General features: G+C 48.5%; 217 protein-coding genes, 2 tRNA genes, 1 other RNA gene and 1 pseudogene (1 of these 221 running past the window's edge). 73 read left to right on the plus strand and 148 right to left on the minus strand.

Translation table 11 applies throughout. The features are described from left to right. The 3 genes from MJX74_RS14265 to dnaQ all read right to left on the minus strand — a co-directional run bounded on the left by MJX74_RS14265 (position 1) and on the right by dnaQ (position 2,328). Positions 1 to 73 (minus strand) — tRNA-Asp (locus tag MJX74_RS14265). 108 nt (positions 74 to 181) lie between these two features. Beyond that, entirely contained in the window at positions 182 to 1,639 is a 1,458-nt protein-coding gene (locus MJX74_RS14270; protein WP_240223481.1) for a TIGR03503 family protein, read from the minus strand. Further along, complete coding sequence (dnaQ, locus tag MJX74_RS14275) at positions 1,627 to 2,328, minus strand: DNA polymerase III subunit epsilon (RefSeq protein WP_240223482.1); 702 nt, start codon at positions 2,326 to 2,328, stop codon at positions 1,627 to 1,629. The genes MJX74_RS14270 and dnaQ overlap by 13 nt, the downstream gene beginning before the upstream one ends. A 65-nt stretch (positions 2,329 to 2,393) precedes the next feature. On the opposite strand from dnaQ, the gene rnhA reads away from it, so the two are divergent. Next, on the plus strand, positions 2,394 to 2,870 hold the full coding sequence (gene rnhA / locus MJX74_RS14280; protein ID WP_240223483.1) for a ribonuclease HI: 477 nt from the start codon (positions 2,394 to 2,396) through the stop codon (positions 2,868 to 2,870). Positions 2,871 to 3,001: 131 nt separating this feature from the next. On the opposite strand, the gene MJX74_RS14285 is transcribed toward rnhA, so the two are convergent. The 8 genes from MJX74_RS14285 to MJX74_RS14320 all read right to left on the minus strand — a co-directional run bounded on the left by MJX74_RS14285 (position 3,002) and on the right by MJX74_RS14320 (position 10,799). Beyond that, positions 3,002 to 3,586, minus strand: coding sequence for a glutathione peroxidase (locus MJX74_RS14285; protein WP_240223484.1), 585 nt, complete (start codon positions 3,584 to 3,586; stop codon positions 3,002 to 3,004). Positions 3,587 to 3,670: 84 nt separating this feature from the next. Then, the gene (locus tag MJX74_RS14290; protein ID WP_240223485.1) at positions 3,671 to 5,716 is read right to left on the minus strand and encodes a TonB-dependent receptor; all 2,046 of its coding nucleotides are present in this window, start codon (positions 5,714 to 5,716) and stop codon (positions 3,671 to 3,673) included. A gap of 9 nt (positions 5,717 to 5,725) precedes the next feature. Next, a complete protein-coding gene (locus MJX74_RS14295; protein ID WP_240223486.1) occupies positions 5,726 to 6,238 on the minus strand; it encodes a hypothetical protein in 513 nt (170 codons plus the stop codon). After that, a complete protein-coding gene (locus tag MJX74_RS14300) occupies positions 6,235 to 7,308 on the minus strand; it encodes a tetratricopeptide repeat protein (RefSeq protein ID WP_240223487.1) in 1,074 nt (357 codons plus the stop codon). Before MJX74_RS14300 ends, MJX74_RS14295 begins: the two co-directional genes overlap by 4 nt. Before the next feature lie 51 nt (positions 7,309 to 7,359). Next, on the minus strand, positions 7,360 to 7,848 hold the full coding sequence (locus tag MJX74_RS14305; protein WP_240223488.1) for an Ig-like domain-containing protein: 489 nt from the start codon (positions 7,846 to 7,848) through the stop codon (positions 7,360 to 7,362). Positions 7,849 to 7,858: 10 nt separating this feature from the next. Further along, positions 7,859 to 9,442 (minus strand): DUF4331 domain-containing protein, encoded by a 1,584-nt coding sequence (locus tag MJX74_RS14310; RefSeq protein WP_240223489.1) that lies wholly within the window; start codon positions 9,440 to 9,442, stop codon positions 7,859 to 7,861. 128 nt (positions 9,443 to 9,570) lie between these two features. Further along, complete coding sequence (locus MJX74_RS14315) at positions 9,571 to 10,248, minus strand: anti-sigma factor (protein ID WP_240223490.1); 678 nt, start codon at positions 10,246 to 10,248, stop codon at positions 9,571 to 9,573. Next, positions 10,245 to 10,799, minus strand: a complete 555-nt coding sequence (locus MJX74_RS14320) for a sigma-70 family RNA polymerase sigma factor (RefSeq protein WP_240223492.1) — start codon at positions 10,797 to 10,799, stop codon at positions 10,245 to 10,247. The genes MJX74_RS14315 and MJX74_RS14320 overlap by 4 nt, the downstream gene beginning before the upstream one ends. A 179-nt stretch (positions 10,800 to 10,978) precedes the next feature. Between MJX74_RS14320 and MJX74_RS14325 the strand changes: the two genes are divergently transcribed. After that, positions 10,979 to 12,019: a glutathione synthetase gene (locus MJX74_RS14325; RefSeq protein WP_240223494.1), complete on the plus strand. Its 1,041-nt coding sequence runs from the start codon at positions 10,979 to 10,981 to the stop codon at positions 12,017 to 12,019. Positions 12,020 to 12,107: 88 nt separating this feature from the next. Then, positions 12,108 to 12,302: a PA3496 family putative envelope integrity protein gene (locus MJX74_RS14330; RefSeq protein ID WP_068232247.1), complete on the plus strand. Its 195-nt coding sequence runs from the start codon at positions 12,108 to 12,110 to the stop codon at positions 12,300 to 12,302. 68 nt (positions 12,303 to 12,370) lie between these two features. On the opposite strand, the gene fabB is transcribed toward MJX74_RS14330, so the two are convergent. Further along, a complete protein-coding gene (gene fabB / locus MJX74_RS14335) occupies positions 12,371 to 13,585 on the minus strand; it encodes a beta-ketoacyl-ACP synthase I (RefSeq protein ID WP_240223495.1) in 1,215 nt (404 codons plus the stop codon). Positions 13,586 to 13,760: 175 nt separating this feature from the next. Between fabB and mnmC the strand changes: the two genes are divergently transcribed. Both mnmC and MJX74_RS14345 read left to right on the plus strand, forming a co-directional pair. Beyond that, positions 13,761 to 15,641: a bifunctional tRNA (5-methylaminomethyl-2-thiouridine)(34)-methyltransferase MnmC2/FAD-dependent 5-carboxymethylaminomethyl-2-thiouridine(34) oxidoreductase MnmC1 gene (gene mnmC, locus MJX74_RS14340; protein WP_240223497.1), complete on the plus strand. Its 1,881-nt coding sequence runs from the start codon at positions 13,761 to 13,763 to the stop codon at positions 15,639 to 15,641. A gap of 48 nt (positions 15,642 to 15,689) precedes the next feature. After that, positions 15,690 to 16,016, plus strand: a complete 327-nt coding sequence (locus tag MJX74_RS14345; protein WP_240223499.1) for a hypothetical protein — start codon at positions 15,690 to 15,692, stop codon at positions 16,014 to 16,016. 19 nt (positions 16,017 to 16,035) lie between these two features. Here MJX74_RS14345 and MJX74_RS14350 read toward each other — a convergent pair whose 3' ends face one another. Next, positions 16,036 to 16,905 (minus strand): flagellar protein MotY, encoded by an 870-nt coding sequence (locus tag MJX74_RS14350; RefSeq protein ID WP_240223502.1) that lies wholly within the window; start codon positions 16,903 to 16,905, stop codon positions 16,036 to 16,038. A 133-nt stretch (positions 16,906 to 17,038) separates the two neighbouring features. Between MJX74_RS14350 and rnt the strand changes: the two genes are divergently transcribed. After that, on the plus strand, positions 17,039 to 17,707 hold the full coding sequence (rnt, locus tag MJX74_RS14355; RefSeq protein ID WP_240223782.1) for a ribonuclease T: 669 nt from the start codon (positions 17,039 to 17,041) through the stop codon (positions 17,705 to 17,707). Between the two features lie 71 nt (positions 17,708 to 17,778). Here rnt and MJX74_RS14360 read toward each other — a convergent pair whose 3' ends face one another. Beyond that, complete coding sequence (locus MJX74_RS14360; protein ID WP_240223504.1) at positions 17,779 to 18,120, minus strand: Grx4 family monothiol glutaredoxin; 342 nt, start codon at positions 18,118 to 18,120, stop codon at positions 17,779 to 17,781. A 239-nt stretch (positions 18,121 to 18,359) separates the two neighbouring features. On the opposite strand from MJX74_RS14360, the gene sodB reads away from it, so the two are divergent. From sodB to MJX74_RS14380, 4 genes are all read left to right on the plus strand, one after another. Beyond that, positions 18,360 to 18,944, plus strand: a complete 585-nt coding sequence (sodB, locus tag MJX74_RS14365; RefSeq protein ID WP_068232260.1) for a superoxide dismutase [Fe] — start codon at positions 18,360 to 18,362, stop codon at positions 18,942 to 18,944. A 228-nt stretch (positions 18,945 to 19,172) separates the two neighbouring features. Further along, positions 19,173 to 21,095 (plus strand): PrkA family serine protein kinase, encoded by a 1,923-nt coding sequence (locus tag MJX74_RS14370; RefSeq protein WP_240223506.1) that lies wholly within the window; start codon positions 19,173 to 19,175, stop codon positions 21,093 to 21,095. Positions 21,096 to 21,112: 17 nt separating this feature from the next. After that, positions 21,113 to 22,381, plus strand: coding sequence for a YeaH/YhbH family protein (locus tag MJX74_RS14375; protein ID WP_240223507.1), 1,269 nt, complete (start codon positions 21,113 to 21,115; stop codon positions 22,379 to 22,381). A 28-nt stretch (positions 22,382 to 22,409) separates the two neighbouring features. After that, the gene (locus MJX74_RS14380) at positions 22,410 to 23,936 is read left to right on the plus strand and encodes a SpoVR family protein (protein ID WP_240223508.1); all 1,527 of its coding nucleotides are present in this window, start codon (positions 22,410 to 22,412) and stop codon (positions 23,934 to 23,936) included. Between the two features lie 3 nt (positions 23,937 to 23,939). Here the strand turns inward: MJX74_RS14380 and MJX74_RS14385 are convergent, their stop codons facing one another. Both MJX74_RS14385 and MJX74_RS14390 read right to left on the minus strand, forming a co-directional pair. Beyond that, entirely contained in the window at positions 23,940 to 24,905 is a 966-nt protein-coding gene (locus MJX74_RS14385; RefSeq protein ID WP_240223510.1) for a sensor domain-containing diguanylate cyclase, read from the minus strand. Positions 24,906 to 24,907: 2 nt separating this feature from the next. Beyond that, complete coding sequence (locus MJX74_RS14390) at positions 24,908 to 25,924, minus strand: response regulator (protein ID WP_240223511.1); 1,017 nt, start codon at positions 25,922 to 25,924, stop codon at positions 24,908 to 24,910. Between the two features lie 129 nt (positions 25,925 to 26,053). On the opposite strand from MJX74_RS14390, the gene tpx reads away from it, so the two are divergent. Both tpx and MJX74_RS14400 read left to right on the plus strand, forming a co-directional pair. After that, entirely contained in the window at positions 26,054 to 26,674 is a 621-nt protein-coding gene (gene tpx, locus MJX74_RS14395; protein WP_240223512.1) for a thiol peroxidase, read from the plus strand. A 186-nt stretch (positions 26,675 to 26,860) separates the two neighbouring features. Next, positions 26,861 to 27,328 carry an Hsp20 family protein gene (locus MJX74_RS14400; protein WP_240223514.1) on the plus strand — a complete coding sequence of 156 codons (468 nt, stop codon included), beginning with the start codon at positions 26,861 to 26,863 and terminating at the stop codon, positions 27,326 to 27,328. 73 nt (positions 27,329 to 27,401) lie between these two features. Here the strand turns inward: MJX74_RS14400 and adk are convergent, their stop codons facing one another. From adk to MJX74_RS14445, 9 genes are all read right to left on the minus strand, one after another. Continuing rightward, positions 27,402 to 28,046, minus strand: coding sequence for an adenylate kinase (gene adk, locus MJX74_RS14405; RefSeq protein WP_240223515.1), 645 nt, complete (start codon positions 28,044 to 28,046; stop codon positions 27,402 to 27,404). Between the two features lie 453 nt (positions 28,047 to 28,499). After that, positions 28,500 to 30,434 carry a molecular chaperone HtpG gene (htpG, locus tag MJX74_RS14410; protein ID WP_240223517.1) on the minus strand — a complete coding sequence of 645 codons (1,935 nt, stop codon included), beginning with the start codon at positions 30,432 to 30,434 and terminating at the stop codon, positions 28,500 to 28,502. 116 nt (positions 30,435 to 30,550) lie between these two features. Then, entirely contained in the window at positions 30,551 to 31,153 is a 603-nt protein-coding gene (gene recR / locus MJX74_RS14415; protein ID WP_240223518.1) for a recombination mediator RecR, read from the minus strand. Then, on the minus strand, positions 31,153 to 31,479 hold the full coding sequence (locus MJX74_RS14420) for a YbaB/EbfC family nucleoid-associated protein (RefSeq protein WP_068232296.1): 327 nt from the start codon (positions 31,477 to 31,479) through the stop codon (positions 31,153 to 31,155). Before MJX74_RS14420 ends, recR begins: the two co-directional genes overlap by 1 nt. A gap of 121 nt (positions 31,480 to 31,600) precedes the next feature. Beyond that, on the minus strand, positions 31,601 to 33,691 hold the full coding sequence (gene dnaX, locus MJX74_RS14425) for a DNA polymerase III subunit gamma/tau (protein ID WP_240223519.1): 2,091 nt from the start codon (positions 33,689 to 33,691) through the stop codon (positions 31,601 to 31,603). 48 nt (positions 33,692 to 33,739) lie between these two features. Continuing rightward, a complete protein-coding gene (gene apt / locus MJX74_RS14430; RefSeq protein ID WP_240223520.1) occupies positions 33,740 to 34,288 on the minus strand; it encodes an adenine phosphoribosyltransferase in 549 nt (182 codons plus the stop codon). 234 nt (positions 34,289 to 34,522) lie between these two features. Then, a complete protein-coding gene (locus MJX74_RS14435; RefSeq protein WP_240223521.1) occupies positions 34,523 to 35,287 on the minus strand; it encodes an HvfC family RiPP maturation protein in 765 nt (254 codons plus the stop codon). 3 nt (positions 35,288 to 35,290) lie between these two features. After that, positions 35,291 to 36,145: an HvfB family MNIO-type RiPP peptide maturase gene (locus MJX74_RS14440; protein WP_240223523.1), complete on the minus strand. Its 855-nt coding sequence runs from the start codon at positions 36,143 to 36,145 to the stop codon at positions 35,291 to 35,293. An 80-nt stretch (positions 36,146 to 36,225) separates the two neighbouring features. Beyond that, positions 36,226 to 36,627, minus strand: coding sequence for an HvfA family oxazolone/thioamide-modified RiPP metallophore (locus MJX74_RS14445; RefSeq protein ID WP_240223524.1), 402 nt, complete (start codon positions 36,625 to 36,627; stop codon positions 36,226 to 36,228). Between the two features lie 211 nt (positions 36,628 to 36,838). On the opposite strand from MJX74_RS14445, the gene MJX74_RS14450 reads away from it, so the two are divergent. Continuing rightward, positions 36,839 to 38,644: a tetratricopeptide repeat protein gene (locus MJX74_RS14450; protein ID WP_240223525.1), complete on the plus strand. Its 1,806-nt coding sequence runs from the start codon at positions 36,839 to 36,841 to the stop codon at positions 38,642 to 38,644. Between the two features lie 48 nt (positions 38,645 to 38,692). On the opposite strand, the gene MJX74_RS14455 is transcribed toward MJX74_RS14450, so the two are convergent. The 4 genes from MJX74_RS14455 to MJX74_RS14470 form a co-directional block, all read right to left on the minus strand. Beyond that, a complete protein-coding gene (locus tag MJX74_RS14455) occupies positions 38,693 to 40,267 on the minus strand; it encodes a tetratricopeptide repeat-containing sulfotransferase family protein (protein ID WP_240223526.1) in 1,575 nt (524 codons plus the stop codon). Next, positions 40,264 to 41,853 (minus strand): tetratricopeptide repeat-containing sulfotransferase family protein, encoded by a 1,590-nt coding sequence (locus tag MJX74_RS14460; protein WP_240223528.1) that lies wholly within the window; start codon positions 41,851 to 41,853, stop codon positions 40,264 to 40,266. The genes MJX74_RS14455 and MJX74_RS14460 overlap by 4 nt, the downstream gene beginning before the upstream one ends. A gap of 84 nt (positions 41,854 to 41,937) precedes the next feature. Beyond that, complete coding sequence (locus MJX74_RS14465; protein ID WP_240223529.1) at positions 41,938 to 44,793, minus strand: TonB-dependent receptor domain-containing protein; 2,856 nt, start codon at positions 44,791 to 44,793, stop codon at positions 41,938 to 41,940. Positions 44,794 to 45,498: 705 nt separating this feature from the next. After that, positions 45,499 to 48,345, minus strand: a complete 2,847-nt coding sequence (locus MJX74_RS14470; RefSeq protein WP_240223531.1) for a TonB-dependent receptor domain-containing protein — start codon at positions 48,343 to 48,345, stop codon at positions 45,499 to 45,501. A gap of 495 nt (positions 48,346 to 48,840) precedes the next feature. Between MJX74_RS14470 and dinG the strand changes: the two genes are divergently transcribed. Genes dinG through MJX74_RS14490 form a run of 4 tightly spaced genes read left to right on the plus strand, consistent with a single transcriptional unit; the run spans position 48,841 to position 53,172 of the window. Next, the gene (gene dinG / locus MJX74_RS14475) at positions 48,841 to 50,880 is read left to right on the plus strand and encodes an ATP-dependent DNA helicase DinG (protein ID WP_240223532.1); all 2,040 of its coding nucleotides are present in this window, start codon (positions 48,841 to 48,843) and stop codon (positions 50,878 to 50,880) included. Between the two features lie 11 nt (positions 50,881 to 50,891). Further along, the gene (locus MJX74_RS14480; RefSeq protein WP_240223533.1) at positions 50,892 to 51,674 is read left to right on the plus strand and encodes a sulfite exporter TauE/SafE family protein; all 783 of its coding nucleotides are present in this window, start codon (positions 50,892 to 50,894) and stop codon (positions 51,672 to 51,674) included. Continuing rightward, entirely contained in the window at positions 51,675 to 52,211 is a 537-nt protein-coding gene (priC, locus tag MJX74_RS14485) for a primosomal replication protein PriC (protein ID WP_240223534.1), read from the plus strand. A 4-nt stretch (positions 52,212 to 52,215) separates the two neighbouring features. Continuing rightward, a complete protein-coding gene (locus MJX74_RS14490; RefSeq protein WP_240223535.1) occupies positions 52,216 to 53,172 on the plus strand; it encodes a histone deacetylase family protein in 957 nt (318 codons plus the stop codon). On the opposite strand, the gene MJX74_RS14495 is transcribed toward MJX74_RS14490, so the two are convergent. After that, entirely contained in the window at positions 53,143 to 54,240 is a 1,098-nt protein-coding gene (locus MJX74_RS14495; protein WP_240223536.1) for a tryptophan 2,3-dioxygenase family protein, read from the minus strand. The two genes, MJX74_RS14490 and MJX74_RS14495, sit on opposite strands and share 30 nt — an antisense overlap. Positions 54,241 to 54,367: 127 nt before the next feature. Here MJX74_RS14495 and MJX74_RS14500 point away from each other — a divergent pair, with 127 nt between their 5' ends. Then, on the plus strand, positions 54,368 to 54,628 hold the full coding sequence (locus MJX74_RS14500) for a late competence development ComFB family protein (RefSeq protein ID WP_068232331.1): 261 nt from the start codon (positions 54,368 to 54,370) through the stop codon (positions 54,626 to 54,628). Next, positions 54,625 to 54,750, plus strand: a pseudogene (locus tag MJX74_RS21785) (DUF2496 domain-containing protein); the annotation flags it as partial. The gene MJX74_RS14500 and the pseudogene MJX74_RS21785, both read left to right, overlap by 4 nt. A gap of 29 nt (positions 54,751 to 54,779) precedes the next feature. On the opposite strand, the gene ffs reads toward MJX74_RS21785, so the two are convergent. From ffs to MJX74_RS14520, 3 genes are all read right to left on the minus strand, one after another. Next, an RNA gene (gene ffs / locus MJX74_RS14510) (signal recognition particle sRNA small type) lies at positions 54,780 to 54,876 on the minus strand. 79 nt (positions 54,877 to 54,955) lie between these two features. Beyond that, positions 54,956 to 56,581: a methyl-accepting chemotaxis protein gene (locus MJX74_RS14515; RefSeq protein ID WP_240223537.1), complete on the minus strand. Its 1,626-nt coding sequence runs from the start codon at positions 56,579 to 56,581 to the stop codon at positions 54,956 to 54,958. Positions 56,582 to 56,715: 134 nt separating this feature from the next. Then, the gene (locus MJX74_RS14520; RefSeq protein WP_240223538.1) at positions 56,716 to 57,627 is read right to left on the minus strand and encodes a DUF3014 domain-containing protein; all 912 of its coding nucleotides are present in this window, start codon (positions 57,625 to 57,627) and stop codon (positions 56,716 to 56,718) included. Positions 57,628 to 57,693: 66 nt separating this feature from the next. Between MJX74_RS14520 and MJX74_RS14525 the strand changes: the two genes are divergently transcribed. Both MJX74_RS14525 and MJX74_RS14530 read left to right on the plus strand, forming a co-directional pair. Continuing rightward, a complete protein-coding gene (locus tag MJX74_RS14525) occupies positions 57,694 to 58,842 on the plus strand; it encodes a patatin-like phospholipase family protein (protein ID WP_240223539.1) in 1,149 nt (382 codons plus the stop codon). 131 nt (positions 58,843 to 58,973) lie between these two features. Next, positions 58,974 to 59,876: a GGDEF domain-containing protein gene (locus MJX74_RS14530; RefSeq protein ID WP_240223540.1), complete on the plus strand. Its 903-nt coding sequence runs from the start codon at positions 58,974 to 58,976 to the stop codon at positions 59,874 to 59,876. A 16-nt stretch (positions 59,877 to 59,892) separates the two neighbouring features. Here the strand turns inward: MJX74_RS14530 and tilS are convergent, their stop codons facing one another. From tilS to rpsB, 18 genes are all read right to left on the minus strand, one after another. Continuing rightward, complete coding sequence (tilS, locus tag MJX74_RS14535) at positions 59,893 to 61,203, minus strand: tRNA lysidine(34) synthetase TilS (RefSeq protein ID WP_240223541.1); 1,311 nt, start codon at positions 61,201 to 61,203, stop codon at positions 59,893 to 59,895. 89 nt (positions 61,204 to 61,292) lie between these two features. Then, complete coding sequence (gene accA, locus MJX74_RS14540) at positions 61,293 to 62,249, minus strand: acetyl-CoA carboxylase carboxyl transferase subunit alpha (RefSeq protein WP_240223542.1); 957 nt, start codon at positions 62,247 to 62,249, stop codon at positions 61,293 to 61,295. A gap of 17 nt (positions 62,250 to 62,266) precedes the next feature. Then, positions 62,267 to 65,737 carry a DNA polymerase III subunit alpha gene (dnaE, locus tag MJX74_RS14545; RefSeq protein ID WP_240223543.1) on the minus strand — a complete coding sequence of 1,157 codons (3,471 nt, stop codon included), beginning with the start codon at positions 65,735 to 65,737 and terminating at the stop codon, positions 62,267 to 62,269. After that, complete coding sequence (rnhB, locus tag MJX74_RS14550; protein ID WP_240223544.1) at positions 65,734 to 66,330, minus strand: ribonuclease HII; 597 nt, start codon at positions 66,328 to 66,330, stop codon at positions 65,734 to 65,736. The genes dnaE and rnhB overlap by 4 nt, the downstream gene beginning before the upstream one ends. After that, on the minus strand, positions 66,330 to 67,475 hold the full coding sequence (lpxB, locus tag MJX74_RS14555) for a lipid-A-disaccharide synthase (RefSeq protein ID WP_240223545.1): 1,146 nt from the start codon (positions 67,473 to 67,475) through the stop codon (positions 66,330 to 66,332). Before lpxB ends, rnhB begins: the two co-directional genes overlap by 1 nt. After that, positions 67,475 to 68,266, minus strand: coding sequence for an acyl-ACP--UDP-N-acetylglucosamine O-acyltransferase (gene lpxA, locus MJX74_RS14560; protein ID WP_240223546.1), 792 nt, complete (start codon positions 68,264 to 68,266; stop codon positions 67,475 to 67,477). The genes lpxB and lpxA overlap by 1 nt, the downstream gene beginning before the upstream one ends. Further along, complete coding sequence (fabZ, locus tag MJX74_RS14565) at positions 68,247 to 68,699, minus strand: 3-hydroxyacyl-ACP dehydratase FabZ (RefSeq protein WP_068232357.1); 453 nt, start codon at positions 68,697 to 68,699, stop codon at positions 68,247 to 68,249. Before fabZ ends, lpxA begins: the two co-directional genes overlap by 20 nt. A 14-nt stretch (positions 68,700 to 68,713) precedes the next feature. Next, positions 68,714 to 69,766, minus strand: a complete 1,053-nt coding sequence (gene lpxD, locus MJX74_RS14570; protein WP_240223547.1) for a UDP-3-O-(3-hydroxymyristoyl)glucosamine N-acyltransferase — start codon at positions 69,764 to 69,766, stop codon at positions 68,714 to 68,716. Then, complete coding sequence (locus MJX74_RS14575) at positions 69,766 to 70,284, minus strand: OmpH/Skp family outer membrane protein (RefSeq protein WP_240223548.1); 519 nt, start codon at positions 70,282 to 70,284, stop codon at positions 69,766 to 69,768. The genes lpxD and MJX74_RS14575 overlap by 1 nt, the downstream gene beginning before the upstream one ends. 23 nt (positions 70,285 to 70,307) lie before the next feature. Next, entirely contained in the window at positions 70,308 to 72,797 is a 2,490-nt protein-coding gene (bamA, locus tag MJX74_RS14580) for an outer membrane protein assembly factor BamA (RefSeq protein ID WP_240223550.1), read from the minus strand. A gap of 26 nt (positions 72,798 to 72,823) precedes the next feature. Further along, positions 72,824 to 74,179: a sigma E protease regulator RseP gene (gene rseP / locus MJX74_RS14585; RefSeq protein WP_240223552.1), complete on the minus strand. Its 1,356-nt coding sequence runs from the start codon at positions 74,177 to 74,179 to the stop codon at positions 72,824 to 72,826. After that, the gene (ispC, locus tag MJX74_RS14590) at positions 74,179 to 75,372 is read right to left on the minus strand and encodes a 1-deoxy-D-xylulose-5-phosphate reductoisomerase (RefSeq protein ID WP_240223554.1); all 1,194 of its coding nucleotides are present in this window, start codon (positions 75,370 to 75,372) and stop codon (positions 74,179 to 74,181) included. The genes rseP and ispC overlap by 1 nt, the downstream gene beginning before the upstream one ends. Beyond that, positions 75,372 to 76,235 carry a phosphatidate cytidylyltransferase gene (locus MJX74_RS14595; RefSeq protein WP_240223556.1) on the minus strand — a complete coding sequence of 288 codons (864 nt, stop codon included), beginning with the start codon at positions 76,233 to 76,235 and terminating at the stop codon, positions 75,372 to 75,374. The genes ispC and MJX74_RS14595 overlap by 1 nt, the downstream gene beginning before the upstream one ends. Before the next feature lie 5 nt (positions 76,236 to 76,240). Next, positions 76,241 to 77,053 carry a polyprenyl diphosphate synthase gene (gene uppS / locus MJX74_RS14600; RefSeq protein WP_420851419.1) on the minus strand — a complete coding sequence of 271 codons (813 nt, stop codon included), beginning with the start codon at positions 77,051 to 77,053 and terminating at the stop codon, positions 76,241 to 76,243. A gap of 94 nt (positions 77,054 to 77,147) precedes the next feature. After that, the gene (frr, locus tag MJX74_RS14605) at positions 77,148 to 77,705 is read right to left on the minus strand and encodes a ribosome recycling factor (RefSeq protein ID WP_068232381.1); all 558 of its coding nucleotides are present in this window, start codon (positions 77,703 to 77,705) and stop codon (positions 77,148 to 77,150) included. Between the two features lie 60 nt (positions 77,706 to 77,765). Beyond that, a complete protein-coding gene (gene pyrH, locus MJX74_RS14610) occupies positions 77,766 to 78,506 on the minus strand; it encodes a UMP kinase (RefSeq protein ID WP_068232385.1) in 741 nt (246 codons plus the stop codon). A 119-nt stretch (positions 78,507 to 78,625) separates the two neighbouring features. Further along, positions 78,626 to 79,498: a translation elongation factor Ts gene (tsf, locus tag MJX74_RS14615; protein WP_068232388.1), complete on the minus strand. Its 873-nt coding sequence runs from the start codon at positions 79,496 to 79,498 to the stop codon at positions 78,626 to 78,628. 106 nt (positions 79,499 to 79,604) lie between these two features. Beyond that, complete coding sequence (gene rpsB / locus MJX74_RS14620; protein WP_173500898.1) at positions 79,605 to 80,336, minus strand: 30S ribosomal protein S2; 732 nt, start codon at positions 80,334 to 80,336, stop codon at positions 79,605 to 79,607. A gap of 309 nt (positions 80,337 to 80,645) precedes the next feature. Between rpsB and map the strand changes: the two genes are divergently transcribed. Genes map through dapD form a run of 3 tightly spaced genes read left to right on the plus strand, consistent with a single transcriptional unit; the run spans position 80,646 to position 84,918 of the window. After that, complete coding sequence (map, locus tag MJX74_RS14625; RefSeq protein WP_240223560.1) at positions 80,646 to 81,434, plus strand: type I methionyl aminopeptidase; 789 nt, start codon at positions 80,646 to 80,648, stop codon at positions 81,432 to 81,434. Between the two features lie 26 nt (positions 81,435 to 81,460). After that, positions 81,461 to 84,085 (plus strand): bifunctional uridylyltransferase/uridylyl-removing protein GlnD, encoded by a 2,625-nt coding sequence (gene glnD, locus MJX74_RS14630; RefSeq protein ID WP_240223562.1) that lies wholly within the window; start codon positions 81,461 to 81,463, stop codon positions 84,083 to 84,085. An 8-nt stretch (positions 84,086 to 84,093) separates the two neighbouring features. Further along, positions 84,094 to 84,918, plus strand: a complete 825-nt coding sequence (dapD, locus tag MJX74_RS14635; RefSeq protein WP_240223564.1) for a 2,3,4,5-tetrahydropyridine-2,6-dicarboxylate N-succinyltransferase — start codon at positions 84,094 to 84,096, stop codon at positions 84,916 to 84,918. Between the two features lie 63 nt (positions 84,919 to 84,981). Here dapD and MJX74_RS14640 read toward each other — a convergent pair whose 3' ends face one another. Further along, positions 84,982 to 85,176 (minus strand): hypothetical protein, encoded by a 195-nt coding sequence (locus MJX74_RS14640; protein ID WP_068232402.1) that lies wholly within the window; start codon positions 85,174 to 85,176, stop codon positions 84,982 to 84,984. A 211-nt stretch (positions 85,177 to 85,387) separates the two neighbouring features. Here MJX74_RS14640 and cysZ point away from each other — a divergent pair, with 211 nt between their 5' ends. Further along, on the plus strand, positions 85,388 to 86,149 hold the full coding sequence (gene cysZ / locus MJX74_RS14645; RefSeq protein WP_240223566.1) for a sulfate transporter CysZ: 762 nt from the start codon (positions 85,388 to 85,390) through the stop codon (positions 86,147 to 86,149). A gap of 118 nt (positions 86,150 to 86,267) precedes the next feature. Next, on the plus strand, positions 86,268 to 87,620 hold the full coding sequence (gene gdhA / locus MJX74_RS14650; protein WP_240223568.1) for an NADP-specific glutamate dehydrogenase: 1,353 nt from the start codon (positions 86,268 to 86,270) through the stop codon (positions 87,618 to 87,620). 20 nt (positions 87,621 to 87,640) lie between these two features. Here the strand turns inward: gdhA and MJX74_RS14655 are convergent, their stop codons facing one another. Genes MJX74_RS14655 through MJX74_RS14665 form a run of 3 tightly spaced genes read right to left on the minus strand, consistent with a single transcriptional unit; the run spans position 87,641 to position 89,210 of the window. Continuing rightward, positions 87,641 to 88,099 (minus strand): flavodoxin, encoded by a 459-nt coding sequence (locus MJX74_RS14655; protein ID WP_240223570.1) that lies wholly within the window; start codon positions 88,097 to 88,099, stop codon positions 87,641 to 87,643. Then, positions 88,087 to 88,893: a tRNA pseudouridine(65) synthase TruC gene (gene truC / locus MJX74_RS14660; protein ID WP_240223572.1), complete on the minus strand. Its 807-nt coding sequence runs from the start codon at positions 88,891 to 88,893 to the stop codon at positions 88,087 to 88,089. The genes MJX74_RS14655 and truC overlap by 13 nt, the downstream gene beginning before the upstream one ends. Beyond that, positions 88,890 to 89,210: a YqcC family protein gene (locus tag MJX74_RS14665; RefSeq protein ID WP_240223575.1), complete on the minus strand. Its 321-nt coding sequence runs from the start codon at positions 89,208 to 89,210 to the stop codon at positions 88,890 to 88,892. Before MJX74_RS14665 ends, truC begins: the two co-directional genes overlap by 4 nt. Positions 89,211 to 89,319: 109 nt before the next feature. Here MJX74_RS14665 and MJX74_RS14670 point away from each other — a divergent pair, with 109 nt between their 5' ends. Further along, a complete protein-coding gene (locus MJX74_RS14670; protein WP_092793101.1) occupies positions 89,320 to 89,619 on the plus strand; it encodes a DUF3301 domain-containing protein in 300 nt (99 codons plus the stop codon). Between the two features lie 40 nt (positions 89,620 to 89,659). On the opposite strand, the gene MJX74_RS14675 is transcribed toward MJX74_RS14670, so the two are convergent. Then, a complete protein-coding gene (locus MJX74_RS14675; RefSeq protein ID WP_240223576.1) occupies positions 89,660 to 90,301 on the minus strand; it encodes a GNAT family N-acetyltransferase in 642 nt (213 codons plus the stop codon). 167 nt (positions 90,302 to 90,468) lie between these two features. On the opposite strand from MJX74_RS14675, the gene MJX74_RS14680 reads away from it, so the two are divergent. After that, positions 90,469 to 90,696 (plus strand): DUF2789 domain-containing protein, encoded by a 228-nt coding sequence (locus MJX74_RS14680; protein ID WP_240223578.1) that lies wholly within the window; start codon positions 90,469 to 90,471, stop codon positions 90,694 to 90,696. A 110-nt stretch (positions 90,697 to 90,806) separates the two neighbouring features. On the opposite strand, the gene eno is transcribed toward MJX74_RS14680, so the two are convergent. Both eno and MJX74_RS14690 read right to left on the minus strand, forming a co-directional pair. After that, positions 90,807 to 92,099 (minus strand): phosphopyruvate hydratase, encoded by a 1,293-nt coding sequence (eno, locus tag MJX74_RS14685; protein WP_240223581.1) that lies wholly within the window; start codon positions 92,097 to 92,099, stop codon positions 90,807 to 90,809. Between the two features lie 60 nt (positions 92,100 to 92,159). Then, positions 92,160 to 93,797 carry a CTP synthase gene (locus MJX74_RS14690; protein ID WP_240223582.1) on the minus strand — a complete coding sequence of 546 codons (1,638 nt, stop codon included), beginning with the start codon at positions 93,795 to 93,797 and terminating at the stop codon, positions 92,160 to 92,162. 468 nt (positions 93,798 to 94,265) lie between these two features. On the opposite strand from MJX74_RS14690, the gene MJX74_RS14695 reads away from it, so the two are divergent. Continuing rightward, complete coding sequence (locus MJX74_RS14695) at positions 94,266 to 94,646, plus strand: HPF/RaiA family ribosome-associated protein (RefSeq protein WP_240223583.1); 381 nt, start codon at positions 94,266 to 94,268, stop codon at positions 94,644 to 94,646. Between the two features lie 47 nt (positions 94,647 to 94,693). On the opposite strand, the gene mazG is transcribed toward MJX74_RS14695, so the two are convergent. Genes mazG through rlmD form a run of 3 tightly spaced genes read right to left on the minus strand, consistent with a single transcriptional unit; the run spans position 94,694 to position 99,034 of the window. Beyond that, entirely contained in the window at positions 94,694 to 95,467 is a 774-nt protein-coding gene (gene mazG, locus MJX74_RS14700) for a nucleoside triphosphate pyrophosphohydrolase (RefSeq protein WP_240223584.1), read from the minus strand. A 32-nt stretch (positions 95,468 to 95,499) separates the two neighbouring features. Next, complete coding sequence (gene relA, locus MJX74_RS14705) at positions 95,500 to 97,692, minus strand: GTP diphosphokinase (RefSeq protein WP_240223585.1); 2,193 nt, start codon at positions 97,690 to 97,692, stop codon at positions 95,500 to 95,502. 19 nt (positions 97,693 to 97,711) lie between these two features. Then, complete coding sequence (rlmD, locus tag MJX74_RS14710) at positions 97,712 to 99,034, minus strand: 23S rRNA (uracil(1939)-C(5))-methyltransferase RlmD (protein ID WP_240223586.1); 1,323 nt, start codon at positions 99,032 to 99,034, stop codon at positions 97,712 to 97,714. A 30-nt stretch (positions 99,035 to 99,064) separates the two neighbouring features. Between rlmD and barA the strand changes: the two genes are divergently transcribed. After that, entirely contained in the window at positions 99,065 to 101,827 is a 2,763-nt protein-coding gene (gene barA, locus MJX74_RS14715) for a two-component sensor histidine kinase BarA (protein ID WP_240223587.1), read from the plus strand. A gap of 4 nt (positions 101,828 to 101,831) precedes the next feature. On the opposite strand, the gene acpS is transcribed toward barA, so the two are convergent. The 11 genes from acpS to rpoE form a co-directional block, all read right to left on the minus strand. After that, the gene (acpS, locus tag MJX74_RS14720) at positions 101,832 to 102,227 is read right to left on the minus strand and encodes a holo-ACP synthase (RefSeq protein ID WP_240223588.1); all 396 of its coding nucleotides are present in this window, start codon (positions 102,225 to 102,227) and stop codon (positions 101,832 to 101,834) included. Beyond that, a complete protein-coding gene (gene pdxJ, locus MJX74_RS14725) occupies positions 102,228 to 102,962 on the minus strand; it encodes a pyridoxine 5'-phosphate synthase (RefSeq protein ID WP_240223589.1) in 735 nt (244 codons plus the stop codon). Positions 102,963 to 102,990: 28 nt separating this feature from the next. Beyond that, complete coding sequence (recO, locus tag MJX74_RS14730; RefSeq protein WP_240223590.1) at positions 102,991 to 103,674, minus strand: DNA repair protein RecO; 684 nt, start codon at positions 103,672 to 103,674, stop codon at positions 102,991 to 102,993. A gap of 6 nt (positions 103,675 to 103,680) precedes the next feature. Then, complete coding sequence (gene era, locus MJX74_RS14735) at positions 103,681 to 104,589, minus strand: GTPase Era (RefSeq protein WP_068232456.1); 909 nt, start codon at positions 104,587 to 104,589, stop codon at positions 103,681 to 103,683. Continuing rightward, positions 104,579 to 105,253: a ribonuclease III gene (gene rnc, locus MJX74_RS14740; RefSeq protein ID WP_240223591.1), complete on the minus strand. Its 675-nt coding sequence runs from the start codon at positions 105,251 to 105,253 to the stop codon at positions 104,579 to 104,581. Before rnc ends, era begins: the two co-directional genes overlap by 11 nt. 28 nt (positions 105,254 to 105,281) lie before the next feature. After that, positions 105,282 to 106,205, minus strand: coding sequence for a signal peptidase I (gene lepB, locus MJX74_RS14745; protein WP_240223592.1), 924 nt, complete (start codon positions 106,203 to 106,205; stop codon positions 105,282 to 105,284). Between the two features lie 13 nt (positions 106,206 to 106,218). Beyond that, positions 106,219 to 108,018, minus strand: coding sequence for a translation elongation factor 4 (lepA, locus tag MJX74_RS14750; protein ID WP_240223593.1), 1,800 nt, complete (start codon positions 108,016 to 108,018; stop codon positions 106,219 to 106,221). Positions 108,019 to 108,225: 207 nt separating this feature from the next. Further along, entirely contained in the window at positions 108,226 to 108,681 is a 456-nt protein-coding gene (locus MJX74_RS14755; RefSeq protein ID WP_240223594.1) for a SoxR reducing system RseC family protein, read from the minus strand. After that, on the minus strand, positions 108,681 to 109,610 hold the full coding sequence (locus MJX74_RS14760; protein WP_240223595.1) for a MucB/RseB C-terminal domain-containing protein: 930 nt from the start codon (positions 109,608 to 109,610) through the stop codon (positions 108,681 to 108,683). The genes MJX74_RS14755 and MJX74_RS14760 overlap by 1 nt, the downstream gene beginning before the upstream one ends. After that, positions 109,607 to 110,236, minus strand: coding sequence for a sigma-E factor negative regulatory protein (locus MJX74_RS14765; protein WP_240223596.1), 630 nt, complete (start codon positions 110,234 to 110,236; stop codon positions 109,607 to 109,609). The genes MJX74_RS14760 and MJX74_RS14765 overlap by 4 nt, the downstream gene beginning before the upstream one ends. Positions 110,237 to 110,277: 41 nt before the next feature. After that, positions 110,278 to 110,853 (minus strand): RNA polymerase sigma factor RpoE, encoded by a 576-nt coding sequence (gene rpoE / locus MJX74_RS14770; RefSeq protein WP_068232476.1) that lies wholly within the window; start codon positions 110,851 to 110,853, stop codon positions 110,278 to 110,280. Between the two features lie 148 nt (positions 110,854 to 111,001). Here rpoE and nadB point away from each other — a divergent pair, with 148 nt between their 5' ends. Next, positions 111,002 to 112,612: an L-aspartate oxidase gene (nadB, locus tag MJX74_RS14775; RefSeq protein WP_240223597.1), complete on the plus strand. Its 1,611-nt coding sequence runs from the start codon at positions 111,002 to 111,004 to the stop codon at positions 112,610 to 112,612. 15 nt (positions 112,613 to 112,627) lie between these two features. Here the strand turns inward: nadB and MJX74_RS14780 are convergent, their stop codons facing one another. Together MJX74_RS14780 and MJX74_RS14785 are read right to left on the minus strand one after the other, a co-directional pair. Beyond that, entirely contained in the window at positions 112,628 to 113,056 is a 429-nt protein-coding gene (locus MJX74_RS14780) for a protein YgfX (protein WP_240223598.1), read from the minus strand. Next, entirely contained in the window at positions 113,043 to 113,294 is a 252-nt protein-coding gene (locus MJX74_RS14785) for an FAD assembly factor SdhE (protein ID WP_068232485.1), read from the minus strand. The genes MJX74_RS14780 and MJX74_RS14785 overlap by 14 nt, the downstream gene beginning before the upstream one ends. Positions 113,295 to 113,445: 151 nt before the next feature. On the opposite strand from MJX74_RS14785, the gene ygfZ reads away from it, so the two are divergent. Together ygfZ and MJX74_RS14795 are read left to right on the plus strand one after the other, a co-directional pair. Next, complete coding sequence (gene ygfZ, locus MJX74_RS14790; RefSeq protein ID WP_240223599.1) at positions 113,446 to 114,414, plus strand: tRNA-modifying protein YgfZ; 969 nt, start codon at positions 113,446 to 113,448, stop codon at positions 114,412 to 114,414. Between the two features lie 10 nt (positions 114,415 to 114,424). Further along, positions 114,425 to 114,910 (plus strand): FKBP-type peptidyl-prolyl cis-trans isomerase, encoded by a 486-nt coding sequence (locus MJX74_RS14795; protein WP_068232493.1) that lies wholly within the window; start codon positions 114,425 to 114,427, stop codon positions 114,908 to 114,910. Positions 114,911 to 115,007: 97 nt separating this feature from the next. Here the strand turns inward: MJX74_RS14795 and MJX74_RS21790 are convergent, their stop codons facing one another. Then, the gene (locus MJX74_RS21790) at positions 115,008 to 115,139 is read right to left on the minus strand and encodes a hypothetical protein (protein ID WP_275692798.1); all 132 of its coding nucleotides are present in this window, start codon (positions 115,137 to 115,139) and stop codon (positions 115,008 to 115,010) included. An 18-nt stretch (positions 115,140 to 115,157) separates the two neighbouring features. Here MJX74_RS21790 and MJX74_RS14800 point away from each other — a divergent pair, with 18 nt between their 5' ends. From MJX74_RS14800 to dbpA, 4 genes are all read left to right on the plus strand, one after another. After that, entirely contained in the window at positions 115,158 to 116,108 is a 951-nt protein-coding gene (locus MJX74_RS14800; protein ID WP_240223603.1) for a M23 family metallopeptidase, read from the plus strand. A gap of 8 nt (positions 116,109 to 116,116) precedes the next feature. After that, positions 116,117 to 116,446 carry a bactofilin family protein gene (locus MJX74_RS14805; protein WP_240223605.1) on the plus strand — a complete coding sequence of 110 codons (330 nt, stop codon included), beginning with the start codon at positions 116,117 to 116,119 and terminating at the stop codon, positions 116,444 to 116,446. A 95-nt stretch (positions 116,447 to 116,541) separates the two neighbouring features. Beyond that, positions 116,542 to 117,861 (plus strand): amidohydrolase, encoded by a 1,320-nt coding sequence (locus MJX74_RS14810; RefSeq protein WP_240223607.1) that lies wholly within the window; start codon positions 116,542 to 116,544, stop codon positions 117,859 to 117,861. A gap of 338 nt (positions 117,862 to 118,199) precedes the next feature. Next, entirely contained in the window at positions 118,200 to 119,582 is a 1,383-nt protein-coding gene (gene dbpA, locus MJX74_RS14815) for an ATP-dependent RNA helicase DbpA (RefSeq protein ID WP_240223609.1), read from the plus strand. 153 nt (positions 119,583 to 119,735) lie between these two features. On the opposite strand, the gene arfB is transcribed toward dbpA, so the two are convergent. Then, complete coding sequence (arfB, locus tag MJX74_RS14820) at positions 119,736 to 120,155, minus strand: alternative ribosome rescue aminoacyl-tRNA hydrolase ArfB (protein WP_240223611.1); 420 nt, start codon at positions 120,153 to 120,155, stop codon at positions 119,736 to 119,738. A gap of 197 nt (positions 120,156 to 120,352) precedes the next feature. Here arfB and MJX74_RS14825 point away from each other — a divergent pair, with 197 nt between their 5' ends. After that, positions 120,353 to 122,257: a propionyl-CoA synthetase gene (locus MJX74_RS14825; RefSeq protein WP_240223613.1), complete on the plus strand. Its 1,905-nt coding sequence runs from the start codon at positions 120,353 to 120,355 to the stop codon at positions 122,255 to 122,257. 135 nt (positions 122,258 to 122,392) lie between these two features. Continuing rightward, positions 122,393 to 123,439, plus strand: a complete 1,047-nt coding sequence (locus tag MJX74_RS14830) for a DUF5924 family protein (RefSeq protein WP_240223615.1) — start codon at positions 122,393 to 122,395, stop codon at positions 123,437 to 123,439. Here MJX74_RS14830 and MJX74_RS14835 read toward each other — a convergent pair. Beyond that, positions 123,390 to 123,653 (minus strand): hypothetical protein, encoded by a 264-nt coding sequence (locus MJX74_RS14835; RefSeq protein ID WP_240223617.1) that lies wholly within the window; start codon positions 123,651 to 123,653, stop codon positions 123,390 to 123,392. The two genes, MJX74_RS14830 and MJX74_RS14835, sit on opposite strands and share 50 nt — an antisense overlap. 183 nt (positions 123,654 to 123,836) lie before the next feature. Here MJX74_RS14835 and MJX74_RS14840 point away from each other — a divergent pair, with 183 nt between their 5' ends. Together MJX74_RS14840 and MJX74_RS14845 are read left to right on the plus strand one after the other, a co-directional pair. Continuing rightward, positions 123,837 to 124,316 (plus strand): DUF4124 domain-containing protein, encoded by a 480-nt coding sequence (locus MJX74_RS14840; RefSeq protein ID WP_240223619.1) that lies wholly within the window; start codon positions 123,837 to 123,839, stop codon positions 124,314 to 124,316. 94 nt (positions 124,317 to 124,410) lie between these two features. Then, positions 124,411 to 124,484: transfer RNA gene (locus tag MJX74_RS14845), tRNA-Gly, on the plus strand. A gap of 8 nt (positions 124,485 to 124,492) precedes the next feature. On the opposite strand, the gene MJX74_RS14850 is transcribed toward MJX74_RS14845, so the two are convergent. Further along, positions 124,493 to 124,705, minus strand: a complete 213-nt coding sequence (locus tag MJX74_RS14850; RefSeq protein WP_240223620.1) for a hypothetical protein — start codon at positions 124,703 to 124,705, stop codon at positions 124,493 to 124,495. Positions 124,706 to 124,916: 211 nt separating this feature from the next. Between MJX74_RS14850 and MJX74_RS14855 the strand changes: the two genes are divergently transcribed. Continuing rightward, entirely contained in the window at positions 124,917 to 125,846 is a 930-nt protein-coding gene (locus MJX74_RS14855; RefSeq protein WP_240223621.1) for an alpha/beta fold hydrolase, read from the plus strand. A 5-nt stretch (positions 125,847 to 125,851) separates the two neighbouring features. Continuing rightward, a complete protein-coding gene (locus MJX74_RS14860) occupies positions 125,852 to 126,961 on the plus strand; it encodes an RNA polymerase sigma factor (protein WP_240223622.1) in 1,110 nt (369 codons plus the stop codon). A 28-nt stretch (positions 126,962 to 126,989) separates the two neighbouring features. Here the strand turns inward: MJX74_RS14860 and MJX74_RS14865 are convergent, their stop codons facing one another. The 12 genes from MJX74_RS14865 to xerD form a co-directional block, all read right to left on the minus strand. Beyond that, entirely contained in the window at positions 126,990 to 127,937 is a 948-nt protein-coding gene (locus MJX74_RS14865; RefSeq protein WP_240223623.1) for an HAAS signaling domain-containing protein, read from the minus strand. Then, the gene (locus tag MJX74_RS14870; RefSeq protein ID WP_240223624.1) at positions 127,937 to 128,284 is read right to left on the minus strand and encodes a PadR family transcriptional regulator; all 348 of its coding nucleotides are present in this window, start codon (positions 128,282 to 128,284) and stop codon (positions 127,937 to 127,939) included. Before MJX74_RS14870 ends, MJX74_RS14865 begins: the two co-directional genes overlap by 1 nt. A gap of 196 nt (positions 128,285 to 128,480) precedes the next feature. After that, on the minus strand, positions 128,481 to 129,557 hold the full coding sequence (locus MJX74_RS14875) for an AI-2E family transporter (protein ID WP_240223625.1): 1,077 nt from the start codon (positions 129,555 to 129,557) through the stop codon (positions 128,481 to 128,483). A gap of 9 nt (positions 129,558 to 129,566) precedes the next feature. Next, positions 129,567 to 129,818, minus strand: coding sequence for a hypothetical protein (locus MJX74_RS14880; RefSeq protein WP_240223627.1), 252 nt, complete (start codon positions 129,816 to 129,818; stop codon positions 129,567 to 129,569). Next, the gene (locus tag MJX74_RS14885) at positions 129,808 to 130,326 is read right to left on the minus strand and encodes a hypothetical protein (RefSeq protein ID WP_240223629.1); all 519 of its coding nucleotides are present in this window, start codon (positions 130,324 to 130,326) and stop codon (positions 129,808 to 129,810) included. Before MJX74_RS14885 ends, MJX74_RS14880 begins: the two co-directional genes overlap by 11 nt. A gap of 9 nt (positions 130,327 to 130,335) precedes the next feature. Then, positions 130,336 to 130,659 carry a hypothetical protein gene (locus MJX74_RS14890; RefSeq protein ID WP_068232534.1) on the minus strand — a complete coding sequence of 108 codons (324 nt, stop codon included), beginning with the start codon at positions 130,657 to 130,659 and terminating at the stop codon, positions 130,336 to 130,338. Positions 130,660 to 130,898: 239 nt separating this feature from the next. Further along, positions 130,899 to 131,435: a ClbS/DfsB family four-helix bundle protein gene (locus MJX74_RS14895; RefSeq protein ID WP_476748536.1), complete on the minus strand. Its 537-nt coding sequence runs from the start codon at positions 131,433 to 131,435 to the stop codon at positions 130,899 to 130,901. A gap of 1,000 nt (positions 131,436 to 132,435) precedes the next feature. Continuing rightward, entirely contained in the window at positions 132,436 to 133,956 is a 1,521-nt protein-coding gene (gene lysS, locus MJX74_RS14900; protein WP_240223631.1) for a lysine--tRNA ligase, read from the minus strand. A gap of 43 nt (positions 133,957 to 133,999) precedes the next feature. Further along, positions 134,000 to 135,098 (minus strand): peptide chain release factor 2 gene (prfB, locus tag MJX74_RS14905; RefSeq protein ID WP_338052285.1). Its coding sequence is split into 2 segments (ribosomal slippage): positions 134,000 to 135,022 and positions 135,024 to 135,098, totalling 1,098 coding nucleotides; the frame shifts between segments, so codons are not numbered across the junction. Positions 135,099 to 135,263: 165 nt separating this feature from the next. Beyond that, positions 135,264 to 137,000, minus strand: coding sequence for a single-stranded-DNA-specific exonuclease RecJ (recJ, locus tag MJX74_RS14910; RefSeq protein WP_240223635.1), 1,737 nt, complete (start codon positions 136,998 to 137,000; stop codon positions 135,264 to 135,266). A 9-nt stretch (positions 137,001 to 137,009) separates the two neighbouring features. Continuing rightward, the gene (gene dsbC / locus MJX74_RS14915; RefSeq protein ID WP_240223637.1) at positions 137,010 to 137,723 is read right to left on the minus strand and encodes a bifunctional protein-disulfide isomerase/oxidoreductase DsbC; all 714 of its coding nucleotides are present in this window, start codon (positions 137,721 to 137,723) and stop codon (positions 137,010 to 137,012) included. A gap of 19 nt (positions 137,724 to 137,742) precedes the next feature. Beyond that, entirely contained in the window at positions 137,743 to 138,681 is a 939-nt protein-coding gene (gene xerD / locus MJX74_RS14920; RefSeq protein ID WP_240223639.1) for a site-specific tyrosine recombinase XerD, read from the minus strand. Positions 138,682 to 138,813: 132 nt separating this feature from the next. Here xerD and fldB point away from each other — a divergent pair, with 132 nt between their 5' ends. Beyond that, the gene (gene fldB / locus MJX74_RS14925) at positions 138,814 to 139,332 is read left to right on the plus strand and encodes a flavodoxin FldB (RefSeq protein ID WP_240223641.1); all 519 of its coding nucleotides are present in this window, start codon (positions 138,814 to 138,816) and stop codon (positions 139,330 to 139,332) included. On the opposite strand, the gene MJX74_RS14930 is transcribed toward fldB, so the two are convergent. Beyond that, positions 139,329 to 140,513, minus strand: a complete 1,185-nt coding sequence (locus tag MJX74_RS14930) for a winged helix-turn-helix domain-containing protein (RefSeq protein WP_240223642.1) — start codon at positions 140,511 to 140,513, stop codon at positions 139,329 to 139,331. The two genes, fldB and MJX74_RS14930, sit on opposite strands and share 4 nt — an antisense overlap. Further along, on the minus strand, positions 140,510 to 141,259 hold the full coding sequence (locus MJX74_RS14935) for a tRNA1(Val) (adenine(37)-N6)-methyltransferase (protein WP_240223643.1): 750 nt from the start codon (positions 141,257 to 141,259) through the stop codon (positions 140,510 to 140,512). Before MJX74_RS14935 ends, MJX74_RS14930 begins: the two co-directional genes overlap by 4 nt. Before the next feature lie 73 nt (positions 141,260 to 141,332). Here MJX74_RS14935 and srmB point away from each other — a divergent pair, with 73 nt between their 5' ends. The 3 genes from srmB to MJX74_RS14950 all read left to right on the plus strand — a co-directional run bounded on the left by srmB (position 141,333) and on the right by MJX74_RS14950 (position 145,519). Beyond that, on the plus strand, positions 141,333 to 142,556 hold the full coding sequence (srmB, locus tag MJX74_RS14940; RefSeq protein WP_240223644.1) for an ATP-dependent RNA helicase SrmB: 1,224 nt from the start codon (positions 141,333 to 141,335) through the stop codon (positions 142,554 to 142,556). Positions 142,557 to 142,702: 146 nt separating this feature from the next. Further along, positions 142,703 to 143,758, plus strand: a complete 1,056-nt coding sequence (locus tag MJX74_RS14945) for a S66 peptidase family protein (protein ID WP_240223645.1) — start codon at positions 142,703 to 142,705, stop codon at positions 143,756 to 143,758. Positions 143,759 to 143,884: 126 nt separating this feature from the next. Next, a complete protein-coding gene (locus MJX74_RS14950) occupies positions 143,885 to 145,519 on the plus strand; it encodes an FMN-binding glutamate synthase family protein (RefSeq protein WP_240223646.1) in 1,635 nt (544 codons plus the stop codon). Positions 145,520 to 145,522: 3 nt separating this feature from the next. Here the strand turns inward: MJX74_RS14950 and MJX74_RS14955 are convergent, their stop codons facing one another. From MJX74_RS14955 to MJX74_RS14965, 3 genes are all read right to left on the minus strand, one after another. Further along, a complete protein-coding gene (locus MJX74_RS14955) occupies positions 145,523 to 146,821 on the minus strand; it encodes an inosine/guanosine kinase (protein WP_240223647.1) in 1,299 nt (432 codons plus the stop codon). Between the two features lie 138 nt (positions 146,822 to 146,959). Continuing rightward, positions 146,960 to 147,736, minus strand: a complete 777-nt coding sequence (yaaA, locus tag MJX74_RS14960) for a peroxide stress protein YaaA (RefSeq protein ID WP_240223648.1) — start codon at positions 147,734 to 147,736, stop codon at positions 146,960 to 146,962. A gap of 29 nt (positions 147,737 to 147,765) precedes the next feature. Continuing rightward, complete coding sequence (locus MJX74_RS14965) at positions 147,766 to 149,382, minus strand: tetratricopeptide repeat protein (RefSeq protein WP_240223649.1); 1,617 nt, start codon at positions 149,380 to 149,382, stop codon at positions 147,766 to 147,768. Between the two features lie 207 nt (positions 149,383 to 149,589). Here MJX74_RS14965 and tal point away from each other — a divergent pair, with 207 nt between their 5' ends. The 3 genes from tal (at position 149,590) to MJX74_RS14980 (ending at position 152,484) form a co-directional block, all read left to right on the plus strand. Then, positions 149,590 to 150,540, plus strand: a complete 951-nt coding sequence (tal, locus tag MJX74_RS14970; protein WP_240223651.1) for a transaldolase — start codon at positions 149,590 to 149,592, stop codon at positions 150,538 to 150,540. Between the two features lie 26 nt (positions 150,541 to 150,566). Next, positions 150,567 to 152,186: a glucose-6-phosphate isomerase gene (pgi, locus tag MJX74_RS14975; RefSeq protein WP_240223653.1), complete on the plus strand. Its 1,620-nt coding sequence runs from the start codon at positions 150,567 to 150,569 to the stop codon at positions 152,184 to 152,186. Between the two features lie 124 nt (positions 152,187 to 152,310). Next, positions 152,311 to 152,484: a DUF3545 family protein gene (locus MJX74_RS14980; protein ID WP_082694730.1), complete on the plus strand. Its 174-nt coding sequence runs from the start codon at positions 152,311 to 152,313 to the stop codon at positions 152,482 to 152,484. A gap of 47 nt (positions 152,485 to 152,531) precedes the next feature. On the opposite strand, the gene ung is transcribed toward MJX74_RS14980, so the two are convergent. The 7 genes from ung to MJX74_RS15015 form a co-directional block, all read right to left on the minus strand. After that, positions 152,532 to 153,188, minus strand: coding sequence for a uracil-DNA glycosylase (gene ung / locus MJX74_RS14985; protein WP_240223655.1), 657 nt, complete (start codon positions 153,186 to 153,188; stop codon positions 152,532 to 152,534). Continuing rightward, positions 153,188 to 154,471 (minus strand): threonine synthase, encoded by a 1,284-nt coding sequence (thrC, locus tag MJX74_RS14990; RefSeq protein WP_240223656.1) that lies wholly within the window; start codon positions 154,469 to 154,471, stop codon positions 153,188 to 153,190. Before thrC ends, ung begins: the two co-directional genes overlap by 1 nt. 9 nt (positions 154,472 to 154,480) lie before the next feature. Continuing rightward, positions 154,481 to 155,431, minus strand: a complete 951-nt coding sequence (gene thrB / locus MJX74_RS14995) for a homoserine kinase (RefSeq protein ID WP_240223657.1) — start codon at positions 155,429 to 155,431, stop codon at positions 154,481 to 154,483. Positions 155,432 to 155,436: 5 nt separating this feature from the next. Beyond that, on the minus strand, positions 155,437 to 157,896 hold the full coding sequence (thrA, locus tag MJX74_RS15000; RefSeq protein ID WP_240223658.1) for a bifunctional aspartate kinase/homoserine dehydrogenase I: 2,460 nt from the start codon (positions 157,894 to 157,896) through the stop codon (positions 155,437 to 155,439). Positions 157,897 to 158,159: 263 nt separating this feature from the next. Further along, entirely contained in the window at positions 158,160 to 159,122 is a 963-nt protein-coding gene (locus MJX74_RS15005) for a GGDEF domain-containing protein (RefSeq protein ID WP_240223659.1), read from the minus strand. Next, on the minus strand, positions 159,122 to 159,736 hold the full coding sequence (locus MJX74_RS15010; RefSeq protein WP_240223660.1) for a chemotaxis protein: 615 nt from the start codon (positions 159,734 to 159,736) through the stop codon (positions 159,122 to 159,124). Before MJX74_RS15010 ends, MJX74_RS15005 begins: the two co-directional genes overlap by 1 nt. Next, positions 159,733 to 160,098 carry a response regulator gene (locus MJX74_RS15015; RefSeq protein WP_240223661.1) on the minus strand — a complete coding sequence of 122 codons (366 nt, stop codon included), beginning with the start codon at positions 160,096 to 160,098 and terminating at the stop codon, positions 159,733 to 159,735. The genes MJX74_RS15010 and MJX74_RS15015 overlap by 4 nt, the downstream gene beginning before the upstream one ends. A 212-nt stretch (positions 160,099 to 160,310) precedes the next feature. Here MJX74_RS15015 and MJX74_RS15020 point away from each other — a divergent pair, with 212 nt between their 5' ends. Beyond that, complete coding sequence (locus tag MJX74_RS15020; protein WP_240223662.1) at positions 160,311 to 162,059, plus strand: sensor histidine kinase; 1,749 nt, start codon at positions 160,311 to 160,313, stop codon at positions 162,057 to 162,059. A 44-nt stretch (positions 162,060 to 162,103) separates the two neighbouring features. Next, a complete protein-coding gene (locus tag MJX74_RS15025; protein WP_240223664.1) occupies positions 162,104 to 163,003 on the plus strand; it encodes a recombination-associated protein RdgC in 900 nt (299 codons plus the stop codon). A gap of 11 nt (positions 163,004 to 163,014) precedes the next feature. On the opposite strand, the gene MJX74_RS15030 is transcribed toward MJX74_RS15025, so the two are convergent. From MJX74_RS15030 to MJX74_RS15105, 16 genes are all read right to left on the minus strand, one after another. Continuing rightward, on the minus strand, positions 163,015 to 163,857 hold the full coding sequence (locus MJX74_RS15030) for an HDOD domain-containing protein (RefSeq protein WP_240223666.1): 843 nt from the start codon (positions 163,855 to 163,857) through the stop codon (positions 163,015 to 163,017). A gap of 14 nt (positions 163,858 to 163,871) precedes the next feature. Further along, positions 163,872 to 164,018 carry a hypothetical protein gene (locus MJX74_RS15035; protein WP_240223668.1) on the minus strand — a complete coding sequence of 49 codons (147 nt, stop codon included), beginning with the start codon at positions 164,016 to 164,018 and terminating at the stop codon, positions 163,872 to 163,874. After that, a complete protein-coding gene (locus tag MJX74_RS15040) occupies positions 164,011 to 166,671 on the minus strand; it encodes a hybrid sensor histidine kinase/response regulator (RefSeq protein ID WP_240223670.1) in 2,661 nt (886 codons plus the stop codon). The genes MJX74_RS15035 and MJX74_RS15040 overlap by 8 nt, the downstream gene beginning before the upstream one ends. 88 nt (positions 166,672 to 166,759) lie before the next feature. After that, the gene (locus MJX74_RS15045; RefSeq protein WP_240223672.1) at positions 166,760 to 167,617 is read right to left on the minus strand and encodes an MBL fold metallo-hydrolase; all 858 of its coding nucleotides are present in this window, start codon (positions 167,615 to 167,617) and stop codon (positions 166,760 to 166,762) included. 6 nt (positions 167,618 to 167,623) lie between these two features. Beyond that, a complete protein-coding gene (locus MJX74_RS15050; RefSeq protein ID WP_240223673.1) occupies positions 167,624 to 168,913 on the minus strand; it encodes an NCS2 family permease in 1,290 nt (429 codons plus the stop codon). A gap of 70 nt (positions 168,914 to 168,983) precedes the next feature. Next, positions 168,984 to 169,196: a (Na+)-NQR maturation NqrM gene (gene nqrM, locus MJX74_RS15055; RefSeq protein WP_240223675.1), complete on the minus strand. Its 213-nt coding sequence runs from the start codon at positions 169,194 to 169,196 to the stop codon at positions 168,984 to 168,986. A gap of 10 nt (positions 169,197 to 169,206) precedes the next feature. Then, a complete protein-coding gene (locus tag MJX74_RS15060; protein WP_240223677.1) occupies positions 169,207 to 170,232 on the minus strand; it encodes an FAD:protein FMN transferase in 1,026 nt (341 codons plus the stop codon). Between the two features lie 61 nt (positions 170,233 to 170,293). Continuing rightward, entirely contained in the window at positions 170,294 to 171,526 is a 1,233-nt protein-coding gene (gene nqrF / locus MJX74_RS15065; protein ID WP_240223679.1) for an NADH:ubiquinone reductase (Na(+)-transporting) subunit F, read from the minus strand. An 18-nt stretch (positions 171,527 to 171,544) separates the two neighbouring features. Next, positions 171,545 to 172,153 (minus strand): NADH:ubiquinone reductase (Na(+)-transporting) subunit E, encoded by a 609-nt coding sequence (nqrE, locus tag MJX74_RS15070; RefSeq protein WP_240223681.1) that lies wholly within the window; start codon positions 172,151 to 172,153, stop codon positions 171,545 to 171,547. A gap of 10 nt (positions 172,154 to 172,163) precedes the next feature. After that, entirely contained in the window at positions 172,164 to 172,793 is a 630-nt protein-coding gene (locus MJX74_RS15075; RefSeq protein ID WP_240223683.1) for an NADH:ubiquinone reductase (Na(+)-transporting) subunit D, read from the minus strand. Beyond that, the gene (locus MJX74_RS15080) at positions 172,786 to 173,571 is read right to left on the minus strand and encodes a Na(+)-translocating NADH-quinone reductase subunit C (protein ID WP_240223685.1); all 786 of its coding nucleotides are present in this window, start codon (positions 173,569 to 173,571) and stop codon (positions 172,786 to 172,788) included. The genes MJX74_RS15075 and MJX74_RS15080 overlap by 8 nt, the downstream gene beginning before the upstream one ends. Then, the gene (locus MJX74_RS15085; RefSeq protein WP_240223687.1) at positions 173,564 to 174,769 is read right to left on the minus strand and encodes an NADH:ubiquinone reductase (Na(+)-transporting) subunit B; all 1,206 of its coding nucleotides are present in this window, start codon (positions 174,767 to 174,769) and stop codon (positions 173,564 to 173,566) included. Before MJX74_RS15085 ends, MJX74_RS15080 begins: the two co-directional genes overlap by 8 nt. A 2-nt stretch (positions 174,770 to 174,771) precedes the next feature. Then, positions 174,772 to 176,109: a Na(+)-translocating NADH-quinone reductase subunit A gene (locus MJX74_RS15090; protein WP_240223689.1), complete on the minus strand. Its 1,338-nt coding sequence runs from the start codon at positions 176,107 to 176,109 to the stop codon at positions 174,772 to 174,774. A 319-nt stretch (positions 176,110 to 176,428) separates the two neighbouring features. Further along, positions 176,429 to 177,622: an enoyl-ACP reductase FabV gene (fabV, locus tag MJX74_RS15095; RefSeq protein ID WP_240223691.1), complete on the minus strand. Its 1,194-nt coding sequence runs from the start codon at positions 177,620 to 177,622 to the stop codon at positions 176,429 to 176,431. A gap of 124 nt (positions 177,623 to 177,746) precedes the next feature. After that, positions 177,747 to 178,079: a BolA family protein gene (locus tag MJX74_RS15100; RefSeq protein WP_240223694.1), complete on the minus strand. Its 333-nt coding sequence runs from the start codon at positions 178,077 to 178,079 to the stop codon at positions 177,747 to 177,749. Positions 178,080 to 178,205: 126 nt separating this feature from the next. Continuing rightward, on the minus strand, positions 178,206 to 178,838 hold the full coding sequence (locus tag MJX74_RS15105; protein ID WP_240223696.1) for an alpha-ketoglutarate-dependent dioxygenase AlkB family protein: 633 nt from the start codon (positions 178,836 to 178,838) through the stop codon (positions 178,206 to 178,208). Between the two features lie 23 nt (positions 178,839 to 178,861). Here MJX74_RS15105 and MJX74_RS15110 point away from each other — a divergent pair, with 23 nt between their 5' ends. From MJX74_RS15110 to MJX74_RS15130, 5 genes are all read left to right on the plus strand, one after another. Then, a complete protein-coding gene (locus MJX74_RS15110) occupies positions 178,862 to 180,025 on the plus strand; it encodes a methyltransferase (protein ID WP_240223698.1) in 1,164 nt (387 codons plus the stop codon). A 2-nt stretch (positions 180,026 to 180,027) separates the two neighbouring features. Then, complete coding sequence (locus MJX74_RS15115; protein ID WP_240223700.1) at positions 180,028 to 180,579, plus strand: YajG family lipoprotein; 552 nt, start codon at positions 180,028 to 180,030, stop codon at positions 180,577 to 180,579. Position 180,580: 1 nt separating this feature from the next. Next, entirely contained in the window at positions 180,581 to 181,171 is a 591-nt protein-coding gene (locus tag MJX74_RS15120) for a peptidylprolyl isomerase (RefSeq protein WP_240223702.1), read from the plus strand. 58 nt (positions 181,172 to 181,229) lie between these two features. Beyond that, a complete protein-coding gene (locus tag MJX74_RS15125) occupies positions 181,230 to 181,550 on the plus strand; it encodes a hypothetical protein (protein WP_240223704.1) in 321 nt (106 codons plus the stop codon). 90 nt (positions 181,551 to 181,640) lie between these two features. Beyond that, a complete protein-coding gene (locus MJX74_RS15130; RefSeq protein ID WP_240223706.1) occupies positions 181,641 to 182,975 on the plus strand; it encodes an AmpG family muropeptide MFS transporter in 1,335 nt (444 codons plus the stop codon). Between the two features lie 28 nt (positions 182,976 to 183,003). On the opposite strand, the gene MJX74_RS15135 is transcribed toward MJX74_RS15130, so the two are convergent. Further along, entirely contained in the window at positions 183,004 to 183,246 is a 243-nt protein-coding gene (locus tag MJX74_RS15135) for a helix-turn-helix domain-containing protein (RefSeq protein WP_068232674.1), read from the minus strand. Positions 183,247 to 183,495: 249 nt separating this feature from the next. On the opposite strand from MJX74_RS15135, the gene MJX74_RS15140 reads away from it, so the two are divergent. Beyond that, complete coding sequence (locus MJX74_RS15140) at positions 183,496 to 183,669, plus strand: hypothetical protein (RefSeq protein WP_240223707.1); 174 nt, start codon at positions 183,496 to 183,498, stop codon at positions 183,667 to 183,669. Between the two features lie 58 nt (positions 183,670 to 183,727). Here the strand turns inward: MJX74_RS15140 and erpA are convergent, their stop codons facing one another. Beyond that, positions 183,728 to 184,069: an iron-sulfur cluster insertion protein ErpA gene (gene erpA, locus MJX74_RS15145; protein ID WP_068232678.1), complete on the minus strand. Its 342-nt coding sequence runs from the start codon at positions 184,067 to 184,069 to the stop codon at positions 183,728 to 183,730. Between the two features lie 165 nt (positions 184,070 to 184,234). On the opposite strand from erpA, the gene MJX74_RS15150 reads away from it, so the two are divergent. The 4 genes from MJX74_RS15150 (at position 184,235) to hemL (ending at position 188,814) form a co-directional block, all read left to right on the plus strand. Beyond that, positions 184,235 to 185,941 carry a chloride channel protein gene (locus tag MJX74_RS15150; RefSeq protein ID WP_240223708.1) on the plus strand — a complete coding sequence of 569 codons (1,707 nt, stop codon included), beginning with the start codon at positions 184,235 to 184,237 and terminating at the stop codon, positions 185,939 to 185,941. Beyond that, a complete protein-coding gene (locus MJX74_RS15155) occupies positions 185,938 to 186,369 on the plus strand; it encodes a CopD family protein (RefSeq protein ID WP_240223709.1) in 432 nt (143 codons plus the stop codon). The genes MJX74_RS15150 and MJX74_RS15155 overlap by 4 nt, the downstream gene beginning before the upstream one ends. A gap of 107 nt (positions 186,370 to 186,476) precedes the next feature. Then, positions 186,477 to 187,490: an aspartate carbamoyltransferase gene (locus MJX74_RS15160; RefSeq protein ID WP_240223710.1), complete on the plus strand. Its 1,014-nt coding sequence runs from the start codon at positions 186,477 to 186,479 to the stop codon at positions 187,488 to 187,490. A gap of 43 nt (positions 187,491 to 187,533) precedes the next feature. After that, positions 187,534 to 188,814, plus strand: a complete 1,281-nt coding sequence (gene hemL, locus MJX74_RS15165; RefSeq protein WP_240223711.1) for a glutamate-1-semialdehyde 2,1-aminomutase — start codon at positions 187,534 to 187,536, stop codon at positions 188,812 to 188,814. Here the strand turns inward: hemL and MJX74_RS15170 are convergent. From MJX74_RS15170 to pepB, 6 genes are all read right to left on the minus strand, one after another. Next, on the minus strand, positions 188,811 to 190,886 hold the full coding sequence (locus MJX74_RS15170) for a winged helix-turn-helix domain-containing protein (protein WP_240223712.1): 2,076 nt from the start codon (positions 190,884 to 190,886) through the stop codon (positions 188,811 to 188,813). The genes hemL and MJX74_RS15170 overlap by 4 nt on opposite strands. An 82-nt stretch (positions 190,887 to 190,968) precedes the next feature. Further along, on the minus strand, positions 190,969 to 191,193 hold the full coding sequence (locus tag MJX74_RS15175) for a hypothetical protein (RefSeq protein WP_240223713.1): 225 nt from the start codon (positions 191,191 to 191,193) through the stop codon (positions 190,969 to 190,971). Between the two features lie 85 nt (positions 191,194 to 191,278). Beyond that, positions 191,279 to 193,456 (minus strand): winged helix-turn-helix domain-containing protein, encoded by a 2,178-nt coding sequence (locus MJX74_RS15180; protein ID WP_240223714.1) that lies wholly within the window; start codon positions 193,454 to 193,456, stop codon positions 191,279 to 191,281. A gap of 6 nt (positions 193,457 to 193,462) precedes the next feature. Next, positions 193,463 to 195,739, minus strand: coding sequence for a penicillin-binding protein 1B (gene mrcB / locus MJX74_RS15185; protein ID WP_240223716.1), 2,277 nt, complete (start codon positions 195,737 to 195,739; stop codon positions 193,463 to 193,465). Beyond that, positions 195,736 to 198,180 carry an ATP-dependent helicase HrpB gene (gene hrpB / locus MJX74_RS15190; protein WP_240223718.1) on the minus strand — a complete coding sequence of 815 codons (2,445 nt, stop codon included), beginning with the start codon at positions 198,178 to 198,180 and terminating at the stop codon, positions 195,736 to 195,738. The genes mrcB and hrpB overlap by 4 nt, the downstream gene beginning before the upstream one ends. Positions 198,181 to 198,278: 98 nt before the next feature. Then, positions 198,279 to 199,568, minus strand: coding sequence for an aminopeptidase PepB (gene pepB, locus MJX74_RS15195; RefSeq protein WP_240223720.1), 1,290 nt, complete (start codon positions 199,566 to 199,568; stop codon positions 198,279 to 198,281). Between the two features lie 266 nt (positions 199,569 to 199,834). Between pepB and dksA the strand changes: the two genes are divergently transcribed. The 7 genes from dksA (at position 199,835) to MJX74_RS15230 (ending at position 205,436) form a co-directional block, all read left to right on the plus strand. Beyond that, complete coding sequence (gene dksA, locus MJX74_RS15200) at positions 199,835 to 200,284, plus strand: RNA polymerase-binding protein DksA (protein ID WP_068232704.1); 450 nt, start codon at positions 199,835 to 199,837, stop codon at positions 200,282 to 200,284. 1 nt (position 200,285) lies between these two features. Further along, on the plus strand, positions 200,286 to 201,191 hold the full coding sequence (gene gluQRS / locus MJX74_RS15205) for a tRNA glutamyl-Q(34) synthetase GluQRS (RefSeq protein WP_240223722.1): 906 nt from the start codon (positions 200,286 to 200,288) through the stop codon (positions 201,189 to 201,191). Between the two features lie 314 nt (positions 201,192 to 201,505). Continuing rightward, a complete protein-coding gene (pcnB, locus tag MJX74_RS15210) occupies positions 201,506 to 202,837 on the plus strand; it encodes a polynucleotide adenylyltransferase PcnB (RefSeq protein ID WP_240223724.1) in 1,332 nt (443 codons plus the stop codon). Beyond that, positions 202,837 to 203,337, plus strand: a complete 501-nt coding sequence (gene folK, locus MJX74_RS15215) for a 2-amino-4-hydroxy-6-hydroxymethyldihydropteridine diphosphokinase (protein ID WP_240223726.1) — start codon at positions 202,837 to 202,839, stop codon at positions 203,335 to 203,337. The genes pcnB and folK overlap by 1 nt, the downstream gene beginning before the upstream one ends. 53 nt (positions 203,338 to 203,390) lie before the next feature. Next, positions 203,391 to 204,182, plus strand: a complete 792-nt coding sequence (panB, locus tag MJX74_RS15220; RefSeq protein WP_240223727.1) for a 3-methyl-2-oxobutanoate hydroxymethyltransferase — start codon at positions 203,391 to 203,393, stop codon at positions 204,180 to 204,182. A gap of 5 nt (positions 204,183 to 204,187) precedes the next feature. Continuing rightward, positions 204,188 to 205,030, plus strand: coding sequence for a pantoate--beta-alanine ligase (panC, locus tag MJX74_RS15225; RefSeq protein ID WP_240223728.1), 843 nt, complete (start codon positions 204,188 to 204,190; stop codon positions 205,028 to 205,030). A gap of 226 nt (positions 205,031 to 205,256) precedes the next feature. Next, positions 205,257 to 205,436 carry a hypothetical protein gene (locus MJX74_RS15230; protein ID WP_240223729.1) on the plus strand — a complete coding sequence of 60 codons (180 nt, stop codon included), beginning with the start codon at positions 205,257 to 205,259 and terminating at the stop codon, positions 205,434 to 205,436. Positions 205,437 to 205,492: 56 nt separating this feature from the next. Here the strand turns inward: MJX74_RS15230 and MJX74_RS15235 are convergent, their stop codons facing one another. The 7 genes from MJX74_RS15235 to mpl all read right to left on the minus strand — a co-directional run bounded on the left by MJX74_RS15235 (position 205,493) and on the right by mpl (position 212,119). After that, a complete protein-coding gene (locus tag MJX74_RS15235) occupies positions 205,493 to 205,717 on the minus strand; it encodes a hypothetical protein (RefSeq protein WP_068232739.1) in 225 nt (74 codons plus the stop codon). A 31-nt stretch (positions 205,718 to 205,748) separates the two neighbouring features. After that, complete coding sequence (locus MJX74_RS15240; RefSeq protein WP_240223730.1) at positions 205,749 to 206,387, minus strand: DUF2959 domain-containing protein; 639 nt, start codon at positions 206,385 to 206,387, stop codon at positions 205,749 to 205,751. A 70-nt stretch (positions 206,388 to 206,457) separates the two neighbouring features. Further along, positions 206,458 to 208,104, minus strand: a complete 1,647-nt coding sequence (gene panP / locus MJX74_RS15245; RefSeq protein ID WP_240223731.1) for a pyridoxal-dependent aspartate 1-decarboxylase PanP — start codon at positions 208,102 to 208,104, stop codon at positions 206,458 to 206,460. Between the two features lie 308 nt (positions 208,105 to 208,412). After that, entirely contained in the window at positions 208,413 to 209,186 is a 774-nt protein-coding gene (locus MJX74_RS15250) for an ABC transporter permease (protein ID WP_240223732.1), read from the minus strand. After that, a complete protein-coding gene (locus tag MJX74_RS15255; RefSeq protein ID WP_240223734.1) occupies positions 209,183 to 210,109 on the minus strand; it encodes an ABC transporter ATP-binding protein in 927 nt (308 codons plus the stop codon). Before MJX74_RS15255 ends, MJX74_RS15250 begins: the two co-directional genes overlap by 4 nt. 2 nt (positions 210,110 to 210,111) lie before the next feature. Continuing rightward, complete coding sequence (locus MJX74_RS15260) at positions 210,112 to 210,747, minus strand: flavin prenyltransferase UbiX (RefSeq protein WP_240223735.1); 636 nt, start codon at positions 210,745 to 210,747, stop codon at positions 210,112 to 210,114. A gap of 13 nt (positions 210,748 to 210,760) precedes the next feature. Continuing rightward, entirely contained in the window at positions 210,761 to 212,119 is a 1,359-nt protein-coding gene (mpl, locus tag MJX74_RS15265; RefSeq protein ID WP_240223736.1) for a UDP-N-acetylmuramate:L-alanyl-gamma-D-glutamyl-meso-diaminopimelate ligase, read from the minus strand. 143 nt (positions 212,120 to 212,262) lie between these two features. On the opposite strand from mpl, the gene MJX74_RS15270 reads away from it, so the two are divergent. The 3 genes from MJX74_RS15270 (at position 212,263) to MJX74_RS15280 (ending at position 215,604) form a co-directional block, all read left to right on the plus strand. Next, on the plus strand, positions 212,263 to 213,234 hold the full coding sequence (locus MJX74_RS15270) for a class 1 fructose-bisphosphatase (RefSeq protein ID WP_240223737.1): 972 nt from the start codon (positions 212,263 to 212,265) through the stop codon (positions 213,232 to 213,234). A 69-nt stretch (positions 213,235 to 213,303) separates the two neighbouring features. Then, the gene (ppa, locus tag MJX74_RS15275; RefSeq protein WP_240223738.1) at positions 213,304 to 213,831 is read left to right on the plus strand and encodes an inorganic diphosphatase; all 528 of its coding nucleotides are present in this window, start codon (positions 213,304 to 213,306) and stop codon (positions 213,829 to 213,831) included. A 153-nt stretch (positions 213,832 to 213,984) separates the two neighbouring features. Beyond that, a complete protein-coding gene (locus MJX74_RS15280; RefSeq protein WP_240223739.1) occupies positions 213,985 to 215,604 on the plus strand; it encodes a methyl-accepting chemotaxis protein in 1,620 nt (539 codons plus the stop codon). A 47-nt stretch (positions 215,605 to 215,651) separates the two neighbouring features. Here the strand turns inward: MJX74_RS15280 and MJX74_RS15285 are convergent, their stop codons facing one another. After that, entirely contained in the window at positions 215,652 to 217,871 is a 2,220-nt protein-coding gene (locus tag MJX74_RS15285; RefSeq protein ID WP_240223740.1) for a two-component system response regulator, read from the minus strand. Positions 217,872 to 218,037: 166 nt separating this feature from the next. On the opposite strand from MJX74_RS15285, the gene MJX74_RS15290 reads away from it, so the two are divergent. Continuing rightward, complete coding sequence (locus MJX74_RS15290) at positions 218,038 to 218,925, plus strand: TIGR03899 family protein (protein WP_240223741.1); 888 nt, start codon at positions 218,038 to 218,040, stop codon at positions 218,923 to 218,925. Here the strand turns inward: MJX74_RS15290 and MJX74_RS15295 are convergent. The 14 genes from MJX74_RS15295 to MJX74_RS15355 form a co-directional block, all read right to left on the minus strand. Then, positions 218,896 to 221,076: a response regulator gene (locus tag MJX74_RS15295; protein WP_240223743.1), complete on the minus strand. Its 2,181-nt coding sequence runs from the start codon at positions 221,074 to 221,076 to the stop codon at positions 218,896 to 218,898. The genes MJX74_RS15290 and MJX74_RS15295 overlap by 30 nt on opposite strands. 117 nt (positions 221,077 to 221,193) lie before the next feature. Then, positions 221,194 to 221,952, minus strand: coding sequence for a TIGR04219 family outer membrane beta-barrel protein (locus MJX74_RS15300; RefSeq protein WP_240223745.1), 759 nt, complete (start codon positions 221,950 to 221,952; stop codon positions 221,194 to 221,196). Positions 221,953 to 221,959: 7 nt separating this feature from the next. Then, positions 221,960 to 222,937, minus strand: a complete 978-nt coding sequence (locus MJX74_RS15305) for a DUF2333 family protein (protein WP_240223747.1) — start codon at positions 222,935 to 222,937, stop codon at positions 221,960 to 221,962. Between the two features lie 10 nt (positions 222,938 to 222,947). Beyond that, positions 222,948 to 223,379: a copper chaperone PCu(A)C gene (locus MJX74_RS15310; protein WP_240223749.1), complete on the minus strand. Its 432-nt coding sequence runs from the start codon at positions 223,377 to 223,379 to the stop codon at positions 222,948 to 222,950. Between the two features lie 80 nt (positions 223,380 to 223,459). After that, positions 223,460 to 223,657, minus strand: coding sequence for a PspC domain-containing protein (locus MJX74_RS15315; RefSeq protein ID WP_215396592.1), 198 nt, complete (start codon positions 223,655 to 223,657; stop codon positions 223,460 to 223,462). Further along, a complete protein-coding gene (locus tag MJX74_RS21795) occupies positions 223,644 to 223,766 on the minus strand; it encodes a hypothetical protein (RefSeq protein WP_259237745.1) in 123 nt (40 codons plus the stop codon). Before MJX74_RS21795 ends, MJX74_RS15315 begins: the two co-directional genes overlap by 14 nt. A 168-nt stretch (positions 223,767 to 223,934) precedes the next feature. Further along, positions 223,935 to 224,204 (minus strand): hypothetical protein, encoded by a 270-nt coding sequence (locus MJX74_RS15320; protein ID WP_240223752.1) that lies wholly within the window; start codon positions 224,202 to 224,204, stop codon positions 223,935 to 223,937. A 172-nt stretch (positions 224,205 to 224,376) separates the two neighbouring features. Further along, entirely contained in the window at positions 224,377 to 225,366 is a 990-nt protein-coding gene (dusA, locus tag MJX74_RS15325; RefSeq protein ID WP_240223753.1) for a tRNA dihydrouridine(20/20a) synthase DusA, read from the minus strand. A 3-nt stretch (positions 225,367 to 225,369) separates the two neighbouring features. Further along, the gene (gene speD / locus MJX74_RS15330; RefSeq protein WP_215396595.1) at positions 225,370 to 226,176 is read right to left on the minus strand and encodes an adenosylmethionine decarboxylase; all 807 of its coding nucleotides are present in this window, start codon (positions 226,174 to 226,176) and stop codon (positions 225,370 to 225,372) included. Positions 226,177 to 226,230: 54 nt separating this feature from the next. Then, positions 226,231 to 226,659: an OsmC family protein gene (locus tag MJX74_RS15335; RefSeq protein ID WP_068234096.1), complete on the minus strand. Its 429-nt coding sequence runs from the start codon at positions 226,657 to 226,659 to the stop codon at positions 226,231 to 226,233. An 84-nt stretch (positions 226,660 to 226,743) separates the two neighbouring features. After that, a complete protein-coding gene (locus MJX74_RS15340) occupies positions 226,744 to 227,091 on the minus strand; it encodes a DUF3802 family protein (protein WP_240223754.1) in 348 nt (115 codons plus the stop codon). Between the two features lie 119 nt (positions 227,092 to 227,210). Then, complete coding sequence (astD, locus tag MJX74_RS15345) at positions 227,211 to 228,680, minus strand: succinylglutamate-semialdehyde dehydrogenase (protein WP_240223755.1); 1,470 nt, start codon at positions 228,678 to 228,680, stop codon at positions 227,211 to 227,213. A gap of 12 nt (positions 228,681 to 228,692) precedes the next feature. Then, positions 228,693 to 229,709 (minus strand): arginine N-succinyltransferase, encoded by a 1,017-nt coding sequence (gene astA, locus MJX74_RS15350; protein ID WP_240223756.1) that lies wholly within the window; start codon positions 229,707 to 229,709, stop codon positions 228,693 to 228,695. A 118-nt stretch (positions 229,710 to 229,827) separates the two neighbouring features. Continuing rightward, on the minus strand, positions 229,828 to 230,686 hold the 3' portion of the coding sequence (locus tag MJX74_RS15355) for an aspartate aminotransferase family protein (RefSeq protein ID WP_240223757.1). Its footprint extends 359 nt past the window's final position; 859 of the gene's 1,218 nt are visible here — the last part of the coding sequence; its start codon lies beyond the right edge, outside the window; it ends in the stop codon at positions 229,828 to 229,830.

The raw sequence follows: 230,686 nt of genomic DNA on the forward strand, positions 1-230,686 counted from the left end.
GGAGCGGACGGGACTCGAACCCGCGACCCCCGGCGTGACAGGCCGGTATTCTAACCGACTGAACTACCGCTCCGCACCAATTGCGCTGCAGAATTTCGTTTGGGTATCCTGCAGTGCGGCGGGAATGATACGGATTAGCCGAAAGGCCGTCAACACCTTTTTTGCCGCTTTTGCCTAATCCTTAATCATCCGGTAAGGTCAGATCCAGAATGTCATCCATATCGTTGTTTTTTTGTGCATTAGTGCTGTTTTTATCTGCTGCAGGCTTATTTTTTTCCGCTGTTGCCGCAACAGGCTGCACCTTGGCGTCTTTTTTACGCCAGAACTGCAAATCGGCTAATTTCCTGTCTGTCATAACAAACCAGATAGCAAAACCACCGCCAAACAGGATAAATAAGTTGGCGCCAATGACTAACCCCCAGGGAAACTCTGGTACAGGTTCGGCTTGCTCGGCGGCAATTTCATCTTTAATTTTTTGTGGTAAGTCGTCCAGTACCGGCGCTTCTTGTACCGGCCGGTTAACCACAAAACTGACTTCAGGCAGATTAAGCATAAATTCGCGGCCATCTTTCATCTCACCAAAAGCGGCCACTTCCAGAATATAGCTGCCATGGCCACGGTTATGCAGTTTAAGCTCGCGTGGTGAGGTGCCAGGCTCATTCAGTGCAAAAGGCTCTATCTCGCCGCTGGGGTAACGTACCCTGCCCTGCAGCAATACTGAGGCGGCATTAACGCTGTCATCTGTTACACGAAACAATACCTGATGCGGTATTGCCTGCTCCTGTGGTTTATCTTCAGCCAGCGCGGCCGCGGCGGTAATATCTGCGACTATTGGCGCGGGCTTTAATACTACCGGTGCCTGCTCTACTTCACGGGTGTATAAAGGTGTGCGCACGATATATTTCGGTGTCCACTCACCGGCGACAAACTTTAACTGAAACTCGCCGGTAAACACGCCGTCACGGGAGCGCTCGTCATAGCCTTTACCGTCATCACGAAATTGCGCTACCTGCACCACACCACGGCCAAAGTTGTCATAGTCAGCATTATTGGTGCTGACAAAGATCACTTCCAGCGCCAGTACTTCGTTAAAGTCTTTGGCTGTAATAGGCTGATCGCCATTGGTTAAACGTGCGGTGATCTTAACGGTTTCACCTACCATCAGGTTGGCAGGTAACGGCTCTACGTTTAGTTGAATGTCGCTTAGCAACATAATACGGCTTTCCGGCAGCAGGCGGCCAATCGCCTGCCAGGGCCCCGGCATCGGGTTTTTAATCTGAATTAAATCGTAACTGCTGGCGTCGTGCCAACGGATCTGCTGGGCTTCAGCGGTGTTAAAATGAATTTTGCTGCCATCGGGCTTTACCAGCACCACAGACGCCGAGCCACGACGGCGGAACAGCAGCAGGGTAATTTCTTCTACTTTATCATCAATACGAAAGCGGTTATCAAACAGCGAAATCTGGTTTTTGGTCGGCAAATCACTTAATAAAGTAAAACCACTTTCGTGCAGGGTTTTCTCATCAACAACCTCTGTGGCTTCTGTTGCCGGAGCTGCAGCATCAGGCGGCGCGTCCTGCATGGCGCAAAGTGGTAAGCTGCAAAGCCATAAACCTAAAACGGTTATCAGTTTCGCCACAGGCAGCTGCCTCCTTTTTTCTGTACCAGATCCAGCCGGTTTTCATGCGCAGCCAGTTCTTCTGCCGTTGCCTGCAGCACCTTTAACCCGCCACTGCGTTGTATTGCCACCGGGCCACCGTTGCCGTCAGTGCCGTCTTGCTCATTTGCCAGGTTTAAACTTACCTGGCCGCCGGTCATCAGCAGATAAACATCGGCTAAAATTTCGGCATCCAGTAAAGCGCCATGTAAGGTGCGGTGGCTATTATTAATATCGTAGCGGCGGCACAGTGCATCCAGGTTGTTTTTCTGGCCAGGGTGCATTTCCCGCGCCAGAAGCAAGGTATCCAGAATGGCGCAATAGTCACCAACCGGTGGCAGTTGCGGATGCAGCATAGAAAATTCGTGATTAATAAAGCCAACGTCAAACGCGGCGTTATGGATCACCAGTTCAGCGCCGTGGATATAGTCATAAAAGCTTTTGGCGATATCACGAAATTTGGGCTCATGTTTTAAGCGCTCGTTAGTAATACCGTGTACGGCAACCGCTTCAGCGTCAATAATTCTATCGGGGTTAATGTAAACGTGAAAATTATTGCCGGTAAAACGCCGGTTAATCAGCTCTACGCAACCTATTTCAATAATACGGTGGCCATCTCTGGGGTTAAGGCCTGTGGTTTCGGTGTCGAGAATAATTTGTCTTTTAGCCATGGTAGTTTCGTTTTTTACAGCATTTGGGTTAGATTATACGCCGTTTTGGTTTGAGGAAAGGCTTTATGCGCAAAACAGTTGCGATCTATACCGATGGCTCCTGCCTGGGTAACCCCGGCCCGGGTGGCTACGGCGCTGTGCTGATTTACAAACAGCATCGCAAAGAGTTAAGCGGCGGCTACAAACTTACCACCAATAACCGGATGGAGCTGCTGGCAGCTATTATTGCCTTAGAGAGTTTAAAAGACAGTTGTGACGTAGATTTAACCACCGACAGCCAATATGTGCGTTTAGGCATTACACAATGGCTGGCCGGCTGGAAACGTAATAACTGGAAAACCAGCCAGAAGCAGCCGGTGAAAAATCAGGATTTATGGCAAAGGCTGGATACTGCCGCCTCAGCGCACAAAGTTAACTGGCACTGGGTAAAAGGCCATGCCGGCCACCCGGAGAACGAGCGTTGTGATGTGTTGGCGCGTAGTGCGGCAGAGGCAAAACCCACTACTGTTGATACTGCGTTTGAGTTGAGCGCTAAAACTTAATCAAATCGTCAACTGCTTGCGCTGCAACACTCGCTTTGGCTCATCACAGCAACTCGCTTGCGCGCTCGCTCAGACACTCTGTGATGACCAAATCGAGGTTCCAGCCGCAGTTGACTAGTCCAGCGAAGTGATTACTCGCCGGATTTTGCCGCAGGTTCTGCGCTAGCGTTTGCAGCCAGCATTTTTTCCAGCTCGGCAATAAAGGTTTTATCGTCTGGCGCAGTGCGGCTACCAAAATGTTTTACTGTTTGCTCATCACTGCTTACCAGATACTTATTAAAATTCCAGCTTGGTGACTCACCGGTTCTGGCAATCAGCGCTTTAAATACCGGGTTAGCGTCGTCGCCTTTTACCTTAGAGCTGGCAAACATCGGAAATTTAACGCCGTAAGTTAAGTAACACACCTCTGCCGTTTTTTCGGCATCGTCATATTCCTGCATAAAACTGTCTGACGGAAACCCCAGTATCACTAAACCTTTGTCCTGATACTTTTGGTGTAAAGCCTCCAGGCCTTCGAACTGCTTGGTAAAACCACATTTACTTGCTGTGTTAACCACCAGCAGGGTTTTACCTTTGTAGCTGTCACATAAATCTACGCTTTCACGCGTGTTTAACTGCTGCATAGAATGGCCAAGAATTTCACCACACTGGTTAGCCATTGCCGGCATAGCCAGTAAACCGGCTACCAGAGTGGCCGCGCTTAATAAGGTTTTCATGTTTTTCTCCTGTAGGGCTGCAGATGTTGCAGTCGGCTAATACGTAGCATAAGCCTAAGCCGATCTGTGCGCCAGCGCTAGCCGCTAAAACCGGTAGGCCAGTTTAAATCTGGCTGTGCGTGGTTCCAGCGGGTGCGTATGCCTGTCTTCTATACCTTCTGCCGGCTCACCGGGTAAACGCGAGGCATAAAAATAGTCAATGTCGCTGTTGTTACTGTCAAAGATATTCAGTAATTCCAGCGTCAACTGCCAGCGCTGCCATTCATAGCGGTAACCGGCATTTACTGTGGTGGTTGCCGCTGAGCGCTGCTGGTTGAAGCTATCTAACGTACGTTTACCAAAATGGCGTAAACGCAAACTCAGCTGCCACGGGTTATCGGCTTTGTAGATGAGCCCCATGCTTAGTACCAGCGGCAAGGCACCATCAATGTAGTTACCCTCGTCGGCTGCCGCCTGGGTAAAACGCGAGCGGGTTAATGCCAGTTCGGCATCAAGGCTCCAGTTGCTGTTAAACCAATAATAAGCTGCAACTTCAACGCCATAGCGTTTGGATGCACGGCTTGGCTCATTGGTACCGGCATCACCAACATACAACAATTCAGAGTCCATATTCAGATACCAAAGCGCAGCCGAGATATTAAACGCTGTGTAGTCAAAAAACCGCAGCCCAAGCTCGGCGCCATTGCTGCGTACCAGCAGATCAACCGGTGCTACGCTATCACCGCTTTGCGGATCAATAACGGTAGTGGCCCCACGGGCATCATTAGAATGAAAACCCTGGCCAGCATTAAAATACGCCTGCCAGTTAGCCGCAAACTGATAGCTCAGGCCGGCTTTTAATGAGGCAATACCTTCGGTTGCCTCGCCACTGTTTGCCGCCAGATCGCTGTTAACATCGACGCTGAAATAATCGTAACGCAGGCCAAGATGAGCGTTCCAATCGCTGTTAAGCTGCATGGTACTTTGGCTAAACAGCGCCGCAGAGCCCTGTTGCACGGCGTCCTGGCGCACCGTGCTTAAACGCTGGCGCTGGCGGGTGTTATACAGGCCCACTTCGCCAATGTCGTCATAGCGTAATTGCACGCCCACCACATGCTCAACGGCAAACTCACCCAGCTGATTGTGCCAGTGCCGGCTAAGCTCGCCTCCATAGATCCAGCGCTCATCGACCTGTTCAAATTGATCACCGTTTAGCGGGTCGTTTAAGAAGTAGGTAAAATTGGACCATAAATCCAGCTCGGTTTGAATGGCATAAGCATTCCATTGCCAGGCGTCGCTGTACCAGCTGGCAGAAACGCTGTTGCGGCTGCTTTTGCCACCAACACTGGTATCAAGCGAGCCGAAGGCGTCAATCAACCCCTGGCTGACTGCTCGTTGTGGGATCTGATCAGCTGCATTCCAGCTGTTGTCGTATGCCATAAACGTTAAGGCAAACTGGCCACTGCCCAGCGGTTTGCTGTAACGCGCCAGCAGGTTTAATTTATCCACATCTTCAGCTATATCGGTCCAGGGGCCATCGTATTGCTGCAACTCACCGGCCAGCAGTACATCGGCCTTGCCCTGCTTTACATTGCCCTTTACCAGCAGGCGTTGGTAGTTATCCATACCAAAGGTTAATTCTGCCTCGTTGCGGGTGCGGTTTTGCATACCAAAACGAGCCACACCGGCGGCAGAAAAATCACCACTGTTGGCATGATAAGCACCTTTTTGATAGTCAATTTGTGATACCAGCTCAGGTATTAAAAAACTTAAATCGGTGTAGCCCTGGCCATGACCGTGGCTGCGCATATTTACCGGCATACCATCCACGTAGCTGGCAAAATCAGTGCCGTGATCAAGGTTAAAACCACGCAGAAAATACTGATTAGCCTTGCCGCTGCCGCTGTGCTGGGTAACCACCATGCCGGGAATAAACTCCAGGATCTCGCCACCGCGCAGTAAGGGCCGGTCGGCAATTTCGGCATTGCCCACTACGCCCTCTGAGGCCGAACTGGCCAAACCCAGCAAGTCGGTTTGCCGGCCTTTTACACTAATTTGCTCCAGTATATGCGCTGATAAGGGGTCAGCGACAACCTGTGCCGGAGCAAGTAATATTGCTGTACAAGCAGCAAGATAACGATAAACAGCCATGTGTATTCCTTAATGCGATAAAAGTGCCGGGTAAAGCGGGCTTGTCGGCGATAATACAGCGTTAGCCTTATTAGGTGGTAGTTGCCAGGATAACAACAACTTATGGCTATGCTGGCTGTCAAACAGCGCGGTGTAACTTAGCTGCCAGCGCTCAGGGCTGCTGCAACGTACCTGTAGCGGCAACAGCAAAAACATATCCTGTTGCATACGCTGCGCCAACCAATCAGTAGCTACAGTATTAATATCGCAAGCCCCCGCGACACTGCTAAAACGCAAACGCAGGCGGATATAATCTTGTAACTGTGGTTCACTGTCTAACACCTGCTGCCAACTTACCTGATGGCTGTCTTTGGCCTGAATAAGGCCGGCTTGTGCTAAATCGTGTAATGCCACTTTCCAGAGTAAAACAGGTTGCCCCTGCTGCTCAGTAACGTCCATATAAGCGGTACTGAATTTATGTGCTTGCGCGGTAGCCGCAAAACACAGCGTAAAGATCACCAACATCTGTGACAGAGCCCTCATTCACTTACTCCTGATTGCTGCTCGACGTTGTGCCGGCTTAGCTGCAATAGATATTCATCATCCGGCTCTTTTGCTGTTTGATAGTTAAGCTCTGCCCAGTGCAGCGCCGAAGCGGCATCCGGTGAAACATGCAAAAAATAGTGGACTAAATCTGCGGCATGTTCAGTATCACCGCGCAACAAACGCAGTTGCATGCGCTGATGCAGTTGTTCTGTAAACACCGGCGCTTTTGCCAGTTGGCGCTCGGCCCGGGCTAAACGCAGCAGCAGGCTGTCTGCCAGGGCATTATCCGACGCCAGAGCGTTAAGTTGTTGATACACCTGCTCGCCCTGCCCCAGTGCCAGGCTTAAATCGGCCCATTTTAACCATAAACTGGTAGGAGCCTGAGCCAGCACCGGTGTTAACCATTGTTTTGCTGTCGCTATCAGGCCAAGCTGCTCGGCCTGTTCGGCCAAAATGCCGCGTAACCAGATATCCAGCTCTGCCGGTAAGCTTTGCTGGCGCTGCCACAATTGCTGCAGTGCAGCGTAACTTTGCTGCCAGTTACCGCGCCGGCCGGCTACTTCATAGCTGCACACGCTGAATAAAAACAAATCCTGTTGCCATAAACGGCCGCAAGCTTGCTGTGCGCTGTCCGGTTGATGCAATGCCAGATGCACCCTGGCCGTCGTTAAACTGGCCTGAATATGTTGCGGTTGCTGCGCCAGTACCCGGCTTAAGGTTTGCAGCGCCGCGGTAAACTGATGTTGTTGCTGCTGAATATCAGCCTGCAGCAGCAAATACGACAAGCTTTGGCGACTGTCATCACTAACCTGGTTTAATAGCTGCTCGGCCTGATGAAACCAGTCATCAAAGCCCGGGCGACGCGCACCGGATAAATAAAGCTGTGCCAGCTGCAAGCGCTGCTTGTCATCCGGCTTACGCTGCAAAGCTTGCTGCAGTTGTTGCATGTCGGGGGTAAGTGACAGCACGCTGTCTAACGCCAGTTGCTGTGAGGCGTCGGGTTTAAATTCGGTTGCACCGGCGACAGACCAGCACAGCGCAAAAATAATACTTAATTTCTTAAACATAAAGCACCCCAAATAAAGAGCGGAGCCACTATATGGCCCCGCTGTAGGTTGCTACTGACTGCTGAGTAAATCAGCGTAGTCGGCTTCGCTTGTCGCATCCTGGGTAAAGTCCCGGCCGTTTAATGGCAAAGCTGGCGCTTGTTCGTCCTGATTAAACGCTGTCCGGCTATAGGTTAAAAACGACACTACCGCCACCGCGACATCAATTGTCACTTCGCCAGTGGTTGTTAACTCACCGTCGGATACTGCGACCATAAAGCTGTCGCTGCCCGTAAACTCCGTTGCGGGTGTGTAGGTAAAGTTGCCATCTGTAGCCAGTGTCAGGTTGCCGCTTTGCGGCGGGACCGTAACCGTGAACAACAAGCTGTCACCGTTTTTATCTGTGGCACTTAGCCTGTCCATCACCACAACACCGGTTTCAGTCATAAAGCTGTTGGCACCAAATTTGGGGGCAACATTGGGTTTGTCATTGTTACTGCCATTACAGCCACTGAGCACTGCTATACCGGCAACCGCAAATAGGATCGCTAACGTTTTCATATGCCGCTCCTTAGTTAGCTGAGCCCGGTAATGGGGTAAGCAGGTATGGGAAAGAGGTATCGAGCATGGCAGCGCTTAACGGTGCGCCATCTGTGAATGGCACATTACCGACCGGTGCATCTTCCGGCGCACAGTAGCCCAGATTGGTGGGTGTGCCGTTTACCGGAATATCATGACATAAGGCCCCCATTACCACACGCAAAGCGATATCGACTACATCATCACCCGGGCGGCGGCCATTGGGGAAACCGGCTAAGTCATCACCTGCTACACCAAACGCAGATTGCATCTCAGCTGGTGTTGCCGCAATGGCGGTATTTAACCGCAGCATTTCAGACGGGGTAACCGTAGATAGTTGGTTAACACCGGCTACACCGGTCAAAAACGCGTTAACCAGATCTAAACGTGGAAAATTAGACGGCGCTAAATCGGCGATATTGGTGCCTAATGTAGTGTTAACCGCATCACGGAACAAAATGTTTAACAACGCCGGTAAGCTTGGATGGGTAACGTAATCGGCAAACTGGCCGTCATCAGCAGGTTTGCTGCTGTTAAACTTATCCTTATCTGCCAAACCTATCACTAACTCATTAACCAGCGGGTTACTTAAACGCGATACCTGCACTAAAGCACCACCATTAACCTCTGGCCGGGCAAAGTTAGCATTGGGGTTTAAAATACGCGCTTGTGGCAAACTTGCCGTGGTCCAGGCACCGATAACACCATTGCCGCTGCCGGTAACACAGGTTTTTGGTACTTCTATTGCCAGCGAAGTCACGTTTTTATCAGCCAGATCGTCATTGGCGCTGCTTTGTGTAATGCCGCCGGGGAAACCAGCACCATCTCCGGCGCCTGGTGCACTGTCGCCCTCAACCGGAACATAATTGACCAAATCAAAGGTCTTACCCAGATTTACCACAAAGGCATCTTTACGCTGGCCGACAAAAACCCGTGCCATGGCATCGCACCCGGGCAAAGCGACCTGATACACGTATTGATCGGCATAGGCCTGGTAAGCAGCAGCACTGCTAAAGGTTTTGGTGCCGATAAAGTCATACGGTTTAGTAAAGGTCATAGCGCCATCTGAGGGCATCAGCATATTGCTGCTACCTGCCGCAGCGACCTCTAGGGTGTAATCTTCAAAAAAATTTAACGCTGCTGTATTGCCCGCGGCTACACCACCGACATTTTTCAGTGGTACCGCCACCATTTTCTGATTGCCCTCGGGGCCTATCGGTAATTTAACCCCAGCGCCCTCATTGGTCAGGGTGTTATTGAAGCGAAAGTTGAAGCTCAGATCAGGCTGCGCATCACCGTCGTTATCAATGTGAATGCTGTACACTGCTGCTGGGTCCATGGCGAAATAGTTGGGCCCACCATAGGCATCTTGCAGCGGAATATAATTTGCTATCAGCGTAACGTAGGCTTCGCGGCCGGGTTCATAGCTGTTAAACAGATAAAAGTCAGACGCATCTACTGTTGGCATTCGGGTAATATTTGGTGCTTCACGGTGGCTGGAGGCCTGTACACTGCTTAGCAGGCTAAGCGTGGTAAGCGCTGCGGTTACAGCAAAAAAAGTGGCTGTGCGTTTCATGTTTTTAGTCCCATTGATTTAAGTTGCGACCAAGAAACGACTGACTCAGATGATTGGATGCAGTGAAATGCAAAAAAATAAAAAAACCGCCGCAGCGGTTTTAAACGGGGTTGGGTTTGTTCAGCGCCTTACAGCGTAACAATCTCTGCAGTAAATAATACCGGGCCGCTTGGCGCACCGGTAATGGAGCCGCCAATCGGTTCCAGGCTTACCGCTAAAGCGGCTATCTGAATACCTTCAGCTTCAACCGGCCAGCCCAAAGTGCGTTCGCCCTGTTGCGGCAATAACCCTAACGAAATTGGCGCCTGACCATTAGCAGGTAACATCCATAGCTCATAATCATGCTGCGCATCATCTGTTACCGCCGCGGTAGATTTAACCCTTAAGGTGTTTTCCGCTTTGCTTACCAGCCACCAGGCTTTAGCGTCACTGGTTTGAATGACGGCTATGTCCTGCGAAACAGGGCTTAGCAACAAGGGCCGCAACATAATGACGGCCAGCAATAATGAAGCCGCAGTAGCCAGCGCCAGCCAGTATTTACCGGTTCTGGCAGGTGCTACCGGCGCTGTGGCAGCCGTCCAGCCTAAACGTTGCCGAATACGCTGCCATACCGCTTCATCGGGCGCCGTTGCCGGTAAACTTTCGGCCAGCGGGTTTAGATGTTGCTCCCAGCGCCACACCGTCTGGCGCGCACTTGGCTGCTGCATCATCAGCCGCTGAAATCGTTTACGGGCTGCGCCTTTCATAGCACCGAGAATAAAATCGACCGCCAGCGCGTCCAATAACTCCTGTTGCTGATACTTCATGCTTCAAGACACCTTTTCAATTGGGTTAAACCACGGCGGATCCAGCTTTTCACAGTACCCAGTGCAGAGCCGGTATGTTCAGTAATTTCCTGATGGCTCAGTCCGTTAAAATAGGCCAACTGGATTGACTGACGGTGCTCGTCACTCAAGCCCTGCATGCAATCATCCAGTTTCACCTTTTCACGAACCAAGCCTATTGCCTCCCCCGGCTGCACCTCATCTAAGCTTTGGTCGTTGTCCGGCTCTGAGATATCAAGATGTTCTGCCTTAACCCGGCGTGATTTTAGCAAGTCCAGTGCGCGGTAGCGGGTAATGCTGATCATCCAGCTCATTACGCTGCCTTTTTCGGCATGGTAATCGGCCGCGTTGTGCCAGATGCGTACATACGCATCCTGCAACACATCCTCAGCCCAGTCTCTGCGCCTGAGCAAATGCAAGCTGACAGAAAATAACTTACCTGATGTGGCCTGATATAACTGTTCAAATGCCGGTTTATTTCCCTGAGCCGCAGCGTACAGCCATTGCAGCAATTGTTGTTGTGATTGTTCCATTTGCAATCCTGTTAAGTTAACTCTCAGTTATCGTTACGACACACTGCGCAATTCAGATGCAGTAGCAAACATACTTAATGCAAAATTCACGTGTGTTTTTTTACCTATCCGCTATCATCCGCTTCCATTTTTTGGCGGCTCTCGTATGCTAAGCCAGAACTGCTTATTCAAGGATCGCTATGCGCATTTGTTTTTTAATGTACCCGTGGGACAAAGTTTATCCAGACGGCGACAGTACCATTCGGATGATCCACGAAGCGGTAAGCCGCGGCCATACGGTAGCCATTACCCATGCCACTAACTTAACTGTGCGGGATAGCATCGCCCAGGCGTTTTGCAAAGTGTTTGTTAAAGGCCAGAAAGTATCCAGTAATATTGCCAGTTTTTATCGCAATGCGCAGTTTAACCAGCAAAAGCTGCCGCTGGCGGCCTTTGATGCCATTTTTATCCGGTTAAACCCGCCGCTGGACCCGATAGCGCTTAATTTTCTTGATTCAGTGCGCGAAGATACCTTTATTATGAATGACTTAGATGGTGTACGGATTGCCAATAATAAGATGTACACCGCGTCCTTGCACGACCCGGATAACGAGTTTATTCCGGTGACTCATGTATCAAAAAACAAGGACTATCTGGCACGGGTACTGGCAGAATCGCCCAACGATAAGATGATTTTAAAACCTTTGAACGGCTATGGTGGCAAAGGTGTCATTCTGCTGGAGAAATCTGCCGCACAAAGCGCCCGCTCTCTGCTGGATTTTTATATCGGCGATACCGAGCGCGGCAACTACGTTATTTTGCAGGAATATGTTGAAGGCGCTGAGCTGGGTGATATCCGTATTCTAATGCTAAACGGTAAACCTATCGGTGCCATGCGCCGTATTCCGCCGGCAGATGATGTGCGCTCTAACGTACATGCCGGCGGCAGCGTAGTTAAACACCAACTGACCGAACAGGAAAAACGCTTGTGTACGCATATAGGCCCGCGCCTTGCCCGCGACGGTTTATTTTTTGCCGGCATCGATGTCATTAACGGAAAATTGATTGAAGTAAACGTAATGAGCCCTGGCGGCATAGCACGGATTAACCGGTTAAATAGCGTGCGCCTGCAAGAGAAAGTTATTGATTTTATTGAGCATATGGTAAATAGCAAAACCCAATTATCACCACGTAAGCAGGTATTCAGGCCACTGCTGAGTGAAGCTGAAACCGTTATTTGAAAATTTTTTATCGTCTTAGAAAAAATAATTCACTGTTTTAAACCGGTAAATCTCGGTAAATAGGCAAAAAAAAATCTGAGGTGCGCTTATGTCACAGGTAGAAAGCAACGATTTTGAACTGGATGACTTAACGGATGACGTTGAGATCGTCAAAGATTTATCTCCAAAGGACAACAAAGCAAAGCAGAAACTGGAAGCGCGGCGGCGCATAGATGATCTGCTGGAACAAAAACGCTTACGCCAGTTGCTGGATGACTGGGATCTGGATGATACGGAAGCATAAAACAGCAAGACATAAAAAACGGGCGCCTTAAGCGCCCGTTCTGCTATCTGTAGTGCCCGCCGTGGCTATTAACCACGATACTTTTGCATAACTAACGTGGCGTTAGTGCCACCAAAACCAAAGCTGTTCGACATCACGGTATTAAGCTCAGCAGGGGTAGCCTTAGTAACAATATTCAGCCCCTGTGCAGCTTCGTCCAGCTCGCCGATATTAATTGAAGGCGCGATAAAGCTGTGCTTCATCATCAGCAGTGAATATATTGCCTCATGCACGCCTGCAGCACCCAGCGCATGGCCCGTCATTGCCTTGGTCGCACTGATAGCCGGTGATTTACCGGCAAACACTTCCTGAATAGCGCCCAGCTCTTTTACATCACCTACCGGTGTACTGGTACCATGAGTATTAACGTAATCTATCTGGGCAGTAACATTTTGCATTGCCATTTGCATACAACGCACAGCGCCTTCACCACTTGGCGCTACCATGTCATAGCCATCAGACGTTGCACCATAACCGGTTACTTCAGCATAAATAGTGGCGCCACGGGCTAGGGCATGCTCCAGCTCCTCAACCACAACCATACCGCCGCCGCCACTGATGACAAAACCATCACGGTTAGCATCATAAGTACGTGATGCCAGTTCAGGAGATTCGTTGTATTTGGTAGATAATGCGCCCATCGCATCAAACTCCATTGCCAGCGTCCAGTGCACTTCTTCACCACCACCGGCAAATACCACGTCCTGCTTACCCAGTTGGATCAGCTCTACTGCATGGCCGATACAGTGCGCACTGGTGGCACAGGCAGAACTGATAGAGTAGTTCACGCCTTTAATTTTAAACGGCGTGGCTAAACAGGCTGAACAGGTACTGGACATGGTTTTTGGCACCGCATAAGGGCCAACCCGCTTTACACCTTTTTCACGCAAAATATCAGCAGCTTCTACCTGCACTTTAGATGACGCACCACCTGAGCCTGCAACTAAACCAATACGCGGGCTGGAAATTTGCTCTTCGGTAAAACCGGCATCTGCAATGGCTTCTTGCATGGAAATATAAGCATAGGCTGCAGCATCACCCATAAAACGCATGGCTTTACGGTCAATCAGCTCGCTGGGTTCCAGTTTGATATTACCCCATACCTGGGAACGCAGGCCCAGCTCAGCAAATTCTTCTGATCGGGTAATGCCTGAACGCCCGGCCTGTAACGAGGCCAATACTTCGTCTTTGTTATTACCAATACTGGACACAATACCAATACCTGTTATTACCGCTCTTTTCATGCTTTCTCCATCGACCAGCCAGTTGCCGGCAAGGTTAAAATAATACTGTTCGCTATTGTACGGACTTTGTTCTGCAAAGTGGTCAGCTTTCAGCGCACACTTGTACTCTGTTTTCAATTTTGCGATAGCTTAGGGTAAACTACAAGCCGAATATTGTGGTGGACCTGCCTTACTTATGTCTCAGCTTACGCATGCCAAAATACATTTTAATGAACAAGGTACGCCCGTGGCGTCAGATTTTGATGACGTCTATTTTTCCAATGACGGTGGCATGGCCGAAACCGATTATGTATTTTTGCAGCAAAATGGTTTACCCCAGCGCTGGCCAACGCATCCAGCACTCGCTTTTCATATTATTGAAACCGGGTTTGGCACCGGCGCTAACTTTCTGCTGAGCTGGTTACGCTTTCGTCAATACCGCCAGCAGTTTCCAACCGCAGCCTGCCAGCGCCTGTATTTCAGTAGTTTTGAAAAATTCCCGTTAAGCCATGCTGATCTTACTCAGGCTCTGGCGGTACATACTGATCTTCAACAGCAGTGCCAGCAATTGCTGCAAGCTTACCCGTTGTGTGTTGGCGGTTGTCACCGGCTTAGCTTTGATAACGGTAGCGTAATACTGGATTTGTGGTTTGGTGACGTAAATAACCTGCTGCCAGAGCTTAATGCCCCTGCAGATGCCATTTACCTTGATGGTTTTGCCCCCAGAAAAAACCCGGATATGTGGCAGGATCAGCTGTTTACCGGCCTGGCCCGGCTAAGTGGTAGTGGCAGCACAGTATCTACCTTTACCTCTGCGGGTCTGGTAAAGCGTGGTTTGCAGCAGGCTGGTTTTACGGTGAGTAAAATTAAAGGCTTTGGCCGCAAGCGTGAAATGCTGACAGCCATAATGGCAACGGATACCGCCCCCCAGTTAGCAACACCTGCCCCGTTAAATGATGAAGTCACCATTATAGGCGGGGGTATAGCATCGCTTTGCACAGCTTTGGCACTGACTCAGCGCGGTATTACCGTGCACCTCATTTGCGAAGATGACAGGGTGGCACGCCAGGCATCACAAAACCGCCAGGGCGCGGTATACCCCAACCTGCATGCCAACCTCACCGATGACAGCCAGTTGCACGCTCAGGCCTTTTTGTTTGCCCGGCGCTTTTATCAGCACTGGCAACAACAAGGGTTAGATTTTGCAATGGACTGGTGTGGCTTACTGCATCTGGCCAGCAATACGCTGCTACAACAGCGCCAGCAAAAGCTGATGGATAAAGCGCTGTGGCCAACTGAGCTGGTGCAGGCCGTAAATGCCAGCGAAGCCTCTGCCATTGCCGGGCTTGAACTGCCCCACGGCGGCATTTATATACCACTGGCTGGCTGGTTAAGCCCGCAACAGTTCTGCCTGCAGGCACTGCAATATTTACAGCAGCAAAAGTTATTCCGCTTTAGCCCGGATTGTAAAGTACGGGCAATAAGGCAAAACAATAACGGATGGCACTTAGATACCGCAACCGGAGAATGTCAGGCCGCAATTTTAGTGCTGGCCTGTGGCAGCAAATTGGCAGAATTTGCTCCAACGGCACAGCTGCCACTGAATAAAATCCGCGGCCAGGTCAGTTATGTGCAAGCCAGCGCTATGGCGCCACTTAAAACGGTACTGTGCCACAAAGGCTATATCACGCCACAATGGCAAAACCTGCACAGCGTTGGCGCTACTTTTGACCGTAACGCAACAGAAGCCTTTATCAGCGCGCAGGATAACAGCGAAAACGTAGAATTGGTTCGCCAGCAACTGCAGCGACCAGACTGGTTTGCTGAAGCCAAAGTAACAGACGCAACAGCGGCTTTTCGGGCCACTTTGCCAGATCACTTACCCTTGGTTGGCCCGCAGGCTAATCAGCAAAACCTGTACCTGATAGGAGCCATGGGCGCTAGAGGCATTATGCTGTCGCCATTGCTGGCCGAACTATTGGCCTGCCAGATTTGTGCAGAACCGCAGCCGTTAACGCAACAGCTGTGTAAACGGCTGGCAGCTAGCCGTTTTCAAGTTGCTGGGCAAAGGCAATAAAAGTTTGCTAAGGTAGCGCAGAATCATAAATAAAAGTAAGGACAAAGCATGCGTCTAGCCGTTTTATTATGTCTGGCGTTATTAAGTTACGGGCAAAGTGTTGCCGCTAAAGATTTTTACCAAATCCCGCTGCCCGAAGATGCCCGTGAATTTGCCCGGCTTGATAATAAATTGCCAGCGGTGCTAAGTTACTTTAGCCAGCAAAGCGAAACCACACTGCGCGATTTTTATGTCCGGCAACTGGGGCAGCCCACTTCAAGCCAAACCCGGTATGGCCGCGAACATTTATATTTTACCCTCAATGGTAACCAGGTACGTATTCTGATCTCAAGCCGTGACAACTGGCGTCAGGTTGACGTAATGGTACAAAACTAAGCCGGTTAAGGCCTCTTGGTTAAGGCTTGGTTAACTGCAACACTACCCTGCGGTTTTGTTTTCGCTCCAAGGCAGTATCGTTTGGCGCTACGTGGCGTCGTTCACCAAAACCTTCTACCTGAACTTTATCCTCACTTAGCCCGGCAGCAACAAAAAAGCTTTTTACTTTCTCCGCCCGCTTTACCGATAACTGCTCGTTCATCCAGCGCCCGCCATAACTGTCGGTGTAGCCCTGAATTTCAACATAGTCGATATCCTGATCATATTTCAGGTATTCAGCTATCTGCGCCAGCCTGCGCTCAGACTCACGGGTTAACTGGTCACCACCGCTTTCATAGCTCAGTACAGTAAAGGCAATATCATCAAAGCCATACGGCAACAACCGCGACACACACTGATTAAACTGATGATAATTTGCCGGAAACTGTACCGGGTTCATCGCCGCCACCACTTTGTCGTAAGGGCTGTACCAGTCGCTGAAGTAAAATGTCGGGCTAAAGCCCTGCTCCAGCTCAGTTAGCAAGGTCCAGGCGGTTTTTTTCGGCAAATCGCCATTATATTGCTTTAATAACTTCATGCTGGCCACCGCTTTAGCAGGGGTGCCCGGACGCCACGCTGGCGGCACTGACAGCACTTCCGCTAAGCCATAGTTATCGGGCAGCCGTAGCATTTGTAATTCAAAATCTAAGTTCAGCCCTTTACTGGCCACACTGCGAAATACCGCCTGGCCAAACTGCGGAATTTCATGCTGCAGCTGACACTCCAACGGGGTGTTTTTACTTAATTGCCAGACTGATTGCTCAATACTGGCAGAATATTGACGCAACTGCGGCTGTGCCAACACACTGACACTGCACAACAGGCTGCTGATCATTAATAAAGTTCGCATTTTCTGGCTTTCCACCACTGTCGGTAAGCAATTTATGGCAATTCTGTTTTATGTTAAGCAAACACTATGCCGCAACAAGACGCTGGAGCAATTCTTTGGCATAATAGCCGCTGATTGGCAAACTGGCGATGTTATGACACAACCAAGATCACAGCTGGCACAGCGCTTTCGCGGGTACTACCCTGTAGTTATCGACGTCGAAACCGCTGGCTTTAATGCAAAAACAGATGCTTTACTGGAAATAGCAGCCACCTTGCTGGATATGGACGACGACGGCAATTTAGTGCCGCTGCAAACACTGCACTTTCATGTTGAGCCTTTCGAGGGCGCGAATCTGGATGCCAGCTCACTGGCATTTAACGGTATCGATCCATTTAACCCGCTACGTGGTGCAGTGCCAGAGCGCGAAGCCATTACGGAAATATGTAAAGCGGTGCGCAAAGCACAAAAAGACGCCGACTGTCAGCGCAGCGTTATCGTGGCGCACAATGCCGCTTTTGATCAGGGCTTTTTTAACGCCGCAGTGGAACGGCTTAACTTTAAACGCTCGCCCTTTCATGCCTTTGTATCGTTCGACACCACCAGTTTGTCAGCATTAGCGCTGGGGCAAACCGTGCTTGCTAAAGCCTGTCAGGCTGCAGGTATTGAATTTGATAATAAAGAGGCGCACAGCGCCTTGTACGACACTGAACGCACTGCTGAGCTGTTTTGTTATATTGTGAATAGCTGGAAACAACTGGGGGGCTGGCCGCTGGCACAGGCTGCAGAAGCAGCCAGCGAAGACGCCACTGAACCGGTGTGACACCTTAGCATTACCCGCCACAAAGTATAAAGGCCGCTTTAGCGGCCTTTATACTAACTACAACAAAGCGGTTACTCTGCCGGAGTGTCAGTTTTGTATTTAGCAGCAGTTTCTTTGATCAGCGGCTGCAGTTCACCACGCTGAAACATTTCCAGCACGATATCACAACCACCAACCAGTTCACCGTCTACCCACAACTGCGGAAAAGTAGGCCAGTTGGCATATTTGGGTAATTCAGCACGAATATCCGGGTTCTGCAGAATGTCTACAAAAGCAAACTGCTCGCCACAGGCAATCAGCGCCTGGGAAGCTTGAGCCGAAAAACCACAACTTGGGAATTTAGGCGAGCCTTTCATAAATAACAGGATCGGATTCTCAGCAATTTGCTGCTTAATTTTATCTAACGTTTCCATTAACACCTCACACCATAAGCATTTTCAGACTGGCAGACATTTTACGCTGTTCTGTCGTAACTGGCACTTGAGATCTGAGAAAAAATCCCCACCTCTGTTGCTACAACCTTAAGCGCTGATTATCACAGCCGACTACACTGGATCAGCCAATAATCAATACTGTAAAACTTGAGTATTTTAGTCAGGTTTTGTAGTCTACGCCATGCAGACATCATAAACAACGCCAACGGAGAACGACAATGGCCTTTGAATTACCAGCATTACCTTATGCAAAAGACGCTTTAGCGCCACACATTTCCGCAGAAACTCTGGAATACCACTACGGCAAACACCACAATACTTACGTGGTAAAACTGAATGGTTTGATTGAAGGCACGCCTTTTGCCGGTAAATCTCTGGAAGATATCGTTCGTACCTCTGAAGGTGGCATTTTCAACAACGCCGCTCAGGTATGGAACCACACTTTCTACTGGCACTGTTTATCACCAAACGGTGGTGGCGAGCCAACAGGTGCGTTAGCCGACGCTATTAATGCCAAATGGGGCTCTTTTGCTGCATTTAAAACCGCCTTTAACGACAAAGCCGTGAACAACTTTGGTTCAAGCTGGACCTGGTTAGTGAAAAAAGCTGACGGCAGCCTGGATATCGTTAACACCAGCAACGCCGCTACGCCATTAACAGATACCAGCGTAACGCCGGTAATGACTGTAGATTTATGGGAACACGCCTACTACATCGACTACCGTAATGCCCGTCCAACTTACCTGGATGCATTCTGGGCACTGGTTAACTGGAAATTTGCCAGCGAAAACTTTGCCAAATAATACTTTGCTGTATTAAATGAACCCGGCTTATGCCGGGTTTTTTGTCTGCCCAGCTTTACACTTTCATCTAATAAGCCAACTAAACCTGTTTGCGCTCAGCAACGATAGCCTGAAGAAATTTATAGATTTTTCTGTCAATTAGTCAGGCGGGAATCCGCTTTACTGTCTAACCTTAAGATAACAGCTTGGCTGCCACCCTTTCCCGATGTTTAAAAGCTGGAGGTGCATATGAGTATTTTCGAGCACTATAAATCACGCTACGAAGCTGCGAAAGAAGAAGAATATAGCATCCAGGAATTCCTGGCGTTGTGCAAAAACGATAAAAGCTGCTACGCCAGTGCAGCAGAGCGTTTATTGCTGGCTATAGGCAAACCCGAACTGACCGATACCGCACAAGACCCGCAGCTAAGCAGGCTGTTTTCTAACCGGGTTATAGCGCGCTATCCGGCATTTTCTGAGTTTTACGGTATGGAAGATGCCATCGAACAAATTGTGTCTTACCTGACGCACTCAGCGCAGGGGCTGGAAGAGCGCAAACAAATTTTGTATTTACTCGGCCCGGTGGGCGGCGGTAAGTCGTCACTGGCCGAAAAGCTGAAACATTTAATGCAGCAAATCCCCATCTACTACTTAAAAGGCTCACCGGTGTACGACAACCCGCTATGCCTGTTCGACGTGAACGAAGATGGCAATATCCTGCAGCAGGAATATGGCATTCCCAAACGCTACCTGCGCAATATTATGTCGCCGTGGGCCAGCAAACGGCTGCACGAGTATAACGGCGATATCAGCCAGTTTAAGGTGGTGAAAAAATACCCGTCTATATTGGATCAGCTGGCCATTGCCAAAACCGAGCCCGGCGATGAAAACAATCAGGATATTGCCTCGCTGGTAGGTAAAGTAGATATCCGCCAGTTGGAACACTTCGCGCAGAATGACCCCGATGCTTACAGTTACTCTGGCGCGCTTTGCCGCGCAAATCAGGGCCTGATGGAATTTGTTGAAATGTTCAAAGCCCCTATTAAGGTGCTGCACCCTTTGCTAACTGCAACACAGGAAGGGAACTATAATGGCACCGAAGGCTTAGCAGCGTTACCCTTTGACGGCATTATACTGGCACATAGCAACGAATCTGAGTGGCAAACTTTTCGCAATAACAAGAACAATGAAGCCTTTCTCGACCGGGTTTATATTGTAAAAGTACCTTACTGCCTGCGGGTTAGCGAAGAGAAGCGGATATACCAGAAGCTACTGGAACACAGCGAGCTGAATACAGCACCTTGTGCTCCGGGCACCTTAAGCTCCCTGGCACAGTTTGCCGTGTTATCCCGGCTGAAAAACCCCGATAACTCCAGCATTTACTCCAAAATGCGTGTTTATGACGGTGAGAGCTTAAAAGATACTGATCCTAAAGCAAAATCGTATCAGGAATACCGTGACTATGCCGGTGTCGATGAAGGGATGACAGGCCTGTCTACCCGTTTTGCTTTTAAAATTTTATCGCGGGTATTTAACTTTGATAGCACTGAAGTGGCTGCCAACCCGGTACACCTGTTTTATGTGCTGGAACAGCAGATAGAACGTGAGCAATTTCCTGCCGATGTGGCAGAGCGGTACCTGGAGCACTTAAAAGGTTATTTGATTCCGAAATATATCGAGTTTATCGGCAAAGAAATTCAGACTGCGTATTTAGAATCCTATTCCGAGTACGGGCAGAATATCTTTGATCGCTACGTGATTTATGCTGATTTCTGGATCCAGGATCAGGAATACCGCGATCCGGAAACCGGCCAGTTATTCGACCGCTCAGCCCTGAACGCCGAGCTGGAAAAGATTGAGAAGCCTGCCGGCATCAGTAACCCGAAAGATTTCCGCAATGAAATAGTTAACTTTGTGCTTAGAGCCAAAGCGAAAAACAATGGCAAAAACCCAACCTGGACCAGCTACGAGAAGCTGCGCACTGTGATAGAGAAGAAAATGTTCTCCAGCACAGAAGAGTTGTTGCCGGTTATTTCGTTTAACGCCAAAACCTCAACCGATGATCAGAAAAAACACGATGACTTTGTCAACCGGATGATGGAAAAAGGCTATACCCGTAAGCAGGTAAGGTTGCTGTCAGAGTGGTATCTGCGCGTACGTAAATCGCAGTAACGTAAGCCGGAGGTAGTATGGCGCACTTTATAGACAGGCGGCTCAATGGTAAGAATAAAAGCGCGGTAAACCGCCAGCGCTTTATTCGCCGCTACAAGCAACAAATTAAAAAAGCCGTGTCGGACGCCATCAGCAAGCGCAGCGTTACTGACATTAGCAGCGGTGAAAGTGTCACTATACCCAGCAAAGACATTACTGAGCCATTTTTTCATCAGGGTAAAGGCGGCCGCAGGCAAATAGTGCATCCGGGCAATGATCAATTCAGCCCGGGTGATCGCATTCAGCGGCCACAAGGTGGTGCAGGCTCTGGCAGTGGTACGGGCGATCCGGCCAATGACGGTGAGGGCACCGATGATTTTGTGTTTTCTATCTCCAAAGATGAATATCTGGATCTGTTATTTGAAGATTTAGAGCTGCCCAATCTGAGAAAAAATCAGTTAGATAAACTGGTGCAGTATAAAAATGTACGTGCCGGTTACCGCTCTGAAGGTGTGCCAAGCAACATCGATATAGTGCGCTCGTTACGGGGTTCTCTGGCCCGGCGTGTTGCCATGACTGCCGATAAAAAAGCCCGTCTGCGTGAACTGGAGCAGCAACTTAGCGCTCTGGAGCGCGAACCGGTGCCGGATCAGCAGTTGCTGCGTAGCATCATTGACGACATTGACACACTGAAGCAGCGTATTGCTGCCGTGCCTTTTATCGACAGCTTTGATTTACGCTTTCGTAATTTTCAAAAACGGCCAGAGCCAACCAGCAAAGCAGTAATGTTTTGCCTGATGGATGTGTCCGGCTCTATGGACCAGGCCACCAAAGATATGGCCAAGCGGTTTTATATACTGCTGTATCTGTTTTTAAGCCGCAGCTACAAAAATGTCGAGGTGGTTTATATCCGCCACCATACACAAGCCAAAGAAGTGGACGAACAAGAGTTCTTTTATTCACAGGAAACCGGCGGCACTATCGTATCCAGCGCGGTAAAACTGATGTACGACATAGTGCAGGAGCGTTACAACCCGGTAGAGTGGAATATATACGCCGCCCAGGCATCCGATGGCGACAACTGGACTGACGACAGCGCCCCCTGCGCAGAGCTGCTGGCTAACAAGCTACTGCCATTGCTGCGCTACTATGCGTACATTGAAATTACGCCCAGGGCTCACCAGAGCCTGTGGCAGGAATATGAAAAGCTGCTGCCGGTACATGACAACTTCGCCATTCAGCATATTAAAGAAGTCAGTGACATTTACCCGGTGTTTCGCGAGCTGTTTAAAAAGCAAGCCGCCTAAGCGCAATTGACTTTGCAGTGAGGTTTTTATGGCCAAAGCAAAAACGAAAATAAATACTTGTTTATCAGACGGCCCTGACTGGACCTTCGATCTGCTGGACGCCTATCATCAGGAAATTGCCCGCGTTGCAGCCTTCTATAAGCTGGATACTTACCCCAACCAGATTGAAGTAATTACCGCAGAGCAAATGATGGATGCATACTCCAGTGTCGGTATGCCGCTGGGTTACCATCACTGGTCTTATGGCAAGAAATTTATCCAGACCGAGCAAAACTATAAGCGCGGCTATATGGGCCTGGCCTACGAAATTGTTATCAACTCCAACCCCTGTATTGCCTACCTGATGGAGGAAAATACTATTACCATGCAGGCGCTGGTAATGGCGCATGCCAGTTACGGCCATAACTCTTTTTTTAAAAATAATTATCTGTTTAAAACCTGGACCGACGCCGGCTCTATTATTGATTACTTAGTGTTTGCCAAAAACTATATCAGCCAGTGTGAAGAAAAATACGGCATCAGCGACGTAGAAGATATGCTCGACTCCTGCCATGCGTTAATGAACTATGGTGTAGACCGTTATAAAAGGCCGCAACAAATCTCTCTGGATGAAGAACAAAAGCGCCAGCATGAGCGCGAAACCTATCTGCAGTCTCAGGTAAATGATTTATGGCGCACTATACCGGTAAAAGCTGCCAGTACAATGCAGCACAAAAGCCGCTTTCCGTCAGAGCCGCAAGAGAATATCCTGTATTTTATTGAGAAAAACGCTCCCTTACTAAACCCCTGGCAGCGTGAGATTGTGCGGATAGTGCGTAAAATTTCACAGTATTTTTATCCGCAAAAACAAACGCAAGTAATGAACGAAGGCTGGGCCACATTTTGGCATTACACTATTTTGCAGCACCTGTATGACGAAGGCAAAGTCAGTGATCGCTTTATGCTGGAGGTTCTGCACAGCCACACCAATGTGGTAGCGCAGCCGGAATACAACAGCAAATATTACTCCGGCATTAACCCTTATGCGCTGGGTTTTGCCATGTTTACTGATATCCGCCGCATTTGTGAGGCGCCCACAGCTGAAGATAAAGAATGGTTTCCGGATATCGCTGGCAGCAACTGGTTGGAAACGCTGCACTTTGCTATGCAGAATTTTAAAGATGAGAGCTTTATCAGCCAATATCTATCACCTAAGGTGATCCGTGATTTTCACTTGTTTGCGATTGTCGATGATGACGAAGAAGGCAGTTTAGAGGTTGCCGCTATTCATAATGCTGAGGGCTATCAGCGCGTACGGCAAATGTTGTCGCAGCAATATAACCTGAGCCAGATAGAACCGAACATCCAGGTACATAATGTCGATTTAAACGGCGACCGCTCACTGACGTTACATTACGTACCGCAAAGCCGCATTCCTTTAGCTGGCAGTATGCCGCATGTACTAAAACACTTGCATCGGCTATGGGGTTTTACCGTTTATCTGGAACAACAAAACTCCGACGGCAGCACAGAGCTACTGCACAGTTGCCCTGAACCTGCTCTCTTGGGCGCCTGAGTGTTAATCTAACGGGCTGTAACAGGTAACTCTGTTGCGCCCGCCTGCCTTAGACCGGTACAGCGCCTTATCTGCCGCTTCCAGCCACTGCCGGTAATTTGTCATGTCTTTGTTGTGCTCAGCCAAACCGATGCTAAGCGTTACCTTTAATATCTGGCTGTTGTATTTAATCGCCATCTGCTCAACTGATTTACGCAGTCTTTCTGCCAGATGAGCCGCCTGTTCCAGATTGGTTTCCACTAACAAAATGGCATATTCTTCGCCGCCATAGCGGCCGGCAATATCAGTAGCCCTGAGGTTTTTGCGCACTGCATCAGCAATTTGCTGGATCACTAAATCGCCGGCAGAATGGCCGTAGGTGTCATTGACCCGTTTAAAATGATCAATATCGCACATCAGCAAAGTGCTTTGATGCGGGTAACGTTGCAACCGTTTGTATTCCTGGTTCAGGCTTTCCTCCCAGTAGCCACGGTTAAACAGCTGGGTAAGGTAATCGGTTTTTGACAGTTGCTGTAAACGGCCATTCATCGACTCTAATTCGATGCGGCTTACAGCCACATCGGTAACATCATAAATGATAAAACACAGGTGGGTTACCTGGCCACGGGTGTCTGACAGCGGAAAAATAGTACAGTTTTGATACATATATTCAGCACTACCGGTAATGGGCCGGTAATTACGGAATTTAAAAATATAGGGCCGCTGCTCCCAAATCGTAAAAGCACGGTTTTTCAACAAGATCACCGGATCACATTTACGCCGTAGCCAGTCTTCGTCAATTTCAGAGAATAAGTCAAACAAGTAACTGTCACGCACCTGACGTGGTGTTAAACCACTATGGTTTTCCATAAAACCATTCCACACCTGAATACGATAGTCGCAATTTAGCACGACAAGCCCGACATCAACTGTCTGGAACATATCCATCAGCCAATGGATCTCAGATACCTCAATCGATGTTTCTGACATCACTACTCCTCCAGCAAGAAAGCAACTTTATAATTCAGGGTTTTCAGGCTGTCCTCCGTAAAAAGTAATAGTAAATCGCAACTGATATTATAGTTTTCAATACCATAACTTACTTCTATTGCCAGAGTTTTACGCCAGCGCTTGGCATTGGCTCTGATTAATTCGCTAACCGGCGCATGCTGTCCCAGCACTACCGGATGGCCCTGGCTGAAACTCATATCAATTTGTTCTGCCAATCCTTTGAGCACCGCACCAATTAAAATATTGGCAATATCCATCAGCAGTTCCAGTTCAACTTTTACCGTCAGCGCGCCATGGTAATTCATTAACCGGGCAATATCTTTGAAGCTGGAGTCATTCAGTATCAGCAGCGCCTCTCCAGACACACCGCCGCCGATAAACCCCTGACATACAGCAGAAGTTGAAGATTCCTGCTCTACCGACGCCAGGGCCATATGCAGTTCACTGACTTCAATTAAATTTACATTCGGGATGGGTAATTTCACAAACACATTTAACAGGCGCGCCAGCAAATTACCTGCTTGCCCCATTGCCACGTTAGTTAATTCCTGCAGTACGTCGCGCATCTCTGCGCCAAGCTCCGCAGTAACCGGGCCCGCCTTTTTGCTATTGGTGCTTGCAGCTGTAGCGGTATGAGCAATAGCATGTTGCTGCATAAGCTGCTGTATTTTGGCAGCATCTACCGGTTTGCGGATAAAGTCGAGCGCACCCAGGCTTTTTACCCGCTCAAATGCTTCAGGCTGCACATCACCGGAGACCACTACGACTTTGACAGTTAACTGGCGCTTTTTCAGCTCGGCCAATACTTCGTAGCCATCCATCACCGGCATGTTCAAATCAAGGAAAAACCAGTCAATATTGTGCTGCTGTAAGGTATCTAAGGCTTCAGCGCCATGGCCGGCAAAAAATAAGTTCGCTTGCCACTCTTGTGGTAGTATTCTGGCTAATTGCTTACGGGCCAGATTAGAGTCGTCACAAATTAATACCGCAGTGGTCATCGGCTTCTCACTTCGTACAGGCTTCATTTCAGTCTAGACTGAAATATTCGGTTCGTGCATCAGGCACGGAAAATATGTTGTGTTCCAGCTGATTACTATTACACCAACTATCTTAACAGGAGCTATATCATGTCTGCATTATCTTTTACCAGCCGAAAATTTGTTATAGCAGGCTGTTTACTCAGTTTAAGCACTCTGGCTGGTGCGGTAGATCTGCAGGAAAAACTGCCAGAACGCCTGAGTAAAGTTAAAGCCGGCGAACAACAGATTGTCTTGCTGGGCAAGAAAGTGGAAGTAGGAAAAAAAGCCCCCGCATTTAAAGTGGTGGACGCCGGTTTTAAACAAACAGAACTAAAAGACTTTAAAGGCAAAACTTTGCTGATAAGCGTAGTGCCCAGTGTAGATACTGGCATTTGCTCACTACAAACTAAACGCTTTAATACAGAAGTGGCCAAATTGCCTGAGGATGTTGTGCTGTTAACTATCAGTACCGACCTGCCCTTTGCGCAAAAACGTTATTGTCAGCAGGAGGAAATTGACAAACTGGTAGTATTATCTGATGCGGTATGGCGGGATTTTGGCAGCAATTATGGTTTGCTGATTAAAGACATGGGCTTGCTCACACGCACCGTGCTGATTATCGACAATGAAGGCAAGCTGGTATACCTGCAAATGGTTGATGAACTGGCAAAAGAACCTGACTATGACGCAGCGTTAAATGCCCTGCAACAGGTATTAAGCCAAAGCTGACAACCACCTTTGGGCCGGGATTAAAAAAATGTCCGGCCCAAAACTTGAAATTTTATTGACCGACCTTATTAACAGGTCAGGTGGCCGGATACGGCACCTGAGAACAACCAGCCGCTGTTCTGGTTCAGTTAACGCCCGTTCAACCGAAGGGCAATACAACACCTGTTTGCTAATGAGGAATTGGTTATGACAAATATTGATTTAACTCCGTTTTACCGCTCATTTATTGGTTTTGATCACCTGGCTAATTTGATGGATGCCGCTGCCCGCAATGAAAAGCAGCCTGCTTATCCGCCTTACAATATCGAAGTAACCGGCGAAGATCAGTACCGTATTACCATGGCAGTTGCTGGCTTTGACGAGCAGGAGCTCAGCATAGAAACTGAACACAATACCTTGCTGATAAAAGGCCAAAAAGCCGGTAAGGACGATGGTCGCCGTTTTGTGCATCAGGGCATAGCAGAGCGTAATTTTGAGCGCAAATTTCAGTTATCTGACTATATCAAAGTTACTGGCGCGCATATGGCCAATGGCCTGCTGCATATAGAGCTGGTGCGTGAAGTTCCTGAAGCCTTAAAACCACGCAAAATCAGCATTGGTGACAGCACCGCACAAACGCCTACACAATTACTCAATTCCGAAAAAGTTGCTTAACTGTAACCTTGTTACTGGCACAAAAAAGCCCTGAATAATCAGGGCTTTTTGCTATCAGATACCTTTTACTATACTAGCTTAGTAAGCTGGCCAGTTCGCTGGTAACGGCCTCAACCGCTTTAGTACCATCAATATGATGATAACGGGTGTTACCCGCATCAGCCTCAGCGCGGTAATAACCAACTAATGGCTCTGTTTGCTCATGGTAAATAGCCAGGCGCTTACGCACAGTTTCTTCTATGTCATCCGCCCGGATCACCAGCTCTTCACCGGTAGCATCGTCTTTACCTTCCACTTTCGGCGGGTTGTAGCGAACATGGTAAACACGCCCTGATGCTGGGTGCACACGACGGCCACTCATACGTTCAACAATGACTTCGTCCGGTACATCAAATTCAATTACATGATCAATCACAATGCCTTTTTCTTTCATGGCATCAGCTTGCGGAATAGTACGCGGGAAGCCATCCAGCAGAAAACCTTTGCTGCAATCCGGCTCGGCGATGCGTTCTTTTACCAAGCCGATAATGATATCGTCTGATACCAGTTGGCCCGCGTCCATCACCTGCTTGGCGGCTAAACCCAGTTCAGTACCAGCCTTAATAGCAGAGCGCAGCATATCACCGGTAGAAATTTGCGGAATGCCGTATTTACTCATTAAAAACTGAGCCTGAGTTCCTTTTCCGGCACCAGGGGCACCCAACAAAATTATGCGCATAGCAACACCCTCATGTTTTGGGATTGATCCATTAATAATAAAGGCTGGATCTTTACATAATGTGCAGCCTGAAACAAGAAATTTGTCTTGTCATGCCAACTGGTCTGGCTATTTCATTGGCTTTTAGTCTTACAGCTGTGTAAAGACAGCTTTATCTGCATTTTTTCTGCTCAAACTACAGAAAACAGCAGTTTTTCCGACAGATAAACCGCGGTTATATCGACTAAAGTTGTATGCATCATACGTGGAACTGCGCGGCTAGTCCTATTAGTTGCAATTGCCTTTTGGAGCACGGGGTCATTGATCAGTGACATGTCGCTACTGATACCCGTTGGCGTTAGCGGTAAGCTATTGGAACATATTGTTAGATAAAATAGAAAGAAGCGGAAGACACTGCGTTTGTTGATAAACACCTTTGCTGCAGCACTGAGGCCGCAGCAAAGGTATTGGCTGTTACTTCGCTAAAGACAATAACAGCGTGTTGAGCCTGGCAACAAAAGTTGCCGGATCTTTCAAGTTACCGCGTTCGGCCAGTAGCGCCTGATCCAGCAACACTTCAGCCCATTGTTTAAAACGGTCTTCATCTTGCTCATCAGCAATACGCTTAACCAGTTGGTGCTCAGGGTTCAGCTCAAAAATCGGCTTCACTTCCGGCACTTTCTGGCCCACTGACTCCATTAACTTGATCATCTGCGTGCTCATGTCGAACTCGTCAGTTACCACGCAGGCCGGACTTTGGGTTAAGCGATGGCTAACTTTGACATCTTTAACCTGCTCACCCAGTGCTGTTTTAAAGCGGCTAATTACATCCGCAAAAGCTTTTTCTGTTTCTTGCTGTGCCTGTTTGGTTTCGTCATCATCCAGTTTGGACAAATCCAGACCGCCCTTGGCAACAGAACGCAGCTTTTTACCGCCAAACTCTGTCAGGTGCTGCACCAGCCACTCGTCGATACGATCGGATAGCAGTAGCACTTCCAGGCCTTTTTTACGCAGTACTTCTAAGTGCGGGCTGTGTTGAGCGGCAGCAAAGCTGTCAGCGACGATATAATAAATCTCATCCTGACCTTCTTTCATCCGGCTAACATAATCTGCCAGCGCCACATTTTGTTCGCTGCCTTCATTATGGGTCGATGCAAAACGCAACAGCGCCGCGATTTGCTCTTTGTTCGCCATATCCTCAGCCGGGCCTTCTTTTAGCACCTGACCGAATTCAGCCCAGAATGCCTGATATTGCTCAGCATCCTTACTCAACTTTTCAAGCATTTTCAGTGCACGGCTGCTACAGCCTTTGCGTAATGCCTGTGTCACTTTGGTATCTTGCAGAATTTCACGCGATACGTTCAGCGGTAAATCACTGGAATCCAGCACACCTTTGATAAAACGCAGGTAGCTTGGCATAAACTGTTCGGCGTCATCCATAATAAATACGCGCTGTACATACAGTTTCAGGCCGTGGCGCGCGTCGCGGTTCCACATGTCAAAAGGTGCTTTCTTCGGCAGGTACAATAAACTGGTGTAGTTATTGTTACCTTCTACCTTGTTGTGGCTCCAGCTTAACGGCTCGCTCCAGTCATGCGAAATATGCTTGTAAAACTCCTGGTACTCTTCGTCTTTAATATCTGATTTGTCGCGTGTCCACAAAGCGGTGGCTTTATTTACTGCCTGCCAGTGGCCCGGCACAGCGGCAATTTTTTCGCCTTCAGCACCATCACGCTCTGGTTGTTCTTCCTGCCATAACTCAACCGGAATACTAATATGATCAGAATATTTGGTAACGATACTCTCAACTTTCCAGCGACTTAAAAACTCATCTTCACCTTCACGCAGATGCAGCACAATATCAGTACCGCGAGATGCTTTGCTGATGGGCGTAATGCTGTAATCGCCCTCGCCGGCCGATTCCCATTCAATAGCATCGTTAGCTGGAGCACCGGCTTTGCGGGTGCGCACGGTAACTTTATCCGCCACAATAAAAGCAGAATAAAAACCTACACCAAACTGGCCAATTAACTTGGAATCTTTGCCCTGATCGCCGGACAACTGTGAGAAAAACTCTTTCGTACCGGATTTAGCAATAGTACCCAGATGGCTTATCACCTCTTCTTCGGTCATACCAATGCCATTGTCGCTGACAGTTAAGGTACGGGCTTTTTCGTCCAGACTGATGCGTACACGCAATTCGCCGTCATCACCGTACAGGCTGCCATCTGACAGGGCCAGAAAACGCAGTTTATCCGCGGCGTCAGAGGCGTTTGACACCAGCTCACGCAGGAAAATTTCCTTATTGGAATACAGTGAATGGATCATCAGCTGTAATAGCTGTTTCACTTCTGCCTGAAAGCCGTGGGTTTGCTTTTGGCCGGTTGAAGTGGCTGTGGTATCACTCATTGTGGTTATCCTCGAACATCAAATTTTGACAGTTATAACGCAGGCTGCACCGGCAGCCAGACACTGACAACTAATATGGGGAGAATTAACCGGATTTCAAGCAGGGTTATGGCAGATTAAAATACTTTACGGCCGCTAAAAGCATGTGACAGCGTAGTGCCGTCAACAAATTCCAGCTCACCGCCAACCGGAATACCCTGAGCAATGCGTGATACGCTTACCTGATGTTTGTGGCAAAGCTCAGCAATATAAAACGCTGTGGCATCACCTTCAACCGTAGGGTTAGTAGCCAGAATAAGTTCGGTAACACCGCCGCTGGCTAATAGTGTACTCAGTTTATCCAGGCCCAGATCCTGCGGCCCAATGCCATCCAAAGGTGATAAATAGCCCTGTAACACAAAATAGCGGCCTTTAAACTGGCCGGTTTGTTCTATTGCCAGTTGGTCAGCCGCAGAGCCAACAACACAAATAATGCCATCCAGCGCCCGGGTAGGATCGGTACAGATGTGACATAACGCTGTCTCACAGAAAGTGCGGCATTGCTGGCAATGTCCGACCTTCATCATGGCAGCGCCCAGCGCCGCGCCCAGCTGTAAACCGCCTTCACGGTTACGTTCCAGCAAGGAAAATGCCATGCGCTGCGCCGATTTTGGCCCAACTCCGGGCAAAATGCGCAGTGCATCAATCAGTTGCTGTACCAGCGGGGTATAACGGCTCATCAGAATGGCATTTTCATACCAGGTGGTAACTGTAAGCCCCCGGTTACCGAAGCCATTTTTTCTTTGCTGGTTTCATCAACGCGGCGCACGGCATCGTTAATTGCAGCGGCAATTAAGTCTTCCAGCATATCTTTGTCATCCTGCATCAGGCTGTCATCAATACTGACACGGCGCACATTATGGTTGCCCAGCATGGTTACTTTCACCAGACCGGCACCGGCTTCACCGGTTACTTCCATTGCCGCAACTTCAGCCTGCATTTTCTGCATTTTTTCCTGCATGGCTTGCGCCTGCTTCATGATGTTGCCCATACCGCCTTTAAACATAACTTTGCACTCTCTATGAAATTAAGCCGAAATATCTGCACACCGCACAGACCTTTTACCGGCGACAAGATAATAACTTCGCCGCCAAATTACAAGTTGAACCCAGTTAACACGTATGGCATCAATTAACACGAATGGTATCAGCTAACAGCTCGGCAGCAAATAACTGCTGCAGCTGCACTACTTTTTCGTCTTGTTGCAATAACCGGCTGACATAGCCAAAGCGCTCCTGCACAATTTTTTGCTGTATCGCTAACGGGCTGGCTGCCACTTCGGCCTGGTAGCTGATGTCAATTTCCAGCGGCTGATTAAAACTGCGCTGCAGCACCTGCTGCAGTTTAATACGAAAGCCCTGGCTATCAAGATGCTGCTGGCTTTGCGCCACTGTTAAAGTAAGCTTATCGCCATCTAACTGCATGGCAGCATTAAGCAAAAACAATCGGCTTAAACCGCCGGTATCCAGCGTTTCAACCCGCGCTGCCCAGGCATCTACCTGGGCAGCAAAGCGGACTGAGAAATTCTGCTCGTTGATGCTGCCGTCAAAGTTTTCCAACACCGGCGAAGCTATTGTTGCGTCAGGCAGTTGGCTGCTTTGTTGGGCATCCTGCTCATACTGTTGCCATAACGCATCTGTCGCGGCTGCATCATACTGTGGCATATCAGCATCGTCGGGCTCGTCATAGCGGTTGTTATCAGCCGATGGATAAGCGACCTGGGTTGTAGCTGCAGCGGGCTGCTCAGACACCGGTGTTATTACCGGGGGGCGCGCCTTTACGGGCTCAGGCTGCTGAGCAATTGAGGTTTTACCCTCTGCATCAGCCGTTTTTTGCAATGGCGCCTGCTGGCGCTCAAACTTTTTTGCTTCAGGCGCTGCGGTTACTGCCACCCCACGGCGTGCCATAATGCGTGCCGTAACCGGATCAATGCCTGGCGTAGCAGCAATTGCAGTTTGCGGTGCCAGCGTAGCTGGCTGCGTTTGTGCTACTGGCTCTGCAGACGACGTTGCAGAATAGCTGTCAGTATCTTTTACTATTTCACCCCTGGGATGCGGTTCAACCTTTTGTGTGGGTTCAGCCTGTGCAGCCACCGGCATTGCAGCCGCTTTAACCGGCGCGGTGCTTTTGCTTTGTGTCTCTGGCACAAATGCCATAGCCCGTAGCAGCGCCATTTCCAACCCGGTTAACGCATCAGGCGCATAGGGCAGCTCTTTTTTACCGCTGATCAGCAGTTGGTAATATAGCTGTACCTGCGCAGGAGCCAACGTGTCTGCTAACTGCTGGACAAAAGGCTGCTGTGGCGAAAAACTGGCCGCGCTCTGGCTGAATTGAGTAAGTGCCGTAAGATGCAGTATGGACAACATATCGTCCAATACCTGACTGAAATTGCTCTGCTGCTGCACCAACGCTGCCAATTGTATTTGCAACTGCGCAGCGTCCTGCGCCAGAATTGCCTGTAATAACTGTTGCGCCCAGCTTTGGTCCAAAAAACCCAGCATAGTACGTACAGTATCCAGCGTGATATTGGCGTTACTTTGTGCAATGGCCTGATCCGTAAGGCTTAACGAGTCACGCAAACTGCCTTTGGCGGCACGGGCAAGCAGTGTTAATGCGGTTTGCTCAAAAGGGATTTGTTCTTCACCCAGCACAAACGCCAGATGCTGCTCAATTTGCAGTGGGCTTAATGCCAGTAAATTAAACTGCAGACAACGCGATAAGACAGTAACCGGCAATTTTTGCGGATCAGTGGTGGCCAGTAAAAATTTAACATGTGGCGGCGGCTCTTCCAGCGTCTTTAGCAGCGCATTAAAGCTGTGTTTTGACAGCATATGCACTTCATCTATCAGATAGACTTTAAAACGGCCACGGCTAGGTGCATATTGCACGTTGTCGAGTAAGTCGCGGGTATCTTCTACTTTTGTACGCGATGCGGCATCTATTTCCAGCAAATCAACAAAGTTGCCGGCATCAATTTCCTGGCAGGCAGAGCACTGACCGCAAGGCGTAGCAGTAATACCCTGCTCACAGTTTAAACTTTTAGCAAAAATACGCGCTATGGTGGTTTTACCGACACCACGGGTGCCGGTAAATAAATAAGCATGATGCAGCCGGTTGTTGTTCAGGGCATTACCCAGTGCGCTTTTAACATGTTCTTGCCCGACTAACTGGGCAAAATGTTGTGGGCGCCACTTGCGTGCTAATACCTGATAACTCATAACGGCTGCTGATGTCTTGTGGTAATTGGGATCTTTGACAGACTAAACTTATTCGCCACTATACTCAACCAAACTAAGGATATTTAATCCGGCTTGCTGCAGGCGTTTAACACCGCCAAGTTCGGGCAGTGCAATAACAAAAGCAGCATCATCGACAATACCACCAAGCTGGCGTACCAACTTAGCTGTGGCATCAATAGTACCGCCGGTAGCCAGCAAATCGTCAACCAGTAGTACTTTGTCACCCGCAGCTATAGCATCCGCATGCAGCTCTAATGCATCTTCACCGTATTCCAGCTGGTAACTTTGCGAAATACGCTGACGTGGCAGTTTGCCCGGTTTACGTACCGGCACAAAGGAAATACTCATGGCATAAGCCAGCGGCGCACCGAAAATAAAACCACGAGATTCAGTACCAACAATTTTGGTAATGCCTTTATCAGCATAAAAATAACAAAAAGCGTCGATGACTTTTTTGAAACTCGGGCCATCCTGCATCAGGCTGGTCACATCGCGAAATACTATGCCCGGCTTTGGATAATCAACAACTGTTTTAATAACCTGTTTTAATTCAAGCTCTAATGCCTGTTTGTCCATGTCAGAAAACCTTTTATTAAGCGCCCCTGCCGGGACAAAAAAGCCGCCCTCAGGCGGCCTTCAACTATGCTGGTGCATTATGCCAGAATCTGAAACCAACGCACTATTGGTGCCAAACACAGTAAAGACACAAACACTGCAACCAGGGCAAGAAACTGCCACAGGTTAAACGACTCTTTAAACTTTTCGTCTGCCATTGCACTACTCTTCTGTAATCAGCGAATTTAAGGGCAGTTATGGTAATGAATTTTGCTCTGCTTGAAAAGACACCAGCACACCTTTTGCGGCAAAGTCCTGTAATAAAGCTGTGGCTCCCTGCATTAGCTGCTGCGCACTGAGCTGTGGCAGTAGCGGCAGTAGTTGCTGTACTAAAGTTGCCAAAGTACTACCGGCAGATTGCTGCAACGTTTGTAGTAAAGCCGCAGTAAGCTGATTAATAAGTACAAATTTCACGTCATCTGCAGCATTACGGTACAACAAGTAATACTGTATTTCGCCTGCCGCATCCGGCTGATAATCTGCACAGATCTGATGTACCGCGTAAGGGTAAGCTAACACCATTGCTAGCGATGACAAATAAAGCGGTACCAACGTGACCTGCTCTGGGGTAAGTAGCGTTTCAGGCTTTGGCAACTGCTTTGTTGCCAGATAAAGTTCGGCCCACTCATAGTGCGCCAGTTCAAGCATAAACGCCGGGTCTTGCACAGTGGCAACATAGTCTTGCTGCAAGTAATGCAGAAAATGTTCAGCAATATGCAGAAAATAAGGGCTGGAGCACTGATACTGTATAAAGAATTGCCGTACCAGTGCCTGCCAGTCAGCATCTTTATATAGCGATTTCAGTACAGGAAATGCACTGGCGATAAAACCTTCCACATTATTAAAAACCAGCTCGCGGTATATCGCCATGCGCCGATCTTCAATACCAACTGGAGCGCTCTGATGCTCAGGATCTTTAATATGGGCGATAAAAGCCTGCTGAATTTGCTGAAACTGCATCTGTCAGGCCCTTAATATCAGGTTATCTGCCAAAGCGATCTGCTGTAACGCTTTAATTTGCTGCAGTTCTTCACTTAACACACTAAGCTGCGGAATATTAAAATCACGCTCCAGCAATGTCGGCTTAATACCATGACACTGATATGCCTGTTGCAGCAATTGCCAGACGGGGTCTATCACTGCAGCGCCATGAGTATCTACCAGCAAATCTTCCGCTTCTTTAAAATGGCCAGCTATATGATAATAAGCTATACGTTCAGACGGCATAGCACGTAAAAAATCACTGGCGTTGTAACCGTGATTAACCGAATTAACATAAATGTTGTTTACGTCCAGCAGTAACTGGCAATCAGCTTCCTGTAACACCGCCCTGGTAAAATCTGCTTCAGGCATCTGCTGGCCGGGTGCAGCATAATAAGACACGTTTTCCAGAATTAACGGCTGCTCCAGAATATCCTGCACCTGCCGTATCCGTCTTGCTACATAGCCTACAGCTTCGTCTGTAAAGGGAATAGGCATTAAATCGTACAAGTGGCCATTACCTGAGCAATAACTCAGATGCTCACTGTACAGGCTGATATTGTGCTGGCGTAAAAACTGCTTTACCTGCTTCACAAATACCACGTCCAGAGGTTCGGGGCTGCCAATAGACAATGATAAGCCGTGGCAAATAAAACGATGCTGCTCAGTTAACTGCTGAAACTTTTTCTGCAGCTTGCCACCAAACGGGATCCAGTTTTCCGGTGCCACCTCAAAAAAATCTATCTCTGACGGCTTGGCTGTTATCAGTTCATCCAGCATCTCACGGCGCAGGCCAAGCCCTGTGCCCGATACGGGCGGCTGTGTCAATGTGTGCATATACTTGGCTCCTGTAAAACAAAGGCCTGCACTATCAATACAACGAAGTAGTACAGCTATGCAGGCCTCAACGGGCGGATTTAAACACTACCGCCGCATTTACCTTCGCCACATTTCCCCTCACCACACTTGCCTTCTTTGGCCTTGTCTTTTGCCTCTTTAGCTTTATCAGCACCGCACTTGCCTTCACCACATTTTCCCTCTTTGGCTTTATCGGCTTTGTCCTTCATTTTATCTTCGCCACATTTCCCTTCGCCACACTTGCCCTCTTTATCTTTGGCTTTGTCCTTGGCTTTTTCAGCTTTATCTTCACCACACTTGCCTTCGCCACATTTACCCTCTGCAGCGACCATTTCATAGCCAGACGCCAGCTCCATAGCCGTAAACGGGTTGGCATTTGCGGTCGTAGCTACTGTAGCAAGTGAGCCAAAAACTAAAGCACCTACCGCCATTGCTACGTTAGATTGTTTTACTGTTTTCATATTTGCACCTGTTGTAGTTGTTAACCTCAAGTAGTAGACCTGATATTACAAAAAATATTTCAATTAATATTTGTTTAGTAGCTCACTGGCGACTAAGCGGAACACGATGCTACTCAGCACGCCCTTTGGGCAAGAATGTTGTCGCAAACTTGTTTTTATGTAGCTCGCCAGATATTCTCCTTTACAACCTCAACGCAATCTTTGAACACCGATGCAGCAAAATGAGCCAGCAAGACTTTTTCAATTTGCTTTAAATTGTTATCAGAAGCAACAATTCCTACAAGCGAAACAGCTATGCACCCGCTTATTAAAACTGAAACCGAACTCAATGGATGCTATGCACCTAATGGCTTTATGCTGTTCTCTCGATGCACCTGAGTTAGCAGAACAGTATTTTGAACAAGCTATTTCACAACAATCAACTAATAAAGCTCCCCAAAAAAACTATGCTAACTTTCTATTAACCAGACGCCGTTATAATGACGCCTTGATTCATTATAAGCAATTATATACGACACTCTACGCAGATACTGATATTGCCTATGGCATAGCCTTCATCTATTACCAGCAACAGCAATACCGCGCGGCTTTGAACACAATCCAAAAAACAGATATTCAGTCCAGTGACCAAATCAAATGGCTTCAGCTTAGTGCACGTACTTTGCTTAAATTGGGTGATGAAAATGAAGCATTACAGCTACTACACAGCGCATTGAAGCAATATCCTAAAAATACTGGTTTATTACAAACAAAAGTGCTGGTCTTGCGTCAACTACAACAACTACAGCAAGCTTTGGATTGCTTGAAAAAAATGCCAGATGATCCTGTAAAGCTTTATCTAGCTGGCTGTATACATTACGACTTAAAACAGCACATCCAAGCAGAACAGAAGTTACACCAAGCTTTACGGCTTCAGCCCGACTACATTGACGCACATGAGGCTTTGAACAAACTTTACTGGGAACATGGTAATAAATCCAAGTTTCTCAGTTCTTTCAATCAGGCCTTGCTCGCACTGCCAAACTCGCTCCCTATCTATCTTAGCTATATTTCACATTTATTGATGGCGGAACAAGTCTCCGACGCATTTCGTTTGGCAACACAGGCGCTAGATCACTTCGGCCAGCAGCACCCGCTAATACATGCTCTGGGTACTATCCATTATAAGCAAGAAGATATCGCGCATGCAGAAAAGCTCTATTTACAAGCGCTAACACAATCTCCAGATAACGTCAGGTATTTACTGGATACAGCTAGTATATTGATGAAAAAAGAGGCTTATAATGAAGCCACAGACTTATTGGAGCGCGCCAAGCTTGTACAGCCCGATAATCAAGAAATCTGGGCTTACCTTGGGTTATGTTGGCGCTTAGTCCAAGATCCAAAGCATGATTGGTTGAATGACTACAGTCGCCTTGTAAGTATCAAAAAACTACCAACGCCCTCAGGATACTCTAGCTTTGCAGCATTTTGGCAAGAGCTAAAAATCGCTGTAGCAAAACTACATATAACAGAACATCAACCTCTAGATCAAAGTGTTCGTAATGGAAGCCAGACTGTCGGTTTTTTATTCAATACTTCAGAGAAAGTTATTCAGGTTTATCATGACCTTTTGACAGCACATCTACAACAATACGTAGAAAACCTGCCTAAAGACGAATCTCACCCTCTGCTGCAACGCAATATTACTGCATTTCGCTTTTCGGGGGCTTGGTCAGTGAAGCTGAAAAGTGAAGGTTTTCATACTAATCATGTTCACAAACAAGGTTGGCTTTCTATATGCACATATTTAAATGTACCGGGATCAATTTCTGCTACAGACCCAGGCCGGCAGGGCTGGTTAAAATTGGGAGAAACATCTCTACGTCTGGGAGATAGAGACCAGGCTGCACTTACAATATGCCCAGAAGAAGGTCTTTGTGTAATCTTTCCGAGCTATATCTGGCACGGAACTTTACCTTTTAATAGTGACGAAGAACGCATTACACTCCCATGCGATATTGTGCCAGACCTCTAGTAGTGATTACTCAAATATGGAAGTTTAAGAATTAAGCACCTTCATAAGCTACAAGAAGTCAGAGTAATTATGGCGCCGCCCCGAGGCGTTTTGATACAGCGGACGCCTGACCTGCCAAACACTCGCTGTCTTCACGGCATTTTTTGCATCAAAAAAATGCAATAAGCCCGGTTGATACTCTAGTCCGAGAAAGGCTAACAGCGGCTTCAATGTCGCTTCAGGTTGCAAGATCAATTGGTCGTAATCTAACGTGTAGATATCCTGTCCAAACATCTGCTGCCAGTGCTCCATCAATTTTTCATGCTGTTGATAATAATGCAGTGTATCTTCAAGCCGGTTAGCATAATTCATTGCGGAGCCCAAACGCAAAAAAAACACAGACAAACAGTTATCTATTTTATTTCTTTTGGTATATATGAATTTGGCGCCCGGAAATAATGCTTTTAGCAACCCCATATATTGGTAATTGTCAGGTCTTTTATCCGTTAGCAAATTTGCTGAAGGAAAACGCTCATTACAGTACTCTAAATATCTGTTTGCCAGCAAGGTTAAATCCGATGTCGACACTGTAGCAAATTGTTCGGGATAAATATTTTTAAGTTGCTGGTAGAAAAAATCAATTTCCCCACCTGCTGTTACCTTGCTATGTTGCGCTAAAATCTGTTCTGCCAATGTAGAACCCGAACGGAACATACCGCATATAAATATAGGGACGGCATCATTCCCCAACATATGCTCACTAAGCCAAGAGTGATCTAAAATTTGCGTTATCTGATCCAATTTATGCTCAGTAGCCATTGCATCATATGCAGGCATAGTTGTGCTGTTTAATTTATTGGCTGCTGTAAAATGACTAAAAGCATCTGCATAAGAGCCGCATTCATCAAACGCTTTGCCAAGCGCATAATGCAGATTGATTCTTGTGTCCTGAACTACGTCACGTTCAGTAACAGCCTGTTGCATCTGAGCAATAAGCGGATCACTTACATCCCGAAAAGTTACTACATCAGCCAAACGAGCATATGCTTGGTAATATTTATTATCGGCTTCAAGTACTTGCCGAAACAGGGTTTCCGTCTCTATTTTATCACCTCGCTCTTCAGCAAGATTCGCAAGGTTATAAAGTGCAGGTACATAATCTTGCTTTACTTGCAATGCCAACAGCAGTGCTTGCCTGGCTTTATCTTCTTGCCGTAGATGGTCGCTGTATATTACAGCAATATTTAGCAGCACCTCCTCCGGTTCTGATATGTTGAGTTCAAGCGCATGTTGGTATTGAGCGATAGCTGCTGTATATTTTCCAGCCAAACGTAAATAAAATGCGTGATTGTAGAATAGCGACGCCAGCTTTGGGAAGCGGTGACAATAATCATCATATAATTCAGCAGCTTGTGACGAGAAACCATTTTTATGCAATACCATGCAGAAAGGTGCCAGATATTTCAGTTGATGAGCGGTAAGCTGCATCAAGTGTCCAAAACTATCTAAAGCGTCATCTATATTACCAGTGTCAGCATACAAATAAGCACGTTGCAGGAAAATATCATGATTAGTTGGTTCAGTAGCTAACCTTACGTTTAAAATCTCTAGTTTGTGCTGCGTATCTTCGGGCATATTGCTCATAATACTCCAGCTTGTTGAAACTTAAGTTTCAATGAGGTAAGTTCTGTTTCGACATTTCGCCACTTCGCAACAGATGACTTGTAGATAGGCTTTCTAACTTGCGCTGCACTTGCGGTAGTACTTGCGGAATCAGTTTTATAGAACTCCAGAAGCTCAGGCTTATATGTCAAACCACACCATTGCACCAATCGCCTTGTAGTTTTTGCTGCATCTTCAACCATTTCCTCATAGTGAATATCTAAAATCTGTCCTGGTATAACTTTATGCCAGTGCACCATAATACTTCTGTACGTTACATAGTAATTAGCCAGTTCGTTCAGATCATAAGAAAACGAGTAAGCATTAATAAATAGTGTTTTAAATATTGCATAACAGCTATCCATAGGATTACGACGCAAATGGATTATCCGTGCATTCGGCAACGCCTTTTTTATAAAGCCGCAATATAAAAAATTAACTGGTAGTTTATCTACCGTATAAGGTTTTCCGCCTGAAATTTCTGCTACTGTAGCGATATAGCGTCGGCCAAGCTCAGCAAAATCAAGTTGTAATGCAGCTTGATGTAGACTAGCGACATTTTTATTTTTTTTCATATACTCTTGCGCCATAGATGCAAGTAATTGTGGAAATAAAGATAACTCCCCCACAGAATACACATCGTCGTGTTGTGTCAAAACCCGCTCTACAAGTGTTGTACCCGTTCTTGGCATGCCAACTATAAACACAGGACCTGGTTCTTGTTCTAGCGATGTCGGCACAGCCATATCGGCAGTTGAACTAATAATATTGTTAATAGACGTTAGTTCAGCTATCTCGTTATAACCAATACGCTTTCGCATCAAGGTAGCGCCTTGTTTCAAAAAAGAAAACGAGTTCTTGTAATCTGCAATATCCTCCAACTCTTTTGCCAACGCGTAGTAAATAGCGGGATGTTGCTTACCTGCATCGGTAATGAGAAGCTTCAATTCATCAATATGGTTATGTTTCTGAGTATAAGTTTGCAGAGCTGAACGTAAATGAATGGCTCCAGCGTTATCTGGTGTTTTAGCGATAACATCATCAAGTAACTTCGCAGCATCTTGCGGCTGATTGGTAAAAAAGTAACAAAGTGCTAGTTGATGTTTGAATTGCATATTATCAGGCTCTTTAGCGAGCATGCGTTTATATATAGGTATAGCCAGAACAGGTTGCTCAGCTTGCATGATCACGTTGTTAATAGCAGTCAAAAATGTCGTGTCTTTTCCATCATAAAATGTAGCTGCTTTATCAACCAGTTTTACTGCTGTTGCATACTGATATCGGCGTAATGCAAGTTGACCGTAGCTCAGTAATAATAAAGGGTGTTCTGGTAATATTTCTAATGCTGTGGTCAGACAGCGCTCAGCATCAGTAAAACGACTCTCTGCGACAGCCAACTGATAATTGAGATACAAACTTGCAGTGCATTGAGGAAACTGTTCCAGTAGGCGTATGACTTTTATTTTCGCCTGTTCTTCTTCTCCACAGCGCTGAAGTAGAAGAACGGCCTGAATCAGTGCATGGCTAATATCTGACTGGGGTGGTAATGCTAATTGCTGCTCATTCACTATTACTCTCCTGACGGCTACGAATAAAGTCAGTGATAAATAAAAACGGCGGCACTAAGCCGCCGTTTTCTCTCTATCTATGAATTAGAAGCGCATAGTTACGCTAGCATGGACATAACGCCCCAAGGTGTCGTAGAAACCAGCCACAGTATTAGCATTTGAGGATAGGCTACCACCAACCATCGGAGGCTCTTTATCTAATACGTTGTTAACGCCAACTAATAACGCGATGTGCTCATTGATCTCAAAAGCACCGGTCAGGTCCAAATAACTTTGTGAACTGATACCATCACCTACTAATGTATCAGTAGCGCCATTATAGTCTACGTCACCGAAGTATCGCCATTTAGCTGATGCAGTCCAGAAGTCACCGGTAGTATAGCTGACAGTCATAGTATGACGCCATTTAGGTTGCGCAAAACAGTCAGCATCTATGTTACCAGAGCAATCATAAGTAGCGCTATCAAGGCCCGGTAAGGGCTCAAATTCTTTTTCCAGGCTGTAGGTACCAATCAATTTAACCGTCAGCTTACCCTCACCAATATCTGTTTCATAGTTAGAGCTTAAATCGACTCCACGTACGTGACGACTAGCCTGGTTGATTGTAAATGAGTTAACAAAACCAGCTTCACCACGCCATAAGCTGCCAGTGCCAGGTGCACGTGTGACTTCATCACAGAATGCAGCGTCACCGGTTAAAGCACATTGACGTAACGTCAATTCACCATTCACGGCCCCTATCACGTCGTCTAACTGGATATCCCAGTAATCAACACTGAAGTTAAAGCCTTCAAACGGATTTGCTACAACACCAAATGACATGGTATCTGCAATTTCAGGTTTCAAATCGAGGTTACCACCAAAATAACCGTTGTATTGGCTGGCAGAGTTAGCTGCAATAGTACCATATTGATCTGCTGTTACACCGGTATTAGCACATTGCGCTGCTGAATACTCTGGCGTTGCACCGGCACATGGATCCACACCAGCCCATAAACCGAGATTCTCAGCACCATACAATTCAGCGACGTTTGGAGCACGTACTGCTCTGTTATAGCTGGCTCGTAGTTTCCAATCTGATGTTACTGACCAGTCAAGGGCAACTTTGTAAGTCGATTCGCCGCCTGAAATATTGTAGTCAGAATAACGATATCCTAAATCAAGGACCAGATTTTCAACTGCCGGAGCATCGTCCAACAAAGGTACACTTAACTCACCAAAAATCTCGCGGACATTGTAGCCGCCAATTAGGCTTGGCGTTGGACCGCCTTGTCCAGCAAGATCACCAAGCGCAAATACTTCGTCAGCTATACGCTCAAAGTCAACTTCACGGCTCTCAATACCAAATACAGCAGCCAGTGGCATAGACGACGTTGGAAGCGTCATATCTAATTCACCTGATACGAAAGCGTTGAGGATTGTTTGAGAGGTATTACCGGTTAGTATTGCCGTACCGCCCATAGAGGCAGCCCCCTCTGCCGATATACCTTGATAAGTAAATACCGGGTAAGGTACACAAGCACCTTCGCAAGGCGCAGCACCAATCGCGCCTACAGCCGAGGCTATGCGTGGCTTATAAAAGTCATTCTGATAAACAGAATTCGAAGCTGTAGAACCATACTGGAACGATACATCGTAGCTCCAACTATCATTAATATCGCCTTCAACACCAGCTACCATACGATAAGAGGTATGCTCTAAAATATCCTGACGCCCCCCACCTTCAATATTCCGCTTGCCAATATAAGCACCAACTTCAGTTATATCAGCACCAAAAGCATCGCGCAGCTGTTGGCGTTGTAAGTCACTAAACAATTCATTGTTTATATCAAAAGTAAAGAAATCGAAGAAAATACCTGATTCGGCGATCTGTGCAACAGTACGATCATGCATGTAACCCAATTCCATATACGGGCGCGCATGTTCATTAATTTCATAGTCCACAAATGCGCCAAAAGTATAACGCTCGTCAGGACGCATAAAATGGTTAACTGGCGCATAATTATAGGGGGTTGCGCCACGTGAAGTATCAAAACCACCATTAGGATCAAGCGTCCAGTTTACCTCTTGAGCAAAATCAGGAGACCCATCCTCAGAGGGATAAAAGTAGAAGTTTGGAATTGGCGTAGTAGGCGAGCCACCACAAGCTGTACCGGCAGCATTTAAAGCACAAGACGAATAATCACGTGCTCCTTGACGTAACTCATCGACCTGACGCCAAGTAGCATAAGCAGTAGCATGCCCCTTACCGCCGGCAAAAGCACCACCCATGGTTAAATCTATATTAATAGTTTTACCATCAATGCCTGAACTGCCTGTAGGGTATTCATAGTCACGGTCGTCCATCAGCCCTTGGAGATAATCATTGTCATTATCATGTTGATAGCCTGAACCGCCGACAGTCAGCTCGAAGCCTTCAAAATCATCGTTCATGACAAAGTTAACAACGCCAGCAACTGCGTCTGCCCCGTAAGTTGCAGAACCACCACCAGTAAGAACTTCAACTCGCTTTACCAGAGAAGCTGGAATTTGGTTGATATCCGCAGATTGTGTGTAAATACCACCGGGCTGTAAACGGCGTCCATTTACCAAAACCAATGTACGTTGAGCTCCCATACCACGTAAGTCCAAAGTTGCAGTACCGGCAGCACCATTAGCCAGAAATGAAGTTTCAGCAGCTTCAACCTGTGGCAGGCTATTCATTAAGTCTTCTATACGGGTAAAACCTGACAGCTTAATTTCTTCTGCCGACGTAATTTGTATTGGACTAGATGTTTCCAGATCAGTCCGTTTGATACGTGAACCAGTCACTTCTATACGCTCAACTTTCGTTTCGCCTTCTTCCTGAGCCTTTACTGATGCAGTAAAGGCAGTGGCAGAAGCGGCTCCAAATGCTATAGCTAACCGCACGGCCTTGCTTAATTTATTATTCGTATACATGTATTTCTCCCTGGATCACTGAATAGTGATTCTAATTTTCAACAATCCCAACCCTTTTACGGCGGCTGACCCTCCGGCTGTCGCAGATTTAGACCGCTTCATCCCTTATGACTATAAACGTAATATTTCTGCAGGGTCAACTGTTTTACGGAACTATTTGCAATCATTGTAGTCTCCGCAAACTATTTTCACTTCAAATAGCCTAAATTTGAAATGTAAAAAGGTGGATATCGCTAAAGGCAGTGGTAAGCCGAATGACAGTCATAAGTATCATTGTCTATGGCAGGTAGCCTAACTGACTGTTCTTAGTTGCAGTTGAGCTCCAGCCCGGATATTTAAGCTATCAGCGTGGAAGTACTAAATTCTAAATGAATGACTAAATTCTAAGTATAGCGCTGAGGCGACCGACTGCGCTGAAGTACACAGCGCCTCGATGCAGGGATGTTAGTAAAGTCAGGAGCACTTATTTAAACACCGGGGGACATAACTGTTCTGCAAACTTACTGAGGAGTAACACAAGTCTGGCCATAACATCTGCTCCACGCTATTTTGATAGAGCCTCCGTCCGAAAATGAGAAATAGCAATAAAGTAAGAGAATAACTATTCTATTAAAAAAGGCCTGCAACAATACTGTCACAGGCCTTAATATGCGTTCAGCAAGCATAGCTCACTGCTAAACTAGCAATCTAACACTTACCAAACTGTTAGAAAGTTTGCTCGTAACGTAAGTACCAGAAGCGGCCAATGTCAAAACCACCATAGTAGGAGAAGTTAGCACTTGGTTGCGAGAACATAACCGGGCCTTGCTTCTCGAACACGTTATTCGCACCCACTGAGAACTTAGAGTTCCAAGGTGTGTTATAACTAACCTGAATATCATGGAACGTAGTAGAGCCCTTTTTATCCAGCGGCGTTACAAGATCGTTGGTCCAGTCGGCGCTAAAATCAGGCATGTTACATCTCTCATCAAAGTAGCAATCTTCTTTCATTGATGAATAATAACGCACATTCCAATTCGCGCTAAAGTCGCCCAGGCTCCAGTTCAGGCCAAGAGTAGAACGTACTCTGAACGTCTCAAATCCTACGTCAGGAGTCATTCTTGCTTCTGGATCATTGGTAGACTTGCTGTCATACCGAAGTGTGTAAGTTGTGTTCCAGTTAGTGCGGAAAGTACCAACTTCTGTATCAAGCTTATAAGTCAAGCCAACATCGTAACCCGCCGTTTTTGTCACACCAGCATTACGTAAACCATATGACAGACTGCTCACAATAAAATTGCTTGGATCACGTGAGAACATGGCACAACGCGCTTCTTCTAAACCAACATAGCAATCATCAACGATGCTGTTAGCACTATCAGTAACCATAGTGTCTTCTATGGTAATGTTCCAGTAATCTACAATCACCGTCATGTCAGTCAGGAACTCTGGGTTATATACAAAGCCCACAGTTTTAGTTTCTGACGTTTCAGGTTGTAACAGAGCGTTAGAACCACTGTTAAACGGTACCGGAGTTTGCGCAGCCGGGCCTGTAGTGGGCACAAAACCCTGCTGCAGCTGGCGGTAATCTGCTGGTACGTCCTGTAAACAACGCGCAGTGCCTTTAGCTACACCGTATACAGAGTCACAAGGGTCAATAAAGCCGGTTACGAAAGATTGTGAACCACCACCGTACAGATTACTAACTGTAGGTGCACGGAAGCCTTCCGACCATGTAGCACGTATCAGTAACGAATCAACAGGCTTCCATTTCACACCAATCTTGCTGTTGGTAGTGTCACCGAACGTGCTGTAATCTGAATAACGTGAAGCCAAGCTCAGGCTTAATTCTTCTGCACCAGCAACACCAGCTAAAATAGGCACATTCAATTCAGCGTAGTACTCTGTCAAATCATACTCGCCACTAGTCGGGCCAGCTGCCAAAGTAGAAGTCATGCCTGATTGTGCCAAAGCGTCAGGAGTATAAGCGCCTTCTTCTTGACGGTGCTCGCCACCCAAAGCGAAAGTTACGTCACCCGCCGGCAGAGTGAATAACAAACCACTGATATTAGCAAAGTAAATATTGGTTGTCGTTTCACCACGTGCGTGCGACGTTGGGAAGAACAATGCCTGAACAGCCGGATCGCTCAGTGAATTGTCAACAGCACCGGCGCCAAAGCCCGCAAACGGGTTCCAAGGCACGCATTGTGTTGCAGAAATTGGATTTGCTTCAGTACCACACTGCACTATACCCTGGCTGTTTAAAAACGACGGCCCGGTAGCTGCAACAACATTCGGAATGTGGAAGTCACCGCGACCTATTACCAGCGTTTTACTTTGGCTAAAAACGCCACCTACATCCCAGTCGAAGAAGCGGTCGCCGATATCAAAAGAGCCTTCCAACGCGCCGGTAAAACGCAGCGTATCTTGATCACTGGTGGTAACACGCGGAACTTCCCAGCCCCGGCGGGTAAAGCGCACATCTTCGCCAACAGGGTTAAAATAACTGTCAGCATCAAGGTACCAGCCACTCACTGCACCAAAGGTAGATGTTGATTGCAGCGGATAACCGGCGACTTGCCGTGTAGCGCTGCGATCGGTATAGCCAATATCAGAAGTGAAACGTATATTATCACTTAGGCTATAGTTCGTACTTACATACAGTGAACGAGCACTTAATGGGGTCATTAAATGCATCTGTTCAGTGGCATTGCTTGAACCGTTCGCATAGGTTTGCGGCTCAAAATCTTCCGGGAAAGATGATGCATCACCCGGACGCTTCGCAACCCACCACTGACCTTCATAATTAAAACGGCCGTACTGACCAACTAAAGTACGGTTGTTGTTAACATCAAATCCAGGATAAGTTACTTCCGAGAATGGACGATCTTTTGCCCAAACTTCGTCTTCATCACGCCATTCAACCCCAAACGTGACAGAGCCACGGTCTGATGCAAAACCGCCAACTAAACTGACGTTTTTCTTTCCACCGTCACCTTCATCATATTCACCAGCGTAAACAGTCAGTTCTAAACCTTCAAAGTCTTTACGGGTGATAATGTTAACTACACCGGCCATAGCGTCAGAACCGTAAAGCGTTGAAGCACCATCTTTTAGCACGTCAATACGCTCTACCATTGACATCGGAATAGCAGAAATATCCTGATAACCGCTGGTAGTAATACCTAAACGCTTACCATTCACCAGAATTAGCGTTCGGGTTGTACCCAGGTTACGTAAATCGACATAGCTACCACCTACGTTTTCACCAGAACTTAATGGTGCTGAACGGCTGATTGGTGGCGCACCGGTAGTGGACATATTTTGCAAAAGGTCATTTATAGACGTAAAGCCTTGGTTTGCAATATCCATACGCGTCATGGTGAATACAGGTTGTGAAGTTTCGATATCCGTGGAACGAATACGTGAACCTGTTACGTCAATACGCTCGATCTTAGCAGACTCTTCTACCTGCTGAGCTTCCTGAGCTGAAGCATTAACGGAGATTGCAGAAGCAGCTCCAAATGCAATAGCTAAGCGCACAGCTTTACTTAATTTATTATTTGTATACATGTATTTCTCCCTGGATCACTATTTTAGTGACTCTATTTTTACTACTACCAATCTCTTTTACGGCGCTTGGCACTCCGCTTATCTCGGATAACCTCCGATTTATCGCCGTGTGATAATAAACGTAATTTTTCAGCAGGGTCAACAGCTTTTACGGAACAATTTGTAATTTCCATTGTCAGGCTCTGTGGCGAAGATGAAAACAAGCTGAAATAAAGCAGAATGAGCTTTTGTCAACCCTATTCTTATCTGGAATTAAAGTAATGAGTCAACAACTTATGGAGGTAAATGTTTCTCTGTCATTTTAAGAAAATATTATAGAAATAATGAGCGCTAAACAGCCAGCGTAAACTTTTCACTACAAGAATCAAAGTATTTAATGAGTTAAATCAATAATTACCAGCTCCAATTTTTGGGGTTTAGCTGGCCGCGAATGTTTTTGCCTGTAAAGCGCATTACGTATACAATCAAACAACTGTATATAAATACACATTAAACATGTTAAGTGACCAGCTAAAAAGCCAAATCCGCGCTATACATACGCGTATTAAAACCACCCTGCCTAATTACCAACCCAGGCAGGGGCAAAATCAGTTGGTCGCAGAGATGGCTAAAATCGTCTCCGGCACCTACCACCGGCGCGAGCGTATTGGTTTAATTGAGGCTGGCACCGGTACCGGTAAATCGCTGGCTTATATGCTGGCGGTTATTCCTTATGCGTTGGCGCAAAAGAAAAAAGTGGTGATTGCCACGGCTACGGTGGCGCTGCAGGAGCAATTGGTAAATAAAGACCTGCCGTTTTTTCAACAACACAGCAAGCTGTTATTTGAATTTAGTCTGGTAAAAGGCCGCCAGCGTTATGCATGTATTGAGCGGGTGCGCCAGCAGCAAAAACATCCTGAGTTATTTGCCACCGCTAACGATGCAACTTTTGACTGGCAAAAATTGCTGGATAACTGGCAGCAGCGTAAATGGCTGGGCGACAGGGATACGCTGGCGACGCCACTAACTGAAGACCTGTGGCAGCGTATTGTTGCTGATCCGCTGCATTGCAGTAAAACAGACCGTCGCCATATGAACTGCCCGTTTCACCTTGCACGTGCCGAGGTAAGTAACGCCGATGTGCTGGTGGTAAACCATGCTTTACTGCTGGCAGATTTATCCAGTGGTAACAGTATATTACCGCCACCTGAAGAAACACTTTATGTGATAGACGAAGCGCATCATTTGCCGGACAGCGCACGGGAGTTTTTTGCCGCACAGGCCCAGCTTACTCACAATAGCCTTTGGCTGGAAAAGGCGGCTAAAACCATTCAACAGTTGATTACCCTGCTGCCCGCTACTGTGATGAAAGAGTTATTACGCTTCGATGATAGCTGTAACGAACTTAACAGCCTACTTAAACCGATTGAACGCTGCGTAACAGAATTTAAGCCACGCTGGTTTGGCGAAAAAACAGAGTATCGTTTTGCAGACGCTGCTTTGCCAAAATTGTTTCAGCAGCAAGCTGAACAGCTGGCGCAGGTGAGCCAGAAGACACTAACGCAACTGGAAAAAATTCAGCAGCATCTGCAGGAAAATGTCACTGAACAGCAATTACCATTAAAGCAAAGCATGGGTCTGCTGCAAGAATTGGGTTATCTGCGCCAGAAAATTGAGCAACAACAAGCACTGTGGCAACTATATGCAGCAGAGCAGGAGAAAAACGTCTATCAGGCGCGTTGGGTTGAACTGCAAAACCAGAGCCAGTATGTTATTGGCCATGCTTGCCCGCTGGGTGTTGCAAATAAACTGGAACAGCTGCTATTTACCGATGCCTTCGCAGTGATCCTGTGCTCTGCTACGCTAACTGCGCTAAATTCGTTTCAGTACATTAAATATGATTTAGGCCTGACACAATTTGAAGGTGTGCAAACATTGCAGGTTGCATCACCTTTTGCTTATGCAGAAAAAGGTCAGATTGTTATTCCTAAAATGCAGACAGACCCGACAGAGCAGGCCTATACCAACGAGCTGGTAACTCTGCTGCCAACTTATTTACCAGACAATCAGGCCAGCCTGGTGCTGTTCGCTTCTTATTGGCAAATGCAGCAAGTCGCAGAGGCTCTGCGTAAAAAGAAATTTTCACTATTGGTACAAGGTGAAGCATCACGCCAGGCGTTACTGCAGTTACATGGTGAAAACTGCAGACATAACCGCACCAGTATTTTATTTGGCACCCAGAGCTTTTCTGAAGGGCTGGATTTACCCGGTAAATTGCTCACCAATCTGGTGATTACCAAACTGCCTTTTGCAGTACCTACCTCACCTCTGGAAGAAGCCTTAGCGGAGGCGATTACAAAAAAAGGCGGCAATGCTTTTTTGCAACTGACTATTCCTGCAACCTCAAAGAAACTGGTGCAAGCCTGTGGTAGACTACTGCGCCAGGAGCAAGACGAAGGCAGGATAGTGATCCTAGACCGGCGTCTGGTCAGCAAAGCTTACGGCAGTGCTATGCTAAACGCCTTGCCGCCGTTTCGTCGTCAGATAGAGTATTAACAGGACATCACATGTTTGCTGAGCTTGCCATAGAACCTTCTGTTTTACTTATCCTCTGTGCTGTCGCATTTTGTGCCGGTTTTATTGACGCCATTGCTGGCGGCGGTGGCCTGCTGACTGTACCGGCTCTGCTTACCGCAGGCCTGCCGCCACATGTGGTACTGGGCACCAATAAGCTGGCTTCAACTTTTGGCTCTTTTACTGCATCACTTACCTATTACCGTAAAAAGCTGTTTAATCCGGTGTATTGGCACCGCAGTTTATTCTACACCGCTATCGGTGCGGTGTTGGGCACGCTGGTTGTAGACATGATTAGCAAAGAAGCGCTGGAAAAAATACTACCTCTGCTTATTTTGCTGGCGGCCATTTATACCCTGTTTAACCGTATGCAACCTGATGATGCCTTAAAGCTGCCGCCGCAAAACGCCAAGTTATTCTGGCAACAACGGGCTCAAGGCCTGACTCTGGGTTTTTATGACGGTATTGCCGGCCCTGGTGCCGGAGCATTCTGGATGGTGTCTACTATGGCGCTGTACAAAATCAACCTGCTGCTGACCTGTGGTGTAGCACGTACGATGAATTTTATTAGCAATGGTTTTTCGCTGGTGGCTTTTATTGCTTTGGGCCATGTCGATTTTACCCTTGGCATCGCTATGGGTATGTGTTTAATGCTTGGCGCTTGGCTGGGTGCGCATTCAGCTATTAAATTTGGCAGTCGTTTTATTCGCCCGGTATTTATTTGCGTGGTTATTACCATTGCTTTGCGTCTGGCCTGGCAGGCTTGGGGCAGTTAAATGGATTTACTGGCCACCTTACTTCACCAGTTGCAACAACTGTGGCAACAGGCAGAACAGATTGATCTGCAACAGGTGGCCGGCAAGCCACAAAACTGGTTTGACAGCGCCCTGTTCAGTTGCCGCTCGCCGCACCTGACAGACTATGTGGCTGAAGCCCAGCGTAACCTGCGCCACTTGCAGGACAGCAACCTTAGCAGCATGGCGAAGCAACGCCTGGTGCAACGGTTAAGCGAGCAAACCTCAGCGCTAACCAGAGCTTTTCGCAATGTTGATACCCGGCGCAAGCCCACCAGTAAAGGCAAATTAAAAGCAGTGGTGCAACAAATAAGCGCCAGCAGCCAGCAGTTATACCAGCAACTTAGCGATACCCAGGAGTTTGAACGCCGCTTGCAGGATATGATTAGCCTGGCCAACCGGGAAAACTCAGCCGAAGCCATACAGCGCACGCTGGCTTTACATGCCCGTTTAGGCCGCTGTCGCAAAGCGTTATCCGATATTGAACGGCAAATTCAGGACTTGGAACGGCGGAACTAAACTGATGGTAATCGCTAAACCAATGCTAAGCGCGCTACCTGCCATGCTGTATCACCCATGTTACAGTGAGCTTAATCTGCCTGACAGGCACCGTTATCCCATTACCAAATATCGCACCTTGTATCAGTGCCTGCTGGATATCGGGCTGCCCGCGAGCGCTTTCACCCAGTCAGTTCCTGTCACTGTAGAACAACTGGCAGAGGTACATTGCTGCACCTATATTCAAAGTCTGGCTGATGGCACTATTGATGCCAAAGCCATGCGCCGTATTGGTTTTCCCTGGTCAGAACAGCTTTTTCAGCGTTCATTATATTCATTAGGCGGCACACTACAAACAGCTCAGGCGGCCCTTAACAGTGGTATAGCACTGCATTTAAGCGGGGGCTATCACCATGCTTTTTATGCCGAAGGCTCAGGATTTTGTTTATTTAACGATCTGGTGCTGGCCGCTAAGACCATGCTGACACAGGGGCTGGATAAAATTTTGCTGTTGGATCTGGATGTGCATCAGGGTGACGGCAGTGCGCTGATGCTGACCGACGAGCCGCGCATTATCAGTTGCTCTGTGCATTGTGAAAAAAATTTCCCTGCCCGTAAACAACATTCAAACTGGGATATAGGGCTGGCTAAAGATTGCTCTGACACCGACTATTTAGAAGCCGTGCAGCAAAGCCTTCAGACCTTGCTTAACTGGCACCGGCCAGATTTAGTGATTTTTGACGCCGGTGTGGATATTCATCAACAGGATGAGCTGGGGCTATTAAATATTTCTACCGAGGCTTTATATCAACGTGATTTATTGGTGCTACAAAGCTGTGTGGACCAGGGAATACCTGTTGCAGCCGTTATCGGCGGTGGTTACCAGCGCAATATAGATGCGCTGGCACAGCTACACCTGCAGCTGTTTAAAGCCGCTTTTACGCTACATGGCTCAGACTTCGCCAGCAAAATAAAAACCTAAACGCCGTTTTACCTGAGGAGGTAACACTGGAAGATCAGTTTTAGGCAGCAGGAAAGTTGCCATATTAAACAAGTCAGTAAAAATACGGTTTTTCTCTGTTGTACGTTTTAAATAATCATGCCCGGACGAGCCGCCGGTGCCAATTTTGGTACCCAACATGCGCTGTACCATCATCGCATGTTTGTAGCGCCATATTGTCAGCAGTTCATCTATTTCGGTTAAGCAAGTCAGCAACTGAAATGGCAAATTAAAAACCGGCTCTTCCTGATACAGGCTGATAAACAGTGCCGATAACATAGCGCGTTGGCTTAAACGAAAAGTACCGGCTTGTTGCAGTTGCAGATACTTGTCTTTATTTAGCAAGGCTGAAAATTTTTCCGCAGTGCGGGCAATTTCAGCCAGTTGCAATTCGCGCTCATGTTCGGCAATTTGTGCAATTGACTGCACAGTTGCTTTATCTTCGGCCAGCATAGTGTCTGTTGCCTGCTGATACATCTGCCAGAAGCTAAAGTTTTCCAGCTCAAGAAACGGCATACGCTCCAACCACTTTTCTATGCGTTCAAACAAACTGGGGTCGTGTTCAAGTTGCTGCAGGAAAGTACGATCTTTCTCATTTAACCGGCTGTAAAACGAGTTTTTATCGAAGTCGATACGAAAATCGCTTTTCAGGCCCAGGCCAATTTCCAGCATTTTAAACTGGATACTCTGGAAACCGGATGCCGGCACCAGGTAATCACGAAACGACATAAAATCCTGCGGTGTCATCGTTTCAATGACACCAATCTGCTGGTTCAGCAACTGCTGAATGGTGATTACCCGCTTTAACTTATGCACTATGCCGGTAAGCTGCTCATCTTTAACTTCTTCACCGGCAAACACATCCATTACAGCTTTAAGCTCATGTAAAATTTGCTTAAACCACAGCTCATATACCTGATGCACAATAATAAACAGCGTTTCATCATGGGCTTCATTGGCGTATTTGGCGCTTTCCGGTGCCTGTGCTGTCAGTATTTTGTCCAGTTGCAGGTAGTCGCCGTAGTAGCAGGGAGTGGTATTTTTTTGCATTGCAGTTCTTCTGTCATGATTCTACCGCGCATTGTAGCAGCGAAGTGAGCTAACTCAATCTTTCAGTGGTCTTTTACCGTAAAGCTGATTATGCTTTGAGCTGACTGTAAACAAGATTGAGGCAAGTATGAAACTGGACGACGATATCCATAACTATTATGAAAAACTGACACTGGATCATATTGTAGAGTTAGGGCTAGACCAGCAGAAAGATGCTGAGTATCTGGCCGATTTATGCTGTATTTCGTTAAACCTGCTGCCGCCCCGCTATATTCGCTATGAAGTAGATATGGCGTTTTATCTGCCACAAAGCGAGCGTTTTGAAATGCGGATGAAAGTAAAAGAGGCCGTTGCCAGAGCCCGGCAGTTTCTGGACAATAATGCGTGAATACTGAGCTGGCTAAGGCTCCGGTGCATGTGCAACTGGCGGTAGATTTAATTCTGCTGCTGGAGCAACATCAGATAGATGCCAATACCGCACTTCTGGCGTTAGATATAGTGAAAAAAGATTTTGAACAGAAGCGGGATTTGGGTGGCAACCCCACCAGCCACATCCCGGCACATACGTCATAAACTGTGGCTGCTTCCTTCCGGACCTGACCAGGTTCGCCTACTAGTATTGCGAGAGGACCAATGGGGCTACCATTGAACTGCTGAATCCTCAACAGGCGCGCATTATGCGCAAAAGCAGGCGTTGTTGCAAGCCTGCCGCTGCTTAAACCTTAAAAGCAGCTGCCTGAGATTGCAATTTAGCTGCCAGTTGAGCCAGCATATCGCTGGCTTCTGCACTTTGCCGCGCGCTGTGTGTCACTTCACTGATACTGATGGTAAATTCACTAATATTTTTGCTGATATCCTCCGCTACTATAGTTTGCTGTTCAGTAGCGGTAGAAATTTGTACGTTCATATCAACAATAGCTGTCACCGAATTTGTTATTTGTTCAATTACTGTTGCTGCATCATTAGCATTCTCGACACTGGTATCGGCATAACGTCTGGATTCTGTCATTGAACTAACGGCTTGCTTTGATGAGTTTTGCAGATTGTCTATCATTCCCTTAATAGACTCCGTCGCTTTTTGCGTGTTGGTGGCTAACTGCCTTACTTCATCAGCTACTACGGCAAATCCGCGTCCTGCATCACCAGCGCGAGCAGCCTCTATTGCGGCATTCAACGCCAGTAAATTTGTTTGCTCAGCAATAGTACGTATTACCGCCAATACCTGAGTAATTTTCTCAGATTCGGCATTCAAATGACTAATTACATTGCCAGCGTCAGTCAGCGTAACCGATAGTTGCTCTATAGAGCGCATATTCTGCATTACCCGCTCAAAACCATCTTGCGAATAGCCATCAGCTTCATTTGCCTGCTCTGAAGTACGCAAAGCACTGCTGGCCACTTCCTGAATCGCCGCAGACATTTGCGTTACGGCGGTAGCAATTAAATTCGCTTTTTGCTCTTGTTCCATTGCAGTGCTACTGACCTGTTCACTGATGTGGCTCATTTCCTCAGATGCCGCAGCTAATTGAGTAATCGCCAGACCCAGCTCAGTAAAAAAAAGCTGTAGCCGTTGCAGTGTAGTGTTAAGCGCTTGTGATGTTGCAGCTATCTCATCTTTGCCGCACACATCAGCCCTGACGCGCAAATCCAGATCATGGCCTACAGTGGCAATGCTGTTCTGTAATAACCGCAATGGATGATGAATAGAGCGATAAATAAGCCAGCCAAGTACAGCAAGACCTGCAAATACTGCCAGCAGGATCAAACTAAACAGTAACTGAAAGCTGTCATATTCCTGCTGTGCCAGTTGCCGGAACTTATCAGCTTCTTGCAACTGCAGTACAATCAGTTTATCCAGGGCGCTGCTCAGCGGATCAGCTACTTGATACAGCTCACGATTAAACGTGTCGGCGCTGTCGGCAAACAAGTTGTTGCCAGTTATCCTGCGCTGATACTCTGCGACGGCTGCCAGAAACGGTGACATTTTATGCTCTGCATCAGCGACGAGACGGGCCTCTTCCGGGGTAAGCTTAGTTTGTTTAAAGCCTAACCAGGCTTTTTCGGCAGAACTCAATGCCTGACTGAGATTCGCCACAGCGGTGGCACCATCTAGTATGTGTCCACGATATTTGTGCAGTGTGTCTACTGCCGTCACCGCATAAGCATCTGACACCTGTTTTATCTGCTGTAACGGTTTTACACGGTCCATATACAAGCTGTTAATACCGTGATTAAGCAACTGCATTTGCTGCAATGCCACCCAGGTAACTAACAGCAAGATCCCCAGCGGCAACGCCGCCAGCACGGTTAGACGGCTTTTAACAGAATAATTATTCAACATGTACTGGCAAACCTCGCTAAATGTTAACAATACATATTTAGCATAGGCGATTTTTACTACTCAACCATCTGTTTTTCAGTACTCAGAATAAAAAGTGCGGGCTTACTGTACTAAAGCCAGTAAGCCCAAGTAGTTTAATTTGCTGAAACCAACGCCGAGCGGTAACGCTGCAATACCGCTTTAAAGCGTTGCTGGTTGTCCGGCCCCAAACGGATCATTTGCTTTTGCGCTGCAGGCAGTTGCTCTATCGCCGGATCGGCAAACACATACACCACAGAAGGCCGCTCCAGCGCCAACGGGTAACTTACCTCCGGTGTCGCCAGCATCACATCAATCGCCGCTATCAGTTTATTCTTAAACAACTCATCCGGGTAACCCAGCTCAGCATAGGCTTGCTGCAATAACGGCTCGTACCGGTTAAACAAGGCTAGCATCTGCTCGGCAGGCACGCTTTCAATCAATTCAATGTATGGCTGGTAACGGGCAAAACTGCTTTCATCCAGTTGCATGGCTTCACCTTCAGCTAAAGCAAATTTTTGCTCCAGCGGTTGTAACAGCGAATGGCCGGCTGCTAACTGACCTTGCGCAGTATTGTCGGTTTGCACAACAAAATTACGCAGTATCTCTTCAGTAACGAAAAGGCCAGCCAGGCCGGAGCGCCAGTTTAATGCCAGTAAGCGCTGCTTTACCTCGGCATCTGATTCATCCAGTACAGGCAACACGGGTTCAGGCTCTGCCACAGGCGCATTAACTTCGGGTTCAGTTACTTGCTCTTGCAATGGCGTGGTAGTGTCAGGTTGTGCAGTATCCTGCTCTGGTTCTGCTTCAGGCTGCGGTGCTACAGGTTCAGTGGTAACAGGCGGTAATAAATTAATAGCCGGTTCCTGATCTTCATCTTTAGCCAGTAACAACCATAAGGCAAGTAGTACCACTATGACGATAACGGCGATACCTGCGTAATATAACTGCTGATTATTGTTCGGTTTTTGTTCTGCCATAACAACCTCGGTAGCATTCTGATGGTGTAACGCGATTAAGCGTTGCATTCTTTAACGATTCCAGCAATATACTAAGCAATGAGCCTGTTGTCTGGAAAAAGTTCAACTTCTGTTATGTCTGAACACGATGTAAAAGCCGAAAAAAAGACGGCATTGTTATTAACCGGCGGCGGCGCCCGTGCGGCTTATCAGGTTGGAGTGCTAAAAGCGATAGCACAACAATTTCCCCGTAGCAGTAAATTGCCTTTTCAGATCATCAGTGGCACATCAGCCGGAGCAATTAATGGCGCCGCTATGGCTTGCTATGCTTCCTGCTTTCATCTTGGCGTGAAAAAGCTGGAGTGGATCTGGCGTAACTTTCACACTGATCAGGTGTATTACTCTGACTATCCGCGCGTATTCCGGCAGATACTACGCGGTATTTTCAGCGCATTTCAGGCCGACTATGCCAATAAAACCGCTGTCAGCTTGTTTGACAATAAACCACTGCGGCAAATGCTGCTCAAAGTGCTGGATCTAAAACGGATTGACCGCAATATTATGGGCGGTTATCTGTCCAGTGTGTCAGTTACGGCTTCATCTTACAACAACGGCGACTCAATTACGTTTTTCCAATCAGATCAGGCACAGGAATGGCGCCGGGCTAAACGTTGTGGCCAGCGTACCTTGCTTGGTGTGCATCATCTGATGGCATCTGCGGCTATTCCTCTGGTATTTCCTTCGGTGCGTATTCATCAGCAGTATTTTGGCGATGGTTCGGTCAATCAGCTGGCGCCGCTTAGTGCCCCTATTCATCTGGGCGCAGATAAAATACTGATTATCGGCGTGGCCGATCCACGTAAAAATGAACACAACCAGCGGATGATGCATCATCCGGGGCTGGCTACCATTGCCGGGCATTTGCTTGATACTGTGTTTACCGACAGTTTAAACTCGGATCTTGAACGCATGCAGCGGGTTAATAACACTATTCAGACCATGCAACAGCACGGTATAAAAACGGATCTTAAGCCGGTGCAAAGCCTGTTTATCAACCCGAGTCAGAACTTTGGCCAGATTGCCAGTGAACATTTTTTGTCTCTGCCTATGGCAGTGCGCACCATCCTGAGAATGACCGGTATTCGCCAGCACTCAGATTCCAGCCTGGCCAGCTATTTACTGTTTGAACAGCGCTATACCCGCCGGTTAATTGAGCTGGGCTATGAAGATGCCAGCGCCCAAATGGACACCATTTTGCAGTTTCTTACCGATGAAAAGCGCTAATGAGCTGTCAAAACCTTGGCATTCAAGCTATGGCCCGGCTTGCCAACTCTCTATCATACTGATAATTATTACTAAAATATTTCTGGCCTGTTATTTGCTTTATTAGAAAAAAAGCATCAACGGATCTCAAAATGGAATACCTGTTAGTACACGAGGTTGCGCTAAGTAACGCCCCCAGCTACGCAGCTATGACCAAACTGCAGCACTGGCCAGAGCTGGCGGAATGCGCTGAGCAAAGCCTGATCAGCCAGTTGCAAACCACACTGGATATTCAGCAACAGCTGAATATTATTTCTATGGCCGTAGGCAAAGTTTTGCCGGTGTCGGCCCTGAAATTAAAAACTGCAGTGGGTGAGTTTGAAGCCATTGGTTCAAGACCCGCTGATACTGAGCATCGCAGTGTATTGGTGCTAAACCAGCAATGTTTGGCCGAACTGATTTACCAGAGCGAACATGCTTTTACCCCGATGATTCAACGCGAACTGTTACTGCTCGAAAGCGAATGGCTGTTTGCTCTGCGCAATGCACTGGTTGTATGCCGGTTGCAGCAAATGGCGCTAAAAGACACCTTAACCGGCCTTGGCAACCGCCGCTTTTTTGACGACAGTTTTGAGAAAGCCGTACAACTGGCAAAACGTCATGACGAACGCTGCGCCTTACTGCTACTGGATTTAGACAACTTTAAACAGGTCAATGATATTGCAGGCCACAGCGCTGGCGATGACGTATTGCTGGCAGTTGCCGATTGTCTGCGAGATACATTGCGCGTAACGGATAGTTTATTCCGTTTTGGCGGAGATGAGTTTGCTGTGATTTTATCTGCTCAGGATGCAGACTGCGCAGAACTGGTTGCCAGAAGATTATTGCGGGCAATCAATCAGCATCATTTGTGTAAACAATATGAGGTAAGTGCCAGCGCTGGTTTAGCCTTGCTACAAGCTCCGGAGCAAAGCAGTAAACAATTATTTTCTGCTGCCGATGCCGCACTCTATTCTGCCAAAGAGGCCGGTAAAAGCACGGTGAGAGTAGCCTGAATAAGCCTGGTTTAAATTAACTCTGTTGCTGCCAGCTTAACCAGTACTTTGCCTGAGCAGGCAAAGTACTGCTAGCAAAACCTGCCACGACAACCAACTCGCCTTCGACCAACAGTAGCGGCACCTGCAACCGTTGCCACGGCGGCACCTGCCATAGCTTAAACCACTGCTTTAACGGCTTACTTACCGCACTGCCTGCTGGTTTAAAGCGCAAACTTAACTGGCCAAATACAATTTGTGCTGCCGCTGCCGCCAGCGGCAATCCGTCAGCCTGTGGCTGGGCAGAAAAATACAAACTGCTGCCACAGGGTAGCTGTAATTTTGGTTCCCCCTGCCAGCTTAAACCTTGCACCGGTGCCGCAACCTGCGCATCCGTCAGCAGGTAAAGCTTGTCTGCAAAGCGACGCAGCTGATAGTCAGCACAAACCAATACCGGCGTTGCATCATTACGGGCAGCAATAACCTGCTGCTTTAACGTAGTAAGCCACTGAGTTGACGGGTTTAAACCATAACTGCTTAGCCAACGGCGGATCACTAGATCCTGCTGTAACGGTAGCAGTTTTGCCAGCTCTGCCAGCAGCAAGGTATTATGACGCACACAACTTTCTTGTGCCTGTTCGGTGTAATAATCAGCCAGTTGTTGTAAATCGGCCAGATGTTGCATGCTGCGCCGCGTTGTAGCACTAAACTGTGGCCAGCGCTCTAGCAGTAAGGGTGCAATATGCTGGCGGATAAAGTTACGTTCAAACCGGATATCGTCGTTACTGTCATCGTTTACCCAGTCCAACTGCTGCTGTGTAGCATAAGCAGCAAGTTCGGCACGGCTGAAAGGCAATAAAGGCCGGCATAGCATCCCTGGAGCAAAACTGCGCTGCGCAGCAATACCACTTAACCCTGCGGCCCCCGAGCCACGCTTTAAGGCTAACAGCAAGCTTTCCAGTTGATCATCACCATGATGTGCCGTAAGCAGCAGGTGCTTATCTGAGCGGATAAATTCTGCCAGTGCCTGATAGCGGGCTGTGCGGGCTTTTAATTCAAGGTTGTCACGGCCACTTAGCACCACGCTGCGCTGCGTAAATACTATGCCCCGCTCACTGCACTGTCTGGCGCAGAAATCGCCCCACTGCGCTGCATAAACGCTAATACCATGATTAACATACACAGCCTTTAGTACAAAAGGCTGCAGCAGCCGGGCTTTGGCCAATAAGTCGAGCAACACCATCGAATCCAGCCCGCCACTTAACGCCAGCACAACATGGCTGTCAGCTTGCAGCGCTAACGTCTGCAATAAATAGCGAGGGCTCAGTTCAGAGGTTAGTTCGGGCATTGGGTGTTTTACCGGTTGATCAAGGCGCTAGGCTAACACAAAATAAAAAGCCAGTGCACAGGCACTGGCTTATCGGTAGCAATCACTGCTTAGCAGTAACCATAAGACATCAGACGCTTGTAGCGTACGTCCAGTAGCTCTTTGCTGCTCATTTTCTGCAATTTTTGTAAATCACGCAATAAGGCCTGTTTTAACGTTTGAGCCATCTGCTCCGGTGCGCGATGTGCACCACCCAGAGGTTCAGGCAATACTTCGTCAATCAGTTTCAGCTCTTTAATCCGTTCAGCGGTAATACCCATGGCTTCAGCAGCCAGTGGCGCTTTTTCCGCACTTTTCCACAAAATTGAAGCACAACCTTCCGGCGAAATAACTGAGTAAGTACTGTACTGCAGCATATTCACTTTATCGCCTACACCAATCGCCAAAGCACCACCGGAGCCGCCCTCACCGATCACGGTGCAGATCACCGGTACTTTCAGGCCCGCCATTACTTTTAAGTTGCGGGCGATAGCTTCAGATTGGCCACGCTCTTCGGCACCTATACCAGGATAAGCGCCCGGTGTATCGATAAAAGTAACAATGGGCAGGTTAAAACGCTCAGCCATTTCCATTAAACGCAATGCTTTACGATAACCTTCCGGGCGTGGCATACCAAAGTTACGTTTAATTTTCTCGCGTGTATCACGGCCTTTTTGATGACCAATAATCATCACCGGTATATCGCCCAGGCGCGCAGTACCGCCAACAATAGCCTGATCATTGGCAAAGGTACGATCACCGGCTAAATCATCAAAGTCGGTAAACACATGCTGAATATAATCCAGCGTGTAAGGCCTGAGCGGATGACGCGCCAGTTGCGCGACCTGCCATGCACCCAATTCAGAAAAGATCTTTTTGGTCAGCCCCTGGCTTTTTTCTTTTAGTTTGTTGATCTCTTCTTCTAAACCCAAATCGTAGTCGCCACTGCGGCTGACGTTACGTAATTCGTCTATTTTTGCTTCAAGTTCAGCAATAGGTTGCTCAAACTCTAAATAATTCAGCATCATCGACTGTCACTACCTAATTAATTAAATTCCAGTTCTATTGTTGCCAATTGCTTTAACTGGTGCAACAAAGCGTCGGCTGGCGTTACCCACCATTGTGTCCCTAGCTGTAACATCACCTCGCCTTCCTGGCGCTGATAGCGGAGTTTAACCGGCACCGTACCTGCTTTAAATTCACCCAGTACCTGCTGCAATCTTTGCAGGTAATTGTGGTCTATTTGTGCCGATTGTACAGTGATATTCAACGATCTCAGAGATTTTTCCCTTACCTGAGTAATTTCGCTGACATCGCGGCCGGTCATTGTAAGGCCACCGTTAAAATCATCAAAGCTGACCTGTCCCGTTATTACCAGGATCCGGTCTTTTTGTAGCTGTTGTTCGAAGTTTTCCAGTAAATCCGGGAAAAACCTTACATCAAGCCGCGCAGACTTATCATCCAGTGTGACAATAGCCCAGCGTCGGCCTTTTTTATTAATCATCACCCGCACTGATACCACCAGGCCGGCAACAGTGGTACTTTGATCTTTCTTCGTTGGCTGCAGTTCCACTAACCGGCAATTAATATAGCGCGGAATTTCTTCCAGATAACGGTTTATCGGGTGGCCGGTTAAATATAAGCCTAAAGTTTCACGCTCGCCCTCCAACCAGACTTCATCTGCCCAGGGCTCTACCTGTTTAAATGCTGCCGCAGCGTGCTCTGGCTCAGGGCTTAACAAACCGAATAAATCATCCTGCCCTACAGCCTGCGCTTTAGCGTGCTGCTCGGCAGCTTTCATGGCTTCTTCCAGCGTGGCCGACAGCGCAGCACGGTGCGGGCCTAAGCGGTCCATAGCGCCGGATAAAATCAGTTTTTCTATCACGCGCCGGTTTAGCTTCTTTAAATCGACTTTGGCGCAAAAATCAAATAAGTCGCTAAAGCTGCCGTGCTTATTGCGCGCCTCAAGGATGGCCTCTATCGGACCTTCGCCTACACCTTTAATAGCACCAATACCGTAAACAATATGGCCTTGCTCATTAACCGTGAACTTATACACCCCGGCGTTAACATCGGGCGGAATAAGCTTCAGCTTCATGCGCTCGCATTCATCTACCAGGGTAACAATTTTGTCGGTGTTGTCCATGTCAGCCGACATTACCGCTGCCATAAATTCTGCCGGATAATGCGCCTTCATCCACAGTGTTTGGTACGACACCAACGCATACGCCGCCGAGTGCGATTTGTTAAAACCGTAACCGGCAAATTTTTCTACCAGATCGAAAATCTTAATCGCCAGGTCCGGGTCAATGCCATTTTTTGCCGCGCCTTCCTGGAACGTATCGCGTTGTTTGGCCATCTCTTCCGGCTTTTTCTTACCCATAGCCCGGCGTAATAAGTCGGCACCGCCAAGCGAGTATCCCGACAGCACCTGGGCTATCTGCATTACCTGTTCCTGATAGAGGATAATGCCGTACGTCGGCTCAAGAATCGGCTTTAATGAATCATGCTGCCAAGTAGCATCCGGATAAGAGATAGCTTCACGGCCACGCTTACGGTCGATAAAGTTATCTACCATGCCCGACTGCAACGGCCCGGGCCGGAACAATGCGACCAGAGCTATCATATCTTCAAAGCAGTCTGGTTGCAGACGGCGGATTAAGTCTTTCATGCCGCGCGATTCGAGCTGGAATACCGCCGTGGTGTCAGCTTTTTGCAGTAAGTCAAAGCTTCGTTTGTCTACCAGCGGAATGGAGTTGATGTCGATGCTATCGCGGCCTTCTTTTTTCAACCGCGTGTTAGCCATATTCACCGCCCACTGCAAGATAGTGAGAGTGCGCAGGCCTAAGAAGTCGAATTTTACCAACCCGGCATATTCAACGTCGTTTTTGTCAAACTGGGTAACCGGGTTATTGCCTTCATCATCGCAATACAACGGGGAGAAATCGGTAATTTTGGTTGGCGCTATTACCACACCACCGGCGTGTTTACCGGCGTTACGGGTTACACCTTCAAGCTGGCGCGCCATATCAATCAGATCTTTAACTTCCTGATCCTGAGCGTACAGCTCTGGCAGACGCGGCTCTTCTTTAAACGCCTGTTCCAGTGTCATGCCTGGCGTGGGCGGAATAAGCTTGGATATGCGGTCAACAAAACCATACGGATGGCCCAGCACCCGGCCAACGTCGCGTATTACGGCTTTGGCAGCCATGGTACCGAAGGTAATAATTTGCGATACCGCTTCACGGCCATACATATCGGCTACGTGATCAATTACTTCGTCGCGCCTGTCCATGCAGAAATCGACGTCAAAATCTGGCATAGAGACCCGTTCAGGGTTTAAAAAACGCTCGAACAGCAGATCGAATTCCAGCGGATCTAAATCAGTAATTTTAAGCGCATAAGCCACTAATGAACCCGCACCAGAGCCCCGCCCCGGTCCTACCGGAATATCATTATCTTTACTCCACTGGATAAACTCCATTACCACCAGGAAGTAACCGGGAAAACCCATCTGGTTAATAACGTCCAGCTCTATTTGCAACCGCTCATCGTACCCGACACGTTTTTGCGCCCGCTCACTGGTATCAGGGAACAGCTGCAGTAAACGCTCTTCGAGGCCTTCGCGCGATTTCATTACCAGAAAATCAGCATCTGTCATGCCACCGGTAGGAAACGCCGGCAGAAAATATTCCCCCAGCCGGATAGTGACATTACAACGTTTGGCTATTTCAACAGAGTTTTGCAGTGCTTCTGGCAAATCAGCAAACAGCTGTTGCATTTCCTGTTCAGATTTAAGGTATTGCTGTTCAGAATACAATTTAGGCCGGCGCTTGTCGTCCAGCGTAAAGCCATCGTGAATAGCAACCCGGATCTCGTGGGCCGGAAAGTCTTCCGGTTGTAAAAACACCACTTCATTGGTAGCAACCAGCGGTAAATCGTGTTGCTCTGCCAGGGTCACTGCTTTTTGAATATATAGCTCTTCATCCGGCCGCCCGGTACGGGTGATTTCCAGATAAAAGCGCTGCGGAAAATACTGCTGATAAAACTGCAGTAGTTCGGTCAGGCTTTGGCCGTTTTCTTTTAACAGCGCTTTACCAACCAGGCCATCTTTAGCACCGGATAAAATAATCACGCCCTGAGCAAACTCAGCCAGCCAGTCATGTTCTATTTGTGGTTTGCTATCAACATGGCCACGCAGGTAGGCTTTGGAAATAAGCTGGCTGAGGTTCTGATAACCGGCGTTATCTGCCGCCAGCAATAGCATACGGCTGCTCTCGCCACCAAATAAAGGATGCTGAACCCAGCAATCAACGCCGATGATAGGTTTAATACCGGCTTCATGGGCTGTACTGTAAAACCGCACCAGGCCGCAAAAATTCATTTGATCAGTTAATGCCAGCGCAGGCATTGCCAGTTTTTGTGCCGCTTTAACGATAGGCTTAACTTTGGCGACACCGTCGATCATTGAAAAATCGCTGTGTACGCGCAGATGGATAAAAGCAGGAGAACTCATAGCCCCTGTTGCTCCAGCACCTGCCGCACCGGCTTAAAGCTTCGACGGTGCTCACTTAATACACCGTGCACGCCTATTGCGGCCAGATGAGCGGCTGTAGGATAGCCTTTATGGGCATCAAAGCCATAATCCGGGTAAGCCTGATGTAAAGCGTGCATTTCGGCATCACGTGCCACTTTGGCCAAAATAGAAGCAGCACTGATTTCCGGTACCAGCAAGTCGCCTTTAACGATAGCCGTAGCGGGCAAGCCAAAATCTGTGGTGCGGTTGCCATCTACCAGCACCCATTCTGGTTTAATACACAACGCCGCCACAGCACGACGCATTGCCAGCATAGTAGCGTGCAGAATATTCAACTGATCAATTTCAGCAGGCTCTGCCCGGCCAAGCGCCCAGCACAGGGCATTTTGTTTAATGAGCTCAGCCAGTTCCGTACGACGCTTTTCAGACAATTTTTTTGAGTCAGTAAGCCCTGCAATGGGTTTATTAGGGTTTAAAATAACTGCCGCCGTTACCACAGCGCCAATTAGCGGACCGCGGCCCACTTCATCTACACCGCAAAGCAGCTGTACGTCAGGTCGTTGATACAACATTATTTACTTACCTGTAAAATTGCTTCTGCCGCTTTGGTACTGGCATTGCATTTAATGCTTTGATGAATAACCCGGTACTGCTGCAATAGGGTAGCGCGCTCTGAACTTAACAAAGGTACCATCGCTTTTACCAGAGCTTGCGGCGTCACCTGATGCTGCAATAATTCCGTAACCATGCCACGCCCGGCAAGCAAGTTTGGCAAACTAAAATGCGCCAGCTTTACCAGCCGTTTACCAATTTGGTAAGTAAGCCAGTTAGCCCGGTACGACACCACCATCAGGCATTTGGCTAACATGGCTTCAAGTGTGGCGGTGCCTGAGGTTATAAAAGTTGCATCAGACGCTAACAATACCTGGCGGGCCTGGCCGGTAAATTCGGTGATTTTAAGCTCCGGCGCTATCTGCTGTTTAATCGCATTAAACTGTGCGGCCTTTGCCGACGTCACCATATTGGTAACGAACTGTATATCGGGAAACTGTTGTTGTAGCAGTATTGCGGCCTGCAGAAAATCACCTGCCAGCAGTTTAATTTCATTGGTACGGCTGCCAGGCATAATCGCCAGTACCAGCTTATCCGGCTGTAGGCCCAATTCGGCTTTTGCTGCGGCCTTATCCACGTCCAGCGGCATCGTATCGGCCATGGTGTGGCCAACAAAAGTACAGGGCACCTGATATTTATCGTAAAAAGCTTTTTCAAATGGCAGCAGCGATAACACCATATTGGTCGCGGCTGCAATTTTAAAAATTCGTTTATGCCGCCACGCCCACACCGACGGGCTAACGTAATGCACAGTTTTAATACCGGCCTGTTTCAGCTTTAACTCTACCGGCAAATTAAAATCCGGCGCATCAATACCAACAAACACATCGGGCTTATCGGTCATTAAAGCGGCGAGAATTTCGCGTTTAACCTGCAGTAAGCGTGGTAAACGGCCAAGCACTTCAACAATGCCCATTACTGCCAGTTCTTCCATATCAAACAGGGCATTAAAACCCAGCGCCTGCATGCGCGGCCCGCCAATGCCGTAGAACACCGCATCCGGGTGTATAGCTTTAAGTGCAATCATCAGATCGGCACCTAAAATATCGCCGGAGTGTTCCCCGGCGATAATGGCTATTTTTAAAGGCGTATCAGCAATCGCCATCAGCGCACTATGCCTCTGCTGGCGTTAGCGATAAAGTCGGTAAAGAGTTTTAACTCCGGCACTTGTGCGGCTTTATCCTGCAGTGCTGCCAGTGCTTCCGCTACTGTCTGGCCTTTGCGGTAGACTTCTTTATATGCCCGGCGTATTTCCAGCAACGCTTCACTGCTGTAGCCACGGCGTTTTAAACCTTCAGTATTAATACCGCCAGGCACGCAAGGTGCGCCATGCACCATCAGGTATGGCGGTACATCTTTTAAAACAATAGAGCCACCGCCGCAAAAACTGTGCGCCCCAATATGCACAAACTGATGAACGCCTGTCATACCGCCTAAAATAGCCCAGTCGCCTACATGCACGTGTCCGGCGGCCTGAGCAGCACTGGCAAAAATAGTGTGGTTACCAATGACGCAGTCGTGGGCAATATGCGTGGTATTCATAAACAGGTTATGGTTACCAATAATGGTTTTTCCCTGATCCTGCACCGTGCCACGGTGTACAGAGCAACCTTCGCGAAATACGTTATAATCGCCAATAATCAGCTCTGTGGCTTCACCTTTATATTTTTTGTCCTGACAAGCTTCACCAATACTGGCAAATTGAAAAAAGTGATTACCTTTACCAATAGTACTGGTGCCTTTAATCGCCACATGAGATTCGAGTACACAGTCATCTCCCAGCACAACGTTGTGGCCAACATAACAAAACGGGCCCACTTTAACGTTATTACCAAGCTTAGCGCTGGCTTCGATTACAGCAGTTGGATGGATCACGTTATAGCTCTCTTCTGGCACACATCAGCTCAGCCGAGCAGACAATCTGGCCTTCAACTTTAGCTTCGCCGTAAAACTTCCACATGTTGCGGCGTTCTTTTAAAAACTTTACTTCCAATATCATAGTATCACCCGGCAGTACCGGCTTTTTAAAACGCGCGTCGTCAATTGCAGCAAACAGATAAAGTTCATTCTCTGAGCGCTCGGTAACGGTTTTAAAACCCAGAATACCGGTGGCCTGGGCCAGCGCCTCAAGGATCAACACACCAGGAAAAATAGGCATTCCCGGAAAATGCCCGGTAAAAATAGGTTCATTAATAGTGACGTTTTTAAGCGCTGTCAGGCTTTCGCCCGGCGTAAAATCCAGAACACGATCAATAAGTAAAAACGGGTAACGATGTGGCAGTAATGCCATAATTTCCTGAATTTGCAGGCAATTAAGTTGGTTAGCCAAAGCTATTCCTCTGTCTAGTGGTCAGCATCCTGTGCTTTTTGCACATTCGCAAGCTGGTGTTCCAGTTGCTTTACCCGCTGATAAAGTTGATCTATTTGCCGCAGCTTAACGGTGTTTTTCCGCCATTCAGCATTGGTTGTTGCCGGAATACCTGAAGTATATACGCCTTTCTCAGTGATAGGCTTCATTACCATTGCCATACCGGAAATATGCGCACCGTCACATATCTCAATGTGGCCGTTAAGCACCGCCGCCCCACCAATAATGCAGTAGCGGCCAATTTTGGTGCTGCCGGCAACTACAGTACAACCGGCGATTGCCGTATGATCGCCAATGCGGACATTGTGTGCAATCTGGCACTGGTTATCGATAATAACATTACTACCTATTACCGTATCTTCAATCGCGCCGCGGTCAATAGTGGTATTTGCGCCTATTTCACAATCGTCGCCAATAGTAACGGTACCGGTTTGCGGTATCTTAACCCAATTACCGCGTTCATTGGCAAAACCAAAACCATCTGCGCCAATTACAGCACCGCTGTGCACTATACAACCTTTACCGATATTTACCCGGTGATACACGGTAACGTTAGCCCACAGCCGGCTACCTTCACCAATAATTGCTTGTTCACCAATAAAACAGCCTGCGCCAATTTGTGCGCCATTACCAACAACAGCTCCGGCGGCAATAATCGCATTAGCACCAACAGACACCCCGGCACCCAAAGTGACACTGGCATCGATTACTGCTGTCGGGTGAACACCATTTGCTGCGGCGGGTGTTGAATCCAGTAATTGGGCTACCCGGGCAAAAGCAACATACGGGTCTTTTACCACCAGAGCGTTGACGCCTGGCGCAAGAAACGGCGCGTCATCTGCGGTGATAAGAACAGCAGAGGCAGACGTTTCGGTTAAGAATTTGCGGTATTTGCTGTTAGACAGGAAGCTAATCTGGCCGCTGCCAGCATTTTCCAGCGTTGCAATTGAAACGATGCTGCAAGCAGCATCGCCAATTAGCTGAGCATCTACCTGCTCAGCCAGTTTCGTTAAGGTATAACCTGCCATTATTTTGCTTTACTTGCCTGAGCAACAACAGCTTCAGAGATGTCGTATTCTGGCTTGGCATACACTGCTGCACCGGAATTCAGCACCATATCGAACTTCTCGCGCTCTGCTACTACATCAATAGCCGCCTTGATCAGCGCCAGTACTTTATTGCGTTCTTCAGCCTGACGGTTACGGATTTCTTCATCCAGTGGACGGGCTAATTGCTCGTACTGTTGACGCTGGCTGGTTAACGCAGTTTTCAACTCATCTTGTTGCTTTTCACTCATGGTTGGACCATCGCGACGCAACTTTTCAATATTGAAGTTAATATCTTTTTCCAACTTCCCTACCGTTTCAATACGCTTGGCAAACTCATTTTTAATCGTTTCCTGCATAGCAGCGGACTGAGGAATTTGTGCAGCTACAGCCTGCACATCAACGAAAGCAATTTTCATCTCTTTCGCAGCAACATTACCTGCCAGTACCAAACCAGCAAGCAGTAACACGGCAGATTTTACAATTTTACGGTTAAACATCTTATATTCCCTATTATTCTAATCTAGAAAGTTGTACCAATATTGAAACTAAAGTTTTCTTGTAAGTCACCATCATATTTCTTGATGATTTTTGCCAAACTGAACGTTAACGGTCCCATTGGCGAAATCCACTGTAAAGATACACCAGCTGTTGCCCGAATCAAACTGGCATCTGAGTAATCGATCAGTTCTGGTTGATTCTGGCTGCTAACTATTTTTGTCAAGCCTGCATAGCGGTTAATATCAAACTCAGTATCCCAGACATTACCGGCATCGACAAATATACTGGTACGCACTGAATTACGATAGTCATCACTTAAAAACGGCGTCGGGGTAATCAATTCCAGCGTAGCCACTGCCATAGCGTTACCGCCAATGGAGCGTTGTGATACCTGATAACGGTCACTCTCCGGGCCGCTTGGGAACCCACCTGAGCCAGCATTAGGGTCTGGTAATCCCGGTACACTTTGGGCGTAACGGAAGATAGCGTGCGGCCCTATGATACGGCTTTCGAAACCGCGCATATTGTCACCGCCTGCATAGAAATTTTCAGTAAAGGGTAAGGTATAGTCATAACCGTTTTTCGAGCCATAACCATTGCCATAGCCTGTTTCTAACTTGCTAAGGAATGACCAGGCGTGATCGTTACTCAGCGGAATGTAATTACGCGCTTCGAACATCACTTTGTAGTACGTCAGATCTGAATTAGGCGTAGTTGCCCGTATAGTGGCACCAAGGTAATGTCCCGCTGTTGGGAATAAACCGCGGTTAAGCGTGCTTCTTGACCATCCAGCCGACAATTCATAGTTAGTGAACTTATAACCACCATCCGGATTTTGCGCATCTAATAATACACCGCGGAAGTGGCGCAGCTGATCATACTCATTAATAGAGTTAATCTTGTTTACCACATAGTTAGCGCCAAAGTTTAACCGGTTATACTCGTTTATCGGGTAACCAAAATTAGCACCAAAACCATAGCGCTGCTGGTTATACGCTTCAAGGTTAGACGAGGCGCTACTGTAATCGGTATCAGAGTAAAACACCTGCCCGCCCAGGCTAACGCCATCCAGCGTAAAATAAGGGTTGGTATAACTTGTGCTTATTGATTTCTGGTACTTATTGGTGCTTAAGCTGATACCTGCACTATTACCACTGCCGAAGAAGTTTTCTTGCTGCACGCCAATCTGAAATGACATGCCCATATAGTTGCCGTATGAAATACCAGCATTAAAGCTGCCTGATGGCTGTTCTTTAATGGTAAAACCGACATCGACCTGATCATCAATACCCGCTACCGGTGCGGTGGCAAACTCAACTGACTCAATATAGGGTAGACGCTGGATCCACTGCTTAGACGACTCCAACGCATCATTTGACAGCCAGGCCCCTTCCATCTGCCGCAGTTCACGGCGTAATACTTCATCTTTGGTATTACTGTTACCCGACATATTAATACGGCGCACATAAACGCGCTTGCCAGGGTCGACACTGATAGTTAATTCAACTTCTTTGGTGTCTTCATTGATATCCGGAATAGTGCGGACTTTAGAATTAGCATAACCAAAACGGGCTAATAGTTTGGCTATACTCTCTTCGGTGTACGTTACCAGAGCACCGTTATACAACTGGCCGTCTTTCAACGGCAATATTTGCCGGATAAATTCATCCTGACCAATTAAATCGCCGACGAATTTCACACCACTAATAGTATATTTCTCACCTTCGGTGATATTCAGAGTCACGTAAACAGACTCTTTATCCGGGCTAACAGAAACCTGTGACGAGTCAATATTAAAGCGCAGATAACCGCGGTCAAGATAGTAGCTGTTTATCTTTTCTATATCGCCTTGCAGAGTTTGCTTCTGGTAGCGATCTGAAGACAAAAAGCGCCACCAGGGTAAATCCTGCTTCGATTCGATATTGCTCAGTAGTTCTTCATCAGAGAATAGTTTATTACCCACCACGTTGATCTGGCGGACAGAAGCGGCGTCTCCTTCATCAAACTTAATCTTCAGATTAACCCGGTTACGCGGCAAATAAGTTACTTCAATTTCAACGCTGGCCTGATATTTACCTACACCGTGATAAAACTCAGTAAGACCATTCTCGATATTTTTCAGAATAGTTTTATCCAGCGGCTCACCAACTTCAATACGGTTACCTGCCAGGCTCTCATTCAGTTGGTCTTCTTTGATGTCTTTATTGCCATCAAATTCTATCGCGTTAATAGTTGGGCGTTCGCGCAAACGATAAATTACCGTATTACCATCACGCAGCACCTGAATATCATCGAAATGTCCTGCGCTGTAAAGTGTGCGGATACTGCGTGACAAATTATACTCTGTCACGGTATCACCAACGTTAAAAGGCAGATTATTCAACGCAGCGCCCAGCGCAACGCGCTGCAAACCTTCTACCTGAATATCCTGAACCGTAAATGATTCTTCAGCGAGCACCGAGTTGCTTGCCGAAGCAAGAAACATCGCAGCTACTAATCGTTTAATTGTCATTATTTGAACTACTTATGATTAGTTATTTACAAACGAGAAATATCGTTGAGCAGCGCAATTCCCATCAACATTAGCAGGATCAGCGCTCCGAACCGGAAACCTGTTTCCTGCGTCTTTTCAGAGACAGGTTTGCCTCGTATTAGTTCCACCAGCATATACATTAAGTGCCCACCATCCAGCACCGGCAATGGCAGCAAATTGATAACGCCTAAGTTAACACTTATCAGGGCTAAAAACGATAGAAATGCTACCAAACCAAGGCTTGCCGTTGTACCAGCACCTTGTGCTATTGAGATAGGGCCGCTTAAATGTTTGACAGAAACATCGCCTGTCAGCAGCTTTCCAATCATTGATACACTCAGGCGGATAAATTGCCAGGTATGGGCCGCACCGGCACCAAAGGCATCAATTACTCCATACTGGCGGGTATAAAGCACGCCTTCTGGCCAGTCACTGACTTTAGGTGTAATGCCCAGCACACCTTGGGAAAAACCATCAGCAGTAACCAACAATGTTGGCGTAACATTAATACTTAACACTGCACCGCTGCGCTCTACTTCAACAGACAGCTGTTGCTCTGCCGCGTTGCTGATTAACGCTTGTAACTGCGTCCACTGCTTAATGTCAGTACCATCTATGCGTATAATTTTATCATTTACCTGAAGCCCGGCGCGCTCTGCTGCTGAGTCTGGCGCCACCTGTGCAATTTCTGTCAGGGCTTGAGGCCGGGCTAAATTAAGCCCAAGGCTGTCAAATACGCTTTGTTTTTCAGGGTCAAACTGCCAGTCAGTTGTATTCAGTGTAACCGAGCGCTGCTGCTGCGTAACAACATCCTGCAACCCAAGCGTGATGCTACTGCTGCCAATCTGCTCTACCAACAGCAAATTCACGCTGCTGGCATCGGTGGCATTATGCTGATTTACTGAAACAATTTGTTGTTGTGGTGTAATGCCAGCCTGGGCTGCAATAGACTGCGGCGCCACACTTGCTACCACCGGGCGCATTGTTTGCACGCCAAGCATATACATTAGCCACAGCGCAAATACGGCGAAGATAAAGTTGGCGGCGGGGCCGGCGGCAATAATGGCCATGCGCTGCCAGACAGTTTTATGGTTAAACGCCAAATCTTTAAACTGCGGCAGCACCGGATCTACCCGCTCATCCAGCATCCGCACATAACCACCCAGCGGAATAGCCGCGATAACAAATTCAGTGCCTTGCTTATCACGCCAGCTTAGCAATGCTTTACCAAAACCTATAGAGAAACGCTTCACCAGCACGCCATTTTTACGCGCGACCCAAAAATGACCAAACTCATGCACAGTAATTAATACACCCAGCGCGACGATAAACGACAGCAAATTCCAAATCGCACCCGACATCAAGTTAGCTTCCTCAGTAGTGTCTGCGCATAATGGCGCGCGTCATTGTCCAGCGCCAATATATCATCCAGCGTACTGACACGAAAGTCAGCAAAATGTTCAAGGCCTTGCTCATTAACCCGGGCTATATCGGTAAAACGAATTTTTTGCGCTAAAAAAGCCGCTACAGCCTGCTCGTTTGTCGCATTAAGTGCTGTTGTTGCACCCTGACCAAAGCTGCAGGCCGCCATAGCCAGATATAGGTTCGGGTAGCGCGCTTTATCAGGTTCGGTAAAAGTAAAATCGCGCATTTGTTTAAAACTAAGTGGTGCCACCGGGCTGGCAATACGCTTTGGAAAAGCCAGTGCATGGGCAATGGGTGTGCGCATATCCGGCTGGCCTAATTGCGCCAGCACAGAGCCATCTGTGTATTGCACCATGGAGTGAATAATACTTTGCGGATGAATAACAACATCGATATCTGCCGCCTGGCAATTAAATAACCAGCGCGCTTCAATAAATTCCAGTCCTTTGTTCATCATGGTAGCACTGTCAACGGAGATCTTGTGCCCCATACTCCAGTTGGGATGCGCCACAGCCTGTGCCGGCGTAATACTGTCGAACTCAGTTAAGGGTGTGGTCAGAAAAGGGCCACCACTGCCGGTTAGTAATAACTTACTGATACCAAAATCAGCGATTTGCTGATCATGGGTATGTTGCTGTAACTGCGCAGGTAAGCATTGGAATATCGCATTATGCTCGCTGTCTATCGGCAACAAAGTGGCGCCATGGCGCTTTACTTTGCTGATAAACAACTCGCCGCTCATCACCAGAGCTTCTTTATTGGCAAGCAATACCGTTTTACCCTGCTCTACCGCCGCCAATGTTGGCAACAGCCCGGCTGAGCCCACAATAGCCGCCATTACGATATCGGCATCCGGGTGTGCCGCTAACTGGCATAAAGCGTCAATACCATCCAGCACCTCAGTGCAGCTACCAGCCAGTTTTAATTCTGTTGCCAGCTCACTGGCAGCTTTACTGTCGAGCATAGCGGCATAGCGCGGCTTTACTGCCAGACATTGCTCCAAAAGCTTATCGGTTTGCGTAGCTGCTGTCAGCGCCAGCACCTGATAATCCTGCGGATGCGCCGCCAGCACCGACAAGGTGCTGATACCGATAGAGCCAGTGGAACCCAGGATCACCACATTACGCATTAATAAAAACCGCCGTAAATGGCAACAATAATGGCAAATAGCGGGGCTGTTGCGGTTAGGCTGTCAATACGATCTAAAATACCACCGTGGCCGGGCAAAAAGGCACCACTGTCTTTCTTACCTGCAACACGTTTAAACATACTTTCGGTTAAATCACCAAATACGGATAAAATCGTCAGTAATAACGCAGCGATATACCATATACCTACCTGAGGTGGCCAGTCCTGTAAATAAGCCACCACGGTAACCACGATGGCCACTAACGCCAGGCCGCCCAGCATACCTTCAATAGTTTTACCCGGACTGACTTTAGGCAGCAACTTATGCTTACCAAAAGGTTTGCCAACGATATAGCCGCCAATATCTGCGGCCCATACCAGCAATAACAAACAACAGATCAGCCAGGCGCCGGTAAAGGTTGAGGCGTCATAATCGGTAGAGCGGATAAACATTACTGCAGCCCAGGCTGGGATCAGTGTCAGCCAGCCCATTAATGCCTTGCCCCAGTCACTTTTTGCCCATAACTTTTGGCTGCGCGGATAGCTAAGCACTAATACAATCGCCAGCAACCACCAGGTATTACCCGCTAACAGTAAACTGGTTAGCAGTACATTTGTTTCCACCGGCCAACTGACTTGTACCGGCAATTGCCAATACAACAGCGCCAGAATCATTGCTGTTAAGCCCACGTACACCCAACGTATTGCCTTGGATGGCAAACCACAAAAGCCACTCCACTCCCAGGCACCCAGTAAAAATGCCGCAGAAATAAACAGCGCAAAACCAGCCAGCGGTAAATAAAATACCGCTATTAACGCCAGTGGCGCCAGAATTAGCGCAGTAATAACCCGTTGTTTAAACAATCTCGTTATCCTTTACCCAACATCGCCAGCTGCCGGATCTGCTCTCCGGTACAGCCAAAACGACGCTCTCGGTTGACAAAGGCGGCTATCGCTTCTGAGAAAACCTGCTGATCAAAATCTGGCCAGAGCGTTTCAGTAAACCAGAATTCAGCGTAAGCGGCCTGCCACAATAAAAAATTGCTGATGCGTAAATCACCACCAGTGCGAATAAGTAAATCCAGCTCTGGTTGTTCGTGCATCTGCACCTGCTGAGCAAATGTCTGCTCGTCAATCTGATCCACAGCAAGTGTACCTTGCTGTACTTGTGTTGCCAGCGCCCGGGCCGCATTTACCATATCCCAGCGCCCGCCATAGTTGGCGGCAATATTTAGCGTTAAAGCAGTGTTCGCTGCTGTTAATTGTTCAGCTTTATCAATGTTGGCTCTTAGCTTGTCACTAAAAGCAGATAAATCCCCTACTATCTTCAGCCTGACATTATGCTTGTGCAAGGTTTTCACCTCGCTTTGCAGTACCATCAGAAACAGCTGCATGAGCGTTGACACTTCATCTTCCGGCCGGCGCCAGTTTTCACTGCTAAAAGCGAACAAGGTTAACGATTTGATACCCAGCTCGCGACAAAAACTCACACTGCGCCGAACCGCTTCCACGCCTTTTTTATGGCCCCACACCCGTGGCTTGCCCTGGCGCTGTGCCCAGCGGCCATTGCCATCCATAATGATTGCCACATGCTGCGGTAAGCTTTGCGGTTTGAGCTGCGACTCTGCAGTCATACGGTGCGACCTGTCCTTAAATTTTATAATAACCAGTCTGCTGCTGATTTACTGAATTAAGTTACAAAGAAAATACGCAAAATAGAAAAAAGCGCCGTAATGCCCAAGCGTCACGACGCTGATACGTTAACAGAAGTTATAATTAAACTTCCATTAGTTCCTTTTCTTTGTCGGCCAGTACTTCGTCAATTTTCTTAACGAAAAGATCAGTAATCTTCTGAATTTCTTCAGCTGCACGGCGCTCATCATCTTCACTGATTTCTTTATCTTTTTGCAGTGTTTTCAAATCAGCGTTGGCATCGCGGCGAATATTACGCACGGCAACACGGCCGTTTTCGGCTTCGCCACGTACCAGTTTAACCAGGCTTTTACGACGCTCTTCAGTTAAAGCCGGTAACGGCACACGAATAATAGTACCGGCAGACATCGGGTTTAACCCCAAATCTGACGCCATAATGGCTTTTTCTACTGCAGCAGTCATGCTTTTGTCAAACACGGTAATAGCCAGTGTACGGGCATCATCAATAGAGACGTTGGCTACCTGACGCAGCGGTGTATCGGTGCCATAGTAAGATACGGAAATACCATCTAATAAGCTTGGGTGAGCGCGACCGGTGCGCACTTTGGTTAACTGCACTTTAAGCGCATCAACGCTTTTTTCCATCCGTACTTTGCTGTCTGTAATAATGTCGTTAATCACGATCGGTATCCTTTTTTATTCATTGCCTGTCTTCAACACAGCGGCTCTAAAGGCGGTAGTTTACTGTAAATTTTCGGCGTGGTCGATGACTGTGCCTTCCGGCTCGCCCATAATTACCCGCTTTAATGCGCCTGCGGTGTTCATATTAAACACGCGAATTTGCAAATTATGATCCCGCGCCAGCGTAAAGGCAGCTAAATCCATCACTTTAAGCTCTTTATCCAGCACTTCGTTATAAGTCAGCTGGCTGTATAGCGTGGCAGTAGGGTCTTTTACCGGATCGGCCGAAAACACGCCATCAACTTTGGTGGCTTTTAATACAGCATCGGCTTCAATTTCAATACCGCGTAAACAGGCGGCAGAGTCGGTAGTAAAAAACGGGTTACCGGTACCGGCAGAAAAAATGACCACCCGGCCTGATTTTAATAAACTGATGGCTTCGGCCCAGCTGTAATTATCGCAAACACCGTTTAACGGAATGGCGCTCATCATCCGCGCATTCACGTAGGCACGGTGTAGGGCGTCACGCATGGCCAAGCCATTCATTACCGTAGCCAACATGCCCATATGGTCGCCCACTACACGGTTCATCCCGGCTTTGGCCAGACCTTCACCACGGAAAATATTACCACCGCCGATCACAATGCCAACCTGCACGCCCAGTTCAACCAGTTCTTTAATTTCCTGCGCCATCCGGTCCAGCACTTTGGGGTCAATACCAAAGCCCTCATCACCCATCAGGGCTTCGCCACTGAGTTTTAATAAGATCCTGCGGTAAGTTGGTTTTGGATTCGTGCTCATGAGATCCCCATAGTGCGTGGTTAATTAGGATTATTGCGGGTAAAAAAAACCGCGGCCAGGTTGTTAGACCTAAAGCCGCGGTTATTCTAGCGGGTTTTGCCAGTTTGCAGAAGAATAAATTACTTCTTGGCGGCCGCGATTTGAGCTGCAACTTCAGCTGCGAAGTCTTCTTCTTTCTTCTCGATACCTTCGCCTACTTCTAAGCGAATGAAAGAAACAGCTTTGGCACTGTTTTGCTTCAGGAAGTCACCAACAGAAACTGATGGGTCTTTCACGAATGGCTGACCGGTTAAGCTTACTTCACCAGTGAATTTGCTCATACGGCCTGCAACCATCTTCTCAGCGATTTCCTGTGGCTTGCCAGAGTTAACCGCGATGTCGATTTGAATAACACGCTCACGCTCAACAACATCAGCAGGTACGTCATCTGGTGTTAAGAAGCCTGGGTTGTTAGCAGCAATGTGCATAGCAACATCTTTAGCGATATCTTCGTTACCGCCTTCCAGCACAGCTAATACACCGATACGGCCAGAGTGCACGTAAGAGCCAATCACAGCGCCTTCAACTACCGCAGCACGACGTACGTTGATGTTTTCACCAATTTTAGCAACCAAAGTTGCACGGGTGTCTTCAACTGAAGTGCCGTTTAAATCAGCTGCTAAAATGGCTTCAGCAGTGAACAACTTGTTAGCGTGGGCTAAATCGGCAACCGCGTTAGCAAACGCCAGGAAGCTGGCATCACGCGCTACGAAGTCAGTTTCGCAGTTAAACTCGATAGCTAAACCGTAACCGTTCGCTACGCGGGTTAAAATAGTACCTTCAGCGGCAATACGGCCTGCTTTCTTGGCAGCTTTGGCCAGACCACTTTTACGCATCGCATCGATTGCAGCTTCGATATCGCCTGCAGTTTCTTCCAATGCTTTTTTACAATCCATCATGCCAGCGCCAGTGCGCTCGCGAAGTTCTTTTACTAAAGCGGCAGTTACAGCCATGGGAGCTTCCTCGTAATAATTCGGGTTGGACAAACAGGGGCCGGGGCCCCTGTCGCAATTTTGCACTGTGTTAGCGCAAGCTTAGCCTGCGCTAATGACAGAGAAATTACTCTGCTTCAACAACGAAGGCTTCGGCTTCAGCCTGAACTTCGATGTTTTTGTCACGACCTTCCAGGATAGCCTGACCTACAGCAGCCAGATATAACTGGATAGCGCGGATCGCGTCATCGTTACCTGGTACTACAAAGTCAACGCCTTTTGGATCAGAGTTGGTATCAACGATAGATACAACCGGAATACCCAGGTTGTTAGCTTCTTTGATCGCGATGTGTTCATGGTCAGCGTCGATCACGAACAGCACGTCTGGCAAGCCGCCCATGTCTTTAATACCGCCTAAGCTCTTTTCCAGCTTGTCCATTTCACGGGTACGGTCTAAAGCTTCTTTCTTGGTCAGCTTGTCGAAAGTACCGTCCTGGCTTTGCGCTTCCAGATCTTTTAAACGCTTGATTGACTGACGAACAGTTTTCCAGTTAGTCAGCATGCCACCTAACCAACGGTGGTTTACGTAGAACTGGTCAACTTTGCTTGCCGCTTCTTTGATTGCTTCAGAAGCCGCACGCTTAGTACCAACGAACAGGATTTTGCCCTTTTTCGCTGCTACTTGCTGAATGAATGCCAGTGCATCGTTCATCATAGGAACAGTTTGTTCCAGGTTGATGATATGTACTTTGTTACGCGCACCGAAAATGAATGGCTTCATTTTTGGATTCCAGTAACGGGTTTGGTGACCGAAGTGCACGCCCGCCTGGAGCATGTCGCGCATAGAAACTTTTGCCATGATTTATTTTCCTGTATAAGGGGTTAAGCCTCCATATATCCCATATGCCGACTTTGGTCTGGCTGTTGTTCAGCGCAAAGCAAAGCACCCCGGAATATGTGTCGATACATGTGTGTTTTGTTTAAATTCCGCCTATCAGCCCGCATTTATCTCTATCTAAGAACGAAAGGTTCTGCAATAAAAGACAAAGCGATTTGCTAATTTGCGGCGCGCTTTATACCATAGGCACCTTACAAACACAATCAAATGTGTATTTTTGCAGCAGTACAACGGGCCACACCGCCCCTTGGCACCAAAGAGAGAACAGGCATGACAGCAACCATCAAAACCCCGGCCGAAATTGAAAAAATGCGTGTCGCTGGCCGCCTCGCCGCCGACGTGCTGGAAATGATTGAGCCTTATGTAAAAGCCGGTGTCACTACCGATGAACTGAACACCATCTGCCACAACTATATCGTTAACGAGCAGCAGGCAATACCGGCTCCGCTGAACTACCACGGTTTTCCCAAATCTATCTGTACCTCAGTCAATCAGGTAATTTGCCACGGTATTCCAGCCGATAAAAAACTTAAAGAAGGCGATATTGTTAATATCGACATCACGGTAATTAAAGATGGTTACCACGGCGATACGTCAAAAATGTTTGTTGTCGGCAAAGCCAGCATCATGGCTGAGCGGCTTATCCGGGTTACACAAGAATGTATGTACCTTGCTTTAAAGAAAGTAAAAGACGGTGTGCGTTTGGGTGATATCGGCCATGTTATTCAGCAGCATGCTGAAAAGCACAGTTACTCAGTGGTGCGCGAATACTGCGGCCACGGCATAGGTGCAGTATTTCATGAAGACCCGCAGGTGTTACATTACGGCAAACCCGGCACCGGTGAAGTATTAAAAAGCGGTATGTGTTTGACCATAGAGCCAATGATTAACGCCGGTGCCCGCCACAGCAAATTATTAGCCGACGGTTGGACAGTGGTAACCAAAGATCGTAGTTTATCAGCTCAGTTCGAACATACTATTTTAGTCACCGATACCGGCTGTGAAATTTTAACGCTGCGCAGTGACGATACGATAGAGCGTATTCTAACCGCCGAATAAGCCCGCTATATAATGGAGTAAGCGACATGACCCAGACCGTAACCTTTAGCAAAGCGCTGCCTGACAGTTACAGTCTGGAGAGCTACAAAAAACATTTCGCTGACTTTCACGACTGGCTTGGCCGCAGTTTTTCGCAGCATCCGGTTAATGCACTGGTAAAAGCGCGCGCCCGTTTTATCGATGATGTGCTGGTACAGCTGTGGCATAAAACTGAGCTGCATAAAAGCAAAGACTTAAGCCTGATTGCAGTTGGCGGCTATGGCCGCGGCGAACTGCACCCCAGCTCTGATATCGACTTACTGATCCTGGCTGACGGCCGTTTATCCACGGCGCAACAAGATGCTATCGCCCAATTTATTACCATGCTGTGGGATTTACGCCTTGAAGTTGGCCACAGTGTACGCACGGTAAAAGAGTCGATAAAACTGGGTAAAGACGACATTACCATTGCCACTAACATGCTGGAAATGCGCCTGCTTACCGGCAACAAGCCGTTGTTTGAGCAGCTGCAGTTTGAAGTCAGTAAAGACAGTTTCTGGACCAGCCAGGCATTTTTTCAGGCCAAACGCCACGAGCAGCAACAGCGCCATGCGCAGTATCACGGCACCGCTTACAACCTTGAGCCGAACTTAAAAGCCAACCCCGGTGGCCTGCGCGATATTCAAACCATTGGCTGGGTAGCAAAGCGCCATTTTCAAACCCGCACCATGCGCGAGTTGGTAGCCTATCAGTACCTGACTGAAGATGAATATCAGGAATTGATGGAGTGTGAAGCCTATTTATGGCAAATGCGCTTTGCGCTGCATATGGAAGCCGGGCGCAACGAAAACCGTATTTTATTTGATTACCAACCGGCCGTGGCTGAACGGCTGGGCTTTGGCGCCGACGGTAAAGCTTCAGTTGAACGGATGATGAAGCGGTTTTTCCGTACCGTGCAACGGGTAAGCGAGCTAAACGAAATGCTGCTGCAACACTTCGACGGCAGCATTTTAAACCACAAAGAAAAAGTTAAAACCCTGGTACTGGATGACTACTTTGAACTGCAGGGCCATTTGATAGTGGCCCGCGACAACGCAGTATTCGCCCGGCGTGACAATCTGCTGCGGCTGTTCTGGCATATTGCCAATAACTCTAATATCACCGGCGTACATTCGTCCACCATGCGGCTGGTGCGCCAGGTGCGACGGCGTTTAATGGGCGATTTACAGGATTATGAAGCCTGCCGTCAGCTGTTTTTAGCTATTATCCGCCATCCGCGCGGCATGGATAAAGCCATTACCTTAATGCACCGCTATGGCGTGCTGGCGGCTTATTTGCCGCAGTGGCGTAATATTGTCGGCCAGATGCAGTTTGATTTATTTCATGCCTACACCGTGGATGAACATACCCATCGCCTGCTGAAAAACCTGTATAAATACACGTTAAGCGAACATGAAAGCGAGTTTCCACTGTGCAGTGATATCGTCAAAAAAATGGAAAAACCGGAATTGCTGTATTTAGCCGGTATTTTCCATGATATTGCCAAGGGCCGCGGTGGCGACCACTCCGAGCTTGGCGCCATGGACGTGCGCGAATTTGCCAAGCTGCATAAGCTTAGCGAGTTTGACAGTAAACTGATTGCCTGGCTGGTAGAGCATCACTTGCTGATGTCAGTTACCGCCCAGCGCCGTGACATTCATGACCCGGCAGTAGTTGCCGAATTTGCCGAAAAAGTACGCGACGAAACCCGGTTGAATTATCTGTACTGTCTGACTCTGGCCGATATCCGCGCCACTAACGATAATTTGTGGAATGACTGGAAAGGCTCGTTGCTGCGCGAGCTGTTTTTGGCCACGCAAAAAGCCTTTCGCCGCGGCCTGGAAAAACCAATGGACCTGCGCGACCTGATCCGCGAAAACCAAAGCGAAGCCATGCCACTGCTGCTAAAGCAAACCTTTAGCGAGAGCGAAATTTTGCAATTATGGAGCCGGATCAAAGCCGATTACTTTGCCCGCTACAGCGCGCGGCAAATTGCCTGGCACTGCGAGCATATTTTACGGCATAAAAACCCGGACGAACCGCTGGTGCTGATCAGCAAAGCGCCCATCCGCGGCGGTACTCAGGTGTTTATTTACACTAAAGATCAGCCCAAGTTATTCGCCCGTTTAGTGGCCGCATTGGATAGCAAAAAAGTAAATATTTTTGATGCACAAATCATGACCAATAAAGACGGTTATGCCATGGACACCTTTGTAGTGCTGGAGCAAAACGGCGAGCCGGTAAATTCACCGTCACGCCAACAAAGTATTAAACGTGCGTTAGAGCTGTATATTCTCGACAAACCAGACTTATCGCGGCAAAAAACCAGATTATCGCGCCAGATGCGCCAGTTTAATGTTCCGCCCAAAGTGGTATTTTTACCCGGCAATACCAGTAAACGCACCATGATTGAATTGGCAGCACTGGACACCCCTGGCTTGCTGGCTAATATCGGCGAAGTTTTTCAACGCTGCGATGTCAATATTCACGCGGCTAAAATCACCACTATTGGCGAGCGGGCAGAAGACTTTTTTATGATTTCAAATAGCGACGATCAGGCCCTGAGCAGCGAGCAACAAAGCGCGCTGAAACGGGCTTTAATCGAGCAACTATCACAGCAAACAGAAGGCTAACAAAGACAATGTCAGAGTTAAAAAGCATTATCGAACAAGCATTTGAACAACGCGCCGATATTACCCCGACCAACGTCAGCACTGATGTAAAACACGCCGTTGACAGCGTGATCAGTATGCTGGACAACGGTAGCGCGCGGGTGGCAGAAAAAATTGCCGGTGAATGGGTGGTGCATCAGTGGCTAAAAAAGGCCGTATTGCTGTCGTTTCGTATCAACGACAACCAGGTAATGGACGGCGCCGAAAACCGCTTTTTTGATAAAGTAGCAATGAAATATGCCAGCTACACTGATGAGCAATTCCGTGCTGACGGTGTACGTGTAGTGCCACCGGCTGCGGTACGCCGCGGCAGCTATGTGGCAAAAAATGTGGTACTGATGCCCTCTTATGTGAATATTGGTGCCTATGTCGGCGAAGGCACTATGGTCGACACCTGGGCTACAGTAGGTAGCTGTGCACAAATTGGTAAAAACGTGCATCTATCCGGCGGCGTCGGCATTGGAGGCGTGTTAGAGCCGTTGCAGGCTAACCCGACCATTATTGAAGATAACTGCTTTATCGGCGCCCGCTCTGAAGTAGTTGAAGGCGTGATTGTTGAAGAAGGTGCAGTGCTGTCAATGGGTGTGTATATCAGCCAGAGCACGCGTATTTATGACCGTGAAACCGGCGAAATCAGCTATGGCCGGGTGCCTGCCGGTGCTGTGGTAGTGCCTGGGACTATCCCGGCAAAAGACGGCAGCCACAGCTTATATGCCGCTATTATTGTGAAAAAAGTCGATGCACAAACCCGCGCCAAAGTAGGCATTAACGCCCTGCTGCGCAGCATAGAATAACTTACGGTTACAAAAGCAAAACGGCAGGTTACTCCTGCCGTTTTTTATTACGCTGCAACCGCTTTAGCCAATATACAGCAACACCGCGAAACTGACTAAACCCACAGCAGCAAACATACTGTACTCGAGGCGTTTTTCAAATTGCTTCTCTGAGCCCTCTGCAGCAGGTACCAACAAGGCCGAAATAAGACAGGTTAACCCTGCCAGTAAACACAGTGTGGTTACTCCAAATACCAATGCAGAACCTAACATCGCCATATATCACCCTTAGTTGCTGTTAAAACCGGTTAAACCGCGCCGCGGCAAAAAAACTGCGCGCATTCTAGCATAAAAACCCCGCTGATATGCCAGCACTCTGTTAACAGCGTTATATTCTGTTACCAAAAAACCTGAGCTAATACAGCGGAATTTAAGCCTGACACCTTATACTGCCAGCATAGCTGTTACTGGTATTCTAGCTGAGGTTTTAATGTACTACTTTTTTCGTGGTTTAACTTTGATCCATACCAAAGGTTTGAAGCGTTTTGTACTGATCCCACTGCTGATTAATCTGGTACTGTTTTCTTTAGCATTCTACATTTTATTGCAGCAGGTCAGTGCTATGGTTGCGGCTGTGCAACAGTACCTGCCTGATTGGCTGCACTGGCTGGAATATCTGCTGATCCCGCTTGGGGTGATGTCGCTGGTAATAGGTCTGGCCTACAGCTTTACCATGGTAGCCAACTTTATCGCCGCGCCTTTTAATGGCCTGCTAAGCGAGAAAGTAGAAGCGCATTTATCTGGCCGGATAATACCTGACACTGGCCTGGCAGGTTTTGTTAAAGATATACCGCGGATGCTGGCACGCGAATGGCAAAAGTTTATTTACGCCCTGCCACGTGCAATAGTGTTGTTTGTGCTGTTTTTATTTTTGCCTCTGATTGGCCCGGTATTATGGTTTTTATTTACCAGCTGGTTACTGGCGATACAGTATGCCGATTATCCATACGACAACCACAAAATTGATTTTCGTACTATGCGCGCACAATTACGCAGCCAGCCCGGCACCAGCTTCGCTTTTGGCGTTACAGTAAATATCGCCTGCATGATCCCGCTGTTTAACCTGTTTGTGATGCCCATTGCAGTATGCGGTGCCACGGCCATGTGGGTAGATAAACTGGCAGCACAAAACGACCCTGCACTGAAAGCACCGGGCGCTAAAGCCTATAACAAGCTGGATAAGTACTGTTAAGTACTGCAACCCACAGCTGGCACATCGATAACTGCCAGCTAAAAGCCATATTAACGTCTTGACACCTATACGGCTAAACATCATTATGGCTATAAATTAAGCCATAGTCGAAATCATTATGACCTATATACACGACACCATTGTTAAGCTGCAGCACAGTAGCCCTGCCCAAGCAGAGTTTTATCAGGCGGTAGAAGAAGTGTTGGATTCCTTAACAGCCATACTGGAGCATGCGCCTAAGTATCGCCAACAGGCTATTATTGAGCGTATGGTTGAGCCAGAACGGCAAATTATGTTTCGTGTACCCTGGGTAGACGATAATGGCCAGGTCCAGGTTAACAAAGGCTATCGTGTTGAGTTTAACTCAGCGCTGGGACCATACAAAGGCGGGTTGCGCTTTCATCCGTCGGTCAATGCAAGCATTATTAAATTTCTTGGTTTTGAGCAGGTATTTAAAAATGCTCTGACAGGTTTACCGATTGGCGGTGCAAAAGGAGGAGCCAATTTTGACCCTAAAGGTAGATCAGATGGCGAAATCATGCGTTTTTGCCAATCGTATATTAACGAATTGTATCGCCATATAGGCCCAACCACCGATGTGCCTGCAGGTGATATTGGCGTTGGCGCCCGCGAAATAGGTTACATGTTTGGCCAATATAAAAAGCTGGTTAACCGCTTTGACGGCGTTTTTACCGGTAAAAGTATTTTATGGGGCGGCTCACTGGGCCGTAAAGAAGCGACCGGTTATGGTTGTGTATATTTTGCCAGCTATATGCTGGCAGACCGCAAACAGGAACTTGCAGGTAAAACGTGTCTGGTATCGGGCTCCGGCAATGTGGCTATTTACACCATAGAAAAACTACACCAACTAGGCGCAACTGCCATCACCTGCTCTGACTCTGCCGGTACGCTTTATCATGCCGAAGGCATTAATTTAGCCACCCTGAAACAAATTAAAGAACGCGAGCAAGGCAGGCTAACAAGCTATCTGCAACACCATCCGGAAGCAGTGTATATCCCCTGCAGTGACTATCCAGCAGATGGCCATGCCGTATGGCGTTATAAAGCCGATTTGGCTTTCCCATGTGCCACGCAGAATGAATTAACCCAGGCCGATGCCGAAGCACTGGTTGCTAATGGCTGTTTAGCCGTTTCCGAGGGCGCCAACATGCCGTCAACTCAAGATGCAGTAGCAATATTTTTACGCCACGGGTTAGCCTATGGCCCAGGTAAAGCCGCTAATGCCGGCGGTGTCGCCACCAGCCAGCTGGAAATGGCACAAAACGCCAGCATGCTAAGCTGGAGCTTTCAGGAGGTCGATGAAAAGCTGCAGCTGATTATGCGCAATATTTATACGCGCGCCCGTGATACAGCGGCCGAGTTTGGTGAGCCGGGCAATCTGGTACTCGGTGCCAATATTGCCGGCTTTCGCCGCGTTGCCGATGCAATGATTGAGCAAGGAATCGTTTAACGGGCCACGCAGTTACAACTCTAATTAGCCGGGACAAGCTTCGTCAATTGCTGTTGCAACCACGGCAAGGCAATACTTTCCGGCTCCAACGTTTCACCGGCGTCAATGCGTAGCATTGGCGCCAGTTCCGTGCCCTGAATTTCCAGCAACAGCTCGCGGAACTTCTCCCCGGCAGCACAAAAGGTGTCGTAACTGCTGTCACCCAGCGCGATAACCGCAAACTTTTTACCGGTTAACAGTGGAAAACGGTTTTGTACATCCAGGTAAAACGGGAATACATTATCAGGTATATCACCCTGGCCGGTGGTGGAGCTTACCACCAGCCAGATATCGGCATTAAAGCTCAGCACGTCATCCAGTTTAGCTTCATCATACAGCGCTACCTCATGCCCCAGGCCGGTTAATAACGGCAGAGCTTCTTCAGCAACATATTGGGCGGCGCCATAGACGGTACCAACTATCAGGGCTATTTTGGCCATTTTTCCTCCATAAAAAGCTCAGCAAATTGTTGCTGATAATAAGCTTCATCTACCGGCCAGCCAAATTGGCTAAACAACGGTTCAAGCTCGTTAAGACCAGCGCTAAACTGCAAAGTTTCCCCCGTGACCGGGTGCGGCAACTGCAGCTGCTTGGCAATTAGTATTAACCGGCGGCAATTAAAGTGCTGTTTAAACAGCGCATTATGCTTACCGTCACCATGGCTGGTGTCACCGACTATCGGATAACGTAAATGTGCCAGATGGCGGCGAAGCTGGTGTTTACGCCCGGTTAAGGGTTGCAGTGCCACTAACGAGTAACGCGCAGCAGGGTATTTACTTACCGGTATTGGCAGTTCTACCTGTTGTAATGGCTGATAACGGCTAATAGCCTGCTGCGGCGCTTTATCATCACGGCTGAATTTGTCGGCAATTTTATCCAGTTCTTCTTTGAGCGGATAATCCAGCTCACCACCCCGCGGTAAAAAACCGCGCACCACTGCCAGATAATACTTACGCCACAGCTGTTTTTCCTGCTGCGCGCCCAAAAGGCGAGCAACCTCGCCGGATAAGGCAAACACCAACACGCCGGACGTGGGCCGGTCTAACCGGTGCACCGGAAACACATGTTGGCCAATCTGATCGCGCAGTGTTTGCATAACAAATACTGTTTCGTGTTTATCAAGAAATGAGCGATGCACCAGCATGCCACTGGGTTTATCTATCGCTACTATATGCTCGTCCTGATACAGAATACGCAGTGGTGCATTTAGCACAAAAGGCTCGGCTGAACTCATGCCGCACCCGACAAGGTACTATCTATACGTGCAATAATACTAAGTAATGGCGTCACACGTACGCCATGTGTTTTAAACGCCTCGGTTGCAACCGGCAGCATACTGATTTTGTTGGGTAAGGCTAACCTGGCATCCAGCAATGCCTGCATCCGCGGTAAAAAGATAAATTGTAGCCACTGTTCAAGCGCCATAGTGTCGTAACAAAACGGTACTGTACTGGCCATGGCAGCCGGTTGCGGCGGTACTGCGCTCCAAAGCTGTTGCTGTTTCAGCTCGCTTTCCAGCTCAATAAGCAGGGTTTTAACCACGTCGGACATAACTACCTCATAATAAGCGGCACAGTTTAACATAAGCTAAAGCTGCAGCCAGCCCTTGTAAAAAGCGTAGTTAATCAGCATTATCTGCCAATACTTTCGGGAGTTAGCTATGGGTCCAGTATTACTACTGTTGATAATCAGCAGTATCTGTTATGCCTTCTGGTTGCAACGCAAACAAGATGAACGCGCAGTGGTAGTGGCGCGCCAGCTTTGTCAGCAGCAGCAACTACAAATGCTTGACTGTGGCCGCAGTGGCCATAGTTTTCGTAAGATAAATGGCCGTTTACGCTTTATTACCTCGTATCAGGTAGATTTCAGCGGTGACGGCGAAAGCCGTTATCAGGCAGAATTATTGCTTAGCGGCATGAGGCTGGCCGAGTTCAACCTGCCAGCTTACCGCATTAATTAGCCGATCAACTTGCTTTTAGCTGTATCCAAAATAGTAAGGTTTATTGCTGCCGGGAACGGAACATCAGCGTGCCACTAACGGAATTAAACGCCAGTTCGGTCACCGGCTGATATTTATCATCAGCAAAAAACGCTTTATATTTATCCAGCGTAACAAAGACACCAATGCCGGCAGATTGTTGATCTTTATCAACTATAGAATCCACCGCATGAATAAGGTAATGGCCCAACCCCAAATGTTGCTGCTTGGGGGCAACGGCAATGAACGCCAGCATATGGTAGCGCTCTGCCGGCATGGCAGCATGAATTTTTTGCTCTTTCTCCAGCAATTGTTTGGTGGAAACATAGCCGGCTGTCAGCAACATTTTAAGCCGCCAGTGCCACAACCGGCTGGCGCCAATACCTGAGTCTGGCGTAATAACACAGGCCACCCCCAGCAACTGCTCAGCAGAAAACAAACCAATTATTGGCTGCTTTGCCTGCCAAAAGGTATTTAACTCTTCGCGTATAGCTGCGCGCAGCCGTTGCTCATAATCTGTTTTATCGACGCGAAAAATTTCCATAAACAGCGGATCATCATGATAAGACTGATACAGCAACGATGCTGCCAGTTTTAATTCATCTGCACTAAGTAAAATTGCTTTTAACCGGTCCAACTCTACGGTGTTCAGTTCAGCTAACATACATTCCCCGCCTGTTATTGTTGTTTTTTTATCCACAATAGCAGCAAGGCTTTGTATTGCCAAGCAGCGGTTTTACAGCATAACCGCTTTGCAGCAAAACCACTGGATAGCAAAAGATTATGCAGCTAGCTATGCTGTAATAACCGCAGAATACACAAGGATAAGTTATGGATATGTCACAACATGATTTGCACACCTTATTTTCCCAACTGGGATTAGACAATGATGAACAGGCTATACGGCAGTTTGTCAGCCAACATAAACTGCCTGCTAATACGGCAATACAAGATGCGCCATTCTGGAATCAGGCTCAAGCCAGCTTTTTGCGCGAGTCGCTTAAACAAGACGCCGAGTGGTGCGAAATTATTGACGAGCTAAATACCTTACTACATTAACGCCGCATGATAACTGCAGCGTGGCTGTATCGCAGACAAAACAAAGCCACCTAGCGGTGGCTTTGTTTTGTCTGATAACAGGGTAACAGTCAGTGCTTACCTGGCAGTAATTACTGGCCTTTAATTTCACTGCGGCCTTTGTACGGCGCTTTGCTACCCAGCTCCTGCTCAATACGCAGTAACTGGTTGTATTTAGATACGCGGTCAGAGCGGCACAGTGAGCCGGTTTTAATTTGACCGGCAGCAGTGCCTACGGCTAAATCTGCAATAAAGGCATCTTCGGTTTCGCCACTGCGGTGTGAAATAACGGCAGTGAAACCGGCGTCTTTGGCCATTTTAATCGCGGCCAGAGTTTCGGTTAACGAACCAATCTGGTTAAACTTGATCAGGATAGAGTTACCAATGCCCTGTTCGATGCCGCGGGTTAAAATTTTGGTGTTGGTAACGAATAAATCATCACCTACCAGCTGCACTTTGCTGCCGATTTTGTTAGTTAAGTCTTTCCAGCCATCCCAGTCGCTCTCATCCAAACCATCTTCAATGGACAAGATAGGATAACGCTGGCTTAAACCAGCCAGGTAGTCGTTAAAGCCGTAAGAGTCAAAGCTCTTATTCTCGCCGCTTAGTACGTATTTACCGTCTTTATAAAACTCAGAGGCGGCACAGTCCAGCGCTAATGTGATGTCTTTATCCATCTCGTAACCCGCAGCTTTTACTGCTTCAACGATAACCGACAGCGCTTCTTCGTTTGATTTTAAATCCGGCGCAAAACCGCCTTCATCACCCACAGCGGTATTTAAGCCGCGCTTTTGCAACTCTTTTTTCAGGCTGTGGAAAATCTCAGCACCCATGCGCAGCGCTTCGGCGAAGGTTTTGGCGCCTACCGGCTGCACCATAAACTCCTGAATATCCACGTTGTTATCGGCGTGCTCGCCGCCATTGATAATATTCATCATCGGTACCGGCATGCTGTACACACCAGAGGTGCCGTTTAAATCGGCAATGTGCTGGTATAACGGGATTTTTTTATCCGCAGCGGCTGCGCGCGCGACCGCTAATGATACCGCCAGAATAGCATTGGCACCGAGCTTACTTTTGGTTTCAGTGCCGTCTAAATCGATCATGATCTGGTCGATCTCAGCCTGGTTGTAGGCATTTTTGCCTTTTAACGCCGCCTGAATCGCGCCGTCGATATTCGCTACCGCTTTAGTGACACCTTTACCTAAGTAACGGCTTTTGTCGCCGTCACGCAGTTCTAACGCTTCGCGTGAACCGGTCGAGGCACCAGATGGGGCACAACCACGGCCCATAGCGCCGCTGGCTAAGTACACATCAGCCTCTACTGTTGGGTTGCCGCGTGAATCCATAATTTCGCGGGCGATAATTTTTACTATTTCAGACATGCTTTAAATCCCCTGTTCTAAAACGAAAAAGCCGTGTTAATTGACACGGCTTAGCACAAGTTATACGCGCTGCTGCTTCTGCGCTTTGTACGCGGCTGCGACAAAGGCCTGAAACAGCGGATGACCATCTCGTGGTGTCGAGTTAAATTCCGGGTGAAATTGCCCGGCCACAAAGAACGGGTGCGACGGTATTTCTATCATCTCCACCAGCTGGTTGTCGGCCGATAAACCCGATACCACTAATCCTGCCTCTTCTAATTGCGGCCGTAAGTTGTTATTCACTTCATAACGGTGACGATGCCGCTCCTGAATAACCGCTTTGCCGTAAATTTCGCGGGCTTTAGTATTGTCTATAAGGTTACAGTTCTGGCTACCAAGACGCATGGTGCCACCCAAGTCAGACTTATCTGAACGGGTTTCCACTAAGCCGTCGGCATCGCGCCATTCGGTAATTAAACCTACTACCGGGTAAGGTGTATCTTTGTTAAATTCAGTGGAGTGCGCATGGCTCATGCCTACCACATTACGGGCAAATTCAATCAGTGCCACTTGCATACCTAAACAGATACCCAGGTACGGTACTTTGTGCTCGCGGGCATATTGCGCCGCTAATACTTTTCCCTCGACACCGCGCTCACCAAAGCCACCCGGCACTAAAATGCCGTCCAGCCCGGCTAAAATGCCAACGCCTTTACTTTCAACATCTTGTGAGTCAATGTATTTAATATGCACGCTAACACGATTTTTCAGCCCGGCATGACCCAGTGCTTCGTTTACTGATTTATACGCATCAGGTAATTCAACATATTTACCTACCATGCCGATGGTAATTTCGCCGGTAGGGTTCGACTCCTGGTACAGCACCTGTTCCCATTCAACCAGGTCGGCTTCCGGCGCTTCAATATAAAAACGGCGGCAAACTAAATCGTCCAGCCCTTGTGATTTTAACAGCGCCGGAATTTGGTAAATACTGGAGACGTCTTTTAACGAAATAACGGCTTTTTCTTCGACATTGGTAAACAGCGCTATTTTGGCGCGCTCGTTGGATGGAATTGCACGATCTGAGCGGCATACCAGAATATCCGGCTGAATACCGATAGAGCGCAGCTCTTTTACCGAATGCTGGGTTGGCTTGGTTTTAATCTCACCGGCCGTGCCCAGGTAAGGCACCAGCGTCAGGTGCATATACAGTGTGCGCTCGCGGCCCACTTCGGTGCCTAACTGGCGGATAGCTTCCAAAAACGGCAGCGATTCAATGTCACCAACCGTGCCTCCAATTTCAACGATAGCAATATCGTAGCCTTCAGCACCGGCGACTACGCGGCTTTTAATTTCGTTGGTAATGTGCGGAATAACCTGAATAGTGGCGCCCAGGTAATCGCCGCGGCGCTCACGGCGCAATACATCGGCGTAAATACGGCCCTGGGTAAAGTTATTGCGCTTGGTCATCTTAGTGCGGATAAAGCGCTCGTAGTGGCCAAGATCAAGGTCGGTTTCAGCACCGTCTTCGGTAACGAATACTTCGCCGTGCTGAATAGGGCTCATGGTGCCCGGGTCAACGTTAATGTAGGGGTCAAGTTTGAGGATGGTGACCTTAAGGCCACGCGCTTCCAGAATAGCTGCCAGTGATGCTGCAGCAATGCCTTTACCTAAGGAGGAAACCACGCCACCCGTCACAAAGATATATCTTGTAGTCATGAGACCCCTGAGACAATGTTAATCAATAGATGAATACCAAAACAGAAAAAAACCAAGCGCCCGGTGCGTAAACACTGGGGTACAACGGTTGTTCAAGAATTGGTATCAGGACGGGAGGAAAGTATAGCAAAGCGCGCAACGGCACTCAACGTAAAGCTGCGGGCTAACGTGATTTAGTCAGTTATCTTTCTCCGATACGAACCGGTTTGCTCACACCAACACTCCGTGAACCCGTCCCTGGGGGCTCGATTCGGCCATCCTGGCCTGCAACGGTTGGTTTAGAGCAAGCCGATTCTCACTGTATTTGCATTCAACCAACAATTGCCTTGCAACAGAAATTTTTAGCCCCCTCCCCTTGAGTGTGCAGCTCACAGTCTCCAGATAAGTAGTAGCAGATGGAAACCATTCGACGTTGGCGGGGTCTGTAAATTATATATCCCGCCTCAGAGTCAACAACAGGAGTAGCCTATGCAAATTCAAGTTCACACAGACCGCCATATTCAGTCAGACGAGCGCTTAGCTGAATTTATCCGCGATACACTGCAAACTAAACTGAGCCGTTTTGTCGATCATCTGACTCGGATTGAAGTGCACTTAAGTGACGAAAACGGCAATACCAAGCACGATGGTAATGATAAACGTTGCCTGCTGGAAGCTCGTCCTGAAGGGTTGGAGCCAGTGGCGATTACAGAACATGCCGCTACTGTGGGCCAAGCAGTAACCGGTGCCGCAGATAAAATGCAGCGTAAACTCAGCTCATTGGTCGGCAAGTTACGCGACAAACACGCCCGCTCTGGCAAAGCTGACTTTACCGAGTCTGACGCGGTGGAACCTGACGAAGTAAATTAATTATTGGAAAATAATGCGTAGCCATATATTTATCGGCTACGCATTACTTATTCGTTGCTCTTCACTTTCTGCCACAACGCTTCCATCTCATCTAAGTTTGATTGCTCGGGGCTTTTACCCTGCACTGCAAGCGCCTGCTCTACCGCGCGAAAGCGGCGTTCAAATTTGCTGTTGGCGGCACGCAGCACTGCTTCAGGGTCAAGTTTATGTTTACGCACTACGTTAACCAGTGCGAACATTAAATCACCCAGCTCTTCGCTCAGTTCAGCGCTACCCACTTCGGTTTGCTCTACTTCAAGGATTTCTTCTTTTACTTTATCCCAGCAGCCTTCAACATTGGGCCAGTCAAAACCAACATTAGCACAGCGTTTTTGCAGCTTGTAAGCCCGGCTTAATGCCGGCATCGCCTGCGGAACATTATCCAACACACTGTGCTGGCCGTTATCTTTACGCTCATTACTTTTTAGTGCTTCCCAGTTTCTAAGTACAGTGTCAGCATCTTCTGCAGTCACATCGCTGAAAATATGCGGGTGGCGCCGCTCCAGTTTGTCACAAATAGCCGCAACGCAATCATCAAAGCCAAACCGGCCTTCTTCTTTGGCTATCTGGGCGTAAAACACCACCTGAAACAGTAAATCACCCAACTCGTCTTTTAACTCGTCAAAGCTCTCACGCGCTATGGCGTCGGCTACTTCATAGGCCTCTTCCAGGGTATACGGCACTATAGTGGCGTAGCTTTGTTTTAAATCCCACGGGCAACCGCTTTGCGGGTCGCGCAAGCGGCTCATAATGCCCAGCAGGCGGGTAATATTATCTGACACACTACTCTCTTTATATTTTTTACTGCTACGGATTAATGATGAAAGCGCTTGGCTTCCACCACATCATCTATCTGGCTGATTTTACTTAATAACTTGTTAAGCGAGTCAAGATTATACAACTCCATCGTCATATTAATTACCGCAGTTTGCGCTTTAATATCCGAGCTGCTACTCATCTTGGTCACGTTGGCTTTTTCATTGGCCAAAATGCTGGTGATGTCACGCAGCAAACCGTTACGATCGTGCGCTACTATGCGGATATCCACCTCGTAACCAGAAGCATATTTATCGCCCCAGGTGGCATCTACCACCCGCTCGGGGTGGCTGTCCTGCAACGTTTTAAACTGGTCGCAGTCATCACGGTGAATAGCGATACCGCGGCCCTGGGTAATGTAGCCGATAATGGCATCACCCGGCAGCGGATGGCAGCAACCGGCCATATGCGTCAACAGGTTGCCCACGCCTTGCACCACTACATCGCTTTTCGCTTTGGTAGAGGGCAACGGTTTGGTAATTAAACGCGGATCAATTTCCGGCTCTTCTTTTACATACTGGCTTTGAATAAAGTGTACTACCTGAGTCACTTTAATTTCGCCGCCGCCAATGCCTACCAGCAGCTCGTCCATACTGTTAACATTAAACCGGGACAGCACTTTGGCCGGATACTCCATCACCAGATTCAGCCGCGTTAGTTCGGTATCAAGCAGCTCTTTACCGGCCGCGAGATTTTTATCACGGTCTTGCAGGCGAAACCAATACTGTACTTTTGAGCGGGCGCGGCTGGATTTTAAATAACCCAAATGCGGGTTTAGCCAATCACGGCTGGGATTAGGCTCGCGGCCGGTAAGAATTTCTACCTGATCGCCGGTTTTCATCTGATAGGTAAAAGGCACAATACGGCCCGATACCTTGGCGCCAATACAGCGATGGCCTACGTTAGAATGCACATAATAAGCAAAATCCAGCGGTGTTGAGCCCATAGGTAAATCGACGATATCGCCTTTGGGGGTAAAGACATAAACACGATCTTCAATCACCTGGTTACGCAGCTCTTCGGCTAAATCGCTGCTGTCGACCACATCTTCCTGCCATTGCAGTAATTTACGCAGCCAGCCAATTTTCTCGTCATTGGCACCGTCTTTACCGGCTACTGCGCCCTCTTTATAACGCCAGTGTGCCGCTACGCCCAGTTCTGAATCTTCGTGCATCTGCCGCGTGCGGATCTGAATCTCTACCGCCCGGCCTTGCGGCCCCAGCACCACGGTATGAATCGACTGATAGCCGTTTTGTTTGGGTGTGGCAATATAATCATCAAACTCTTTTGGCAAATGGCGCCAACTGGTATGCACTATACCCAAGGCACCGTAGCAGTCCTGCACTCTGTCAGTAACAATGCGCACCGCACGGATATCATACAGCTGGTCAAAGGCCAGCTGTTTTTTCTGCATTTTTTTCCAGATACTGAAGATATGTTTGGGCCGGCCGTATACTTCTACTGCCAGATTGGCATCAGCCATTTTTTGTCGCACTGAGGCGACAAAGTCCTGCATATACTGTTCGCGGTCAAGGCGTTTTTCTTCCAGTAAACTGGCAATTTGTTTGTACAGTTGCGGATGCAAATACCGAAACGCAAAGTCTTCCAGCTCCCATTTGATCTGGCCTATACCTAAGCGGTTGGCCAGCGGGGCAAAAATCGCGTTGGTTTCTTTGGCGGCCAGTACCCGGGTTTCTTCGTCGGCATTCTTCACCTCACGCAGGTAACAAATTTGCGCCGCCAGTTTAATTACTACGGCACGCACATCTTCTACCATTGCCAGCAACATACGGCGCAGGTTATCAGCCTGCTGTGGGTTGACACTCTGATTAGGCCCGGTAGGAATACTACGGATAGCTTCCATCTGCTGTACTGCGCGCAGCATGATTAATACATTGGACGGAAACGCAGGTTCCAGCTGTTCAAGGCTGACCAACCCGGCTTCCAGTAACGGGAATAATAAAGCAGCAAGCAAAGAGTCGCTGTCCATTCGCAGCTCAGCCAGAATTTCGACCATTTCCCAGCCGGTGCGCACAGCCAGTATCGGCTCTACCAGTTGATGCTGCTTCAGCCACTCGGCCGCAGCCATTAAACTGCTGATCTTTTTCTCAGTCAGCCCCAGTGAGCATAACCATTCCAGCGTTTCACCACTGTTGTAATCAGTGCTGTGCGACTGGCGAACCCTTACCATGTGCTGTTCCCTCTTTTTACTACCGGCTGAACAACGCCATTAATTCCAGATGACTGGTGTGGGCAAACATATCAACACCACAGATCTTTTCCAAGCTATAGCCGCTTTGCAGCAATACTTTGGCATCACGGGCGAAGGTAGCCGCATTGCACGACACGTACAATATCTGTGCCGGTTTTAGCTTTGCTATCTGCTCTGTGGCCCCCTGCGCACCAGCGCGGGCCGGATCCAGTAGTACTTTGGTATAAACCGGCTTGTTCCACTGCGCTTTTGGCCAGCTCAGGTGTAAATCTGCCTGATACGCTTCTACGTTGCTAAGACCGTTTAACTTAGCATTGGTTGCCAGTTGTTGCACCATTTTGGCTACACCTTCTACTGCTCGCACTGTTTTGGCGCGTTGCGCCAGTGCCAGAGTAAAATTACCAATGCCGGAATATAAATCCAGCACGGTATCATTTGCAGAGATATTCAGCCAGTTAACCGCCTGTGTCACCATTTGTTGGTTTAGTGCCGCATTAACCTGAATAAAGTCATCTGGTGCAAACTGCAGGCTAAGCTGTTGCTCGGCCAATTGGTACTGCGGCATCACAGGCTGCTGCCAATAGTCGAATATACCCGGCTCAGCCTCCCCCAGCCAAACGGCCTCTGGCCAGGCATCGATAAACAGTTGTTGCTCAGCGCCGGTGAGTGCTTTGATATGCCGCAATATTACAAAGGCGTTGCCGTCAGCTTCAAGCACCTCGGCGTGAGTTATCGCGGTGGGGTCTTTAAGCTGGCTTAACACCTGATTTAATACGTTAAATACCGGCGCCAGCATTGGTGATAACACCATACAGTGGTCTACCGCTACAATCTGCTTATCGGCACTCTGGCGAAAGCCTACGCTAAGACGGCGCTGCTTTTTGTCATACCAGATGCCAATGCGGGCACGAAGGCGATAACCGCTGTCGTCGGCCGTTAACATCGGCTGCCAAGGCAAAGAGGTTAAACCGGTTTGATGGCGAATCAGGTTATCAATGCCCTGCTGCTTTAATTCACGCTGGTTGGCAGCACTGATATGCTGCAACTGGCAACCGCCACACCTTGTCGCATAAACACAAGGCGGTGTAATACGCAGCACTGAGGCCTGCAGCACTTTTACCGTACTGGCTTTAAGAAAACCGGCTTTATCTTCCAATACCTTAGCCTGCACTTTCTCACCCGGCAGTGCGGCACTGACAAAAGCAATTTTTTGCTCATGCTTGCTAATGCCATGCACCTCATAGTCACTGTCATCTATGTGAAAGGTAAAAGTTTTGCCCAGTAAACTGGCTTTAGGTTTGGCTTTATATAGGTTAAGCATGGGTTCTCTATCGGGTTATAGGCAAGCGCGATGTCTTATGTCATTATCGCGGCAAGAGTATTTACTAAACAGCCTGCATCAATGACGAAAATGGGTTTACGTTCCTGGTTACTGCTTTGCAGTTTGCTGCCAGCTGTACTGGTAAGTGTATTCTGCGTCGGCTATTTTAGCTATGTTCGCTATCATGAGTTAGCACTTTCTTTAACAGATCGCGCCAGGCATATCGCTCTGCCACTGGCTATCAGCAGCCAGGACTTACTCAGCCGGGGCAACACTGTCGCACTACAGCAATTACTGGACAACAGCCACCGGCTAAACTCGCCGCTGATTAGCAATATCAGCCTGATAAACAGCGATAACCAGCTGATATTCAGCACCAACCCGCAGCATTTTAGCAACAGCCAGCTGCTTGCTGCACCAACATTACTCAACAACACTGACATGGTGATATCTGATGGCAGCAGTTTATTGCTGTATCAGCCTTTAGCTACCGGCATTCTGCCGGGGCAGCCGCGTGATACCGCTTATCTGCTGGTGCAGTTGCAGCAATCTCAGTTACAGTTGCAACAACAGGCTGTGCGCTTTAATGCTCTACTGATACTGCTGGCATGTCTGCTGTTGGCAGCTGCACCAGTATGGTATTTATTGCGCTGTATTCACCGGCCTGTTAACCAGTTACAGGCTCATTTGCAACAGCTGCTCAGCGGCAACACTGCGCCGCGCCGCCTGGCTATGGTACAGGAGCTGGCCCAGCTGCAACAGGGTTTAAACCAGTTAGGTAATTTTCTGGCCAGCCAGGAACAGGACATGCAGCAGCAAATTGAGCAGGTTACCAGTGATCTGCAACAAAGCATGGAGCAACTGGAAGTTCAGAATATTCAGCTTGATTTTGCCAAACGTAAAGCGCAGGAGGAAAACCGGCAAAAATCTGAGTTCTTAGCCAAAATGAGCCATGAACTGCGTACCCCTCTAAACGGGGTTATTGGTTTTACCCGTCAGTTACTGAAAACCCAATTGTCCAGCAGCCAGCACGATTACCTGACCACTATTCAAAAATCAGCCAATAGCTTATTGCATCTGGTTAATGATGTGCTGGACTTCTCCAAGCTGGAAGAAGGCCGATTATCTGTTAACCCGGAGCCATTTTCACTGCGTGATGTGCTGAACGACGCCACTGAATTACTGGCGGCCAATGCCTTTGATAAGCACCTCGAACTGGTGTTGATGATTGAGCCGGACTGCCCGGACGATTTAATTGCTGACCCTGGGCGTTTTGTGCAGGTACTGATGAACATCGCCGGTAACGCCATTAAATTTACCGATCACGGCAGCATTGTGATTCGTGTGTCGGGTACCTTGCTCAATGAAGACCAGCTTATTCTGCATTGCTCAGTGCAGGACACCGGCCGCGGCATCAGCACCGAGCAACAGCAATTATTGTTTCAGGGTTTTACCAGCAAAGACCCACGCAGCCACCAAAGCGGCTCGGGCCTGGGTCTGATGATCTCGCAGCGCTTAGTACAGGCTATGGGCGGGAACCTCGGCTTTGAAAGCAAACAGGCCGAAGGCTCAACCTTCTGGTTTACCCTTAAATGCCAGCGCCATCATCTATCGGTTGCCGACAGCCTGCCGCTGGATGTCCTGGACAACAAAAACCTGCTGTATTTTGAACCACAACAACATTCACGTGAAGCCACGTTAAGCCTGCTACATCACTGGGGGCTGCAGGTTACAGCCTGCGCTACCAAAGGGCAGCTACAACAAGCGCTGGCGCATCAGCAACATTATGATATCGGCCTGATTGGCCGGACTATTGCCATTAATCAGGTGAATCAGGTGCTGGATTTAATCCAGCAGGTAAAACCGCAGTGCAATAATACCTACTTGCTGGTCAACACCTTGTCACCGCACTTGCGCGAAACACTGCTTAGCTCAGGTGCGAATGCCTGTTTATCTAAACCACCGCATATCCGCAAACTGGCACTGACTCTGGCACAGCCTTACTTGCAGCAGTACAGTGCGATATTACCGCAAGCAAGGCAGAAAAAAGTCAGCCTCAAAGTGCTGACCGTCGACGATAACGACGCCAACCTGAAGTTAATTAATACCCTGCTGGCTGAGCACGTTGACCATATTGATTCTGCCCGCGACGGGGCTGAAGCCTGGCACAAAGCCACCCAGCATGCTTACGATATTATTTTTATGGATATTAATATGCCGGTAATGGATGGCGTAACCGCCTGCCAGCGTATCCGGCAAAGCTCGCTGAACGAACACACCCCGATAGTTGCCGTAACGGCCCAGGCCATTGACGGTGAACGGGACCGCTTACTAACACTGGGCTTTGATGAATTTTTAAGTAAGCCACTGGATGAAACCATGCTGCATTGCAGCTTACAGGAGTTTTGTCCTGCCAGCCGTTTGCAACACACCACCCCGGTATGGCCTAACAGCAAACTGATACACTGGTCCACTGCCATAGAGCGGGCCGGAGGCAAGCACGATTTAATGAAAGAGATGCTGCAAATGCTGATCGCCAGCATTACGCCAACCCGCAATGCGCTGCAACAGGCACTGGCATTACATGATGAAAACCAGGTATTGCAGCAAGTGCATAAATTGCATGGCGCCTGCTGTTATACCGGCGTGCCGCGGCTGAAAAATCTGGCAGAACTGCTGGAGACCCAGCTAAAGCAAGGTAAAAGCCTGACGGAACTGGAGCCCGAATTGCTTGAACTGGATGATGTGCTACAGGCGCTGTGGCAGGAAAGTCAGCAATGGCCTGACTGGTAAAAAGTTACTGCCGCTCCAGAATAACAGTTGCAGCGGCATAAGCCTGCTCATCAGTAATAGATAGCCAGATATGGCTTACCCCCATAGTCGCAGCCAATTCGCCGGCATAATCCGTTAAAGCCAGCTTTGGTGCACCATCGGCGTTATTACTGATACTGATATGCTGAAACGACACCCCTCTGCCAATGCCGGTACCCAGCGCTTTGGCAGCGGCTTCTTTGGCGGCAAAGCGCTTGGCAAAATAACGCGCAGCATTGGCAGGGTGGTTATCAGCCAAACCGGCATAAATAGCCTGCTCGTCGGTTGTCAGCACCCGCTTTACCAGCGCCGGGCTGCGGGCCAGGCTCTGCTCAATACGGGCAATTTCAACAATATCAGTGCCAAGGCCAACAATTGCCATTTAGCGGCGCGCCTCAACCATTAAACGTTTCATTTCGCGTACCGCGGCATCCAGGCCACTAAACACCGCACGGGCCACAATGGCATGGCCAATATTCAGCTCATGCATTTGCGGTATAGCCGCAACAGGCTGCACGTTATGGTAATGTAAACCATGGCCGGCATTAACAATTAAACCTAAAGACGAGGCAAACTCAGCAGCCTCACGAATGCGCGCAAGCTCTGCAGCCTGCACTGCGGCATCTTTAGTCTCGGCATATTTACCGGTATGAATTTCAATATAAGGCGCACCGGCTTTGGCTGCAGCTTCAATCTGGCGATGATCAGCATCAATAAACAGCGACACCAGAATGTCCTGCTGATGCATCTGGCTTACCGCTTCGGTAATACGGCTTAACTGGCCTGCTACTTCTAACCCGCCTTCAGTAGTCAGTTCCTGGCGTTTTTCCGGCACAAAACAGGCAAAATGCGGTTTAAGTTCAGTGGCAATCGCCAGCATTTCATCGGTTACCGCCATTTCAAAATTCAGCCGGGTGGCAATGGTCTGGCGCAACACAAACACATCGCGGTCAACAATATGCCGCCGGTCTTCGCGCAAGTGCACCGTAATGCCATCAGCACCGGCCTGCTCTGCCATTAAAGCCGCATGTACCGGCTCCGGGTAGTAGGTGCCACGGGCCTGACGCAACGTAGCAACGTGGTCAATATTAACACCAAGAAAAATAGGGTTGTGCATACCAGACTCCGGAGGATAAAAATGTAAATCAGCCGCCTTCAAACAGCGCCCTGCTGGCCAATGGTTTGCTGCCAAGCAGAGGTGCCAGAATTTGCCGGCTTAACTGTTTGGCACAGCGCCGGGTATCGGCGCTTTGCCACTGGCCATTGCCAATATTTAATAAATGCTGTGCTTTAAAGCCATTTGCTGCCACCACAAAACCTTGCTCATGTTGCCACTGATAACACAAAGCTGCTTCCAGCGGATTGCCATCCACATCTTGCTGCCAGTCTATCGGCTGACCCAGCTCAGTTAGCAGCGCAAACTCAAATTCGCGTAAACAGGGCTCAAGCTCCACGCTACCCTGCTGCACCAGCATAAGCTGTTGTAAGCTGTGCTGATAAACATTAAACAGTTGCTCAGCCGCCAGGTTATCCGGCCACAAACGGCATACCAGTTCATTGAGGTAAATGCCGCTATACAGCACCTTGCCGCTAAATAAAAAAGCTGCTGCGGCTTCATCAATGCTTTTCACCGTTTTTAGCTCATTACGGCCGCTAAGCTGCAGCATAAACTGCTGAAACGGCTGCAATGCCAAGCGCTGTTTACCCTGGCGTTTACGTACCACCGCAGAAATACGCCCCTGCTCTGGCAGCAATAATTGTAAAATCAGCTTGTCTTCACCAAGCTGGCGGCTATGCAAAATAAAAGCAGGCCAAAGCTCAGCGTGCATAACGCCTTAATCTTCGCCGTAGCCCAGGCTGCGTAAGGCCCGCTCGTCATCAGCCCAGCCAGATTTTACTTTAACCCATACCTGCAAAAAGACCGGTTGTTCCAGCATTGCGGCCATATCAATACGTGCTTCAGTGGCAATGGTTTTTATCCGCTCACCTTTATTACCAATTACCATGCGTTTTTGGCTGTCGCGCTCAACCAGCACCAGCGCGGCGATATGGTAATGCTTTTCTTCCCATTTAAAGCGTTCAATCTCTACTGTCACCGAGTACGGTAGCTCGTCACCTAAAAAGCGCATCAGCTTTTCGCGCACAATTTCTGCTGCCATAAAACGCATGGAGCGGTCGGTGATATAGTCATCCGGGAAGAAAAACTCGCATACAGGTAAATGCTGCTTTACCACTGCCCGCAACGCCTCGACGTTGTCGCCGGTTTCCGCCGACAGTGGCACTACGTCAACAAAGTTCAACTGCGCGCCCAGCCACTGTAAATGCGGCAACAGGGTGTCTTTATCGCGGTACAGATCCACTTTATTTACCACCAGGATCACCGGTTTCTTCGAGGCAATCAGCCGGTTCAGCACCATCTGATCATCGTCGGTCCAGCGCGTACCTTCCACGACAAACAGCACAAACTCGACATCTAAAATAGAGCTGGCAGCGGCTTTGTTCATCAGCCGGTTAATAGCGCGTTTTTCTTCGCTGTGCAGGCCCGGGGTGTCTACATACACCGTCTGGTAATTGTCACGGGTATCTATACCAACAATACGATGGCGGGTAGTTTGTGGCTTTTTTGAAGTAATACTTACTTTTTGCCCTACCAGCTTGTTCAGTAATGTTGATTTACCCACATTAGGCCGGCCCACTATCGCCACCAAAGCAGCATAGGTTGGCGCCTGAGTATTATCTGTCATGCTTAATTTTTTCCAGCGCCATATGAGCGGCGTCTTGCTCTGCCTTACGGCGTGAACTGCCGGTAGCGGTAAAAGGTGCCATGCCGGCTATGGTGCAGCGCACGGTAAAGGTTTGCTGATGCGCTTCGCCAGCAGTGGCTATCACATCGTACAGCGGCAAAGCTAAGCGTAGCCCTTGCAGATATTCCTGCAACAGGGTTTTAGAGTCTTTTTGCTCGCCAGGTGTAATAGTGTCAAGCCGCGTACCGAACCACAGCAGAATGCGCTCTTTACAAGCAGCCATACCGGTATCAAGGTATATAGCACCCAAAATGGCTTCAACGGTGTCAGCTAAAATAGATTCCCGGCGAAAACCACCGCTTTTAAGCTCACCCGGCCCCAGCCGCAAATGGTCTGACAACCGCAGCTCCTGTGCAATTTCTGCCAGAGTGACGCCTTTAACCAGCGCTGCGCGCATGCGGGTTAAATCGCCTTCGCGTGCTTTGGGGAAATTGTCATATAAGGTTTCAGCAATCACTAAGCTTAGTATTGCGTCGCCAAGAAACTCCAGCCGTTCATTGTGCTGGCCTTTACAGCTGCGGTGGGTTAACGCTTGTTCCAGCAGCGCCTGTTGTTGAAACTGATAGCCCAAACGGGCCATCAGTGGAGTTAACGATTTTTGCATGCTTGTCTCTTAGTGGTACCTGTACAGCTTAGTGAATAGGGCCCAGCCGGTCAAAGCGCACGCCTGTTGGCACCCAACCCGGCACCCAGCTGTTAGGGTCCTCATTAAATTCAAAACTCATCCAGATAAACACCGCTTTGCCTACCATGTTGTGCTCTGGTACAAACCCCCAGAAACGGCCATCACGGCTGTTATCGCGGTTATCTCCGAGCACAAAATAATGGCCTTCCGGTACAACGAATTCGTCGATTGCCGTGCCGCGCTGTTTAAAGAAAAATTCGGTATGCTCGCGCCGCGCCGGGGTTTGCAGAATATCGTGTGTCACCTGGCCAAGCTGTTCGGTGTAACGGCGCTGCGGGCTTTGATCATGGTAAAACTCGCCCTCGTTTTTCAGGCTCAGTTCTACCATTTCCAGCTTGCCGCAGTCGGCCTGCTCTGCACCGGTGCAGGCTTTTTCAATAAATAGTTGTTTATTGCGGTAAATAACTCTGTCGCCCGGCACACCAATAACCCGTTTAATATAGTCGATGGTGGGTTGCTCGGGATATTTAAACACCGCCACATCGCCCCGCTGCGGTTTGTTGTTGCTGTATAACGTTTTACGCCATACCGGGTCTTTTACATCGTAAGAGAATTTCTCTACCAGAATAAAATCGCCTACCAGCAGGGTTGGCATCATTGAACCTGACGGGATCTGAAACGGCTCATAAATAAAAGAGCGAAAAATAGTGATCAGGGCAATAACAGGAAAAATAGATTTTGCTGTTTCTACCAGTTGTGGCTCTTTGAGCAGCTCTTCACCGGCTTCCAGCGGTAGCTGACCACCGGCTGCGCTTTGTGCGCCAGCCAGTTTTTGCTGCCGCTTTGGTGCCAGCACCAAAGCATCCAATAACCAGATTAAACCGCTGGCCAGTGTCAATAACACCAGGAAGATTGCAAAATAACCTGCCATGTAAATCCCTTATTTATTTACCTACTTTCAGAATGGCGAGGAAGGCCTCTTGTGGAACTTCCACATTGCCTACCTGCTTCATGCGTTTTTTACCGTCTTTTTGCTTTTGCAGCAGCTTTTTCTTCCGGCTGATGTCACCGCCATAACATTTCGCCAGTACGTTTTTACGCATCTGCTTAATGGTGGTGCGGGCAATAACGTGGTTACCGATAGCCGCTTGAATAGCGATATCGAACATCTGCCGTGGGATCAGCTCTTTTAATTTTTCTGCCAGTTGCCGGCCACGGCCCTGAGCAAAATCGATATGGCTGATAATAGCCAGCGCATCAACCCGCTCACTATTAATCAAAATATCTACCCGCTGCATATTCGAGGTTTGAAAGCGCTTAAAGCTATAATCCAGCGAAGCATAGCCGCGGCTGGTTGATTTTAAGCGGTCGAAAAAGTCCATTACCACTTCAGCCATCGGCAGCTCATACACCACTGCCACCTGACGCCCGTGATAGCTCATATTCATCTGCACACCGCGTTTTTCAATACACAGGGTAATCACATTACCCAAATATTCTTGCGGCACCAGGATATGCGCCTCAACAATCGGCTCGCGAATTTCATCAATATCATTTACGGCAGGCAAAGCGCTGGGGTTGTCTACCATTACGGTTTCGCCGTTCTTTTTCAGCACTTCGTACACTACTGTTGGTGCCGTGGTAATTAAATCCAGATCGTACTCACGCTCTAAGCGCTCCTGAATAATTTCCATGTGCAGCATGCCAAGGAAACCAATACGGAAACCAAAGCCCAGTGCGCCAGAGTTTTCTGGTTCATAAAACAACGATGAGTCATTCAGACTTAGTTTGGCCAACGCATCACGGAAATCTTCGTAATCGTCGCTCGACACCGGAAACACCCCGGCATATACCTGCGGCTTAATACGCTTAAAGCCCGGTAGCGGTTTTTCGGCACTGTTTTTTGTCAGCGTTAAGGTGTCGCCTACCGGCGCACCTTTAATTTCTTTAATACCGGCGATAACAAAACCTACTTCACCGGTTTTCAACTCACCGGTGTTAGTAGCTTTGGGGCTAAATACACCTACTTTGTCTACTTCGTAGCTCTGACCGGTAGACATTACTTTAATTTTGTCTTTAGCTTTAATGCTGCCGTGTTTTACCCGCACCAGTGATACTACGCCCTGATAGGCATCAAACCAGGAGTCAATAATCAGCGCCTGGGTTGGCTGCTCGGGTTCACCTTCCGGTGGCGGTATCTTCTTAACAATGGTTTCCAGCACATCTTTTATGCCTAGCCCGGTTTTGGCTGAACATTGCACTGCACCTATGGCTTCAATGCCGATAATATCTTCTATTTCTTCTGCTACACGGTCTGGTTCTGCCTGTGGCAAATCAATTTTATTCAGTACCGGTAATACTTCTAAATTCATTTCCAGCGCGGTGTAGCAATTTGCCACCGTTTGCGCTTCAACACCCTGACCGGCATCCACCACCAGCAGTGCACCTTCGCAGGCCGCCAGCGACCGGCTAACTTCATAAGTAAAGTCAACATGACCAGGTGTATCGATAAAATTCAGCTGATAAGTATTGCCATCATCAGCCGGGTAATACAGCGTAACACTCTGAGCTTTAATGGTAATACCGCGCTCACGCTCGAGATCCATTGAATCCAGCACCTGCTGCTGCATTTCACGATCAGATAAACCACCACAATACTGAATTAAACGATCAGACAGCGTCGATTTACCATGGTCGATATGGGCAATAATAGAAAAATTTCTGATGTGATTTAGTTTAGGCATGTTGTCCGCAAAACTGAGGGCGTAACGCAAAGCAGCAAACTCGATAACGACAAGTCGCAACCTCCTGCGCTGACGCGGGTTATTCCGAAAATTAGCGCGAATTGTACTCTATCCGGCGGCAGCTTGCTATGTGTTATTCAAAGCGCTGCACTATCGTGCAGGCAAAAGTATTGGCGGTCAAAGGAGAAAGGAGTTCAGATAAAAGTGTTAGGACAACGCGTGTTGTTGTACGCCAAGCGAAGGCAAAACTTCTAAGATTACAATCTGGGTATGTTTTTCCTGCTGCTGCCCATAACGCCGTGCCAGCATAAAACCACTTACGGTGCCAGCCAGCGCCAGCAGCATAACCCATCCTTCCGCTAAACCCACTGCGTTACCAAGCAGCGCCAGCAGCAGCAGTAACACTAAAGGTAACAAATATACCATCAGTGCAGCCATGATCAGGCTTTGCTCATTAAGGCCAATTTTAACCTGCTCTCCGGGTAGTAACGTCAGGGCGGTGGGAACAAAAAAACGTTGCTGTCTGGGTGTCAGGGTTTTCGCTACTATGCCGGTGCCGCAATCATCACTAACGTTGCAGGCATTGCAACTGGCAACAGGTGTGCTGGTTAACCAAACCCCGTTGCCCTCGCACGCTGCCACAGTCGCAATTTCTTCTACCATCAGTGTACTGCTGCTGCCAACTGACGGGCAGTTTCAATACTCACCGGGCCGATAACCGTCACTTCCAGCTGATTACTGGTTTGCACGTAAATCGTAGTGGCACCGTCACGATAAGCCTGGGTAGGCAATTGTTGTGAATTTTGTACAAAAACCGACACCTGATGCAAACCATCACTTAGCAGCCAATAGCTTAACAAACTGCTTTCAAGCTGTGGAATACCTGCCGGGTCAACAACAGGCTGGTATCCTTGCGGCAACCAGTTCAGTTTGTGTCGGGCTTGCGGCGCAGCCTTAGTTGCAGTATCTGCTGGTTGCGGTAACTCAGCTGCCATCAGCGCATTTAAGTTCTCCGGCAGTTCAGGGCTAATTTGCATATGAGTAACCAACCAGCGCTCCAGCGCGGTTTGCTGTTCAGATAAGGTGTCGATACGTAGCGGAAAACCGGTTTCATCGTCCAGCCATAACCAGTAACTGTAACGGCCAGCGTCTTTGGCAGTCAGGCGCAGTAACTGCGCACTACGGCCAGACATTACCAAACTGCTGCCCGCAACAGCATTATACAGCCGGGTAATATTGTCTTTTGATTCAAACAGCAATGCCGGTAATTCAGGAATACTGGCACCCTGAGTAACAAAGGCAGGCCGGTCGGTAAGCAAATAATAAATCTGGCTATCGCGGCGCAGAATATCTACGCCGTTGGTGTCCAGTGGAATAAGGTGTTCAATTTCCTGCTCAGCGGTGCGGCCATGTATCCAGCGGTAAGTGTCTACTTTACTGCCTTTTAATACCACAAAAGAGGTGTCGAAATTATACTGTTTTACCGCATTTTGTACTTTATCAAACAAGGCCCAGGCAGATTGCTCGGCTTGAGCAACCCCGGAAATTACAACCAACACTATGGCACTACAAAAGCCAGCAAATCGCATCATTGTTGCTCGTTTTGATCTTTTCCATCAGCCTTGTTGCTATTGTGATTAGCCTGCTGAGAGTGCTCCATCACCCGTACCTGTTGGCGATGCGCATTTAACAGCGCCTGCAGGCGTTTTTGTTGCTCCAGCATTGCCTGCTGTTCCTGCTCGGCAAAACGGTCGTTAACGGTGGTCTGACTTAAACTTACCGGCGTGGCAAAACCGGCTATCGGCTGAGTTTGTAACACAGGTAAAGGTGCAAAAGCATCTTGTTGTGGTGACTGCTGATACTGCTGTACACCAAACACGGCCATTAGCGCAACACCGGCAGCTACTGCGCCCTGTGCGACAGGCTGTAACCAGCGGCCATTGGCAGCAACTGACACAGTATTACGTAACCGTTTTAATAGGTTACGATCAGATTGCAACTGATACACCGGCTCATCAGCCAATTGGGCAGCAAAGTTGTCTGCAAAATCAGCCGCTATCGGGCTTTGCGGTTCACGACGTAACACAGCACCGATCAAGTGATAGCGTTCAAGCTGGTGTTGCAACTGAGCATCATTAAGCAAGCTGTCCAGCTGTGCTTTACTCAATGGCTGGTTATCACTGGCAGCAGAGAGCCAATCCTGATTTTCTGACGACATAATGTTTCCTGTCTTAAAATTACTGGTTTTTGCCCTGACTGCTAGCTTATTAACGGCTTAAGCTGCAAATCAATTGCCTCACGTGCCCGGAAAATACGGCTTCTGACGGTGCCTATCGGGCATCCCATTACTTCCGCGATTTCTTCATAGCTTAACCCTTCAAGTTCACGCAGCGTAATAGCAGTGCGAAGTTCGTCGGGCAATTTTTCAATGGTGCTGAACACCACATTACGAATTTCATCGGACAATAACAACTTTTCCGGTGAATCTTGTTCCTTTAATGCATCGCTGCCTTCAAAATATTCAGCATCTTCAGCATCAACATCGGTTGCCGGCGGCTTACGGCCATTAGCAACCAGATAATTCTTAGCACTGTTTACCGCAATACGGTAAAGCCAGGTATAAAACGCGCTTTCGCCACGAAACCCCGGGATAGCCCTATAGGCTTTAATAAAGGCTTCCTGCGCGACATCTGCTACGTCTCCGTGGTTAGAGACATAACGGGAAATTAAGTTCGCAATCCGGTGCTGATATTTTCGCACCAATACATTAAACGCCGCTTTATCGCCTTGTTGTACACGCTGGACAATCTGCCAGTCCAATTCTTGCTCGCTCATATCCGAGCTGATCCCCTGTAATACTAATCGTTCTATTAACTGGCGCTGGTCTAGCGTATTGCTATGACTCTGCTGCACAGAAATAGTTCTGCTAAGTTTGGCAAAAAAGCTACAATAGCCCGACATTGACTGATGGCAAGTGTATCGCATGACGCAAGCAAAAGAATATCTCTGTGATGTATTAATTATCGGCAGCGGCGCTGCCGGATTGTCGCTGGCGCTGCAACTGGCAGACAAAGCCCGTGTGCTGGTACTCAGTAAAGGCCCGCTTCGCGAGGGCTCAACGCTATATGCTCAGGGAGGCATAGCTGCTGTGTTTGATGAAAACGACAGTATTGCATCGCATGTTGATGACACCCTGATAGCCGGTGCCGGCCTTTGTGACGAAGCCGCTGTGCAGTTTACCGCCGGCAATGCCAAAGCTGCGATGGAATGGCTGATTGCTCAGGGCGTGCCGTTTGATCAGTATAAAGATGAAGACGGCAGCCTGAAGTATCACCTAACCCGTGAGGGGGGCCACAGCCACCGGCGTATTTTGCATGCTGCCGACGCCACCGGCCAGGCCGTACAGATCACCTTAGTAGATCAGGTTAAAACCCATCCGAATATTCAGCTGCTGGAAAACTACAACGCTATCGACTTAATTAACGGCCGTAAAATTGGCCGTGAGCCAAAGCGCTGTTATGGCGCTTACGTCTGGAATAAAGATGCCGCCAAAGTAGAGCTGGTGCGGGCCCGCTTTATTGCATTAGCTACCGGTGGTGCCAGCAAGGTGTATCTGTACACCAGCAACCCCGATGTTGCCAGCGGCGATGGCATAGCCATGGCCTGGCGCGCCGGTTGTCGCGTCGCCAATATGGAATTTAACCAGTTTCACCCCACCAGTTTGTATCATCCGGATGCACCAAATTTTTTAATTACTGAAGCCATGCGCGGTGAAGGTGCTTATTTAAAACGGCCGGATGGCAGCCGCTTTATGCCGGATTTTGACGAGCGCGCTGAACTCGCACCGCGCGATATCGTCGCCCGCGCTATCGACTATGAAATGAAACGTCTTGGCGCCAACTGTGTTTATCTGGATATCAGCCACAAACCGAAAGACTTCGTTATTGAGCACTTCCCTACCATTTATGCCAAATGCTTAAGCGTGGGTATTGATATCACCCGCCAACCCATTCCGGTGGTGCCGGCAGCGCACTACACTTGCGGTGGCGTAATGACCAACTTAAATGGCCAGACTGATATTGATAACCTGTATGCCATTGGTGAAGTGGCCTACACCGGCTTGCACGGCGCTAACCGTATGGCCAGTAATTCGCTACTTGAATGTGTAGTGTTTGCGCAGGCTGCGGCCAGCCACATACTGGCAGAATTAGATAGCAGCAGCGAGCTGCCGGTATTGCCACCGTGGGATGACAGCCGTGTCAGCGATTCAGACGAAGAAGTGGTGATTACCCACAACTGGCACGAGCTGCGGTTATTTATGTGGGATTACGTTGGCATAGTGCGCACCAACAAACGGCTGGAACGTGCACTGCACCGGGTTGAGTTACTGCAGCGGGAAATTCGAGAGTATTACAGCAATTTTCGTGTCAGCCATAATTTACTGGAGCTGCGTAATCTGGTGCAGGTAGCCGAGCTGATTATCCACTGCGCGCTGCAGCGTAAAGAAAGCCGGGGCCTGCATTATAACTTGGACTACCCGGACACCCAGCCCGACAGCAAGCCAACTGTACTTACACCCAACGCCAGCGTTTAAAAGCTACGGCTTAGGCTATACGCCAGAGCCTGACTGCCAGTTTTGCTGGCTGATGGCTCTGGCCAACGCCCGAAACTGTGTCTCTGAGCATTGATCAGCAAAAATCCACTTACGGTAGCAGCGCTGATCGGTATCGGCCTGCCACTGCAGCCGCAGCATATGCTGGCTAACCAAGCCACCGGGCAACAACCTGCCAGGTGGTAAGGGGCTGTTAAACCAGTGTAGTTGGCTGTTATCGGTTATGGTTAGCGTGGCACTGTACCGCAGTTGTTGCAAAACACCGTACCAGTGCCAGTAAAATAGTGGCAATACCAAGGCCACCAATATAACCCCGGTGCTGCCCAGCGGAGTGACAGCCAATACCAGCACCGGCAGTGCCGCCAGCAGCATCATGCCACGCTGACACCAACGGCTGGCCGACAAACTGAGGTTATACGCGGACACGATCCAGAATAACCTGGATCAACGCCTGAATAGCCGCATCAGACGATTTGGCATGGCCCATAAACCAGGAAAATAAGTCTGGATCATCGCAGGCCAGTAAACGCTCAAAATCCTGCTTTTGCTGCAGTGTCAGCGCGTCATAACCGTCTTCAACAAAAGGGGCCAGTAATACATCAAGCTCCAGCATGCCGCGACGGCACGCCCAGCGTAATCTTGGTTTAATCATTAACTCTGCCATATGTTTCCTTTGCAAATAGCGCTTTGATATATCGATCCCGACAGGATAGCCGCTGATTCTAACAAAAATTAGCAAACGGGGTTGAGCTTTTCCGGCTTTCCCCCAATGATAGCAATATTCGTTTTAATACTGAGCTTCGCTACGGCACACTATGCATACTTCCTGGTTAACAGCAGAACAATACGCCGCATTGTCCACTCAGGTTCAGGGCGCTTTTATTTCACCGCTACCGGCATTTGAAAGCCTGTTGATAAGCGGGCCCGACAACCGCAAATATTTGCAGGGCCAAACCACCTGCGATCTGGATCAGCTAAACGACAATAATTTTCTGCACGGTGCCCACTGTGACGCCAAGGGTAAAATGTGGTCACAATTTTATCTGGTCAGCCATGCGCAGCAGCTTATCAGTATTGCCTTTCGCGACGAACTTAACGCCTCTGGCGCGCAGTGGAAAAAATTTGGCGTTTTTTCTAAAGTCAGTTTCGAAGCAGGTCAGCAGCACTTCGCCGTATTTGGTCTGGGTGGCGAAAATGCAGCAACATTGATCTCGCAGCTGGGCTTTACCCTACCACAGCGCGGCGAACTTGCCCGGCACAACAATGCCTTATTGCTGGCATTGGCTGCCGACCATTTTATGCTGCTGTTGCCTGTAGCAGAAGCCCAGCAGCTAATGCAGCAAAAACTGCCCTTTGCCGCACCTAACGTCTGGTTGGCACAGCATATTCAGCATGGTTTTAGTTATCTGGAACAGGGTTTAATTGGCGAATTTGTGCCGCAAATGCTTAACTTACAAGCATTAGATGCCATTAGTTTTACCAAAGGCTGCTATATCGGCCAGGAAACAGTGGCCCGGCTGAAATACCGTGGCGGTAATAAAAGAGCCGCGTACATTTTAACAGCCGACACAGACGAAGTGCCAAAAGCTGGCACTGATATAGAAATTCAACTAGGTGAGAACTGGCGCCGGAGCGGCCAGGTTGTCAATGCAGCAAACATTCATAACCAATTATGGTTAATTGCGGTATTACCTAACGACATAACACCGGCAGACTCATTACGGCTTAGCAGCGACAGTGCCCCGGCACTTCGCATAGTGCCGTTACCTTACTCGCTAAATTAAAGAGGTTTTCATGACCATATCTCAGGACAAAGTTGTCGCCATGCACTACACCGTTACCGATCCACAAGGTAACGAACTGGATTCTTCCGTTGGCGGCGAGCCTTTAGTCTTCTTATTTGGCCACGGTTCACTTATTCCGGGTTTAGAGCAGGCGTTAACCGGCAAAGCCGCCGGTGACAAATTTAAAGCCGATATTGCAGCTGCAGAGGCTTATGGCGAGCGCCATGATGCACTCACGCAGGCCGTACCAAAAACCATGTTTGAAGGTATGGACGTTGCCGTGGGTATGCGTTTTCGTGCCGCCGGCCCGGATGGCCGTGAGCAATCGGTTATCGTGCTGGAAGTAACCGAAGATGAAGTCGTGGTTGATGGTAACCACCCGTTATCTGGTATCGATTTGAGCTTTGACGTTGAAGTACTGCTGGTACGTGATGCCACCGAAGAAGAACTCAGCCATGGCCATGTGCATGGCATAGATGGCCACGCCGGTCACTAATAAGCTACACCTAAAAGCCGGCCGGTAAAGGCCGGCAACTCCTGCCAACAGCGGTTACTTTTTCCTTCAGCATTTACCCTGCTTAACGGCAAAAAACTTAATTCAGATCAAGCCCCACTTTGGCGAATTGCATTGCGCCGGTTAGTAACAGCCCATTAGCACCTGCAGTAAATTCTTGACACTGAGCGCAAAGCCACATATTTTTACCGACTGTCAGAATTTTTTCCATTGAGAGCGACCGGCCTGAATGAAAGATCGTATTATCATTTCTGTCTCAACCATCAATGGGACCCGCCATTTTAATGTCAGCAAACTGTTTAAACGCAACGCCGTTATAGCTATGTGGGCCATGCTGTTTGGCCTGATCATTACCGCTGCGGTTATAGATTACCTGCTGCGCACCGTAGATAAAAGCCAGCACCAGCGTACTGCGCTTACCGAACAAGCCGCCAGCCTGCGGGCAGAAATTGATTTGCTGAACAACAGCAAACAGCAATTGGAGCTTGAGCTAAACACCAAACAAGACGAAATGCTGCAGGTAGTAAACCGCGTTGGCGAAATAGAACTGGCACTGGGATTAGAGCAGCAATATCCGCAAAATTTAGAAAACCGGCTTGATACTGCCAGCGTTAACTCGGCTGCACGCCTGGCGATGCTGCAACTGGTACCTAACGGTTCACCGCTGGAGTTCAGGCGCCGCTCGTCACGCTTTGGTGTACGCGAACACCCTATTATTGGCAAACAGCAGCACCACAAAGGGGTAGATTTATCCGCTAGCCGCGGCACGCCTATTTATGCACCGGCTGATGGCGTGGTTGAAGTTGTCCGGCCGAATAAACAAGGCTACGGCAATCTGTTAAAAATCCGCCATGCGTTTGGTTTTTCAACCCTTTATGCACATCTGGACTCTTTTAAAGTAAAAAGTGGCCACTTTGTACATAAAGGCGAGCTAATCGCCACCTCAGGCAATACCGGTTTATCTACCGCACCGCATCTACATTACGAAGTACATTTCCTTGATCGGGCACTTAATCCACAAAGCTTTATGGACTGGGATGCCACTAATTTCGATCTGGTGTTTGAGAAGGAAAGGAGCATTAAATGGGATTCTTTAGTCAGCATGCTGGAAACCAAGGCAAGCACGCAGTTACAACTGTCGTTGCACAAGGATGCACAGTTAACGGCAGTCTCCGACTAAGCTGCGATATGCAGGTAGACGGTTATGTCGAAGGTAAAATTGTCAGCGAAAAAACCTTAGTGATCAGTGGCACCGGCCGCATAAAAGGCGAGCTTACTGCCGACAAGGTGATTATTAACGGTTTATTTGAAGGCGATTGCTTTGCCAATAGCGTTGAAATATTGCCGCAGGGCAAAGCGCACGGCGTGATCCATTGCGACGATCTGAGCATTGAGCGCGGTGGCAGCTTTATTGGTAAAACCATGCCAACCTCAACCGAACAGGTCATTAGCCTGCCTAAAACTGAATCCACCGAGCGTAGTACGCCATCGCTGGAGAGCAAAACCGAAACCGGTTAATACCGCTCAGTCTTCGCCGTTGGTCGCAAAGGCTGGTGTTTTTTTCGTTGCGCCGTTAAGTTGATAACGTATTTAAACTTAACGGCGGTATAACAATGAAAAAAACGCTTCTGGCCAGTTTACTTTGCTTTAGCAGCCTCAGTGCTGTTGCCGCAAATTCCTTACCTGAACAAATTCAGCAAGATTACCAGCAACATCTGGGCGCGCTGTTTACTCATTTTCACCAACATCCCGAACTGTCGCATATGGAAACCCAAACCGCTAAGCGCCTGGCAAAAGAGCTGCGTGATGCCGGTTTTGACGTTACCGAAGGCGTAGGCAAAACCGGTGTGGTAGCCATGCTGAAAAACGGCCCCGGCCCGCTGGTAATGATGCGTGCCGATATGGATGGCTTGCCGGTAGAGGAGAAATCCGGCCTGGCTTATGCCTCTAAAGCGAAACAAACCGACTGGGACGGCAACGAAGTATCCGTTATGCATGCCTGTGGCCACGACGTACACATTACCAGCCTGGTAGGCACGGCAAGGCGCATGGCGGCGATGAAAGACCAATGGTCCGGCACCCTGATGCTGGTGGGCCAACCGGCAGAAGAACGGGTTGGCGGCGCCAAAGGCATGATGCAGGACAATATCTGGGGCCGCTTTGGCCAGCCCGATTATGCGCTGGCGTTTCATGTTTCATCTGAAATTGAAACCGGCAAAATTGTCGCAGTAGAAGGCTCGCCCTACTCGGGCGTAGACAGCGTGGATATTATTGTGCACGGAGTGGGGGCCCATGGCGCCAGCCCGCACCGGGGTAAAGACCCTATAGTGCTGGGCGCGCAAATTGTGCTGGCACTGCAAACCATCGTCAGCCGTGAAATAGCACCCAAAGAGCCGGCATTAATTACCGTAGGCGCCTTTCACAGCGGCACCAAGCACAATATTATTTCCGATAAAGCCCACCTACAGCTAACTGTGCGTAACGACAACTGGGAAACGCGGGAATATTTAATCGCTGCCATTAAACGGGTAGCCGAAAACCTGGGCCGGGCAGCCGGTTTGCCGGAAGATAAACTGCCTGAAGTACGCATTACCGACGAGCCCACCCCACCTACCGTGAACGATATTCCGCTGACACAACGGCTGAAAAAAGCCTGGGCGGCCAACATGGGCGAACCGGTGTTTGATGAAAACTACAAACGCTTAGGTATGGGTGCAGAAGACTTCCCGTTTTTTACCACTAAGCCGTATATCCCCAGTACTTACTTTGCGGTTGGCGGCACACCGGCAGAGGCATTTGCTGCTGAGAAAGCCGGTGGCCCGGCAGTGCCCAGCCACCATAGCCCGCTGTTTAAAATCAGCCCACAACCTGCGGTAACCAAGGGCGTGGAAGCCACTGTGATCGCCTTGCTGGATTTAATGCCAAAGCAATGATGTCATTAAAAGACATGTCGCAGGTTATATCCGAATAGAGCAGAATCGGTTTGCTCTAAGCTAACCGTTGAAGGCATGGATGCTGACAAATTCGCCTGGAGCGAATTTGAACAGCTGTGCTGGTCCGCAGGATGAACTTCAGGGATGAAGTTCATAATCGAGCCCCCATGGATGGATTCACGGCGTGTTAGCGTGAACAAACCGATGGCAGCGAGTTGCATCATCAGGCTTAGCTGCTTTTTTCACCATCAAAATAATGCAAAGCAGCGCCATTCTGCTACAATGCCGCCCCTTTTGCAGGCCAAGGCCCGCAGTTTTATCTTTTGCGGAGCACCAGCATGAGCAACACCTCTTTTTCCAGCCTGAATTTACCAGACGCTTTAGTCAGTAATCTTAACGATTTAGGCTACAGTGCCATGACAGCTATTCAGGCGCAGGCACTGCCGGCAATTTTGGCCGGGCAGGATGTTATCGGACAGGCCAAAACAGGCTCAGGCAAAACGGCCGCGTTTGGTTTAGGCCTGCTGGCTAAATTAGATGTTAAATATTTTCGCGTGCAAACGCTGGTACTTTGCCCCACGCGCGAGTTGGCCGATCAGGTGGCGGCAGAGCTGCGTAAACTGGCGCGCAGTATTCATAATATTAAAATTCTTACGCTGTGCGGTGGCGTACCAATTGGCCCGCAAATCGGCTCACTGGAACATGGCGCCCATATTATTGTTGGCACGCCGGGCCGGGTGGTTGATCATTTAGACAAAGGCCGGCTAAATCTGGACGATTTAACCACGCTGGTGCTGGACGAAGCCGACCGCATGCTGGAAATGGGTTTTCAGGCCGACTTAGATAACGTTATCGCTAAAGCTCCGGCAAAACGCCAAACACTGTTATTCAGCGCCACCTATCCCAGCGCTATTGCCAAGCTAAGTGAGCGCCTGCTAACCAACCCGCTGCAGGTAACAGTAGCCGAGCAGCACGACACCAGCAGCATACAGCAGCAGTTTTTCCAGGTGGCCGACAACAACGCCCGCTTAAGTGCTTTGCGTACCTTATTACTGCAGTATCAGGGCCAAAGCAGCATGGTGTTTTGTAATACCAAGCGCGAAACACAAGACGTTGCCGACGCCCTGCATCAGTTTGGTTTTAGCGTACTGGCACTGCATGGCGATATGGAGCAAAAAGACCGTGACCAAACCCTGGTACAGTTTGCCAATGGCAGCGCCTGTATTTTAGTAGCGACCGACGTTGCTGCCCGCGGTTTGGATATCAGCAGTGTAGATGCGGTATTTAACTACCAGCTGGCACATGATGCTGACACCCACACCCACCGTATTGGCCGCACCGGCCGCGCTGGCCAAAGCGGTATTGCGCTAAGCTTATTTACTGCCAGTGATGCCGGTAAACTGATCCCGCTGGAAGATGGCTTAGGTATTAAAATTGATGCGGCTGAACTGCCGGTTGTAGATATTGCCGCATTAAAACCGGCTAAGCCGTTAATGGCCACGCTGCAACTGGATGGTGGTAAAAAGCATAAAATCCGTGCCGGTGATATTGTTGGCGCCCTCACAGCCAGCAAGCAGCTAAGCAATGACGACTTAGGTAAAATTCAGCTGCACGATATCTGGAGCTTTGTCGCAGTAAAACGTACAGCCGTAAAGCTGGCACTGCAGCTGATTCAGCAGGGTAAAATTAAAGGCAAAAGTATCCGCGCCCGGGCACTGTGACAACAACGGTCATTGCAACTGGAGTGAGAACCGATTTGCCCTAAGCGAACCGTTGAAGGCATGGATGCCTGAATCGAGCCTACAGGGAGGTATTTACGGCGCGTTTGCGTGGGCAAACCGGTTCGCGCATAAACCCCATCACCGTTCTGCACACTAGAGCTGCGGCTTCCCCTGGCGCAACGCCTTGGTAGCACCACGCTGCTTTTTATGTTCCAGCCGCCGCTGCTGGCTGCCATAAGTGGCTTTGGTGGCAACCCGTTTTTTCGCCACTCTGGCGGCTGACTGCACCAGCTCAATAAACTGCGCCAAAGCCTGCTCGCGGTTCATCTCCTGGCTGCGGCTTTGCTGGCATTTAATAATAATTTTGCCGCTTTGCGTAATGCGATGGTCTGATTTTGCCAACAGCTTATCTTTATAAAACTGCGGCAAGCTGGACGCATTAATATCAAAAATCAGCTGCGCGGCAGTAGACACCTTATTCACATGCTGGCCACCGGCACCGCTGGAACGGATAAACTGCCACTCCACTTCATTGTCATTAAGAGCCACACTACCTGAAATCTGAATTGCCATACTATCGCTATAGGTTGCTGCGTTAATACCCCGATCAGACCACAAGCACCGCCGTGACACAAGTTTAACGGCCAATACCCACACTACTTAGTGGTATACGCCTAAAGTCTATGCACCTTAAGTCTAAGTTCGTTAACTGCAATTTTTAGTTACAGTAAAGCCATTGTCGTTACCACTACCGACGCAAGGACATCAATATGGCCAGCACCAGCCTCTATCACAATGAATATCAACGTGCCATTAACGCCCCCGAACCGTTCTGGCAGCAGCAAGCCGCTAAACTAAACTGGTATAAAACACCGCGCACTATTTTGCAGCAACAAGATACCAATCATTATCAATGGTTTAGCGACGGCGTGCTAAATACTGCCTATCTGGCGCTGGATACCCATATTGAGCAAGGCCGTGGCGAACAAACCGCGCTGATTTACGACTCGCCGGTAACCAACAGCAAGCAGCAATTTAGCTACCGCCAACTGCGCGATGAAGTAGCTCAATTTGCCGGAGTCTTAAAAGCTTTGGGGGTGAGCAAAGGCGACCGCGTAGTGATTTATATGCCAATGATCCCGCAAGCTGCCATTGCCATGCTGGCGGTGGCGCGTTTAGGTGCAGTACATTCAGTGGTATTTGGCGGGTTTTCAGCCCATGAACTGGCCATGCGGATAGACGACGCAAAACCCAAAGTGGTGGTTAGTGCGTCCTGCGGTATTGAAATCAGTAAACTTATCGCCTACAAACCACTGCTGGATGACGCCATCAGCAAAGCTGAACATAAACCACAGCACTGCGTTATTTATCAGCGGCCACAACTACTGGCTACCCTGCAAAGCGGCCGCGACCTGGATTGGCGCCAGGCTATGGCCGCGGCAGAAAGCGCGCCTTGTGTGCCGGTAAAAGCCACCGATCCGTTATATGTATTGTACACCTCCGGCACCACCGGCAAACCCAAAGGCGTAGTGCGTGATAACGGCGGCCATGCGGTAGCGCTTAATTACAGTATGCAGGCGGTGTATAACGCCAAACCAGGCGATGTGTTCTGGGCCGCGTCTGACGTTGGCTGGGTAGTTGGCCACTCTTATATTGTTTATGCACCGCTTATCGCCGGCTGCACCAGCGTATTGTACGAAGGTAAACCGGTATTTACCCCCGATGCCGGCGCTTTTTGGCGCGTATGTGCTGAGTATAAGGTCAATATTTTATTTGCCGCGCCCACGGCGTTTCGGGCTATTCGCAAAGAAGACCCGGACGCCGCACTGCAACGCTATGATTTATCGGCCCTGCGCGCCGTGTTTGTTGCCGGTGAACGGCTGGACCCGGCCACCTACCAGTGGGTAGCTGAAAAATTGAAAAAACCGGTGATTGATCACTGGTGGCAAACTGAAACCGGCTGGCCCATAGCCGCCAACCCGGCCGGACTGGAGTTAATGAACGCCAAACCAGGCTCAGCTACCGTGCCGGTGCCGGGCTTTAATGTACAAATACTGGACGACAGCGGCAAAGTGCTGCGCGCTAATGAGCAGGGCTTTATCGCCATAGCACTGCCACTGCCACCAGGCTGTTTAACCACTATCTGGGGTAACGATGAGCGCTTTGTCGCCGGTTACCTGGATAGCTTCCCCGGTTACTACGCCAGCGGAGACGGCGGCTATATTGACGAAGACGGCTATCTGTTTGTTATGGGCCGCACTGATGATGTAATCAACGTTGCCGGGCACCGCTTATCTACCGGCGAAATGGAACAAATTGTCGCTAATCACCCGGCTATTGCCGAGTGCTGCGTTATTGGTATTCACGAGCCAATCAAAGGCCAACAACCACTGGCGCTGGTATTGCTGAAAAACGGCACCGACATTGACGAAACCATACTTGAAGCCGAACTGGTAGCTATGGTACGGCAGGAAATTGGCGCACTGGCCTGCTTTAAAAAAACCATTATTGTAAAACGCCTGCCCAAAACCCGCAGCGGCAAAATTTTACGTAAACTGCTGCGGCAAATTGCAGATGGCAAAGAATACAGCGTACCGTCTACCATAGACGACCCGGCCAGCGTAGCTGAAATTGCCCAACTGATGGCCAGCAAGGGGCTGATTAGCCAAACCTGAGCCAGCCCCCGGTGCAGTAGCCAATAACAGCTTAATCTGCGCTGGCAATCTGGGGGCTAAACAGCTTATGCTACTGCGCCTGAATTACGTTGTATTTGCGCCGCATCCAGCGGGCTGTATGGAGCTGTTGCCCGAATGATATCGCCGATAAACCTGATGCACAAAACCATTGCCTTTATGCAGCGCTGGCCTGGTTTGATGGCCGTGCTGGCCTTTGCCGCTGGTGTAGCCAGTTATATTCTGGTTGAACGCAAACAATCGCTGGCACAGATTATTGCCGTACTTTTATTGCTTAGCTGGTTATGGCTATTGCTGGATAACTGGCTGCGCGAACGCATAGAGCAACGCTTTGGCATAACGCTATCGCCCATTCTGGTGCGTTTTGCTCTGCAAACAGTGCATCAGGAAAGCCTGTTTTTCGCCTTACCGTTTTTTCTTGCTGTTACCAGTTGGCACCACGGCCAGGCGGCATTTACTATACTGATTATTTTTTGCGCGCTGGTTTCTGTAGTAGACCCACTGTATTACAAAAAGCTGGCACCACATCGCACAGTGTTTGTGGTGTTCCATGCTTTTACTTTGTTTGTTGTACTGTTAATAGTGCTGCCGGTATTAATGCAACTTACCACCAGCCAAAGCATGGCCGCAGCCCTGGGTATCGCCGTGCTGCTGAGTTTACCCAGCCTGGGCGCAATAATGCCGGGTGGCCGCTGGTGGCGGGTACCGTTTTTACTCTGCTTACTTACTGTACTTAGCGCCGGTTTATGGCAACTACGCAGTTGGGTGCCGCCGGCAGCCCTTCGCCTTAACGCTATAATCTTGTCGCACGAAATGGACTACGAGCAACGTAAGCCCGGCGACAGCATCAGCCAGGTCAACAACCACGACTTACAACAGCAAGGCTTATACAGCTTTACCGCGGTAACGGTGCCTCGCGGCCTTAAAGAGCAAATTTTTCATGTTTGGCTGCACAATGGCAAAGAAGTGGATCGTATTCAGCTGAATATCACCGGCGGCAGCGCCACTGGTTATCGCGCCTGGAGCCATAAACTGAATTTTCCGGCCAACGCCGAAGGCAAATGGCGGGTAGAAGTAGTAACAGAATCAGAGCAGCTTATCGGCCTGGCCCGCTTTACAGTAACGGCCGCTGCACCGGCACCACTACCGCAGGCGGGTTTTTAACCGGCTGGCGGCAATGTTGTTTCAGTAACTGCTCAAGCTCCTTCAGCCGCGCCTGCAACTGCTGGCCATGATCAGGGTTATACGGTTGGCGCAATTGCCTGCGTATCTCAAGCCGCTGCTCATTTAACATCTGGCATTCCGCCTGGCTAAATTGTGGCGTGGCATGCGCCATGCAAGACGTCAGACCTATCAACACACTTAAAATGAAACGCATATAACGCCCTTAATGCTTTTTTTATCTGATGTTTTCAGTGTGACAATAATGCAGCTAAAAGTATAGTTGTCAGCCATAAACACCGTTTACTGCATATTGCCACACAGTAAAATCGGGATTTAGAGATGCAATTGTGTACCCAATTATCTATGATTGCTTTAAAAGGACTTTAGGACGTTCAAAATGAGACCTCACTTACTGCCACTCTTGCTGATAACAGTACCGGCTTTAGTTTCAGCCAATGTCTATAAGTGCGAAGTTAACGGCGTGATTACCTACAGCCAGATCCCCTGCAGCGACGATGCCCAGGTTACTGATTACTCCAGAGATGAAATAGCCGACCCACCCCAGCCTCAAAGCACTACTAGCACTGACAAAGCTGCCGCCACAATGAACAGGCTAAGTGATTCGATCAAAAAGCGTGATATGCGTATAGCAATAAACAGGCTTAAATCAGACAAAGCCAAACTGCAAAACCAGCGTGATGCAAAGATGGCAAAATTGAAGAACTCTAAGCGCTATGCAAACAACAATCTGGCTGGCGCAGTATGGGAAGAAAGCTTATCTAACGAAATGGCAGCAATAGCCGCTCAGTACGACACAGACGTAAGGGCAATTGACGTTGAAATAGACAGATTAAATGATGAATTAAAAAGGCTTTAACGTAACAGGTACAAATAGAAAAGTATTTTACGGCAGTTGACGGCTGCACCAGCAGTACAGTAACTTAGCGCTCTGCTTTACACACTAATGCACTGCGGGTGTAGTTCAATGGTAGAACGAAAGCTTCCCAAGCTTTAGACACGGGTTCGATTCCCGCCACCCGCTCCAACTCAGGTTTATTCATACTTAGCGCGAATGCTGCTAAACACATCGGTAGATTTAATCGCCAGCCCTTGCTCTAGCTGAGTAACGGACACTTTAATATCATCACTAATGCGCTTCGCCTGAACAAACTCAGCAAAAGCACGGGCAACAGATTGTGGGTTGTCACCAAACACTTGCTTTAGATCTGCTTCCAATACAGGGTTATCTATCTGAATATTTAACATCTGAATACTCCGCTTTGGTTTACTACAAGCATACTGCTTATAACAATGTAGCTCAACTGATGCCCGTTACCTCCCAGGCTTTAGACACGGGTTCGATTCCCGCCACCCGCTCCGGTTTCTGCGCAAAAAAAATATTTTGCAGTTTTTTTGTCACAGCAGATCATGCTGACGGTACTTAGTAATGTTACTCAACACTTACTAAGGAATTGTCATGCACAATAAGATAAAAACCAGCGCGCAAAATAACAGCAAAAAACCACAACCCGGTTTCTGGACTCGCTTTGCTATTTCACTCACTATCGTTGGCGGTATGCTGGCGGCCAATTTTAGCAGCAAAGCCGCTGAGAGCTTTAACGTTGAGGTGATAGGCAGCGGCAAGCCGGTACTAATGATCCCCGGTTTAATGTCTGACGAGCGCGTATGGCGTCCAACCGCACAGGCACTGGCCGATAAATACCAGCTGCATTTAATCAGCATTGCTGGTTTTGCCGGTACAACTGCTATTACCGGTGACTTACTGCCCACCGTAAAACAAGAGTTACTGCAGTATATTGCGCAACAGCAACTGACAAAACCAGCTATTGTTGGCCATAGTTTAGGTGCCTTTATGGCATTTAGCCTAGCCAGTAGTGCACCCGACAGTATAGGCACTGTCATCGCCGTAGATGGCTTGCCTTATCTGGCACCGGTGTTTAGCCGCGATAGCAACACCACGGTGGCGCAGGTAATGCCGCAGGCAGAGTATTTCAAAACTCTGTATCAGGGGATGAACTCAGAGCAACTGGCAAATATGACAACGCAAGGTGTGCAAATCCAGGCTATATCGGAGGCCCATCAACAGTTGGTAATTGCTATGGCGGCAGCCTCAGATCCGCGCAGTGTAGGCCAAGCCGTGTATGAGCTGCTAACCACTGATCTGCGACCCCAAGTACATAACATTAAGAGCAAAGTATTATTAATTGGTGCTGGCGGTGCCCTGCGCAGCGAAGCTGAACTCATAGCTGCCAACGCTTTGTATCAACAGCAAATTGCTACTATTGCTAATGCCACACTTGAGTTTAACCGTGAAGCACGGCATTTTATTATGCTGGATCAACCAGACTGGTTAACCCGCCGTATTGCAGATGCATTAAAGGACTAAGCAGCATGAGCATTTCAATTACCGAGCACCAACTTATTCCTGATGTTACGGCGGCGCAGTTGGGTGATATCAACGCCTTTAAGCGCCTGGTAGCGTGCTGCCAGCGCAGTGTCAGCAGCATAGCGCTGGCTATCGTTAAAGATTTAGATGCCAGTGAAGATATTACCCAGCAGGTGTTTATTCATATCTGGCAGCAGTTAACTACGCTGCAAAACCCAGCCAGCTTTTTGCCATGGGTGCGCCAGATCACCCGGTACCGTGCCTTTAATTACCTGCGTGATAATAAGTTAAGCAGCCAGTTAAGGGGCAATGAAGCCGATAGCGTGCTGGCAGAATTTGCCAGTGATACTGAATTGAGCGACGATTTAGCCAAAGCACAGAAAAACCGCATAATGGCAGATTTTATCAGCCAGTTACCCGAAGATAGCCGCGAAATAGTACTGCTATTTTACCGGGAAGAACAAAACAGCCAGCAGGTGGCTGAGCTGCTGGGCTTAAGCGAAAGCAACGTGCGTAAAAAACTGCAACGGGTGCGCGAACGGTTAAAACAGCAACTGCTGGCCAAATATGGCAGGCTTATTCTTACTACTGCCCCTGGCCTGGGGTTAACCGCGGCCATTTGCAGCGCGCTGACGATGGCCAGCCCGCCATTAGCAGCCGCTACGATAACGACTGCCGCCAGCCAGAGTAGCGGCTTTGGCAAAATAGCCATGTTACTGGGTGGCGCTATGCTGGGTGCTTTAGCCGGTGTGGTGGGTGTTATTGCCGGCATGCACCAGCCAATAAAACGCGCCGGCAGTATTGAGCAAAAACAGCAGTTAATTAAGCTGCGTAACCAGACCATTGCCTGGGTGCTGTGTTGCGGCCTGTTGCTAACAGCAGGTTATGAGTTAACCCGCGGTGCCTGGGGGCCAATAACGGCTTTTGCCATTTTTGTCTGCGGCTTACTGTGGTTTAACCTGAAGGTGTGGCAACTACTGGCACCGCAACTAAAGCAAAAGGGCCAAGTGGTGTATCGCAAAAACCAGCTGTGGTGCGCTTTTGGCATGTTGGCTGGTTATGGTGCTGGTTTTACCGGTTTAATTATTGGGTTGATAAACAGCGGCCGCCTTTAGTGCTCAGGCGGCCGACTGAGTGTCGCAGCTATTTCAACTTACGCAGCCGCAGGGTATCACGTAAGGCTTCCCAGGCGGGGATCAACGCAATAATCACCAGGGTTATCATAGCGCTGCGTTCCAGTTGCTGTAGGTTAAACACGCCAAGCCAGCGCTCAGTGTTCAACTCTAGCAGTGGTGATGTACTGGCCAGATATAGCGCTATTACGGCAATAGCGGCATTAAGCAGCACATGTGTGGCTAACATGCTTCGGCTCCACAGTCGCTGCCGCAATTGCCATAGTGAGTGCACTATCCCCAGTACAATCAAAGGCGTGCTATATTGCAGGATCAGCCTGACATTGCTGCTAAGTAACAGAGCACTCTGCGCCAGTTGTTCAGCCGACATATACAATGGGTACCAAATCACTACCAGCAAAAAAATGTAGCTGGCTAAATCGGTAAATATATCCTGCAACTTTATGTGCTGCCAACCTGGCCCGGCTGATGGCAGTTTTTCCGGCTGCCAATTGCTGCCGCAGCCGGAATTAGCGACAGGTTGCTGGCGCGACATTAGCCAATAAGCCAGCGTAATAGAGGTAAAGCCAAAGCAAGCATCATCAATAAAACCGCCGAATAAGGCAAAACCATAGCCTATGAGGCCCATATCGGCACTGCTTAGCCAGTGTGTAGTAACGTCAATAACATGTAACACAAATAGGATACCCAACACCATAAACAGCGTATTTTTATACAACGACATGTAGCTGGCATTGATCAGTGGCTGCACTGGTACAAACTGCTGCGCTACTGTGCGCGGGTGCCCCATCTGCTTTAACACCGCGGCAATATCAGTGTCGGTCAGCTCACCTTGCTGTTCAGCTAACATATCTAACTGATCCATAATATTGGCGTTTAGCTCGCGGCCAATCTCGTCGCGTTTTGCCTCGGGTAACTCACGTTGCACCGCAGCAATATAACGTTTTACCAGTTCCATTATTTAGTCTCCTGTGATGCTGTACCCAGCAAATTGCTCAGAGAATTATTAAGATGCTGCCACTCGTCAGTGAGCTGGCTAAGCAGCTCTGCCCCCAGCTCTGATAACTGATAGTAGCGCCGCTCACGCCCTTCGCCTTGCTGCCATTCGCTGTCGAGCAGGCCTTGATCAGCCAGACGACGGATTAGCGGGTATAAGGTGCCTTCATCAATATCAATGCCTCCATCCTGCAGTTGCTTGCGTAGCGAATAGCCGTAATGCGGCTGCTTTAATGATGCCAACACCGCCAGCACCAGCACGCCACGGCGCAGCTCCAAACGCATTTTATCCAGTTGTGCAGTTGTCATAACCTTTGCTTCCTATACTGTGCATCACATACTGTGCGACACACAGCAACATACTAGGCACCGCACAGTATAAAAGCAAGCTGTTGGCATAAAGAAAATTACATAAAAAATAAGCTGATTATTTTCAGATAGTTAAAAAAGTGGGTTTGAGAAAGGCTGAGCTAATGTGGCGTGGCGTAGGGCTAGTGTAGAAGCATTAGCTAACTGTTTTATCGTCCAGCAGTATTAACCAGTTTGGCGCTATATCCAGATGGCCGGCGATAATTTTCAGGCATACCAGTAACGGAATGGCGATCAATACGCCTACTGCGCCCCATATCCAGCCCCAGATAAACATCCAGATCACCACCAGCAGCGGGTTCATATTAAAACGTTTACCCAGCACTAACGGTGTAATGAGCTGTGATTCAATGACATTCAGTAGCAGAAATACGCCCGGTAACAGCAAAATCTGGCTTAATTGCTGATATTCAATAAAACCGACACCGGTAAGCAGTATGGTTAATAAAAAAGGACCAAGATAAGGTGCATAATTAAGAATAGTGGCCAGCGCGCCCCACAGCAGAGGGTCTGGCACGTCTAACAGATAAAACACAACTGCCGTAGTTAAGCCCAGCAGGATATTGATAGCACTCACTACCAGCACATAACGCGAGATGTCATCACGGATAGTGTGAAACATCGACAGCAGGTTTTTCTTGGCATTAAGTGAGGGCCGCGCCCGCACCATATTGCGCAGCAGGGTATCGCCAAAAACCAGAAAAAAGTACGTCAGCATAATAATGGCGGCCAGCTGAAACAGCATCATCGCAGTAGCTTCAGCCATTATTGACAATACCGGCAGCAACCCTGAACCCATCGCATTTTGTAAAGACTCTTTGGACGAGCCGCCAGGCAGTACATTCTCTTTTAATGCATCAAAAGAATCGGCCATACCGTCAACGTGTTCGGCAAGCTTGGTGCCAAGCAGTGGCAGGCGTTGCAGCCATTGTGCTGCAGGTTCGTATAATAAACTGATGCTGTAACCCACCAGCATGACTAATAAAACCAGCACCATGGCAGCAGAAAGCGATCTGGGCACTTTAAATTTATTGCTCAGAATACGCACAACCGGGCTGGCGAATAGTGCCACCAGGCCAGAGAGCAATAACGGCAGAATAAGGCTACGGCAAAAGTAAAAGGTGTAGGCAAGCGCTAATGCAGCTAACAGCTTCATTGCATTAGTAGAGGCGTAATGTCGCAACCGGGTTGGGCTTAACGGTGCTTCAGCCATAAAATGCTGCTAAAGCCACTGTGTTATCCAACGAAAGCCAACAACACTGCGCAGCAGTTTTACTGAACTGTTATGCCGCAGTTGAAACAAACAACCTGCGGTAAAGCTCAGCATTAAGCCAGGTGCTGAACCGATAAAAGACTTGGCGCGCTGGCCAAGTAGCCAGTTTTCAGCCAGCAACAGTTTTTGCTGCTGTCGCCCCTGCTCTGCCAGATCGGCTACTTTTAGCCGCTGTTCTACCAGTAACTGATCAATCAGCATCTTTATCTTCCTCTTCCGGCGCAAAAAATAACCGGCGTATTTGTTGCCAGGTATGTGAAAAACCAACCTGAGACAACACATGCCCTAAGCTGCGCCAACACCAGAACAACAATCCAAACTGCAATAGCAATAAAGCTGCTGCGGTGATTAAAATTGAGCTGGTAAGCTGAAATAATAAATACCCCAGTAACAGCAAAATGCTGCACCAAAGCAAGATCATACCAGCGCCAAAGCATACCACCAGTGCTGCAGCTATAGTGAGGCTGCGCGCGGTTAACTGCCATTCAGCTTTAGCCGTTTTACCGGCCAGTTTTACCTGGCCAGTATAACGCTGCTTCACCGACAAACTCAGGGCTGCCATTTCTGACAGCTGATCTAAAGTTTGTTCGACGAACGGCTTTTTTTGCTTAGCTTGCTCTGATACGGCCTGCTGCTGAGCAGCCAGTGCTTCAGCAGTAGCTTGGTCTGGCGCCCCTGAGGGCGCTCCAGAAGCTTCGCGGCTTTGCATGCGGCAGCCTTAAGAGCGACGCAGCAAAACAGTTACCAGCATACCTGCAACAAAAGCAATACCGGCAGTTGCCAACGGGTTTTGTGCCGCTAACTCATGCGTTTTGCTGTAGCCGCTTTGTAATTGTTGCTTAATCTCTTCCTGCTTGTGCGCCAGGGTTTCCTGCGAGCTGGCAGCGGTTTTGCGCAGAGTGTCTTCTGCTGATGCCGCTTTTACTGCCATGGCATCGACTGCATGATGCGCGGCTTCACTGGCTCTTTCTGTCATCGGTGAATTTAAACCACTATTGGTAGTACCTGTAGCCTGAGCTGTTGCGCTTTGTGAAGTAGCCATAATATGTCTCCTTGGTTAACACGAGGAAAGCAGCAAAATGCTGCAATATGCCAGTAAGGTAAATGCAATGGCCATACCAGTATAGAATAAAATAATAAAAACAGACACTTATTAAAGTTTTATTATTTCCAAAGCAGAAAAACAGCAGTAAAAACTGTAGAAGTTACCCACTATCAGTAATCTTTACCGGGTATTGGAATGCAAAAGGCCAGACAGCAGTCTGGCTCATATGTGTTATGTTAATTGCCTACCGAAGCCAGTTGTTTTTTGTTAAAACGCCTAATTTTGGCTCGCATATTTTTCATTGGCGATGCTGTGTTGAACTGGATCATTCGACCAAATGTCCATTTTTTATACCACGCCGTTTCATACAGTTCTTCATTGCTTAAACTTACAACTAACAAAATAAGCTCGTTTATTGTTGAGTCTAACTCCGAGAGTAAGTCCTCGTATTTCCAGTCCCGGTACTGATCGTGAAAACTGAACGCCAACAACCCAAGCTGATTCCATTTATAACCTGTATCAGGGAAATCTACTTGTAAACCTTGCGACTTCAAACTGTGCCATTTCAAAACCAAGTTTCCCCAACCAATAAGATAAGCGACAGTGTCACACACGCTAATTTGTGTCCCTTTTACGTTACCTTCAATTTCACATTTACGCGTCAGCGATGCAGGGACGCTTCGATAATCGTGCATAAGTTTCGGGAATATCGACTTTATAGCTGTGAGCAACTCATCTTTCGATTCAGGAACTGAAGACATTATTTTATCCATTCACATAACACCGTCGGCAAGCGCGACGTTGTAGTTAAGGCGAAGCCCCAACAGAAAAGAGTCGCCGTGCCTGGCATTGTTATAACTACACAGCCCAATTATTGACGCAACAGTCAGAGCGAACTGTAGCTTTAAAAGCACTTTTACTGAGTAAACCAGATTTAAAGCGCCTTACCCAGAGATCTGCCAATAGTAACGCCAAAGCTCATGATTAAAACTGCTGCCACAAATACGGCTAACACTATCAACCCTGCTCTTTGCGCTTTGGGCACAGCGTTCCACCAATTTTTTAGTTCGTTAATCATGCATTCTCCCCAAAACACCTAAACGTTAATTTACTAAGCCATAAAACCGAGTTCAACGGCAGTTTTTAGTTGCATAGGCGATTCAAAAATGCAAAGCACACGGGTGACGACCGCGTAACGTTTGGCATCCCAGCGGCTACATGCCGCGAGTGCTGCGCCTTGTTAGTTGTTAACTTTGATTAAGAAGAGCTTTTTGGGCTTTTACGAAATAAGCCAAACCAAAATAGCCCCTCAAAAACAAAGCCTAAAATTATAAATACAAATACACCCGTAGAATTGCCATAGCTGTATGAGCTAAGCGCAGCAATGACGAGTACAGCAAGAATTAAAAACCTATAAATTTTATTCAAAATCTGCCCTTCATATTTGATGGCAACTAACGCTTATTCAAAGGACCTAAACCCGCGAGTTGCGTTGCTAAGATCCCGCAAGTTGCAATTTTGCGTCCAGTCTATGGCGCTAGATGAATGTAAATCAAGCATTTTTATCTTGTAGCAATTTTAGCCTTTGCAAATCTCGGGTTTTAAACCCGCAAGTTGCAGATAAAAAACTCAGACTCGATCACTGTATATTTGCTCAGTTAAAAATTACGCTAGCAGATGCCGTTCTGCCCTTATAACACTTACGCTGAGAGGCTAACCGCTAAAAACAAAAAAGCCAGACACAAGGTCTGGCTTTTCACATCAGTAAGCTGCTTACTTTTCGTGGTGCAAGCGCATATGCGGGAACAGGATAACGTCGCGGATTGAAGCGGCGTCGGCCAGTAACATTACCAGGCGGTCGATACCGATACCCTGGCCTGCTGTTGGCGGTAAGCCGTGCTCCAGCGCGGTAACGAAGTCTTCGTCGTAGAACATGGCTTCATCATCACCGGCGTCTTTTTGTGCTACCTGATGCCGGAAACGCTCGGCCTGGTCTTCTGCATCGTTTAACTCGCTAAAGCCGTTACCCAACTCGCGGCCGCCGATAAAGAACTCGAAACGGTCGGTAATTTCCGGGTTATGGTCGTTACGGCGTGCCAGTGGCGACACTTCTGCCGGGTATTCGGTAATAAAGGTGGGGTGGCGCAGCTTGGTTTCTACCAGCTCGTCAAACACTTCCATTAAAATACGGCCATGGCCATAGTTGGCTTTAACTTCAATACCCAGTGATTTGGCAAGCTCGGCCACCGCGTCACGTGTTTCCAGCTGTGCTTTGGTCAGATCCGGGTTGTAATGCAAAATAGACTCGGTCACCGACATGCGCGCAAACGGTTTACCAAAGTCGAACACTTCGCCCTGATACGGCACTTCGGTGCTGCCAAGTACATGCTCTGCCAAACCACGGAATAACTTCTCGGTTAAATCCATTAAGTCGTTGTAATCGGCATAGGCCCAGTAAAACTCCAGCATGGTAAATTCCGGATTGTGGCGCGTAGACACGCCCTCGTTACGGAAGTTACGGTTAAGCTCAAATACTTTTTCAAAGCCGCCTACTACCAAGCGCTTTAAATACAGCTCGGGTGCGATACGCAAAAACATCTGCATATCCAGCGCATTGTGGTGCGTTTCAAACGGCCGCGCGGAGGCGCCGCCGGGAATCGCTTGCAGCATTGGCGTTTCTACTTCTAAGAAGCCTTCGTCGTTAAAAAAGCGACGAATGTAGGCCACGGTTTTGCTGCGCACTAAAAAGGTGTGGCGTGATTGCTCGTTAGAGATAAGGTCGAGGTAACGCTGGCGGTAACGCGCTTCGTTATCGGTTAAGCCGTGGAATTTATCCGGCAGCGGGCGCAGTGCCTTGGTCAGCAAGCGGATATCACTCAGCCATACCGTTAATTCGCCGGTTTGGGTTTTAAATAAATGCCCGGTAGCACCGATAATGTCGCCTAAGTCCCACTTTTTAAACTGGTCGTTGTATACGCCCTCAGCCAGGCTGTCGCGCGCGACATACAGCTGAATTTTGCCGCCCATATCGGCAATAGTGGTAAAGCTGGCTTTACCCATAATACGGCGCGTCATAATGCGGCCGCCCAGGCTTACGGTGATTTTTTGCGCTTCCAGCTCTTCTTTAGTTAAGTGATCGTATTTGGCAATCACATCGCTGGAGATGCTGTCACGGCGAAAATCGTTCGGGAACATAAAGCCGTCTGCACGCAGACCAGCCAGCTTGTGTTTTCGCTCAGCAATCAGTTTATTTACGTCCTGAATTTCTTCTTGTGGTTGCTGTTGGTCAGACATAGTGCGTTTCCTGATTGAGGTCGAAGTTTTAGTTAAGTAACAATTACAGCCCGGCTTTTAAGCTGGCTTCAATAAATTTGTCCAGATCGCCGTCTAACACCGATTGGGTGTTGCGGGTTTCGATACCGGTACGTAAGTCTTTAATGCGCGAATCATCCAACACATAAGAGCGGATCTGGCTGCCCCAGCCGATATCCGACTTGGTATCTTCCAGCGCCTGCTTCTCGGCGTTTTGCTTTTGCAGCTCAAACTCATATAACTTGGCGCGCAATTGCTTGTAAGCGTTGTCGCGGTTTTTATGCTGCGAGCGGTCGTTCTGACACTGCACCACGATGTTAGTGGGTAAGTGGGTAATACGCACAGCTGAGTCGGTACGGTTAACGTGCTGACCACCGGCACCCGAGGCACGGTAAGTGTCGATACGTAAATCGGCCGGGTTGATATCAATTTCGATATCATCATCAATTTCCGGCGAGACAAACACCGAAGCAAACGAGGTATGGCGGCGGTTACCGGAATCGAACGGGCTTTTACGCACCAGGCGGTGTACACCGGTTTCGGTGCGTAGCCAGCCGTAGGCATATTCGCCGCTAAATTTGATGGTACAGCCTTTAATACCGGCCACATCGCCGTCGGTTACTTCGTACAGTTCAGGCTTAAAGCCTTTGTCTTCGCCCCAACGCAGGTACATACGCATTAAAATGCTGGCCCAGTCCTGGGCTTCAGTACCGCCAGAGCCTGACTGAATATCCAGATAGCAATGGTTTTCGTCATTTTTGCCGGAGAACATGCGGCGAAATTCCAGCAGGCTCAGCTGCTTGTCCAGGTCGGCCAGTTCAGTTTTGGCTTCTTCGAAAGTTTCTTCATCTTCAGCTTCTACTGCCAGCTCTATCAGGCCTTCGACGTCTTCAAGACCGCTGTCGAGCTTGTCGATGGTGCCAACCACCTGTTCCAGTGCAGAACGTTCTTTACCCAGCGCCTGGGCTTTATCCGGCGTGTTCCAGATAGCTGAGTCTTCTAATTCGCGCGAGACTTCTTCTAAGCGTTCTTTTTTGCCATCGTAGTCAAAGATACCCCCGAAGCACATTCGTGCGTTCAGTAAGATCTTTAATGCTGTTGTACACCGGATTGACTTCAAACATGCTGTTAGCCGTAACCTTGAATATCGGGAGAAAAAATAGGCGTGGATTGTAGCAAATTTATCGCTGGCAGTGCAGCCATCTAACGCGAAAAATGCCAGCTAAATATAGAGCAGAGGTCTTTAGAGTGCTTTACCAGAACTCTTTACCAGCCCCCTCTGCTTCATTTTACACAGCCAACATATGCCGCACTATAAGCTGCAGGTTTTGTTTATCGCGGTATTCGTTAACATCCAGCTGATACGCCAGTTGCACTTTTTGTACGTTAACATCCGGCCAGGCTTTGTTGTCGGCATTAAACCAGATGGCATCTATCAGCTTGCCATCTGCGGTTTGCAGCATCATTTTTAAATGGCGGTCAGCCAGCATTTTTTGGCTTATCAGGTTAAATTCGCCATCAAAAACCGGCTCGGGAAAGGCCTGGCCCCAGGGGCCGGCGTTTTGCAGCAATTGGGCAAAGCCAATATCAAAACACTCTGCCGGCAGCTCGCCATCGCTATAGATCACTGCTGTCAGCTGCTCGGGCGTTAAATGTTTTTTTGCCGTTAGGCTCAGCGCCAGCTTAAACGTATCTAAGCGATCTGCACTGATGGTTAAGCCTGCCGCCATGGCATGGCCACCGAATTTTTTAATTAAGCCAGGGTACTGGCTGGAAATTTCTTCCAGTAAATCGCGGATATGCAGGCCGCTTATCGAGCGCGCTGAGCCTTTAAGCTCGCCCTCATCGCCCTGGGCAAACACGATAGTTGGCCGGTGAAACTGCTCTTTAATACGCCCGGCTAAAATACCAATCACGCCCTGATGCCAGTCGTGCCGGTATAAACACAATGCCTCCGGCAGTTCGGCTCCGTCAAATGAGAGCTGGCTTAAAAACGCCTGCGCTTCTATTTGCATACTTTGCTCAATAGCGCGGCGCTCTACATTCAGGCTGTCGAGCTCGGCGGCGTACTGACGCGCTAAACCCAAATCATTTGCCAGCAGGCAGCTTATACCCAGCGACATATCATCCAGCCGGCCAGCGGCATTTAACCGTGGTGCTAAGGCAAAACCAAAGTCGCTGGCGGTCAGTTTAACGGCGTTGCGGTTGGCGACATCAATCAGTGCCTGAATACCTGGGCGACACTTGCCGCTGCGAATACGCATTAAGCCCTGATGCACCAAAATCCGGTTATTGCTGTCCAGTGGCACCACATCAGCAACTGTGCCCAGCGCGACTAAATCGAGCAATTCGGCTAAGTTGGGTTCGCTTAGTTGGCGCCCGGTAAAATAGTGTTGCTCCCGCAGTGCAGCGCGCAGTGCCAGCAGCAGATAAAAAGCGACACCAACGCCTGCCAGCGCTTTACTGGGGAAACTACAGCCTGGCTGATTCGGGTTTACAATAGCATCGGCATTGGGTAATTCGTTGCCGGCCAGGTGATGGTCAGTTACCAGCACCTTAACACCGGCTTTTTTGGCCAGTGCTACGCCTTCAAGGGCGGATATGCCATTGTCAACGGTAACTATCAGCTCGGCGCCCTGCGCTACCGCCAGCTCGGCCATCTCGGGAGTTAAACCATAACCATATTCAAAGCGGTTAGGCACCAGGTATTCCAGTGATTTAAAGCCGAAAGCACGTAGCCCGCTGATAAGCACCGCCGTGCTGGTGGCACCGTCGGCATCAAAATCGCCAACAATGACTAAATGTTGCTGCTGTTGCAGGGCATCAATTAATAGTGCAGTGGCTGCATCAATGCCTTTTAGCTGTTGAAATGGCAATAAACGGCCGGCGCCACGTTCAAGCTCATTAGCATGCACGACCCCGCGACAGGCATACAGCTGCTTAAGCACGGGGTGGGTGTTATCAGGTAGTTCAGGTAATACGCCGGGCACTACCCGGCGTTGAATAAAGCGGTTTACTGCAGACATAGACGGTTATTATTCCGCCTGCAGTTGGGCTAATAATGCCTTGGCAGGCTGATAACCGGGAATTAAACGCCCGTTGGGTAAAATAATGGCCGGCGTGCCGTTAATACCAAAAGACTGGCCCAGTTCATACTGCGCTTTAACCGGGTTATTACACATGGTGGGTTTAATATCTTTACCATCTTTTGCTGCGTTCATCGCGCCCCGGCTATCTTTAGTGCACCAGATATGCTGCATTTGCAGATAGGTTTCTGATGTCAGGCCACCACGCGGAAATGCCAGATAACGTACGGTAATACCGGCGTCGTTATAATCTTTCATTTCGTTGTGTAATTTACGGCAATAACCACAGGTAGGATCGGTAAATACGTTAATGACATATTTTTCATTTTTGGCTTTGTATTCAATAGCACCGTCTTTATTTGCCGCTACCTGTTGCTGAATATAAGGCCGCATTAGTTCATCGTTAACCAGTACTTTGTTGTTTAAGTCGTAAATATTACCCTCGATAAAATACTGGCCATCTTTTGAGGTGAAAAATAAACCTTTGTCTGTAAACACCTGCAACAACCCGTCCAGCGGTGCCTCAGAGATGGCATTCACCGATAAATTCAGCATAGCAAACTGCTGCTTAACCTGGTTGTGCTGCGCATCAATGTCGGTGCTTTGCGCACTGACCGCTGCGATAAATCCAAGGCTACATAACGCTGATACAAACTTGTTCATACTGTTTCCTGTTTTGCGCCTAAGGGCGCGGGTGATGTTGCTGATGCAGGCTTTGTAACCGCGCCTGCGCGACATGGGTATAAATTTGTGTGGTCGATAAGTCGCTGTGTCCCAGCAACATTTGTACTACACGCAAATCTGCGCCATGGTTCAGTAAATGGGTGGCAAAAGCATGGCGCAACGTATGCGGTGATAGCTCTGCCTGAATGTGCGCTACTTTGGCATAAAACTTAATACGGTGCCAGAAAGTTTGCCGTGTCATCTGCTGCGCGCGCAAGCTTGGAAACACCACGTCCAGCATCTGCCCACCAAGTAACTGCACCCGAGCTTCGCGTAAATAGCGTGTCAGCCAGTGCGCGGCTTCTTCTCCCATTGGCACCAGCCGCTCTTTCTGGCCTTTACCCACTACCCTTACCAGACCGTGCTGCAGGTTAAGTTGTTGCATCGACAAGCCAACTAATTCAGAAACCCGCAAACCGCTGGCGTACAAAAGCTCAAGCATGGCTTTGTCACGAAACTGAATAAGATCAGCTAAATCGGGCGCATTAAGTAGCGCATCCACATCTTGCTCCGACAAGCTTTTAGGCAGGCTACGCCCCAGTTTAGGGTTTAATAACTGTGTTAGCGGGTTTTCGGCTATTTTGCCGTTTTGATGCGCGTAAGCGTAAAAACGGCGCAAACTGCTAAGCGCGCGCGACGTGCTGCGCGGGCTGTACTGTTTGTCATACCGCTGCGCCAGATAGCGGTTTACCAACATACTGTCGGTGCTGAGTAAATGCTGATTTTGCCCGGCGATAAAAGCAGCAAACTTCCTTAAATCGGTGCCATAGGCACTAAGCGTATGTTCACTGACGCCTTTATCCAGCCACAACTGATCAAGAAAGTCGCTGATAAGCTGTAAATCGGCCGCCTGGGGTTGCGCAATTTCTGACACGTTTTTTGATACTGTTTTTGCCATGGCATTCCGCCTGTAATACTGCAGCTATGTTAGCGCATAGCACAGTGCAGGCAAAGCCGGGATTTTGCCGGTGCCGCTATTCTGCTACACTGCGCGTCTTTACTGTTGGCGTTATGGTGTAATAAGACAGACATGAAAATCGGTTTATTTTATGGCTCTACCACCTGCTATACCGAAATGGTTGCAGAGAAAATTCAGGCATTAATTGGTGCCGACACAATAGATCTGCACAATATCAAGCAGGTGCCATTAAGCAAAATGGCCGACTACGATATTTTAATTCTTGGCCTGTCGACCTGGGATTTTGGCGAAATTCAGGAAGACTGGGAAGCGCACTGGGATGACATCAGCAGCATAGACTTAAGCGGCAAAATTGTGGCCATTTACGGCATGGGTGACCAACTGGGCTACGCCGAGTGGTTTATTGATGCTGTGGGTATGCTGCACGACGCCATAGCGCCACAAAACCCGCAGCGCATTGGTTACTGGCCCACTGCCGGTTACGATTTTATTGCCTCTAAAGCGCTGACGGCAGATAGTGAGCTGTTTTATGGCCTGGCGCTGGACGATGAAAACCAGTATGACTTAACCGACGCACGTTTAAATGACTGGGTAAGCCAGATTTTGCAGGAAATTGCCGGCCAGCTTTAGCTTACTGCCTGCAAACGTCGATAATGCTGTTTCAGCTGACGGTTGTTACAGGCCACCAATTTCCAGCGCTCGCAGCTGTTAAAGCGAGCGTAACCGGCAACGGCATGTTCAAAGGCAGCAAGAAAATCGCCGGCGACATTGCCGATGCTATCATAAGCGGTCGGTTCCAATGTTAAGCGCTGCAATAATAAGGTTTTGCTTGCGCGGTCAGCTTTAACATCTACCCTGCCGGCAAAATTGTCTGCCCATAAAACGGCAAGGCTGTAGTAACCATAACGGCGCTTTTCAGCCGGTACATACACTTCTATCTGGTAGTCAAAAGCAAACCACTGTTTAATTCTGTCACGTTGTATCAGTAAATTATCAAACGGATTAAGCAACCATACCCTGTTTGCTATTGGCGGCGGTACGCTAAGGTTAGTAGCAAAGTAGTAGGTTTTGTTCTGTCGGGTAAAGCTACCGGTTTCCCCTTGTTCGCACATTTGGTCCAGTACCGGTTGCAGCAGTATTTTGCTGTTTTTACGCAAATAACCTATTTGCGCGGCAGAGCCAAAGCCATGCGCCTGCAAAAACCGGCTGATCAGATAACGGGCAAAAGCAGTATCGTCAGGAACATCGCAATTAACCTGTGCCGGTAATACTCGCTCAGTCAGATCGTACACTTTGTGAAAATTATCACGGTACTTCACCATCACATCGCCGTGCATAAAAAGCTGCTCCAACGCTTTCTTCGCCGGTTTCCAATCCCACCAGCTGCCACGACGGCCGCTATCATCGCTAAAGTCACCGGCTTTTAACGGGCCTTCGGCGGTTATGCGCGCCAGCACTTGCTGCATTAAACCGGTATCGGGTTGGTGCCAGTGTTTATCACCTTGCTTGAGCTGCTGTTTGCGATACAAGCTAAAACGGTAATCAGCCATCGGCAGGTATGCTGCGGCATGGGCCCAGTATTCGAACACCTCGGCCTGCTGTACCGCCTGTTCCAGCATTGCCGGGCGATAGTTGCTGAGCCGGCTGTGCAGCACATGATGGTGGGCCCGTTCTACCACATTGATAGAATCAATCTGTACGTAGCTCAATTGCTGCACCAAAGCAGTCAGCGACAGCGGCGGTTGCAGCAGACCTTGCTGCTGCAATGCAATTCGGTTCCACTCGCTTGCCGAAAAAGGACTGTTGTTCATACGTTGTCAGCGCCGTCAGGAAATTTCAGATAGAAAGCGCCAAGCAAATGCTGATACTGCGCAGAGTAACTGCCGTCAGCAGCATGAATAACCAACTGGCTTTCAACTGTGGCAACAGGCCCGGTGGTGCGGCGCAAACACAACAAGCTGCGCTGCGGTTTATCTGCTTTACTAAACTCAGCTTTACTAAACACAGTGCAGTGCTGCGCAATTTGCCAGCCCTGTGTCCGGGCCAGTTGTATAAACTCACGGCTGCTGGTCACAGGCAATATCAACGCAAAGCTACCTTCACTATGCAGCAGCTGCCCGGCTTTTTGCAACAACGCGCCAAAGGGCAAGCTGTCGGTGTGGCGTGCCTGAGTGCGCCGCTTATCAGGCGATAACAGCGATTGTTGAAAAAACGGCGGATTAGACACAATTAAGCGGTAACGTTTGCCAGCGCTATAGGTTAGAATGTCGCCCTTTATCAGCCGTATCGCGTTAGGCCACGGACTGTTTGCTACATTTACAGCTGCTTGTTCCGCCGCCGCAGGGTCCAGCTCTATCGCGTCTATCGCATTGGCACCCGCAGTGCGCTGTGCCAGCATCAGGCTTATCAGGCCGGAGCCGGCACCAATATCGAGTATATCGCTATCCGGTGCGGGTAGCGGTGCAAAAGCGCCAAGCAATAAACCGTCAGTACCGACTTTCATCGCGCACTGATCATGAGCAACATAGAATTTTTTACATTGAAAACCGGCTGACATCAGCACCTCCTGCCACCAGTTTACGGTGAAGCAGGCGCACTGTCACCGGGCAGGCAACTATGCTGAGGACAAGATGACAACATTCGCAGATTTTCAACTGGACGATGACATTAACCGTGCCATCAGTGAACGCGGTTTCGAGCTGCCGACCCTGATCCAGGAAATGGCGATCCCATTGGCGCTGGAAGGCAAAGACTTATTGGCCAGCGCGCCAACCGGCACCGGTAAAACCCTTGCCTTTGTCTTGCCTGCTATTCAGTACCTGCTTGATTTCGGCCGTAAAGATCCCGGTTTTGCCAGAGTTCTGGTAATGACGCCCACCCGTGAGCTGGCGTACCAGGTATACGACGAGTTTAAGCATTTTACCCAGTTTACCGAGCTTAATGTCGGTGTAATCACCGGTGGTATTAACTACGGCAGCCACAAAGACACGCTGGAAAAAAACAACGATATTCTTGTCGCCACGCCCGGCCGGTTAACTGAATATCTGGACGAAGAAAGCTTTCAGGCCGATGAAGTAGAACTGCTGATCCTGGATGAAGCCGACCGCATGCTGGATATGGGCTTTATTGGCGAGATGAACCGCATTGTGCTGGAAGCCCGCCGCCGCCGGCAGACGTTTTTATTCTCTGCCACGCTGGAAGGCGTTAATTTAGAACGTTTTGCCGCACGCGCATTAAAAGAGCCAGAGCGGGTGGAAGCCATACCATCGCGTAAAGAAAACGCCAAAATTCTGCAATGGGTACATTTAGCTGATGACGCCCAGCATAAACTGGCGCTGCTTATTCATCTGCTAAAACAGCCGGATGTGACTAAAACCATCGTATTTATTAAAACCCGTGAGCGCCTGGCCAGCTTAACCGGCCAGCTGGAAACCGCCGGTTTGCGCTGCGGCTGGTTACAGGGCGAAATGCCACAGGATAAACGCATGCAGGCGGTTGAGCGCTTTAGCTCTGGTCGCGTAAGTATTTTACTGGCAACCGATATTGCCGCCCGCGGTTTGGACATTGACGATATCAGCCATGTAATTAACTTTGATATGCCACGCAGTGCCGATGTGTACCTGCACCGTATTGGCCGTACCGGCCGCGCCGGCAAAAAAGGCACGGCAATATCACTGATTGAAGCGCACGATATGGCCATTTTGGCTAAAGTAGAGCGCTATGTAGAGCAAAAGCTAAAACGCCGGGTGGTAGAAGCGCTGCGGCCGAAAAACAAAGAAGCCAAAGTGCCGGTGAAAAAGAAAAAGCCCACCAAAGCCGCAGCGAAAAAAGCCGCTAAAAACACGAAAAAGTAAGCAAAACCTCCGGCAACCGCCGCTCGCAAAAACAGCGGCGGCTATCGCATTTTATCTGTGCAATCTTGGAATTATTTAGTTAAGCTGCTATTGGTAGTTTGAATAAATTATTAGCCCAGTGAATTGATAGCCAGTGGAGTTGCATAATGGACAAAAGACAATTTATAAAAAGCTGCGCCCTTACCGCCGCCCTGTTACCTCTGGCTGGTTGCAGCAGTGTGATGGCAGCACCTGCAGGCGGTAACAGCAAACGCCTGTTACCACTGGCATTAAACAAAGGCGATACCGTCGCCCTGGTTAGCCCGTCGAAAGCCACCGATGAAGCCCTGGATTTACAAATTGCCCAGGAAGTAATGCAGGCGCTTGGTTTTAAAGTGAAAACCGGCAAACACCTCGCCGCCCGCCGTGGCCATTTGGCCGGCACTGATCTTGAGCGCGCAAGCGACATTAACGCCATGTTTGCTGACAAAGAAGTAAAAGCTATTATTTGCCTGCGCGGCGGTTCTGGCGCCGCACGTTTACTGCCTTTGCTGGACTACAAGCTTATTCGCAACAACCCTAAGGTTTTACTCGGTTATTCCGACATTACCGCGCTGCACAATGCCATTCATGCCCAAACCGGGCTGGTTAGCTTCCATGGCCCGAACGGCACCGGCAGTTGGAACAGTTTTAATGCTGATCAGTTTCAGCGTGTATTTTTCGATCGCGAGTTAATGCAGTACCAAAATGTGCTGGATGCTAAAGACGAGCTGGTAGCACGGCAAAACCGCACCGTAACCATTACCGGTGGTAAAGTTCAGGGCGAGCTGATTGGCGGTAACTTAACGGTATTTACGGCGTTGGCCGGCTCACCGTACTTACCTGATTTCAGCGGTAAAATCTTGTTTCTGGAAGATGTGGAAGAAGCGCCTTACCGCATTGACCGTATGCTTAGCACATTAAAACTGATGGGCGCGCTGGATAAAATTGCTGGCTTTATTTTTGGCGAATGCACCGCCTGTCGCCCCAGCGGTGGCTATGGCTGGCTGACGATGGATCAGATTTTTGACGACCATATAAAACCACTGAATATACCGGCTTACCGCGGCGCCATGATTGGCCATATAAAGCAACAATTTATTGTGCCGGTAGGTGGCCGCGTTGAGCTGGATGCCGATGCCGGTACCTTCCGTTTGCTGGAAAGCGTGTTTCAATCTGCTTAAAACCGACAAACCTGCCGTGCAAACGGCAGGTTTGCTTTTTCACTATCGCTTTATCGTTTCTGCAGCCTGCACTTTGCGCCATGCTGTGCTAGGGTGTGTTACACCTGCCACTAATAACTTAATGCTATGCGTCGTTTATTTATTGTTATGTCTGTCGCGACACTACTTCTTACTATCTTGCTGAGCCTGCGCTGGCCCTGGATCTGGTGGACACTGGTTATAATCGTGCCTCTGATCCTGCGGGGCATCTATGATATGTTTCAAACACGCCACAGCTTATTGCGTAATTACCCACTGATTGCACATGCCCGCTGGCTGATGGAGTTTATCCGGCCCTATGTGCGACAGTACCTGTTTGAATCAGAGACTGATGGTACCCCGATAAACCGGATGTTCCGCTCAGTGATTTATCAGCGCTCTAAAGGCAGCCTGGATACCAATCCTTATGGCACTAAGCTGGATACAGCGCGCGTTGGTTATGAATGGATCGGCCACTCTATTGCAGCCCGTCATCATGCACCACAGGATCCGCAGACCAAAATCAGCATTGGCGGCCCGCACTGCAACCAGCCTTATCAGGCCAGCATCTTTAATATTTCAGCAATGAGCTTCGGCGCACTTAGCAATAACGCTATTCTGGCCCTGAATAAAGGCGCGGCGCTCGGCGGCTTTTATCATAATACCGGCGAAGGCAGCGTCAGCGATTATCACCTGAAATACGGTGGCGACCTGGTGTGGCAAATTGGCACTGGCTATTTTGGCTGTCGCGACGAACACGGCAACTTTGATGCGGCCTCTTTTGAGCAGGTGGCCACCAAGCCTTCGATCAAAATGATTGAAATTAAATTGTCTCAGGGCGCTAAGCCCGGCCATGGCGGCATTTTGCCGGCCGATAAAAACACCGCTGAAATAGCCCGTATCAGGCTGGTGCAGGCCGGTACCCGGGTTGATTCACCGCCAGCGCACAGCGCTTTTGCTACACCGTTGGAAATGATGCAGTTTGTTCAGCACCTGCGGCAGTTATCGGGCGGCAAACCTGTCGGGATCAAGTTAGCAATTGGCCGCGCCAGCGAGTTTGTGGCGATATGTAAGGCTATGATAGAAACCGGGCTGACACCTGATTTTATCACTGTCGATGGCGGTGAAGGCGGTACCGGTGCCGCGCCGCTGGAGTTTTCCAACTCTGTGGGCATGCCCCTGCGTGAAGCGTTGGCGTTTGTCTGTGATGTGCTGACAGGTTTTGACCTGAAGCAACAAGTTAAAGTTATCGCCAGTGGTAAAGTCTTCACCGGCTTTCATCTGGTAAAAAATCTGGCGCTGGGTGCCGACATCTGTAACAGCGCGCGCGGCATGATGATGGCACTGGGCTGCGTGCAGTCACTGGTGTGCAATACCAATCGCTGCCCGACTGGTGTTGCCACACAAAACCCTACTCTAACCCGGGGCTTAGTGGTACCGGATAAAGCCAGCCGGGTGGCCCGCTTTCATCAGGAAACAGTACGTGCCTGTATGGAGATTATCGCCAGTGCCGGTCTTAAACACACGTCGGAATTAAACCGCTCACATATTTTTCGCCGTATCAGTGAAACAGAGGTGCGCCGTTTTGACGAAATTTATACTAATCTGGAACCGGGCTGTTTGTTAAACGGCAAAAGCCCGGTGAAATTTGCGCAGGCACTGCATGAAGCCAGCGCAGACAGCTTTGCCCCTAAACGTTACATTGCTGAAACTAAACAGGGGCTAAAAGCACTGGAGTCATAAAACTCAGCGCTCCCAGTAAGCTTCTTCCAGGCTGTCTTCACGCTCGGGTAAGCCCTTGGATAAGCGCGGTGCGTTTTGCACCAGAATTTCATAACTTACCCGGTTAGCATACTTACAAATTTGTGCGAATGATGAGTACGCCAGATACGGCTGCTCATGCTTGCCGGATAACGGCTGCACCTGCTTGTGGAAATGATTCGCCGCCATATCATGCAAAATAGCTGACAGCGCACCATCACCGGCGCCATTGGTGTTTTTAATCCGCTCCGGCCCGCCTAAATACGGGTCGATATGCGAATACACTTTTAGCGGCTTGTCACAGCTGGCATGTAGCATTGGCCGGCTGAACTCGTACTGGTTAAAATCGGCCAGGCTGGCCGATTTAATCGGATTACTGCTCTCACGTTTTACATTGTCATCGGTGTGGCCGCACAAGTATAAACCTTCAGGCCCGGCGGTGATCAGCACCATATCGGTAAAATCCAGTATGGCTTCGGCGGCTTTAAGCGGATCGGCAAAACCGGTTAGGGCTTCAGCTTCCAGCTCATTCATCGCCAGCACGTTAACGTAATCTTTAATGGTACTGAGAATTTGCTCGCGGTTTTCTTCTACCAAATGCCGGGTACCCAGGCTCATCACCACCGGCACATTATGCACTTTAGCATCCTGCAGGGCTTTAAACATCGCCTGCTGAATCGGCTGACCAGTAGCACGCAGCGGGTATGCACTAACTACAAAAGCCGCAGCGCCTGCGATGATATCAGTAGGAATGTATTCCTGGCTCAGCTCATCCATATCGCTGGGATCGATAACAAAGGTACGTTCGCCATCGGGCGTTATCATGGTAATACCGCGGCCAATATCACCAGCCACGCCCTGCAAATGATTCATATCCACTTTCGAGCTGGTGTGGCAAACATAGTGATATGCCGGAGACCCCAGCGCAATATTGGCTGACATTACGCCCAGTAGCACCGATTTATCGTCAGCCAGTACGGAATAATTGTGGATGGTATTGCCAATAGTACCGCCGGCGAAATGGTCTGAGATGGCCTGCTGCGCCACCAATTCCTGATAAATCAGATTGGCTTTGCCATGCTCAACCAGGTTAGATAAACCTTTGCGGATATTATACTTTTGCAGAAACTCATCGCTAACGCTGGCTACTACATCAACAATAGTTTGATCCAGACCAACGATATAAGTATCAAGCTCTGGCCGTACTTCAAAGCTGGGTAGCTGAGGCTTGGGCTGGGACACCGGGAAATAATGTTTAATTTTACGCAGGCCGGGAAATTTCATCTGTTACACCACGTTCAAGCCGCTACCGGCAAAGAGCGGCATTGTAACAAAAAAACGACGGGGCGTAATGCTGAATCAATCAGCAGAACCGGCTTGCTGATGTGGACAAGCTGGCCCTAATTGTTCATTACAGAACAGCTATTCTGAGCTATGGCGTAAAAAGACCAGCTCGTTGGCCGTTGAGTGTTCAGCACTGTAGGCATAGCCCGCCAGATCAAAGCCTTTTAACTGCTCTGCCGCGGTTAAACGCTGCTGAATAATATAACGCGCCATTAAGCCACGGGCTTTTTTGGCAAAAAAGCTGATAATTTTGTACTGGCCGTGTTTAAAATCTTTAAACACCGGCGTAATTAAACGGCCCTGCAGCAACTTAGGTTTTACTGCTTTAAAGTATTCCTGCGATGCCAGATTTACCACTACATCGCTTTGCAACTTATCCAACTGCAGGTTTAGCTGCTCTGTAATGCTGTTTTGCCAAAACGCATATAAGTCTTTACCGTTTGGATTGGCCAGTTTGGTGCCCATTTCCAGCCGGTAAGGCTGCATTAAATCCAGTGGCCTGAGCACGCCATACAAGCCGCTTAAAATACGCAGGTGCTGCTGGGCAAAGGTAATATCGTCTGCCGTTAAGCTGGCAGCATCCAAACCCTGATATACATCTCCATTAAAGGCAAATAAGGCCGCTTTGGCATTTTTTTCCGTAAAAGGCAGTTTCCAGTCGGCAAACCGGGCGGCATTTAAGCCTGCCAGTTTATCGCTGATATGCATTAGTGACGATAAATCGGCCGGAGTCAGGGTTTTACAAATCTCTGCCAATTGCTGGCTTTGCGCCAGCATGTCTGGCTGGGTAACCGGCAGCTGTTCTGCCAATGGCTGAAAATCAAGATCCTTTGCAGGAGATACAAGCAACAACATAATTAATTCCGATATTTATCGAGCATTTTTTAATCAACATACAGCTCTGGCAACTGCGGCAATAGCTGCGCCAGACGTTGCTGGTTCGCACTGGTTACGCTGGTATTTTCCAGCGCACTGAGCACGGCTTTAGCCAACGGCAGCAAAGCTTTGTGTGCTGGCAACTGGCTTAATACCTGCAACAGGTTAAGTGCCAGCCCGGCGTTACACGGCATCAGTAAAAACGCCTGGCGCAATTTTACCAGTGCCACTTTTACATTGCCTTTTTGTGCGGCGTCCATACCAGCCTGGTTTAAATCGCGCAGTTGCGCTCTGAGTTCTGTTTCACGCACCAGCGCTTGTTTGGCTAATAAACGCTGACAACAACCCGACAGATCATCAGCGGCAAAATCGGTACTTTTTAACACCGCAAGATGCGCTTCAGCCTGTTTAGTATCACCCAGGGCAAAAGCCAGACGGGCTTTGTCCTGCTCGGCGGCAACATGCACCGGTTTTGTTGCCACGGCAATAAGGTTCAATTGCTGTTTGGCATCGGCAACATTGCCTTGCAATAAACTGATGCGCGCGCGCAGTACTGCCAGTTCCGGCTCTATTACGTCTGTTGTCAGTTTCTGCGGCATGCTTGCCAGCGCTTCACTGCTTTTTTTCAGCGCAGCGGGAAAAGCCCCCAACTCGGCGTGTTGTGCCTGTTCCAGTAATAAGCGGCTTAATTGCAAATAGCACTCTGGTGCATCAAAAGCAGAAAAACGAAACTGTTGAATCAATTTTTGTAAATATCGGCTGCTATCTTCCTGTTGGCCATTAAGCTGTAATACATCTGCCAGGGCATAATGTGCCGCTATATGGGTCGGTTGTAGTTTCAGCAGTTCGGTTAATTGTTCCTGCGCTTTGACTAAGTCAGCCTGCAATAAATAACACCGTGCCAGCCACTCTACAGCTTCCGGGCGAATATCGTCCTGCTCTGCCAGTTGCAACAGCGCTTGCTCGGCATCAGCCCATTGCTGCAGTTTCACCATGGTGACAGCAGCACCAAGCCTGGCCCAGCTAAAGTCGCGTTGTTGTTGAATTTTGCTGTACAGCTGTGCTGCGGCGTTATATTCGCCTTGAGCCAACAGCAGTTCGCCTTTTAAACGCAAGGCCTGTAAGGCATTGGCAGAACCGGCTTTTATAGCCTCGTCCAGTTCCAGCAGGGCATTGGCCAGATCGGTCTGTTTGATGGCCTGATAAACCTTACGCAGTGCAGTACGGTTTTGCCAGGCTTTAGCCAGCCGTTTTTCCAACTCAACATAGGAAAAAGGCTTTAATACAAAGTGATCAGGTGTACCTTGCAATACACCAAACACCGGTAAACGTTGTGGTTCAGTGCTCATGAGGACAAAACAACAGGCGGTTTTAATAGCACCCAACGCAGAAAGTTCGTTAAAAAGCTGCAGCGCGTCTTTGCCGTCGCCCAGATTAAAATCAGCCAAAATAAAGTCGAAGCTGTGCCGCTTAGCAGGAGAAATAGCCTGCATTGCATCGGCAACAGCGGTAATATCATCGAAACCTATTTGCTGTAACATACCCTTAATAGAGGCACGCACAGGCTCGCAGTCTTCGATTAGCAGAAGTTTTTTACTTTTATAAAAGCTGGCTTGGAAGATCATCGAGATCCTGTGCTAATTTACACTGAAACAAAATACAGGCCTTAGTGCCGGATAAAAACAGGCAATATAGTAACTTACTTTACGTCACGCAACGCTAATGTAGTTAAAATCCGGTTCACACCGAACTTTGTTGTAATATTCCTACATTAATTGCTTATTAAACGCTACATCACTAGAATGTGATCAAAAATACGGTAATAAAACAATATGAGCGACTTACTTACCCAGTTAAAAGCAGTGACCACTGTAGTGGTCGACAGCGGCGATCTGACCGCCATTGAGCAGTTCCGTCCGGTAGATGCTACCACTAATCCCAGCTTATTGTTAAACGCCAGTCAGCTGGAATTTGCTAAACCGGTGTTAGCCGGTGCTGTTACCTATGCCAAAAGCAAAGCCAGCTCGGCTGAAGCACAGCTTAGCCTGGCATCAGACAAATTTGCTGTCGATATTGGCACAGCCATCAGTAAGCTGGTGCCGGGCCGTGTATCTACCGAAGTTGACGCCCGCCTGTCTTTTGATACTGACGCCACCATAGCCAAAGCCCACCAATTGGTAGCGCTGTACAAAGAGAACGGCATAGGCACTGATCGCATTCTGATTAAAATTGCTTCAACCTGGGAAGGTATTCAGGCAGCGCGCCAGTTGGAGCAAGAAGGTATTCAATGCAACCTGACACTGCTGTTTCATATGGCTCAGGCCCGCGCTTGTGCTGAAGCCGGTGTCTATTTAATTTCGCCTTTTGTTGGCCGCATTCTGGATTGGTACAAAGCCAGCACCGGGCAGGATTACACCAGCGACACAGATCCTGGCGTTGTATCAGTACGGGAAATTTACCGTTTTTACAAACAACATGGTTTTAAAACCGTGGTGATGGGCGCCAGTTTCCGTAACGTGGGCGAAGTATTGGCCCTGGCTGGTTGTGACCGCTTAACCATTAGCCCCGGCTTATTGGCCGAGCTGAGCCAGCAACAAGGCGAGCTGACAGTGCATTTAACCGATACCGGTGCCACCAGCTCTGCACCAGAGCAACTGAGCCAAAGCCAGTTCCGCTGGACATTGAATGAAGATGCTATGGCGACAGAAAAGCTGGCTGAAGGTATCCGCAAATTTGCCGTTGACCAACGTAAGCTGGAGCAACTGATCCAGCAAGCACTTTAATTACACATTTTTCAGGGGAGTAGAGTATGTCAGGTTCCGCATTGTCTGGTTTGAAACAGCTGGCAGCAAAACACATATCGTTACGCCAGGCGTTTAATACCGATCCCGGCCGGGCCAGCCGCTTTAGCACCAAAGCTTGTGGCATTACCCTTGATTACTCGAAAAACCTGATTGATGACCAAAGCTGGCAGGCGCTGCAGCAACTAGCCGCACAAAGTAATATCAATGCGGTGCTGCAGTCTATGCTGGCCGGTGACAAAATTAACAACACCGAACAACGCACGGTATGGCATACCATGCTGCGTAAAACGGATCTGACAGGGCTTGAACTTGATGGTGAAGATATCGGCGCCGCCATCGCCGATTGCCGCGCCAGAATGGCAGCGCTGGTCAGCCAGTTACACCAGGGTGAATATAAAGGTTACAGCGGCAAGGCAATAACCGATCTGATTTGGGTTGGCATTGGCGGTTCATTACTTGGCCCGCAAATGGCAGTAGAGGCATTAACGCCTTATCACTGCAGCCCGGTCAAACTGCATTTCGCCGGTAATATCGATGGCGCTGTGGTATCCGATGTAGTGAAACACCTCGACCCGGCCACTACTCTGGTGTTTGTGGCGTCAAAATCATTTGGTACTGAAGAAACCAAACAAAACGCGCTGGCTGTGCGCCAGTGGTTTAAAGACAATGGCGCAGATGCCGCAGCTATTGCCCGGCATTTCTGGGCTACGTCGTCCAACATTGAAGCTGCAGCAGAGTTTGGTATTGTCGAGCAAAATATTCTGCCGATGTGGGATTGGGTTGGTGGGCGTTACTCGCTGTGGTCGGCGATCGGCTTGCCGGTAGCATTGATGATTGGCAACGAACATTTTGCCCAGTTGCTTAAAGGCGCTGAAGCAATGGACGAACATTTTATCAACACCCCGCAGGCCGAGAATATGCCACTGACGCTGGCACTGCTGGGTATTTGGTATATCAACGGCTTTGGCTGCCAGGCACAGGCGTTACTGCCGTACAGCCATTATCTGCGCTTGTTGCCCTCTTATGTGCAACAACTGGACATGGAATCTAATGGCAAGAGCGTTGATACTAACGGCCAGCCATTAACTGACGCTACCGCTCCGGTAATTTGGGGCGATGCCGGCACCAACGGCCAGCATGCATACCATCAGTTATTGCACCAAAGCGCGTTAGCTGTGCCAGCCGATTTTATTTTGCCATTGAAACCTGCGCATAGCTTAACCGATCATCACCAGCGTTTGGCAGCGCATTGTTTTGCCCAGACTCAGGCATTAATGCAGGGTAAAACACTGCAGGAAGCCACAGACGAATGCCTGGCTGCAGGTATGACTGCACAACAGGCTGCAGAGTTAGCCCCGCATAAAGTATCGCCGGGTAATAAACCCAGTAATACCCTGCTGTTGCCGGAATTATCGCCCTATTATGTTGGCGCTTTAATCGCGTTGTATGAACATAAAGTATTCTGTCAGGGCGTATTGTGGGGCCTTAATTCGTTTGACCAGTGGGGAGTTGAATTGGGTAAGCAGCTGTCAGGCCCTATTTATCAGGCATTAAGCGGTGCTGATGCCAATAAACTGGATAGTTCAACCCAGGCATTAATAGCGGCATTCTCTCAACATAAGTAAGGTAAATAGTGCGGCCCTGTCATAGTGTTGTCACTTAGTTGTTTTATTTTGATGCAAAATGTGGTAAATCATTTGTTGAAAATAACAACAACTATTGAACAACAACTATCAGAGAGGCCAAACTATGGAAAGCTTCGAAGACTTACTGAATATGTTGGAGCGCCCTGCCGCTAAACCGCGTGCGGTAAAGCGTAAGTGGCGTGAAATTGAACAGCTCAAAGAGCGCCAGCGCCTGAAAAGGGAGTTGAGCGATATTGACTGGACCATTGAACCCGAACTGGCTGATATCGAATTGTAAAAAAACGCCCGCTGGCAGCAGCGGGCGTTTTTTGCTTTTGGCGTCAGCTATAACTGCCAGTTGACCGGGTCTTTACCCTGTTTAACCAGTAGTTCGTTTGCCTGTTTAAAATGGCCACAACCTAAAAAGCCGCGATGAGCAGACAGCGGTGACGGATGCGGTGCTTCCAGCACAAAATGGCGTTGCCGGTCGATCAGGCGGCCCTTTTTCTGCGCATGCGAGCCCCAAAGCAGAAATACGATACCCTGACACTGTGTGCTGATTTGCGCAATAACCTTATCGGTAAATTGCTCCCAACCTAGATGGCGGTGCGAATTGGGCTGAGTTGCCACCACAGTCAGCACGGTATTAAGCAACAATACTCCCTGGCGGGCCCAGCTTTCCAGACAGCCATGCTGCGGGATCTGAAAATCGGCATACTCCAGTGCCAGCTCTTTATACATATTTTGCAGCGATGGCGGCACCCGTACACCTTCGCGTACAGAAAACGCCAGGCCATGTGCCTGATTCGGCCCGTGATAAGGATCCTGTCCCAGGATCACCACTTTCAGGTTGTCCAGCCCGGTCAGCTTAAAGGCATTAAATACATCACTTTCGGGCGGATATATTACCTGCCCCGCCTGACGCGCCTGCTTTACCTGCTCCAGCGTCTCAATAAAATAGGGCTGGGTTTTCTCATGACCCAACAACTGCTGCCACGGCATCAGGCTTGCTCCAGTTTTAACAGCTCTTGCTGCAGCACGGCAAAATCTGCCGGAATGTCTTTGCTCAGCCCCTGCTCTGAGGCACAGCGCGCCAACACTTCCGGTAAAGCTATAGGGGTGCCCAAAATATTCTCTACCTGCTCTTTAAACTTAGCCGGATGAGCAGTACCTAGAAAAATACCGTATTCACCTTGCTGCAAGCTGCGCTTTAGCGCCTTAAAAGCCACAGCAGCATGCGGCTCGCTTAAATAGCCAAGCTGCGACAATTGCCGTACACCAAATACGGTGTCGTCTTCATCTACCATTACCGCCTCAATATCTGTGCGGTTAATTACGCCTTGTGTCAGCAACACCTCTACCCTTGGCCAGTTATTCGGTGCTGCCACATCCATTGCATTTGACAGTGTGGCAACAGTGGTTTTTGGCTGCCAGCTGCCGCTGCGCCAATAACGCGGCACGGTGTCATTAGCATTCGTCGCTGCAACCATACGTTTAATGGGCAAACCCAACGTTTTAGCAATTAAACCGGCAGTTAAATTACCAAAGTTACCACTGGGTACAGCCATAACTATCTGGTCGCGTTTATCTGCAGGCACCTGTGCTACCGCTTCAAAGTAATAGCAGATTTGGGCAAATAAGCGGCTGATATTAATCGAATTAGCCGAATTAATACTGAGCTTTTCTACCAAAGCTTTATGATCAAACACTTGCTTTACCAACGCCTGACACTGATCAAAATCGCCGTCTACCGCCAATGTGGTGATATTTTCTCCCAGTGTGGTAAACAGCTTTTCCTGTAATGAGCTGATTTTGCCTTTGGGGAATAAAATCACCACCTGCACCCCGGGTTGGCGATAAAAAGCATGTGCCACGGCGGCACCGGTGTCGCCCGACGTTGCGGTAACAATAGTGGTTTTTTTACCGCCTTGCGCCTTAGCCAGTGCCTGGGCCATAAAACGGCCGCCAAAATCTTTAAATGCCAGAGTCGGGCCGTGGAACAGCTCCAGACAGCTTACGTCATCAGTTACCGGCACCAGTGGTGCCGGAAAGGTAAAAGCACTGCTAACCATCTGCGCTACTTCTGCCTGGCTTAGCTCGTCACCAATTAACGCATGCAAAATAGCACTGCTTCGCTCTACCAGTGACATGCCAAGTAGCTTATCAATATCCAATTTAGGCCAGCTGGTAGGGAAAAATAAGCCTTGCTGCTGACCCAACCCCTGGCGTACTGCCTGTAAAAAACTCACCTGCTCGGCAGGTACTTTAATATTCGTTAACATCATTATTCTTTCCTACAGCGTCCGTGCGCCAGCCAATGATAAGCGACAAATTTGCGTGGTCGCGTCCTGATTCTTTTCATAATGCCGCGATAAATAGTCAGCGGCAAGCTGAGCCTGCGCTTCATTGCTGCACAATGCAAATAAGGTGGGGCCAGCCCCTGAGATACCGACATGCAACACTCCCTCTGCCATTAAAGCCGCTCTGAGCGAAGGTAATTGAGGAATAAGCGGTGTACGGGCCGGCTCTGCTACCAGATCTTGTAAAGCGGCAGCAGCGTCAGCTTCATCACTGGTATACAGTGCACTGATAAAACGGCTTAACATACCGGCAAAAGCAATACTGTGAGGTAAACTCAACTGCTGCGGCAACACCGCCCGTGCCGCTTTGGTCGATAATACCGTGCCTGGGTAACTCAGCACCACCCGCCAATGCTCAAACCAGGGCAAAGTACGGCAAATATGCGGGCTTTGCGGCAACATCAGTTGCAGGCCACCAAAGTAAGATGGCGCGACATTATCATAATGCACACTGCCACTAACACCACCTTCCGCTTGCGCCATCAGTTGCAGCAATTCGGCCTCAGATAATGGTTTACCAAAGTAATCATTAAAGGCATAACAGGCCACCACTATCGAACAGGCGCTGGAGCCCAGGCCACTGCCCACCGGCAGGTTTTTATGCAGCCGCAGCGCTAAGCGCGGTAAGGTGCGGCCCAGCTTTTGTTCAAAGGCATAAAAGCAGCTTAATACCAGATTATCTGTACTATTCGCCGGTAACTGATGCAGGTAGCGGCCAACAATGTCTAAGCTCAGCTCTGTCTGCTCAGCGCAGATATCCAGTACATCGCCAAACAGTTCGCCGTTTACCGGCTCAAACGCCGCACCTAACAGGTCAAAACCAACCGAGAAATTACCGGTAGAGGCCGGGGCATAATAACGCTTTAAATAAGAAAACTGCTGCATCGTTATTACACCTGTTGTTGCCAGCCAAGGGTACGCATAATATCGCTGAATACCCCTGCCGATGTTACCGCTGCACCTGCACCGTAACCACGCAGTACAAACGGAATTGGCTGGTAATAGCGGGTATGAATGGCCAGGGCATTTTCACCATCTTTAACCTTAGCCAGCGGATGATCTGCGGCCAGTGCTTTAATGGCTACCCGGCATTTTCCGTCAGCAATTTCACCAATATACCGCAGCACTTTACCTTCGGCTTTAGCAACCTCAATACGCTGGGCAAAGCTATCATCAAGCTGCGGTAAGCCGGCGATAAAATCATCTGTGCTGGCTCCTGCTGCGAAATCTGCAGGCAATACCGATTCTACTTCAACATCGCCCAGCTCTAACGCCATACCGGCTTCACGCGCCAGAATTAACAGTTTGCGCGCGACATCCATGCCAGATAAGTCATCGCGTGGATCCGGCTCGGTAAAGCCCATTGCCCGGGCTTTTTTAGTAACATCTGACAGGCTGACACCGGCTTCCAATTCGCCAAAAATGTAAGATAACGACCCTGATAAGATACCTTCAAAAGCGAGTAATTCGTCACCGGCATTAAGCAACCCTTGTAAAGTATCAATAACCGGTAAACCAGCGCCAACTGTAGTTTCATACAAAAAGCGGCGTCGATGTTGCTGCGCCAGCTGACGCAGTTGCTGGTAATAAGCATAAGAGGCCGTATTGGCTTTTTTATTCGGTGTTACCACATGGAAACCCGCAGCAATAAAATCAGCATACTGCGCAGCAACCTGCTCTGAGCTGGTGCAATCTACCAGTACCGGATTAGTCAGATGCTGCTGCTGGGCAAACTGGTTCAGCGTATCCAGGGAAAACGCCTGCTTAGCCTCTGCCAGCTGAGATTGCCACTGCGATAAATCAATGCCGTCACTGTGCAACAATACCGCCTTGCTATTGGCAATGCCATACACTGTTACCTTAACCTGGCGGCTATGTAAAAAGGCTTGTTGGCGCTGAATTTGCTGCAGCAATTCACTACCCACCACACCACAGCCGACCAGAAACACATCAATGCTGGGGATATGGCTGAAAAAGTTTTCATGACATACCTTTACCGCATTTTTACAGGCTGCCTGCTCAATCACCGCAGAAATAGAACGCTCGCTGCTGTCCTGTGCTATGGCAACTACATTAACCCGCGCCTGCGCCAGCGATGCAAAAAACTTCGCGGCTACACCGCGGTGCTGACGCATACCGTCACCGACCAGACTAACAATTGCCATATCAGACAAAATACTCAGCGGGCGCAGCAAACCGGTTTGCAGCTCTAACTCGAACTCTTGCTGCAGGGCATTTTTGGCTGCCGTTAAATGCAACTGCGGTACACAAAAGCTGATACTGAATTCTGATGATGACTGGGTGATCAGGCTGACAGAAATATGCGCCCGCGCCATAGAGGCAAATACCCGGCTGGCCATACCCACCACGCCTTTTAAACCCGGGCCGGATACGGTAACCAATGCCAGATGCTCAAGGCTGGAAATACCTTTAACCAGCGCATCGCCTTCACCGTTATTATCAATGCAGGTGCCGGGGGCTGACGGATTAAGGGTATTTTTGATAAAACAGGCGATATTGTACCGTGCCAGTGGGCCTATGGTTTTCGGATGCAGCACCTTGGCGCCAAAGTACGATAACTCCATCGCTTCGTCGTAAGACAATTTATCAATTAACTTGGCATTTTTAACCTGACGCGGATCGGCACTGTAGACACCATCTACGTCGGTCCAAATCTCGCAGGCGCTGGCGCGGATACTGGCTGCAACAATAGCACCGGAGTAATCGGAGCCGTTACGCCCCAGCAAACAGGTTTCCCCCTGTGCATTGCTGGACACAAAGCCGGCAATCACATACACCTGTGCGCTCTGGCTGGCGATAGCATGCTGTAACGTCAGCTCTGATGCGGCAATATCTGCCGTGGCATTTAAATAATCGCCACTACTTTTAACCAGTTTCACACCATCCAGTGCAACGGTTTGTACCTGCTTAGCAGTGAGCAACGCTGTCATCAGAGCCACGCTGAATTGCTCGCCCAATCCCAGAATTTGCGCCTTAATATGGTCAGGGCAATGCCTGAGCAACTGCATACCGGTAAGCTGGGCTTGCAGCTGCGTGTGCTGCTGGCTAATAACATCATCTAAACCGCTTAGCTCTGCTGCTGGAAATAACGCCAGCGCCTCACTGGACAGAGCCTGATAGCGCTGCAGCAACTGCTGTAACAGCGGGCTGAAATCCGACCCCAAATAGGCTAAATCGGTTAGCTCAACCAGCGTATTGGTTACGCCCTGTGGCGCAGATAACACCAGACAAATACTGTCCGTCGCCGTTTGCTGCTGCACTATCTGTGCGACTCCGGCAAAACGGTTTACTGACGCCAGTGACGATCCGCCAAACTTGAGCACCCTCATTTTAAACTCCTTCGCTTAATTTACTGTTATTGTCAGTTATCGCGATACTTGGTTTATTCGGTAACAGCTCTGCACAACAGAGCCAAAAAAAAACCCGTGACATTTGAGGTCACGGGTCTTTTCTACAGACAACACACCGCCGACCTCCTACCCCGAAGGGTTGGTGGTAATAATAATGGTGGTGAGTGTCGTGGTTTTTATTTTCATGGCTTCACTATGCACAGACTTGTAGACGTCTGTCAACGGCTAATTTTTAACACCGGCTATTTTACCTTTTTAAGGTAACCCTCAAGCTCTGGTTGATAGGCAACGGCCCTGTTACGCCCCTGTCGTTTGGCACAATACAGCGCCGTATCGGCGCGTTGGATCAGCTCATCAACACTTTGCTCAAAGTAGGACACCACACCAATGCTGATTGTGGCTTTGAGTGTCTGCTGGTTATATAGCATTTTATGCTGGGCAACGGTGTCGCAAATGCGGTTAGCTACCTGCAACGCGCCTGTCATGCCAGTATCAGGCAAAATAATACCAAACTCCTCACCGCCATAACGGCCGAATAAATCGGTGTCTCTGAGCAACGAACCAATTAATCGTGATAACTCGATCAGCACAAAATCGCCGCCCTGGTGGCCGTATTGATCATTAAGGTCTTTAAATTTATCCAGATCAAACAACAACAAAGACAACGGATGCTGATAGCGCTCAGCACGCTGAATTTCATACCCCAGTTGCTGCTGCCAGTAACGACGGTTATACACACCGGTTAAGCCATCGGTGCGATTGGCGTGTTCCAGCTGCATTACGCTTTGCTGTAATTGCTGCTGATATACATAAGCGTCGGTGGCATCTTCAATCAGCAAACAAATGTAGCGCGATACGCCATCAGGCGCCGTAAGAGGCAGCATACTGCAGTTCTGCGCCATATACTGACTGTCGCTGCTAAGAGGGCGCAGGTGGGCTAATTTAATAATGTACTGCCGCTGCTCCCAGCTGCTGAACGCCGGAACCTGCAAATGCAATACGCTGTCCAGTTTGCGTCGCAGCCAGGCCAGAGGTAAGTCAGCAAAAACATCTTCCAGCAAGTTACCCTGCACTTTAGCCAGATCCACGTCGGCACGCCGGGCAATAAACTGATTAAAAAATACCACCCGGTATTGTGCATCCAATACCAACACACCGGTATTAAGCTGAGTTAGTAAAGGTTGCAGTAGCCAATCCAGTTGCATTAAAAATCTGCCAGAATGTTGTCCAGTGTCTGACGCAACCGCAGTACCGCCTCTCCGGGAATAAGCAGAATCATGTCACAGTTAAAACTGTAGTCGGTTAGCTGATAACGGATATCGACCTGCAGTGCCAGTTGCCATTGCTCCGCCGTGTAGGCCAGTTTGTCAGCAAAATCCCGATCACGGCTGGATAAAATACGCGGCGCAGCATACGAAAAACTGTTCTCCAGTTGCTCTGCCAGCCCACTTAAAAAAGTAGTTGTCAGCACCGAACTGATATCGGTCAGCATTTCAGCCTCAGAAACCGCATCATCGCTGTAACCCAGCAATTGGGCAATCACCCCGACATTAGTCAGCTGGTACAGCATGATGGTTTCACCACGCAGGCCCTGATCACCAAAAAACCCCAGGCTCACCAATGTTGCGCTTTGTTGTTGATAACGGCTGGCAAAATGCTGCGATAACAGCGCAGCCTCTACCAGAGCAATAGCCGGCACCTGCAGATGCACAAAAGTACCAAGGTAACGTGCCAGCTTGTCACTGGCCTGGCCCATAGCAACATTAACCAGCTCCTGCAGGCAATCACGCTGCACATCGGTAAAATGCAGTTCTGTCATATCAAACCGTACTTGTGCATAACATCAGCAAGTTTATCGGCGGTGGCAGGTTTTTGTACAAATGCCAGCGCGCCTAGTTCCATTACCCGTTTTTGCATTTCGGGCTGAATATCGGCAGACACCACAATAACCAGACAGTCCATTGCGTCAGCTTTGATAGCTTCAAGCACACCTACACCGTCAAGCTCTGGCATCGTCAAATCGAGAAATACCAGTCCAACTTCGCGTGTTCTCAAGATAGTAAGGGCTTCGGCCCCATTACTGGCGGTAATAATGTCGGCATCAAAAGCAGACGGTAAAGATTTTTTTAACTGATTCCGGGCAAGCAGGGAATCGTCACAAATAAGTGCAGTTAAAGCCATTTACAGCAGCCTGTATTGTTATAATGTGTTTGGCGTAAATAGGTTAAAAAATATATACAGGGTGCCGCTATAAAGCAATATCTGAGCTATAAATAGCTGACACAAGCTGTAACAACTAACCCTATCCCGCAGCAATGCTATTTTCAAAGCTCAGGTTATTGGTTATGGTAGCGGTATAATACTAATAATGTTTCGTTACTCAAGGTTAATTCATGCAACATAAAAGCTTATCCCGTAAGCTCCTGACTAAGGTGTTGTCAGTTTATTTTATCCTGACTTTTGTAGTAACACTGGGACAAATTGTTGCGGAGTATTTTAATACTAAGAATCATATCAATGGCGAACTTGAAACCCTGCAGCAAACTTTCTCTGGCAGCCTTACGCGCGCAATATGGGAGCTAAATACCCAGCAGGCGCTGATTATTGCTGATGGTTTACTGGCTATACCGGCAATAGAGGGCATTATAGTGCGCGATGACAGCGGTGCAGTAATTACGCAGTTGGGCCGTTATATTGATATACAGGAGCGTTTCAGCACCCAACTGGTCAGGGAAGGTGTGCGCCTTACCGAGCAGCAATCCGGTATTTTTGGTTATACTTTTCCGCTTATTTTTGAGTTTTCCGGCCGGGCAACCCAGGTAGGCGATGTCACGCTATTCTCAAGCCGGGCCGTGGTGATCGATAGGATAAAAGTCGGTATTTACTTCCTGATTGGCAATGCCATGCTCAAAACCACCTTCCTTATTATCTTGTTTTTACTGGCATTTCGCCGACAGCTTACCGTACCTCTGACAGAGCTGACTCAACAAATTGAAGATTTGGAGCTGGATCAGCTCGACGGTGCCAAAGTCGAAATACAGCATGGCGACACTTCAGAATTAAGTGTTATGGCCGATGCCTTTAACCGCTTAATTGGCCGGGTACAGGATTACAAACACCAGTTGGAAACCACACAAAAACAGCTGATGCTGTCAAATGAAAAGCTGGATCAGCAAAACCTGATGTTAGAGCAGGAAGTTGCGCGTAAAACCTCTGGCCTGAGCCAGGCTATGATGGATTTGCAACAACAAAAACAAGAGCTGGAAGTAAAACAACAAAGCCTGCGTGAAGAAATAGAACGCCGCCGCCACACTGAAGATGCACTGCGTGGTAAACAAACTGAGCTGGAAAAAATTGTTGATGACTTAAAACAGGCGCAGGACAGGCTGGTACAGTCGGAGAAAATGGCCGCACTTGGTGGCCTGGTTGCCGGTATTACGCATGAGGTCAATACCCCTGTCGGCATTGGTGTTACCGCAACCAGCTTTCTGGCTGAGAAAATTCATGCGCTGGAGCAGGCGTATCATGATAAAACCTTGTCGCCCAAAGCGCTGGAGCATTTTATTGAAGAAGCCAAGCAAGGCTCTGAACTGCTACAGTCAAACCTGATCCGCGCATCAGAACTGATTGCCAGCTTTAAGCAAATTGCCGTAGATCAAACCAGCGAAGCCATTCGGACGATAAATCTGGCCGAATATCTGCACGAAGTTATCCGCTCTTTGCAGCCTAATTTTAAAAAGACCCAACACCATATTGAAGTAAACTGCCCGGACAACATTATGCTGAATTGCCCGGCGGGTGCTATTTCGCAAATTTTTACCAACTTACTGATGAATTCTTTAATCCATGGTTTTGAAGATATGGACAGTGGCCTGATCCGTATTACCGTGCTGGACGAAGACGACAACGTAGACATTAAGTACAGCGACGACGGTAGAGGCCTGACCCCAGAGCAACTGGAAAAACTATTTCATCCTTTCTTTACCACTAAACGTGATCAGGGTGGCAGTGGCCTGGGCACCCATATCACTTACAACCTGGTACGTCAGACGCTGGGGGGAAGTATTCAGGTCAGCAGTGAACCGGGTAAAGGTTTGCACTACCATATCTGCTTTCCAAAAAACCTGAAAATAACAGGCTGATCCACGTTATACTGCCGCTCCGGATTTATCGTTTAGAGTGAATTATGTGGTTTAAGAATGTTCGTGTTTATAAGCTAAGTGCGCCACTCAGTACTGATGTTACTGAGTGGGAACAAGCCCTTACTGAATTCAAATTTACCCCGCTAACCGCGCAGGAAGCTGTCAGAACAGGGTTTAGTTTTCCGCTACACCACAGTATTAAACAATACTGCCACCAGTGTGATCAGTTAGTGTTTTTTGCGATAAAACGGCAGGAAAAAATACTGCCGGCAGCGGTAATTAATGAAGAAATGCAACCTAAGCTCGAAGCTATGGAGCAGGAAAAAGGCCGGCCACTCAGCCGTAAAGAAAAACAGAGCCTGAAAGAAGAGCTACAGCTAAGCTTGTTACCAAGAGCTTTTAGCCGCTCATCTTTAACTCAGGGCTATTATGATCCGCAAAACCAGTGGCTGGTGATCAACACCAGCAGTGCCAGTAAAGCAGAAGATGTGCTGGCTTTACTGCGTAAAGCACTGGGCTCGCTGCCTGCACTACCCTGGCTTGATAACCATAAACTAAATGCCAATTTACAGCTGTGGCTGCAAAATCAGGCATTGCCACAAGGGTTTGTCCAAGGCAGTGATGCTGAACTTAAAGCGCCGGATGAAGAAGGTGCCAAGGTAAAATTCAGCAACCATCTGCTAACTGCTGATGAAGTGCAAAGCCACTTACAGGATAAACTGGTAACCAGTATTAGTCTGGAACAAAGCGAAGGTTTGTCAGTACAGATAACTGATGACGGTGCAATAAAACGGATTAAATTCCATGATTTACTAACCAGTCAGAACGACGAACTGGGCTGGGAAGACTTGACAGCAAGACTGGATGCCGATCTTATGTTAATGGCTGCTGCGCTGAATAAGGCATTGCTGAGTATCAGCCAACAACTTGGTACGGCTGAATAAGCAAATTCCGCTTAACTGAAAACAGCACGCACATCCTGGTATACCGCTTGTATATCAGGATGTTGCATAAAATCTTGCTGTGGCACCATCTGCATCGTCATGTAATAACGCAATAAACGCTGCTGTAGCTCTTTGTCTGCATAGCCATCTCTGGCAATGACAGCCAAACGGATAAAGTCGGTATAGCCAGGCCCTGGTTTATCCGGCTGCAATTTTTGCCAGTTTGATGCCACCTGCTGAAACGGTTCAGCAAAAGCCCAGGCATACATGATCCTAAGGCTGACCTCTGTAGATAAACTGGTTGCAAGGTGTAGTAAAAAACGCGGATCGCCGAGTAATGCTTCCTGCCGCTCTGCCTCGGCAACTATAGGTAAAGCGCCAATATTGTGCACCAGCGCCATTAATGTCAGGACATCTTTATTTAAACCGGTACGTGTTTCCCGGCTGTTGTAGTAAGACAAGCAGGCCACCGCGACACTTGCTACCTGTACACTACTTTGCCACAACGCGTCCAGTTGCTGCTGCACCTGTTTATGTTTAGACACAAACACCTGCTCCAGCGCCATGGCAATAGCAATATTACGGATCTGGCTAAGCCCAATCCGCGTTACCGCCTGATTTAACGTAGAAACTTTGATCGAACGGCCCATAAATGCACTGTTCGCCACTTTGATCATGCGGGCAGCCAATGCCGGGTCCTGCGCAATCACATCTGCCATTTCCTGCAGGCTGACATTCGGCTCAGCCGCCCTGCGTCGAACGGTCAGGGCGACATCTGGCAATGTCGGCAATATCAGCTGGTCTTGCTGTATTTTACGTTCGAGGATCTGAAGCAACTGCTGCTGTGCTGGCATAAAAAGGCTCCGGATTAGGGTACATAGGCATAATTAACTGCCCGATCAAGATGTTGTATTACCTGTTCAGTATAGGCGGCGCGGCTTACTTTGCACCCTATAAACGCTGGCAGGTGGTTATTCTGCGCCAACTGCGGGGTAGCTGTAAAATTATCAGACATCAGAAACTGTTTTATCTTCATTATCTGCCTGAATATTAAGCTGTATTTGTATCAACAACTGCAAGCACTCGTCCTGTTGCCGCGTATTCGCTGCAACTTCAAGCTCACCTGCCAACCGGGTAAGTTGCGGATACCCCATGCTCCCCGCACTGCCTTTAAGGCTATGTGCTGCAAACGCCAACTCCCGCCACAGAGCTGTATTAAAATACTGCATCAGCTCCTGATATAACTGCGGGAGCTGGGCGGCAAACTGCCGCTTTAATGCCTGCATCTGCGGGTCTTGCGCCAGTTGTTGCTCCAGGCTATTTCCCACTGATATCGTCTGATTTGTGTACTTTGCTAACAGCGCGATCAGCTCTTTGTGGTTAACCGGTTTGGCCAGTAAGCTCTGGCAACCGGCACGTTTGTAACGTTCGAGATCTTCGGTCATTACATTTGCCGTCACAGCAATAACCGGCGTATCAATACCAGCATGGCGGATTAACTGTGTTGCCTCTTCGCCACCCATTAGCGGCATTTGCATATCCATAAAAATCAGATCAAAATCTTCCGCCAACGCCCGCTCTACCGCTTTATGGCCGTTATCTACCAATACACAACTGGTATTGGCTTTTTCCAGCATCAACTGCAGCAATAGCTGATTATCGGGGTTATCTTCTGCTACCAATATATGCAGTTGCTGCACTGCAGCCGTTTCAGTATTGTGCGATGTGGCCTGAGCTTCTTTTGAGAACGAGTGCACCAGTTCAGTTAACTGGCCTGAACAGTCAAATTGCAGTTCAAAGCAACTGCCAATGCCTTTTACACTTTCAACCTGAATATCACCACGCATTTGCTGCATCAGCTTCTTTGAAATACACAAACCCAGGCCGGTACCACCAAAATGGCGGGTAACCGTGGCATCTGCCTGCACAAATGGCTGAAAAATACGCCCTAGCTCTTCCGCCGACATACCGATCCCGGTGTCTTTTACCTTAATTGACAGCTGTTGTTTGATAGCATCAAAAGACACACTGATAATTATTTTGCCTCGTTGGGTAAACTTGACGGCATTACTGGTCAGGTTTAATAGCACTTGCCTGAATCTTAACACGTCGTTATATAGCATCAGCGGTAAGGGGTATTGTAAATTCAGCTGGCAGCTCAGGCCTTTGGCTTCTCCCTGACTGCGGGTTAACTGAAACACATCATCAATTAATGCTAAGCAGTTAAAATGCTCGTGCAGCAATTCCAGTTTTTCAGCTTCAATTTTAGATAAATCCAGAATATCGTTAATCAACCCAAGTAAGTGATCACCGCTTTTTAGTACCCGCTGCAGATAGTTTTGCCGTTTGTCGTTATCAGACTCTGTCTGCGCCTGCTCAGAGAAGCCAATAATCGCAGTAAGTGGAGTGCGAATTTCATGGCTCATATTCGCCAGAAACACGCTTTTTAGCCGGTTAGCCTGCTCGGCGGTTTCACGGGCGAGGATCAATTCCTGGTTGGCTGCAGCCAGGTCATCATTGGCGCGGGCTAAATCCTGCGTGCGGCGCAGTACTTTGTCTTCCAGCTGTTGTTTGTAAGCGCGCTCGCGTTCGCGGTATACCCTTAGCTGGCGTACCATAACATTAAAGGCAGCAAACATGTCGCCCAGCTCATCCTGCTTAGTGACTTCAAGCAGAGTAGACAAATCTCCGCGCCCTACTGCGGTTTTAGCCGCTGTCAGTTGTTTAATCGGTTCAAATACATTGCGGATAAGTAGCCAATACACCAGCAAGGGCAGCATAAGGCAAACCAGCAATGTCATCAGCACCAGCACCAGCGACAGCATTTTCTGCTGGCGGTACAGTTCGCTCTCATCCAGGCCATATAGCAGCTGAAAAGAGCCCGGCAGGCTTTTACCCAGTAATAACCGTGTTTGTCCAAGCAATATCACGGGTTTGAACTTATCGGCATCAATACTTTGCTGAATAGCACGAAAATTAGTCGGTGCAAAAGCACTGCCAATTAATGCCGGCGTATTGGCAAACGTCACGGTGGCAGCTTTGCTGATCATTAACGTAACGCTATTAGGTGTATGTTGATAATTAACAATATCAGACAACAATTGCGGCCTGACCACAACCACCAGATAGCCCCATAACCGTCGCGATTCGCTAACCGAGCCGAGATATAGCTTATGGGCAAAAAACAGCTGCAGATCTTTACTGTCGTTGTCGCGGGCTAAAAAATAGCCGGACTCGTCCACCATGGCCTGCAACGAAGAGAAGTATTCATTACGAAAACGGTTCGGGATGCCTGACACTTCGGCTTTGGCGGGCAACTGTGTTTCATATTCACCGTTCAGGTTAACCAGCTTCAGCGCAACAATATGCTGATCAGCCATAACATACTGATTAAACTGCTGCTCTAACGCTGTCAGTGTCGTGCTGTCACGTTGCACAATATGCTGTTGCAGCAAAGGGCTTTGTGCCAGCATGGCAAGCCGGGTTTGTTGCAGCAGCAAAAAGTTAGTCAGCTCGGTTTGTTGCCGGAACAAGGTTTGCTCTGCTTTAAAGTAAGCTTCCTGCTGCAAATGTTGCTTGCTGAACTGGTACGCCAGATAGCCAAAAGCCATTACCGGCAATACCAGCAATGGCAACATATAAGCAACGAGCGTTTCGCGTAACCTCATCCTTGTCCTGGCTCACAGACAAAGCCTTACCGGCTTTGCATATTTTTCATCGCTACAGCATAACCAGCATACGACAACGCCACAAGCGCTAGTTTACATCGGCATGATACAGGGTTTTAATCCAACGCTCTTCAGTAATAAAGTTCCAGTGCCAACTCTGCCATTGCTGCCCCAGCCCTTTGCTTACCGCTTGCTGTTCGGTCATACCAGCGGCTTTATAGCCTTGCACCACGGCCAGCGTAGCTTCCATCATATCCAGTGAGCGTTGCACACCGGCTTTATCGGTTAACTGGCCATGGCCGGGGATAACTTTAGTCTGCTCGTTTAGCATGCCAATGAGTGTGCGGGTATTATCGATATAGCCTTTAACCGAACCGCCACTACTGACATCAATAAACGGAAAGCGGCCTTCAAATAGCAGATCGCCAAAATGTACCGCATTAGCCTGCTCAAACCACACCACAATATCGCCATCAGTATGGCTTGGCGGCATATAATTCAGCCGCACGGTTTGGCCGTTTAAATGTAAAGTGAGTTGATCACTAAAGGTGGTCTTGGGTAAACCATTGCGCGGAAATTTTTCATCTTGTGATAAACGGCTAAGCACATTGTTGTGGGCAATAATGTCGATATCTGCTGCCAGCGCACTGTTCCCGCCAACATGATCACCATGTAAATGAGTGTTGATCAGTGTGGTTAAGGCTTTATTTGCGCTTAGCTGCTGTAACTTCGCTTTTATTTTGTCTGCCAGCTCAGCGTATTGGGTGTCGACCAGCAACATCTTATCACCGGCAATTAAGGTAGCCATATTGCCACCGGCGCCAGACAGCATATACAGATTCTCTGCCAGTTTCGTTTCTTCTACCTGCACATCTTTAAAGCGATCTGCCTGTAGCGGTGCTGCCACAAGCAGCAATACCAGCGTAATAGCGAAGCTAAGTTTCATCAGATTTTATCCCCAGATAAATTTGGCCAGAAATATCAGCGCCAGTAACCAGACACTGAATGTAGTTTGTTGCAGCTTACCTGTGACTAAACATAACACAGCATAACTGATAAACCCCATGCCAATACCATCGGAAATAGAGAATGTCAGCGGCATCATAATTAACACAACGCATACCGGAACGGCGTGGATCACATCATCCCACTCTACATGTTTTAGACTGCTAAGCATTAAAGTAGCCACGTATAGCAAGGCACCAGCTGTAGCATAAGATGGCACCATAGCCGCTAACGGTGAAAACCACAGTGCAGCCAGAAATAGCAAACCAGTCACCACGGCCATTAGCCCGGTGCGCCCGCCAGCTGCCACACCACTGCTGCTTTCTACGTAGCTGGTGGTGGTAGACGTGCCAAACAGCGCACCAAAGATAGTGGCGCTGCTGTCAGCTAGCAGCGCTTTATCCAGATCCGGTACAGTGCCGTTTTTTTGCATTAAACCCGCTTTATGGCTTACCGCCACCAACGTGCCGGAGGTATCAAATAAATCCAGAAATAGCAGGCTTAAAATAACCGGTAACATACTTAAACTAAGGGCTGCGGCAAAATCCAGCTGCATAAAAGTGGGCGCTATAGACGGCGGCAGCGCGACCACACCGTGAAACCGGGTATCACCAAGCCACCAGGCTAATGCCGTTACCATTAAAATACTGATTAACACCGCACTGTGCCAACCGCGGTGCGCCAGAGCAAAAATAACAAAAAAACCTGCCACCGCCAGCAACACTTGCGGGCTGTGTAGATCGCCCAGCGTCACCAGCGTAGCCGGGCTGGCTACAATGATGTTGGCGGTTTTAAGAGCAATAAGCGCCAGAAACATACCGATACCGGCGGCTATACCCATCTTTAGCGGCAGCGGGATGCTGTTGATAATCCACTCGCGGATTTTAAAAATGCTTAACAGCAAAAACAAACAACCGGAGAAAAACACACACGCCAGTGCGGTTTGCCAGCTATGGCCCTGCTCGACCACTATAACGTAGGTAAAAAACGCATTTAGCCCCATACCCGGTGCCAGCGCTATCGGCAAATTCGCCAACAACCCCATTAACAGACAACCTAAGGCGGCGGCCAGACAAGTAGCAACAAATACCGCGCCCTGATCCATGCCGGCTTGGGCCAGCATGGCGGGGTTTACAAACAACACATACGACATGGCCATAAAGGTTGTCAGGCCCGCTACAGCTTCACGTTTAACCGATGTGCCGCGTGCGCTAAGTGCAAATAATCTGTCCAGCAAGACGGTATTCCTCTAATATAAAAAAGCTGGCATGATGCCAGCTTTAGTAATAACCCGATAACTTATCTGCTTAGATAATTTTATTCTGCTGCCAGAACTTTTCTTTATCCAGCCGCTGTTGCCGTTTTTCGCAAGGTTTATCGCAGTCACAGGCTTTTTCTATGCCTACTGCACCCAGGCCACCACAGCTACCTGTAATGGTTTTACGTTGAACCAGATAACCAATTGCCATAGCGACCATGACCAGCAAAAATAAGCCGAAGGTTAGTAAAAATACATCCATAACAACTCCTCTATTCTGCTAAATAAGGCAGAAAGGCTTCAGAGCTAAGCTCCGTATAGCCATCATCTGTTTTAATTACCAATAAAACCGCAATGCCATGTTGATTGGCAAACGACAGTGCCTCTTGCGACTCCATCACATTTAATGCTGTGGCATAGCCATCTGCCGTCATACAGGACGGGTGCAATACTGTTACCGATACAGTGCGGTTATTAATCGGCTTGCCAGTACGCGGGTCCAGTAAATGCGAGTAACGCACTCCGTCTTCTTCAAAATAGTTGCGATAATCACCTGAGGTAGCCACGCCCATATCACCCGGTACTAAAATACGCTGCACAGCACGTTCCGTTGTTACCGGTTTTTCGATAGCAATTTTCCATGGCTGTTGCTCAGGCTTGCTACCTTTTAAACGCATTTCGCCGCCAATTTCTACCAGATAATCACTAATGCCGTTTTGCTCCAGCAACGCCGCAACCTGGTCGACACCAAAGCCTTTAGCAATCGTTGATAAGTCTACTGCTAGCGCAGGTTCTGCTTTGCTTAAACCTGCTTCATTTAGTGTAAGCTTGTTATAGCCCACCACTGCGCGGGTTTGTTCAATTAATGCATCGTCTGGAGCATGTTCTATGCGGCCATGGGCACCAAAGCCCCATAACTCTACCAGCGGGCCAACTGTAACATCCAGCACCCCCTGCGTTTGCCCGGCAATGCGCAGTGCTTCCGCCACGACAGTATGAGTTTGTGGCGATAGCGGAAAAACACTGCCATCGCTGTGGCGGTTAAAACGCATCAGCTCTGATTGCGGCCGGTAAGTCGACATAAGATCGTTGACCAACTCCAGCTCGGTGTCAATTTGCTGTTGCAGCGCATTACTGTCTATCGCCTTGTCGCTGTAAAATTTAACTACATAGTACGTACCCATAGTGTCACCATTTAACTGATATTGCTCAGTTAACGGTTTGGCAGGGCTGCATGAAACTAAAATGGCCAGCCCAATAAGAGCCAGCCAGTTTTTCAGCAAAGAAACACGATACATAAGGGTTCCTGATAGCAGAAGGGGCAACCTGTTACGGTGCCCCTGCCGGTTTACTTAACTATTAGCCGCCGAAGTCGTCTAACAGAATGTTTTCATCTTCTACGCCAAGATCTTTAAGCATATTGATAACCGCTTTATTCATCATTGGCGGGCCGCACATATAGAACTCACAGTCTTCCGGTGCTTTGTGGTTTTTCAGGTAGTTTTCATAAATAACGTTATGAATAAACCCTGTATAACCGGTCCAATTATCTTCCGGCTGCGGATCAGATAGCGCCACATGCCACTCGAAGTTGTCATTTTCAGCTGCCAGCATATCGAAATCTTCTACATAGAACATTTCACGCTTAGAACGGGCACCGTACCAGAAGGTAATTTTGCGCTTCGATTTTAACCGGCGCAGCTGGTCAAAAATGTGTGAACGCATTGGCGCCATACCGGCACCACCACCGATAAATACCATTTCCGCTTCTGTTTCTTTGGCAAAGAACTCACCAAAGGGGCCAGAAATAGTCACTTTATCACCTTCTTTCAGGCTCCAGATATAAGAAGACATTTTACCGCACGGTAACGTCAGATTATTTGGCGGCGGTGTAGCAATACGTACGTTCAGCATAATAATGCCCTCTTCTGACGGATAGTTCGCCATTGAGTATGCACGTATAGTTTCGTCGTCTACTTTTGACTCCAGGCTAAAGAACTTAAAGCGTTCCCAGTCACCACGGAATTGCTCTGGGATCTCAAAATCCTTGTACTTAACATGGTGAGCAGGTGCCTCGATCTGAATATAACCACCGGCACGAAACGGTACTGACTCACCATCCGGGATCTGCAATTTCAGCTCTTTAATAAAAGTTGCTTTGTTATCGTTAGAGATAACAGTACAGTCCCATTTTTTGATGCCGAAGATTTCTTCTTCAACTTCAATTTCCATATCAGATTTTACATTCACCTGACAAGACAAACGGCAACCTTCGCGCGCTTCACCTTTAGTAATGTGGCCAAGTTCAGTAGGCAGAATTTCACCGCCACCCGACTTCACGTGTACACGACACTGGCCACAAGAACCACCACCGCCACAGGCTGATGATAAGAAAATGCCTTTGTCTGCCAATGCGCCCAGCAATTTACCACCGGCTTTGGTTTTAATCGCCTTGTCCGGATCACCATTAATGCTGATGGTAATGTCACCTGAAGCTACCAGCTTGGATTTAGCCGCTAAAATAATAACGACTAATGCCAGTACCACCAGGGTAAACATGCCAACGCCAAGAAATATGTCTAAATTTTCCATCTTCTGTGCCTTTACCCCTTACAGTGAAACACCAGAGAAAGACATAAAGCCTAACCCCATTAAACCAACCATTAAGAAGGTGATGCCCAGACCACGTAAACCATGTGGAATATCTGCATATTTCAGCTTCTCACGAATACCGGCCAGCAGAGTAATTGCTAAAGCCCAGCCTACGCCGCTACCCAGGCCAAATACCACACTTTCACCGAAGTTGTAATCACGCTCAACCATAAAGGCTACCGCACCGAAAATGGCACAGTTCACCGTGATTAATGGCAGAAAGATACCCAGGGCGTTGTACAGTGCCGGAAAAAACTTATCTAAAATCATTTCCAGAATTTGTACCAATGCAGCGATAACACCGATGTAAGTTAAGAAACCCAGAAAGCTTAAGTCTGCATCCGGGAAACCGGCCCAGCTTAAGGCACCAGGCGCTAACAGGTTTTGATACACCAGGTTATTTACCGGCACTGAAATACCCAGTACCACGATAACAGCAACACCCAAGCCAAATGCTGTGGTGATTTTTTTCGATACGGCAATAAAAGTACACATACCGAGGAAGAAGGTCAGCGCCAGGTTTTCAATAAACACTGCGCGAACAAATAAGCTTATATAATGTTCCATCTACAGCTCCTTATGCCTTCTCGATTTGTTCAGTACGGTAAGTACGCAGTAACCAAATCAGTCCGGCAATGATGATAAAGGCGCTTGGTGGCATTAACAGCAAGCCCATTGGCTGGTACCAGCCGCCATCTTTTACCAGTGGCATAATTTCAATACCGAACAGCGTACCAGAACCGCCTAATTCACGGATAAAGGCAACAGTCATCAGCACCGCGCTATAACCTAAACCATTACCGATACCATCCAGGAAGCTGATACCCGGCGCGCTTTTCATCGCAAACGCTTCGGCACGGCCCATAACGATACAGTTGGTAATAATCAGGCCAACAAATACCGATAGTTCTTTGGCCACATCATAGGCAAAAGCTTTCAGCAATTGGTCTACCACTATTACCAGAGAAGCGATGATGGTCATTTGCACGATGATACGTACACTGGAAGGTATATGGTTACGAATTAACGAGATAAAAAAGTTAGAGAAAGCCGTTACCAGAGTTAGTGCAATACACATAACCAAGGCTTTATCCATCTTGGTGGTTACCGCCAGCGCAGAACAGATACCCAGTACCTGAAGTGCGATAGGGTTATTGGCAAATACCGGGCCAAACAGAACCGTTTTAATTTCTTTTGCATTAGCCATTATTCAATGCTCCGTCGCGAACTTTAGCCAGGAACGGGGCGAAACCCTTAGCACCTGCCCAGAAATCGAAAGTGTACTGTACGCCATTACTGGTTAAGGTAGCACCAGACAAGCCGTCTACTTCAAAAGCAGAATCAGCACTGGCATTACCCGGTTTAACTACTTTAATAGCAGGAGCACCGGATTGATCAAGCAACTTTTTACCTTCAAATTGCGCCACCCATTTCGGGTTTTGCACTTCGCCACCTAAGCCAGCCGTTTCGCCCTGCTCGTAGTAGTTAAGGCCCTTAATAGTAGTGCCATCTGCTCCAAGCGCTAAAAAGGCATGCATCGTTGACCACAAACCATAGCCATGAATTGGCAGCACTATAGCTGACAGCTCACCTGATTCAACGCCGTTGTTGTAAGCCAGATAAACCGGAGCAATGTTAGCGCGGCTTTTAATTGACGCGACATCTTCGTCACCTGACAAGCGAATACTCTCTTCCGGGTCTTTCATAAACTTCCGGTAATCGTAGTTCGCAGGCTTCTCAACAAAGTCGCCGGTATCCAGGTCAACAAAGCGCTCTTCAATGTGCTTGCTGTACAGCTCGTTAATATCACTGCCAGACAGTAAGCCCGTTACTGCCAGTACGTTTTTCTGCGAGTCCAGCAGCTTGTTTGCCGTTTGTTGCGGGCGTAACTGCACTGCTGCAGTAGACACTATAACCGCACAGACTAAACATAAAGATATGACTACGATCAGCGTTTTGCTGATGCTATCGTTATTACTAGACATTACGTGCCAGCCTCCGTTTGATGTTGGCCTGAGCCACGAAGAAATCGAACAATGGCGCAAACAGGTTAGCGAACAGTATGGCTAACATCATACCTTCAGGGTATGCCGGGTTAGCAACACGGATCATCACAACCATAAAGCCAATCAGAATACCGTATGCCCACTTACCTTTATCTGTAAAGGACGCCGAAACCGGATCAGTAGCCATAAAGAACATACCAATAGCAAAACCACCTAGCACCAGGTGCCAATGCCACGGCATAGCAAACATAGTATTGCTTTCTGAACCGATTGCATTAAACAGATAAGCAGACAGCACCATACCCACCATCACACCGGCAACAATGCGCCAGGAAGCAATGCGGAAGTAAATCAGGGCTAAACCACCGATTAATAATGCTAAGACTGAGGTTTCTCCAACAGAACCCGGAATAACACCATAAAAGGCATCCCACCACAGGTCCATGCTAGTCGAGTAATCCAGCTCGCCTGCTGCCGCCTTGCTTAACCAGGTAGCACCTGAATAACCATCGGCTACGGTCCATACTGCATCACCGGAGATTTGCGCCGGATAAGCAAAAAACAGAAACGCACGGCCAGCCAGCGCCGGGTTTAAGAAGTTACGGCCGGTACCACCAAATACTTCTTTGGCAATAACAATACCAAAAGTGATACCCAGTGCTACCTGCCACAGCGGAATAGTCGCCGGCAGAATTAACGCAAACAGGATAGAGCTGACAAAGAAGCCTTCGTTAACTTCGTGCTTACGCACTGAGGCAAACAACACTTCCCAGAAGCCACCAACAATAAAGGTCACAGCGTAAATTGGCAAAAACCATACCGCGCCGTACCACATTTTACTGCCCCAGCCAGACTGAGCTGTCAGTTCGCCACCTAAGGCCTGATAAACCGCAACCTGCCAGGTATCCGGTGTACCAAAACCGGCCTGCAGAGCAATAACCGCCTGGTGACCAATATTGTACATACCAAAGAACAGCGCCGGGAATAACGCCAGCCAGACAAAGATCATGATACGTTTTAAATCGATACTGTCACGCACGTGAGTACCGTTTTTTGTCACAAGACCCGGGGTATAAAGAACAGTGGCAATAGCTTCATACAGCGCATACCACTTTTCATATTTACCGCCTTTCTCAAAAGACGGCTCAATGCGCTCTAAAAAATGCTTCAAACTCATGATTAGCCTTCCTTCTGAATGGTCGTCAGGCAACTACGCAAAATGGTGCCATAGTCATACTTACCCGGACACACAAAGGTACACAGCGCCAGATCTTCTTCATCTAATTCCAGACAACCTAAAGATATTGCACCGTCAGTGTCACCCGACACCATGTCGCGCAGCAACAGCGTAGGCAGAATATCCAATGGCATCACGCGCTCATAGTTACCAATTGGCACCATAGCCCGAGCTGAACCATTAGTGGTTGTCGTCATATTAAACAACCGCTTCGGATTCAGATGCGACAAATAAGCACGGGTTACTGAAAATTTAGTTGCGCCCGGAGCAATCCAGCCTAAGAACTCTTTTTCAGTACCTTCAGCCAACACAGAAAGCTGAGTGTGGTAACGGCCGACATAACCGTGTACACCGTTTGCTGTAGCACCTGCTAACACTGAGCCAGAAATAATACGGTTCTGCCCATCTGCCAGTTCACCAGCAGTCAATTCGCTGGTTGAAGCGCCCAGTACAGTTTTAACCAAACGCGGGTTTTTCACAGCCGGGCCAGCCACAGCGATTACACGCTCACTGTGTAGCTCACCGGTGGTAAATAACTTACCGATCGCGATAACGTCCTGATAACCGATGTGCCAAACCACTTTTTTCGCACTAACAGGGTCAAGCAGATGAATATGCGTACCGACCAGACCAGCTGGATGCGGGCCATCAAAGTCTGCTACTTCAGCTTTGCTGATAGTTGGCACTGTGGCTCCAGCTTTCTTACACAGATATAGCTTACCGTCAGTCAGCGTTGCTAACAGGGTTAAGCCCTGGGTAAATGCTTCGCTGTCAGCAGCAATAACTACAGCAGGATCAGCAGCCAGCGGGTTGGTATCCATGGCATTGACGAAAATCGCACGCGGCGTACTATCAATGGCCGGAGTCTGGCTAAACGGGCGGGTGCGTAGTGCAACCCATAACCCTGAATCCACCAGATTTTGTACGATTTGCTCACGGCTTACACCGGCAAGCTGATCGGCAGAGTATTTGGCAAACTGCACGGCATCATTACCTGCAGCAGCAATCACTACAGACTGTAATACCCGCTTAGCGCCACGGTTGATCTCTTTGACAGTGCCCGCCAACGGTGCAGTAAATTTAACACCGGGCGTTTTCTTATCTTCGAAAAGTACCTGGCCTTTCTTTACCGTATCGCCAACTTCAACCGACATGGTCGGACGCATACCAATATACTCTTCGCCTAATACAGCGACAGTATTAATGGTATTGCCCGCACTGATCTCTTGTTTAGGACTGCCCGCGAGGGGAATGTCCAAGCCTTTTTTGAGTTTTATCATACGTACTTGCACTACTATTTTGGGAAGAAACAGGGCCTAGTTTTTCAGCTGCTCAGCGCGCAGCGCATCCGGAGTTATTTATCAGGGTTTCCCGCTGTTTATTTTTAAACCGGATACACGTATTAAAGTCGCGGATTCTAGCATTAATACAGCTGCCTATCTATGCTGTTGCGCAAATTTTCCGGCAAACCAACCGGGCAATATGGCCATTGGTCTAGCCTGACAGCGCTGCGACATTAGCGTTTTACTGCTGCAAATTCTAGTCAACTTTAGTCCATCTGCGCATAAACAAAAGCCGCCCGTAGGCGGCCTGATAAAATTAACCGGTAATATTTTGCAGTGGCACCATAGGTGAGACATCTGCATCATAATCTACATGGCTGTAGCCAAAACCAAATAATCTTAAAAATTCATTATGATAGCCTTTGTAATCAGTCAGTGTGTCGATACTGTCTGTTGTTACCTGGCCCCATAAATCTTTTACTGCCTGTTGAATATGTGCACTTAACTCCTTGCCGTCCATACGTAAGCGGCCGGCTTCGTCCATGACAGGCGTATCGCTGTATAATCCCTGACGGAATAAGCCGTTAATTTGCTCAATACAGCCTTCATGCGTGCCTTCTTCTTTCATCACGCGATACAACAGCGAAATATACAGCGGCATAATAGGAATGGCAGAGCTGGCCTGAGTAACCAGCGCTTTTAACGACGCCACGTAAGCCTTACCTTTCTTACCGGCTAATTGGGCCGTAATGGCAGCGGCCGCACGGTCTAAATCTTCCTTGGCTTTGCCGATGGTGGCTTTGCCATAAATTGGCCAGGTCAGCTCTTTACCAATATAGGTATACGCTACGGTCTGGCAGTTATCTGCCAGCACACCGGCAGCATCCAGCTGATTTAACCAGCGTTCCCAGTCTTCGCCGCCCATCACTTTTACTGTTTGATAAATTTCATCATCATTTGCCGGCTCAACCGACACTTCTTCTATTTCACGCTTGCTGGTGTTGAGCGTTCTGGCCGTGTATGACTGACCAATAGGTTTTAATACTGAACTGAATATTTCGCCGCTCACCGGATCTTTACGCCGCGGCGCTGCCAGGCTATACACCACCAGATCAATTTTACCCATTTCACTGCGGATAATATCAATGGCTTGCGCTTTTAACTCATCGGTAAACGCATCGCCGTTAATGTGTTTATTCCACAGCCCTTCTGCCTGAGCCGCCTGTTCAAATGCGGCAGTGTTATACCAACCAGCAGAGGCCGTTTTACTCTCTGTGGGTTCTTTTTCAAAAAATATACCTAAGGTTTTAGCGCCTGAGCCAAAAGCTGCAGTAATACGCGAAGCCAGGCCGTAGCCGGTAGATGCACCTATTACCAGCACATTTTTCGGCCCGTTAGCAACAGGGCCTGCTTTTTTTACATACTCGATTTGTTCTTTTACATGCTCGGCGCAGCCGACAGGATGGGCGTTAGTACAGATAAAACCACGAATTTTCGGTTGAATAACCATGACAGCTCCTGCTGTTGTCTCGACAAAATTGACGCTAGTGTAAAACTTTACCGCAGAAAACAGGTCTGATCAGCCGTTTTATGTGTCAGAACATAATTAATATGCGCCGGACAGAAAAAAAGCGTCATACCGACGCTTTTTCAGTTTTATTACCACCATAGCATCGTGGCGACACCGGTGGTTTCTCGGCGTAGTACTCATACCACTCAGACGGAGTGTAAGTGTGCAGCGCCAACGCGTGAATTTTCTCTGCCAGTTCTTCTGCCACTATGGCATTAACAGCCCGGTGCCGCTGTAGCAACCGCAAACCATTAAAGGCCGGCGTTACAATTACCACTTTAAAATGCGACTCAGACCCCTGAGGCACATTGTGCAGGTGGCTTTCGTTGACCACGTCAAGGAACACAGGATCAAATGCACTCAGTAACTTCTGTTCAATAGCTGTATGAATCAACATAGTCCTAATCCTTTTTTATTCCTTTAATTAACTCTAGATGCCCGCGTTAAACTTGCCAGCGGGTTTTGCTGTCAAGTTAAATAATCCGAACTAACGGGCTGGCGGCATTACTAAAAATAAATTTGTCTAAGCCTTTGCTGCAATATAACGAAAGGTCAGGTTCAACCTGGCCTCAGTTATCCGGCTTTGCTTTGGCAACCGGTGCAACCAGTGCTGCTGGCAACCCTGGCTCATTAGCAGCAAACTGCCAGGCGTTAAATCCAGCGCCAGTTGCCAGTGCTGCCGGCGATGTTTTAACTCAAAACGTCGTGCGGCGCCAAGACTAACAGAGGCGATAACCGGATCATCTCCCAGTTCTGGCTCATTGTCAGCATGCCAGCCCATATGTTGTTGACCGTTTGCATATAAATTAAGCAACACGCAATTAAACGGTTGCTGCAAAAACTGGCTTACCTCGCCGGTAAGCTGCTTGACTGCCGGATGCCAGGGTTCAGGCGTAAAAGTAGTACCTGAATAACGATAGCTGCAATGACTATCGCCCATCCAGACTTGCTGGCGTGGTATTTTTACTTTTTTACCAAACATCGTAATGCTGTCCTGTTTCCAGGCCAACTGAGCCCCCAGCTCAGCCTGCAACGCCGCAGTTGCAGCAGCATTTAACCAACCTGGCCATAATGTCATCTGCGCATCCGGCAAACGGAATACTTGCTCCGGGTATTGCTGGTTGTCGGCCTGACGTGGCCGTGTCAAAATACTCATCTTATTTCATCACTCGTGTTTCTATGAATACCACTTTTGTGCATTCTCAAGGCAGCCTGCAGTTACACCGCTGGCCGCTTAACCAACCCAATAGCAGTTTACAGGCCTGGGATGCGGCTGACGAATTGTTAATCCTGCATGCGCAGGAAGCAATTAGCCAATTCACATTGCAACATCAGCGTCAGCCGACTTTGCTGCTTATTAATGACAGTTTCGGCGCTTTATCCTGCGCGTTGTCTGACTGCCCGCAGTTTCAGATAAATGACTCTGTGCTGGCAGCGCAGGGCACTTTATATAACCGGCAGCAAAACAATATTGCGGATAGCGGCCTGCAGCAACTCTCCAGCCTTGCCCCCTACCCGGCGCAGCCAGATATAGTGCTGCTGAAACTACCCAATAACTACAGTTATCTGCAATACGTATTGCAACAGCTTGCCAGTGTCGTTACGCCACAAACGTTAATTCTGGCCAGTGCCAAAGCAAAAGATATCAGCCGTAACGTACTGGCGATGTTCGACAATACACTGGGCCCGGCCTCCGCGTCGCTAACAGTGAAAAAATGCAGGCTGATCCAATGCAGCTTTAGCACGCTCTTACCGGGCGCTGCTGCAGTGCAGTTTCCGTTAGCCTGGCCGCTTGAGCATACTGAATTTACTGTGGTAAACCATGCGAATGTGTTTTCCCGCGAAAAGCTGGATCAGGGGGCGCGCTTCTTTTTACAGCATTTGCCTGAAATAAAAAGTGCCCAGCGTGTTATCGATTTGGGTTGCGGCAATGGCGTATTAGGGCTTGCGCTATTAAGCCAGTATTCTGACTTTCAACTGGTGTGTTGTGATGAATCTTATATGGCAGCAGACTCGGCCCGGCAAACGATAGCAAACAACTTGCCAGATAAATTAGCGCTGTGTGAGTTTATCGTGGATGACTGTCTGAGCCAGCAGCAAGATAAATCGGCTGATATTGTGCTGTGTAACCCGCCATTTCATCAGCAACACGCCGTTACCGGCCATATTGCCAGCCAGATGTTTACTGACGCCAAACGGGTGCTGCAACAAGGCGGCCGTTTGCGCATAGTGGCAAACCGTCATCTGGGGTATGCTGATGTGCTTAAGCGTTTATTCGGCAATTGCCAACAGCTGGCGGCCGACCCTAAATTTGTCATTTTAGAAGCCATAAAAAGGAGCTGAACATGCGCTACATGCTTTTAACCCTGCTGTTGCTTACCGGCTGCAGTGCACCAACACCAAAGTTTATTTTGTCGCCGCAGATATTCTGGCCGCAATCAACTCAGTTACAACAAGCCAGGTTTGCCTTTGCCGTATCTGATGAACGAGGCAGACCTTATTCATTGCGGATCCAAAAAGGTACCGATATACAGCAAATTAATGCCAGTAACGATATCAGTGCCGATTTACAGCGCACTATGGCACAAGCGTTAACCGATCAGGCCGCGGTACTGGATCAGAACAGTAATACCCAAATGACCATAAAAATTACCCTGCTGCAGGCACTGGTAGATCAGCGTTCGCTGGAACACGCCGTAACGAATCAGGTTTCGTTAACAGTGTTTGTGCAAAGCTCACAGGGCACGTTCAGCAAAACCTATTCCGGTGACAGCAGCTACACTGCTCCGTTTCGTATGGATGTAGCGGCGGTCGAGCGTGAATTACGAGTATTAACAGAGCAAGTGCTTGGCCAGATCCTGCAGGACAACAGCTGGCACCAGGCTGTTCGGGGATAATATGCGTAGCTGGACAACATTAGCGCTGCTGTTGTTTACTCTGGTAGCAGCCAGTGCTGAGGCCGGGCAATTTATACAGCCCAACAACCTGTACCCTAAAGTAAAACTGATGACATCGCATGGCGATATTATTGTTGAGCTGGATCGTAGCCGTGCGCCGCTGAGCGTGAATAATTTTCTCAGTTATGTGAAAAAGAAAAGTTATGACAACACGCTGTTTCACCGATTGGAACCTGAGTTTGTCTTACAGGGCGGTGGCTATGATGCAAACTATAAACCGATAGAAGAGCAAAAACCGGTGTTTAACGAATCAGGCAATGGCATGAAAAACCAGCTTGGCACTATTGCCATGGCGCGCCTGAATGATCCGCACAGCGCCACCAGCCAGTTTTTCTTTAATTTGCAGGACAACTCACACCTTGATCCCGGCCGTAACTGGGGTTACGCCGTTTTTGGTTACATTGTTGAAGGCAGCGAAGTTATAGAGAAAATAAGAGCGGTAGCAACCGACACGTCAGCAGAACTTGGCTGGCCAAACGTGCCGGTAGAAAAGGTGTTGTTAAAAACCGCTGTCGTGCTGCCAGAGCAATAAAACCGGCTATACTTGCCTTAACAGTTTTGTCAGTAAGGGGCCGCTGTTAAGGCAATATATGTTAAACCACTTTATTGAGCTGAAATCGCAACAGCTGATTTTTTACATTTCGCGTTACTTCCGTGGCCGCTTGCCGCACAGCGAGCTGCACCTTTTCATCTGGGATACATTGGAAGAATGGGCGCAATTAAGTACAACAGCTCAGGTTCCTTGTAGTTGCAGAGAGCGGGTGTTCTGGCATTTAATTCATCAGTTAGAATTCTGGCCTGACAACACCCTAAAACAAGACAAACTGCTTCGCCGCAACATTCAGGATTGCCTCTGTTATCTTAAAGGCTATGGCGTAGCACCGCCGGATTGCGTTGGTATTAGGCCCTAGCCAGCTTACGCTTTGGAGTTTAACAGAGCTTGACCAGAATAATCCGCGCTGTAAGCTAGGCCCACAAGCGTGTTTTAGCGGATGTCCGTTTTGCCTTATTACCTAGCCTGGCTGTCTGGCCTGAGTATCTATTTCCAACGTCGTGTACTGAGTATCTTTGTGCTGGGTTTCTCCAGTGGCCTGCCGTTAATGCTGGTGTTTGGTGTGCTATCTTTTTGGTTACGTGAAGCGCAGGTGTCGCGTGCCGATATTGGTTATTTTAGTTGGGTAGCAATGGCATACGCCATTAAATGGCTATGGTCGCCGCTGGCTGATCATCTGAAAATCCCACTACTGCATCAAAAACTTGGCAGACGACGCAGTTGGCTGCTGATATCCCAGCTTGGCGTAATGGTTGCAATTTGCTGTATGGCATTAACCGATCCGCAGCAGGATTTAGCCCTGATGGCGGCTTTTGCTGTCATGCTGGCTTTTACTTCAGCAACCCAGGATATTAATGTTGATGCCTTTCGTATTGAAAGCGCGCCTGAAAAGCTGCAGGCAGCGCTTGCTGCTGCCTATCTTGCCGGTTACCGACTGGCGATGATTATGGCATCGGCAGGTACGTTGTGGTTGGCCGCTATATTCTCCGATGGCAGCAGTTACGATTTGGCCGGCTGGCAACAGGCATATTTGGTTATGGGGTTATGTATGCTGCCAGGTATCATCACCACATTACTTAGCAAAGAACCTGTCAGTGGCCTGCAGCAGCAACAATATACCAGTGGCTCCTTATTACAGCGCACTCTGTCCTGGCTAAAACAAGCAGTCGTTGCACCCCTGGTTGATTTTTTCAGCCGTTATAAATGGCATGCACTACTGATCCTGTCACTGATTGCCTGTTACCGCCTGAGCGACGTTGTCATGGGTGTGATGGCAAATGCATTTTATGTGGATATGGGCTATAGCAAAGAAGAAGTTGCCAGCGTTTCGAAAATCTATGGCGTTATTATGACGTTGATAGGCGCCGCCCTTGGCGGAGTGCTGATTAATCAGTTTGGTATAATTAAAATCCTGTTTATTGGCGCGGTGCTAAGTGCGGTAACTAATTTGCTGTTTTCCGCATTAAGCCAGATTGGCTATGATCTGGTGTGGTTAACCTTAGTCATCTCGGCAGATAATTTAAGCGCAGGCATTGCTACCAGTGCTTTTCTTGCTTATTTAGCCTCTTTAGTTAATCTGGCATTTACTGCCACCCAGTATGCAATATTCAGCTCGCTAATGTTGTTGCTACCTAAATTTACCGGTGGTTTTTCCGGGGTATGGGTAGAGCAGATGGGATATAGCCAGTTTTTTATCATGACCGCGCTGATGGGCATACCAGCATTAGTATTGATTGTGTTACTGGCTCGCGCTGAGCGCTTAAAACAGAACGCCGCACAATAGCGCGGCGTTGCTGGTGTAGTTCAATAGATCAGGCTGATAATACTTGCTTTAACCCTTCCGTGGGGTCAACGTCCAGTGCCTGACAGTAACGTACGTATTCAATCACATCTAAACGACGTTCCTGGTTCTCTACCTTACCGATAAAGGAGTGCGGTGTACCCAAAATTTCAGACAGGCTGCGCATAGTGTGGCCTTTTTCCTGACGCTGCCGTTTCAACCAGACACACAGACGCTTATTTTCATCAGAAATTACGCTTTTTGTACCTTTCATGTTTTTTTCTTCTCCCAGCGTGTTACGCTTTTATTATGTCAAAAATACTTCCTGCAAAAATCAAAACCCTATTGCAAACGCAATAAGCAATAAAAATCGGTTAATTAAACCACAGGATGCGACAAGCGTACAGCCACAACTGTTAAAATATGTATTACGACTTTACAATGCCAGAAATGGCGTAATTTACAGCTTAGAATTAACACGAACCTTGAGCAGCAGCATGCAAGGTATCAAACAGAGATAAAGATGATAAAACTATTTTTTTTAATGCCAATATTGATGTGTGCACTTTGGTACTGGTACCTAAAGCAGTATGGCTGGACCATCCGGCAGGGGAAAAAAGGTTTTGCCTACATTATTGCCTTTAACGGCAGCATTGCACTGGCATTGTGGGGCATTATGCTACTGACTCAGCGCTGAGCCAGCAGCTTAAATAACAGACGTATCTGTAGTTTTTATTTTACAAAACCACTACGGCTTACACTGAAAAAGACGAGCCACACCCGCAAGTTGTAGTAGCATTAGGGTTTTGTATAATAAAGCGGCTACCTTGCAAACCTTCGGTATAATCTACCACGCCGCCCATCAGATACTGCAAGCTCATAGGGTCTACCACCATGGCTACTCCCTGTTTCTCGACAACGAAATCGCCTTCATTGACTTTTTCGTCGAAGGTAAAGCCATACTGAAAGCCAGAACAGCCACCACCGGTAATATATACCCGTAGCTTCAGCTCAGGGTTTTCTTCTTCACTGACCAGCAACGCCACTTTACGTGCTGCCGCTTCAGTAAATTCAATTGGTACAGCTGGCTCTGACATAACAACTCCACAGGTTTAGCTAAGAGGCAAATTATCTAATACTTGACTAATTTATTCAAGTATTAGCCCTATTCAGCGCAGATTAGTTATCGTCTTCGATAATAAAGCTGAGTTCTCAGCAACTTATGATAAACTCTGTATTAACTATTACGGGTGTTATGGCTTATGCAGCGCTGGCAGATCTGGCTTCCGTCTTTACAACGTCGTTTGGCATTACCACAAACCTCTTTGCAACTCTGTGTACTGGGTATGCTGGGTGGTCTGGCGGCGTCCATTCTGATTATTTTATTCCGCTTAGCCATTATTGGCCTGCAGAGCTTTTTTTTAGATCGTACCGACGACTTCTCAACAGTTGGCACAGATATCCGCTGGTTGCTGCCAGTAGGCTCTGCAGTGTTAATTGGCCTGATTGCCTGGATCACCGGCTATAAACATTACCGCCTGGGTATCCCCTTTGTTATCCATCGGATAAAGCTAAAATACGGCATGATGCCAACCCGCAATACACTTAACCAGTTTTTTGGCGGCATATTAGCGCTGGCCGGCGGTTTTTCTGTCGGTCGCGAAGGCCCATCTGTACATTTGGGTGCTTATGGCGCCAGCACCCTGGGTAAATATCTTCAACTGCCTTACAACAGCATTCGTATTCTGGCGGGGTGCGGCATCGCTGCTGGTATTTCCGCCTCGTTTAACACCCCGCTGGCGGCAGTTATTTTTGTTATGGAAGTGGTATTGCGTGAATACCGCGTACATGTGTTTATTCCTATTATGCTGTCATCCGTTGTGGGTGCTCTGGTAACGCAAACGGTGTTTGGCAGCGACAGAGAGCTGGCACTGCTGAATATAGTGTCTATCAGCGGTTGGCATATCCCTTATCTGGTGCTGTGTGGCATTGTGTTCGGCGCCATTGCCTTTGTGTTTAACAAAAACATGATGCGCCTGATAAAGTTGTTTAAAAACTGGCCGTTAATATTGCGTTTATGCCTGGCCGGCGCGCTTACTGCGGCGGTGGGTTATGTTATTCCGCATGCGATGGGCTCTGAAACCGGTGCGATTTACTACGCAGTAAATGCACCAAACGACGTAGCCCTGCTGCTGACCATTTTTATCGGCAAAATGCTGCTAACCCTGTTTGCTTTGGGCTTAGGTGTACCCGGCGGTGTTATTGGCCCGGTATTTGGTATCGGCATTGTGTTAGGTACTTTGCTGGCTATTGTTCCGTCTGCCATTATTGGTGATAACAGTATCGCCGGCACTTATGCGGTGCTGGGGATGGCTGGTTTAATGGCCGCCACCATGCACGCGCCATTGGCAGCCTTAGTAGCAGTAATGGAGCTGGCGCATAACCCCGGCATTATTGTGCCCGCCATGGTGGTAATAACCACGGCTTATATTACCGGTGTGCAGTTTTTTAATAACAAATCTATTTTCCTGCTGCAGCTCGATTTTCTACAAATGCCCTATAAGCTGTCTCCTGCTGATGACGTGTTACAAAAAGTAGGTGTGCTGGCACTGTTAGATAATCAGTATCAGTTACTTGATAATCCCGACGAGCAACACGTGCTGCAGGCCCTGGACAAGCTGGAACCGCCGCATCAATTGCTGGTAAAACGTGATACGGGCGCTCAGAGCACATTTTTGCTGGCAAGCTATGATGTTCAACTGTCGATGACAGGTGCCAGTGCAGTGCAATACCTGCCATTACAAGGTTTAACGCATCAGGCTACCATGGCAGAGGTGTTTGCCATTTTGGAAGATAAGCGCGAAGGCGCAGTGTATATTTATCGCGAAGAAGAGCCGCAACAGCTGATAGGCATTATCCGCTGGGATCAGGTACGCAGTTTATTGGTAAAACAGAATAATTTATTATGACTCTCATACTTGTATATAAAGCCTTACACGTGTTTTTTATGGTTGCCTGGTTTGCCGGTATTTTTTATCTGCCACGCTTATTTGTGTACCACGCCACAACAAAAAGCCCCGACTGCGATGCCGAATTTAAGGTAATGGAGCGCCGCTTACTCTATTTTGTAACACCATTTGGCTTGCTTACGCTGGTGTTTGGTTTACTGCTTATTCACAGTTATGGCGCAGCCTGGTTTAAAGCCAGCCACTGGCTGCACTATAAACTGCCGCTGGTGATGTTGCTGTATGGGTATCATGCTTATTGTTTTAAATTGCTGGCAGATTTTAAACACAACCGTAACCAGCGCAGCCCCCGGTTTTACCGCATTTTTAACGAAGTGCCGGTACTGGTTTTACTGGCAATTATCCTGCTGGCGTACTTAAAACCCTTGTAGTAGCTTATTCGCTTTTAACCGCTGTTTTCGCGTATAATGCGCCGGTCCATTGCCGGTTCCGGCCCAGTTCCGGCCCGGGTTAATTTTCAGCGAAAAGAGCACTGACTATGAGCTTTAAAGGCGAACACATCCTCTCGGTAAGCCAGTTTGATCGCGATACCATTCAGCACGTTTTTCAGATAGCCCGTAACATGCAACCCTATGCCAGCCGGCAAAAACGCACCAAGGTGCTTGAAGGTGCTATTTTAGGTAACCTGTTTTTTGAACCCAGCACCCGAACCCGGGTGAGTTTTGGCTGTGCCTTTAATTTGCTCGGTGGTGAAGTACGTGAAACTACCGGTATGGAGTCATCCGCTTTATCTAAGGGTGAATCGCTATTTGATACCGCCAGAGTAATCAGCAGCTACAGCGATGTTATCGCTATGCGCCACCCGCAAGCCGGCTCTGTTGCTGAGTTTGCCTTAGGCAGCCGGGTGCCGGTGTTAAATGGTGGCGATGGTGCCAACGAGCACCCTACTCAGGCGCTGCTGGATTTGTTTACTATTGAACGTGAGCTGGCCTCTTCAGGGCAAAGTATTGACGGTATGCACATCGCTATGGTGGGCGACTTAAAATTTGGCCGCACCGTACACTCATTATCTAAACTGTTAAAACTGTATAAAAACCTGCGCTTTACGCTTATTTCGCCCAAAGAACTGGCCATGCCGGACGATATTGTCAGCGCCATTGAAAATGCCGGCCATCAGGTGAATGTTACCGATGTGCTTGAGGGCAATCTGAATGCTGATATTGTTTACCAGACCCGTATTCAGGAAGAGCGTTTTCCGTCAAAAACAGAAGCCAATTTATACCGTGGAAAATTCCGCTTAAACCAAGAAATTTATACCCGCTACTGTAAATCCAACACCGTCATTATGCACCCGCTGCCACGTGACTCGCGCATTGAAGCCAACGAGCTGGACAATGACTTAAACCTGAACCCCAATCTGGCTATCTTCCGTCAGGCCGATAACGGCATCCTGGTGCGGATGGCTTTATTTGCGCTGACGCTGGGCGTTGAGGGAATTATTACCAACTACGAATGCGCTGTGCCCTGGTATAGCAACAAGCACAGTGGTTAATACAGCGTGTAGCTGTTTCAATTTATTTATCGGAAACTGATTTATGTCTTTATCTGCAGAACTGTTCGAACGTGCCCAGCACACCATTCCCGGCGGTGTAAACTCACCGGTTCGCGCTTTTAAAAGCGTCGGTGGTACACCGGTATTTATCGACCGTGCTGACGGTGCTTACCTTTTTGATGTTGATGGCAAACGTTATATCGATTATATCGGCTCCTGGGGCCCAATGCTGTTGGGACATAATCACCCGGCTATCCGTAATGCTGTTATTGAGGCAGCCACCAAAGGCTTAAGTTTTGGCGCGCCCTGCCCAGCTGAGGTAACCATGGCTGAGCTGGTGAGCAAACTGGTGCCGTCAATGGAAATGGTGCGGATGGTTAGCTCCGGCACAGAAGCCACTATGAGCGCCATTCGCTTAGCTCGTGGCTATACCGGCCGTAATACCATAGTTAAATTTGAAGGCTGCTACCATGGTCATGCTGACTCACTGCTGGTAAAAGCCGGTTCAGGCGCGCTGACTCTTGGCGTACCAAACTCGCCTGGCGTGCCAGCCGATTTTGCCAAATACACGCTAACCAGCGAATTTAACAACCTGCCACAGTTAGAACAGTTATTCGCACAGCATGGCGACGATATCGCCTGTATTATTGTTGAGCCGGTTGCAGGTAATATGAACTGCATTCCACCTGCTCCCGGCTTTTTACAGGGCCTGCGCCAGCTGTGTGATCAATATGGCGCAGTACTGATATTCGACGAAGTAATGACCGGTTTTCGTGTAGCACTGGGTGGTGCCCAGGAGGTGTACAACGTTAAGCCGGATTTAACGACACTGGGCAAAATTATCGGCGGCGGTATGCCTGTTGGTGCCTTTGGTGGTAAACGCGATATTATGCAGCATATTGCTCCGCTGGGGCCGGTGTATCAGGCGGGCACATTATCGGGGAATCCCATTGCGATGGCGGCAGGCCTGGCAGCATTGACTGAGATCAGCAAAGCGGGCGTTTATGAGGCTTTAACCACCAAAACGGCCCAGTTAATTAAAGGCATCAGCGCAGCTGCGGCAAAACATGGCGTGCCACTGGCCACCAATCAGGTGGGCGGTATGTTTGGCTTTTTCTTTACAACTGAACCCAGCGTAACCAACTTTGCCCAGGCGACACAGTGTAATATCGATGCTTTTAAACGCTTCTTCCACCTGATGTTACAGCAAGGCGTTTACCTGGCTCCTTCAGCCTATGAAGCCGGTTTTTTATCGCTGGCGCACAGTGAAGCAGATCTGGCGCAAACCATTACCGCCGCAGAGCACAGCTTTAAACAGCTTTAACGGCGGTTCTGTAACCAGACAATATCGGTATCGTACGGCCTTTGCCGTACGATATAACCAAGACCACTACCATCGCTGTATATTGCCACCGGCATTTCCTGCTCCATAACCAATAAAGCATTCACCTGCTGCGATAACCAGTCAAAACGATACACTGTTGTATTGTTATCTGCCAGCCAGTAAATGCCACTGCTGTCAGTAAACCACTGCTCACCTGTGCTGCTACGCCAGTCAATTTTTACTGGCAGGGTTATCAGATCCTGTGCCGGTGTTAATAAAGCCAGGTTTACAGTATTAGAAAACTGCAGCACCAGGCCCTGCTGTGGGCCACAACGTACGTCTGTAACGTCAGGCATAACACTCTGTGGCATAGCGCCTTTTTCTGTCATTAACACCCAGCCACCAGCTGTAAGTGCTGTCCAGTACAACTTGCCATGGCAACTGGCGTAACGCCCTGCCGATGACACCCCATGATATTGCTGCAGTTGGCCTGATGCCAAGTCAAGCTGATACAAGCTGGCATTAATTAACACCAGCAACTGCCCTTGATGCCACAACATCTGCTGCACATGTTGTTGTTCAGTAAAGCGGGTGATCTGTGTACTATCCCGCTCTTGCGCCAGCCAGATTTGGCTATGCCCGGCACGTTCTGATACAAAAGCCGCCTGCCCGGTCTCACTTATAGCCAGTAAGCGTTCACTACGGTTACTGACATGCCACGGCAATAACTGTATACCGCCGGTTGCGGCCGGGTTATCCGTCACCCGCAGGATATCCGTGGTGTAATCTAAAAACTGTGTTGCCAGTACCTGCCCGGGATAACGTGATGCCTGAGTCAGTTCGCGTGTCATTGGCCCAAGCCCCTGACTGCTACCTGATTTTAACGAAACAATCTGTAACTCCTGCTGCCCGGCAGACAACAATAACTGCCGTTCATCCCACCAGCTAAATTGGGTGATAACATAAGGAAAATCCAGTAATTGTTCAAACTCACCGTCCGGTAATCGCAGTTGCAGCAGCACTGACTGATTAGCTGTCTGCTGGGCAATAAAGTACAAGGTATTATCGCTGATTAACATATATGAAATATCGCGCCAGCGGTTGTTCTGCGACAACATCATCTCTGCGGCCTGGCCTGGCAAAGCGCTCCAAAGCTGTAGTTGATTGGCAGCAGTATCAACATCGAGCCACAACAACCTTTGTTGCCATAAAATCGCGCCTTGGGGCAGTACTTTCTGACAGGACCAAAGCGGTTCAGGTTGCGTTACAGGCTTAATGTGCTGACGGTAAAAGTGACAGTTACCGTTGACGGTCTCAGCACGGAAGATGATATGTTCAGCATCCAGCCATAATGCCTGAGACAACTGGCGATACTTTTGCGACATGTGCTCAACTTTAAGATCTGTGAGGTTCTGCAAGCTCCAGTTAAATAAAGTACTGTCCACAGCTTTATGTTGATACAACACATGAGTACTGTCTGGCGTTAATACCGGCCAGTATTCCTGCCCGCTTAACGCACTAATAGGTGTAATGGTATCAGGCAATTTTATCAACGGCGTTGAGGTATAGGTCGCCAGCACATATGCCAGGCTGGCACAGCCAATAATCACCGCCAAAGCAGTGCCGGCGATGAAGCGCCATGCGGGTCGCGGTTTTACTTCAGGGTCGGCATCCGCCATTACTGCTTCAACAACAGCGTGCGCACCACTGGCAACGGCAATATCCTGCAACTTGGCCGGTCTAATAGCGGCCAGCCAGCGATAACCCTTTTTCGATACTGTCTCTATATAGCTTGGTGAGCGTACATCGTCGCCAAGTACTTTGCGCAGCGCCCCGACAGCACGCATAACCGCAGCATCAGTGCCTTCATCAGCAGGCCAGACTTTTTCAATCAGTGTATCTTTGGCCAGCAGGATATCCGGGTGCAGTAAAAAGTAATTAAGCAGGCTGTGTAAGCGGGGTTCCAGCCGGACCATATCGTCCACACCAGTGGCATCAACCGGCCACAGCTGACCATAGATCACCTGATAATACCAGTTTCCAATTTGTACCACGGGGTCAAGATTTGACATTAAGGTCCGCCCGACAATTGACTGTCTGGGCGGATTATACCTTAACTATAAGAAATGTTTAGCGTTGTTAATTAAGGAACGTTTAAGCCAGCTTTAATTTATCATTGCTGGTGTCTTTGGCTTTGTCTTTACTATCTTTTATAGTCACCGGTGAGTAAATGTCCGGTAACGTGCACAGCGGATACCAGGCACAAGCATATAATTGTTGCTCGTTCGCGTTTATTTTATCGGTAACATAAGCTTTGTTTGCAACAAGCCCTGCAGTACCCATAATAGCAATAAACATAATTGTAAGTGTAGTTTTCATTTCCAGCTCCTGAGTTATTATTGGCTTACAAACCAACCATAGGAGCATCAATTCATTATAACTCGATGACTTTCAGATAAATTTTTTATAAAACGTCGACGTAGCTCTCAATTACAGCAATATCCATATCGCCAAAATCGTACTCCAGCATAAAAATATATTTTTCATCGGCACTGATACTAAACCGACCAAACTGGATAGGCTCCAGCACATTGGTAATTTCATCGGCAGCAAAATCAAGATAGTTCAACCGGTAATTGAGCTCGTCAACAAGATAAGAGTAATAAATACCTGTTTTACGCAGTTCAAATTTCAACATAATTTGTGTTTCAGGTAATGCAATTTTCAGCTTTTTCGGCAGTTCGCCAGCCCACTGTATATAAAATTGTTTATCTCTGCTGCTGCGCCAGAATGCATAATCAGCGTAATAACTTTCGTAGTAGTACTCTTTGTCATTGGCAAAAACATCCAGTTTGCCAAGATCATTGATATCACGCTTTATAACTTGCCAGCGCCCTTGTCTCGATTCTGAATAAAATAACGATTTACCATCTCTGGACCAGCTGGGAAAAGCCAGTACGGCATCTTTCTCGCCAGCTATTTTCAGTGGATTTCCCTCAATATCAAAAAGCCATAACTCTTCATTTAATTGCACCATTAGTCTACTGCCGTCCGGGGAGAACATTAAACTGCGAATACGCTGAGCTTCACTAAAATTCGTTAGCTGTTTCTGCCGTCCGTCATTATAAAACAGCCATACCTGCTGCGAGCCTGAGCGCCTTGATACAACTGCCGCAGGTCCTTTTTCTATAGGGTTAGCTTCAACAAAAGTTTCATTTCGGTTAGAACTGAATACTGCTTCACTGTGAGCCTCATTATTCTTTATACGATTCGATACTTTTTTAGGGTTTATTCTGGAAAAATTACCAATTGAGGTAACAATTTTGCCTGATGTTGTTACTTGCAACTCACTCGCATACGCATCTGTGTAAGCCAGAATGGTGGGCTCACCTTTATCCAGCCATACCCGGCCAAGCGCATTGGATGCCGATGGGTAAATAATGGAGCTGTCTGTTAAATCCCAGTCTACATTGCCCGGAAAGGCATCCGGCACTTTCGTTAACAGGCGTGTGGATCTGTCTGCAAGGTTAAGCAACCAGATTTGTGCAGAGCCTGCCGTTTCCCGCAGGAATACCAGCTGATCACCTGCGCGGGAAAAACGCGCGGCATAGTCACCAAAACTGCTTGATGGCGGTACCGTAAGCACTTCTGATATGGTGTTATCAATCGACGTCATTTGTAAAACCAGCTGCTTTTTAACTTCATCCATATTGGGATAAACAATATAGCGACTATCAGGTGACCAGGTAATACGAACAGATACCGACTTTTCTCCACAATGTTTGAGCAAGTTATCTTCCAGCACCTGCATTTTATCCGCGCTAAGCGACATAATGCGCACTTCACACCTTTCCTGCTGATAAAGCCGTTGATAGGCTATCTTAGTTCCGTCAGGGCTAAATACGGCACCAAAGCCACTATAGGATTTATCAGTTAACTGTACCCTTTTATGTTCCTGCAAATCCTGCAACATCAGCACGGCTACATTGTCAGCATCAGGCGCAGCATAGCTATACACCAGATACCGCTCATCCACTGAGACATTATGGTAGAACTCCAGCCCGTCCAGCGCTGTGACGGGGGTGTAACGCCACATAGGAATCGCGCTGGCGGCATCATCACTTCCTGCGTTATCTGCAGGCCATAGCCACCAGACAACAGCCATTATCAGCAATGCCGAAAACGCCAACACACTAACTAATAATGGGTTTTTCTTTATAGGCGTGATATCGGCATTTGCCGGACTAAGCGCCTGTTCGGTATATTCTTCAACCGCCAGAGGCACAATTTCAGTTACCGGCGCAATAAAGCGGTAACCGCGCTTTGGAATGGTTTCAATATAACGGGGCTCACGGGTGTCATCCCCCAATGCAACACGCAGCACCCTGATAACACGGGTTACCCTGCCGTCAGATACGTCGCGGATACCCCATACATCAAGTAGCAGCTCATCTTTTGTAACCAGTTTGCCTGCGTTGACAATAAAGTAGTTAGCTACCTTCTGACACAGGTTATCTAAATCTGCGGTAATACTCAGCCTACCCTCAGCATCAAACTTCATCAGCTTGTCCTGCTCAGGTATATACTGCCATTCACCAACCTGTAACAGCTGGTTTGGTTTTATCGCCATAGGTTCAGACAATCGTTGTTATTCTTCTATACATTCGGTTGGTAATGGCATTTCAACTGAAATCGCAGGTAATAACAATACGTTAAGGCAATTTTGTGGCTGCGGATAGCCAGTTTTTGCTGAGAATGCCTGTAAAGATACCTGTTCAGGCATCGCTCTGAGCAGTGAATTCACGCCCTGCAGCGTAAAATACCGGCTAAAAACATTTAACGCTCCGCTAGCACCGGTTAACCCTATAGCTTTATTATCATCACGACCTAACCACACTGTCATCAGCGTTTGCTGATCAAAGCCACTAAACCAGCTGTCCCGGTAATCACTGGACGTACCTGTTTTGCCTGCTAAAATCTCGCCGGGGAAAGCACTGCTCAGCGCACGTGCCGTACCTTTTTTTGCTGCTTGAATTAACGCATATTGCAACAAGTACACTTCTTGTTCATTGTAGCGCCGCGTCAGTTGGTGATCGCGCATATGCAGCGGGTGGCCATTTGCGTCAGTTACTGCATACAAAGTGCTGAGCTGCTGGTGCATACCGTTATTAGCCAGTGTCTGGTACAACTGCGTCACCTCCAGCGGACTTAGCTCAACAGCCCCTAACAATGCTGCCGGATGCAGTTTTACTCTGCGGTTTAATCCCAGCTTACGTAAACCGTTACTGATAGCAGGCAGGCCAAGCTGCAACCCCAGCCTTACGGTGGGAATATTAAGCGAGTTCACGAGTGCGTCCAGCAAGCTGACCTGGCCTCTGAATTTTTTATCAAAATTCTGTGGTTGCCAGTCCTGATCATTACTACGTAAACGGATCGGGCTGTCATCCAGCGGTGTGGCTAATGTGTAGCGGCCGCGCTGGGCTAAGGCTTCAAGAAAAATAACCGGCTTGACGATACTGCCAATCTGGCGTCTGGCATCAGTAGCCCGGTTAAAGCCGCCCTGCACTGCCACTTTACTTCCTATCATGGCGTTAATTTCTGCTTGCCGGTAGTCCACTACTACCGCTGCGGCCTGTAATTCCGGGTCCAACGGGGCAAGCTGGTTGCTAACAGCTTTCTCAATCGCTGCCTGGGCCTGAATATCAAGGTAAGTAAATACTTTGATGCCGTTGTCTTGATATTGCTCATCAATACTTAACTGGCGCAGTTCTTTTTTAACCGCATCCAGATAGGAAGCAAAACCGGTATTCATGTATTGGCTGCGGGAAATGACCACGATCTCTTGCTCTACCGCATGCTCGTATTGTTTACGGTCAAGAAATTTTTGCTCAAACATCAGCCGCAATACCAGATCACGGCGCTCTTTAGCTCTGGCAGGAAAACGGCGCGGATCAAAGTATGACGGACCTTTTAAAATGCCAATCATCAATGCATATTCGGCTGCCGTTAATTCTGTCAGTGGTTTACCAAAATAAAACCGGCTGCCAAGGCCAACACCATGCACAGCATTAGCGTAGTTTTGTCCGACAAAAACTTCATTCAGATAAGCTTCGAGGATCTGATCTTTATTAAAGCGATAATCCAGCACCAGCGCGATCATGGCCTCGTTGAGCTTACGCCACAAGGTGCGGTCGCTGCTAAGGTACATATTCTTTGCCAGTTGCTGTGTCAGTGTCGACCCTCCCTGCACAGTACGCCCGGCAGTAATATTTACCCACAACGCCCGCAGTACTGCCAGAGGTGACACACCGTGGTGGTGATAAAAGTCACGGTCTTCAACCAACAGCAGGGTATCTTTAAAAATTTCCGGTACCTGTTGTAGCTGCACCAGCTCACGGTCTTCTTGCTGTGCCGACACCAGATGGTCAATCAGCTGTGGCTCAAGCCGGGCAAAGTTCAGCGCTTCTTTTTGCTCGCGCTGGGTAATGCGGTTAATACCGCCACGGTTAAACTCAACACTAAACAGCTGCGCCGCCTCATAGCCTTCAACATACATAAAGGGACGCCGGTAAACTGAGACATGATTTCGCGATACGCTGTATTGCCCGGCTGCCGACAAAGCAGGGTTGCGCCGATACTGCAGCGAGTTCAGCTGCTGGATAAACTGTTGTTGTGTCAGAATTTTACCGGGATAAAGCTCTATACTCTTGGCATAGATTTGCGCAGGTACCTGCCATTTCTGGCCACTAAATTTTTTGCTGATTTTGCTGTCCAGATACAAGAAATAAAAAGCCAGCACCACCAATAACAGCAACGCCACTTTAACCAGCAACCATAAAGGTTTATGCCACCAGGCTAAGCGCAGCACATCTGGCGTAGCACGCTTTTTATTGCTGCGCCGGGGGCTGTCTTTTTTACTGCTCATCGTAACATCGCCTTTTTAGTTTTCGTTGTCGGCATGGCCTGCGCCGGATCTTCCGGCCAATAATGTTTCGGGTAGCGTCCGCGCATTTCTTTTCTGGCCTCCTGCCAGGCATTTTGCCAGAAACTGGCTAAATTTTGCGTTACCTGTAGCGGTTGTCTGGAGGGTGACAACAGCTCTACTGTGATATTTATTTTGCCCTGCAATAACGTTGGCGACTGCATCTGACCATACATTTCCTGAACCCGCACTGAAAGCCTGGGACCGCCCTCCGCCAGGTAATCAATGCTAAGCCGTGAACCGGTGGGCGCCTGCCAGTGCGTGGGTAATAACTGGTTCAATAGTTGCTGTTGCTGATAACTTAAACACTGCTGCAGCGCCTCATACAACGGGATCTGCGCTAAAGCCGTGCTTTTACTGATTTGTGCCAGATAGCTGCCAAGCCAATTGGGTAAAGTGGCCAGTAAAGCATCGTCAGAAAAATCCGGCCAGCCAGCATCGCTCTGCTGTTGCTGCAGTAACATAACTCTTGCGCGCAGTTGTAATGCGGTTTCAGCCCAGTTCAGGCAATTCAGGCCTTTACTGGTAATATAATTTTGCCACGCCTGCTGCTTTTGCTCTGACGTTAACTGCAAGGCTGCGGGCTTGGCGGCCAGTAAGCACTGGCCAAACTTCAGTTGTTGTTCGGTAAAAAAACTGCCGCTTTTATCATCCCAGAAGGTTTGCGTTTGCCAGTTAAGCTCGGCCTGCCAGTCAGACAACACCGCATCAGGGCTAATACTGACGGCATGGTAAATGCGGTTTTCACGGCCAAACTGCTGCATATGTAATACCACCAGCCACGGTTGGCCGCTAAGGCTGTGATTGTCTTGCAGCACGGCACCAATACCATTGGCTAACTGGTACCCCTGGCCCCGGCGCTTGGCTAGCCGATCCGGAAAAGCCCGCAACGCCAGCACCGGCACTAATTCAAGCGGTAATATTTCGCTTAGCTGACAACCAAGCAAACGGGCAAAACTTTGCGCCTGCTGCCACTGCTGTGGCAGTGTCTGCTTTACACGTCCAAGCAGGCTGTATATATCGCCCTGCAGTACGCGCGTATCTTCCAGTATTGCTGCCAGCACGCAGGCCAGTGCCAATGCATGCCGATGCCCCTGTAGCTCCAGTTGCTGTGCATGCAGCAACATGGCCGCTAACCTGGGATCCGTAGCCAGTTTATGCGCTTGCCGGCCGCCGGCAGTCATTACACCTTTGCTGTCAATAAAGCCCAGCTGTTGTAATAACTGCTCTGCCACAGCTAAATTTGCTGCCGGTGGCGGTGTTAGCCACTGCAAATCATCCACCTGACAACCCCAGGCAGCAACTTCAAGCCGCAGTGCGGTTAAATCGCTTACTTCAATCTCAGGCGCTTCAAACCGGGCACGGCGCTGCCATTTTTCTGCGGTATCCAGCCGGTAGCAGTGGCCGGGCGACAAACGCCCTGCGCGCCCGGCACGCTGTGTGGCTGCTGCCTGGCTAATAGCACAGGTTTCCAGCACACTTAAGCCCTGACGCGGGTTAAACCGGCTTTGCCGGCACAGGCCGCTGTCTATCACCACGGTAATGCCATCTATGGTTAAACTGGTTTCGGCCAGATTAGTTGACAGCACCACCTTGCGTACACCTGCTAGCGGGGCTGCAATAGCGGCTTGCTGCTGCGCCAGCGTCAGGCTACCTAATAAACGGTGCAGTTGCACATTGGCCGCTACCCCCTGCTGTTCCAACAGCTGAGCACTTTGGTTAATTTCAGCCTGGCCGGGTAAAAATACCAGAATATTGCCGTTATGTTTATTCAGAGCCTGCTGCACTAAAGCGGCAATTTGCTGCGCCAGAGGTTGGCTGCCCGGCAGCGCATATTCTACTGTTACCGGATAACTACGCCCCTCACTGACCACTACCGGGGCATCCAGTTTGCTGGCCAGTTGCGCCATATCCAATGTGGCAGACATAATTAATAACTGCAGCTCTGGGCGTAATTGTTGCACTTCCAGGCACAGTGCCAGTGCTAAATCCGCATGCAGTGAACGCTCATGAAATTCATCAAACAGTAGCAAGTCCACGGCAGTCAATTCAGGGTCTTGCTGTAATTTGCGCGTGAGTACGCCTTCAGTAACAATAAGCAACCGGGTTTTACTGCAGTGCTTTTGCTCCTGACGAATTTGATAACCCACAGTTTCGCCGACAGCCTCACCCAGTTGTGCCGCTAAATACGCAGCAATACTTTTGGCCGCTAAACGACGCGGTTCCAGCATTAATAGCTTTTTGCCGGCAAAATCGGGGTGCTGTAATAAGTACAACGGCAGATAAGTCGATTTGCCGGCACCGGGCGGTGCCGACAAAATCACTTTATTATGTTGCTGTAACAGTGACAGCAATTGCGGAAAAATGTCAGCGACAGGTAACACAACTTAACCCGAGAAAACTCTATTGGCATCAGTTTACCCTGTTTTTTGCTGACGCCCCAACCTTGTTAAAATTGTGGGTTAAGATTTTGGGTTAGGCCTCAGGCTTCGCCAAGTAAGGTGGCGCTGATGGTGCGAATACCCTGCCCGGTAGCTCCGGCCGCCCAATACGCGTTGTTGTTGTTATTAAAGGCAGCCGCTAAATCAAAATGCAGCCAACCTTTGCCTTTATCAGGCACAAAACGACTTAAAAACCCGGCCGCGTTACTGGCACCGCCTGCGCCGCCGCCCTTTACCGGCCGGCTGTTGGCCGTGTCGGCATAAGCTGACGGACACTGTTGTTGATGCCATAGCTCCAGCGGTAATTGCCATGTAGGTTCCTGCACTTGCTCGGCATAAGCCAGGGCCTTTTGCGCTAAAGTTTTATCCAATGCAAACAGCGCATTATATTCCGCACCAACTGCTGTCATGGCTGCACCGGTTAAGGTAGCGGCATCAATAATCATCCCGGCACCGCTTTGTGCCGCGCACATCAGGCCATCGGCCAACACCAAGCGGCCCTCGGCGTCGGTGTTTACAATTTCAACAGTAGTGCCGTTTTTATAAGTAATAATATCGCCCAGCTTGTAGGCATTACTGCTGATCAGGTTTTCGGCACAACATAAAATAAGTTGTACGCGCTTATTCAAGCCCTGCTTTATCGCCAAAGCCAATGCTGCGGTAACAGTAGCAGCGCCGCCCATATCACATTTCATTGTCAGCATGCTTTCAGTGGCTTTAATCGAGTAACCGCCACTGTCAAAGGTAATACCCTTACCCACCAGCGCAGCACTAACCGGCGCATCGGCCTGGCCAGTCGGGTTATAGTCCAGCACCAGCATAGCTGGTTTGCGGGCACTGCCACGCCCTACAGCATGTAAGCCATTCCAGCCTTGCTCTAACAGTTGCTCATCGAGCAAAATGTGACTGTTAACCGTACCTTTGGGGGCAATATCTGTAATAAAAGCGACAGCCTGTTTCGCCAGTTGCTCGGGGTATAATTCATCCGGTGTTTGGTTTGTCAGGTGTTTTGCCCAGCTAAAACACTGTGCCAGCTGTTCCAGTTGTGTTTGGGCAGCATCACTGTTAAACAGCACGCCACCTTGTTTTTTCGCGCTGCAAAAGCCCTGATAAAACGCCCATTGCAGTTCCATTGTCCAGTTAGCACCGGTTAATTGCACCTGCGCCAGGCCTAAATTATCTAAACTGCGCGCCGCCTTTTGCACACTACGCTGCGCATCCTGGGCATTAAAGTGGATCTGAAAACCATTTTCGGTAGGAGTAAGTAAAGCTTTACCCCATTTATTTGCTACGGTTTCGGCCTGTAGCTGAATTTGCACAACGTCTGTCATCTGTCACCCTTTTTATCAGTGCGGTTTTGCGTTAAATGCGATGCTAATCAGTGTATCACAAGGCTTTACGAGCGAAACAGAAGCTCGTTATTTTGCTGCTACGCCACGCTAAAGCGCGCGTTAAATTACTGCAAATTAAATAAGATGACGATATGCCCGCCAGTCTGTATACTTCCGCGTCTTTTTAAATCTGATTGCGATGCCAGCAATATTCTGCTATCTATAGCCGCCATATTTTTTCGCTTGGCATTATACAGGAGATGATTATGCCAGAAGGCAATACTACCAAAACGCTGGGCTTACTTGCCCTTGCAGGCGTAGCGCCATATCAGGAAGCTGTCGGGGAAGAGTATATGAACCCGAAGCAACTGGAACATTTCCGCCGCATTCTCGACGCCTGGCGTCAGCAGCTGCGCGAAGAAGTTGATCGCACCAAGAATCATATGGCAGATGAAGCTGCTAACTTCCCCGATCCGGTAGATCGTGCCGCTCAGGAAGAGGAGTTCAGCTTAGAACTACGTGCTCGGGATCGTGAACGTAAGCTACTGAAAAAAATTGAGAAAACACTACAGAAAATTGAAGATGAAGACTTCGGCTTCTGTGACACCTGCGGTATTGAGATTGGTATTAAGCGCCTGGAAGCCCGTCCAACGGCTGACATGTGTATCGATTGCAAAACCTTAGCAGAAATCAAGGAAAAGCAACTGGGCGGCTAAGATGCCCGCTTCGATGCCAATTGTTAACCCCGCTTATATCGGCCGGTTTGCGCCTTCGCCTTCCGGCCCACTTCATTTCGGTTCACTTATTGCTGCGGTTGGCAGCTATCTGCAGGCCAAAAGCCAGCATGGCCAGTGGCTGGTGCGGATGGAAGATATCGACACGCCTCGTATGGTGCCGGGCATCGACAGCGATATTCTGCGCACACTTGAGCAATTTGGTTTACTGTGGGATGGCGAGGTGTTGTATCAAAGCCAGCGCCTGCAACGCTACAATGAAATTTTTAACCAGTTACAGCGGCAACAGCTGATTTATGCCTGCCAGTGCAGCCGCAAACAAATCAGTGCAATGGGCGGTACTTACGACAACCGCTGTGGCGCATTGCAATTAACCGCTGATAACCTGGCTTGGCGCCTGCGCAGCGACAATGTCAACACCCACTTTACCGATCTGTTATTTGGCCCACAACAGATAACTACACAACTGGCGCAGGAAGATTATATTATTAAACGCCGCGACGGTTTTTTTGCCTACCAGTTGGTGGTAGTGGCAGATGATATCGACCAAGGTATAACTGAAGTGATCCGCGGCGCCGATTTATTGCCAATGACACCACGGCAACAAGCATTGTGTCGCTTGCTTAGCGCACCTCTACCGCGCTATGGCCATTTGCCTCTTGCAGTGCTGCAGCCGGGGTTTAAGCTCAGTAAACAAAACCACGCTGCCGCTATCAGCCAGTGGCCTGAAACCAGGGTAATGCGTAAAGTGTTGTCTTTTCTTGGCCACCCGCCACCGGCAGAATTAGAACAAGCCCCGGTTACAGAACAACTAAGCTGGGCCATTACCAACTGGCAGCTTGCCAAAGTACCGCTGCAAATGGAAATAAGCAGCACAGAATTTCGTTAAGCTGGCCCAGTTTCATTCTTTTTTTGCTTCGGCTGCGGTATTATTAGCCGGTTTTTGAAAATGCAGCCTGGTGCTGTTTTACCGTGCAGCTCAGGGCTGTTTTAGAAGGCAGCTCAGTGCTGTTTCAGAATACAGCTCAAGGCTGTTTCAAAATACAGCTCAAGGCTGTATTTGTCAGGAGAATTATCATTATTTCGCGAGTGTTAGATTTTTGCCGCCGCACTTTTGGCGGCAAGGCCACTAAGGCAAACAACCAGAAAACTAAAGCTGCAAGCAAAGTGCAACAAGCACCACGCCCGGCTCCAGGTGCCAGCTTGTTACCTGCCGTACAGCGTTTAAGCCGCGATCAGCATGCTATTTCACGTAAAGACATCAGCCCAAACGCACTTAAAGTACTGTACCGTCTCAAAGACGCCGGTTTTGATGCTTATCTGGTGGGTGGCTGCATCCGCGATTTATTGCTCGGCCTTAAACCAAAAGATTTTGACGTGGTAACCAACGCCAAACCCGAGCAGGTAAAACAGGTGTTTCGCAACTGCCGCCTGATTGGCCGCCGGTTTCGTTTAGCCCATGTCGTATTTGGCCGTGAAGTTATTGAAGTTGCTACCTTTCGTGGTCACCACAGTGGCGCCGATGACGAAGCCGACACCGCACCTAAGTTAAAAACAGCCAGTTTAAGCGACCATGGCCAAATTCTGCGCGACAACGTTTACGGCACCATTGAAGAAGATGCAGAGCGGCGCGACTTTACCGTTAATGCGCTGTATTACTCGGTAAATGATTTCTGCGTTTATGACTTCGCCAACGGCATGCAGGCTATAGCCGCACGTAAAATTGAACTGATTGGCGATCCGGAGACACGTTATCGCGAAGATCCGGTGCGAATTTTGCGCGCCATCCGTTTTGCTACCAAGCTGAATATGCAAATTGCCCCAGCCAGTGCAGAGCCGATAGCACAGCTGGCGGTATTGTTGAAAAATATTCCGCCTCCGCGTTTATTTGACGAACTGATAAAGCTGCTGCTGGCCGGTAAAGCCTTTGATAACTTTATGCTGATGCGCGACAGCAAAGTATTAAAACAGCTGCTGCCGCAACTGGATAAACTGTTAAAACAGGAGCCGGAAGGCAAAGCGTTTCAGCTGGCCACTAAAGCACTACAAAACACCGATGAGCGGGTTGAAGCTGATAAACCGGTAACACCGGCCTTTATTTTTGCTGCCCTGCTGTGGTACCCGGTAGAGCTTCGCAGCCAAATGCTGATAACCGACGGTTTAAGTGAAATTGATGCGATGAATATCGCCATGACCGAAGTGTTGGACGATATTCAGCGCACTATCGCCATTCCTAAGCGTTTTACGCTGTCAATGCGCGATATCTGGGCCCTGCAAAGCCGTTTAACCAAACGCGCCGGACGCCGTGCCTTTAAACTGTTGGAACAGCCTAAGTTTCGTGGCGCCTTTGACTTTCTGCAATTGCGCGCCGAAGCCGAAGGTGGCAGCCTGGTTGAACTGGCCCTATGGTGGGAAAGATTTCAGTTTGCTGATGAAACCGACCGGCAGCAGCTGATCAACCAGCTTGGCAAAGAAGGCATCGACAAAGGCCCGCGCCGCCGGCGTAGCTATAAACGTAAACCCACGGCAGAATAATGACACCGCTTCGCTGTTATATTGGTTTAGGCGCAAATCTGGATCAGCCGGTGGCGCAGTTGCAACAAGCTGTGCAGGCACTTAAGCAGCTGACACAAAGTACACTGGTGGCGGTATCCGGCTTTTACGGCTCTAAACCTATGGGGCCGCAAGATCAACCCGATTATGTTAATGCCGTAGCCGCAATAGACACCGCACTAACGGCAGAGCAGCTACTGGATGCCCTGCAACAGATAGAACAGCAGCAGGGCCGTAAACGTAAAGCCGAGCGTTGGGGCCCACGTACACTGGATTTAGACATTCTGCTGTACGGCAATCAGGTTATTGCCACTGAGCGCTTAACCGTGCCGCACTATGGCTTGCGTGTACGTGAGTTTGTACTGTATCCCCTTTACGAAATTGCCCCCCAGCTTAACCTGCCGGACGGTACTGTATTATCCTCTTTACTGGCGCAGGTATCGCAAAATGGCCTGCAAAAACTTCACAGCAGTTGCAGCTGATCGCACTTTGTGCGATCTTGCGCGTCCTGCATTAATGGTCGGATGAGAAGATTATGGCTAAGATCACCACTGCCGTATTACAGAAAATGAAGCAGCAAAGCGACAAGATCACTATGCTGACAGCCTATGATGCCAGCTTCGCTAAATTATTTGCCGAGCAAGGCGTAGACGTACTACTGATTGGCGACTCCTTAGGTATGGTACTGCAAGGCCACGGCGATACTTTGCCGGTTAGCGTTAACGACATTGCTTACCATACCCGCGCCGTGCGCGCCGGTGCACCGGATGCGTTCGTCATCGCTGATATGCCGTTTATGAGCTACGGTACCCTGGAGCAAGCGTTGCAAAACGTAGTGCCGCTGATGCAGGCCGGTGCCAATATGGTGAAACTCGAAGGCGGCAACTTTTTGCTAGCCACAGTAAAAGCCTTAACCGAGCGCGGCGTGCCGGTATGTGGCCATTTAGGTTTAACACCGCAGTCGGTGCATATCTTTGGTGGTTATAAAGTGCAGGGTAAAACCGATGCTGCCGCCGATACCATGGTTGCGCAAGCCAAAGCGCTGCAAGATGCCGGTGCGCAATTGTTGGTGTTAGAGTGCATTCCCACTGCCTTAGCTAAACGTATCACCGACGCCCTGAGTATTCCGGTTATCGGTATTGGTGCCGGTAATGTTACCGACGGCCAGGTGCTGGTAATGCATGATTTACTCGGCATCAGCAGTGGCTATATTCCAAAGTTTTCCAAGAACTATCTGGCACAAACCGGTGAAATAAGAAGCGCTATTGCCGCTTATGTCAGCGAAGTAAAAAGCCAGACGTTTCCTGCCAGCGAACACAGTTTTTAAACCCGATGAAAATACTCAACTCTATTGCTGCGCTGCGGGCACAAATCAGTGCCTGGCGGCAAAATGGCGAGCGTATCGCTTTTGTGCCCACGATGGGCAACCTGCATAACGGCCACTTAAAACTGGTTGATGTTGCCAAAAGCCGCGCCGATCGGGTGATTGTCAGCATCTTTGTTAACCCGATGCAGTTTGGCAAAAATGAAGATCTCGACAGTTACCCGCGTACGCTGGAGGCTGATTGTGCCGGGCTAACCGCCCATGGCGCCGATGCAGTATTTACCCCTACGCCGGATATGATGTACCCGCGTGGCCTGGACGTGCAAACCTTTGTTGAGGTACCGCTGCTTGGTGATTTGCACTGCGGTGCCAGCCGTGCCGGCCATTTCCGTGGCGTGTCGACTATTGTTTGTAAACTGTTTAATCTGGTGCAGCCGGATATTGCCTGTTTTGGCCAGAAGGATTATCAGCAACTGGCGATTATCCGCCAGATGGTAACCGATTTATCCTTACCGATTGACATTATCGGTGTACCGACAGAGCGTGCAGCTAATGGCCTGGCGCTAAGTTCACGCAATGGTTATTTAACGCCAGAGCAATTGGCAACAGCCCCGCAGCTGTATCGACTGTTGCAACAACTGCGGGCAGAAATCCTGGCCGGTAACCATGACTACCGCAGTTTAGAGCAACACACTAAACAGCAGCTGAGCGCCGCAGGCTTTACAGCGGATTATATTGATATCTCTGACCAAACCGATCTGACGCTGGCCACCGATACTGATCAAGCTAAAGTGATTCTTGCCGCCGCCTGGCTCGGCAACACCCGATTAATTGATAATCTGGAAGTCTGATGTTGTGTTAGGCTGTCGCTATTCGCAGACAGCCTAACTATTTGATATAAAATGTATTTATAATTAACTTGCTCAGAGCGACGCCGATCGGCGACAGCTAGACACCGTTTCTACACAAAAGTCGAAGCAAGAACCACATAAGATAATGAATAATATATATTTTTAAATTCTGGCACGGCATCTGCAATTGCTATAACAAGATTGTAAGAAAAGCCGGAGACGGAAAATGAAAAAAGCCCTTATTACTGCCCTGTTATTACTAAGCGCCAATCTGGTACTGGCAAACGAATTTCTGAATAAGGTAAATCAGCAGGATCAGCCACAAACAGCGATACTGTCTGAGGCTGAATTAGCAGCTCAGGAAGAACTTAGTGCAGCGTTATCTGCCAATGCAGAATTGCCTTAAAGCGTTGCCGTAACAAGAGTTGTTTTAAAAGCACGGGTGGCAAGCCACCCGCTCAGTTAGAAACCGGACCTGAATTTTGCCGCATCGATAATGGCCCAAAGATGGGCAATAACAGCGATAATGCCGGGTATCACTAAAAACCATAAAGCATAGCCCGCTACACATACCAGAAAAAAGATAATTGCAGCGAATATACGGCCCTGTACTAACTGGCCTAAGCCCGGAATAAACACGTTACATAGCGCAGCAACAACGTTGCCACCTGAACCCTGACCTGCCATAACGTTCCCCTATCGATTGCTGTTTAATATATTACTGCTTTAACGCTGCAACAAACTGCTCTGACTGTGTAATAGCATTATTCATGTCATCAATCAGGCGGTTAATGTCTTTTTGCACAGTATTAAACTCACCCTGTAATGCGCCAATAGCTTTCGCATTCAGATTATGTTTTAAATACAGTGAATTGTCTCTGAGCGATGCCAATACAGGCTGCATACTTTGCTCGGCTCGGCGCATGGTTTTTAGCAGGCTGCTGTACTGGCGTCTGGTATCGGCCAGCTTTTTTTTACTATCTTGCTTTAACTTAGCGTTAGTATACTGCTCCAGCTCGTCCTGCCATTCATCAAACAAAGCCTCTGCTACCACTTCAATACTGTTGATGCGCTGACTGACATCCTCAGCCGCTGCACTGCAGGCCTGATACTCACTGTCAGTCGCTACATACATCCGCTGTAAATCGCCGCCATCAAATTTAATCAGGTCGCTAAACTGCTCCAAAGCTGATTTAAACTGCTTCTGAGCATCCTGCTGCGACTCCTGAGCTTCTTCTACGCGGTCAACCAGAATATCGCGCTTATGCACGCCCACTTTTTCCATCGCAGAATAATAAGCGCTCTGACAACCAGTAACGCTGAGTAATAAAGGGAGTAAAAGCCAAGCATAACGCATAAAATCAGTCCGTTGCCCAAAGGTAATGCCTGATAATAGCCTGTCATGCCACTTAGAACAAACCCGAATGTCAGGCAGCAAGCTCTTTGGCAAGTTGCAGCAGCTTGGGGTAAAACTCTTTATCCAGTTGCGCCAGTTGATCCTGCTCTACCAGCACATCATGCAGAATTTGCTCTGTGGTTAGCGGGTTAGCCAACACCACACGAAATACGATGGTTTCCTGGCGCTGATAGCGTGCCGGGGTTAAGCGGGTACGTGACACAAAAGACTTACCCTCTTCGCGCTGGCGCTTCTGAATAAACTTTGTCAGGCCGTTTAGCAGCTCGTTAAAACGTTGCAGTTGCTCCGGGGAGGCGTTAGCCATAGCTTTTTGCACCTGCGCCGGTACATAGCGGTAGGTGAGCAAACACAGCTCGGGCTCTGTGATCAGTTCAAAATCAATATTGTGCGCAATCAGTGTGGCAAAATAGCGCGCTTTTTCGAGGCTGCGGTTGATCAGAATTTCATAACCATCGCGGCCAATTACCTGCAAACAGGCATGCACCAGCATCGCCATGCCTGGGCGCGAGCCTTCCAGCGTCTGGCTGCCTAAATCTTTTGAGCCTTTACGCAGGATATATTCAGCGTGGTGCTCAATGGCATGCGCAGCAGAGGGGTGTTTAAACACCACCATACCGGCTCCCATCGGCACGTACATTTGTTTGTGCGCATCTATGGTAACGGAATCTGCCCGTTCTATGCCGGCCAGTAAGTAGCGGTATTTTTCTGACAGTAAAGTCGCACCGCCCCAGGCGGCGTCAACATGGAAGTGACACTGATATTGCTCGGCTAAATCAGCCAGTTGGTGTAATGGATCAACATTACCGGTTTCGGTAGTACCAGCCACGCCAACAATAGCCAGTACGCGGATATTAGCTGCGCTAAGCTCGGCCATTTTTTCGGCTAGCAAGGCGGTATCAATTTTATTATTAGCATCGGTTTTAACCGCGATAAGTGACTCACGGCCTATACCCAATACATCGGCAGCCTTACCCAGAGAGTAATGGCCGCGCTCAGACACCAGGATCGCCAGGCCATCATAGCCATAGTGCTTCATAGCCTTAAACAGGCCTTCACGGGCGATACCTTTAAAGTCGCCATCGGCTTTTAGCAGGCGGTTACGCGCTATCCACAGTGCAGTAATATTAGCAATAGTACCGCCGGAGCAAAACGCCCCCAGCGAATGGTTGGCACTGTGCATCCACTTTTTATAAAAGCCATCGCCTTCGCCGTACACCAGGTGATGCATCATGCCCAGCACCTGGCGCTCCATCGGCGTAAAGGCTTTGGAGGTTTCAATTTTTACCAGGTTCTGGTTCAGCCCCACCATCATTTTTGACAGCGACAAGACAAAATACGGCAATGCTGACGTCATATGGCCGATAAAACTCGGCGCAGCGGTATGTACCGAGTGCGCTACCAGCTTTTGCATCAGGCTTTCGGCGTAATCCGAGACAAAGTTCGGCATCTGCGGAATTTGATGGGTTTGAAAATCGCGCTCTATTTGCCACAGCGGTTTTTCTACCGCCACGATACTTTCGCGCAAAAAGCCAGCCAGGTTCTGTGAAAGGTTTTGCTCAATAATACTCAGCGTTGAGTCTGGCGCTTCCGGCACCGTAAAGATGCGCCATAAAGCTTCTTCAGAAGCGGTTGCCTGGCGTTTACTGGATTCTGTCATGCGCTTGCTACTCTGCATACGGTTTCAGCGGTTACTAAAACAGCCGGAAAATGGCGCTCACTTTACTGCAAGCGCCGAAAAATGTCTGCAAAAAAATAGCCGCAAACATGGTAGAGGGATTGGTTTGCCCTAAGCCAACCGTTGAAGGCATGGATGCTGACAAATTCGCCTGGAGCGAATTTGAACAGCTGTGCTGGTCCGCAGGATGAACTTCAGGGATGAAGTTCATAGTCGAGCCCCCCAGGGACTGGGTTTACGGCGCGTTGGCGTGGGCAAACCAAGCCGATCATATACACCTATATTCGGACTTAGCTTCGCAAGCCAATGCCACGGTTAATCAGATACATGGCATAGCTAAACAGCACGACAATAAAGCCCACCACCACCGCTAGCGCCAGCCATAGGCTAACGTCGGTTACGCCCAAAAAGCCATAACGAAACGCATTCACCATATACACCACCGGATTTAACGCAGCCACATGCTGCCAGAAGCCAGGCAGCAAGGTTAATGAGTAAAACACACCGCCTAAATAGGTAAGTGGTGTAAGCACAAAGGTAGGAATAATGCTGATATCGTCAAAGGTTTTCGCATACACGGCATTAATCAGGCCGCCCAGAGAAAACAGCATCGACGTTAGCGTAACGGTAACGATAATTACCGCCACGTTATGGATTTGAATAGTAACGAAAAACAGCGACAGAATAGTGACTATCAGCCCTACCAGCATGCCACGCGCCATACCGCCGCCAACAAAACCCAGCACAATAATGTAGTTTGGCACCGGCGCTACCAGCAGCTCTTCCACATTGCGCTGAAACTTGGCACTGAAAAATGACGACGCCACATTGGCATAAGAGTTAGTGATAACCGACATCATAATCAGGCCAGGTACAATAAACTCCATGTAGGTAAAACCGCCCATATCGCCAATGCGCGAACCGATTAAACTGCCGAAAATAACAAAATACAATGTCATGGTAATGGCCGGCGGTACCAGAGTTTGCACCCAAATGCGCAAAAAGCGGTTGGTTTCTTTATCCCAGATACTTTTTAACGCTACCAGATAATTAGCGTTGCTCATTTTGCACCTCCGCGGCCGTTCTCTACCAGCGACACAAACAATTCTTCCAGCCGGTTGGCTTTATTGCGCATTGATAACACCTTAATATCCTGGGCACTAAGCTGGGCAAAAATGGTGTTTAAGCCCTGTGCTTTCTCTACATCGACTTCAATACTGTTGCCGTCGAGCAGGCGCCAGTTAACACCTTCCAGTTTAATTGCTGTCGGCTCTGTCGCGAGATCCAGGACAAAGGTCTCACGGGTCAGCTTGGCTAACAGCGTCTTCATGCTGGTGTTTTCAATAATCAGCCCTTTGTCGATAATGGCGATATTGCGACACAAGCTCTCGGCCTCTTCCAGATAATGGGTGGTTAAAATAATAGTAACGCCCTGCTGGTTAATTTTGCGCAGAAACTCCCACATCGAGCGGCGCAGTTCGATATCGACACCCGCTGTCGGCTCATCCAGGATCAGCAGCTTTGGCTCGTGCATTAAAGCACGGGCTATCATTAAACGCCGCTTCATACCGCCGGATAATTCGCGGGCGCGGGCAGTACGTTTTTCCCACAAGCCCAGCTGACCAAGGTACTTTTCAGCCCGTTCAAGCGCCAGCTTTTTTGGTACACCGTAATAACCGGCCTGATTCACCACTATCTGTAATACGGTTTCAAACTGGTTAAAGTTAAATTCCTGCGGCACTAAACCCAGTTGGCTTTTTGCTGCTTCGAGCTGAGTATCAATATCGTAATCAAATACTTTAATACTGCCTTGCGACTTATTTACCAATGAACTGATAATGCCAATAGTGGTACTTTTGCCAGCGCCGTTTGGGCCTAACAGTGCAAAAAAATCGCCTTGGTTTACTTGTAAATCGATACCGCTTAATGCCACAGTACCGCTTTTATATACTTTATGCAGACCTTTGATATCTAACGCTAAACTCAATGCTATTCTCCTGCTTTTGCGGCATCACCACTGTAACCCCAGCGGTTAAGTAACTGATGCGGCAGCTTAAGGTGGTCTAAAATGCGCGCCACCATAAAATCGACTAAATCGCTGATCTGTTTCGGCTGATGATAAAAACCCGGTGCTGCCGGCATAATAGTGACACCCAAACGCGCCAGCTTAAGTAAGTTTTCCAGATGAATGGCACTAAGCGGGCTTTCGCGTGGCACTAAGATCAGCTGGCCGCCTTCTTTGATCACTACATCCGCGGCGCGCTCGATCAGGTTGTCACTGGCACCGGTGGCAATGGCTGATACGGTACCGGTTGAACAAGGGCAAATCACCATTTGCCGCGGTGCGGCTGAACCGGATGCAACAGGTGAGAACCAGTCATCTTTGCCGTACACTTTAAGCAAGCTGGCATCGCAAGCAAAATGTTCCAGCAGCATCTGCGTGCATTTGTCAGGTGCTGCCGGCAGTTTAATATCGTGCTCGGTGGCAAATACTACCCGTGCCGCGCTTGATACCAGCAAATGCACTTTAATACCCTGGGCCAGCAATAACTCAAGTAAACGCCAACCATAAGGTGCGCCCGAGGCACCGCTAAAAGCCAGCGTGATCTCTTTTGCAATTGTCATTTGTATTTCCACATTAGTGTTCCCATTTGCGTCTTAGCGCACTAATCAGCTTATCGTGAATACCGCCAAAACCGCCGTTGCTCATAATGACAATACTGTCGCCCTGCTCTGCCTGCTCAGATAACAGGCTCACTAAAGCGTCAATGTCTTGCGTTAATGTTGCTTTGGGCGTCAGCGCGCGGGTTAAGGCATCCAGCGACCAGTTGGCGTTGGCCGGTTCATACAAAAACACCAGATCAGCCAGTGCCAGCGACAGTGGTAGTGCCGCCTGATGCACCCCCATGCGCATGGTATTAGAGCGAGGCTCCAGTACGGCCAGTACCCGGTTTTGGCCTACTTTATTACGGATACCCTGCAAGGTGGTGCTGATAGCGGTAGGATGATGGGCAAAATCGTCATATACCTTAATACCGGCCACATCGGCTTTTAGCTCCATCCGTCTTTTCGGCGCAATAAAGCGCGTTAATGCTTCCAGTGCCGCGTCAACCGGCACTCCGGCATGACGCGCTGCTGCAATAGCCATCACTGCGTTATCGACATTATGCTGGCCACTGAGTTGCCAGCTCAGCTCACCAAGTTGTTTGTCCTGATAGTACAAAGCAAATTGGCTACCATCACTGCTAATCAGCTCTGCGCGCCAGTCAGTGCCATAGCTTTGCCGCTCGCTCCAACAGCCCATATCCAGCGTTTGTTGTACTGCTGGTGTATCTTCCGGCGACAACACCAAACCATTGGCTGGCACCATGCGCAGCAAATGATGAAACTGGCGCTGAATAGCCGCTAAATCAGGGAAAATATCGGCGTGATCATATTCCAGATTATTAATAACCACAGTACGCGGCCGGTAATGCACAAACTTAGAACGTTTATCAAAAAAGGCGGTGTCATATTCATCGGCTTCAATAACAAAAAACGGTGACTCGCCAAGCCGGGCCGAGCAATCAAAGTTCTGCGGAATGCCGCCAATTAAAAAGCCCGGTTTTAAACCAGCACATTCTAAAATCCAGGCAAGCATAGTGCTGGTGGTAGTTTTGCCATGGGTACCAGACACAGCGAGCACCCAGCGGTCAAATAATACCTGCTCTGCCAGCCATTGCGGGCCTGAGGTATAGCGTAAATTAGTATTTAGTACATACTCTACCGCCGGGTTCCCACGCGATAAGGCATTGCCGATAATCACCATATCCGGCGCTGGCTCCAACTGTGCCGGATCCCAGCCCTGGGTTAATTCAATGCCCAGTTGCTGCAGTTGGGTACTCATTGGCGGGTAGACATTCGCATCGGCGCCTGTCACCTTATGGCCCATCGCTTTGGCAATAGCGGCAATGCCGCCCATAAAGGTGCCACAAATACCGAGAATATGAATATGCATAAGTTATCCTGAAAATTAGCCGCAGCCATTGTAGCAAATGCGAACATTGCTGCAGTAACAACTGCAATTTGCGTAGAAATTCTTTAAAATACGCTGGCCTCTACCGCATTAACAAAAATAATTACTGAGAAGGAACCACTAGCATGCGCCGCATCTCGCCAGTATTGCAACAGGACGGAGTCGACAGCGACCTGATTTCACTGCTTAAAACCATACTGGCCGCCTGCCGGGAAATCTCTTTTCGTGTCAGTCAGGGCGAACTGGCTGGGGTATTAGGTTCTACCCTGGGTGAGAATATTCAAGGGGAAACGCAGAAAAAACTCGATATTATTGCCAATGAATTGCTAAAAGAAGTGATTCTGGAAACCGGCGTGGTAAAAGCCATCAGCTCAGAGGAAGAAGACGACACCGTTGCCGGCAACCCAAACGGCAAATATCTGGTGACTTTTGACCCGTTAGATGGCTCGTCTAACACTGATATCAATAGCTTAATCGGCACCATTTTCTCTATTTTGCCAGCGCAAGCCGATAAAGCTGCAGATGATGCCAGTCAGTTTTTACAGCCTGGCACGGCGCAAGTGGCTGCAGGCTATGTCTTGTATGGCCCGTCTACGATGCTGGCGTTAACCACCGGCAAAGGTACACGGATTTATACATTGGATAAAACTTATGGCGGCTTTTTGCTTACTGAAGAGCAAGCAGCCATTCCGAAATACACCGCCGAATTTGCGGTGAATATGTCGAACCAACGCTACTGGCAGCCGGCCATGCAAGCTTATATTGCTGATCTACTTAAAGGCAAAGAAGGCCCGCGCGGTAAAAACTACAATATGCGCTGGATAGCCGCTATGGTGGGTGATGTACACCGCGTGCTATGCCGCGGTGGTATTTTTGCTTATCCGCGCGACACTAAAGACGCCAACAAGCCGGATAAACTGCGACTAATGTATGAAGCCAACCCAATGAGTTTTCTGGTAGAACAGGCCGGTGGTGTAAGCTCTACCGGTTATGAGCGTATTATGGATATAGTACCAACCGACATTCACCAACGTGTAGCAGTAATACTTGGCTCAAAGCACGAAGTAGAAAGCTGCGTTGCCTATCATCAGCGATAGCCATTTTTATTGCCGGCGCTATAATAAGCGCCACTTTTAACCAAGCTTTTATCATTTAAGGACCAGGCCATGAGCTTAAGCGATGTTGCAGCAGGTAAGAACCTGCCAGAAGAAATTAACGTTATTATTGAAATTCCGGCCAATGCCGATCCTATCAAGTACGAAGTAGACAAAGATACCGGTACCGTTTGGGTAGACCGTTTTATGTCTACACCGATGTTTTACCCGTGCAACTACGGCTTTGTAAACCAAACTTTATCACTGGATGGTGATCCGGTAGACGTATTGGTACCAACACCTTACCCACTGGTACCCGGCGCTGTGATTAAATGCCGCCCGGTAGGTGTGTTGTTTATGTCAGACGAAGCAGGTGAAGATGCCAAAGTTATCGCCGTACCTGTAAGCAAACTGACCAAACTGTATGACCATATTCAGGACATCAACGACGTGGACGAGCTGCTGAAAAAGCAAATTCAGCACTTCTTTGAGCGTTACAAAGAATTAGAAGCCGGTAAATGGGTTAAAGTAAACGGCTGGGGCGATGCTGCTGCTGCCAAAGCTGAAATTGTTACCTCATTTGAACGGGCTAAGAAATAACTATCTGCCTTTTGTAACAAAGCCCGACACCGTTCGGGCTTTTTAATGGCGTGCACCTAGCAGACATAACCACAAGCATTTGCTTAAATAAAGCACTATACTGCGCCTAAATCTATTCTAATAATAACTAACAAATTTACAGAGGCCAGCAGTATGGATGTGTTACGACGCCTGTCTATATCAAAGAAAATCTACCTGATACCCTTTATCGGCACCCTGAGTTTTATCATTTACCTGATTCTTGCCAGCAATACGGCGCTGAACAACGTTAAAACGCTGGAGCAAACCCGTGATGTACAGTTCCCGGTATTGCAATCGGCCCAAAGCTCGTTGGTGCTGCTGGAACGGATAAAAGACTCGCTGGCCAGTGCAGTAACTACAGGCGATGAAGAAGCTCTGGCCGGTGCTGGCGCATTCAGCCGTCAGCTGACACAAGATTTAAGTAACATTTCCCAGCTAAACCGTGACTATGCCAATGATGTCAGCAATATCCAGCAAAGCTACGACGCTTACTATCAGGTGGCCTACAAAGTGTCGCAGGAAATGATTAACAACACTGCTGATTTTAGTACCCTGCCCCAGCGTTCAGAAAAAATGAATGCCGATTACGACACCACCGCCCTGCTGCTAAGCCAGTTCCGTGATATGCGGTTGCAGGAGTTTACCTCAGCGATTGACGACGCCAGTGAACAGGCCGGCACCCTTATCACTGTGGGTATTATTATGGGCGTGATCACTACGCTGGTGCTGTTTGGCACTGCGTTTCCGGTCGCACGGGGCATTCAAAGCAGCCTGGGCAACATGATTAACTCGTTACAGGATCTGGCCAAAGAAAACGGCGACTTAACCGCCCGCATTAATACCAATAGCAAAGACGAGCTGGGTGACCTGGCGTACTGGTTTAACACCTTTATGCAAAAGCTGCAGCACGTAGTAAAGGATATTGTTAATACTGCCGTGCCACTGTCGGCCCTGGCTAAAGACTTACACGAGCTAACCGACGACACTAATAAAACTATTGCCCAGCAGCGTAAAGCGGCTAACCAGGCCAAACATGCAGTGGATGACATGAGTGCCAGCGTAGTAGCAGAAGTTAGCAGTGCTAACGAAGCTGCGGCTGCCGCCAATCAGTCCAGCGACGCTGCAGGTCAGGGCCAGCAAACCGTTATTGCAACGGTACAGAATATTCAGCTATTAGCGGGCAATGTGCAGGACGCCTCTGATGTGATTCTGCAACTGGAGAAAGATGCCAATCAGGTAGGCACAGTGCTAAGTGTGATTAAAGGTATTGCAGAGCAAACCAACCTGCTGGCACTGAATGCCGCTATTGAAGCCGCACGCGCTGGTGAACAGGGCCGTGGTTTTGCCGTGGTAGCCGATGAAGTTCGCACGCTGGCATCGCGCACGCAAAAATCAACTGAAGAAATTCAGCGCACCATAGAACAGCTGCAAACAGCCGCCCGGCTGGCAGTACAGAAAATGCAGCAAAGTACCACGCAGGCAAATCATAGTGTGCAATCAGCCAATAAAGCTGGTGATGCCCTGCAACTGATCACTAAGAGCATTGCGCAAATACGGCTGATGAACCAGCAAATTGCAGAAGCCACTGATGATCAACAAAAAATGGCCAGCGATATCGTTGGCCATGTTGATGCTATTTTCAAAAATACCGAACATAGCTCAGAAAGCGCTGGTCATATTGCTAAAGCCAGCAGTGAGCTGGCTTCACTGGCGCAAAATCTGGAAAGTATTACCAAATTATTCAGAGTGTAAAAACGGCCGGACCACAAGCCCGGCATATGCTGGCTTGTGGTTAGTTGTCAGCTCTTTTGCTGTTGCAAAAAAGTCAGTAGCTCTGCTGGCGGCATCGGCCTGGCATACATAAAACCCTGCACTTCATCACAGCCCATGGCAACAATTGCCTGCTCCTGTGCCTCAGTTTCTACGCCTTCAGCAATAGTCGCCAGATTTAGTTTTTTGCCCAGATTAATAATGGTTTCAGCTATGACTTCTCCGGCCGGTTTATCAATATCACGAATAAAAGCACGATCTACTTTTATCCGATCCAGCGGCAGTTGCTGCAGATAATTCAGTGATGAAAAGCCAATACCAAAGTCGTCTATCGCTACCTTGATACCGAAGTTTTTCAGTTTCTGCAGTGCGTCGATCACGATCTTAGGCTCGTCCATTACCACCGACTCAGTAATTTCCAGCTCAAGCAGTTGCGGGTCGATCTGGTGGACACTAACGCAGTCAATAACCGATTGCACAAAACCATGGCTTCTGAACTGTGGCATCGACACATTTACGGCAATACGCAAGTCAGTGTAGCCTTGTTTTTGTAGCTGTTTAATTTGCAGGCACGCCTGCTCCATTACCCAGAAACCTATCTCTACAATTAAGCCGGAATACTCTGCCAGCGGAATAAACACAGCAGGCGAAATAAATTGCCCATTTGGCTGCGGCCAACGTAACAACGCTTCCATACCCACAACCTGTTTTGTGGTTAAAGAAACCTGAGGCTGATACCACAGCTGCAATTTATCGTTGGCAAAATCCTGGCGTAACATACGCAACAGTGCCAGCCGCTCAGCCATTTCATCTTCCATTTCTGCCTGATAATACTGGAAGTTCTGACCGAGGTGTTTTTTGGCTTTATTCAGCGCAATGTATACATGCTTAAGGATCGTCAGCCCCTGTTCGGCAGTATCCGTTAAGTGGCAAAAGCCAAAGGTGGCACTGATTTGCAGTGAATGCTCTGACGCTTTAAACGGCTCGTCAAACACCGCCTGTAAACGCTCAGGTGTCAATTCTGTGTCAGGCCCCACCAGGCCAAACACGTCCGCACCAATGCGGCCTAGCTGGGCATAAAGACCAAATTTTTCAATTAATCTGAATGTCACTGCGATCAGTAACTCATTGCCAACGTCCTGGCCTAAACCATCGTTAACATCAGAAAAGTGGTCGATATCAATTAACACCGCAACATTGTGCTCTGCTTCGTAACGGCGGGTATCTTGCAAAATCTGAATAAACTCATTGCGGTTTGGTGTTTTGGTAAGCGGATCTATATAAGCAGCATGCTTAAGTTGCTGAAATAGAGTAACGTTTTCATAGCCAATAGAAATATTACTTAAAAACACCTCTATCAGTTGGCGATCAAAATTCTCTATCGGCCGGTTAGTTTCAATATATACCGCAGCGCTGTGGATCTCATTGCCCAAATACAACACCGTTTCCCGATCGGTAAAAATGTGTTCATGGGTGCGTAAACAGTTGGTAATTTGCTGCACAATACGTGGGTTGCCCAGCCTGTCAAGCTGACACTTAATGTAGGGAGCATAATTACCGGCCGCGCCTAACACGTATATGGTTTCGCTGGCGCTGCCGTCATCTTCTATCTGGGCACACAGCACCCCTTCAGCATGTAAACCAATTAGTGATGAGATCTGCGTAACAACACCTTCAGAGAACTCATGTAACGAGTGCTGCTCCAGCAGATTTGCCCCGGCATTGATAATTTTTTGCAAACCCAGACGGTTCTGATTAATGGTACGGATCTGCTGATAAGAACGCAGAGAAGAAATAATCGACGTAACCAGTTTGCTGCGGGTCAGTTCTGTTTTGGTTTTATAATCGTTTATATCATATTCTTTTATAACGCTTTCTTCAGGCGCGTAGCCCGGCTGTCCAGTACGCAGCACAATACGAAGCTCATCCATGCCAAGCTCGTCACGGATTTGTTTCACAACCTTAAGACCGGCGTCATCCGACTCCATCACCACATCAAGCAGCACCAGCGCTATATCAGGGTGTCGGGTTAAAAAAGCAATTGCCTCTTTACCAGAGTAAGCATGATGAAATTTCAGTTGCTTACCTAAAACAGTAAGATCACTCAGTGCCAGCTTGGTCACTGTATGGATCTCTTCATCATCATCAACAATCAACAAGTGCCACTCGCCCAGTGTGTGCTCCTGTGCTGGCTCCGGTTCGTCTTCTGCTAAAAACAGAAAATCTTCATCTGTTTCTTTTGACACCATTATTCAGCCTTATTTAATGATTCCGTTTAAATATACATGTTTAATCTGTTAAATAGTAAGGTATAACAGATTTTATTTTACACAAACAACATAGCTTTACTTGCCGCATATTGCAGCAGATGCCAAGATAACCTATGTTTCACTTTCTGTTGTTCAGGCTGTTGTTATGGTTAAAATTAGTGCATTAAACAGCCAGCAACGTTTGCTGCAATTGGCTAAATCTCAGCTGGGCGGCATTAGTAGTGTCAGTCCGGTTGCACAAAACGATCCCGCTGAGCAACAAGGGAACTTTAGCGACAAACATCATCATCTGGCAGCACGCTCTGGTGCGGCCAGTTCAGCTGCGTTAACACTGGCGCAACGTGCCGAACGCAGGTTGCAAATGCAGCGTGAACGGCAGCAATATAATCTTGAAAGCATTATGACCCTTGCTCTGGAGTACTGCACCGATCAGGTTTCAACCCAGGATGTCGACCCAGACTGGTTCCAGCAGTTTTGTGAACTGGTGCTGGAAATCTCGAATAAAAGCATGCAACAGCTATGGGCTAAAATTCTGGCCGGAGAAATTGCCAACCCGGGTAAATTTTCGCTGAAAACCCTGCATACGCTAAAACGCATGAGCTACAAAGAAGCGTTAGCGCTGCAGCAGGCGGTGAACTTAAGCTGCAAAACCCGGCAAGATCCCAGCGCCCGGATCTACTTTGGCTATATTCGCAAACCTTCGCTATGGCGCGTGCTAACAGGCAAAAGCCGCGCGGTACTTAACCTGAATCAATTCGGTTTATCGTACCCGCAAATTCTCAGCCTGATAGACATAGGCCTGTTGCACAGCTCTGAAATTGAAAGCGGCGAATTGCCCGCAGGCCAGATACTTAACTGGCAGTATCAGCAATTACACCTCAACGGCACTATCACCAGTAAAGGTGTAGTGCTGCAATACTATAAATATACCGCCAGCGGTGCAGAACTGCTGCCTTTGCTTAGCAGCCAGCCAAACCAGGCATATATCAGTGCGTTAAAACAGCTACTGGCCGGTATTATCCGTTTTAGCTGACGAGCACCAATGCAATATTTGCTGTAGCTTATTCACTTCCAGCGGTTTAAAAATCACATCATTCATACCCGCGGCTTTAAAGCTGGCAACTTCGTCAGCCAGTGCATGCGCAGTAAATGCCAGTATCGGCGTTAGCTGATACGCCTCCATTTGCCGTAGCTGTTTTGCAACCTCGGTACCATGCATATCCGGTAACTGAATATCTAATAAAATCACATCAAATTGCTGCACGGCGCATAACTGCAACGCTTGTTGTGCACAATTTGCAGTACTAAGTTCCAGTGGTTGCTGTTTAAGCAGCATCTGAATAAATGCCAGGTTAGTCGGATTATCATCAACCACTAAAAGCTTTGGTAGATTAATGGTATCAAGCGCTTGTATCTGTTGTAACTGATCCAGACAAAACGGTTCTGCTGTGATCGCTACACCCAGCGCCTCACGCCACATCTGAATACAGTCTGCACCAGCGTAACATAACACTCTGGTTTTCTGTTTCAGCGCCTGGATAAGCTCAAGCCATGCTGTCAGTTCAGTGGGCTCTGGTAAAAAAATCAACACCGCATCGTAATGATGTTGTTTAGCTTTAAGTTGTAACTCAGACAAATCAGCACATTGGGCCACACTAGTAACCAAACTACCCAGCGCAGCTTTTCGCTCTGCTAATCTTGTGAGCTGTGGATCAAATAACAACACATGTTTGAACCGGTCAACCTGCACCGGCTGACAATCCGCCGATGAGAAACGCACTGATACTGTACTGCCAAGCCCTTCGAGTGATTGCACGTCAATACTCGCATCCAGTTTGGCAGCTATCTGTGTAACAATCTGGCTATCAATATTCTGCCAGTGTGAGCTTTGCTGGCCGGGGTTAACCAGCTGCTGCCTGACAGGAGCCAACAAGCCATCGCCATTACCTGTCACACTGAGCAATAAACTGCCAGCTGAGCCAGTAACACTCAGCTGTATAGTCAGTGTCAGCTCTGTAATCCCCTCAGAGTGGCAGCTTAAGCGTAGCAAAGCTGTCAACAACGTTGTCAGTAAATTCTCAGGTAATGCAACTTGGTACAAAGCATTCGCCGGGGCTTCATTCAGCTGCAGCGCCAGATTCTGCTCTGCCAATATACTGCGATAATGCGGCAATTGCCGGCCGAGGTATTCTGTTAATAGCAGTGGTGTCAGCGGCTCAGGTTCAGTTGCCAGTGTTAACTCTACCAACATCAACTGGCTGTGAAGCGCCCGCTTTAGTTGTATTTGTGGCATTACGGCCGGTTGGTGTACCAATTGTCTAAGCTGCGACAACTGTTGTTGCTGTTGCAGCTGGTTTTGTTCATATAGCCGATGCAGCTGTGCAGATTGTTGTTTCTCGATAGTAAGCGATTGTGTTAATGCTGTTATCTGCTGCTTAAACTGATTTTTCTCAGTGTCATCGCGGGAGCGGTTGTTTAATTGCTGGCCAGCCAGTTCGTTCAGCGCCGTTTTTAACGGTGTCAGCTCTGCTACCAACTCGTCGTCTAACCGGCTATTTAACTGCCCTTGCTTTAACTGACTGAGTTTATGCACCAGCAAGCTGATATCAGTTTGCTGGCGTTGTGACACCCGGCCAATACCACCTAGCACTATTAGTAACGTCGCCCAACCCAACATAGCAACCACCAGCACTGGCACTAACCAAACGCTATAATTCCCCGGTGCTTCAAGTTGCACAACCACATAATAATCGTCATTTCGCCCGGCGATAACTTCTTCATAGCCACTGCTGGCAGCAGACGACGACATAGGTTGTATCGCCATCAATTTGCCAGCTTCATGCAACAATTGAAACTCTTGCTGCATCTGCTCCGGCTGAAACTGTGGTAATAAAGTGGCTTTATCTGTACCACTGATTAACCGGCCGGTGTCGCTGTATACTGCAATAGTACTGACAGGCAAAACACTGGCATAACGTAAATGGTTTAGCTGGGCTTTGAGTAAATCAGGATTTTTGCTGGCTAGCAAAGGCCGGATACTAAATTGCAGGCTTGACGTAAATTGCTGCACCTGTGCGCGCTGCATAATTTTGCTTTCGTAGTGATACCACAACGCCGTAAATAACAGCATCAGGCTAAGTGCAATAAGCCAGGGCAGAGTTAACTGTCTGAAATAATTTGTCAAAACTTAACCTGCCAGAACAATGCGTGAAATAACTATAAAACGATTTGTCAGGCCTCACAAGACAGGCCCGGAAAATGCTGACCAGCTGTTACAGCCAGCCAGCATTTAATACAGTGTTTAAAAATGCAGCTCTATGCCGGCGAATACGCCTTTAAAATCCACATCTGCATGTAAATTGTCAACATCATCCAGCCGCAGGTTCATAGCGCGATATCCTAGTTTAAGGCGCATATTAACGGCCAGATTATCCAATACAGCATAAGCCACGCCAGCCTGAACATCATATATCCGGTTGCCATCCAGCGACACGTAACTGCCCTGAGTAAATACGTCCAGCCCGGTCAGCGGTAAACCGACAATGGCAGAAGCATACAACATCGGAATAAGCTGCGATGCCCGTTGAGACGCTGCCATGCCATCAGTGCTAGTTTCAGCAACTGCAACGGTGCCATTAATGTATTTACCGTTTATGCCTAAATCCAGGCTTACCAGATCATTATCAAGAATTTCGTAGTACAACACATAGTCTGTATTAGTCAGCTCGGTTTGGTTTTGCAACTGGGTGTCGGCAGCGAAGGTAGCACCGGCGAAGGTAAAGTCAGCATCCAGGCTGGTTGAGCCTGAAGACTCTAACTGATTATGCTGCAGCCGGATATTAGGGATAAAAGGCAGCGGATGCTCCAGCGCGACATAATAAGATTTTTGCGTTTTGTCTGAGAAATTAAAACTCTGCAACTGACTACTATTAGCAAAGCCACCATCTGCAGAAGTACGCCAGCCATCTGCACCAACATAAAGCCCAAGCAAGGTATCTGCCTGCGCCGGTCCGATAAGTAAGAAGCCGCTAACAGATAAGATTAATGCGGTTTTTTTCATGCTGTAACTACCCTTGTGATAATAATTCAGAGAGATCAATTAACGCGGCATTCGCGCGGGAGATATAATTTGCCATTACCAGGCTGTGATTTGCCATCAAACCAAAACCACTACCGTTAAGTACCATCGGGCTCCAGATTGGCTGTTGTGTTGCTTCAAGTTCACGGATAATTTGCCGCAAACTGATCATGGCATTTTTACGCTGCAATACGTCACTGAAATCTGTTTCTATTGCTTTTAGAAAATGCAGTAAAGCCCAGGCAGCCCCACGGGCTTCGTAAAATTCATCGTCTATTTTCCACCAGCTGGTTTTGATATTACGATGTGCAGGCGTTTCGGTAGACTGGCGCGCTGACGCATCACCGGCCAGGTCCGTGTTAATACGCTCCTGGCCAACGCTGGCGCTTAAACGTTGTGAGTAGCTTCCAAGCCGTTTCTCTACTGCTTTCACCCAATCGCGTAAATTATCCGCGCGGGCGTAAAACTGGCTATCTGGTTTGGCGGGATCTAACAGCTCAGCACGATACAAATATAGTTGCTCTATTGCCTTGGCATACTCGGCCTCAGCACTGGGGATAGCCCAGCTTCTGTGATCAATATTAAAACGCGGCTGTGCCACTTTAAGAAAAACATTTTCTGTTGACTGTGACTGAGAGCGGCTGAAATCTTTGCGTAAGGCCAACGCAAGATCGCGTGACATTTCCAGCACGCCTAACTCCCATGCCGGCATATTATCCAGCAAGCTAAACGGCGGCATAATATCATTTGCCAGATAACCGCCACTTTTATAAAGCAGGGTTTCACTGACGCGGATCAACGCAGTGGTAGTGCTATAGCCGGTTATAGCGTTATCCCCCAGCTTGCGCTGCTCTTGCTTAATTTCTGCTATAAGCATTGAAGGTTCACGGCTTACCCACCAAGCGGTGCCATACATCAGCACCAGTATTGCAAATACTGCAGCACTGATGACTTTTTTATTAACCATAAAACGGCCCTCAGCGTTTGGGTGTAGCAACTACCGGCACGGTAAACGCCAGTTGCTGACCGTCAGCAAACTCTAACGTCAGCGGTATTTGCTGGCCAATTTCCAGTTTGTCTTTAGGTTCAAACAACATCAAGTGCAAACCGCCCGGCTCAAATGCCACACTGCCATCGGCATCAATATTAATTTCACTGATTTGTTCCATGCGCATCATGCCATCTTTATGAGTATGCTGATGCAATTCAACCCGCGCAAACTGGCTGCTACTGGCAGCAACAAGCGTAGCCATTTCTGAAGAATGATTATGTAATATCAGGTAACCTGCCGTTACCGTGCGCCCCGGCATTGGCTGACGAATTTTGCTATCTTCGACACTGAATACAGGGTCAGCATTAATCGACATAGCGCAGCTTAACATCAGCAAGGCAGCAAAAAACCGTAGCATCTTGTTTCTCCTTTATAGTCACGGCCTTATCTTACACCAGTTTCAACCAGTTAACAGCCCGTAACTTACCTGGTACAGTGTCAACGGTTTGGTAGCACCACCGCAGCCACCAGATAGGCCAATATTGCTGCTACAGGAAACATCACTAATAATATGACAGCCAGCAGGCGGATCAGCCAGCGTGGTTGCTGATAATAACCGGCAAAACCTGCACAAACGCCGGCAATTTTCCGGTAAGCACGGGCACAATACCAACGATCAGTGTCATAAGTTGCCATTTGTCTGTACTCCATCAAGGTGTTTTTTGTTTATCTGACTTAGCTCTGCTAACAGCAATAAAGCCACAAAAATAGCAAAGGCTGTCAGTTCTATTGTTACCCAGCTCATATCAGCGTTCCTTTTCTACAACATGCCGGTTTGCTACAACATGCCTGAAGCTTTTTGCCCCAAACCAAACAGTGGTATCAACCAGTGCCACAGCAGCACAACGGGAATTATGCTTAGCACCGGGCTTAAAAAAAGCAGCAGTAACCAACCGGATGACATCAACATCTCTTACTCTGCCACTACAGCGGCAGTATATACTGCCTGATATGCCAGTAATGCCGTTGCTGCATCTTGCTCAGCGGTTTGCCGGGCCAGCAGCTCTAGCGCAGTTTTATGCAGTGCAATTCTGGCCTGCTGCTGATTATGGCTATGCAGCTCCTGTAATTGCTGCTGGGCAGCGCCACGGATTTGATCTGTCAGATCATCTGCCATCGCATTGTTAGCCAGTAAAGCTCCGGCGAAAGCAGCAGTTAAAGTTAGAGCAGTCAGTGTGTTCATGATCGTTTCCTTGAAAGTGGTTAGTCTGTACTACACAACCGGTATTTCAAGTGCTGTGCCAAGTCGATAAAACAGCATAAACAACTGATATTAATAAATAAAATAATAAAGGCGGGTAACTTTCGTTATACCCGCCTTTTATTGAAACCCAAAAAATGGTGAAATTAACTAATCAGGTGGTTAAATCCGCTACAGGCGCTACTTTTGCCAGTGCCTGCAGCATTAACTCTGGCGTAGCATCAGCAAAATGACCACGCTCGCTTAACAAACGCCGCCATTGTCTGGCACCCGGCATACCTTGAAATAATCCCAGCATATGGCGGGCTATATGCCAAAACCGGGCGCCCTGCAGCATTTGCCGCTCAATATAGGGCAACATATCCAGCACCGCCTGATGCGGGCTACGGCTATAACCGGGTTTGCCATAAATCAGTTCATCAACACTGCTTAGCAACATAGGGTTTGAATACGCCTCACGCCCCACCATCACGCCGTCCAGGTACTGCAACTGTGCTTTGGCTTGCTCAAGTGTTTTAACGCCACCATTGAGGCTGATATTAAGCTGTGGAAACTCACGCTTTAACTGGTAGACCCGCTCGTAATTCAGTGGCGGCACTTCGCGGTTTTCTTTAGGACTTAAGCCTTTGAGCCAGGCTTTACGAGCATGGATAATCAGCTGTTGGCAGCCAGCATCGGCCACTGTCGCGACAAAATCCTGCAAAAACTGATAATCATCAGAGTCGTCAATGCCAATGCGGGTTTTCACCGTCACCGGTATGCTGACGACATCCTGCATCGCTTTCACACAGTCTGCTACCAGCTGTGGTTGTGCCATCAGGCAGGCGCCAAACATACCGTTTTGTACCCGGTCAGACGGGCAGCCAACATTTATATTTACTGCATCATAGCCACGCTGCTCTGCCAGCTTGGCGCAGTGCGCCATATCAGCCGGGTTAGAACCGCCCAGCTGCAGCACCACAGGGTGCTCTTCTTCATTAAACGCTAAATAATCACCACTGCCGTGAATAATAGCGCCGGTGGTGACCATTTCGGTGTACAGCACGGCATGCTGACTCAGCATACGGTGAAAGTAGCGACAATGCTTATCTGTCCAATCCAGCATAGGGGCAATGGAAAACTTGTGATCGATAAGCATGCTCATCAGTTACTTCATATCCGGCAGGTTGCGACCGTAGAAAATTTCACGCATTTCGCGGAATACTTTCTTGCTGATTGTCTTTTGCTCTTCCGGCGTCATTGAATCTTTGCCCATACCAAACAGGTAGTTATTCAAATCAGCTTCTTTTAGCATCATTTTGGTGTGGAACAGATTTTCCTGATACACGTTAACGTCAATCATCTGGAAGGCACGTTTGGTGTCTTCGTCCATAAAGTTCTGAATAGAACTGATAGGGTGATCGATATAATGCTTGGTGCCGCTGATATCGCGGGTAAAACCACGCACACGGTAATCGATGGTAACAATGTCAGATTCAAAACTGTGGATCAGGAAGTTCAGTGCTTTCAGTGGCGATATAATACCGCAGGTAGAAACCTCGATATCGGCACGGAAAGTACAGATGCCATCATGCGGGTGAATTTCGGGGTAGGTATGCACGCAAATATGGCTTTTATCCAGATGTGCCACAACAGCATCAGGCCGCGGCCCCGGGTTCTCTGAGTTGTCAGGATCAACCAGTACCGGCTCTTCACTTACCAGTATGGTAACACTGGCGCCTTGCGGATCGTAATCCTGGCGCGCCACATTCAGAATGTTAGCACCGATAATATCAGTGACTTCAGTCAGAATATCCGTCAACCGATCGGCATTATATTGCTCGTCGATATATTCGATGTATTCCTGCCGGTGTTGCTCAGTTTTGGCATAACAAATGTCATAAAGGCTGAAACTCAGGCTTTTTGTCAGGTTATTAAAACCGTGTAGTTTCAATTTTTCAAAAGGCTTAACCACTTAACATTGTCTCCGCTAAAAAACCGGTTACCGGTTTTGACTAATTTACTGCTGTTATTCTGCTGCTGGCGTGAGCTCAGCAGCTATAACACTGAATGAATGTGTTACGGCTACGCTGCCGGATAACATAATGGATACCGAACAATATTTATCTGCCGATAACTGCACTGCCCGCTCTACCTGCTTTTCACTGAGGTTAACCCCGGTTACGGCAAAATGCAGATGCAATTTGGTAAATACTTTAGGTACGGTGTCGGCGCGCTCGGCACTTAGCTTAACTTCACAATCAAGCACCTGCTGGCGGGATTTCTTTAAAATACTGACAACATCAACAGATGAGCAGGCACCTGCAGCCATCAGCACCATTTCCATCGGACTGGGGGCAGTGCTGTCATCTTTATTGCCATCAAATACCACTGCGTGCCCACTACCAGAGCGGCCAATAAAGGTATTGTTATCGTGCCATTTAACCGTTGCTTCCATCACAAACCCCAGCCAGAAAAAGGAGGCCGACATTCTACGTAAAAGCTGCTCAGGTATCTAGCACATTTGCAGTAAGGTGTGGCGTTAATCCATCAGATCGGCGATGGCAGTATCAAACAGGTTTTTGATTAGCAGAGAGATTTCATTGATAAGTTCAGCCTGCTGAAGGGTGGCTTTTTTATCCAGCACACTGGCAAGCACCTCCTGAAAGTCATACATAATGCCGTCAACTTCACGGATAATCATGCTGCGGTGGTTCATTTCCAGCTCAGTATGCTGGGTGCAAAGCGTAATAATTTGCTCTGCGATAGACTCTTCCAGTAAGGCACCAATAGTTTTATCTGCATCACCCGAGCCGGTTTGCTCAAACAGCGACAAATGCTCTGTCAGAAACTGGATCAAATGCTCGTATCCGGGTTTATCTGTGACCATGGGCTGTTTTACACCTGACTGTTGGCAAGAGATGCATTAAGTATGCGTTATTTAAGCAAATACTGCAGCAGAAAACAAATCGGGGCGTTAGCCCCGATAAGATTTATTTACTACCAGACTTAAAAAGCCAGGCCCGGCGATAATTGCTCTGGCAATACTACCTGCTCCAGCTCCACAGACGCCACCGGATAAGCACAATAATCTGCGGCATAAAACGCACTGGCCCGATGATTACCGCTTGAACCCACACCGCCAAAAGGTGCGGCTGAGCTGGCGCCGGTAATCGGCCGGTTCCAGTTAACAATACCGGCGCGGATTCGGCGGAAAAAATGCTGATATAACTCAGCGCTGTCACTTAACAGCCCGGCAGATAAACCAAACTGGGTGTTGTTGGCCGCATCAATCGCCTGATCAAAATCAGTAAAGCGGAACACCTTCAACAGTGGGCCAAAGTGCTCGTCATCCGGATAATCGGTTATATTGCTGCATTCAACAATGCCCGGGCTCACCAAAGCGGTGTTAACATCAATATGCTGCATTTCAACCAGCACCTTGCCACCCAATTCAACTAATTGCTGCTGCACAGCCAGCATACCTTTAGCTGCGGCAACAGAAATCATTGAGCCCATAAAAGGCTGCTCGGCGGCGTCATATACACCTACCTTGATATTGCGGGTTACCTCAAGCAGGCGCGCCAGAATAGCATCGCCCTGCGCATTAGCAGGTAAAAACAATTTACGGGCGCAGGTACAGCGCTGGCCGGCAGAAATAAAAGCCGACTGAATAATATCGTGCACTGCGGCATCAATATTACTGACATCCTGTACAATCAGCGGGTTATTGCCGCCCATTTCCAGTGCCAGAATTTTATCCGGCCGGCCGGCAAACTGCTGGTGCAGGTAATGGCCGGTGCGGGAACTGCCGGTAAAGAAAATACCATCAATACCATTATGGCCTGCAATCGCCTTACCGGTATCTACTTCGCCTTGCAATAAAGCAATAACGCCAGCAGGCAAACCGGCCTGCTGCCATAGTTTTACCGTTTCTTCTGCCACTTTCGGTGTTAACTCTGAGGGTTTAAATATTACTGCATTCCCTGCCAGCAAGGCCGGTACTATGTGGCCATTGGGTAAGTGGCCAGGGAAATTATAGGGCCCGAATACCGCAACTACGCCATGCGGTTTATGCCGTACAAAAGCCCGGCCCTGTGGCATCGGGTTTTCTTTGGTGCCGGTGCGCTCCTGATAAGCCCGTACAGAGATATCAATTTTGCCAATCATCGCCGCAACTTCAGTACGGGCTTCCCACAGTGCCTTACCGGTTTCGCTGGCAATAGTCAGTGCCATGGCTTCTTTATTGTTGGTAAGTTGCTCAGCAAACTTTTTTACCACAGCAACACGCTCATCAAAGCTTAAACCAGCCCAGTCATATTGGGCTTTACGCGCCACCTGCACGGCCGTGTCTACCTGAGCAGCAGTTGCCGCCTTGCCTTGCCATACCTGCGTGTTTTTCACCGGGTCCAGTGAGGTAAATTCTTTACCTTCACCACCAAGCCACTGATTATTAATAAACTGTTCTGCGTAATTCATATCTCTCCCCTATTAAATTCTTGTAACCCGAACCCAGTCGCCCGCATTTACCCGTAGCGCCGCGGCAACATCAGCCGGTAGGATTACCTCTACGCTGTGTTCGTTTACGTCAAGTGCCAGCCAGGTAGCACGGAAGTCTACAACGCTGGTATTACATATAAGATAAGGCTGGCCGTTACTGACATCGCCCAGCCGTACCTGCAGGCGCTGGCTGTTGCGCACTGAGCGGATGTGTTCCACTCTGGCTTCTACTGTAGGGCCTGCATCAAAAATATCGACATAACCACGATGCGAAAAACCCTCTGACTGCAGCAATGCCAGTGCAGGTTTAGTTTTATCATGCACCCGGCCAATTACTGCCTGCGCCTGTTTGCTGAGCAGGCTGACATAAATCGGATACTTAGGCATCAGTTCTGCGATAAACACCTTCTGGCCTATGCCAGTCAGATAATCTGCAGTGGGGAAATCCAGCGAGAAAAAATGCTCCTGTAGCCACTGCCAGAACGGCGAGCTGCCATCGGTATTGGAAATACCGCGCATTTCGGCGATCACTCTGTCGGAAAAACGCTGCGGGAATTCCGCCATAAACAAAAAGCGCATTTTGGACAGCAAACGGCCATTGTTTTTCTCGCGGCGGCTTTCTCGCAAAAATAATGTGCATAACTCACTAACGCCGGTGTAATCATTACACAGGGTTAATATATCGGCTGTTTTATACACCCCGAGTGAACGTGAGCTATGTACCACCTTGCCCAGGTGGTAATGATAAAACGCATCATCCATCCCCACAGCGGCTTCCAGCGCACTGGTGCCACACACCTCACCGGTGAGCGTATCTTCCAGCACAAACAGATAACCTTCATCCCCCGGCGAACTGACCTGTTTGTTAAATGATTGCTCTGAGCGGCTTATTTTACGCATCAGCAGTTCATCATTTACCGGTAACGAAGTAAAACCGTGCCCCGACTCAACCGCAATGCTATACAGCGCCGGGTAATCATCCGCACGGATTGGGCGAATCACCATCATCGTCGCTACTCCACTTTTACGTTATTGTTTTCGGGGCTCTGGGGCCCCTTAGCTTCATTTTTGCAGTCTTGGTGCTGCTTTATCGTCGTGTCCGGACAGCAGTGTCCGGATAGTCGTGTCAGGCGTTAACTACCTGTTTTACCGCCTGTTCAAAACGCTGCATTCCTGCCGTAATATCTTCTGGTGTAATAACCAGTGATGGCGCAAACCGCACTACATCGGGGCCTGCTACCAGTGCCATTAAACCTTGATCTGCCGCAGCCAGAAAAAACTCGCGCGAACGGCCTTTGTATTTTTCATTTAATACCGCTCCCAGCAACATACCTTTGCCGCGTATTTCGCTGAATACCTGATATTTTTCATTAATGGCAGCAAGTTGTTGGCGGAATAACTGCTCATTGCTTAATACCTGCGCCATCACTTCCGGCTGGTTTACCGTTTCCAGCACCGCCTCAGCTACAGCACAAGCCAGCGGGTTACCGCCATAAGTGCTGCCATGGGTGCCAACTTTCAGGTGCGAGGCGATATCGTCAGTGGTAAGCATAGCGCCGATAGGGAAACCTCCGCCTAAAGATTTTGCCGTGGTAAGAATATCCGGCGTTACGCCATAGTGCATATACGCATACAGCTTACCGGTGCGGCCTACGCCGGTTTGCACTTCGTCCATAATCAACAACGCATTGTGTTGGTTACATAAATCACGTACGCCCTGCAAAAATTCTGCAGTAGCAGGAATAATCCCGCCTTCGCCCTGAATAGGCTCCAGCACTACCGCGCAGGTGTTGTCAGAAATTAACGCTTTAATGCTATCAAGGTTATTAAACTCGCCGTGCATTACTGCACCGGGTTTAGGGCCAAAACCATCAGAATATGCCACCTGACCACCTACTGTTACGGTGAAGAAGGTACGGCCGTGAAAGCTTTTATGAAAAGAAATAATCTGATCTTTATGCGCGCCGAATTTTTCCAATGCATAA

Origin of the sequence: Rheinheimera hassiensis (assembly GCF_022436675.1) — a bacterium.
In the GTDB taxonomy this organism is placed as follows: domain Bacteria; phylum Pseudomonadota; class Gammaproteobacteria; order Enterobacterales; family Alteromonadaceae; genus Alishewanella; species Alishewanella hassiensis.

Excerpts from the sequence above, each read along its gene's own strand:
- MJX74_RS14450 (WP_240223525.1), top strand. The coding sequence starts at position 36,839 with ATGCAGCAAAATGAGCCAGCAAGACTTTTTCAATTTGCTTTAAATTGT.
- MJX74_RS14895 (WP_476748536.1), bottom strand. The coding sequence starts at position 131,435 with ATGGATAAAATAATGTCTTCAGTTCCTGAATCGAAAGATGAGTTGCTC.
- MJX74_RS14390 (WP_240223511.1), bottom strand. The coding sequence starts at position 25,924 with ATGACCACTGCGGTATTAATTTGTGACGACTCTAATCTGGCCCGTAAG.
- MJX74_RS14840 (WP_240223619.1), top strand. The coding sequence starts at position 123,837 with ATGAGACCTCACTTACTGCCACTCTTGCTGATAACAGTACCGGCTTTA.
- MJX74_RS14370 (WP_240223506.1), top strand. The coding sequence starts at position 19,173 with ATGAGTATTTTCGAGCACTATAAATCACGCTACGAAGCTGCGAAAGAA.
- ppa (WP_240223738.1), top strand. The coding sequence starts at position 213,304 with ATGAGCTTAAGCGATGTTGCAGCAGGTAAGAACCTGCCAGAAGAAATT.
- MJX74_RS15110 (WP_240223698.1), top strand. The coding sequence starts at position 178,862 with ATGAATACCACTTTTGTGCATTCTCAAGGCAGCCTGCAGTTACACCGC.
- MJX74_RS15075 (WP_240223683.1), bottom strand. The coding sequence starts at position 172,793 with ATGGCTAATGCAAAAGAAATTAAAACGGTTCTGTTTGGCCCGGTATTT.
- MJX74_RS14520 (WP_240223538.1), bottom strand. The coding sequence starts at position 57,627 with ATGCAACGCTTAATCGCGTTACACCATCAGAATGCTACCGAGGTTGTT.
- lepB (WP_240223592.1), bottom strand. The coding sequence starts at position 106,205 with ATGGCAGGTTATTTTGCAATCTTCCTGGTGTTATTGACACTGGCCAGC.
- astD (WP_240223755.1), bottom strand. The coding sequence starts at position 228,680 with ATGAATTACGCAGAACAGTTTATTAATAATCAGTGGCTTGGTGGTGAA.
- yaaA (WP_240223648.1), bottom strand. The coding sequence starts at position 147,736 with ATGTTGTTGCTTGTATCTCCTGCAAAGGATCTTGATTTTCAGCCATTG.
- MJX74_RS14890 (WP_068232534.1), bottom strand. The coding sequence starts at position 130,659 with ATGGCTACTTCACAAAGCGCAACAGCTCAGGCTACAGGTACTACCAAT.
- dusA (WP_240223753.1), bottom strand. The coding sequence starts at position 225,366 with ATGAGCATGCTTATCGATCACAAGTTTTCCATTGCCCCTATGCTGGAT.
- nqrF (WP_240223679.1), bottom strand. The coding sequence starts at position 171,526 with ATGGAAAATTTAGACATATTTCTTGGCGTTGGCATGTTTACCCTGGTG.
- MJX74_RS14945 (WP_240223645.1), top strand. The coding sequence starts at position 142,703 with ATGGACAAAAGACAATTTATAAAAAGCTGCGCCCTTACCGCCGCCCTG.
- mrcB (WP_240223716.1), bottom strand. The coding sequence starts at position 195,739 with ATGAGCAGTAAAAAAGACAGCCCCCGGCGCAGCAATAAAAAGCGTGCT.
- MJX74_RS14835 (WP_240223617.1), bottom strand. The coding sequence starts at position 123,653 with ATGCGTTTCATTTTAAGTGTGTTGATAGGTCTGACGTCTTGCATGGCG.
- rseP (WP_240223552.1), bottom strand. The coding sequence starts at position 74,179 with ATGTCGGGTGCGATTTGGAATTTGCTGTCGTTTATCGTCGCGCTGGGT.
- dksA (WP_068232704.1), top strand. The coding sequence starts at position 199,835 with ATGCCAGAAGGCAATACTACCAAAACGCTGGGCTTACTTGCCCTTGCA.
- MJX74_RS14470 (WP_240223531.1), bottom strand. The coding sequence starts at position 48,345 with ATGTATACAAATAATAAATTAAGTAAAGCTGTGCGCTTAGCTATTGCA.
- MJX74_RS14530 (WP_240223540.1), top strand. The coding sequence starts at position 58,974 with ATGGAATACCTGTTAGTACACGAGGTTGCGCTAAGTAACGCCCCCAGC.
- MJX74_RS14330 (WP_068232247.1), top strand. The coding sequence starts at position 12,108 with ATGTCACAGGTAGAAAGCAACGATTTTGAACTGGATGACTTAACGGAT.
- MJX74_RS15080 (WP_240223685.1), bottom strand. The coding sequence starts at position 173,571 with ATGTCTAGTAATAACGATAGCATCAGCAAAACGCTGATCGTAGTCATA.
- MJX74_RS15320 (WP_240223752.1), bottom strand. The coding sequence starts at position 224,204 with ATGAACACACTGACTGCTCTAACTTTAACTGCTGCTTTCGCCGGAGCT.
- dnaX (WP_240223519.1), bottom strand. The coding sequence starts at position 33,691 with ATGAGTTATCAGGTATTAGCACGCAAGTGGCGCCCACAACATTTTGCC.
- MJX74_RS14950 (WP_240223646.1), top strand. The coding sequence starts at position 143,885 with ATGCGTCGTTTATTTATTGTTATGTCTGTCGCGACACTACTTCTTACT.
- MJX74_RS14980 (WP_082694730.1), top strand. The coding sequence starts at position 152,311 with ATGGAAAGCTTCGAAGACTTACTGAATATGTTGGAGCGCCCTGCCGCT.
- rlmD (WP_240223586.1), bottom strand. The coding sequence starts at position 99,034 with ATGCTTAACCTATATAAAGCCAAACCTAAAGCCAGTTTACTGGGCAAA.
- MJX74_RS15035 (WP_240223668.1), bottom strand. The coding sequence starts at position 164,018 with ATGTCTGATAATTTTACAGCTACCCCGCAGTTGGCGCAGAATAACCAC.
- folK (WP_240223726.1), top strand. The coding sequence starts at position 202,837 with ATGACACCGCTTCGCTGTTATATTGGTTTAGGCGCAAATCTGGATCAG.
- MJX74_RS15315 (WP_215396592.1), bottom strand. The coding sequence starts at position 223,657 with ATGGCAACTTATGACACTGATCGTTGGTATTGTGCCCGTGCTTACCGG.
- MJX74_RS15060 (WP_240223677.1), bottom strand. The coding sequence starts at position 170,232 with ATGTATCGTGTTTCTTTGCTGAAAAACTGGCTGGCTCTTATTGGGCTG.
- dnaE (WP_240223543.1), bottom strand. The coding sequence starts at position 65,737 with ATGAGTTCTCCTGCTTTTATCCATCTGCGCGTACACAGCGATTTTTCA.
- MJX74_RS14875 (WP_240223625.1), bottom strand. The coding sequence starts at position 129,557 with ATGGCTGAAGCACCGTTAAGCCCAACCCGGTTGCGACATTACGCCTCT.
- sodB (WP_068232260.1), top strand. The coding sequence starts at position 18,360 with ATGGCCTTTGAATTACCAGCATTACCTTATGCAAAAGACGCTTTAGCG.
- MJX74_RS14850 (WP_240223620.1), bottom strand. The coding sequence starts at position 124,705 with ATGTTAAATATTCAGATAGATAACCCTGTATTGGAAGCAGATCTAAAG.
- MJX74_RS15230 (WP_240223729.1), top strand. The coding sequence starts at position 205,257 with ATGAAAAAAGCCCTTATTACTGCCCTGTTATTACTAAGCGCCAATCTG.
- MJX74_RS14490 (WP_240223535.1), top strand. The coding sequence starts at position 52,216 with ATGGTAATCGCTAAACCAATGCTAAGCGCGCTACCTGCCATGCTGTAT.
- MJX74_RS14325 (WP_240223494.1), top strand. The coding sequence starts at position 10,979 with ATGCGCATTTGTTTTTTAATGTACCCGTGGGACAAAGTTTATCCAGAC.
- gdhA (WP_240223568.1), top strand. The coding sequence starts at position 86,268 with ATGACCTATATACACGACACCATTGTTAAGCTGCAGCACAGTAGCCCT.
- rnc (WP_240223591.1), bottom strand. The coding sequence starts at position 105,253 with ATGCAAAAATCGTTAACTCCACTGATGGCCCGTTTGGGCTATCAGTTT.
- MJX74_RS14810 (WP_240223607.1), top strand. The coding sequence starts at position 116,542 with ATGAAAAAAACGCTTCTGGCCAGTTTACTTTGCTTTAGCAGCCTCAGT.
- MJX74_RS14795 (WP_068232493.1), top strand. The coding sequence starts at position 114,425 with ATGACCATATCTCAGGACAAAGTTGTCGCCATGCACTACACCGTTACC.
- MJX74_RS14670 (WP_092793101.1), top strand. The coding sequence starts at position 89,320 with ATGGGTCCAGTATTACTACTGTTGATAATCAGCAGTATCTGTTATGCC.
- nqrM (WP_240223675.1), bottom strand. The coding sequence starts at position 169,196 with ATGGATGTATTTTTACTAACCTTCGGCTTATTTTTGCTGGTCATGGTC.
- MJX74_RS14305 (WP_240223488.1), bottom strand. The coding sequence starts at position 7,848 with ATGAAAACGTTAGCGATCCTATTTGCGGTTGCCGGTATAGCAGTGCTC.
- MJX74_RS14375 (WP_240223507.1), top strand. The coding sequence starts at position 21,113 with ATGGCGCACTTTATAGACAGGCGGCTCAATGGTAAGAATAAAAGCGCG.
- MJX74_RS14765 (WP_240223596.1), bottom strand. The coding sequence starts at position 110,236 with ATGTCGTCAGAAAATCAGGATTGGCTCTCTGCTGCCAGTGATAACCAG.
- lepA (WP_240223593.1), bottom strand. The coding sequence starts at position 108,018 with ATGCCTAAACTAAATCACATCAGAAATTTTTCTATTATTGCCCATATC.
- tpx (WP_240223512.1), top strand. The coding sequence starts at position 26,054 with ATGTCTGCATTATCTTTTACCAGCCGAAAATTTGTTATAGCAGGCTGT.
- eno (WP_240223581.1), bottom strand. The coding sequence starts at position 92,099 with ATGTCTGAAATAGTAAAAATTATCGCCCGCGAAATTATGGATTCACGC.
- pdxJ (WP_240223589.1), bottom strand. The coding sequence starts at position 102,962 with ATGCACAACCCTATTTTTCTTGGTGTTAATATTGACCACGTTGCTACG.
- MJX74_RS14440 (WP_240223523.1), bottom strand. The coding sequence starts at position 36,145 with ATGCACACATTGACACAGCCGCCCGTATCGGGCACAGGGCTTGGCCTG.
- MJX74_RS15025 (WP_240223664.1), top strand. The coding sequence starts at position 162,104 with ATGTGGTTTAAGAATGTTCGTGTTTATAAGCTAAGTGCGCCACTCAGT.
- truC (WP_240223572.1), bottom strand. The coding sequence starts at position 88,893 with ATGAGTTCAGCCGAGCCTTTTGTGCTAAATGCACCACTGCGTATTCTG.
- gluQRS (WP_240223722.1), top strand. The coding sequence starts at position 200,286 with ATGCCCGCTTCGATGCCAATTGTTAACCCCGCTTATATCGGCCGGTTT.
- MJX74_RS21790 (WP_275692798.1), bottom strand. The coding sequence starts at position 115,139 with ATGGAAAAAATTCTGACAGTCGGTAAAAATATGTGGCTTTGCGCTCAG.
- dsbC (WP_240223637.1), bottom strand. The coding sequence starts at position 137,723 with ATGAACAAGTTTGTATCAGCGTTATGTAGCCTTGGATTTATCGCAGCG.
- MJX74_RS14445 (WP_240223524.1), bottom strand. The coding sequence starts at position 36,627 with ATGAAAACAGTAAAACAATCTAACGTAGCAATGGCGGTAGGTGCTTTA.
- relA (WP_240223585.1), bottom strand. The coding sequence starts at position 97,692 with ATGGTAAGGGTTCGCCAGTCGCACAGCACTGATTACAACAGTGGTGAA.
- MJX74_RS21795 (WP_259237745.1), bottom strand. The coding sequence starts at position 223,766 with ATGAGCTGGGTAACAATAGAACTGACAGCCTTTGCTATTTTTGTGGCT.
- MJX74_RS14855 (WP_240223621.1), top strand. The coding sequence starts at position 124,917 with ATGCACAATAAGATAAAAACCAGCGCGCAAAATAACAGCAAAAAACCA.
- acpS (WP_240223588.1), bottom strand. The coding sequence starts at position 102,227 with ATGGCAATTGTTGGCCTTGGCACTGATATTGTTGAAATTGCCCGTATT.
- adk (WP_240223515.1), bottom strand. The coding sequence starts at position 28,046 with ATGCGCATAATTTTGTTGGGTGCCCCTGGTGCCGGAAAAGGAACTCAG.
- panC (WP_240223728.1), top strand. The coding sequence starts at position 204,188 with ATGAAAATACTCAACTCTATTGCTGCGCTGCGGGCACAAATCAGTGCC.
- srmB (WP_240223644.1), top strand. The coding sequence starts at position 141,333 with ATGACAACATTCGCAGATTTTCAACTGGACGATGACATTAACCGTGCC.
- MJX74_RS14320 (WP_240223492.1), bottom strand. The coding sequence starts at position 10,799 with ATGGAACAATCACAACAACAATTGCTGCAATGGCTGTACGCTGCGGCT.
- MJX74_RS15040 (WP_240223670.1), bottom strand. The coding sequence starts at position 166,671 with ATGAGGTTACGCGAAACGCTCGTTGCTTATATGTTGCCATTGCTGGTA.
- MJX74_RS14760 (WP_240223595.1), bottom strand. The coding sequence starts at position 109,610 with ATGATGCGATTTGCTGGCTTTTGTAGTGCCATAGTGTTGGTTGTAATT.
- era (WP_068232456.1), bottom strand. The coding sequence starts at position 104,589 with ATGACAGATAATACTCAGGCGCCAACCTATGCTGCTTTGGTGGCGATA.
- MJX74_RS14935 (WP_240223643.1), bottom strand. The coding sequence starts at position 141,259 with ATGTCAGCCGGTTTTCAATGTAAAAAATTCTATGTTGCTCATGATCAG.
- ung (WP_240223655.1), bottom strand. The coding sequence starts at position 153,188 with ATGCCGTGGCAGCAGTTGTTGGGTCATGAGAAAACCCAGCCCTATTTT.
- MJX74_RS14360 (WP_240223504.1), bottom strand. The coding sequence starts at position 18,120 with ATGGAAACGTTAGATAAAATTAAGCAGCAAATTGCTGAGAATCCGATC.
- recJ (WP_240223635.1), bottom strand. The coding sequence starts at position 137,000 with ATGTCTGCAGTAAACCGCTTTATTCAACGCCGGGTAGTGCCCGGCGTA.
- MJX74_RS14655 (WP_240223570.1), bottom strand. The coding sequence starts at position 88,099 with ATGGCCAAAATAGCCCTGATAGTTGGTACCGTCTATGGCGCCGCCCAA.
- MJX74_RS15305 (WP_240223747.1), bottom strand. The coding sequence starts at position 222,937 with ATGGTTAATAAAAAAGTCATCAGTGCTGCAGTATTTGCAATACTGGTG.
- MJX74_RS15280 (WP_240223739.1), top strand. The coding sequence starts at position 213,985 with ATGGATGTGTTACGACGCCTGTCTATATCAAAGAAAATCTACCTGATA.
- fabB (WP_240223495.1), bottom strand. The coding sequence starts at position 13,585 with ATGAAAAGAGCGGTAATAACAGGTATTGGTATTGTGTCCAGTATTGGT.
- MJX74_RS14870 (WP_240223624.1), bottom strand. The coding sequence starts at position 128,284 with ATGACAACTGCACAACTGGATAAAATGCGTTTGGAGCTGCGCCGTGGC.
- rnhA (WP_240223483.1), top strand. The coding sequence starts at position 2,394 with ATGCGCAAAACAGTTGCGATCTATACCGATGGCTCCTGCCTGGGTAAC.
- MJX74_RS15085 (WP_240223687.1), bottom strand. The coding sequence starts at position 174,769 with ATGAGTTTGAAGCATTTTTTAGAGCGCATTGAGCCGTCTTTTGAGAAA.
- MJX74_RS14285 (WP_240223484.1), bottom strand. The coding sequence starts at position 3,586 with ATGAAAACCTTATTAAGCGCGGCCACTCTGGTAGCCGGTTTACTGGCT.
- dinG (WP_240223532.1), top strand. The coding sequence starts at position 48,841 with ATGTTAAGTGACCAGCTAAAAAGCCAAATCCGCGCTATACATACGCGT.
- panB (WP_240223727.1), top strand. The coding sequence starts at position 203,391 with ATGGCTAAGATCACCACTGCCGTATTACAGAAAATGAAGCAGCAAAGC.
- MJX74_RS14675 (WP_240223576.1), bottom strand. The coding sequence starts at position 90,301 with ATGTTAGCTGAACTGAACACCGTAGAGTTGGACCGGTTAAAAGCAATT.
- MJX74_RS14930 (WP_240223642.1), bottom strand. The coding sequence starts at position 140,513 with ATGAACAACAGTCCTTTTTCGGCAAGCGAGTGGAACCGAATTGCATTG.
- erpA (WP_068232678.1), bottom strand. The coding sequence starts at position 184,069 with ATGTCAGAGCCAGCTGTACCAATTGAATTTACTGAAGCGGCAGCACGT.
- recR (WP_240223518.1), bottom strand. The coding sequence starts at position 31,153 with ATGAGCCGTTATACCCCGCTGGTACAGCAACTGATTGATGCACTGCGC.
- MJX74_RS15115 (WP_240223700.1), top strand. The coding sequence starts at position 180,028 with ATGCGCTACATGCTTTTAACCCTGCTGTTGCTTACCGGCTGCAGTGCA.
- pgi (WP_240223653.1), top strand. The coding sequence starts at position 150,567 with ATGTCAGGTTCCGCATTGTCTGGTTTGAAACAGCTGGCAGCAAAACAC.
- MJX74_RS14860 (WP_240223622.1), top strand. The coding sequence starts at position 125,852 with ATGAGCATTTCAATTACCGAGCACCAACTTATTCCTGATGTTACGGCG.
- MJX74_RS14385 (WP_240223510.1), bottom strand. The coding sequence starts at position 24,905 with ATGTCAGAAACATCGATTGAGGTATCTGAGATCCATTGGCTGATGGAT.
- MJX74_RS15155 (WP_240223709.1), top strand. The coding sequence starts at position 185,938 with ATGACTCTCATACTTGTATATAAAGCCTTACACGTGTTTTTTATGGTT.
- MJX74_RS15120 (WP_240223702.1), top strand. The coding sequence starts at position 180,581 with ATGCGTAGCTGGACAACATTAGCGCTGCTGTTGTTTACTCTGGTAGCA.
- MJX74_RS15045 (WP_240223672.1), bottom strand. The coding sequence starts at position 167,617 with ATGAAACTTAGCTTCGCTATTACGCTGGTATTGCTGCTTGTGGCAGCA.
- MJX74_RS14315 (WP_240223490.1), bottom strand. The coding sequence starts at position 10,248 with ATGAAGTATCAGCAACAGGAGTTATTGGACGCGCTGGCGGTCGATTTT.
- hemL (WP_240223711.1), top strand. The coding sequence starts at position 187,534 with ATGTCTTTATCTGCAGAACTGTTCGAACGTGCCCAGCACACCATTCCC.
- astA (WP_240223756.1), bottom strand. The coding sequence starts at position 229,709 with ATGATGGTGATTCGCCCAATCCGTGCGGATGATTACCCGGCGCTGTAT.
- cysZ (WP_240223566.1), top strand. The coding sequence starts at position 85,388 with ATGTACTACTTTTTTCGTGGTTTAACTTTGATCCATACCAAAGGTTTG.
- MJX74_RS14290 (WP_240223485.1), bottom strand. The coding sequence starts at position 5,716 with ATGGCTGTTTATCGTTATCTTGCTGCTTGTACAGCAATATTACTTGCT.
- MJX74_RS14825 (WP_240223613.1), top strand. The coding sequence starts at position 120,353 with ATGGCCAGCACCAGCCTCTATCACAATGAATATCAACGTGCCATTAAC.
- glnD (WP_240223562.1), top strand. The coding sequence starts at position 81,461 with ATGACCCAGACCGTAACCTTTAGCAAAGCGCTGCCTGACAGTTACAGT.
- MJX74_RS15310 (WP_240223749.1), bottom strand. The coding sequence starts at position 223,379 with ATGCTACGGTTTTTTGCTGCCTTGCTGATGTTAAGCTGCGCTATGTCG.
- MJX74_RS14865 (WP_240223623.1), bottom strand. The coding sequence starts at position 127,937 with ATGGAACTGGTAAAACGTTATATTGCTGCGGTGCAACGTGAGTTACCC.
- MJX74_RS14965 (WP_240223649.1), bottom strand. The coding sequence starts at position 149,382 with ATGATCTTCCAAGCCAGCTTTTATAAAAGTAAAAAACTTCTGCTAATC.
- lpxB (WP_240223545.1), bottom strand. The coding sequence starts at position 67,475 with ATGGCGATTGCTGATACGCCTTTAAAAATAGCCATTATCGCCGGGGAA.
- fabV (WP_240223691.1), bottom strand. The coding sequence starts at position 177,622 with ATGGTTATTCAACCGAAAATTCGTGGTTTTATCTGTACTAACGCCCAT.
- MJX74_RS14300 (WP_240223487.1), bottom strand. The coding sequence starts at position 7,308 with ATGTTTAAGAAATTAAGTATTATTTTTGCGCTGTGCTGGTCTGTCGCC.
- MJX74_RS14800 (WP_240223603.1), top strand. The coding sequence starts at position 115,158 with ATGAAAGATCGTATTATCATTTCTGTCTCAACCATCAATGGGACCCGC.
- nadB (WP_240223597.1), top strand. The coding sequence starts at position 111,002 with ATGACGCAAGCAAAAGAATATCTCTGTGATGTATTAATTATCGGCAGC.
- dnaQ (WP_240223482.1), bottom strand. The coding sequence starts at position 2,328 with ATGGCTAAAAGACAAATTATTCTCGACACCGAAACCACAGGCCTTAAC.
- lysS (WP_240223631.1), bottom strand. The coding sequence starts at position 133,956 with ATGTCTGACCAACAGCAACCACAAGAAGAAATTCAGGACGTAAATAAA.
- MJX74_RS14690 (WP_240223582.1), bottom strand. The coding sequence starts at position 93,797 with ATGACTACAAGATATATCTTTGTGACGGGTGGCGTGGTTTCCTCCTTA.
- nqrE (WP_240223681.1), bottom strand. The coding sequence starts at position 172,153 with ATGGAACATTATATAAGCTTATTTGTTCGCGCAGTGTTTATTGAAAAC.
- MJX74_RS14665 (WP_240223575.1), bottom strand. The coding sequence starts at position 89,210 with ATGTCCGACGTGGTTAAAACCCTGCTTATTGAGCTGGAAAGCGAGCTG.
- thrA (WP_240223658.1), bottom strand. The coding sequence starts at position 157,896 with ATGAGGGTGCTCAAGTTTGGCGGATCGTCACTGGCGTCAGTAAACCGT.
- recO (WP_240223590.1), bottom strand. The coding sequence starts at position 103,674 with ATGCACGCTGAGCTTTGGCCTGCTTTTATTTTGCATAGCCGCCAGCTT.
- rnt (WP_240223782.1), top strand. The coding sequence starts at position 17,039 with ATGACACAACCAAGATCACAGCTGGCACAGCGCTTTCGCGGGTACTAC.
- MJX74_RS14295 (WP_240223486.1), bottom strand. The coding sequence starts at position 6,238 with ATGAGGGCTCTGTCACAGATGTTGGTGATCTTTACGCTGTGTTTTGCG.
- tilS (WP_240223541.1), bottom strand. The coding sequence starts at position 61,203 with ATGCCCGAACTAACCTCTGAACTGAGCCCTCGCTATTTATTGCAGACG.
- MJX74_RS14465 (WP_240223529.1), bottom strand. The coding sequence starts at position 44,793 with ATGTATACGAATAATAAATTAAGCAAGGCCGTGCGGTTAGCTATAGCA.
- MJX74_RS14955 (WP_240223647.1), bottom strand. The coding sequence starts at position 146,821 with ATGAAATTTCCCGGCCTGCGTAAAATTAAACATTATTTCCCGGTGTCC.
- mnmC (WP_240223497.1), top strand. The coding sequence starts at position 13,761 with ATGTCTCAGCTTACGCATGCCAAAATACATTTTAATGAACAAGGTACG.
- mpl (WP_240223736.1), bottom strand. The coding sequence starts at position 212,119 with ATGCATATTCATATTCTCGGTATTTGTGGCACCTTTATGGGCGGCATT.
- MJX74_RS14420 (WP_068232296.1), bottom strand. The coding sequence starts at position 31,479 with ATGTTTAAAGGCGGTATGGGCAACATCATGAAGCAGGCGCAAGCCATG.
- xerD (WP_240223639.1), bottom strand. The coding sequence starts at position 138,681 with ATGGCAAAAACAGTATCAAAAAACGTGTCAGAAATTGCGCAACCCCAG.
- MJX74_RS14500 (WP_068232331.1), top strand. The coding sequence starts at position 54,368 with ATGAAACTGGACGACGATATCCATAACTATTATGAAAAACTGACACTG.
- MJX74_RS15240 (WP_240223730.1), bottom strand. The coding sequence starts at position 206,387 with ATGCGTTATGCTTGGCTTTTACTCCCTTTATTACTCAGCGTTACTGGT.
- MJX74_RS15340 (WP_240223754.1), bottom strand. The coding sequence starts at position 227,091 with ATGGTCACAGATAAACCCGGATACGAGCATTTGATCCAGTTTCTGACA.
- MJX74_RS15140 (WP_240223707.1), top strand. The coding sequence starts at position 183,496 with ATGATAAAACTATTTTTTTTAATGCCAATATTGATGTGTGCACTTTGG.
- MJX74_RS15100 (WP_240223694.1), bottom strand. The coding sequence starts at position 178,079 with ATGTTGATTCATACAGCTATTGAACAGAAGTTACTGAGTGCATTTGAT.
- MJX74_RS15005 (WP_240223659.1), bottom strand. The coding sequence starts at position 159,122 with ATGCAACTGGATTGGCTACTGCAACCTTTACTAACTCAGCTTAATACC.
- MJX74_RS14755 (WP_240223594.1), bottom strand. The coding sequence starts at position 108,681 with ATGGTAGAAGAAATTGCGACTGTGGCAGCGTGCGAGGGCAACGGGGTT.
- MJX74_RS14885 (WP_240223629.1), bottom strand. The coding sequence starts at position 130,326 with ATGCAAAGCCGCGAAGCTTCTGGAGCGCCCTCAGGGGCGCCAGACCAA.
- thrC (WP_240223656.1), bottom strand. The coding sequence starts at position 154,471 with ATGATGTTAACGAATATTAAAGTACCTGCCGAGCAGGTGAGTTTTTTA.
- MJX74_RS15010 (WP_240223660.1), bottom strand. The coding sequence starts at position 159,736 with ATGACAGAACTGCATTTTACCGATGTGCAGCGTGATTGCCTGCAGGAG.
- MJX74_RS15300 (WP_240223745.1), bottom strand. The coding sequence starts at position 221,952 with ATGAAAAAAACCGCATTAATCTTATCTGTTAGCGGCTTCTTACTTATC.
- MJX74_RS15335 (WP_068234096.1), bottom strand. The coding sequence starts at position 226,659 with ATGGAAGCAACGGTTAAATGGCACGATAACAATACCTTTATTGGCCGC.
- panP (WP_240223731.1), bottom strand. The coding sequence starts at position 208,104 with ATGACAGAATCCAGTAAACGCCAGGCAACCGCTTCTGAAGAAGCTTTA.
- MJX74_RS14345 (WP_240223499.1), top strand. The coding sequence starts at position 15,690 with ATGCGTCTAGCCGTTTTATTATGTCTGGCGTTATTAAGTTACGGGCAA.
- MJX74_RS15090 (WP_240223689.1), bottom strand. The coding sequence starts at position 176,109 with ATGATAAAACTCAAAAAAGGCTTGGACATTCCCCTCGCGGGCAGTCCT.
- rpoE (WP_068232476.1), bottom strand. The coding sequence starts at position 110,853 with ATGAGCGAGCAAGAATTGGACTGGCAGATTGTCCAGCGTGTACAACAA.
- MJX74_RS14680 (WP_240223578.1), top strand. The coding sequence starts at position 90,469 with ATGGATATGTCACAACATGATTTGCACACCTTATTTTCCCAACTGGGA.
- MJX74_RS14310 (WP_240223489.1), bottom strand. The coding sequence starts at position 9,442 with ATGAAACGCACAGCCACTTTTTTTGCTGTAACCGCAGCGCTTACCACG.
- MJX74_RS15125 (WP_240223704.1), top strand. The coding sequence starts at position 181,230 with ATGTTAAACCACTTTATTGAGCTGAAATCGCAACAGCTGATTTTTTAC.
- MJX74_RS14575 (WP_240223548.1), bottom strand. The coding sequence starts at position 70,284 with ATGTTTAACCGTAAAATTGTAAAATCTGCCGTGTTACTGCTTGCTGGT.
- MJX74_RS14880 (WP_240223627.1), bottom strand. The coding sequence starts at position 129,818 with ATGCTGATTGATCAGTTACTGGTAGAACAGCGGCTAAAAGTAGCCGAT.
- bamA (WP_240223550.1), bottom strand. The coding sequence starts at position 72,797 with ATGACAATTAAACGATTAGTAGCTGCGATGTTTCTTGCTTCGGCAAGC.
- ispC (WP_240223554.1), bottom strand. The coding sequence starts at position 75,372 with ATGCGTAATGTGGTGATCCTGGGTTCCACTGGCTCTATCGGTATCAGC.
- MJX74_RS15150 (WP_240223708.1), top strand. The coding sequence starts at position 184,235 with ATGCAGCGCTGGCAGATCTGGCTTCCGTCTTTACAACGTCGTTTGGCA.
- MJX74_RS15250 (WP_240223732.1), bottom strand. The coding sequence starts at position 209,186 with ATGAGCAACGCTAATTATCTGGTAGCGTTAAAAAGTATCTGGGATAAA.
- MJX74_RS14640 (WP_068232402.1), bottom strand. The coding sequence starts at position 85,176 with ATGGCGATGTTAGGTTCTGCATTGGTATTTGGAGTAACCACACTGTGT.
- MJX74_RS14830 (WP_240223615.1), top strand. The coding sequence starts at position 122,393 with ATGATATCGCCGATAAACCTGATGCACAAAACCATTGCCTTTATGCAG.
- priC (WP_240223534.1), top strand. The coding sequence starts at position 51,675 with ATGGATTTACTGGCCACCTTACTTCACCAGTTGCAACAACTGTGGCAA.
- MJX74_RS14695 (WP_240223583.1), top strand. The coding sequence starts at position 94,266 with ATGCAAATTCAAGTTCACACAGACCGCCATATTCAGTCAGACGAGCGC.
- barA (WP_240223587.1), top strand. The coding sequence starts at position 99,065 with ATGTCTTATGTCATTATCGCGGCAAGAGTATTTACTAAACAGCCTGCA.
- pepB (WP_240223720.1), bottom strand. The coding sequence starts at position 199,568 with ATGACAGACGTTGTGCAAATTCAGCTACAGGCCGAAACCGTAGCAAAT.
- MJX74_RS14380 (WP_240223508.1), top strand. The coding sequence starts at position 22,410 with ATGGCCAAAGCAAAAACGAAAATAAATACTTGTTTATCAGACGGCCCT.
- tal (WP_240223651.1), top strand. The coding sequence starts at position 149,590 with ATGAGCGACTTACTTACCCAGTTAAAAGCAGTGACCACTGTAGTGGTC.
- MJX74_RS14435 (WP_240223521.1), bottom strand. The coding sequence starts at position 35,287 with ATGCAGTTTCAGCAAATTCAGCAGGCTTTTATCGCCCATATTAAAGAT.
- ygfZ (WP_240223599.1), top strand. The coding sequence starts at position 113,446 with ATGCATACTTCCTGGTTAACAGCAGAACAATACGCCGCATTGTCCACT.
- fldB (WP_240223641.1), top strand. The coding sequence starts at position 138,814 with ATGAAAATCGGTTTATTTTATGGCTCTACCACCTGCTATACCGAAATG.
- MJX74_RS15290 (WP_240223741.1), top strand. The coding sequence starts at position 218,038 with ATGGTTAAAATTAGTGCATTAAACAGCCAGCAACGTTTGCTGCAATTG.
- pyrH (WP_068232385.1), bottom strand. The coding sequence starts at position 78,506 with ATGAGCACGAATCCAAAACCAACTTACCGCAGGATCTTATTAAAACTC.
- MJX74_RS14495 (WP_240223536.1), bottom strand. The coding sequence starts at position 54,240 with ATGCAAAAAAATACCACTCCCTGCTACTACGGCGACTACCTGCAACTG.
- MJX74_RS15015 (WP_240223661.1), bottom strand. The coding sequence starts at position 160,098 with ATGGCTTTAACTGCACTTATTTGTGACGATTCCCTGCTTGCCCGGAAT.
- MJX74_RS15235 (WP_068232739.1), bottom strand. The coding sequence starts at position 205,717 with ATGGCAGGTCAGGGTTCAGGTGGCAACGTTGTTGCTGCGCTATGTAAC.
- MJX74_RS15020 (WP_240223662.1), top strand. The coding sequence starts at position 160,311 with ATGCAACATAAAAGCTTATCCCGTAAGCTCCTGACTAAGGTGTTGTCA.
- tsf (WP_068232388.1), bottom strand. The coding sequence starts at position 79,498 with ATGGCTGTAACTGCCGCTTTAGTAAAAGAACTTCGCGAGCGCACTGGC.
- MJX74_RS15030 (WP_240223666.1), bottom strand. The coding sequence starts at position 163,857 with ATGCCAGCACAGCAGCAGTTGCTTCAGATCCTCGAACGTAAAATACAG.
- MJX74_RS15270 (WP_240223737.1), top strand. The coding sequence starts at position 212,263 with ATGCGCCGCATCTCGCCAGTATTGCAACAGGACGGAGTCGACAGCGAC.
- MJX74_RS14400 (WP_240223514.1), top strand. The coding sequence starts at position 26,861 with ATGACAAATATTGATTTAACTCCGTTTTACCGCTCATTTATTGGTTTT.
- MJX74_RS15285 (WP_240223740.1), bottom strand. The coding sequence starts at position 217,871 with ATGGTGTCAAAAGAAACAGATGAAGATTTTCTGTTTTTAGCAGAAGAC.
- MJX74_RS15260 (WP_240223735.1), bottom strand. The coding sequence starts at position 210,747 with ATGACAATTGCAAAAGAGATCACGCTGGCTTTTAGCGGTGCCTCGGGC.
- dapD (WP_240223564.1), top strand. The coding sequence starts at position 84,094 with ATGTCAGAGTTAAAAAGCATTATCGAACAAGCATTTGAACAACGCGCC.
- apt (WP_240223520.1), bottom strand. The coding sequence starts at position 34,288 with ATGGACAAACAGGCATTAGAGCTTGAATTAAAACAGGTTATTAAAACA.
- MJX74_RS14785 (WP_068232485.1), bottom strand. The coding sequence starts at position 113,294 with ATGGCAGAGTTAATGATTAAACCAAGATTACGCTGGGCGTGCCGTCGC.
- MJX74_RS14480 (WP_240223533.1), top strand. The coding sequence starts at position 50,892 with ATGTTTGCTGAGCTTGCCATAGAACCTTCTGTTTTACTTATCCTCTGT.
- MJX74_RS14455 (WP_240223526.1), bottom strand. The coding sequence starts at position 40,267 with ATGAGCAATATGCCCGAAGATACGCAGCACAAACTAGAGATTTTAAAC.
- MJX74_RS15170 (WP_240223712.1), bottom strand. The coding sequence starts at position 190,886 with ATGTCAAATCTTGACCCCGTGGTACAAATTGGAAACTGGTATTATCAG.
- lpxD (WP_240223547.1), bottom strand. The coding sequence starts at position 69,766 with ATGGCAGGTTATACCTTAACGAAACTGGCTGAGCAGGTAGATGCTCAG.
- MJX74_RS14515 (WP_240223537.1), bottom strand. The coding sequence starts at position 56,581 with ATGTTGAATAATTATTCTGTTAAAAGCCGTCTAACCGTGCTGGCGGCG.
- MJX74_RS14350 (WP_240223502.1), bottom strand. The coding sequence starts at position 16,905 with ATGCGAACTTTATTAATGATCAGCAGCCTGTTGTGCAGTGTCAGTGTG.
- map (WP_240223560.1), top strand. The coding sequence starts at position 80,646 with ATGACAGCAACCATCAAAACCCCGGCCGAAATTGAAAAAATGCGTGTC.
- MJX74_RS15105 (WP_240223696.1), bottom strand. The coding sequence starts at position 178,838 with ATGAGTATTTTGACACGGCCACGTCAGGCCGACAACCAGCAATACCCG.
- rnhB (WP_240223544.1), bottom strand. The coding sequence starts at position 66,330 with ATGTTGTATCAACGACCTGACGTACAGCTGCTTTGCGGTGTAGATGAA.
- MJX74_RS15175 (WP_240223713.1), bottom strand. The coding sequence starts at position 191,193 with ATGAAAACTACACTTACAATTATGTTTATTGCTATTATGGGTACTGCA.
- MJX74_RS14805 (WP_240223605.1), top strand. The coding sequence starts at position 116,117 with ATGCAGGTAGACGGTTATGTCGAAGGTAAAATTGTCAGCGAAAAAACC.
- dbpA (WP_240223609.1), top strand. The coding sequence starts at position 118,200 with ATGAGCAACACCTCTTTTTCCAGCCTGAATTTACCAGACGCTTTAGTC.
- rpsB (WP_173500898.1), bottom strand. The coding sequence starts at position 80,336 with ATGGCAAAAGTTTCTATGCGCGACATGCTCCAGGCGGGCGTGCACTTC.
- thrB (WP_240223657.1), bottom strand. The coding sequence starts at position 155,431 with ATGCAGCAGTTTTCTTATTTAAAGCGTTATTATGCCCCGGCCTCTACC.
- arfB (WP_240223611.1), bottom strand. The coding sequence starts at position 120,155 with ATGGCAATTCAGATTTCAGGTAGTGTGGCTCTTAATGACAATGAAGTG.
- htpG (WP_240223517.1), bottom strand. The coding sequence starts at position 30,434 with ATGAGTGATACCACAGCCACTTCAACCGGCCAAAAGCAAACCCACGGC.
- accA (WP_240223542.1), bottom strand. The coding sequence starts at position 62,249 with ATGATGCTGAATTATTTAGAGTTTGAGCAACCTATTGCTGAACTTGAA.
- MJX74_RS15160 (WP_240223710.1), top strand. The coding sequence starts at position 186,477 with ATGAGCTTTAAAGGCGAACACATCCTCTCGGTAAGCCAGTTTGATCGC.
- MJX74_RS14525 (WP_240223539.1), top strand. The coding sequence starts at position 57,694 with ATGTCTGAACACGATGTAAAAGCCGAAAAAAAGACGGCATTGTTATTA.
- MJX74_RS15135 (WP_068232674.1), bottom strand. The coding sequence starts at position 183,246 with ATGAAAGGTACAAAAAGCGTAATTTCTGATGAAAATAAGCGTCTGTGT.